At 66.2% G+C, this 230,686-nt stretch carries 173 protein-coding genes and 1 pseudogene (2 of these 174 cut by a window edge); 89 read left to right on the top strand and 85 right to left on the bottom strand.

Annotated features, from left to right (window positions below):
* A protein-coding gene (locus tag ACM9HJ_RS02095; protein ID WP_416570016.1) for an alpha/beta hydrolase crosses the window boundary here: on the bottom strand, window positions 1-56 show its start. It extends 1,117 nt beyond the left edge of the window; only the first 56 of its 1,173 coding nucleotides appear in the window; it begins with the start codon at window positions 54-56; the stop codon falls past the left edge of the window.
* A gap of 178 nt (window positions 57-234) precedes the next feature.
* Between ACM9HJ_RS02095 and ACM9HJ_RS02090 the strand changes: the two genes are divergently transcribed.
* Window positions 235-915, top strand: a complete 681-nt coding sequence (locus tag ACM9HJ_RS02090) for a TetR/AcrR family transcriptional regulator (RefSeq protein ID WP_416570015.1) — start codon at window positions 235-237, stop codon at window positions 913-915.
* A 3-nt stretch (window positions 916-918) separates the two neighbouring features.
* The gene (locus tag ACM9HJ_RS02085) at window positions 919-2,106 is read left to right on the top strand and encodes a serine hydrolase domain-containing protein (RefSeq protein WP_416570014.1); all 1,188 of its coding nucleotides are present in this window, start codon (window positions 919-921) and stop codon (window positions 2,104-2,106) included.
* A 2-nt stretch (window positions 2,107-2,108) separates the two neighbouring features.
* On the opposite strand, the gene kduI is transcribed toward ACM9HJ_RS02085, so the two are convergent.
* The 4 genes from kduI to ACM9HJ_RS02065 form a co-directional block, all read right to left on the bottom strand.
* Window positions 2,109-2,945, bottom strand: coding sequence for a 5-dehydro-4-deoxy-D-glucuronate isomerase (gene kduI, locus ACM9HJ_RS02080; RefSeq protein WP_416570013.1), 837 nt, complete (start codon window positions 2,943-2,945; stop codon window positions 2,109-2,111).
* Window positions 2,946-2,968: 23 nt separating this feature from the next.
* Window positions 2,969-4,135 carry a glycoside hydrolase family 88/105 protein gene (locus ACM9HJ_RS02075; protein ID WP_416570012.1) on the bottom strand — a complete coding sequence of 389 codons (1,167 nt, stop codon included), beginning with the start codon at window positions 4,133-4,135 and terminating at the stop codon, window positions 2,969-2,971.
* Complete coding sequence (locus tag ACM9HJ_RS02070; protein ID WP_416570011.1) at window positions 4,132-5,430, bottom strand: MFS transporter; 1,299 nt, start codon at window positions 5,428-5,430, stop codon at window positions 4,132-4,134. Before ACM9HJ_RS02070 ends, ACM9HJ_RS02075 begins: the two co-directional genes overlap by 4 nt.
* A 172-nt stretch (window positions 5,431-5,602) precedes the next feature.
* On the bottom strand, window positions 5,603-6,376 hold the full coding sequence (locus tag ACM9HJ_RS02065) for a FadR/GntR family transcriptional regulator (RefSeq protein ID WP_416570010.1): 774 nt from the start codon (window positions 6,374-6,376) through the stop codon (window positions 5,603-5,605).
* An 86-nt stretch (window positions 6,377-6,462) separates the two neighbouring features.
* On the opposite strand from ACM9HJ_RS02065, the gene ACM9HJ_RS02060 reads away from it, so the two are divergent.
* The 18 genes from ACM9HJ_RS02060 (at window position 6,463) to ACM9HJ_RS01975 (ending at window position 32,189) form a co-directional block, all read left to right on the top strand.
* Window positions 6,463-7,386, top strand: coding sequence for a DUF4861 family protein (locus ACM9HJ_RS02060; RefSeq protein ID WP_416570009.1), 924 nt, complete (start codon window positions 6,463-6,465; stop codon window positions 7,384-7,386).
* A gap of 272 nt (window positions 7,387-7,658) precedes the next feature.
* Entirely contained in the window at window positions 7,659-10,268 is a 2,610-nt protein-coding gene (locus ACM9HJ_RS02055; RefSeq protein ID WP_416570008.1) for a TonB-dependent receptor, read from the top strand.
* A 178-nt stretch (window positions 10,269-10,446) separates the two neighbouring features.
* Window positions 10,447-12,105, top strand: a complete 1,659-nt coding sequence (locus ACM9HJ_RS02050; RefSeq protein ID WP_416570007.1) for a hypothetical protein — start codon at window positions 10,447-10,449, stop codon at window positions 12,103-12,105.
* A 4-nt stretch (window positions 12,106-12,109) separates the two neighbouring features.
* Window positions 12,110-13,279, top strand: a complete 1,170-nt coding sequence (locus ACM9HJ_RS02045; RefSeq protein WP_416570006.1) for an alginate lyase family protein — start codon at window positions 12,110-12,112, stop codon at window positions 13,277-13,279.
* A 111-nt stretch (window positions 13,280-13,390) separates the two neighbouring features.
* The gene (gene manD / locus ACM9HJ_RS02040) at window positions 13,391-14,602 is read left to right on the top strand and encodes a D-mannonate dehydratase ManD (RefSeq protein WP_416570005.1); all 1,212 of its coding nucleotides are present in this window, start codon (window positions 13,391-13,393) and stop codon (window positions 14,600-14,602) included.
* 440 nt (window positions 14,603-15,042) lie between these two features.
* Window positions 15,043-17,295: a TonB-dependent receptor gene (locus ACM9HJ_RS02035; RefSeq protein ID WP_416570004.1), complete on the top strand. Its 2,253-nt coding sequence runs from the start codon at window positions 15,043-15,045 to the stop codon at window positions 17,293-17,295.
* Between the two features lie 191 nt (window positions 17,296-17,486).
* On the top strand, window positions 17,487-20,147 hold the full coding sequence (locus ACM9HJ_RS02030; protein WP_416570003.1) for a glycoside hydrolase family 2 TIM barrel-domain containing protein: 2,661 nt from the start codon (window positions 17,487-17,489) through the stop codon (window positions 20,145-20,147).
* 239 nt (window positions 20,148-20,386) lie between these two features.
* Window positions 20,387-22,246, top strand: coding sequence for a methyl-accepting chemotaxis protein (locus ACM9HJ_RS02025; protein ID WP_416570002.1), 1,860 nt, complete (start codon window positions 20,387-20,389; stop codon window positions 22,244-22,246).
* 2 nt (window positions 22,247-22,248) lie between these two features.
* Window positions 22,249-23,628, top strand: coding sequence for a chemotaxis protein CheW (locus ACM9HJ_RS02020; protein ID WP_416570001.1), 1,380 nt, complete (start codon window positions 22,249-22,251; stop codon window positions 23,626-23,628).
* Window positions 23,625-24,746: a chemotaxis-specific protein-glutamate methyltransferase CheB gene (gene cheB, locus ACM9HJ_RS02015; RefSeq protein ID WP_416570000.1), complete on the top strand. Its 1,122-nt coding sequence runs from the start codon at window positions 23,625-23,627 to the stop codon at window positions 24,744-24,746. Before ACM9HJ_RS02020 ends, cheB begins: the two co-directional genes overlap by 4 nt.
* Complete coding sequence (locus ACM9HJ_RS02010; RefSeq protein WP_416569999.1) at window positions 24,727-25,323, top strand: HEAT repeat domain-containing protein; 597 nt, start codon at window positions 24,727-24,729, stop codon at window positions 25,321-25,323. Before cheB ends, ACM9HJ_RS02010 begins: the two co-directional genes overlap by 20 nt.
* Window positions 25,320-26,198 (top strand): CheR family methyltransferase, encoded by an 879-nt coding sequence (locus ACM9HJ_RS02005; protein WP_416569998.1) that lies wholly within the window; start codon window positions 25,320-25,322, stop codon window positions 26,196-26,198. Before ACM9HJ_RS02010 ends, ACM9HJ_RS02005 begins: the two co-directional genes overlap by 4 nt.
* Window positions 26,191-26,604 carry a response regulator gene (locus tag ACM9HJ_RS02000; RefSeq protein ID WP_416569997.1) on the top strand — a complete coding sequence of 138 codons (414 nt, stop codon included), beginning with the start codon at window positions 26,191-26,193 and terminating at the stop codon, window positions 26,602-26,604. The genes ACM9HJ_RS02005 and ACM9HJ_RS02000 overlap by 8 nt, the downstream gene beginning before the upstream one ends.
* Window positions 26,601-28,784 (top strand): chemotaxis protein CheA, encoded by a 2,184-nt coding sequence (locus tag ACM9HJ_RS01995; protein ID WP_416569996.1) that lies wholly within the window; start codon window positions 26,601-26,603, stop codon window positions 28,782-28,784. Before ACM9HJ_RS02000 ends, ACM9HJ_RS01995 begins: the two co-directional genes overlap by 4 nt.
* On the top strand, window positions 28,781-29,032 hold the full coding sequence (locus tag ACM9HJ_RS01990) for a hypothetical protein (RefSeq protein ID WP_416569995.1): 252 nt from the start codon (window positions 28,781-28,783) through the stop codon (window positions 29,030-29,032). The genes ACM9HJ_RS01995 and ACM9HJ_RS01990 overlap by 4 nt, the downstream gene beginning before the upstream one ends.
* Window positions 29,033-29,176: 144 nt before the next feature.
* On the top strand, window positions 29,177-29,560 hold the full coding sequence (locus ACM9HJ_RS01985; RefSeq protein ID WP_416569994.1) for a response regulator transcription factor: 384 nt from the start codon (window positions 29,177-29,179) through the stop codon (window positions 29,558-29,560).
* The gene (locus ACM9HJ_RS01980) at window positions 29,557-30,192 is read left to right on the top strand and encodes a chemotaxis protein CheC (RefSeq protein WP_416569993.1); all 636 of its coding nucleotides are present in this window, start codon (window positions 29,557-29,559) and stop codon (window positions 30,190-30,192) included. The genes ACM9HJ_RS01985 and ACM9HJ_RS01980 overlap by 4 nt, the downstream gene beginning before the upstream one ends.
* On the top strand, window positions 30,189-32,189 hold the full coding sequence (locus ACM9HJ_RS01975) for a PAS domain S-box protein (RefSeq protein WP_416569992.1): 2,001 nt from the start codon (window positions 30,189-30,191) through the stop codon (window positions 32,187-32,189). Before ACM9HJ_RS01980 ends, ACM9HJ_RS01975 begins: the two co-directional genes overlap by 4 nt.
* Here ACM9HJ_RS01975 and ACM9HJ_RS01970 read toward each other — a convergent pair.
* From ACM9HJ_RS01970 to ACM9HJ_RS01945, 6 genes are all read right to left on the bottom strand, one after another.
* The gene (locus tag ACM9HJ_RS01970) at window positions 32,186-32,893 is read right to left on the bottom strand and encodes a class I SAM-dependent methyltransferase (RefSeq protein WP_416569991.1); all 708 of its coding nucleotides are present in this window, start codon (window positions 32,891-32,893) and stop codon (window positions 32,186-32,188) included. The genes ACM9HJ_RS01975 and ACM9HJ_RS01970 overlap by 4 nt on opposite strands.
* A complete protein-coding gene (locus tag ACM9HJ_RS01965) occupies window positions 32,865-39,230 on the bottom strand; it encodes a glycosyltransferase (protein ID WP_416569990.1) in 6,366 nt (2,121 codons plus the stop codon). The genes ACM9HJ_RS01970 and ACM9HJ_RS01965 overlap by 29 nt, the downstream gene beginning before the upstream one ends.
* A 48-nt stretch (window positions 39,231-39,278) precedes the next feature.
* A complete protein-coding gene (gene asnB, locus ACM9HJ_RS01960) occupies window positions 39,279-41,249 on the bottom strand; it encodes an asparagine synthase (glutamine-hydrolyzing) (RefSeq protein WP_416569989.1) in 1,971 nt (656 codons plus the stop codon).
* An 18-nt stretch (window positions 41,250-41,267) separates the two neighbouring features.
* Window positions 41,268-43,820 carry a hypothetical protein gene (locus tag ACM9HJ_RS01955; protein WP_416569988.1) on the bottom strand — a complete coding sequence of 851 codons (2,553 nt, stop codon included), beginning with the start codon at window positions 43,818-43,820 and terminating at the stop codon, window positions 41,268-41,270.
* A 67-nt stretch (window positions 43,821-43,887) separates the two neighbouring features.
* A complete protein-coding gene (locus ACM9HJ_RS01950) occupies window positions 43,888-44,868 on the bottom strand; it encodes a GDP-mannose 4,6-dehydratase (protein WP_416569987.1) in 981 nt (326 codons plus the stop codon).
* Between the two features lie 91 nt (window positions 44,869-44,959).
* Window positions 44,960-46,327, bottom strand: a complete 1,368-nt coding sequence (locus ACM9HJ_RS01945; RefSeq protein ID WP_416569986.1) for a nucleotide sugar dehydrogenase — start codon at window positions 46,325-46,327, stop codon at window positions 44,960-44,962.
* 378 nt (window positions 46,328-46,705) lie between these two features.
* Between ACM9HJ_RS01945 and ACM9HJ_RS01940 the strand changes: the two genes are divergently transcribed.
* Window positions 46,706-48,274 carry a hypothetical protein gene (locus ACM9HJ_RS01940; protein ID WP_416569985.1) on the top strand — a complete coding sequence of 523 codons (1,569 nt, stop codon included), beginning with the start codon at window positions 46,706-46,708 and terminating at the stop codon, window positions 48,272-48,274.
* A 41-nt stretch (window positions 48,275-48,315) separates the two neighbouring features.
* Here the strand turns inward: ACM9HJ_RS01940 and ACM9HJ_RS01935 are convergent, their stop codons facing one another.
* Window positions 48,316-52,845, bottom strand: coding sequence for a glycosyltransferase family protein (locus ACM9HJ_RS01935; protein ID WP_416569984.1), 4,530 nt, complete (start codon window positions 52,843-52,845; stop codon window positions 48,316-48,318).
* Between the two features lie 172 nt (window positions 52,846-53,017).
* On the opposite strand from ACM9HJ_RS01935, the gene ACM9HJ_RS01930 reads away from it, so the two are divergent.
* Both ACM9HJ_RS01930 and ACM9HJ_RS01925 read left to right on the top strand, forming a co-directional pair.
* Complete coding sequence (locus ACM9HJ_RS01930) at window positions 53,018-53,341, top strand: hypothetical protein (RefSeq protein ID WP_416569983.1); 324 nt, start codon at window positions 53,018-53,020, stop codon at window positions 53,339-53,341.
* 1 nt (window position 53,342) lies between these two features.
* Window positions 53,343-54,164, top strand: coding sequence for a hypothetical protein (locus ACM9HJ_RS01925; RefSeq protein ID WP_416569982.1), 822 nt, complete (start codon window positions 53,343-53,345; stop codon window positions 54,162-54,164).
* A gap of 9 nt (window positions 54,165-54,173) precedes the next feature.
* Here the strand turns inward: ACM9HJ_RS01925 and ACM9HJ_RS01920 are convergent, their stop codons facing one another.
* From ACM9HJ_RS01920 to ACM9HJ_RS01905, 4 genes are read right to left on the bottom strand one after another with little or no spacing between them, the layout of a single operon-like run.
* The gene (locus tag ACM9HJ_RS01920) at window positions 54,174-55,571 is read right to left on the bottom strand and encodes a MaoC/PaaZ C-terminal domain-containing protein (RefSeq protein ID WP_416569981.1); all 1,398 of its coding nucleotides are present in this window, start codon (window positions 55,569-55,571) and stop codon (window positions 54,174-54,176) included.
* A 19-nt stretch (window positions 55,572-55,590) separates the two neighbouring features.
* Window positions 55,591-55,836: an acyl carrier protein gene (locus tag ACM9HJ_RS01915; RefSeq protein WP_416569980.1), complete on the bottom strand. Its 246-nt coding sequence runs from the start codon at window positions 55,834-55,836 to the stop codon at window positions 55,591-55,593.
* Between the two features lie 14 nt (window positions 55,837-55,850).
* Complete coding sequence (locus tag ACM9HJ_RS01910; protein ID WP_416569979.1) at window positions 55,851-57,764, bottom strand: HAD-IIIC family phosphatase; 1,914 nt, start codon at window positions 57,762-57,764, stop codon at window positions 55,851-55,853.
* Between the two features lie 29 nt (window positions 57,765-57,793).
* Window positions 57,794-58,987, bottom strand: coding sequence for a hypothetical protein (locus ACM9HJ_RS01905; protein ID WP_416569978.1), 1,194 nt, complete (start codon window positions 58,985-58,987; stop codon window positions 57,794-57,796).
* A gap of 159 nt (window positions 58,988-59,146) precedes the next feature.
* Here ACM9HJ_RS01905 and ACM9HJ_RS01900 point away from each other — a divergent pair, with 159 nt between their 5' ends.
* Window positions 59,147-59,941, top strand: coding sequence for a hypothetical protein (locus ACM9HJ_RS01900; RefSeq protein ID WP_416569977.1), 795 nt, complete (start codon window positions 59,147-59,149; stop codon window positions 59,939-59,941).
* Here ACM9HJ_RS01900 and ACM9HJ_RS01895 read toward each other — a convergent pair.
* The 4 genes from ACM9HJ_RS01895 to ACM9HJ_RS01880 are packed head-to-tail and all read right to left on the bottom strand — an operon-like array spanning window position 59,930 to window position 64,987.
* Window positions 59,930-61,099, bottom strand: a complete 1,170-nt coding sequence (locus tag ACM9HJ_RS01895; protein ID WP_416569976.1) for a glycosyltransferase family 92 protein — start codon at window positions 61,097-61,099, stop codon at window positions 59,930-59,932. The two genes, ACM9HJ_RS01900 and ACM9HJ_RS01895, sit on opposite strands and share 12 nt — an antisense overlap.
* Window positions 61,096-63,336 (bottom strand): glycosyltransferase family 2 protein, encoded by a 2,241-nt coding sequence (locus tag ACM9HJ_RS01890; RefSeq protein WP_416569975.1) that lies wholly within the window; start codon window positions 63,334-63,336, stop codon window positions 61,096-61,098. Before ACM9HJ_RS01890 ends, ACM9HJ_RS01895 begins: the two co-directional genes overlap by 4 nt.
* Window positions 63,337-63,370: 34 nt before the next feature.
* Window positions 63,371-64,120, bottom strand: a complete 750-nt coding sequence (locus tag ACM9HJ_RS01885; protein ID WP_416569974.1) for an ABC transporter ATP-binding protein — start codon at window positions 64,118-64,120, stop codon at window positions 63,371-63,373.
* A gap of 6 nt (window positions 64,121-64,126) precedes the next feature.
* The gene (locus ACM9HJ_RS01880) at window positions 64,127-64,987 is read right to left on the bottom strand and encodes an ABC transporter permease (protein ID WP_416569973.1); all 861 of its coding nucleotides are present in this window, start codon (window positions 64,985-64,987) and stop codon (window positions 64,127-64,129) included.
* Between the two features lie 251 nt (window positions 64,988-65,238).
* Here ACM9HJ_RS01880 and ACM9HJ_RS01875 point away from each other — a divergent pair, with 251 nt between their 5' ends.
* The 3 genes from ACM9HJ_RS01875 to ACM9HJ_RS01865 all read left to right on the top strand — a co-directional run bounded on the left by ACM9HJ_RS01875 (window position 65,239) and on the right by ACM9HJ_RS01865 (window position 70,022).
* Window positions 65,239-67,446, top strand: a complete 2,208-nt coding sequence (locus tag ACM9HJ_RS01875) for a peptidase domain-containing ABC transporter (protein ID WP_416569972.1) — start codon at window positions 65,239-65,241, stop codon at window positions 67,444-67,446.
* Entirely contained in the window at window positions 67,415-68,779 is a 1,365-nt protein-coding gene (locus ACM9HJ_RS01870; protein ID WP_416569971.1) for an HlyD family type I secretion periplasmic adaptor subunit, read from the top strand. The genes ACM9HJ_RS01875 and ACM9HJ_RS01870 overlap by 32 nt, the downstream gene beginning before the upstream one ends.
* A 259-nt stretch (window positions 68,780-69,038) precedes the next feature.
* Complete coding sequence (locus ACM9HJ_RS01865; RefSeq protein WP_416569970.1) at window positions 69,039-70,022, top strand: rhamnan synthesis F family protein; 984 nt, start codon at window positions 69,039-69,041, stop codon at window positions 70,020-70,022.
* Here ACM9HJ_RS01865 and tagF read toward each other — a convergent pair.
* The 9 genes from tagF to tagH are packed head-to-tail and all read right to left on the bottom strand — an operon-like array spanning window position 69,982 to window position 81,294.
* Complete coding sequence (gene tagF / locus ACM9HJ_RS01860; RefSeq protein ID WP_416569969.1) at window positions 69,982-70,665, bottom strand: type VI secretion system-associated protein TagF; 684 nt, start codon at window positions 70,663-70,665, stop codon at window positions 69,982-69,984. The genes ACM9HJ_RS01865 and tagF overlap by 41 nt on opposite strands.
* Before the next feature lie 5 nt (window positions 70,666-70,670).
* The gene (locus tag ACM9HJ_RS01855; RefSeq protein WP_416569968.1) at window positions 70,671-71,201 is read right to left on the bottom strand and encodes a DUF3592 domain-containing protein; all 531 of its coding nucleotides are present in this window, start codon (window positions 71,199-71,201) and stop codon (window positions 70,671-70,673) included.
* 13 nt (window positions 71,202-71,214) lie between these two features.
* On the bottom strand, window positions 71,215-72,018 hold the full coding sequence (locus tag ACM9HJ_RS01850; protein ID WP_416569967.1) for a hypothetical protein: 804 nt from the start codon (window positions 72,016-72,018) through the stop codon (window positions 71,215-71,217).
* A gap of 28 nt (window positions 72,019-72,046) precedes the next feature.
* Entirely contained in the window at window positions 72,047-73,663 is a 1,617-nt protein-coding gene (locus ACM9HJ_RS01845) for a hypothetical protein (protein WP_416569966.1), read from the bottom strand.
* The gene (locus ACM9HJ_RS01840; RefSeq protein ID WP_416569965.1) at window positions 73,660-74,022 is read right to left on the bottom strand and encodes a hypothetical protein; all 363 of its coding nucleotides are present in this window, start codon (window positions 74,020-74,022) and stop codon (window positions 73,660-73,662) included. Before ACM9HJ_RS01840 ends, ACM9HJ_RS01845 begins: the two co-directional genes overlap by 4 nt.
* 13 nt (window positions 74,023-74,035) lie before the next feature.
* Window positions 74,036-77,395, bottom strand: coding sequence for a type VI secretion system membrane subunit TssM (gene tssM / locus ACM9HJ_RS01835; protein WP_416569964.1), 3,360 nt, complete (start codon window positions 77,393-77,395; stop codon window positions 74,036-74,038).
* A gap of 2 nt (window positions 77,396-77,397) precedes the next feature.
* Window positions 77,398-78,723 (bottom strand): type IVB secretion system protein IcmH/DotU, encoded by a 1,326-nt coding sequence (gene icmH, locus ACM9HJ_RS01830; protein ID WP_416569963.1) that lies wholly within the window; start codon window positions 78,721-78,723, stop codon window positions 77,398-77,400.
* The gene (gene tssK, locus ACM9HJ_RS01825; protein ID WP_416569962.1) at window positions 78,720-80,060 is read right to left on the bottom strand and encodes a type VI secretion system baseplate subunit TssK; all 1,341 of its coding nucleotides are present in this window, start codon (window positions 80,058-80,060) and stop codon (window positions 78,720-78,722) included. The genes icmH and tssK overlap by 4 nt, the downstream gene beginning before the upstream one ends.
* A 43-nt stretch (window positions 80,061-80,103) precedes the next feature.
* Window positions 80,104-81,294, bottom strand: a complete 1,191-nt coding sequence (tagH, locus tag ACM9HJ_RS01820; RefSeq protein WP_416569961.1) for a type VI secretion system-associated FHA domain protein TagH — start codon at window positions 81,292-81,294, stop codon at window positions 80,104-80,106.
* Between the two features lie 209 nt (window positions 81,295-81,503).
* Here tagH and tssA point away from each other — a divergent pair, with 209 nt between their 5' ends.
* Genes tssA through ACM9HJ_RS01765 form a run of 11 tightly spaced genes read left to right on the top strand, consistent with a single transcriptional unit; the run spans window position 81,504 to window position 94,567 of the window.
* Window positions 81,504-82,532: a type VI secretion system protein TssA gene (gene tssA / locus ACM9HJ_RS01815; protein ID WP_416569960.1), complete on the top strand. Its 1,029-nt coding sequence runs from the start codon at window positions 81,504-81,506 to the stop codon at window positions 82,530-82,532.
* A gap of 25 nt (window positions 82,533-82,557) precedes the next feature.
* Complete coding sequence (gene tssB, locus ACM9HJ_RS01810) at window positions 82,558-83,052, top strand: type VI secretion system contractile sheath small subunit (RefSeq protein ID WP_416569959.1); 495 nt, start codon at window positions 82,558-82,560, stop codon at window positions 83,050-83,052.
* Window positions 83,053-83,057: 5 nt separating this feature from the next.
* Window positions 83,058-84,548 (top strand): type VI secretion system contractile sheath large subunit, encoded by a 1,491-nt coding sequence (gene tssC / locus ACM9HJ_RS01805; protein WP_416569958.1) that lies wholly within the window; start codon window positions 83,058-83,060, stop codon window positions 84,546-84,548.
* Window positions 84,549-84,590: 42 nt separating this feature from the next.
* Window positions 84,591-85,079, top strand: coding sequence for an Hcp family type VI secretion system effector (locus tag ACM9HJ_RS01800; protein WP_416569957.1), 489 nt, complete (start codon window positions 84,591-84,593; stop codon window positions 85,077-85,079).
* Window positions 85,080-85,102: 23 nt separating this feature from the next.
* Window positions 85,103-85,573: a type VI secretion system baseplate subunit TssE gene (gene tssE, locus ACM9HJ_RS01795; RefSeq protein WP_416569956.1), complete on the top strand. Its 471-nt coding sequence runs from the start codon at window positions 85,103-85,105 to the stop codon at window positions 85,571-85,573.
* Window positions 85,570-87,468 (top strand): type VI secretion system baseplate subunit TssF, encoded by a 1,899-nt coding sequence (tssF, locus tag ACM9HJ_RS01790; RefSeq protein ID WP_416569955.1) that lies wholly within the window; start codon window positions 85,570-85,572, stop codon window positions 87,466-87,468. Before tssE ends, tssF begins: the two co-directional genes overlap by 4 nt.
* Window positions 87,432-88,523 carry a type VI secretion system baseplate subunit TssG gene (gene tssG / locus ACM9HJ_RS01785; protein WP_416569954.1) on the top strand — a complete coding sequence of 364 codons (1,092 nt, stop codon included), beginning with the start codon at window positions 87,432-87,434 and terminating at the stop codon, window positions 88,521-88,523. The genes tssF and tssG overlap by 37 nt, the downstream gene beginning before the upstream one ends.
* On the top strand, window positions 88,520-91,162 hold the full coding sequence (tssH, locus tag ACM9HJ_RS01780; protein WP_416569953.1) for a type VI secretion system ATPase TssH: 2,643 nt from the start codon (window positions 88,520-88,522) through the stop codon (window positions 91,160-91,162). Before tssG ends, tssH begins: the two co-directional genes overlap by 4 nt.
* A 13-nt stretch (window positions 91,163-91,175) precedes the next feature.
* A complete protein-coding gene (locus ACM9HJ_RS01775) occupies window positions 91,176-91,865 on the top strand; it encodes a TIGR02594 family protein (RefSeq protein WP_416569952.1) in 690 nt (229 codons plus the stop codon).
* A 12-nt stretch (window positions 91,866-91,877) separates the two neighbouring features.
* Window positions 91,878-93,992 carry a type VI secretion system Vgr family protein gene (locus ACM9HJ_RS01770; protein ID WP_416569951.1) on the top strand — a complete coding sequence of 705 codons (2,115 nt, stop codon included), beginning with the start codon at window positions 91,878-91,880 and terminating at the stop codon, window positions 93,990-93,992.
* Window positions 93,993-93,994: 2 nt separating this feature from the next.
* A complete protein-coding gene (locus ACM9HJ_RS01765) occupies window positions 93,995-94,567 on the top strand; it encodes a DUF4123 domain-containing protein (protein ID WP_416569950.1) in 573 nt (190 codons plus the stop codon).
* A gap of 95 nt (window positions 94,568-94,662) precedes the next feature.
* Here ACM9HJ_RS01765 and ACM9HJ_RS01760 read toward each other — a convergent pair whose 3' ends face one another.
* From ACM9HJ_RS01760 to ACM9HJ_RS01730, 7 genes are read right to left on the bottom strand one after another with little or no spacing between them, the layout of a single operon-like run.
* Window positions 94,663-95,421, bottom strand: a complete 759-nt coding sequence (locus ACM9HJ_RS01760; RefSeq protein ID WP_416569949.1) for a PP2C family protein-serine/threonine phosphatase — start codon at window positions 95,419-95,421, stop codon at window positions 94,663-94,665.
* Window positions 95,418-97,229, bottom strand: coding sequence for a protein kinase domain-containing protein (locus ACM9HJ_RS01755; RefSeq protein WP_416569948.1), 1,812 nt, complete (start codon window positions 97,227-97,229; stop codon window positions 95,418-95,420). Before ACM9HJ_RS01755 ends, ACM9HJ_RS01760 begins: the two co-directional genes overlap by 4 nt.
* The gene (locus tag ACM9HJ_RS01750) at window positions 97,226-97,858 is read right to left on the bottom strand and encodes an OmpA family protein (protein WP_416569947.1); all 633 of its coding nucleotides are present in this window, start codon (window positions 97,856-97,858) and stop codon (window positions 97,226-97,228) included. Before ACM9HJ_RS01750 ends, ACM9HJ_RS01755 begins: the two co-directional genes overlap by 4 nt.
* A 28-nt stretch (window positions 97,859-97,886) precedes the next feature.
* The gene (locus tag ACM9HJ_RS01745; RefSeq protein ID WP_416569946.1) at window positions 97,887-98,495 is read right to left on the bottom strand and encodes an OmpA family protein; all 609 of its coding nucleotides are present in this window, start codon (window positions 98,493-98,495) and stop codon (window positions 97,887-97,889) included.
* Entirely contained in the window at window positions 98,492-101,725 is a 3,234-nt protein-coding gene (locus tag ACM9HJ_RS01740) for a CHAT domain-containing protein (protein ID WP_416569945.1), read from the bottom strand. The genes ACM9HJ_RS01745 and ACM9HJ_RS01740 overlap by 4 nt, the downstream gene beginning before the upstream one ends.
* A 10-nt stretch (window positions 101,726-101,735) precedes the next feature.
* Window positions 101,736-107,756 carry a filamentous hemagglutinin N-terminal domain-containing protein gene (locus tag ACM9HJ_RS01735; protein ID WP_416569944.1) on the bottom strand — a complete coding sequence of 2,007 codons (6,021 nt, stop codon included), beginning with the start codon at window positions 107,754-107,756 and terminating at the stop codon, window positions 101,736-101,738.
* A gap of 48 nt (window positions 107,757-107,804) precedes the next feature.
* Window positions 107,805-109,559 (bottom strand): ShlB/FhaC/HecB family hemolysin secretion/activation protein, encoded by a 1,755-nt coding sequence (locus ACM9HJ_RS01730; RefSeq protein ID WP_416569943.1) that lies wholly within the window; start codon window positions 109,557-109,559, stop codon window positions 107,805-107,807.
* Between the two features lie 510 nt (window positions 109,560-110,069).
* Here ACM9HJ_RS01730 and ACM9HJ_RS01725 point away from each other — a divergent pair.
* A complete protein-coding gene (locus tag ACM9HJ_RS01725) occupies window positions 110,070-112,088 on the top strand; it encodes a KAP family P-loop NTPase fold protein (protein WP_416569942.1) in 2,019 nt (672 codons plus the stop codon).
* A gap of 45 nt (window positions 112,089-112,133) precedes the next feature.
* Here ACM9HJ_RS01725 and ACM9HJ_RS01720 read toward each other — a convergent pair whose 3' ends face one another.
* The 9 genes from ACM9HJ_RS01720 to ACM9HJ_RS01680 form a co-directional block, all read right to left on the bottom strand.
* Window positions 112,134-112,901: a crotonase/enoyl-CoA hydratase family protein gene (locus ACM9HJ_RS01720; protein ID WP_416569941.1), complete on the bottom strand. Its 768-nt coding sequence runs from the start codon at window positions 112,899-112,901 to the stop codon at window positions 112,134-112,136.
* A 3-nt stretch (window positions 112,902-112,904) separates the two neighbouring features.
* Complete coding sequence (locus tag ACM9HJ_RS01715; protein ID WP_416570535.1) at window positions 112,905-113,693, bottom strand: SDR family NAD(P)-dependent oxidoreductase; 789 nt, start codon at window positions 113,691-113,693, stop codon at window positions 112,905-112,907.
* On the bottom strand, window positions 113,677-115,167 hold the full coding sequence (locus tag ACM9HJ_RS01710; protein ID WP_416569940.1) for an aldehyde dehydrogenase family protein: 1,491 nt from the start codon (window positions 115,165-115,167) through the stop codon (window positions 113,677-113,679). Before ACM9HJ_RS01710 ends, ACM9HJ_RS01715 begins: the two co-directional genes overlap by 17 nt.
* Window positions 115,167-117,407: a TonB-dependent receptor gene (locus ACM9HJ_RS01705; protein ID WP_416569939.1), complete on the bottom strand. Its 2,241-nt coding sequence runs from the start codon at window positions 117,405-117,407 to the stop codon at window positions 115,167-115,169. Before ACM9HJ_RS01705 ends, ACM9HJ_RS01710 begins: the two co-directional genes overlap by 1 nt.
* A gap of 33 nt (window positions 117,408-117,440) precedes the next feature.
* The gene (locus ACM9HJ_RS01700) at window positions 117,441-118,475 is read right to left on the bottom strand and encodes an NAD(P)-dependent alcohol dehydrogenase (RefSeq protein ID WP_416569938.1); all 1,035 of its coding nucleotides are present in this window, start codon (window positions 118,473-118,475) and stop codon (window positions 117,441-117,443) included.
* Window positions 118,472-119,755 carry a cytochrome P450 gene (locus ACM9HJ_RS01695; RefSeq protein ID WP_416569937.1) on the bottom strand — a complete coding sequence of 428 codons (1,284 nt, stop codon included), beginning with the start codon at window positions 119,753-119,755 and terminating at the stop codon, window positions 118,472-118,474. The genes ACM9HJ_RS01700 and ACM9HJ_RS01695 overlap by 4 nt, the downstream gene beginning before the upstream one ends.
* Before the next feature lie 435 nt (window positions 119,756-120,190).
* Entirely contained in the window at window positions 120,191-121,048 is an 858-nt protein-coding gene (locus ACM9HJ_RS01690; RefSeq protein WP_416569936.1) for a succinate--CoA ligase subunit alpha, read from the bottom strand.
* Window positions 121,041-122,192, bottom strand: coding sequence for an ATP-grasp domain-containing protein (locus ACM9HJ_RS01685; protein WP_416569935.1), 1,152 nt, complete (start codon window positions 122,190-122,192; stop codon window positions 121,041-121,043). Before ACM9HJ_RS01685 ends, ACM9HJ_RS01690 begins: the two co-directional genes overlap by 8 nt.
* 13 nt (window positions 122,193-122,205) lie before the next feature.
* Window positions 122,206-122,961 carry an SDR family NAD(P)-dependent oxidoreductase gene (locus tag ACM9HJ_RS01680; protein WP_416569934.1) on the bottom strand — a complete coding sequence of 252 codons (756 nt, stop codon included), beginning with the start codon at window positions 122,959-122,961 and terminating at the stop codon, window positions 122,206-122,208.
* Between the two features lie 170 nt (window positions 122,962-123,131).
* Here ACM9HJ_RS01680 and ACM9HJ_RS01675 point away from each other — a divergent pair, with 170 nt between their 5' ends.
* From ACM9HJ_RS01675 to ACM9HJ_RS01645, 7 genes are all read left to right on the top strand, one after another.
* On the top strand, window positions 123,132-124,187 hold the full coding sequence (locus ACM9HJ_RS01675) for an amidohydrolase family protein (RefSeq protein ID WP_416569933.1): 1,056 nt from the start codon (window positions 123,132-123,134) through the stop codon (window positions 124,185-124,187).
* Window positions 124,188-124,353: 166 nt separating this feature from the next.
* A complete protein-coding gene (locus ACM9HJ_RS01670) occupies window positions 124,354-126,735 on the top strand; it encodes a TonB-dependent receptor (RefSeq protein ID WP_416569932.1) in 2,382 nt (793 codons plus the stop codon).
* A 277-nt stretch (window positions 126,736-127,012) separates the two neighbouring features.
* Complete coding sequence (locus ACM9HJ_RS01665) at window positions 127,013-127,849, top strand: enoyl-CoA hydratase-related protein (RefSeq protein WP_416569931.1); 837 nt, start codon at window positions 127,013-127,015, stop codon at window positions 127,847-127,849.
* A gap of 3 nt (window positions 127,850-127,852) precedes the next feature.
* Complete coding sequence (locus tag ACM9HJ_RS01660; protein ID WP_416569930.1) at window positions 127,853-129,532, top strand: acyl-CoA dehydrogenase family protein; 1,680 nt, start codon at window positions 127,853-127,855, stop codon at window positions 129,530-129,532.
* Window positions 129,533-129,725: 193 nt separating this feature from the next.
* Window positions 129,726-130,508 (top strand): enoyl-CoA hydratase-related protein, encoded by a 783-nt coding sequence (locus ACM9HJ_RS01655; protein ID WP_416569929.1) that lies wholly within the window; start codon window positions 129,726-129,728, stop codon window positions 130,506-130,508.
* 2 nt (window positions 130,509-130,510) lie between these two features.
* Window positions 130,511-132,001 carry a 3-hydroxyacyl-CoA dehydrogenase gene (locus ACM9HJ_RS01650; protein WP_416569928.1) on the top strand — a complete coding sequence of 497 codons (1,491 nt, stop codon included), beginning with the start codon at window positions 130,511-130,513 and terminating at the stop codon, window positions 131,999-132,001.
* Between the two features lie 4 nt (window positions 132,002-132,005).
* Window positions 132,006-132,758: an enoyl-CoA hydratase/isomerase family protein gene (locus ACM9HJ_RS01645; RefSeq protein WP_416569927.1), complete on the top strand. Its 753-nt coding sequence runs from the start codon at window positions 132,006-132,008 to the stop codon at window positions 132,756-132,758.
* 93 nt (window positions 132,759-132,851) lie between these two features.
* On the opposite strand, the gene ACM9HJ_RS01640 is transcribed toward ACM9HJ_RS01645, so the two are convergent.
* The gene (locus ACM9HJ_RS01640) at window positions 132,852-134,282 is read right to left on the bottom strand and encodes an NAD-dependent succinate-semialdehyde dehydrogenase (RefSeq protein ID WP_416569926.1); all 1,431 of its coding nucleotides are present in this window, start codon (window positions 134,280-134,282) and stop codon (window positions 132,852-132,854) included.
* A 303-nt stretch (window positions 134,283-134,585) separates the two neighbouring features.
* Between ACM9HJ_RS01640 and ACM9HJ_RS01635 the strand changes: the two genes are divergently transcribed.
* The 4 genes from ACM9HJ_RS01635 (at window position 134,586) to ACM9HJ_RS01620 (ending at window position 140,206) form a co-directional block, all read left to right on the top strand.
* On the top strand, window positions 134,586-135,686 hold the full coding sequence (locus tag ACM9HJ_RS01635) for an acyl-CoA dehydrogenase family protein (protein WP_416569925.1): 1,101 nt from the start codon (window positions 134,586-134,588) through the stop codon (window positions 135,684-135,686).
* A 9-nt stretch (window positions 135,687-135,695) separates the two neighbouring features.
* A complete protein-coding gene (locus ACM9HJ_RS01630; RefSeq protein WP_416569924.1) occupies window positions 135,696-136,928 on the top strand; it encodes an acyl-CoA dehydrogenase family protein in 1,233 nt (410 codons plus the stop codon).
* A 232-nt stretch (window positions 136,929-137,160) separates the two neighbouring features.
* Window positions 137,161-139,287, top strand: coding sequence for an acetate--CoA ligase family protein (locus ACM9HJ_RS01625; RefSeq protein ID WP_416569923.1), 2,127 nt, complete (start codon window positions 137,161-137,163; stop codon window positions 139,285-139,287).
* Window positions 139,288-139,312: 25 nt separating this feature from the next.
* The gene (locus tag ACM9HJ_RS01620) at window positions 139,313-140,206 is read left to right on the top strand and encodes a crotonase/enoyl-CoA hydratase family protein (RefSeq protein ID WP_416569922.1); all 894 of its coding nucleotides are present in this window, start codon (window positions 139,313-139,315) and stop codon (window positions 140,204-140,206) included.
* Between the two features lie 94 nt (window positions 140,207-140,300).
* Here the strand turns inward: ACM9HJ_RS01620 and ACM9HJ_RS01615 are convergent, their stop codons facing one another.
* Complete coding sequence (locus tag ACM9HJ_RS01615; protein WP_416569921.1) at window positions 140,301-141,221, bottom strand: alpha/beta hydrolase; 921 nt, start codon at window positions 141,219-141,221, stop codon at window positions 140,301-140,303.
* A 148-nt stretch (window positions 141,222-141,369) separates the two neighbouring features.
* On the opposite strand from ACM9HJ_RS01615, the gene ACM9HJ_RS01610 reads away from it, so the two are divergent.
* Window positions 141,370-142,581, top strand: a complete 1,212-nt coding sequence (locus ACM9HJ_RS01610) for a CoA transferase (protein WP_416569920.1) — start codon at window positions 141,370-141,372, stop codon at window positions 142,579-142,581.
* A 142-nt stretch (window positions 142,582-142,723) separates the two neighbouring features.
* On the top strand, window positions 142,724-143,920 hold the full coding sequence (locus tag ACM9HJ_RS01605) for an LLM class flavin-dependent oxidoreductase (protein ID WP_416569919.1): 1,197 nt from the start codon (window positions 142,724-142,726) through the stop codon (window positions 143,918-143,920).
* A gap of 117 nt (window positions 143,921-144,037) precedes the next feature.
* Here ACM9HJ_RS01605 and cysC read toward each other — a convergent pair whose 3' ends face one another.
* From cysC to cysG, 7 genes are all read right to left on the bottom strand, one after another.
* On the bottom strand, window positions 144,038-145,906 hold the full coding sequence (gene cysC, locus ACM9HJ_RS01600; RefSeq protein WP_416569918.1) for an adenylyl-sulfate kinase: 1,869 nt from the start codon (window positions 145,904-145,906) through the stop codon (window positions 144,038-144,040).
* An 88-nt stretch (window positions 145,907-145,994) separates the two neighbouring features.
* Window positions 145,995-146,810 (bottom strand): sulfate adenylyltransferase subunit CysD, encoded by an 816-nt coding sequence (gene cysD, locus ACM9HJ_RS01595; RefSeq protein ID WP_416569917.1) that lies wholly within the window; start codon window positions 146,808-146,810, stop codon window positions 145,995-145,997.
* Entirely contained in the window at window positions 146,810-147,535 is a 726-nt protein-coding gene (locus tag ACM9HJ_RS01590; protein ID WP_416569916.1) for a phosphoadenylyl-sulfate reductase, read from the bottom strand. Before ACM9HJ_RS01590 ends, cysD begins: the two co-directional genes overlap by 1 nt.
* The gene (locus ACM9HJ_RS01585) at window positions 147,532-148,041 is read right to left on the bottom strand and encodes a DUF934 domain-containing protein (protein WP_416569915.1); all 510 of its coding nucleotides are present in this window, start codon (window positions 148,039-148,041) and stop codon (window positions 147,532-147,534) included. The genes ACM9HJ_RS01590 and ACM9HJ_RS01585 overlap by 4 nt, the downstream gene beginning before the upstream one ends.
* On the bottom strand, window positions 148,028-149,746 hold the full coding sequence (locus tag ACM9HJ_RS01580) for a nitrite/sulfite reductase (protein WP_416569914.1): 1,719 nt from the start codon (window positions 149,744-149,746) through the stop codon (window positions 148,028-148,030). Before ACM9HJ_RS01580 ends, ACM9HJ_RS01585 begins: the two co-directional genes overlap by 14 nt.
* Before the next feature lie 41 nt (window positions 149,747-149,787).
* The gene (locus ACM9HJ_RS01575; RefSeq protein ID WP_416569913.1) at window positions 149,788-150,114 is read right to left on the bottom strand and encodes a DUF2849 domain-containing protein; all 327 of its coding nucleotides are present in this window, start codon (window positions 150,112-150,114) and stop codon (window positions 149,788-149,790) included.
* Between the two features lie 17 nt (window positions 150,115-150,131).
* On the bottom strand, window positions 150,132-151,538 hold the full coding sequence (gene cysG / locus ACM9HJ_RS01570; protein ID WP_416569912.1) for a siroheme synthase CysG: 1,407 nt from the start codon (window positions 151,536-151,538) through the stop codon (window positions 150,132-150,134).
* A gap of 335 nt (window positions 151,539-151,873) precedes the next feature.
* On the opposite strand from cysG, the gene ACM9HJ_RS01565 reads away from it, so the two are divergent.
* From ACM9HJ_RS01565 to ACM9HJ_RS01555, 3 genes are all read left to right on the top strand, one after another.
* Window positions 151,874-152,647 carry a ferredoxin--NADP reductase gene (locus ACM9HJ_RS01565; RefSeq protein ID WP_416569911.1) on the top strand — a complete coding sequence of 258 codons (774 nt, stop codon included), beginning with the start codon at window positions 151,874-151,876 and terminating at the stop codon, window positions 152,645-152,647.
* Window positions 152,648-152,746: 99 nt separating this feature from the next.
* Window positions 152,747-153,058, top strand: a complete 312-nt coding sequence (locus tag ACM9HJ_RS01560; RefSeq protein ID WP_416569910.1) for a nucleotidyltransferase family protein — start codon at window positions 152,747-152,749, stop codon at window positions 153,056-153,058.
* Window positions 153,048-153,398, top strand: coding sequence for a DUF86 domain-containing protein (locus ACM9HJ_RS01555; RefSeq protein WP_416569909.1), 351 nt, complete (start codon window positions 153,048-153,050; stop codon window positions 153,396-153,398). Before ACM9HJ_RS01560 ends, ACM9HJ_RS01555 begins: the two co-directional genes overlap by 11 nt.
* A gap of 25 nt (window positions 153,399-153,423) precedes the next feature.
* Here ACM9HJ_RS01555 and cysE read toward each other — a convergent pair whose 3' ends face one another.
* A complete protein-coding gene (gene cysE / locus ACM9HJ_RS01550) occupies window positions 153,424-154,263 on the bottom strand; it encodes a serine O-acetyltransferase (RefSeq protein WP_416569908.1) in 840 nt (279 codons plus the stop codon).
* A 197-nt stretch (window positions 154,264-154,460) separates the two neighbouring features.
* Between cysE and ACM9HJ_RS01545 the strand changes: the two genes are divergently transcribed.
* The 5 genes and pseudogenes from ACM9HJ_RS01545 to ACM9HJ_RS01525 all read left to right on the top strand — a co-directional run bounded on the left by ACM9HJ_RS01545 (window position 154,461) and on the right by ACM9HJ_RS01525 (window position 158,633).
* A complete protein-coding gene (locus ACM9HJ_RS01545; RefSeq protein ID WP_416569907.1) occupies window positions 154,461-154,865 on the top strand; it encodes an acyl-CoA thioesterase in 405 nt (134 codons plus the stop codon).
* Window positions 154,862-155,755, top strand: a complete 894-nt coding sequence (locus tag ACM9HJ_RS01540) for a pirin family protein (protein WP_416569906.1) — start codon at window positions 154,862-154,864, stop codon at window positions 155,753-155,755. The genes ACM9HJ_RS01545 and ACM9HJ_RS01540 overlap by 4 nt, the downstream gene beginning before the upstream one ends.
* Window positions 155,756-155,774: 19 nt before the next feature.
* Window positions 155,775-156,407 carry a glutathione S-transferase family protein gene (locus ACM9HJ_RS01535; RefSeq protein ID WP_416569905.1) on the top strand — a complete coding sequence of 211 codons (633 nt, stop codon included), beginning with the start codon at window positions 155,775-155,777 and terminating at the stop codon, window positions 156,405-156,407.
* Between the two features lie 60 nt (window positions 156,408-156,467).
* Window positions 156,468-157,620 (top strand): annotated as a pseudogene (locus ACM9HJ_RS01530) (hypothetical protein).
* A complete protein-coding gene (locus ACM9HJ_RS01525) occupies window positions 157,569-158,633 on the top strand; it encodes a hypothetical protein (RefSeq protein ID WP_416569904.1) in 1,065 nt (354 codons plus the stop codon). The pseudogene ACM9HJ_RS01530 and the gene ACM9HJ_RS01525 overlap by 52 nt, the downstream one beginning before the upstream one ends.
* 3 nt (window positions 158,634-158,636) lie before the next feature.
* On the opposite strand, the gene ACM9HJ_RS01520 is transcribed toward ACM9HJ_RS01525, so the two are convergent.
* From ACM9HJ_RS01520 to ACM9HJ_RS01510, 3 genes are all read right to left on the bottom strand, one after another.
* Complete coding sequence (locus ACM9HJ_RS01520) at window positions 158,637-159,914, bottom strand: spinster family MFS transporter (protein WP_416569903.1); 1,278 nt, start codon at window positions 159,912-159,914, stop codon at window positions 158,637-158,639.
* A gap of 108 nt (window positions 159,915-160,022) precedes the next feature.
* The gene (locus ACM9HJ_RS01515; RefSeq protein ID WP_416569902.1) at window positions 160,023-162,236 is read right to left on the bottom strand and encodes a TonB-dependent receptor; all 2,214 of its coding nucleotides are present in this window, start codon (window positions 162,234-162,236) and stop codon (window positions 160,023-160,025) included.
* A 17-nt stretch (window positions 162,237-162,253) separates the two neighbouring features.
* Complete coding sequence (locus ACM9HJ_RS01510; RefSeq protein ID WP_416569901.1) at window positions 162,254-163,138, bottom strand: alpha/beta fold hydrolase; 885 nt, start codon at window positions 163,136-163,138, stop codon at window positions 162,254-162,256.
* Between the two features lie 197 nt (window positions 163,139-163,335).
* Between ACM9HJ_RS01510 and ACM9HJ_RS01505 the strand changes: the two genes are divergently transcribed.
* Genes ACM9HJ_RS01505 through ACM9HJ_RS01490 form a run of 4 tightly spaced genes read left to right on the top strand, consistent with a single transcriptional unit; the run spans window position 163,336 to window position 166,196 of the window.
* The gene (locus ACM9HJ_RS01505; protein ID WP_416569900.1) at window positions 163,336-163,977 is read left to right on the top strand and encodes a TetR/AcrR family transcriptional regulator; all 642 of its coding nucleotides are present in this window, start codon (window positions 163,336-163,338) and stop codon (window positions 163,975-163,977) included.
* Window positions 163,974-165,458 carry an AMP-binding protein gene (locus ACM9HJ_RS01500; RefSeq protein ID WP_416569899.1) on the top strand — a complete coding sequence of 495 codons (1,485 nt, stop codon included), beginning with the start codon at window positions 163,974-163,976 and terminating at the stop codon, window positions 165,456-165,458. Before ACM9HJ_RS01505 ends, ACM9HJ_RS01500 begins: the two co-directional genes overlap by 4 nt.
* Window positions 165,459-165,465: 7 nt before the next feature.
* Complete coding sequence (locus tag ACM9HJ_RS01495; protein ID WP_416569898.1) at window positions 165,466-165,828, top strand: MaoC/PaaZ C-terminal domain-containing protein; 363 nt, start codon at window positions 165,466-165,468, stop codon at window positions 165,826-165,828.
* A complete protein-coding gene (locus ACM9HJ_RS01490; protein ID WP_416569897.1) occupies window positions 165,825-166,196 on the top strand; it encodes a hypothetical protein in 372 nt (123 codons plus the stop codon). Before ACM9HJ_RS01495 ends, ACM9HJ_RS01490 begins: the two co-directional genes overlap by 4 nt.
* Window positions 166,197-166,220: 24 nt before the next feature.
* Here ACM9HJ_RS01490 and ACM9HJ_RS01485 read toward each other — a convergent pair whose 3' ends face one another.
* Window positions 166,221-167,897 (bottom strand): methyl-accepting chemotaxis protein, encoded by a 1,677-nt coding sequence (locus ACM9HJ_RS01485; protein WP_416569896.1) that lies wholly within the window; start codon window positions 167,895-167,897, stop codon window positions 166,221-166,223.
* Between the two features lie 661 nt (window positions 167,898-168,558).
* Here ACM9HJ_RS01485 and ACM9HJ_RS01480 point away from each other — a divergent pair.
* The 9 genes from ACM9HJ_RS01480 (at window position 168,559) to ACM9HJ_RS01440 (ending at window position 178,168) form a co-directional block, all read left to right on the top strand.
* Window positions 168,559-169,824 (top strand): hypothetical protein, encoded by a 1,266-nt coding sequence (locus ACM9HJ_RS01480; protein ID WP_416569895.1) that lies wholly within the window; start codon window positions 168,559-168,561, stop codon window positions 169,822-169,824.
* Between the two features lie 80 nt (window positions 169,825-169,904).
* Window positions 169,905-170,948, top strand: coding sequence for an alpha/beta hydrolase (locus ACM9HJ_RS01475; protein ID WP_416569894.1), 1,044 nt, complete (start codon window positions 169,905-169,907; stop codon window positions 170,946-170,948).
* Window positions 170,949-171,076: 128 nt separating this feature from the next.
* Window positions 171,077-172,312 (top strand): kynureninase, encoded by a 1,236-nt coding sequence (kynU, locus tag ACM9HJ_RS01470; RefSeq protein ID WP_416569893.1) that lies wholly within the window; start codon window positions 171,077-171,079, stop codon window positions 172,310-172,312.
* A gap of 146 nt (window positions 172,313-172,458) precedes the next feature.
* Window positions 172,459-173,280, top strand: coding sequence for a hypothetical protein (locus tag ACM9HJ_RS01465; protein ID WP_416569892.1), 822 nt, complete (start codon window positions 172,459-172,461; stop codon window positions 173,278-173,280).
* An 88-nt stretch (window positions 173,281-173,368) separates the two neighbouring features.
* On the top strand, window positions 173,369-174,367 hold the full coding sequence (locus ACM9HJ_RS01460) for an MBL fold metallo-hydrolase (RefSeq protein WP_416569891.1): 999 nt from the start codon (window positions 173,369-173,371) through the stop codon (window positions 174,365-174,367).
* 60 nt (window positions 174,368-174,427) lie between these two features.
* Window positions 174,428-175,702 (top strand): class I SAM-dependent methyltransferase, encoded by a 1,275-nt coding sequence (locus ACM9HJ_RS01455; RefSeq protein WP_416569890.1) that lies wholly within the window; start codon window positions 174,428-174,430, stop codon window positions 175,700-175,702.
* Window positions 175,703-175,898: 196 nt separating this feature from the next.
* The gene (locus ACM9HJ_RS01450; RefSeq protein WP_416569889.1) at window positions 175,899-176,147 is read left to right on the top strand and encodes a DUF1272 domain-containing protein; all 249 of its coding nucleotides are present in this window, start codon (window positions 175,899-175,901) and stop codon (window positions 176,145-176,147) included.
* A 54-nt stretch (window positions 176,148-176,201) separates the two neighbouring features.
* A complete protein-coding gene (locus ACM9HJ_RS01445; RefSeq protein WP_416569888.1) occupies window positions 176,202-177,134 on the top strand; it encodes a 2-hydroxyacid dehydrogenase in 933 nt (310 codons plus the stop codon).
* A gap of 242 nt (window positions 177,135-177,376) precedes the next feature.
* Complete coding sequence (locus ACM9HJ_RS01440) at window positions 177,377-178,168, top strand: FkbM family methyltransferase (RefSeq protein ID WP_416569887.1); 792 nt, start codon at window positions 177,377-177,379, stop codon at window positions 178,166-178,168.
* Here the strand turns inward: ACM9HJ_RS01440 and ACM9HJ_RS01435 are convergent.
* The 13 genes from ACM9HJ_RS01435 to ACM9HJ_RS01375 all read right to left on the bottom strand — a co-directional run bounded on the left by ACM9HJ_RS01435 (window position 178,155) and on the right by ACM9HJ_RS01375 (window position 195,567).
* A complete protein-coding gene (locus ACM9HJ_RS01435; RefSeq protein WP_416569886.1) occupies window positions 178,155-178,859 on the bottom strand; it encodes an energy transducer TonB family protein in 705 nt (234 codons plus the stop codon). The genes ACM9HJ_RS01440 and ACM9HJ_RS01435 overlap by 14 nt on opposite strands.
* Window positions 178,856-179,296, bottom strand: a complete 441-nt coding sequence (gene exbD, locus ACM9HJ_RS01430) for a TonB system transport protein ExbD (RefSeq protein WP_416569885.1) — start codon at window positions 179,294-179,296, stop codon at window positions 178,856-178,858. Before exbD ends, ACM9HJ_RS01435 begins: the two co-directional genes overlap by 4 nt.
* Window positions 179,297-179,301: 5 nt before the next feature.
* Window positions 179,302-180,078, bottom strand: a complete 777-nt coding sequence (exbB, locus tag ACM9HJ_RS01425; RefSeq protein WP_416569884.1) for a tonB-system energizer ExbB — start codon at window positions 180,076-180,078, stop codon at window positions 179,302-179,304.
* Between the two features lie 140 nt (window positions 180,079-180,218).
* Complete coding sequence (locus ACM9HJ_RS01420; protein ID WP_416569883.1) at window positions 180,219-181,034, bottom strand: enoyl-CoA hydratase/isomerase family protein; 816 nt, start codon at window positions 181,032-181,034, stop codon at window positions 180,219-180,221.
* Between the two features lie 231 nt (window positions 181,035-181,265).
* Entirely contained in the window at window positions 181,266-182,045 is a 780-nt protein-coding gene (locus tag ACM9HJ_RS01415) for an amino acid ABC transporter permease (RefSeq protein WP_416569882.1), read from the bottom strand.
* Window positions 182,042-182,848, bottom strand: coding sequence for a transporter substrate-binding domain-containing protein (locus ACM9HJ_RS01410; RefSeq protein WP_416569881.1), 807 nt, complete (start codon window positions 182,846-182,848; stop codon window positions 182,042-182,044). Before ACM9HJ_RS01410 ends, ACM9HJ_RS01415 begins: the two co-directional genes overlap by 4 nt.
* Before the next feature lie 62 nt (window positions 182,849-182,910).
* Window positions 182,911-184,341, bottom strand: a complete 1,431-nt coding sequence (locus ACM9HJ_RS01405) for a mannose-1-phosphate guanylyltransferase/mannose-6-phosphate isomerase (protein ID WP_416569880.1) — start codon at window positions 184,339-184,341, stop codon at window positions 182,911-182,913.
* A 93-nt stretch (window positions 184,342-184,434) separates the two neighbouring features.
* Window positions 184,435-185,952: a tetratricopeptide repeat protein gene (locus ACM9HJ_RS01400; RefSeq protein ID WP_416569879.1), complete on the bottom strand. Its 1,518-nt coding sequence runs from the start codon at window positions 185,950-185,952 to the stop codon at window positions 184,435-184,437.
* Between the two features lie 332 nt (window positions 185,953-186,284).
* Window positions 186,285-186,476: a hypothetical protein gene (locus ACM9HJ_RS01395; RefSeq protein ID WP_416569878.1), complete on the bottom strand. Its 192-nt coding sequence runs from the start codon at window positions 186,474-186,476 to the stop codon at window positions 186,285-186,287.
* 176 nt (window positions 186,477-186,652) lie between these two features.
* The gene (locus tag ACM9HJ_RS01390) at window positions 186,653-186,976 is read right to left on the bottom strand and encodes a hypothetical protein (protein WP_416569877.1); all 324 of its coding nucleotides are present in this window, start codon (window positions 186,974-186,976) and stop codon (window positions 186,653-186,655) included.
* A 22-nt stretch (window positions 186,977-186,998) separates the two neighbouring features.
* On the bottom strand, window positions 186,999-188,603 hold the full coding sequence (locus ACM9HJ_RS01385; RefSeq protein WP_416569876.1) for a sigma-54-dependent transcriptional regulator: 1,605 nt from the start codon (window positions 188,601-188,603) through the stop codon (window positions 186,999-187,001).
* 442 nt (window positions 188,604-189,045) lie between these two features.
* Window positions 189,046-189,501 carry a hypothetical protein gene (locus ACM9HJ_RS01380; RefSeq protein ID WP_416569875.1) on the bottom strand — a complete coding sequence of 152 codons (456 nt, stop codon included), beginning with the start codon at window positions 189,499-189,501 and terminating at the stop codon, window positions 189,046-189,048.
* Window positions 189,502-189,654: 153 nt separating this feature from the next.
* Complete coding sequence (locus ACM9HJ_RS01375) at window positions 189,655-195,567, bottom strand: beta strand repeat-containing protein (RefSeq protein WP_416569874.1); 5,913 nt, start codon at window positions 195,565-195,567, stop codon at window positions 189,655-189,657.
* A 510-nt stretch (window positions 195,568-196,077) separates the two neighbouring features.
* On the opposite strand from ACM9HJ_RS01375, the gene ACM9HJ_RS01370 reads away from it, so the two are divergent.
* Together ACM9HJ_RS01370 and ACM9HJ_RS01365 are read left to right on the top strand one after the other, a co-directional pair.
* Window positions 196,078-198,198 (top strand): peptidase domain-containing ABC transporter, encoded by a 2,121-nt coding sequence (locus ACM9HJ_RS01370; RefSeq protein WP_416569873.1) that lies wholly within the window; start codon window positions 196,078-196,080, stop codon window positions 198,196-198,198.
* On the top strand, window positions 198,198-199,613 hold the full coding sequence (locus ACM9HJ_RS01365; RefSeq protein ID WP_416569872.1) for an HlyD family type I secretion periplasmic adaptor subunit: 1,416 nt from the start codon (window positions 198,198-198,200) through the stop codon (window positions 199,611-199,613). Before ACM9HJ_RS01370 ends, ACM9HJ_RS01365 begins: the two co-directional genes overlap by 1 nt.
* A 138-nt stretch (window positions 199,614-199,751) precedes the next feature.
* On the opposite strand, the gene ACM9HJ_RS01360 is transcribed toward ACM9HJ_RS01365, so the two are convergent.
* Genes ACM9HJ_RS01360 through ACM9HJ_RS01350 form a run of 3 tightly spaced genes read right to left on the bottom strand, consistent with a single transcriptional unit; the run spans window position 199,752 to window position 204,583 of the window.
* Complete coding sequence (locus ACM9HJ_RS01360) at window positions 199,752-201,602, bottom strand: glycosyl transferase family 1 (protein ID WP_416569871.1); 1,851 nt, start codon at window positions 201,600-201,602, stop codon at window positions 199,752-199,754.
* A 4-nt stretch (window positions 201,603-201,606) separates the two neighbouring features.
* Entirely contained in the window at window positions 201,607-203,571 is a 1,965-nt protein-coding gene (locus ACM9HJ_RS01355) for a tetratricopeptide repeat protein (protein WP_416569870.1), read from the bottom strand.
* 52 nt (window positions 203,572-203,623) lie between these two features.
* Window positions 203,624-204,583 carry a UDP-glucuronic acid decarboxylase family protein gene (locus ACM9HJ_RS01350; protein ID WP_416569869.1) on the bottom strand — a complete coding sequence of 320 codons (960 nt, stop codon included), beginning with the start codon at window positions 204,581-204,583 and terminating at the stop codon, window positions 203,624-203,626.
* 110 nt (window positions 204,584-204,693) lie between these two features.
* On the opposite strand from ACM9HJ_RS01350, the gene ACM9HJ_RS01345 reads away from it, so the two are divergent.
* Entirely contained in the window at window positions 204,694-205,446 is a 753-nt protein-coding gene (locus ACM9HJ_RS01345) for a hypothetical protein (RefSeq protein WP_416569868.1), read from the top strand.
* Here the strand turns inward: ACM9HJ_RS01345 and ACM9HJ_RS01340 are convergent.
* On the bottom strand, window positions 205,380-206,312 hold the full coding sequence (locus tag ACM9HJ_RS01340) for a hypothetical protein (RefSeq protein ID WP_416569867.1): 933 nt from the start codon (window positions 206,310-206,312) through the stop codon (window positions 205,380-205,382). The two genes, ACM9HJ_RS01345 and ACM9HJ_RS01340, sit on opposite strands and share 67 nt — an antisense overlap.
* Before the next feature lie 272 nt (window positions 206,313-206,584).
* On the opposite strand from ACM9HJ_RS01340, the gene ACM9HJ_RS01335 reads away from it, so the two are divergent.
* The 6 genes from ACM9HJ_RS01335 to ACM9HJ_RS01310 all read left to right on the top strand — a co-directional run bounded on the left by ACM9HJ_RS01335 (window position 206,585) and on the right by ACM9HJ_RS01310 (window position 213,109).
* Complete coding sequence (locus ACM9HJ_RS01335) at window positions 206,585-208,954, top strand: TonB-dependent receptor (RefSeq protein ID WP_416569866.1); 2,370 nt, start codon at window positions 206,585-206,587, stop codon at window positions 208,952-208,954.
* A gap of 147 nt (window positions 208,955-209,101) precedes the next feature.
* Window positions 209,102-209,782, top strand: coding sequence for a Fe2+-dependent dioxygenase (locus ACM9HJ_RS01330; RefSeq protein ID WP_416569865.1), 681 nt, complete (start codon window positions 209,102-209,104; stop codon window positions 209,780-209,782).
* A gap of 444 nt (window positions 209,783-210,226) precedes the next feature.
* The gene (locus ACM9HJ_RS01325) at window positions 210,227-210,610 is read left to right on the top strand and encodes a hypothetical protein (RefSeq protein WP_416569864.1); all 384 of its coding nucleotides are present in this window, start codon (window positions 210,227-210,229) and stop codon (window positions 210,608-210,610) included.
* Between the two features lie 234 nt (window positions 210,611-210,844).
* Window positions 210,845-212,494, top strand: a complete 1,650-nt coding sequence (locus tag ACM9HJ_RS01320) for an alpha-glucosidase family protein (RefSeq protein ID WP_416569863.1) — start codon at window positions 210,845-210,847, stop codon at window positions 212,492-212,494.
* A gap of 63 nt (window positions 212,495-212,557) precedes the next feature.
* Complete coding sequence (locus ACM9HJ_RS01315; protein WP_416569862.1) at window positions 212,558-212,803, top strand: type II toxin-antitoxin system ParD family antitoxin; 246 nt, start codon at window positions 212,558-212,560, stop codon at window positions 212,801-212,803.
* 12 nt (window positions 212,804-212,815) lie between these two features.
* A complete protein-coding gene (locus ACM9HJ_RS01310; protein WP_416570534.1) occupies window positions 212,816-213,109 on the top strand; it encodes a type II toxin-antitoxin system RelE/ParE family toxin in 294 nt (97 codons plus the stop codon).
* A 3-nt stretch (window positions 213,110-213,112) separates the two neighbouring features.
* Here ACM9HJ_RS01310 and rutD read toward each other — a convergent pair whose 3' ends face one another.
* From rutD to ACM9HJ_RS01285, 5 genes are all read right to left on the bottom strand, one after another.
* Window positions 213,113-213,886 (bottom strand): pyrimidine utilization protein D, encoded by a 774-nt coding sequence (rutD, locus tag ACM9HJ_RS01305; RefSeq protein ID WP_416569861.1) that lies wholly within the window; start codon window positions 213,884-213,886, stop codon window positions 213,113-213,115.
* On the bottom strand, window positions 213,886-214,275 hold the full coding sequence (rutC, locus tag ACM9HJ_RS01300; RefSeq protein ID WP_416569860.1) for a pyrimidine utilization protein C: 390 nt from the start codon (window positions 214,273-214,275) through the stop codon (window positions 213,886-213,888). The genes rutD and rutC overlap by 1 nt, the downstream gene beginning before the upstream one ends.
* A 6-nt stretch (window positions 214,276-214,281) precedes the next feature.
* Window positions 214,282-215,025 (bottom strand): pyrimidine utilization protein B, encoded by a 744-nt coding sequence (rutB, locus tag ACM9HJ_RS01295; protein ID WP_416569859.1) that lies wholly within the window; start codon window positions 215,023-215,025, stop codon window positions 214,282-214,284.
* Complete coding sequence (gene rutA / locus ACM9HJ_RS01290; RefSeq protein ID WP_416569858.1) at window positions 215,022-216,101, bottom strand: pyrimidine utilization protein A; 1,080 nt, start codon at window positions 216,099-216,101, stop codon at window positions 215,022-215,024. Before rutA ends, rutB begins: the two co-directional genes overlap by 4 nt.
* 200 nt (window positions 216,102-216,301) lie before the next feature.
* On the bottom strand, window positions 216,302-216,724 hold the full coding sequence (locus ACM9HJ_RS01285; RefSeq protein WP_416569857.1) for an NUDIX hydrolase: 423 nt from the start codon (window positions 216,722-216,724) through the stop codon (window positions 216,302-216,304).
* A 237-nt stretch (window positions 216,725-216,961) separates the two neighbouring features.
* On the opposite strand from ACM9HJ_RS01285, the gene ACM9HJ_RS01280 reads away from it, so the two are divergent.
* From ACM9HJ_RS01280 to ACM9HJ_RS01270, 3 genes are read left to right on the top strand one after another with little or no spacing between them, the layout of a single operon-like run.
* Complete coding sequence (locus tag ACM9HJ_RS01280) at window positions 216,962-217,615, top strand: DUF47 domain-containing protein (RefSeq protein ID WP_416569856.1); 654 nt, start codon at window positions 216,962-216,964, stop codon at window positions 217,613-217,615.
* 12 nt (window positions 217,616-217,627) lie between these two features.
* On the top strand, window positions 217,628-218,623 hold the full coding sequence (locus tag ACM9HJ_RS01275) for an anion permease (RefSeq protein ID WP_416569855.1): 996 nt from the start codon (window positions 217,628-217,630) through the stop codon (window positions 218,621-218,623).
* A gap of 46 nt (window positions 218,624-218,669) precedes the next feature.
* Window positions 218,670-219,563, top strand: a complete 894-nt coding sequence (locus ACM9HJ_RS01270; RefSeq protein WP_416569854.1) for an alpha/beta hydrolase — start codon at window positions 218,670-218,672, stop codon at window positions 219,561-219,563.
* Window positions 219,564-219,704: 141 nt separating this feature from the next.
* Here the strand turns inward: ACM9HJ_RS01270 and ACM9HJ_RS01265 are convergent, their stop codons facing one another.
* A complete protein-coding gene (locus ACM9HJ_RS01265; protein WP_416569853.1) occupies window positions 219,705-221,633 on the bottom strand; it encodes a TonB-dependent receptor domain-containing protein in 1,929 nt (642 codons plus the stop codon).
* Between the two features lie 222 nt (window positions 221,634-221,855).
* Here ACM9HJ_RS01265 and ACM9HJ_RS01260 point away from each other — a divergent pair, with 222 nt between their 5' ends.
* Entirely contained in the window at window positions 221,856-223,022 is a 1,167-nt protein-coding gene (locus ACM9HJ_RS01260) for a diguanylate cyclase (protein WP_416569852.1), read from the top strand.
* Between the two features lie 72 nt (window positions 223,023-223,094).
* Complete coding sequence (gene kynA / locus ACM9HJ_RS01255) at window positions 223,095-223,928, top strand: tryptophan 2,3-dioxygenase (protein ID WP_416569851.1); 834 nt, start codon at window positions 223,095-223,097, stop codon at window positions 223,926-223,928.
* A 4-nt stretch (window positions 223,929-223,932) separates the two neighbouring features.
* On the opposite strand, the gene ACM9HJ_RS01250 is transcribed toward kynA, so the two are convergent.
* From ACM9HJ_RS01250 to ACM9HJ_RS01240, 3 genes are all read right to left on the bottom strand, one after another.
* Window positions 223,933-225,387: an NCS1 family nucleobase:cation symporter-1 gene (locus ACM9HJ_RS01250; protein ID WP_416569850.1), complete on the bottom strand. Its 1,455-nt coding sequence runs from the start codon at window positions 225,385-225,387 to the stop codon at window positions 223,933-223,935.
* 120 nt (window positions 225,388-225,507) lie between these two features.
* The gene (locus ACM9HJ_RS01245) at window positions 225,508-226,200 is read right to left on the bottom strand and encodes a hypothetical protein (protein ID WP_416569849.1); all 693 of its coding nucleotides are present in this window, start codon (window positions 226,198-226,200) and stop codon (window positions 225,508-225,510) included.
* A gap of 107 nt (window positions 226,201-226,307) precedes the next feature.
* Window positions 226,308-227,588: an aspartate aminotransferase family protein gene (locus tag ACM9HJ_RS01240; protein ID WP_416570533.1), complete on the bottom strand. Its 1,281-nt coding sequence runs from the start codon at window positions 227,586-227,588 to the stop codon at window positions 226,308-226,310.
* Between the two features lie 178 nt (window positions 227,589-227,766).
* Between ACM9HJ_RS01240 and mprF the strand changes: the two genes are divergently transcribed.
* Together mprF and ACM9HJ_RS01230 are read left to right on the top strand one after the other, a co-directional pair.
* Window positions 227,767-230,343: a bifunctional lysylphosphatidylglycerol flippase/synthetase MprF gene (gene mprF, locus ACM9HJ_RS01235; RefSeq protein ID WP_416569848.1), complete on the top strand. Its 2,577-nt coding sequence runs from the start codon at window positions 227,767-227,769 to the stop codon at window positions 230,341-230,343.
* Window positions 230,340-230,686, top strand: partial view of a virulence factor family protein gene (locus tag ACM9HJ_RS01230; protein ID WP_416569847.1) — the 5' portion only. It continues 919 nt past the right edge of the window; 347 of the gene's 1,266 nt are visible here — the first part of the coding sequence; its start codon is at window positions 230,340-230,342; its stop codon lies off the right edge, out of view. Before mprF ends, ACM9HJ_RS01230 begins: the two co-directional genes overlap by 4 nt.

The following is a 230,686-nucleotide window of genomic DNA, read 5'->3' as shown; positions in this document are numbered from 1 at the left end:
AGGAGCGGGGACGTGTCACCATCACAGCCGGAAACCAGCATGCCTAGGATCAGCATCAAGGGAACCAATCGTTTCGTCATCATCTCGGGATCATTCGGGGTGGATCGGAAATACGTCAATGATACGAATGTTTATTCATATTTGTATTTTGGACAAGCCCCTGATTGACGGGGTGACACGCTTTGCGGCAATGGAGGGGGCGGGGGTCGATGATCGGCCGGCGGGAAGGTGGGGATGGACGAGAAGCAGAAGCCGGACGCACCGCTGCGGCCGCGCAAGGTGCCAGTGCAGGAACGCTCTAAGGAAAGCATCCGCCGTCTGCTGGAGGCCACGCACCGCCTGCTGAAACGTGACGGGCCCAAGGGGGTGACCACCCCCAACATCGCCCGGGAATCGGGCATCTCCGTCGGGTCGATCTATCAGTATTTCCCCAACAAGGAAGCCATCATCCTGGCTTTGTACGAGTTGAAGCTGGCCGATATCCGGGCCATCGCGACAGCGCCGGTGGTTGTTGCCGATGGCGACTGGCGTGGCTTCATCCGCGCCTGGATCACCCATATCAAGCGGGAGGAGGCCGCCATCGATTTCGACCTGTCGATGAACGAGGCCATGGAGCATTTCCCCGACTTGCGCGCCATTTCCCGCCGGCATGCCGACATGTTCGCCGATATCATCATCGGGCATCTGAAGCGCTTCGGATCGACCTGGCCGGACGCGGCCCTGTATGATCTGGCCACGCATGTCTTCTTCCTGAACTCCGCCCTCTGGCTCTACTGGTCCCATGCCGGGCAGTCGCTATCCCACGGGATCGATCGGCTGGCGGATGGGGCCATCGCCCTGCTGGCCCCTGCCATCGAGGGCGGGGAACCGCCCCCGCCGCCCTATGCCGTCCACCGCACCGAACCCCAGGAGTAGCCGATGAAATCACCGATGATCCGCTGCGCCCTGGCGCTCGCCCTGCTGACCCTGCCGGCCAACGCGCAGGTTTCCCCCAGCCAGCAGGAGGCGCGCCGCGCACTCTATGGGGAAAAGCTGAACGGCCTGGCCTTCCGCCACATGGACGAGATTTTCGATACGGCACCCGTGGCCAATGGCGCCAAGGTCTGGAAGCTGCCGGAAGACATAAGCGCGCTGGACATCACCTATGAGTTCGAGGGCCAGCGCCGCACGACGGCGGACTTCCTGGAACGTACCCGCACCAATGCCATGCTGGTCATCCGCGACGGGCGCATCGTGCATGAGATCTACCGCAACAATAGCGGGCCGGAGACGCGGTTCATCTCCTTCTCCATGGCGAAATCCATCACGTCGCTGCTGATCGGGCTGGCGATCGAGGATGGGTTGATCGGCAGCGTCGATGATCCGCTGACCCGCTATGTCCCGGAACTGGTGGGTGACGGTTATAAGGACGTGACCATCCGTCAGGCCCTGTTGATGCGCTCCGGTGCGGCTTTCCGGGAGACCTATGGATTCGGCCAGAAAAGCCAGATGGAGGAATTGTACGAGAACAGCATGGTCACCGGCCGGGCCCGCTTCGCCGACATGGCGACGGGTATCGGCCGCGACCATCTGCCCGGCGAGTTCTTCAATTACTCCACTTTGGAGACGGGAGTATTGGGCTGGGTGCTGGAACGCGCCGTCAAGCGGCCCCTGGCCGACTACATGGCCGACCGGCTGTGGAAGCCGGCGGGGATGGAGGCGGCGGGTTACTGGCTGCTGGACGGGCCGCCGGGTGTGGGCCGGGCCTGGTCGGGTGCCGGCTTCAACGCCCGGCTGCGCGATTATGGCCGGCTGGGCCTGATGATGCTGAATGGCGGCAAGGCCAATGGCAGGCAGGTGGTGCCCGCCGCCTGGGTGGTGCAGTCAACCGTGCCGCAGGGCACGGAACCGGCGGCCCCGGACCGGGTCCAGGGTTACCAGTTCCAGTGGTGGACCCTGCCGGACAGCGATGCCTTCATGGCCAAGGGTGTGCATGGCCAATTCATCTGGGTTGATCCGGCCAGCCGGACCGTCATCGTGAAACTGTCCCACTGGCCCACCGCCTGGGTCCGCGCCCTGGAGAACGAGACGCTGGCCTATTTCCAGGCGGTGGCTTCAGGCAAATAACTTCAACAGAGCTGACAAATGTCCTGCACATCCATGTCGTTGTAATCGAGGTTCTCCCCGGCCATGGCCCAGATGAAGCTGTAGGATCGTGTCCCGCAACCCATATGCACCGACCAGGGCGGGGAGATCACCACCTCCTCGTTGCCCATCACCATGTGGCGCAACTGGTCGGGCTGGCCCATATAGTGGAAGACCCGGTCATCGGGCTCCAGATCGAAATAGAGATAGATCTCCGACCGCCGTTCATGCAGGTGCGGCGGCATGGTGTTCCACACGCTGCCCGGCTCCAGGATGGTCATGCCCAGGCAGAGCGAGGCGCTGTCGCAGGTGTGCGGCAGGATCAGCTGATAGATGGAGCGGGCGTTGGAGGTCTCCAGGCTGCCGCGATGCATCGGCTTCACTTCATCCAGGCTCAGCTTGCGCAGGGCACAGGCGCGATGCGCCGGCACGCTCAGCAGGTAGAAACGGGCCCCATCGCCCGAAAAGCGCACATCCTTGCTGCCCATGGGGATGTACAGCGCCTCACGCGGGGCGAGGTCCAGGCGCTGGCCATCGACTTCCACCGCACCCGCATCGCTACCGATATTGACGACGCTCATTTCGCGGCGTTCCAGCAGCGGGTGGCCGGCGGCACTGGCGGGCTCCGTCTGCACGGGCAGGAACAGGGCACCTCCCGTCGGCACCACGCCGCCGATGATGAACCGTTCGCCATGCGAATAGGTCAGCACCAGTTCGCCCGTACGGAACAGGCCGCCGACCAGATAACGGTCGCGCAGCTCCTCATTCGACGCCCCGTCCATCATGGTGGGATGCGTCGCGTAATAGGTCTTTTCGAACAAGGTCGCCTCCGGCGATGGAACGGTCAGAGTTTCGACACGGCGCTGGCTGCCAGAAGGAAGGCGCCGACGCCGTAATATTGCGTGTCCTGGGGTTCCACCTGTTCCGGCCGGTCGCTGACCTGCTGCACCCAGCCCAGACGACCGTCCGGCTGGATGGAGCGGGTGAGCGCGTTCCAGCCGCGCCGCGCCACCGGCTCGTACGTCACGCGGTCCAGCAGGCCGGCGGTGACGCCCCAGGCGATGGCATAGGTGTAGAACGCCGTGCCGCTGCTTTCCGGCGGGCTGTCCTCCGGCCCCAGCAGCGAGGGCGGCCAGTAACCGTCCGGCTTCTGCGTGGCCTTGATCTTCACGGCCATTTCCTTGAACAGGGCCTCCATTCGCACCCGGTCGGGGCTGCCCGCTTCCAGCAGCGGGATGGAACGGGCCATGCCGGCCAGGACCCAGCCATTGCCCCGGCTCCAGAACAGTTTGCGGGCCTTGTCGTCGCGGCGTTCGAAGAAGCGGCTGTCGCGGTAATAAAGGCTCTCGGCCGGATCATAGAGGAAGTCGGTGGTGGCCCAGAATTCCGCCATGGCGAAGTCGCGATAACGCGTATCGCCCGTCTGCCGCGCCAGTTCCAGCAGCACCGGCGGCGACATGAACAAGGCGTCGCACCAGCACCAGCGCTTCAAGCACTCCGCGTCGTTATAGCCCGACGGCGGCACATAGAAGGCTAGGTTCACCCGCGCCGGATTGGCCAGCACCTGATCGAACAGCTTGCGCGTCGGTTCCACCGCCGCCGGCCCGGCCCCCTGCTTGGCCGCCGCCCAGAGATAGGCCTGGGCGATGGCATGGTCGTCGGCGTGATAGGGGCGGCTGGCCGGCTGCCAGCCATTGGCCTTGGCCATCTCCATCACCGCCTTGGCGATGTCGGGGGCGGCCCCGGCATCGGCCAGTTCGGTCATGCCGATCCAGAACACCGCCTGTTCCCAGCCGCGCGGATTGCGGGTGCCGCCCGTGGCGCGGGGAATGTGGCTGCTGTCCATATGGGCCAGTTGCCAGCGCGCCAGCGTCACCGCCGTATCGATGGCGGCGCGGGCCGCCGGTGCCTGCGCGGTGGACGCGGCCTGTACCGTTGCCGTCACGGTCAGGGCGGGCAGGACCAGTAGCGGCGCCAGGGCGAGAAGGGCAAGGGCGTTGGGCTTCTTCATGGCGCTTCCTTGGCGGGGTTGACGGCGGCAAGACGCGGACTCAGCAGGTGAAGGGCCACCAGCGCGAACATATAGGCGGTGCCGGCCACGGCGAAGATCAGGGCATAGGAACCCGTGGCCCCCAGGATATAGCCCACGAACTTGGCGATCATCATGCCGCCGATGGCGCCGGCCGTACCGCCGATCCCCACGACGGAACCGACAGCGGCACGCGGGAACAGATCGGACGGCAGGGTCAGCAGATTGGCGGAGAACGCCTGATGCCCCGCCGTGGCAATGCCGATCAGCAGCACCGCCAGCCACAGATTATCGACATACTGCACCCCCACCACGGGCATCACGGCCAGCGAACAGAGGAACATGGTCAGCTTGCGCGCCCGGTTGGGCGTAAACCCGGCCCGGATCATCCGCGACGATGCCCAGCCGCCCAGCACGCTGCCCACATCGGACAGCAGATATATGGCCACCAGCGGCGGCCCGAAGCTCTTCAGGTCCAGCCCATAGCGGCGGCCCAGGAAATCCGGCAGCCAGAACAGGAACATCCACCAGATCGGATCGGTCAGGAACTTCGGCACCGCATAGGCCCAGGTCTCCCGAACCAGGAACAGCCGGCGCCAGGGCATACGTTCCACCTTGGGCGCCGGATCGCTGCGGATCAGGGCCAGTTCTTCCGGCGTCACCTTCGGATGCTTTTCCGGCGAGCGGTAGAGCGCCAGCCAAGCCACCAGCCAGATCAGGCTGAACAGGCCGGTGATGACGAAGGCCGCGCGCCAGCCATAGGCCATGGTCAATGCGGGGATCAGCAGCGGCGTCACGATCGCGCCGACATTGGCCCCGGCATTGAAGATGCCGGTGGCGAAAGCCCGTTCCCGCTGCGGGAACCATTCGGTGACGGCCTTCAGCCCGGCCGGAAAATTACCCGACTCCCCCACGCCCAGCGCGAAGCGCACCATGGCGAACTGGGTGACGGTATGCGCCATGCCATGGGCGCAATGGGCCAGCGTCCAGAAGAAAAAGGCGATGGCGTAACCAAAGCGCGCGCCGATCACATCGATGAACCGGCCCACGCCCAGAAAGCCGATGGCATAGGCGGCCTGGAACCAGAAGACGATGTCGGCATATTCCGCCTCCGTCCAGCCCAGATCGGCGGACAGCACCGGCTTCAGCACGCCGATCATCTGGCGGTCGATATAGTTGATGGCTGTGGCCGCGAACAGCAGGCCGCAGATCACCCAGCGATAGCCCCGCGCCTTCGAAGCGGCGGCGGCGATGACGCCTTCACACTCGCCGCTCACGTGCGGGCTTCCAGATGCGGAATGGCGGATGCGAGCGGAGGGCCGCCCGTGGAAACGCGTCGTTGCATGGTTCCTCCCGTGCGGGCTTTGCCGCTTGAAAGTTATCATACAACTTCGGCCTTGCCGGTCAAGGCGTCATACGTTCCCTCAGTCGGGGGGTCGGCAAGCCGCTCTAGCCGTTCCGCCCCTTGCTGCGCGCCGTGGCACTCAGCATCGAATGGCGGGTCAGGCTTTCCTGCATATGGTGGCGGGCCGCATCACGGGCGCGCTGCGGGTCCATGCGGACGATGGCTTCCAGGATGGCCTCATGCTCGGCCTGGACCTTGGCGGCATAGGCCTTGTGCGCTTCGGCCGGCTGGTCACGCAGATAGAGATTGCGCGGCGGCACCAGCCGCAGGCCCAGGAATTCCACGAATCGCGCGTAATAATCATTCTGGGTGGCGCGCGCGATGGCCAGGTGGAAGGCGGTATCGGCCTTGGCGGCGGCCACCGGGTCGCCCTGCTGGTCCTGCATCACCTGCAGCGCATCCTGGATGGCACCGATATCGGCCGTGGTGCGGCGCGCGGCGGCCAGCCCCGCCATCTCCGTCTCCACCCCCAGCCGCATTTCCAGCAGCTTCACGATATCGGCCAGCTCGTTCAGCTCGTCACGGGTGATCTGGAAGGCGCGATATTCGGCGGTGTCGGCCACGAACATACCGGACCCCTGTCGCGAAACGGCCAGACCCTGGGCCATCAGCCGCGCCACCGCCTCACGCACCACCGTGCGGCTGACATTCTCGGTCTCCGCGATCTCCTTCTGGGTGGGCAGGCGCGAACCGGGGACCAGGTCGCCTGACCGGATCTTGGCCTCCAGCTTGCCGAACAGCTCATCGGTCAGGGAGATGCTGCGCACCGCATCCTCGTTCCCGTCCGTTGGCCGTGCCACTGCAACCCTACTTGTCATATCAGTCTCCGACAGTTATCCCTATTCTAACACCGACTGGAACAATGGTCGACCCGGTGTAATGCCGGATAATGGGAGGTTGTCATATGTATTGGAACGGACGCGCCCTTATCGGGGCCGTGGCCCTGGCCATTCTTGTCCCCGCTGTCTCATTATCGCAGGAAAAGACCCCGGCCGCCGCTTTGGCTCCGCCAGCCGACCAGCGCCCGCGTGCCGCCGTAACCCTGGCCGATTACCGTTATGATGACCTGATGTGGGAGAATGATCGCACCGCTCACCGCATCTATGGCCATGCGCTGGAAGCGGCGGAACCGCCGTCCGGTTCCGGCATCGACAGCTGGGGCAAGAAGGTGGTCTGGCCCTATATGGACCGCCAGCTGCGCACCAGAGATTATCACAGCGACCTGGGCGAAGGGCTGGATTTCTACAATGTCGGGCAGGGGCGCGGTGCCGGTGGCCTGGGCATCTGGCATGACAACAAGCTGTGGACCTCGCGCAATTACCAGACCTATCGCATCCTGAAGAACGGCCCGGATGCCGCCGATTTTGAGGTGGATTACGCCCCCTGGCCCGTGGATGTGACGCGCAAGGCCTGGGAAACACGGCGCTTCACGCTGCCGCTGGGCACACATTTCACCCGGATGGTTTCCACCATCTCGTCAGACAGCCCGGACCCGCTGATCGTGGGTATCGGTATCGGCAAGAAGACCACCGGCAATGGCGGCGATCTGACCGTGGACCGGGAAAAGGGCGTGATCTCCTGGTGGGGCCCGGATGATCCGGCGCGCGGGCGCATGATGGTGGCCCTGCGCGTGGACCCGTCCATGATCGCGGAAATCCGCCAGGATGCCGACAATCACCTGGTCCTGCTGCGCGTCACGCCAGGCAAGCCGTTTGTCTATTATTCCGGATCGGCCTGGAGCAAGGGGCAGGGCGGCTTCACCGACCGTGCCGCCTGGGATGCCCATGTGCGGGCGGAACGGGTGGATTTCGCTGTGCCGGTGCGGTGATTTCCTTATAAGACAACCACTTCACCTCACCGCTTGACCGTCCAGGCCAAACCAAGGCGTTGCCTTGAGGTAACAGGCATCCGGCCATACCAAAGTTGTCATACAAATTTGTTGACAGCTTTTCCCGCCCATCCCATCATGTGGCCATCGACCTCCCGGACCGGACAATGCACCGGCACGCCGGGTCGGGCGGTCAAAGATCATCCAAAGAAAAGACGGCACCACTTCACGCCAGAACGGAAGGGTGCCGCGCCACATGGGAGGGACAGGAAATGGCCATTCGGGCTCATCGTATATCCATGTTCGCGGGCGGCGTGTCGCTGGCCGCACTGGCCGTGACGCCGGCCCTGGCACAGAGTGCCAACAATGCCGCTACTGACGCGCCGATCCTGGAAGAGATCATCGTCACCGGCCTGCGCGCCTCGCTGGAGCAGGCAGCCGAGATCAAGCGTGACGCCCCGCAGATCATGGACGTCATCACCGCCCAGGATGTGGGCAAGCTGCCCGACGTCAATGTGGCGGAGGCGTTGCAGCGCGTCACCGGCGTGCAGATCACCCGCGTCTTCGGTGAAGGCCAGTCGGTGTCGGTGCGCGGCCTGCAGCAGGTCCGCGTGGAGGTTGACGGCCGCACCCTGCTGGGCTGGTCGGCCCGTCTGTCGCCGCCGGAGAACGACCAACTGGGCCGCTCGTCCGGCCTGGACAGCGTGCCGTCCAGCCTGTTCGGCAAGCTGGCCGTCTATAAGACGCCACTGGCAGCACAGGCCGAAGGCGGGCTGGGCGGCACGGTCAACCTGACCACGCCCAAGCCCCTGAGCTTCAAGGAGCCCACCTTCTCCTTCCAGACCCAGGGCGTCTATTCCCAGGTCTCCGACAAGATCGAACCGGCCTTCACCGGCTTCGGCACCACCAAGTTCGCCGAAGGCCGCATCGGCGTGATGCTGGCCGGCGAATATCAGAAGCGCACCTCGACCACCCAGGCGTTCGAGCGCAACAATTTCCTGAACCGCACCTATACGGGCACCAATGCCGGCGTGAACCAGACGCCTGTGCTGTTGCAGTATGAGAATTTCGTGGTCGACCGGTCGCGCACCGGCCTGAACGGCGCCATCCAGTTCGAGGCTACACCGGAACTGACCATCACCGCCGACGCGCTTTATTCCAAGCTGGTCACCGGCCGTCACCAGGATTTCTTCGCCTTCCGCCTGCCCACGGGCACCAATGCCGTCACCAACCGGGTGACCGAGGATGGGATGGTGGTCGCCGGCACGGCCAACGGCACCGTCACCAGCGCCGGCCAAATCCGCAACGAACCCACGGAAAGCTTCCTCTATGGCCTGAACGGCAAGTACGAGGATGACGGCCTGACGGTGGAGGCCGATGGTTATTACAGCCGCGGCACGATTGATCAGACCATCCAGATCATCACGCTGCAGGCCACGGCCGCCGTGCCCGGCACCTTCGATTTCCGCGACAATACCGTGCCCTCGCTGGCGCTTGGCGGAACGTTCAACCCCACCAACTACGCCTCCTGGAACCCCGCCACCAACGGCGTTCGCTCCAACCGGCTGCTGGGTGTGCTGGATGAATGGACGGGCAAGCTGGATGTCAGTTACGAGCTGGAAAGCGGCATCAAGATTTCCGCCGGCGGGCGCTATACCGACCTGGGCGCACGGTCCAACGCCTATCGCAGCCAGGTGACCCCGACCCGCACGGAGATCGAGCCCTATCTGAAACTGATCGATGCCGGCGATTTCCTGAAGGACATCCCCGGCAATTTCCCGCGCAGCTTCCTCAGCACCGCGCCGACCTATGATTACGTCTTCACCCGCGCGCAAGCCGCGGAGCCCAACCGCAACCCGGATGACCGCTCCACCCTGCTGCCCAATTCGCAGCGCGATTACACGTTCAGCGAGAAGACGCTGGCCGGGTACCTGATGGTGTCGGGGGAAGGCGAGATCGGGGACATCCCGTTCCGCGCCAATGCCGGCGTGCGCGTGGCCCGCACCCGCCTGACCATGGACACGTTCCTGAATGTCGGCACGGTCAGCACGCCGGTGCAGGACAAGAATTCCTATACCAACGTCCTGCCCAGCGCGAATATCGCATTCAACGTCACCGACGACTTCCTGGTCCGCCTGTCCGCCTCGCAGACCATGCAGCGCGCGTCGATCGCCGATCTGGCGCCATCGACCTTCTTCAACGCCACCAACCTGTCGGTCACCGGTGGCAATGCCCAGCTGAAGCCGCCGGTTTCCACCCAGGGCGATATCAGCTTCGAATATTACACGGGTAAAAGCTCGCTGATCTCCGGTGCCATCTTCTACAAGGATGTGGATGATTTCATCGCCAGCTTCGTGACCACGGGGACGGATACCAACCTGGACCCGCAGGGCCGCGAACTGACCTTCTCCCGTCCGGAGAACCTGGCCAGCGCCAAGATCAAGGGGTTCGAGGTCGGTATCCAGCAGTTCCTGGATTTCCTGCCGGCACCGTTCGACGGGCTGGGCTTCATCGCCAACTACACCTATTCGGACAGTGAGGATAATGCGGGCTTCCCCTTGGTCGCCGTGTCGAAGAACAGCTACAACCTGATCGGCCTGTACGAGAAGGGGCCGTTCTCCGCCCGCGTTGCCTATAATTACCGCGACGAGGCGGTGTTCGAATTCTCCGAAGGCCGGCCCAGCTTCATCGGCGCCCGGTCGCAGCTGGACGCCCAGGTCGGTTACGACATCACCAAGGGCATCTCGGTGTCGCTGCAGGCCCAGAACCTGCTGCCGAAGAAGTCGGCGACGTCGGAATACAGCAACTTCAATGAGACGGCGCTGAACAGCTACGCTCTGTCCGAACGCCGCTTCTCCGCAGGCGTGCGGGCGAAGTTCTGATGGAGGCTGGTTTCAGCCTCTTCCACCGTCATTCCCGCGTAAGCGGGAATCCAGCGTGAGGCGCGGTCAGCGCCGATATGGCCCATGTCGCGGCAGACGCCGCTTATGCTGGATCCCCGCGTTCGCGAGGATGACGGTGGAAGAGGCCGTAACAAAGGCTCCCTAAGGAGTGAACCACATGAAGCTTGGTAACCACCTCTGGCTGGCCCTGGCCCTGTCCACCACCGCCCTGACGGCCACCGCCGCCGACCTGCCGAAAATCCTCACCGACAAGGCGACCCGGGCCGCAACCCCGCTGCCCGACTATTCCTATGCCGGCTACGGTTTCGGTCTGGCCGCCATCCCCGAGGATACGGGCACCATCGTCAATGTCACCGACCATGGCGTCATCCCCGATGATGGCCTGGACGATACCAAGGCCGTGCTGCGCGCCATCGATGCCGCCAACAAAGTGCAGGGCAAGGTCACCCTGCGGTTCCCCAAGGGCCGCACCCAGATCACCGAGGTGCTGCGCATCACCCGCAGCGACATCGTCCTGGACGGGGCCGGCGACGGGCCGAACGGCAGCGAGCTGTTCTTTCCCCGGCCACTGAAGATGATCGACAACAGCCATGATTTCGATGAACTTCGGCAATATCTGGTGCGGGAGAACAAGTACCAGGTAGAACCGGAACACAACATCAACTACCTGTTCACCGAATATAGCTGGGGCGGCGGCATGATCTTCGTGGGTCCCGACCGGACCCGCCCCGCCTCCTACGACCCGGCCATGGACAAGCGCGATCCCGTGCTGGCCAAGGGCGTTTCCGGCAAGCAGTTCGACCGCACGCTCACCATCGACGACACGTCGCGTCTGAAGGTCGGCGACGTATTGCGGGTGGAATGGTTCCCGGTGGACGGCAAGGACAGCCGGATCCTGAAATCGCTTTATGGCGACACCGACCTGCCCATCGGGTCGCACCATTGGACCTCCCCCGACCGGGCCGTGGTGGTGCAATCCACCCGCGTCACGGCGATCAAGGGCAAGAAGATCACCCTAGGCGATCCGCTGCTGCATGATGTGCGGGCGGACCAGCCGGCAGTGCTGACCCACTGGCCGCATCTGACCAATGTCGGCATCCAGAATCTGCGCCTGCAATTCCCAGAAAGCCCCTCCTTCGGCCATCATCTGGAGCAGGGATATAACGGCATCTACATGACCGGCGTGTTCGACGGCTGGATACGGCATCTGACCATCGACAAGTCGGACAGCGGCATCCTGACCGACAATGCCGGCAACCTGACCATCACCGACATCACCACCAGCGGCGAGCGCCGCGCGCATTATTCCGTCCATGTCGGGGCGGCGCATAATGTGCTGGTCAAGGATCTGAGGGTGGAGAACCCCGTCATCCACCCGCTGTCGGTCAATACCCGCTCCACCCGCGCCGTGTTCCTGCGGTCGCAGGTGAAGCGCGAGGCGATCATCGATCAGCATAGCGGGTCGAACCATCAGAACCTGTTCGACCAGATCACCATGTGGGCCGATCCGGCACAGAAGAAGGGTGAATGGCAGTACCGGCTATGGGTGGGTGGCGGCGCCTCCTACTGGAAGCCGGGCCATGGACTGTACAACACCGTGTGGAACGCGCGGCTGATCATGCCCGATACCGTGCCCGCCGATGCCAGCGTGGCGGTGACCAGCGGCCTGGAAGGGCCGGGGGAACGGGTGGTGGGCCTGCATGCCAACCGCCCGATCACCGTGCGCTACAACCCCGCCCCCTATGTGGAGGCGACGGGGCAGGCGGTGACGGACGCCCCGTCGCTTTACGAGTACCAGCTGGCGAAGCGGCGCTAGGGCCATGCGGCGGCGGGATTTCTGCCTGGGCTCCGCGCTGGCCCTGTCACTGGCAGGGACGGCCGGTGCCGCCCTGCCGCCCGGCCTTGATCTGGCGGCGGGTGAGCGGGGCAGGGTGCTTGCCGCCGCAAGGCGCTATCTGGCCGAAGCCCCCACTACCATCACCGATTTCCCGGCCCCGCGCAGTCCCGGCAGCCCGCATGATTATTATTCGGAGGGCGATTACTGGTGGCCGGACCCGGCCAATCCAGGCGGCCCCTATATCCGCCGTGACGGCTATTCCAACCCCGACAAGTTCACCGCCCATCGCGAGGCGCTGATCCGCCTGTCCGTGCAGCTGCCGGCCCTGGCGGCAGCGTTCCGGCTGACGCGGGATGTGACCTTCGCCGAATATGCGGAGCGCCATCTGCGCGCCTGGTTCGTGGCGCCGGCCACACGGATGAGCCCGCATCTGAACCATGCCCAGGCGGTGATCGGCGTCAATACGGGCCGCGGCATCGGCATCATCGATACGCTGCATCTGGTGGAGGTGGCGCGTGCCACCGCCATCCTGCGCCGCGCACGGGCGGGGGAGGCGGTCTATACCCCCACCATCGCCTGGTTCAACGCCTATCTGACCTGGATGACCACTTCCGCCAACGGCATCGATGAGCGCGACCAGAAGAACAATCACGGCACCTGCTGGGCCCTGCAGGTCGCGGAATTCGCCCGGCTGACGGGCCGGGGGGCGGAGACCGAACAGGCCAGGGCGCGCATCAAGGCGCTGATCCCGGGCCAGATCGCCGCCGACGGGTCGCAGCCGCTGGAACTGGCGCGTACCAAACCCTATGCCTATTGCCTGTTCAATCTGGATGTCCTGGCGGCCTGTGCCCATATCCTGTCGGACCTGAACGACGATCTCTGGCATTACCAGGGCGGTCAGGGCGGTTCCATCGCCGAGGCGCTCACCTGGATGGCACCGTTCATCGCCGATAAATCGACCTGGCCGAAGCCGCCGGATGTGGAGGCCTGGGCCGACTGGCCGGTGCGCCAGCCCAGCCTGCTGTTCGGCGGCCTGGCCCTGGGACGGGCGGATTACCTGACCCTCTGGCACCGCCTGGACCCCGACCCCACGGATGCGGAGATCATCCGTAACTACCCGCTGCGCCAGCCGATCCTGTGGGTCGGCGCATAGGCATCACCCAAGGCGTGGCGCTGCTGCCCAGCCTTGAACGTTTCACCGTTGACAAGTGCTGACACTTGTCGGCAATTGGTCAAGCCAATTTATCTCGTATCGGCAGGGATCATGTTGAAGATCAAGAATGCCCGTGTGATCGTGACGTCGCCGGGCCGCAATTTCGTGACGTTGAAGATCGAAACCGAAGACGGACTGACCGGCCTGGGCGACGCGACCCTGAACGGGCGCGAACTGTCCGTCGTCTCCTACTTGACCGAACATGTCATCCCCTGCCTGATCGGCCGCGACGCCCACCAGATCGAGGATATCTGGCAGTATCTGTACAAGGGTGCCTATTGGCGCCGCGGTCCGGTGACCATGTCGGCCATCGCCGCCGTGGACATGGCGCTGTGGGACATCAAGGCCAAGGCCGCCAACATGCCGCTCTATCAGCTGCTGGGCGGGGCCAGCCGCAAGGGCGTGATGGTCTATGGCCATGCCAATGGCGAGAATGTCGAGCAGACGCTTGAAGAGGCGCAGAAATACAAGGCGATGGGCTACAAGGCCATCCGCCTGCAATCGGGCGTGCCGGGTCTGGCCAGCACCTATGGCGTGTCCAAGGACAAGATGTTCTATGAGCCGGCGGACAATGACCTGCCGACTGAGAATATCTGGTCCACCCCGCAATATATGAATTCCGTGCCCAAGCTGTTCCAGGCGGCGCGCGATGCGCTGGGCTGGGACGTGCATCTGCTGCACGATGTCCATCACCGCCTGACCCCGATCGAAGCCGGCCGTCTGGGCCGCGACCTGGAACCCTATCGCCTGTTCTGGCTGGAGGATGCGACCCCGGCCGAAAACCAGGAGGCGTTCCGCCTGATCCGCCAGCACACGACCACGCCGCTGGCCGTGGGTGAGATCTTCAATACGATCTGGGACTGCAAGGATTTGATCCAGAACCAGCTGATCGATTATATCCGCGCCACGGTGGTCCATGCCGGCGGCATCACCCATCTGCGCCGCATCGCCAGCTTCGCCGACCTGTACCAGGTGAAGACCGGTTGCCATGGCGCCACCGACCTGTCGCCTGTCTGCATGGCCGCCGCCCTGCATTTCGGCCTGTCGGTGCCGAATTTCGGGGTGCAGGAATATATGCGCCACACGGCCGAAACCGACGCCGTCTTCCCCCACGCCTACAGCTTCGCCGACGGCTACATGCATCCGGGCGAGGCACCGGGCCTGGGTGTCGATATCGATGAAGGGCTGGCGGAGAAGTATCCCTACGCCCGCGCCTACCTGCCGGTGAACCGTTTGCAGGACGGCACCATGTTCAACTGGTAAGGCCTGTCTTAACCAGTTTACGGTCTCCTTCCCTGGCCGGCCCGACATCCCCGATGTCCGGGCCGGTTTTTTTATGGCCGTGGGTAAGGGGAGAGCGGTGCGTCATGCCGGTGTGCGCCCATCCCCCCTTCGTCATCCCGGCGCACGCCGGGACCCAGGGACCAAACGCCCGACCTCTCGGCGGCGTTAAGCAAGGCAAACCGCACCGTAGGGCTTGTGACCCCTGGTTCCCGGCTTTCGCCGGGATGACGGTTGGAGAGACGGCAACCAGAGTGCCCGGAGCTTCCATAGAGACCCTACCCCGTCCCATTTTCCTCTCCCCAAAACGGGGTGCGACAAGATTCCGTCCCACATCATTGACGGCTTTCCCATAAATTGGATTGAAATGGTCTGGACTCTTGTAAAAAGTGGCCTGACCAAAAAAAGCCCCTGGGGGAGTTATGTCCAAGTTTCGTTTCGGGCTGGCGCTGACGGCGTCGGCCATGGCCCTGACTTGCGGTGCCGCCGGCACCCAGCAGGCGCCCGCCACCGATATCCTGGAAGAGATTGTGGTCACCGCGCAGAAGCGCACGGAAAACCTCCAGGACGTGCCGCTGGCCGTCACCGCCATTTCCGGCGACGCCCTGGCCCGGGCCGGTGTGGACAGCTTCTCCGACCTGACCAAGGTGGTGCCGTCGCTGACCTTCACGCCGGGTGACCAGCCGGCCAACAGCTCCATCATCCTGCGCGGCATCGGCACCTTCGCCTTCTCCATCGGCGTGGAACCCAGCGTGGCCGTGGTGATCGACGATGTGCCGCTGGCCTTCCAGGCCCAAGCCTTCACCGACCTGATCGATCTGGACCGGGTGGAAGTGCTGCGCGGGCCGCAGAGCACCCTGTTCGGCAAGGCGGCGTCGGCCGGTCTGGTGAATGTCACCACGTCCGCCCCCACCGATACATTCACGGCCAAGGCCGACCTGCGCATCGCCACCAAGGATGAACAGCGCGCCGCCTTTTCCGTTTCCGGTCCGATTTCCGAGACCCTGGGTTTCCGCCTGTCGGCCGATGCCAGCCATTTCGGCGGTCTGGTCACCAACCTGGAGACCGGCGAGAAGATCAATGGCCGCAAGGAAAAGGGTGTCCGCGGCAAGCTGCAATGGACCCCGTCCGAAGCGCTGAACGTCACCTTCAACGCGCGCTACCGCAAGACGGATGCCGATTGCTGCGTCGGCGTGTTGCAGAAGCTGGACCCGACGGCCAATTTCTACAATCTGCCCGGCTTCCCGCAATCCACCGTGCTGGCCGGCATCACGCCCGGCAAGGACAACCTGAACATCCGCTTGGATGAAGAGGTGAAGTCCAACACCAAGGATCGCGGCGGTTCCGTCCGCGTCGCCTATGATTTCGAGGATGTGACGCTGATGTCGATCAGCTCCTTCACGAAGTTCGACCTCAGCGACGCGCAGGACCTGGACGGCACGGCCGCCAATTTCAATCCCGTGGTCAATCCCGGTGCGCCGGCCGGCGGCCGCGTGAATTACGGGCAGTTCAAGGCGGAAAGCGTGACGCAGGAACTGCGCTTGGTTTCCACCGGTGATGGCCCGTTCAGCTATGTCGGCGGCCTGTTCTTCGCCGATACCGACCTGTCGCGCTGGTATTACCGTGGCCCCACCATCGGCCGCTCCAACTGGGACGCCACCGCCGGCAACACCAACTATGCCGCCTTCGCCCAGGGCAATTGGGAGTTCGTGGAGGGCACCAGCCTGATCACCGGCCTGCGCCTGGTGCACGAGATAGTGGATTACAAGTACGCCAACCTGCTGACCGGCGCCCGCTTCGCCGGCGATGCCGATGATGATGCCGTCACCGGCAAGATCGGGCTGGAACACCATATCAATGATGATGTGATGCTGTTCGGCTTCTATGCCCGCGGCTACAAGGGCCAGACCTTCGATCTGACCAGCAGCTTCAACGCGGCCATCGCGGCGCGTGGCGCCATCAAGCCGGAAACCTCGGACGATTTCGAGGCTGGTGTGCGTTCCACCCTGCTGGACCGCCGCCTGATCCTGAACGCCACCCTGTTCCATACCGACTATAACAACTTCCAGGCTCAGGAATCCGAGCCGACCCTGGCCGGCGCCTTCATCTTGTCGAACGTGGGTTCGGTGCGTACCCGCGGCGTGGAACTGGAGACGACGGCCCGTATCGGGTCCGACCTGGACCTGACCGGCGGCGTCTCCTATATCGAGGCCGAGGTGAAGGATTACGCCCGCGCCCAGTGCTATCCCGGCCAGAATGCTGCCCAGGGCTGCGTCGGCGGGGTGCAGAACCTGGCGGGTGAGCAGTTGAACAACGCCCCACGCTGGCGCTTCAACCTGCGCGGCGATTACAATATCGACCTGCCCGACAATCTGCCGGTCGATGCGATCATCTCCGCCTCCTACAACTGGCAGAGCAAGGTCAACTTCTCCCTGTCGCAGGACCCGCTGACCCAGCAGGGCGCCTATGGTATCGCCAATTTGCAGGTGGGCTTGCGTGAGACCGAGGATGACCTCTACCGCGTCACCTTCTTCGCCAATAATCTGTTCGACCGTCAATATGCCGCCGGTCTGGCCAATTCCCAGAACTATTATGGCGGCCGACTGGCGGTGAACCGGCAGACGCCGCGGGATTACGAGCGCTATTACGGCGTGCGGCTGCAGTTGAACTACTAACTCTCCACCCTCTCCCGCTTCACGGGAGAGGGTGGGACCCGAGCCGTCAGGCTTGGGAGGGAGAGGGGGCAACAGCCGATACGGTTCCCCCTCTCCCTCCCACCCGCTGATGCGGGCGGGTCCCTCCCTCCCCCTCAAGGGGGAGGGCAAAATCTGCGTACGTCGACGTTGTTGGGGAAGGAAAACGAAAAATGAAGCGTGTCTTGGCAGTCCTGTTACTCTCCACCGCCCTGGCCGGCTGCGCGCCGGCATCCCGCCTGTCGGCACCGGCACCCGATGGCCGTGTCGTCACCGCATTGTCGTCGGGCTGGCGCTTCCATCTGGGCGATGCGCCCGGTGCCGTCGATCCCGGTTTCGATGACAGCGCCTGGCAAAGCGTTTCCGTTCCCCATAACTGGAACCGCATGGGCGGGTCCGTCGAACGCAGCCCCACCTATCACAATGTCTATGGTCCCGGCTGGTACCGCCTGAGCTTCGATGCGCCGGCCGGTGCCGATGACGGCAACCCTGTCTGGCTGGAATTCGACGGGGCCAGCATCAATGCCGATGTCTGGCTGAACGGCGTGCATCTGGGTCAGCACAAGGGCGCCTTCGCCCGCTTCCGCCTGGACGCGTCCAAGGCGGTGAAGCGTGGCGGCCGCAACGTCCTGACCGTGCGCGCCGACAACAGCAAATCCAATGCTCCCAATTCGCCCACGCGCGAAGTGATCCCGATTTCCGGCGACTGGCCGATGTTCGGCGGGCTGTACCGCGACGTCTCGCTGCTGGTCACCGCCCCGGTCCATATCGAGCTGGGCGATTTCGGCGGCCCCGGCGTCTATGCCAATGTCCTGTCGGCCGATGCCCAATCCGCCGTCGTGAAGGTCCGCACCCTGTTGCGCCATGCCGGTGAGAAGGGCGAGGCCGCCATCACCGTCACCACCCGTGTGCTGGACGCCGATGGCAAGGAAGTCGCCCGCGACGAACAGAAGACCAGCCTGACCGCCGGGCAGGGGGCATCACAGGAACAGTCCCTGACCGTGCCTGCGCCCCGCCTGTGGGACGGGGTCAAGGACCCCTATCTCTACAAGCTGGAAGTCAGCCTGAAGGGTGCGGACGGCAAGCTGCTGGACAGCGTCACCCAGCCGCTGGGCATCCGCACCTTCCGCATCGATCCCAACCAGGGCTTCTTCCTGAACGGCCGCCATGTGTCGCTGCAGGGCGTGTCCCGCCACCAGGACCGGCCCGACACCGGCTGGGCCCTGACCCAGGCGCAGCGTCAGCAGGATGTGGCCCTGATCCAGGAAATCGGCGCCAACACCGTCCGTCTGGCCCATTACCAGCATGATCAGGCCACATATTCCCTGATGGACCAGGCCGGCATGGTGGTCTGGGCCGAAGTGCCGCTGGTCGACCGCACCAGTCCGCCCGACCTGCAGGACACGACCCCGGCCCTGGCCGACAATGCCGAACAGCAGCTGAAGGAACTGATCCGGCAGAATTACAACCATCCCAGCATCGTCACCTGGTCCATCGGCAATGAGGTCAATCTGATCGCCGCCAAGGGCCTGACCGTGTCGAATGCCAAGCCGCTGCTGGACCGCCTGAACAAGGTGGCCAGGGCGGAGGATGCCAGCCGGCCCAGCACGCTGGCCGATTGCTGCGGTTCGGTACCGGCAGAGGCGCGGCCGGGCCTGGACACGGTGGCCGGCATCACCGATGTCATCGGCTATAACCGCTATTACGGCTGGTATTCGCCCGATGTCGGGGTGCTGCGCCGTGATCTGGAGCGGCTGCATGCCATGTATCCGAATCAGGCCATCTCCATCGCCGAATATGGCGCCGGCGGCGCGCTCAGCCAGCATACGGACAATCCCAAGGGCGGTCCCATCCACGCCTTCGGCCGGCCGCATCCGGAGGATTTCCAGTCCTATATCCTGGAAGAGAGCTGGAAGCAGATCAAGCCGCTGCCCTTCATCTGGGCCAGCTGGGTCTGGAACATGTTCGACTTCTCCAACGATGCCCGCCTGGAAGGCGACCTGATCGACACCAACGACAAGGGCCTGGTCACCTTCGACCGTCAGGTGAAGAAGGACGCCTTCTATTTCTACAAGGCCAACTGGAACCCGGAGCCGATGGTCTATCTGACCGGCCGCCGGCATGACCAGCGCCCCTATCCGGTGATGTCGGTCAAGGCCTACAGCAATGCCAGCTCGGCCCGCCTCAGCGTCGGCGGCAAGGATCTGGGCGAGGTGAAGTGCGACACCGGCATCTGCTTCTGGCCCGCCGTACCCCTGGTCCCCGGAGCCAACGAGGCGCTGGTGACCGCCACTGTCGGCGACAAGCCGGTCACCGACAAGGTCACCTGGAACTTCGCCGGTGAGGTTGGTACCTACCGCATCCGCGCCGGTAATCTGGTGGGGGCTGTGGATGGGGCCGGTGCCCGCTGGGGTTCGGACGATTTCTTCACCGGCGGGGCCGGCAAGGACCGCGATCCGCCGGCGCCGGGCCGTGGCCGCCTGCCGCAGCCGCCCAAGCCGCTGGCCGGCACGACGGACCAGACCGCGTACGAGGCGTACCGCGAAGGCACCTTCACCTACAGCCTGTCCGTGCCCGACGGCGCCTACCGCGTCACCGTCCACAGCTTCGAGCCCAATGCCGATGCCAAGCCGGGCGCCCGCACCTTCGACGTGCTGGCCGAAGGCAAGGTGGGGCTGAAGGCTCTGGACCCGGTGAAGACGGCAGGGAGCCCCTGGGCCGCCGTGAAGCGCGACTTCACCGTCACCGTCCGTGACGGCAAGCTGGACCTGGCCTTCCAGCCCAGGACGGGCAACGCCCTGGTCTCGGGCATCGAGGTGGTGCCGGCGAAGTAAGGGTCACGGACATCCCGACCGATTACACATATCGATGCGATCGGTCGGGGTGGTTTACCGGCGTATCTGCCGAAACGTTCTAGCACATAGCGCCTACTTCTCTTGGACCAAGTGAGCCACTAGGGTGCACCTTGGTAACGACCTATACCGGTTTTCCAGGGGAAAAGATGGCGCTGGTCAAGAAATCGCAAGTCGATTCGCATCGCGCGTCTGTAAATGCGGACGCGGATACTGGGGTTTTGGCACTGACGGCGACCGAACTCGCGCGGCGCGATCGCAAGCGCGGGCATGCCCGCCGTCACAAGGTCGCCCAGCGCGTGGCCAGCGCGTCGTCGGAAATGGCCGTCGGCATTACCGAAGGGGCGGCGGCGGCCCAGCAGCTTGTTACCGCCATGGCGCAGATCGCCCGCGGCGGGCAACTGGCGGCGGCGGCGGCGCAGCAATCGCTGGCGGCGGTCAGCCAGATGGCCATCCTGTTCACCCAGGCGCGCGAAAAAGCGGGTTTGTCACAGCGCAAGGCGGAAGGCCTGCAGGCGCTCCTGGCCGAAAGCGGTATGCAGGTGGCGGGCTCCATCGCCAGCATCAAGCGGACGGCCGATCAGCAGGCGGTCATGACGGCCCGCATCCGGGAATTGGAAACCCACGCCGCCGACATCGGCAAGGTGGTGGAGACGGTGGCCTATCTGGCCGACCAGACCAACATGCTGTCGCTGAACGCCGCGATCGAGGCGACCCGGGCCGGGACCACGGGTGCCGGCTTCGCCGTCATCGCCGACGAGGTCCGCATCCTGGCCGAAACATCGGAAAAGAACGCCCAGCGCGTGGGCGGGCTGGTGGCGGAGATCAGAAGCGAGGTGACGTCCATCACCGACGGCATCACCCAGGCGGCGGCGGTCGCCCGCCAGCAGGCGCAGAATGCGGGCGGCGTGACCAGCCACCTGGACGAGATCCGCCGCACCTTCACCACCATCGCCGATGGCGCCCGCGCCATCACCGTGTCGTCGGAGGAGGCGGAGCGGGCGGCGCACGAGGTGCAGCGCGCCGTGCAGCATGTTGCCACGGCGGCGGAGGAACAGTCCGCCGCCACGGAACAGTCCATGCGCGGCCTCAGCGAGCAGAGCCAGGCCCTGAGCCAGGCGGAGACGGCGTCGCAGGAACTGGCCAGCCTGACGGAGTCGCTGCGCACAGGCGAGGCGGCGGAGCGCAATGTGGAGGAGGTGGCCACCATCTCCGAGGAATTGTCGGCGACGGTGCAGCAGCTGTCGGGCACGGCGGCCCAGATCATGACGGCCATCGCCCAGATCAGCCGGGGCACTCACCAGCAGGCCAGCGCGTCCCAGGAATGCAGCGCCGCCCTGGCGGAGATGGAGCGCAACGCCCGCCAGGTGGAGGACACGACCCGCAACGCCATCGCCCGCGGCACGCAGATGTCCGCCCTTCTGGCCGAGAGCGACAGCGCCATCCGGGAGTTGATCACCGGCGTGGAGACGACATTGGAGAAGGGGCGGGCCAGTGCCGTGCAGCTGGCCGCCCTGGAACGGCTGGGCAGACAGATCGAGAAGATGGTCAACGCCATCAACACCGTTTCGATCCAGACCACGATGCTGGCCATTTCCGGCGCGGTGGAGGCGGCGCGGGCGGGAGAGGCCGGACAGGGCTTCGCCACCGTCGCGGCCGATATCCGCACCCTGTCGCGTGAGGGCGACACCCATATCGAAGCCATCCGCGACACGGTGCGCGACATGCAGGACCAGATGCTGCTGGTCCGCCGCGACCTGGCGGCGCTGGATGTCTCGGTGGCCACCGATGTACAGCGCAACCAAGCCATCCTGCCCGTGCTGGCCTCCATCGCCGCCGACATCCAGGCCCTGAACGCCGATAACGAGGAGGTCAATCGCGGGGCTGCCGCCATCCTGAAGTCGGTTTTGGAATGCTCGCGGGGGATGGAGGATATCGCCACCGCCGCGGAGGAGGCCAGCCGGGCCACGTCGGAGGCCGCGGCCGCGGGGCGCCAGCAGGCGCAGGGCGTGGAGGATCTGGCCGCGGCGGCGGAAGAGATTGCGTTGCTGGCGGACGAGTTGCTCCGCTCCGGGGAATAGGGATGCCGCCGGCCGTGGCCGCCACCAGGATGATACCCGGCAACGGGGACGCGCTGCTTCTGTCCTTCGCCATCGGAGCCTTGCGGCTGTCGCTTCCGCTCGCCCGCGTGCTGGAGGTGGTACCGATGCCCACCCGCCTCTCCCCCTTGCCCCTGGCGCCCCTGGGCGTGAAGGGATTGGCGCATGTGCGGGGGCAGGTGGCGGCCATCCTGCATGCCCACCGCCTGCTGGACCTGCCGGAGACGGGCCGCGTGGCGGTGCGCCTGCTGTTGATCCGGCATGGGGGCATGCTGCTGGGCCTGCCGGTGGACACGGTGCATGGGCTTACCCGCGACAGCGACGGTTTGACGGCGCTGGACCTGGACGGGTTGCTGGACCGGGCCCTTTGCATGCCTGCCCGTCCGCCTTTGGGCGACCTGCGCGCCCGGTCGGGAAAACCGGCAGCGGCGGAACTGGCCAGGCCCCGCCGGGCGTTGGTCAGCTTCATGGTCGCGGGCCAGGAATATGCGCTGCCGGTGGCGGTGCTGCGCTGCACCGCATCCTTGCCGGGCCGCACCGTGCCGCTGCCGCATGCGCCGGCACCCGTGCTGGGCATGGGCATGGTGGGCGAAAGGCTGCTGCCGCTGGTGGCGCTGCGTCCGCTGCTGGGTCTGCCCAACCCGGACGGTGCCGCGGGCAAGGTGCTGGTCGTCACCCATGCGGGACGGCATTTCGGTCTGGTCGTGGACCGGCTGCGGGCATTGCTGCATGTCGATGAGGCGGATGTGGAACCCGTCCCGTCCCTGTTCAACGAGATGGGGCGGGAGGTGGAGGCGGTGTGCCGGCTGGAAGGCGGGAAGCGCCTGGTGTCCCTGCTGTCGCCCGCCCACCTGCTGGCCCGCGACGGCGTCGGCGCCGTGCTGGCCCATACCGGTGCGGAGGCGGCGGCACCGGAAGCAACCGCTTCGCGCGACCGCCGCACGGCCCTGCTGCGCGTCCGTGTGGCGGATGGCGACTATGCCATACCGCTTGAACATATATCCGCCGTGGCAAGGCCCGGCCCGCTGACACCGGTGCCGCAGGCGCCCGGCATCCTGGCCGGACTGAGCAATGCCGATGGCATCGCGCTGCCGGTCATCGACCTGCGCCGCCGCCTGGGTCTGCCGGCCGATGCCACCGTCGCGCGCCATGTGGTCATGGTGCAGGCGGAGGGACGGCGGTTCGGCGTGCTGGTCGATCTGGCCACGGGGCTGCGCATGCTGCCCGACGATGCCATCGGGCCGGCCCCGTCGCTGTCCGACGCGCAGGCGCGGCTGGTCACCCGTATCGCCGATGACGGCGCGGACATGCTGCCGATCCTGGAGCCGTCGCGCCTGGCCGAAGCGGCGGGGGTGGCATCATGACCCGCCTGCTGATCGGCGATGACAGTGCCCTCATGCGCAAGCTGCTGTCCGGTATCTTCGCCGACGAGGGCGATTTCGAGATCGCCACCGCCCGCAACGGGGAGGAGGTGCTGCAGGTCGCCGCCCGGTTCAAACCCGACGTGGCGACGCTGGACATCCACATGCCCGTCATGGACGGGCTGGAATGCCTCAGCCGCCTGATGCTGGAAAATCCCTGCCCCGTGGTCATGGTCTCCTCCCTCACGCGGGAAGGGGCGGCGGCGACGCTGGACGCGCTGGCCCTGGGCGCCATCGATTACGTGGCCAAGCCCGATGGCGCCCTGTCCCTGCATATCGACCAGTTGCGACCGCTGCTGGTGGACAAGGTGCGTACGGCGGCCCGTGCCCGCCCACGTCCCTCCCTGCGCCTGCGCGAACGGGTGAACCTGCAGATGCGCCAGGCGGCGGAACGGGCCGCCGCCGTCATGCCGCGCCCCCGGCCCGTCTCGCCGGCCACCGCCCCGATGCCCTTGGCGGAAATGGGGGGGGAAGGGCTGGTGGTCATCGGTTCCTCCACAGGCGGACCGCATGCGCTGGAGGCCATCCTGTCGGGTCTGCCGGCGGCGTTTCCCCTGCCCGTGGTGGTGGCCCAGCATATGCCCAGCCAGTTCACCGCGATCTTCGCCGAACGGCTGGACCGGATCTGCGCGGTTCGGGTGGTGGAGGTGGCCCAGCCCACCCTGCTGGATCCCGGCCATGTCTATATCGCGCGTGGCGACGCCGACATGGTCATCGGCCGCCGTGCGGCGGGCCTGATGGCCCTTCCCGCCCCGTCATCCCCCGATCATGTCTGGCACCCCAGTGTCGACCGGCTGGTGGAAAGCGCCATGCGCCACGTCGCCCCCCGGCGCCTGCTGGGCGTGCTGGTCACGGGCATGGGCAATGATGGCGCCGCCGCCATGGCCGCCCTGCATGAACAGGGCGGACGCACCATCGCCGAGGCGGAGGAGACGGCCATCGTCTGGGGCATGCCGGGCGAACTCGTCCGGCGCGGCGGGGCCGGTATCGTGGCCCCCCTGCCGGAGATCGCGGCCGCCATCGTCAGGGAGGTCCAGGCCGATGCCGCTCATCAAGCGTGAGGGTCCCGCCGGCAGCAACGGAGGGGATGGGGGCTTCCCGTCCCTGGCCTCTGGCGATGCGGAACAGCGCAGGCTGGCGGCCCGCGCGCTGTCCGGCCAGGCCGACGCCCTGCCGGTTCTGGCCAGGGCCCTGGCGGCGGAAAGCGTTCCAGCCGTGCGCGAGGCCCTGCTGGATGCCGTGGCCGGTATCGGCAGCCGGCAGGCGGCCCTGATCCTGCTGCCGGCGCTGAGATCGGAGGATGCGGCCCTGCGCAACGGGGCGCTGGTGGCATTGCAGACCATGCCGTCGGTGCTGCCCGGCCTGCTGCCCCTGCTGCTTGCCGATCCGGACAGCGATGTCCGCGTCCTGGCGACGGAACTGGCGCGGGTGCTGCCGCCGCCCGTGGCCACGGAGATTCTTTGCCGCATGCTGGCCAACGAGCCCCACGCCAATGCCTGCGGTGCCGCCCTGGACGTGCTGGCGCAGGTGGGAACAGCCGATGCCCTGCCGACCCTGGAAGGTGTGGCGAAGCGCTTTGCCACCGACCCCTTCGTGGGCTTCGCGGCGCGCACCGCCATCGCCCGGATCAGGGGATGAGGGCCGCCATGCCGCCAGCCCCGCCGGAAGACGGTCTTCTCGCCATCAGCGATGCGGAGTTCGACCGTTTCTGCGATTTCATCTATCGCCGCACAGGCATGAGCTTTGGCGAGAACCGGCGTTATTTCGTCGACCGGCGGCTGCGCGACCGTATCCAGGCTGCCGGCCATGCCAGTTTCCGCGACTATTTCGTCATGGTCATGTCCGATGCGCGGGAATATGAGCAGCTGGTCAGCAGTCTGACCGTCAACGAGACCTATTTTTACCGCGAGGACCACCAGTTCCGTTGCTTGACGGACAGCGTCCTGCCCCGCGTGACGGCACGCAAGCGCCAGGGCGACACGATCCGCCTCTGGTCCCTGCCGTGCGCCACGGGGGAGGAGCCCTATTCCATCGCCATCTGGCTGCTGGAGAACTGGCCCAGCGTCGATGACTGGCAGGTGGAGATCATGGGATCGGACATCGATACCCATGTCGTGCAGGCCGCCATGGACGGATTCTATCATTCACGCTCGCTGATGCGCCTGCCGCCCGACCTGACGGCGCGCTATTTCAGCCGGGAGGCGGGCGGTCAGTTCAGGGTGATCCCCGACCTGCGCGACAGCATCCGGTTCAGCCATGTCAATGTCATGGACCGTGGCCTGATGGCGGCACATGGCCGGTTCGACGTGATCTTCTGCCGCAACATGCTGATCTATTTCGATGAGAAATCCCGGCGCGAAGCCATCGGCAACCTGTATGACTGCCTGGAGGGCGACGGGTTCGTCTTCCTGGGCCATGCGGAATCGATGAGCCGCGTGTCATCCCTGTTCCAGGTGCGCCGTTTCGACGACGCCATCATCTATCAGAAACCGGCGGAGGGGGCCCATGGCTGACGAGGCGCTGCCTTTCCTGCGCCGTCCGGGGGCTGGCCGCCATGTGCTGGTCGTCGATGATGGCAGCCTGATCCGCCTCTATTACCGCGGCATCCTGGAGGATGCGGGCTTCATCGTGACGGAGGCCATCAATGGCATCGAGGCGATGGAGAAGGTGCTGTCCACCCGCTTCGACCTGCTGATCGTGGATATCAACATGCCGCGCATGGACGGCCTGGCTTTCCTGCGGGCATTGCGGGCCACGGCGCCGGTGGCGTCGCTGCCGGTGCTGATCGCCAGCACGGAGGCGGGGCCGCAGGACCGCGCCGCCGCGCGTGGGGCCGGCGCCAACCACTACCTGACCAAGCCGGTGACGGACGCGGACTTGCGCCTGTTCGCCGCCCTGCTGACGGGGGCGCCGGCATGAATTCGCTGCTCGACCAGTTCATGATCGAAGGCCGCGCCCTGGTGGAGGAGGCCAGCGACGCGCTGCTTTCCCTGGGCCAGGGCGGCGACGACAAGACGGCCGTGGCCGCCATCTTCCGCGCCTTCCACACGCTGAAGGGATCGTCGGGCCTGTTCGACGCCCGCGCCATGACCCGCGTCCTGCATGAGGCGGAGGAGTTGCTGGCGCAACTGGATGCCCGCGCGGTGACCGCCGACCCCGCCCTGGTCAACCTGTTGCTGGCCTGCCTGGACCAGGTGGGCGCCTGGCTGGACCTGCTGGAGCGTGACGGCACTCTGCCCGCATCCGCCGATGCCACGGCCGACGGACTGGTACGCCAGATCGGCGGCCGGCAGGGAGTGGAGACCGACGCGATCCCGGCCCTGGCGGACCTGGATGGGCTGCTGGACCTGATGGATGGGGATCAGCGGCTGGCCGCCCTTGCCCTGCACCGGGACAAGCCGGGCAGCATGATCCATCTGGTATCCTACACGCCGCTGCCAGGCTGCTTCTTCAACGGTGACGATCCGCTGGCCCTGCTGCGCGACCTGCCGGGGCTGGCGGGGCTGCATGTCGGGTTGGGGGAGGTGGGGCCGCTGGACGGGTTCGATCCGTTCACCTGTGCCCTGTCCTTCACCGCCCTGGTGGTGGGCGACGATCCGCGCCAGGGGGCCTTCCGCCTAGCCGGCGACCAGATGCGGGTGGCCGTGCTGACGCCGTCCGTGCTGGAGCCGAAGGGTGCGGTGGCCGCGGCCACGCTGCTGGCCGAGCAGGTGGCGATGCTGGGGATCGGCGGCGTGCCGGCGGCGGAAATGGCGGGACGCATCGCCGCCGCCGCCACGGTGGCCGCCAACGTGCTGCTGTATCAGGGCCGGGAGGACGAAGCGGGGAAGGTGGCGGCCGCCGGCCGGGCCGCGGCGGCGGCCCGCGATCCGGCCCCGCTGCTCTACGCGCTGACCCATCCGGGAACGGCGGTCGAGCCCACGCCCGCCCTGTCCGCATCCATGCCGGGCCAGTCCCGCCTGCTGCGCGTGGCGGAGGACCGGATCGACCGGCTGGTGCGGCTGTCGGGACAGTTGGGGCTGGTCAAGAACCGGCTGGGCTGGCTGGCGCGCGAACGGGGCGAGGACCGGGAACTGCACCAGCTGGGCAGCAGCCTGGAACGGCTGACGCGTGAACTGGAAGCCGCCGTCCTGCATATCAGCATGATGCCGGTGGGCGACGTGTTCCAGCGCTTCCCCCGGCTGGTCCATGACCTGTCGGCCCGGCTGGGCAAGCCGGCGCGGCTGGTGCTGGAAGGGACCCGGACGGAGGCGGAAAAGGCGGTGGTGGAACTGCTGTCCGAACCGCTGCTGCATCTGGTACGCAATGCGCTGGACCATGGGGTCGAGGGGACGGCCGCGCGGGTCGCGGCGGGCAAGCCGGAGACGGCGACCATCACGTTGCGCGCCTTGCAGCAGTCGGGCCGCCTGCTGATCGAGGTGGCGGACGATGGGCGCGGCATCGACACCCAGGCCGTCCGCCACCGCGCCGTGACGCGTGGCCTGTTGGGCGAGGCGGACGCGGCCTCCCTGTCGGAAGGCGATGCGCTGCTGCTGATCTTCGCTCCCGGCCTGTCCACGGCCCCATCGCTGTCGGAAGTCTCCGGGCGTGGTGTGGGCATGGATGCCGTCCGCGCCTCGGTTGAAAAGGCCGGCGGCGGCGTGGCGGTGCGCAGCGTGCCGGGGCAGGGCACGACCGTCACCCTGTCGCTGCCGCTCAGCCTGTCGTCGCTGCGCCTGCTGACGGTGGAGGTGTCGGAACAGCAGCTGGGCGTGCCCATGGACATGGTGGCGGAAAGCATCCGCCTGCCGCGTGACCGGATATCCCGGATGCGCGACCGCGACATGTTCTCCTGGCGCGACCGCATCGTGCCGCTGGTCTCCCTGGCCGAACTGCTGGACCTGCCCATTCCGCCCGCCGGCCCCGATGCCCGCGTGCTGCTGATGGAGATCGACGGCAACATGGTGGGGGTGGAGGTGGACGGCGTGGGACAGCGCATGGATGCCGTGCTGCGCCCCATGGACGGCATGCTGGCCGGGCTTTCCTGTTATCTTGGCACGGTGCTGCTGGGCGACGGGACGGTGATGCTGGTGCTCGACCTCCGGGGGATCGTGCGATGAGCCTGGAATATTCCGATGGAACCATCCGCCTTCTGGGGAATTGTACATTGGAGGAGGCGGAAATGCTGCTCCAGCTGCTGCTGGACCATCCGGGGGCGGTGGTCGACTGGTCGGACTGTTCCGGCCTGCATGGCGCGGTGCTGCAGACATTGATGGCGGGCCGGCGCCGGATGGTCGGCGAACCTGCCGACGAATTCCTCCGCCGCTGGATGGCGCCGGCATTGATGATTCATACCAATTCCCGATGATTTGGACTCATCGGGAATTGGTGCGGCGTAGCCAAGCTGCCAGATGGCAGCGCCGGCGACTGAGGTCGGTGATCGGTTACGATCACCGAGACCTGGTATCAGGCGTGATTGGACTGGGACTAGGGAAACCTGGAAGGGGATGAAATGGGGCGCAAGGTACTGATTATCGATGACAGCAAGCTGGCACGCATGCTGGTCGCCGGCATATTGGGCCGGTTGCAGCCGGAATGGAGCGTGGTGGAAGCCGCCAACGCCAAGGACGCGCTGGCCCTGCTGGCTGGGGGCGGGATCGACATCACCCTGGTCGATTTCAATATGCCGGACATGGACGGGCTGGCCCTGCTGACCGAGCTGCGCCGGGCCCATCCGGCCATGCCGGCCGCCATCATCTCCGCCAACGCCCAGGAAGGGATCGTTTCCCGCACCCATGCGCTGGACGCCGCCTTCATCGAAAAGCCGTTGAAGGACGAGACGCTACGGCCGTTCCTGGCTGGAGCCGACCTGAAACTGAGGCGGGCCCGCGCATGAATGTGCATTTCCCCGAACTGGACGAGATCGAGCGCGACGCCCTGACGGAGATCGTCAATATCGGCGTCGGGCGGGCGGCACACCGGCTGGCCGACATGGTGGGCGACAGCGTGCAGCTCTCCGTGCCGCGTGTCGAACTGCTGACGCGCGACGTGGCCGCCGCCCTGCTGGACCAGCATGGCGGCACCGGGCTGGTTTCCGTGGGCCAGGATTTCGAGGGCGCCTTTTCCGGCCAGGCCCTGCTGCTGTTCCCCGAGACCAACAGCCTGGAACTGGTCCGCGCCGTGGTCGGCGACGGCATGGCGCTGGATGAGATCATCGATCTGGAGCAGGGGGCCCTGGCGGAGATCGGCAACATCATCCTGAATGGCTGCCTCGTCTGCATCGCCAACATGCTGCGCCTGGATCTGGTCATGTCGCTGCCGCGCGTGATGCGCGGGTCGGGGCGGCATATCCTGGCCGTGGGTGATGGGGAGGCGGAGCCGGCTTTGTTCCTGACCATCGAATTCGGCATCGCGTCGCGCAACATCAATGGCTACATCACCCTGCTGATGGACCTGCCATCGCTGGCCGTGCTGCGCCAGCTGATCAACGCATTCATCGGCGCCATCGCCGGGGGAGCGGCCCGTTGAGCGCGCCGGAGCTGGATGTGACGGGCATGGTCGCCACCGCCCTGGTCGACCGGGTCGGCGGCGGCCTGGTACTGGTCGACCCGCAGCGCCGCATCCGGCTATGGAACCGCTGGATGGTGCAGGCGTCATCCATGGCCACGGCCGACCTGCTGGGCCGCTGCCTGTGGGAGGTGTTTCCGGGCCTGCGCGATACGCGCATGGGCATCTCCATCGACGAGGCGCTGACCACCGGCACGTCCAGTTTCCTGACCCATAATCTCAATCCGCAGATGCTGCCGCTGCGCAAGGCGGACGGGCGCAACCTGCTGCACGATACGCGCATCCAGCCCTTCGATATCGCCGGCGAGCGCTGGTGCTTCATCCAGGTCGACGACCAGACCGCCAATATCGAGCGCGAACGGGCCTTGCGCGAACGGGGCGAGGCCCGTTACCGCGCCGTCGTGGACGCGGCACCGGAAGTCATCGTCACCACCGACAGCGCCGGCGTCATCCAGTGGATCAACGGCGCCGTCACCCGCCATTTCGGCCATGAACCGCAGGATGTGGTGGGCAAGCCCATCTCCATACTTCTGGACGCGGGGGCGGCCGACCTCTGGCCCCGCGGCCAGGGCGGCAAGGCCGGCGAGGGGGGAATGTCGCTGGACGTCACCGGCCGGCGCAAGGATGGCAGTCTGTTCGACCTGGAAGTGTCCATCGGCCGCTGGCGCAGCGAACAGCGCCTGTTCCGCACCGGCATCCTGCGCGACGTGACGGAGCGCAAGCGCATCGACGCCGAACTGCGCCACCTGAACGCCACGCTGGAAGCGCGGGTGGAGGAACGGACGGCCGAACTGCGCGCGGAGGCCGCGCAGCGCGCCCGCGTGGAGGAAACCTTGCTGCAGAGCCAGAAGATGGAAGCCGTCGGCCAGTTGACCGGCGGTATGGCACATGATTTCAACAATCTGCTGCAGGCCTTGCAAGCCTGCCTGCAGATGGTCGGACGGCGCACCACCAGCATCCCGGAGGTGCGTCCCCTGCTGGATGCCGGCCATCAGGCCGTGGACCGCGGCGCCAATCTGGTGCGCCAGTTGATGAGCTTCGCACGCAAGCAGGCCCTGACGGCCGAGGCGTTCGATGTGCGCGAACGGCTGCTGGGCATGCGCGTCATCCTGGACCGGGCCCTGCGTGCCGATATCCGGCTGCAACTGGATATCCGCGCCGATGCCTGGAACATCCTGGCCGACCCGACGCAGTTCGAACTGGCGGTGCTGAACCTGGTGGTGAATGCCCGTGACGCCATCTCGGCCGACGGCCTGGTCACGGTGACGGCACAGAACCGGACGCTGAATGGCAAGGGGCCCAAGGGCCTGCTGGGGGATTTCGTGGAAATCTGCGTCGGCGACAATGGCAGCGGCATGGCGCCGGAAGTGGCGTCGCGCATCTTCGAACCGTTCTTCACCACCAAATCGGTGGGCAAGGGCACCGGCCTGGGCCTGGCCCAGGTCTATGGCTTCTGCGAGCAGTCGGGCGGCACCGTGACGGTGGACAGCGCGCCGGGTGCGGGTTCGCGCATCAGCCTGTGGCTGCCCCGATCCACGGTGCCGGTGGAGGAGGGGGCGGCGCCGGTATCCTCCACGCCGCGCGGCGGCGGTGCCGTCGTGCTGCTGGTGGAGGACGACCCCATCGTCCTGCCCGTGGTGAAGGCCGCACTGGAGGATCTGGACTATGTTGTCGTCCACGCCGCGACGGGGGACGAGGCGTTGCGCCGCCTGCAAAGCGGAGAGCCGGCGGACATCCTGTTCACCGATCTGGTGATGCCGGGCCATACCAGCGGCATCGCGCTGGCCCGGAAGGCCCGCACCCTGCGCCCGGACCTGCCCATCGTGCTGACCAGCGGCTATAGCAACGAATTGTCGCGGGAAAGCGAGTTCCGCCTGCTGGCCAAGCCTTATCGGGTGGAGGATATCGCCACCATGTTCGAGGCCGAACTGAAACGCCGGCAGCGGGCGAGGAATTAAGCCAGCAGCGGCGTCAGGCTCTGTGCACGCCCCATGGCGATCATCAGGGCGTCCAGCGTGTTGGCGTCCTTGGCAACGAAATGCACGGCCTCCGACACACCGGTGACGGGGTCGTCGGCCATGGTTACAGCCAAATGCAGCCCGCGTTCCTTGAACCGGAAGCGCTCCGCGATGTCGCGGCCGTAAAGATGGAAATAGCGGTGTTCACCCGTGGTGGCCACGGAGGTCAGGAAATCCTGGCACTGCGCCCGGGTCTGCGGCCGCGACAGGACCATGTGCAGCAATCCGCGGGGGCTGAGCAGGCGGACAAGCTCGCCGAAGGCGGCATGGTCGTCCGGCACGAATTCCAGCACATGGCTCAGCGTGATGAAATCATAGGCCCCGTCCGGACGGTCGACCGCCTGCAGGTCCAGCGAATTCTCCCCGCCATGGGTGGAGACCTCGAAGGATTTGAACCATGCGGGCGACAGGGCCATGTCGGGACTGAACTGCAATGCCCCGCGCCAGGACAGGGCCCCGATGGGCAGGCGGTTGAACAGCGCCCGGTTCCCCCGGTGCCGCTCCAGCGACCCGCAATGGCAGCAGCCGGGCAGCAGGCCGTTCTCCGACATCCGGCCACTGGGCCCGGTCCGGAACACGCTGCCGCCGCAGATATTGCAGGAAGCGGCCATCCGCTCACACCCCTCCGGCAGGCGCCATGCCATAGGCCAATTCCGTATCGGCCAGCATGCGGGCGGTGGAGAAATGGCTGGTGGCATGGGCCCGCGCCGCCGCCGCGAAGCCGTCCCGCATCTGCCGGTCGGCCAGCAGCCTGTGCAGCGCCGCCGCATAGGCGTCGGGATCGTCACCCGCCACCATCAGGCCGGTCACCTGGTCGACCATCGCCTCTCCCACGCCGCCTACCGCCCGCGCCACCACCGGCACGCCGCAATATTGCGCTTCGATCAGGGCGTTGGGCAGGCCTTCGAACTGCGAGGTCAGCAGAAGCGCATCCATGGCCTGGTAATGCCGGCCCAGTTCATGATCCACGGTTCCGGCCAGATGCAGCCTGTGCAGCAACCCCAGCCGGCGGGCGCGGCGCAGGATGTCGGTTCGCATCCTGCCGTCGCCGACCAGCAGGAAATGGGCGTCCGGCATCCGCGTCAGCAGCGATGCCGCCGCGTCCAGCCACAGGTCCAGCCCCTTTTCCTTTTCCAGCCGCAGCACGGAACCGACCAGGGGCGCCCCCTGGGGAATGCCAAGGGCCTGGCGCAGACGGGCGGTCTCTGCCGCGTCCACAGTTGCGAGACGGTCGGCGGCAACCGCGTTGTGGATGATCACGGGCGGGTTGCCCAGATCGGAGGCCGACAGCTCCATCCAGGCCAGATAGCTGTCCAGATTGGCCTGGCAGTTATTGGCCAGCACCACGGAAGGCTGGCAGGCGATGAAACGATAGAGCCGGCGCAGCCGGTCGAACTGCGCGGCTTCCCCCGGCATCAGCGTGGTGCGGTGGCCCGGCGCCACGCTGCCGGCACGCAGCACGATACGCGGGGTACCGGCCAGCAGGCCGGCGATCGCCGCATGCACGGCGATCGCCGGCGTCCAGGCATGGATCACTCGCGGGCGGCGATGATCGATCAGACGCCACAGGTCACGGATCTGCGCGATGCCCAGATGCCCGGCCACGGCACCCGGTATCTGTGACAGCAGCACCGGCCCTGCCTGTGTCGGTGACGCCGTGACCAACTCCGCCAGGGAGGCCGTCTGCACACCGCCGGCGGCCAGCAGCGGCGCGAAATGCACCGCGCGTCCGCCCGTGCCGCGATCGGTGCGCACCAATGTCACCATGTCGGCGCTGCCCGCGGCCACCTGGGCAATCGCGGTGAGTGCCGCCTGCCGTTCCGTACCGCCGGGTGCCAGTGAATTGACCAGATGCAGGATGGCATTGTCCGCCGGCTGGTAAGGAGCGGCGGCCAGGGCTTGGGGCAGGGCAGCCAGGAAGCCGTCGACCATGGTGGTCGGCATCTGCGGCGCCGGCAGGCCGGCCAGGAAGGTGCGGCAGTCGCGGACGGCACGCTGGGACGCGGGCGGCAGCAGGTCGAAGCCGGGCCGTTCAGCCAGGGCGGCAGCCCCGCCGGCATCACCGGCCCGCAGCGCCATGTCCAGGCGCAGGCCCAGCAGGCCCGCCCGATCCGCCGCATCGCCGGCATTCCCGGCAATGGTGGCCACATCCACCGTGCGCTCGGCTGCCAGCCGGATCCGGCACAGCAGCAGCCGGTCGGCCGGCGTACCCGACAGGTGCCGGTCCAGTCGCCGCAGCACCCGGTCCATCACGATCGGCCGGTTGATGATCAGCAGCATGTCCGACAGCAGCCGCCAGGCTTCCGGATCGCGCGTCCGGCGGCGCAGGCAGAACAGGATGGCCTGGCGGGCGTGCTTCTCGTTGCCCTGGAACAGCAGGTGGCGGGCCAGCGGTTCCACCGCCCGCGGATCGGCGTCGTGCAGGTTGATGGCGCGCAGCAGGCGCTGTTCCCCCTCCGCGTGGCGCCCCTGTTCCAGGCAGGCGACACCGCTGCGCATCAACGCCTCGAAATCCTGCGGCGTCAGCGACAGCAGCCCGTCCCAATGGTGCAGCACCGATGCCCCGGCATTGGCACGGTGGACCAGCCGGGCCAGGACACGCACGGGCTCGGGATGACCCGGCCGGGCACGCAGGGCCTGGCGGGCGGAACGGGCGGCCTGTGCATCGTCACCGGCCTCCGCAAAGGCCTGCGCCAGGCAGAGATGGCCCTCGAAATCCTGCGGCAGCAGGGCCAGCAACGCCTGCCAGCCGGCAATGGTCGGCCGGCCATGCTTACCCAGGCAACGCGCCCATTGCCGCCGTAGTTCGGGCCGGTCCGGCAACAGGGCCAGCGCCCGGCGCAACAGCGGCTCCGCCGCATCGAACCGCTGAAGCCGCATGGCGATCAGGGCCTGGCGCTCCGCCGCCTGGGTATCGTCGGGCAGCCGTTCCGACAGGGCGGACCAGATATTGGCGGCCTTCTCCCAATCCTTGCCCGCCTCCGCCGCCAGGGCCTGACCGCGAAGCTCCTCCGGTGCGGCCGGAGCCCTGGGCTTCAACTCCGCATCGTCGGGGAAATAGGCGGCCAGCGTCCGTCCCACCATGGTGCGGATGCCGAACATCTCCTTGGCGAAGACCTGGGCGCGTGACGATGCCTGACGACGCCAATCGGTATCCCGCAGGATGAACAGCAGCCGGTCGGCCAGGCTGTCCGCATCGGCATGGGGCACCGTGAAGCCGGTACAGCCTTCCTCCACCACCTCCGGCACGCCGCCGACGCGGGGTGCCACCACCGGCACACCCAGCGACTGGCCTTCCAGCAGCACGTTGGGCAAGCCCTCCATGCGCGAGGTCAGCAGCAGCACATCCATCATCAGGAACCAGGATCCGACCTTCACCTGGCCCGGCAGGTGAAGACGGTCGGCGATGCCGTGTTCCTGGGCACGCAACTGCATCTCGTCGCGCATCGGACCGTCGCCACAGACGACGAAATGCGCCTGCGGCAGGGCGGCCGCCACCTTGGCCACGCTGTCGATCCAGAGAAGCGGCCGCTTCTCCTCGCTCATGCGGAAGACGCCGCCGATGACGGGCGCATCGTCGGGAATGCCGCATTCAAGGCGCAGACGCCTTGTCTCCGCCGGGTCGGCCTGGGCAGCCAGCGCATCGAAATCGATGCCGTTATAGATGACCTCCACCGTGCCCGTGGGCAGGTTCAGCCACTCCTCGTAATCGCTGGCACCGGCGCGGCTGTTGTTGCACATGATGAGGTTGGGCAACCCCATCACCCGCAGATAGGCCTGTTCCATGTAACGTTTCAGGCGGCGGCGGGGATTGTCGGGGCGCGTGCTGCGGGTGGACAGCACGATACGCGGCACCCCGGCCAGGGCCGCCGCGACCACGGCGGTCAGGCAGGTGCTGTCCTGCCAGGCATGGACCACGGCCGGGCGGCGGCGCAGAAATTCCGCGTACCAGAACTGGATGGCCGGCCGCATGTCGTCGGGGAAATGCCGGACCAGGGCCAGATCCTCATCCGACAACAATGCCTGATCCGTCTCCGCGATGGCGGTGTCCAGTTCGACGATGTTGATGGGCAGGTCGGCGACCAGCGGCAGATAGAAGTCGCGCTTCAGACGCTTCAGCAACGATATGCAATAAAGCGTGATGTCGCCCAGCGCGTGGCCGCTGTCGACCAGACCGCGGATGGTGGTGACCAGCTGCCGTTCGGCACCGCCCGGTGCCAGCGATCCCGTGACCAGCGCGATGCCGCGCCGCTGCGGCTCGTACGTGCGCGGCCGTTCCGCCAGCCGCTGCACCAGCAGCGCATATAGGCTTTCGGGAAACAGCACCGGGACCGGCGGCGGGGCCACGAGCAGCGTGCGCCAATCCAGTTCCAGCAGTTCCAGCCCGCGGATGATCGCGACCAGATGCTGCGCCGTCGCCGGATCGGCCGGCGCGTGCCGCCGGGCGGCCAGGGCATAGGGCAGGGCCTTGTCGATGGCGCCCTGACGGCGGAAGAAGGCGGCGGCATGCAGGTTGAAAGCAGGGTCGCGCCCGGCCGCCAGTTCATAATGGATCGTGGCTTCCGGCAGCATCACGCCGGCTTCCGCTCCGCGCGCGATATGCCAAGCGTTGAGCCCGCTATGGGGCATGGCCTGCTCGGCCTCCACCATCAGCCGCCGGGCGTCCTCCTCCCGCTCCAGCAACGCGGTCAGGAAGATGCGTTCCTCCCAACCCGCACCGTCGGCGGGATAAGCCTTGCAGAAGCGTTCCCGCATGGTGAGAGCGGCGACGATCTTGCCCTGCGTGCGCCAGAGACGGGCCAGGCGGGTCATCGCGTTACCGTTGCCGGGGTCGCACCGCAGGGCGAACAGGCAGGCCTCCTCCATCTCGGCGGTGCGATCCAGCCGGTCATAGGCGAGGCTGAGATTGACGCCGACCGGAGCCAACTCGACCTGGGGCGTCTGCGCATGGGCCGCCATCAGCGGGGAGAGCAGTTCCACCATCTCGCCCCACCGTTCCTGCTGCTGCAAGACACGTGAAAGGGCGTTGCTCAGGTCCAAATTCCCGGGAATGGTGGCCAGCACCTCCCGCAACTCTGCGGCTGCGAGATCGGCATTGCCGTTCGCCACCAGCAACCGGCTGATACTGACCGGGATGCCGAGATTGTCGGGATGCGCCTGGGACAGCAGCTTCAGTTCCCGCTGGGCCTCGTCCAGCAGGTTCAGGCGGACCATGGTCGTGAAATAGACTTGCATGCAGTCGAAATGGCCAGGGCGCATGAACAGTGCGCGGTGCAGCGTCCGGCGGGCCTCCTCCAGCGCTTCCATTTGCACCTGGCTCTGACCCAGCCGGTAATGCTGTTCAAATCCTTCCGGGTCCAGTTCGATGACCAGCGTCCAGACTTCCGCTGCTTCGTGCCATTTGCGGCGGGTCACCAGGATACGTCCCAATATCGTCAAGACGCCGACATGGTGGGGACCCAGGCTCCTGGCGTGGCGGGCCACCTCTTCCGCCTCTTCCAGCCGCGACAATTGCTGAAGGCACTGCGCGCGGCGATAGGCCACCTCCATGGTTTCACGGAAGATCTGCAAGCGATCCCAGAGAGCCAGCGCCCGTTCCCACTGCTGGGCATTGGTCAGCCGGCGTGCCTCCGACAGGATCTGGCGGGCGTCATTGGCGGCAAGGTGGGCAGCCGCGGTGGCCGTCATGCCCATGCCCTGCGACCCTGTGACCACCGGCACCAGTTCCCTGGCTTCCGGGGCATCGGGTGCCAGGGCGACCAGTGCACGCAGGGCGATCTCCGCACGGTCGAAATGCCGCAGCCCGCGCAGGGCCCGGACCTTGCCGGCCATGGCTTGCACGTCCTGCGGATCCTCGGCCAGCAATTCGTTCCAATGGGTAACCGCCTGCCACCAGCTTTCATGCCCCTCCGCCGCGATTGCCGCCGCACGGATCATGATGCGCGGATCGGGCAGGGCGTCGGCATCCTCGATATCCTCCGCGACATCCTGCCAGTCGTCGGGGGCCTGCGGGGAGGGCAGGTCGGCCGGTACATTATCCCCCAGAATCTCCGCATCCAGTTCGATCTGGCGGCGCAGCCGGTCGGCCCAGCGGGTGATATCGATACGCTCCGGCAGCAATGCCGCCGCCGCCTCGAACGCGGCAAGCCCCTCCACCGCATTGCCCAGGGCCGCCAGGGTCAGCCCAAGCCGGTATTGCCAATCGCCATTGGCCGGCTCCCTCGCCACCAGATGGCGCCAGATGATCTCCGCCCCGACCCAGGCGGCATTGGCGTAAAGCTCGCGTCCCAGCCGGCGCAGCTGGTCATGGACCCTGTCCAGCGCCTCTCCCGTCGGTGCACTGCTGTTCGACAACAGTGCGACGACCCGTTCAATGGCGGTTTCAACCGCGGCATGATCGCCCAGATGGGTATGAAGTCGTGTCAGGCACAGCCATCCATCCAGGTCCCCGGGGGTGATGGCCAGCACCTTCTGCCACCAGTCGACGGCCACCTCAGGCTGCCGCACCTTTTCCAGGTTCTCCGCCTTCAAGCGGACCAGTTCGGCATTGTCGGGCCGTTGCGCCAGGGCGGCATCGATCTCCGGCGCCGCCTCTTCGTAGAAGCCCAGCCTCTGAAGAGCCTGTGCACGGCGGAAATGGCCTTCGAAATCACCGGCGGCGACGGCCAGAAGCCGTGCCCAGCGCTGTTCGGCCACCCCCCAGTCACGCAGGCGATGGGCGATGCGGGCAAAGAGGCGCAGACATTCCGCGTGCGTTGCGTTCAGGTTCAGCGCCGTCGCCAGCTGGACGGCCGCATTCTCCAGCTCACCCAGGAAGAAACCGGCCTGGCCCAGGCGGAACAGCGCCTCGAAATCCAGGGGCTGGTGGTCCAGGACTTGCGTCCACAGCGCGCCTGCCGCCGTCCAATCCTGTGCGGCCGAGACCCGGCGGGCTTGACTGCGCAGGTCGGTGACAAGGGTTTGCTTGGCGATAGCGGACATTTTCCTGGATCACGAAACGGGCGGGACGGTTGATGATGGCCGTGCGGTTCAGTTGACGGTGGCCAGGGCGGGACGTGCCGGGGCGGACCCGCCGGCCCTGGTTTCCGCCAGGGTCTGCATATCCGCCGCGGCGGCGAAGCGGGCGAAGGGATTGTCCTTATCCGCCAAAGGCGTTCGGCCCGCGTCATCGATCCAGTTGCGATGCCACATTTCCATCATCATCAGGGCCCAGAGCCGGGTCCCATGATCCTGGCGGCTGCCGACGGTATGTTCGTTCAGCAGGGTCTGTACATAGTCGCGCGTGACGATGCCGCGATCCAGGAACCGGTCGGACAGCAGCGTCGCCTCGCATTCCGGCCGGGCCAGTTCGCGCATGTAGCGGGCGACCGGCACGCGGAAGCCCATCTTGGTGCGGTACAGCGTCTCGTGCGGCAGATAGGGCTCCAGCGCCTGTTTCAGCAGCGCCTTGCCCTCACCGTTCCAGGTGCGTTGGTGGACGGGGATGGTCGCCACGAATTCCGCGAACTCATGGTTCAGGAAGGGAGCCCGTGTCTCCAGGCTGTTGGCCATGGCGGCCACATCCACCTTAACCAGGATGTCGTCGGGCAGATATGTGGCGATGTCCATGCGCGACGCGATCTCTTCGGCATCCTCACTGTCCGGCACATGCGGCAGCAGCCGGTCATAGGAACAGTTTTCCAGCTGCGTCACGAAGTCGGGCGCATAGGCCTCGACCTTGTGCCGCTCTCGCAGGCGCTCGACCAGGTAGCCGTAGGTATCGACCGCCAGGGCCCGGCGGGCATCCAGGGGACGGCGCAGGTAAAGCTGGGAAAGCTGCCGGCCATGCTTGGCATCGGCCAGCAGCTTGCCGTAGCGCTGATAGCGCTGATAGCCCAGCAGGATTTCGTCCGCCCCGTCACCGCTGAGCGCCACCGTCACCGATTTGCGCACCTCACGCGCCAGTGCGAAGGTGACCAGGGATGAACTGTCGGAATAGGGTTCGCCATAATGCCAGGCCAGCTTGCCGGTCGCAGCCAGCAACCTGTCGTCGAAGATATGGACCTGATGGTCCGTGCCGTAGCGGTCGGCCACCTGGGTGGCGTACGCCGTCTCGTCGTAATTCTCGAACCCGAAACCGGAGGAGAAGGTCTTCACATGCGCGCCCGTCACCTCCGACATCAGGGCGACGACGGCGCTGCTGTCCACGCCGCCCGACAGGAAGGCACCCAGCGGCACGTCGGACACCAGGCAGGCATGGACCGAGGACCGCAGCCGCTCGATCAGTTCGGCCCTGAGATCCTTCAGCACGCGGGGCTTCTGCTCGCGCGGTTCCGGCAATTGCCAGTAGCGGTGGGTGGTGGCGGGCCTGCCCGGCTCGATCACCATGTAATGGGCTGGCTGCAGGCGATGGATGCCGGCGAAGGCCGTGCCGGGCCCCAGCGTATAGCCGAAGGTCAGATAGTCATGGATGGCGGCGTGGCTGGGGCGGCGGGGCACATCCGGCCAGGTCAGGATCGCCTTGATCTCCGAGGCGAAGACCAGGCTGTCGATACTGTTGTAATAATAGAGCGGCTTCTCCCCGAACCGGTCGCGCGCCAGCACCAGCCGCTGTTCGGCCCCGTCCCAGATGGCGATGGCGAACATGCCGACCAGCCGGGAAAACACCGCCGTTCCCCATTCACGATAGCCGTTGAGGATGACTTCCGTGTCGCTATGGCCGTGGAAGCGATAGCCCTTGTCCAGCAGTTCCCGGCGCAGGGCCTGGAAATTATAGATTTCGCCATTGAAGATCAGGTGGAAGCGGCCGGTATCGTCGTGCATCGGCTGGTTGCCGGCGGCACTGGTATCGATAATGGCCAGCCGCGTATGCACCAGGGCTACGGACGGGTCTGTCCAGACACCGAAACCGTCGGGCCCGCGATGATACAGGATGTCGGCCATGGCCCGGCCACGGTCGCGGAATACCGTCGCGGGAACGCTGTCCCGGCGATGCAGCAATACCCCGGCTATCCCGCACATGACGCGTCCCCACGCAGCTCAGGTGACATTGATGATCGATTTCACCGTCAGGCGCCAGTATTCATTGGCGCCCTGCCGATAGATCACGGCCTGCGGCGCGAAGGCAAACCGGGTCAGGGCCGACAGGAAAGCGTTGCGTTCCTCAGGGCTGTTGCGGTTCGTGCCAATCCGGCCAATATCCAAGATATATTCATCGAACGACATGGCCGCGCGCAGCAGAGCCTCCAGACTGGCCGCCGTATAGGAATTGACGATGTTGGTGGAGACCAGGACGTTGGTCCGGCCGGCATCCAGGGTGGAGGCCGGCAATCCCGACGGGAAGGGCTGGTTGATGATGGTGATATCCAGCGCCGGGTCCGGATGCTCGGCACGCCAATGATCGACCATCATCTGGGATTGACTGGCCCGCCGGCGCGCGATCTCGAAACTGGTAACCTTGTACCCCAAAGCCGCCAGCACCAGCGACAGACCACCCAGGCCGGTGCCGATCTCCACGATATGGGTCGATTGCGGGGCGTGCCGCGCCAGGATGTCGGCGATGACACTTTCTTCATACGGTTCCACATACCGGTCACGCGAGAGCTTGAACTGGTACAGTTCGTCCAACGCCCCTTCGGTGACCAGCGGACTGAGGAACTGACGCGCGGCGATCTTCACATCGTCAAGCAGCGGGCCGATCTCTCCGCGCCCGGCCGTGTCGGCCGGGACGGGAGACGTGGTCTCCACATCTTCCGACGACAGGATGCTGCGGGAACGGAGATGTCTGATGGCACCCGAATTATGACTCCAGACCGGCCCCAGATCCTCGAAGGCCGCGGCCAGACCACTTTCCAGCGCCTGACCGATCTCGTCCTTGCCACGGGAGATGCCGAAGCGGGTTGTGTCGAACAGGAACTCATCGAAATTCAGGGCGAAGCGCAGGATGCGGTCCTGGTTGTCCGCGCTGAAACTGTTGACGATGTTGGTCGCGATCAGGACATTCTTCTTGTCCGCCGTCAGGCTGGTCAGGGACGCGGCATCGGGGAAGAACCCCCGCACAATGCGCAGATGCGACAAGGCCGTCGGGTATCGCGGGGCCAGGGCGAGGGCGACAGCTTCCGCACCGTCGGCGCGCAGGCTGGCACCCTCGTAACCGACCACCTCATACCCCAGCGCCGCCAGGGTGGTGCTGAGCGTGCCGAACCCGGTCCCGATCTCGAACAGGCGCGTGGTCTCGGGCGGGAAGTTGGCCCGCACGAAATCGATGACGGCCCGCTCATAGGCGGAGACAAGTTCCCGTGCCTCCAGACGCTTCGTGTAGAAGGCACCGGCCGCGTCCTGCCGTTTCTCCGACCCCTCCAGCCAAACCTCCAGGGCACGGCCGAAATCGGCGTCGAAGCGATCAACCCATTCGACGGTTCCCGGCTGCACCCCATCTTCAACGACAGGAGCAACAATGGTCACGGGCTGCGGCGCGACAATCGCCTGAGGCTGCTCGGCACCAGAAGACAACCACCGCCTGACCTCGTTGACGCTCATCATCTCGATGGGAAGCCGGGCCTGCTCGGCCACCCGTTCCAGCAGGTCGAAGATGCCGACAACGTCCGGATGGCAATGCGGGATGGGTGCATCGGTCTGCGGGATCTCATATTCCCATTTCAGGGAATGGGCATGGGTCTTGATGAAAAGCCGTCCATCAATGACCACGCTGCCCTCCAACCAGGCCTCGATCATCCTTTCCGGTGCCCGGAACCGCATCCGGTTGCCCTCGGAATAATAGTCCAGGGACGAAAAAGCCGCCTTGATGGGAGATGCCCAGATCAGGAATCTCCCGGAACCCGGGGTGGCCTGCCCGCGTCGTACCGGTTGCGGCTGCGATTGGGGCAGGTCATAGACCTTCATCCCATGCGCCGGCAGGCAGGTATAGGGCTGGTCCAGGATGGTCGGATCACAATGGCCGCGTCCGGCCGGGAAGGTGAAGTCCCCCCAGCAGCCATGCCGCATCAGGATGTCGATCTCGTCTTCCACCATACAGATCGAATGATCCGATCCGTTCAAGGCCCAATTGCCATGGACGAATGCCCAATGATGGACGGGGCGGGCGATCTCCGACGACAGGCTGTTCAGGGATAGTCCGATGAACCGGTCCAGGCGACGGGAATCCATTTCCGGGGTGCTGTACTGGTCGATCCAACTCGACAATTTCTTGTCATAGCCACCGGTGTTACGCGTCCAGCGTTCATGATGGATATGCAGATGCATTTCATGGCCGAAGTCGCGTTCCATCGGGTGCATCACCTCGTTGACGCGCAGCCTGTCCGCTTCCGGCATGCTGCCGAAACCGACACGGTCACCCGGCAAGGCACGGGAATCCCCTTCCTGCACGAACGCGGCAGGCACGAAGCCCTGATAGAACAGGGACATCTTGCGTCCAAACCGGGATTTCGCGCTTTGGGCCTGGAATTTCTCGACACCGGCACAATATTCGCCGCCCGTTCCCTTCGACCACGGCTCGAAGTGATCGGCGTGGAAATAGCCGATGCTGGTGATGTTCCGACGCTTCAGAATATCGACCAGGTTGTCGATGGACATTCGCCTACCCGTTCCTGCTCAAACCGAGGGTATTTCCAAGGCCGGCACCGGCCGCACACAAAAGCACTCAGCGCTGGTAATAGTCGCGGAACCACGCGATGAAACGCGGTAACCCGTCCGATATATTGGTCCTGGGCTCGAATCCAAGGTCACGGCGGCTGGTTTCGATATCGGCGCACGAACTGCTGACGTCACCGGGCTGCATGGGGCGGAAATTGATCTCCGCCTTGCGGCCCAGCGTCTGTTCGATGATGCCGATCATGTCCATCAGCTTTTCCGGGCGATGGTTGCCCAGGTTGTAGACGGTATGGCGCACCCCATCCGCGTCGGGCGGCGGCGGGCGCAGATGGGCGGCGTGGATACCGGCGACGATGTCGTCGATATAGGTGAAGTCGCGCCACATCTCCCCGTTGTTGAACACCTCGATCGGCCGGCCGGCCAGGATGGCGTCGGTGAACAGGAAGGCCGCCATGTCGGGCCGCCCCCACGGGCCATAGACCGTGAAGAAGCGCAGCCCGATGGCCGGGAACTTGAACAGGTGGCTGTAGGTATAGGACATCAACTCGTCCGACCGCTTGGTGGCGGCGTAGAGCGAGATGGGCCGGGTCACCGGATGCTCCACCGAGAACGGCGACACCTTATTGCCGCCATAGACGGAGGAGGAGGAGGCATAGACGAAGTTGCGCAGGCCCGGCAGCGCGCGCGCCAGTTCCAGCATCACCAGATGTGCCTGGATGTTGGACTGCACATAGGCATAGGGATTGATCAGCGAATAGCGCACGCCGGCCTGGGCGGCCAGATGGATGATCTCCGTCACATCCGGATGGCGTTCGGTGATGAAACCCACCAGACCGCTGTCGGCCAGGTCGCGGCGGTACAGGGTGAAGCCCGGATAGGCCTCCAGCATCCTGAGCCGGGTCTCCTTCAACGTGACATCGTAATAGTCGTTGACGATATCGATCCCGACCACCGGCTCGCCATCCTCCAGCAGGGACCGCGCGACCGAAAAGCCGATGAAACCGGCAACGCCCGTTACAAGCTTGACCATATCCACACCTGAATAAAACAATCGGCCGACCGTAGCATGCCGCGGTCGACCGGAACCATAATTCATTAGGTATATTGCGTGGATAGCGGGCTTATGCGCGCACGATCCGATCCTCGCCGCCGGTAACGCCGCGTGTGGCGTTACGCGTGTCGACCACCAGCGGACAATGCTGCACCAATGCCTGGTAATCGACATTATCATGGTCGGTGACGATGATGGCGGCGTCGAAACGGGCCAGTTCGTCGGGTGACCAGGTGATCGACCGGCGGCCGGCCATGTCCGGATGTTCCCGCATGTCGGGGATCACCGGGACGAACGGGTCGTAATAGTCGACCTGCGTGCCGCGGCGTTCCAGGAATTCCAACACCTTGAAGGCCGGTGATTCGCGGACATCGTCGACATTCTTCTTATAGGCCAGCCCGACGACCAGCACCTTGGAGCGCGACAGCGCCTTGCCGAACCGCTCATCCAGCGTTTCCGCCGTGCGAGCAATGACATAGCGCGGCATCGCCGTATTGATCTCGCCCGCCAGTTCGATGAACTTGGTCGAAATCTCGTATTCCCGGGCCTTCCAGGTCAGATAGAACGGGTCGATGGGGATGCAGTGCCCGCCCAGGCCCGGGCCGGGATAGAAGGGCATGAAGCCGAAGGGCTTGGTCTTGGCGGCCTCGATCACTTCCCAGACATCGATGCCCATGCGGTCGAAGACCATCTTCAATTCATTGACCAGCGCGATATTGACGGCGCGGAAGATATTCTCCGTCAGCTTGGTGGCTTCGGCCGTGTGCATGGTGGATACGGGCACGACCTTGACCACCACGCCTTCGTAAAGCGCGCAGGCCAGCGCCTGTGATGCCGGATCGTCGGCACCCACCACCTTCGGCACGGTTTCCGTCTTGAACTTCACATTGCCCGGATCCTCGCGTTCGGGCGAGTAGGCCAGGAAGAAGTCGGTACCGCATTTCAGGCCCGTCTCTTCCAGGATCGGGCGTACCACCTCCGCCGTCGTGCCGGGATATGTCGTCGATTCCAGAACAACCACATGGCCGCGCCGCAGATGCTGGCGCACGCTGTTGGTGGTCTTGACGATATAGGTCAGGTCGGGTTCGCGCTGCGGCGACAGCGGCGTCGGCACGCACAGGATGATGGCGTCGACATCGCGCAATTCCGCGAAATCGGCCGTCGCCGACAGCCGGCCCGCCTTGACGGCATCGCCGATCAGGGTCGCCGGGATCTGCCGGATATAGCTGTCGCCGGTATTCAGCGCCTCCACCTTGGACTGGTCGATATCGAACCCGCGCACATGGCGGAAATGCCGTGTCATCGCCAGGGCCAACGGCAAGCCGACATACCCCATCCCCACAATGCCGACGGTGATGTCGCCCCGCTTTATCCGATCAACGAAAGCACCGACCGAACCGGCGTCGGCAACAGAAGAATCATTCAAATATTCACTCATCCCCATTCCCCTTCGGCACCCTTTGCTACTTCCCCAAATACTCGAATTAATCTGTTAACTGCCATCCTCTGTCGTCCTCCCCGGCGGATGGACCCGTCATGGCGGCGCCATGACGACACAGCCAACGCCGGGACGCAAACTAAATATCCGACCCGGCGGACGTCGAGTCCCGAGCCCAAGGAAATGCCCACACCGCGGTGAGCCGCAAAAGAGGTATGGACTTTCGATACGCCAAGGAAATGACATCGATTACTTAGTTCGGTGGGCACATTTCCTTTCCGTCGATTGCCCAATTCGCCCTTTGCCGGTGTCGTTCCGATTGCACGGGCTTGGCTCAAATGCTACACAAGAGCATTAACATAAAATTTAAAGGAAATCATGTCCGACCTGGATGTTTCCACAGCAAGCAATATTGTTGGTGAAGGTGCCGGAAGTGCGCAACCGCCGGCCGCCGACATTGACGGCATGGCGCAGCAGGCCATGCAATTGTTCAACAGCAATACCTTCGACGAGGCTGCGCGTCTGGCGATGACTGTGCTGTCGACCGATCCCGACAATCAGCCATGCCTGCAGATCCAGGGGCGTCTCCATAATCGCGACAAGGAATGGGCGAAGGCGTTGCCGGTTTGGCAACATCTGGCAAGGCTGCGCCCCGACTGGCCGGAGGCCCACCTGCAGGTGGCCCGCTGCCTGCACCGGACGCAAATGTTCGAGCCGGCGACCGTCACCGCGCGCACACTGCTGGGCCTGCGGCCCGATCACCTGGAGGCGCTGCAGATATTGACGCAGAGCCTGTCCCGTCTGGACAGGCCGGAGGAACTGATCGACGCCTACCAGCTGTTCATCCGGATGCAGCCATCCTTGCTCGACCCGCGGATCCAGCTGGGGCGGCTCTACCGCCGGCTGGGCCTGAAGGGGGAGGCGGCGGCCGCCTATCACGGCGCACTGTCGATTGCCCCGGACAATGAGGAGGCGGCGCGTGCCGTTGATACGCTGGTCGAGAGCCTGATCGTCGATGCCCGCAATTTATGGCTCACCAGCCAGAATATCGCCGCCGGCCATGCCGTGCGCAGCGTCTTGTCGGTCGATCCCGGCAACAGTGCCGCCGGTGACCTGATGCGGCTGCTGACCTCGCCGCTGCTGGCGGCGGCACGGGCGGCACAGCAGGAAGGTGATCCTGCCGAGGTGCAGCGCCATTGCCAGGAACTTCTGACCATCGCCCCCAACCATGTGGAAGGGCTGGGCATCCTGGCCGGGGCACTGGCCCGGGCCAGACGCTGGGTGGAGGCGGCCGGTGCCTGGGAACAACTGTCCGCGCTGGCGCCGTCGACGGTGGAACCCCTTCTCCAGGTGGCGCGCTGCAATGAGCGTTTGCAGGTGCTGGATACAGCGCTGGCCCGGTACTGCGACGTTCTCGCCATCGATCCGGGCCATGCCGAGGCGGGCAACGGCGTCGGCCGGCTGGCCGCCATCATCCTGGGCCAGGCCAGACAGAAAAGCCAGGCGGGAGAGCTGGAGGAAGCGCAGCGGCTGGTCGGCCTGGCGATGCGGGGCGCGCCGGACAATCTGACTGCCGCCGCCGTCGTCCAGCATATCGCCTATCAATGGCTGCGGCAGGGACGTGCGGCCTTCAAGGCGGAGGAATGGGACAATGCACGCCTGGCCACCCTGCATGCCACCAATCTTGACCCCGGCCTCACGGAAGCCTGGCAGATCCTGGCCCGCGCCGCACACCGGGCACGTGACTGGCAGAACTGCCTGAAGGCCTGGCAGGTTCTGCATCAGGCCGATCAGGCGGCGTTCGAGCCGCGATTGCAGTTGGCGCGCAACCATCGCCGCCTGGGCGAGCTGCCGCAGGCCCTGCACTGGTTCCGCGAAGCGCTGGCCGTCAACCCCGACCATGCCGAGGCACGCGAAGCCGTGGCTGAATTGACCGCGGTGAAGTGACAGTCGGGGTCCGGTGGTCGCACCGGACCCCGACTGTCACTTCACCGCCCGATGGTCGCCACACGCGCCAGGATCTGTGCGGCGCGGTTGTCGAAGCTGTGATGGGCCGCGACATGCCGGCTCAAGGCTTCCGCCCGTGCCCGCAGGGCCGCGGGCTCCGCCAGCATCCGCCGCAGCGTGCCGGTGAAATCCGCCGCATCCGTGAAGGTCTCGATCCCGTTGCCGAAAATGTCGGCCAGCCCGGCGACGTTGTCGGACAGGATCACCGCCCCGCTGGCCGCCGCATCGAACAGACGGTTGGACAGGAAACCTTCCCGCCGCATGTCCGGCCAGTGATCGTTCAGGACGATGCGGGCGGCGGCGTAGTGGCTGCCCAGCTCGTGGTTGGGGATATAGGTCCCGCGCAGGAACCGGTCGTCGATCACGCCGTCCCAGCCGCTGCCATGCACGGCCAGGTCGATCCCCGCTTCGATGGCCGCATCCACCGCCGGGCGGCGCACACCACGCGAATTGCCCACGAACAGGATATCCCCGGTCCCGTCGGCCGGATCCGGCCCGGGATGGAACAGCGCCGGATCCGTGCATTGCAGCAGCGCCGACACCCGCTCACCCAACCCGGCCCGGAGCTTTTCCGCATAGGGGGCGGAGGCCACGAACACATGGTCATAGGCGGCCATTTCCCCGGCGTCCACCTTGTCGGGATGGCTGATCATCCACATCAGGTTGATCTGGTGGGGGGCCGGTTCATAGATTGACAGGCCGCGCAGGGTGATGACCACGTCATCGGATGCCGCCAGCGGCTGATACCAGTCCGGCAGCAGGTCGACGCGGGCATGATGGCCGGCGCGCGACAGCGCCCGGGCCAGCGCCCGGGCGAAATGCCAGTCCCCCCATTGCTCCCGCTCGGCCGCGTCGGGAACGCCGATCTTGATGGCAATGCGCAGGCTGCGCTGCGTCCAGGCCAGCAGGGTCGCCTGCAGGGTCCTGGCCCGGTGGGCATAGGTGTGATGGTTCAGCACATGCTCACGCAGCTGTGCCACCAGTTGCTTGCGCGCCGCCGGGTCCTCCAGGTGACGGCGGCAGAGCGCGTTCAGCTCCGCCTCGTCCGCGAAGGTCGGCAACAGGCCGCCGAACAGGGCGTCGGCCCCCTCGCGGCTGTTGGTCACCACCAGGCGCCCGGCGGCCAGCGCGTCGAAGACACGGGAATTCAGCGAGTTCCAGTCCCGCGTCACCGGATGGCCGTCATCGATGACGATCGCCGCCTCGCCATAGATTTTCGGCAATTCCCGGTACCCCGCAGGCCGGCGCCAGTAGCGCCGCCAATGGGAATGCGCCGACCAGCCGTGACCATAGATGCGCAGCCGCGCCAGCAGGTCCGGATCGGTCAGCAGGTCCAGCCCGCCGCGCGGCACCCCCCAGTAGTTGCCGGTGAACAGGATGGTCCCGGCCTGCGCGGGCGGCTGGGGCCGGAACCGGTCGGGATTGGTGGCGATGGGCAGCAGGGTGGGGGTCCGTCCCGTCTCCGCCCGCACGGCCTCGACCGCCTTTGCGGAGGAACAGAAAAGCAGGTGGAAGGCGTCCAGATGCGCCGCCGCCAGCCATTCATCCACCCGGTTGCGGATCCAGCCGACGGTAATGGCACCGGGATTGGCATCCGACAGGCGCCTCACATCCGTGTCGTGGCGCATGGCGATCAGGATGTCGGCGCCGGGCACGGAGGCGGCCCCCTGGCGGGCGAACATCACTTCCCAGCCGAAAGCGTCGCGCAGCGCCGTCGCCAGTTCCAGTGCGGTGTAGAAATCACCCGCCGGCGTGTCCCAGCCGGCATCGGTGACCAGCAGGACCACGCGCAGCGGCACCTGCCGCCACTGCGTGCCACCCTGTAGAAGGTCCGTCAGGATGGTGCGCGTCAGACGGCGGCGGAACCGGGTCTGGAACAGATGATGGTTGCGCTTCTGGCTGTCGGGGTCGCGGGTGACCGGGTTGGGCTGCCCCGTCACCTCCAGCCGGGCCGTACGGGTCACGCTGCGGTGATGGATGGCCACCAGCGTCGTATCGCAGACGCTGCGCAGGCCACGCATCATCAGCAGCCGCAGGCAGAGATCGACATCCTCCAGCCCGTAAAAATATCCCTCGTCAAAGCCGCCGACGGCCCGGAAGTCCGCGGCACGGCAAAGCATCGCGGCGGCCGTCACCGCCGGCAACAGGAAGGCGGCCCCCATCTCGCCCGCATCATCGTCCAGTTCCACGGGAACATAGGCGGCAAGGTCCGCGCTGCGGCCGGCCTTGAACCGGATGCCATGGTGATGCGGGGCCAGGCGCCACCCCCCGCCCGCGGCGGGAAGCGGCTCCAGCAGGCGCATGCCCACCGCACCGACGGTCGGCTGCTGTTCCAGCCAGGCCACCAGTCCCGGCAGCACATTGCCGGTGAACAGGATGTCGTTGTTCACGAAGAACAGGTGGCGCCCACGTGCCTTTTCCGCCGCCAGGTTGTTGGAGGCGGCGAAGGAATAATTGCCATCACGGGCCAGCACCTGGATGCGCAGCCGCCCCTCGAAACCGCGGACAACGTCCAGGCTGTCATCCGTCGATCCGTGATCGACCAGCACGATCTCCAGCCGGTCGACGGGCAGCCAGGCCAGCACGGAACGCAGGAACGGTTCCAGCAGTGCGGCACCGTTCCAGTTCAGCACGATCAGGCTGACCAGCACCTCGTCATCCGCGGGCAAGGGGGCCGGCTGCGGCCGCGCCATGCTGTACCGCAGCCGCTGTTCCACCGCCTCGGCCTGGCCGGGACCGGCGATCACGGGCAGAAAATCGATCAGGGGGAAGAACCGGTCCAGATGCAGGTTGGGCCCGCCGATGGGCAGCCTTGTGTCCGATCCGGCGATGGTCACCTCGATCCGCCGCCAGGCCCCGTTCATCACGGTGGCGGGAAAGGCGAAACGGAAGCCGTGATAGCCGCTGCCGCCCACGGGCTGCAGCCGTTTCTCGAACCCGTCGGCCAGCACGGTACCCACGCAGGTCCCGTCCAGCAGGATCGCCACGCGCACGGGACGGTCCGGTGCCAGCCGGTCGATGGCCCAGCCGGACAGACCCTGCCCGTCGATATGATCAACGGCACCGCCATGGCGCTGGCCGCCCGGCAGCAGTTCCGGCGGCGGCCAGGGGCCATCCATGTCCAGCAGGCAATCGGGCAGCGGCAGTTCCTCGCCATCGGCGATCAGCCGCAGCGCCCGCGGGCGCCGGTCGAGCAGGGTGGCCGGCAACGCGATGGCGAAACCATGGTCACCCCTGATGGCGAAGGCACCATTGACATCGGGGCGGGGGCCATCGGCCCGGTACACAGCCAGGCGCCGATCGCCCTCATGGAACGCCAGCTCGATCGAGATGTCGGGCGCGTCCAGCGCATAGGCCCAGCCCTGGATGCGGCCATCGGCCACGACATCGATGCTGGCGCGGATGCGGCGGCGGCAGCGCCAGCTGGTCCCCCCGTCCACATGGCGCAACAGCCGGCCCGGCTCCGATCGGCATTCCAGGCCCAGCATGTGGGTGGACCCATCCGAAAGCGCCTGCGGCAGCGGCCAGCGCAGGCGCGCGGGAACGCCCCTTTCGCCCTCCAGCGTGATCTGGTCGCGGGAAACGCCGTCGACCTGGGGGCGCAGTTCCAGCGGACCATCGATGGCGGGCAGGACCCAGCCTTCCAGGGCACCGCCGGCCACCCACCAGGCTCCATCCTCGATGGCCGACAAGGTCGCCTGCAATGACCCGCCAGCCAGCAGCACCCCGTCCGGCAGGGTCCGGACCTCCAGCCTGTGCGCGCCGCCATCATGGCACTGGGCGGGAACGGCCAGACTGTAGGCGGCCGCCCCGATCCCCAGGGCCTCCAGGTCGACCCGCGCGCCATCGGCCACCGCCGTGGCCACTACGGTGCCGTCCACGCACAGTGCCACCGTCACCGGGGCCGGATCATCAGTCCGTTGGGCCCAGCCGAACAGGGTCCCGGCCTCCATGCCGTCAAGGGCGCCCCGCACGCCGGTCTCCTGTTCGGGATATCCCGGCGGTGTGGCCTCCATCGCCTCCTGATCCTGGATCAGGGCCAGCAATTCACCCGCTGTCAGGCTGAAATGCCCCCCCGGAACCCATCCCAGGCGCAGTTGCTGGTCGGCCACCCAGATTTCCACCGGAGCCACCGTCTCGGGCGGCAGGGATCTCAGCTGGGACAGGTGGGCCGGCGTCAGGGCGCGGTACTGGACATCGGTCCAGGGGATCAGGAAGCCGCACGGGCCGGCCACACCCGCCGCTGCCGCCACGTCCGGTCGGGCCAGGGCGGCTTCCGACACGGCCAGATCAATCCCGGCCAGGCGCAGCGCCAGATAGGCCGGCTGTCCTTCCGGTGCGAAGGCCACGCACCAGCCACCGACCCCTTCCGTATCGATCCGTTCCACGGCACCCCGGAACGGTGGGGGCGCCGCGGCGGTGGACAGGTCCCAGGAAGTCCAGGGTTCGGCTTGGCCCGTCGACGCGTCGATCAACAGCCCTGTTTCCGGCTGGTCCTGCACAGCGGTCATTCTCTTCGGCTCGGATTGGATGTCCCGGTGGCGGGACGGAAAGGCGGCCCATCATGGTTATCACCCGGATGACTTGCAAGCGGCATCGGGTGGCATGATCCTATTGTCGATCTATTGACAGGTAATTATTCCTAAGTTATAGGATCAATACCGTAAAATTGGAGTTCGACCGATGATTGGCTTCCAATTCAAGACCGACGCGATGGGGCGGGCGACGACGGCCCTGGCCCCGTCGGCGGACCGGCATGTCATGTCCCTGGCGGCGGGAGCGGCCAAGAGCCTGACCGTTCCCGCCGGTGCCGAGATCATGCTGACCAACGCCACCGGCAATGTCTGGGTGCAGTATGGCGGAACGTCGGTGCTGCCGGCGGCGGATATCCTGACCGGTGGTGCGCCGGAACTGAATCCCGGCGCACGCTGGATCCATGGCGTGACCAGCGTCAGTTTCATCGCCGCCCAGTCCTGCCTTGTCAGCGTCAGCTTCTTCGGGGGATAACATGGCCCAGGATTATCATTTCACGCCCATGGCGGCGGCCGGCGCCGCCCCCTTGGCCAGCCCCGCCTTCACCGGCATCGTTGGTCTGCCCGCCGGTGCCGTCGCCACGCCCGGCACGGTCGTGACCGGGGATGTCGATACCGGCCTCTGCCAGACCGCCGCCGACAGCCTGACCCTGGTCGCCGGTGGCCAATCCATGCTGACCGTCGCGGCCACGGAGGCCGGGCTGGGCGGTGCCCTGGGGACGGAGGCGCTGAAGGCCCGTTACCAGGCGGGTGCGGTCAACCGCGTGGAGGTGACGGGCGCCGTCACGGGCGCCAACCCGCTGATCGCGGGTCGCGGCAGCGACACCAATGTCGGCGTCACCTATGATGCGAAGGGGGCAGGCACCCACCGATTCACGGCTGGCGGCACGGAGGTGTTCCGGGTGGCGACGGCCAGCACGCTGGGCGCCTATCTTGAAGTGTCGGCCTTCAACACGCCGCGGGTGGCGGCCCGGGGCAGCGCCACCGATGTCAGCCTTTATGTCGCAACCCAAGGGGCCGGGACGCACCTGTTCGACACGGCCGGCGGGACGCAGTTCCGCACGGGACATGTGGCCAGCGCCGTCAACTGCCTGCAGGCGTTCGGTTCAGTGGCCACCACGGCCCCGTCGCTGCGGGCCACGGGCAGCGACACGGATATCGACCTGCAACTGACACCCAAGAACCAGGGCCGCGTCCGCTTCGGCACGCATCAGGCAACCGGCGACGTCGCCGTCACCGGCTATATCGAGATCCGGGACGCTGGTGGCACGCTGCGCCGGTTGGCCGTGGTGGGCTGATACCAGCCGTCACGCCGCCAATATCGCGGACAGCGTCTCCACCATGTCCGCCGTCGGGATATCCTGCAGGTTGGCCGTCTGGTCGGTGGGCAGGCGCGGCAGCCGGTCGATCCGGACGGACAGGAAGCGGTCCGCCTTGGCCAGGAACCGGCACAGCGCCTCGCCCGCCGTCTTGGCGACGGCATATTCGCCCATGCTCAGGGGCAGTTCATCCACCGCGACGGAGGAGGGATAGTGGAGATGCAAGGGCGCCTTGGCGTTGATGGCGCGCAGCGCCTGGTGTGTGCGTGACAGGCCGTGGACATAGACATCCATGAAAGACGCGGCAATGGCCTCGTTGAACCGCGCCTTGCCCGCCACGAAGATCGGCGGGGTGGCGAAATAATAGATGTGGGTGGGAAACCAGCCGTCGCCCACGGTGCCGGCCAGCCCTTCCGCCGGGGACAGCACGTCCAGGTGGAAACTGTCGGCGGTGCCGCCGGATGAGCGGATGTCGGCCACGACGCGCGCGGCATCTTCCCGGCCCCGGTGCCAGGTGATGCGGACATCGGCCCCGCCCAGCCCCAGCATCTTCGCCCCGACCTCCCCGATGCCCCGCCCGCCGCCGATCACCAGGGCGCGGCGCCCGGCATAGGCACCGGGGGCGACATGGGGGCGCAAGGTGCCAGATGCCGGCTGCCCCTGCGGCTGCGGCCGGATGAAGGCCGTCAATGTGCCCATGGCGCCATATCCGCCGACCGCCAGCTCCACCTGGGCGAAACGTTCCTCGAACTGTTCCAGACGCCAGTCGAGAGCCACCGGCCCCGCCGGCGCGTCGAACCGGAGGTCCAGCGCCGCATAGATCGAATCCAGGCCCGGGCATTCCATGCCGATGATATATGTGCTGGCCAGCAGCAGGGCGATCTGGCCGGCGGGCAGCCGGTCCGTCAGCCCCGGCAGCAGCAGGGCCGCTTCCCGGCGGTCCAGGGCCAGCCGCACGCCGCCCCGGCATTCGCCTTGGTCTGGCGCGCCGGGCGACCATTGCGTGCAGGTCCCCATTCCCGGCACGGCATCGGCCACGCCCTCATCCGCGATGAAGGGCAGCAGCTCGGCCTTGACGGTGACGGCCCGCCCGGCCAGCCCGTCCAGCTGGATATCCAGCCGGTCGTCTGCCGGGCGTGCGACGGTGAGGGCGACCTGTTCCCCCACCCCGACCGGCGACTGGAACCCGACGCGCAACCGGGCCAGCCGCGCCGGCCCCGGCAGGGCGACGGACAGGGCCCAGAGCAGCAGGTGGATGCCATGCACGACCGGCCGGCCGAACAGGGTGCGGCGGGCGGCCAGCACGTCCACATGCAGCGGATTATGGTCACCGGACAGGGCGGCAAAGGCCTGCTGGTCCTGAAGGGTGAAGATGCGGCTGGTCATCAGCATTTTCCCACGCCGCTTAGTCCCGGAGCTTGGCCGCGATCAGATCGACCAGCACGCCGACATCGTCCAGGCTGCCGATCTCGCGGGTGTCGAAGCGGACGCCGAAATGCTTCTCGGTGGCCACCAGGATGCGGACATGCGCCATGCTGTTCCAGCCATCGACATCGTCCGCCGTGCTGTCCTTGGTCAGCGTCACGCTGTCCTGGTCGACGATGTCGGCGATGATGGTTTCAAGCGCGCGCAGGATCTGGTCTTCGGTCATGGTGGCTTTCCGGTTCAGGCAAGGGTGGAATTGTGGCGCTGCCGGAAGGGCAGGGCGGGCAGGTCATAGCGGTCCAGGTCAAGCCGGTAGCGGCGGCAGCCATCATCCCCTTCCGCGATCAGGGCGAAGCCCAGCTTGCCGTAATGGTCCCGCACCATGCCGTTCTTGGCGGTGGGCAGGTACAGGCCCAGCAGATGGGCGATGCCGGCCTTGCGCGCCGCGCCCGCAACCTCGGCCAGCATGGCCTCCTCCACCCGGCGGCCCAGCACGCGACAGCTCATCAGCCAGGTGTCCAGCAGCCAGGCCGGGGCACCGTCCACATCGTCGGGGCGGGCGATGATGACGCCGATCATGCCCATGTCACCCAAGCGGTCGGCCAAGCGCACCTGCAAGCTATAGGCGGCGGGGTCCTGTTCAAGCGCGGCGATCTCCGCCTCGCTATAGCGGCGGGTGGTCAGGTTGAACTGGTTGGATTTGTTGATCAGCTGGGTGACACGCTGCCGGCCCGTGGCATCGAAGGGCTGGCAATGGATTTCCATGGCCAGGGAGGAGAGATAGTCGCCCAGATCGCGCGACTGCGCCATCACCTCCGCCCGCCTGGCGTCCGCCGCGTAGGAGGCGGCGCGCAGCGCATCCTCGGCGGAGAATACCACCGCCTCGAAATAGCCGGCAGCCGACAGAAGGCGCGGATAGGTGCCGGGATCGGCGGGCAGTTCCGGCACGCCCACGCCGGGCAGGGCCGCGCGCACCTGTGCCCGCTCCGCCGGGTTGTCGTCCAGCAAAACCAGGGCGTCGATACCGATATTCAGGGTGCGGGCGATGGCTTCCAGGTTGCTGGCCTTGTCGGTCCAATTCGCCTGGAAGACCGATATATGCTCCTCCCGCAGCAGCATGTCCGGATGCTCGCGGAAGGGCAGGCGGGCGGTCTCGTCATTGTTCTTGGAACAGACGGCCAGCATGACGCCACGGTCGCGTAGTTGCAGCGCGTAATGCTGCACGGCCAGGAACGCCTCGCCCAGCGCATTGCCCTGGCCGATGGCGATCCCTTCCAGCCCGTCATCGCCAATGACCCCACCCCAGCAGGTATTGTCCAGATCCAGCACCAGACATTTGCGGGCCTTGCCCCGGATGGCACCCAGCAGGCGGCCCAGCAGGTCGGCATAAAGGTCGATGCAGGCGCCGGCGAAGGGCAGCTTGAAACTGTACCAGCTGGTCGCATCGAACCAGAGGTCGGTGCCGATCCGCTCCGCCAGTCCGGCGACATCCAGCAGATAGGCACCGGTTTCGCGCGCCAGTGCCGGCAGCCGGCTGTTCAGCGCCTGCACCATGGCGCGCGGCGTGCCCTCCACACCCAGGTCGTACGACCCGAACAGCGGCAGGGCCGGCACGGGAATGGTGGGCAGGATGACGGGGCAGCCCGCATGCTGCCGCAACCCGTCGATGACCGTGCGCAGCCGGTCCGATGCAGCCTGTACCAGGCCCCCCGCATCCTCCAGCACCAGCCGGTCCAACCCCAGCCAGCGATGGTCGATCACCAGAAGTGCGGCATCCACGCCAGCCCGGGCCACGTCGGAAGCGGGATCCAGGGCCAGCTGCATGACCTGGTCATAATCCCCGACCGTCAGGCGCAGGTCGACGCCATGGCGGGCGGCGGCGGCGGGCAGGCTGTCCACCACCAGATCGATGGTACCGCTGGCCAGCACGGCCAGATGCAGCGGCGCGAGGGGACGCATATCCCCGCCGGCCTCGCGGCAGCGGCGGATGGCCTTGGACAGGCCGGCGGCGGCCGGGCCCGTCGCCGCGTGGCCCGCCAGCCGCTGGATGGCGGCGCCCAGGTTGGCGCTGCCTGCATCCAGGGCCCGGCACTGGGCACGAAAACCTTCCGGCGGCGGGGGTAGCCAGGGCAGGTTCAAGATACTGTCAGCCATGTCCCCTCCCAGGGCCGCCGCGAGGCCGGTCAGCCCGCCGCGATGACTTTCGTGGCGAAGGCATACACCGCACGGCCGATCACGGGCATGAAATCGTCACGCCAATGGCTGAGATCCTCCTTCAGTGCTGTCTCCGCCCCGTACTGCTCCACCAGCTCACTGGGATTCATCAGCAGCAGGCCGTTCTCCTGGCAGATTTCCCGCAACTCGTCATGCAGCTTGGGCGGCCAGGCGATGGCCCTGCCGTCCGGCATGTAATATTGGGTATGCGTCAGAACACCCAGCGGTACACCAAGCAGCTTGCGCAGTTCCATCAGGTCCGCGACCATGGATTCCTTGCTGATGCGCCGCGGTGCCGCCTCGCGCAGGATGTCGCGCAGCAGGGCGTCATTCTCGCCCTGATAGGGCATGAGCTCCAGCATGGTCTGGGCATGCTCGGCAAAACCGGGCTTCATCTTCAGGAAGCCGTCATAGTACCAGCGCTGGGCGGCGGTGTGCCACCGCTTGTCCCGCTCATCACCCGACTTGGCCGCGACACCTGCGACACTGACCAGCGCATCGACAACACGCAACCGATTAAGGACGGTTCCCCTGAAGACCATTTCGACGTCGGAGCATATCTCCGCCAGCACCACATCCAGTTCCGACACGGCCAGTTCATAGCCACCCGGCCGGGGAGTGAAAGTGATGTTGCAGAGGGGCTGCACCGCCGCCGGTATCGCCTGTTCCCCGCGCAGGAAGCGCAGAAGTTGCAGGTGCTCAGCGGCCGTATGGCTGTAAGGCGTGGAATCATGGCCCGTGCGGCGGGCAGGGGCCCATGCCATGCCCAACTTTTCCAGCTCATAGACGGGATTATGTACGGTGCATCCGCTGAACGACCAGATGCCCAACACCTCCTCCTTTGTCTGCACCAGGCGATAGGTCCTGCCGTTGACATTGGGATCGGTGTTATCCAGTGACGAAAAACAGACGGCGCCCGTCCAGAAGGAATAGCGCCCGGCACCTTCGGCCTTTATTTCCACATGCATGACGTTGCGCAAGGGCAAGGGCTGCTCATCCTCGAACACCTCGAAGGATGCCAGTCTTTTCTTGTCATTGACGTCATAGTCCGGGGGGGCGGCGGCCAGCCAGCTATGGCCACCCGCATGCTGAAAAGGGGGCTTCAAAACAAAGGACGACAATCCATGCGGGAAATGGTCCTCATCGGCATTAACGACCTGCATATCCATATCAAAGCGCCCCGTAATATTCTCAGTCGCTTAGCTAAAGCCCAGCCAGATAACCAAGATTTAGACCGCGTCCCCGGTGGCGGTCAAATGAAACCCCGTGACGGGCCGGGCCGATTGCGCCATATCAGCGTTGGACGGAACAGGGAATTTCCAATGCAGGACCGGGCCGAGGCGCTGGAACAGCTTCGTGAAGAGGCACAGCTGTCACACGAAGCCGGCCGGCCGGCGCGCTTCTGGTGGCGCGACGACGACCTTGTCGCCAACAGTGCCAATTTCGACGCCTTGACCGGCCTTGCCGTGCGGTTCCACGCGCCCCTGCTGGTCGCCGTCATTCCGGGTATGGCCGCGGCCATGCTCGACCTCGGCAGGGCCGATCCGGGTCTGGTGCATTTCTGCCAACATGGCTGGAAACATACCAACCACCTGACCGCCGGGCCGGGCAAGAGCGAGTTCGGTGGCGACCGCGCACCTGATACCGTGCTGGCGGAGATCGCCGCCGGGCGGGATATCCTGGTGCGCCTGCTGGGCGACCGGTTCATGCCGGTGTTCGTGCCGCCCTGGAACGCCTTCGATCCCGGCCATCTGCCGGCACTGACCGCCTGTGGGCTGACCGGCCTTTCCACCTATGGCCATCGCCCGGGTCCCTATGCCGCCGACGGTATCCGGCTGGCCAACACCCATATCGACATCCTGCGCTGGGATGCGCCGGGCGGGCCGAAGGCGCTGGCGGCGGGCGATGTGTTCGACCGGCTGGCCCAGCTTGTCCGGCGCCAGCGGCTGGACCCCGGTGCCGATCCGGAACCGATCGGCATCCTGTCGCACCACCGCGCCATGGGCGACGATGCCTGGGCGCTGCTGGACGGACTGTTCGACGCGATCAACGGCATGCCGGGGGCGGGCTGGGCGGCACCGCCAGCCATCTTCGCCCCGCCTTCTTCAGCGCAGTAGCGTCCGAAGCCGTTCCATTTCCGCACGCACATGGCCGGCGCGGTCGGCCAGCAGCCGATCCTCGACATCGTTCAGGTCATGTACGGTGAAATGATCGTCGGGGCGAACCCGGCTCACCGATCCAACGGGCTCCGTGGCGCAGCCGCGGTTGCGCTTGCCGATCCATTCGGCGCGGGACTTGGTGAAATAATGGTTGATCACCAGCCGTGCGGCATCCGGCACGGCATGGCGGTCGGGATGGCCCTGGCTGCCGGCCAGGCGCCCGCCCTCATCGACCAGCGATCCCGCGGTCAGCCGCGGGGTGTGGATGTCGGGTGCGGCCACCAGACGGGCCTGCACGATGGTCTTCACCGACCGGTTCAGCGGATGGTCGGCGGCGGCGCGGCGGGTGAAGCGGCGGGTGACCAGGTCGTCCTCCCGCTCCATCCTGCCGTTCGACCCGTAAAGGCGCCAGGGAACCACCAGTCCCGCCGCCATATCATGGTCGGCCAGGATCGATTTCAGATCCTCCCCACGCAGCGGGTTCAGGAACTCGTCGCCATCGATGAAGGCCACCCACCGGCAGCGCTCCGCCAGCCGCGCCAGCCCGGCCATATAGGCGGGACGTTGGGCGGCGACATTGTGGGGAATGTCCGGCCAGGGGATGTAATCCACGATGCCGGCCCGCGCCAGACCCGACAGCAGCGGACCCGTTTCGTCCGTGCTGCCATTGTCGAACAGCACGAAATGCTCCACCCCGACCAGCCGGTGATGGGCGATCCATTCCAGCAGGTACGGCCCTTCATTCTTCAGGATGGCGCAGACGGCCAGGGTGAGCGGGGGCGGGGAGGCCGGGGGCGGCACCGGCCGGAAGATGGTGTCGGGCAGGGTGACCTCGACCGGCGTGCCGGCCAGCGGCACCCCATCCTGTCCGCAGACGACCAGATTGCCCGTGCGCCCGTCGGTCAGGGCGTCGGGCAGGGGGATGAAGAAGGCATGATGCCCGTTGCCGATGCAAGCCGCCTCCAGGTCGGGGCGGTGATGGTCGGCGATGCCGGCGGCCACCACCTGACCGTTCAGCAGAACCTGTACCGTCACGGGCACCAGCGGTGCGGTCGGATCCCAGGCCCAGCCGCAGACGTCGCGCCCGGCGATACGGTCGAAATGCCCCCGGATCAACGGCCGATCCCCCAGCGGTGACGGGGCGGCAGCGCCAGCCCGGTGAAGGGCGCCCCGTCCAGGTTCAGGTTGGGATTGTAACAGGGGTCGGCCAGCGCGATATGGGCCCAGCGGCGGCGCATATAGAGTTCCTCCTTCATCGCGCGGGCCAGCCGTTCCGGCGTGGCATCGCGTCCCCGGCTGACGCTTTCATGGTGGTACAGGTCGATCTCCGGCGTCCAGACCACCAGCGCCCCCGTTTCCCGCAGGCGCAGGCAGAAATCCACGTCGTTGAAGGCGACGGGCAGGTTCTCGGCATCGAAACCGCCCAGGATGGTGAAGTCGGACCGGCGGCAGAACAGGCAGGCCGCCGTTACGGCACTATAGTTTCCGGCCACGCGGGTACGGTGGAAATAGCCCTTGTCATCGACATGCACGGGCTGGAACGCGTTCTCCGCCAGCCCGCCGGTGCCCACCACCACACCGCCATGCTGGATCATGCCGTTGGCGAAGCGCAGCCGGGCGCCGACGGCCCCCACCTCCGGCCGGGCCAGTAGGGATGCCGCCACGGACAACCAGTTGCCGCCGATCAGTTCCACATCATTGTTGATGAAGCCGATGATGCCGCCCCGCGCCTGTTCGACGGCACGGTTGTTCATATCGGCGAAATTGAACGGCGCGTCATAGCGGACGACGCGGAACCGGCCCTGCCGTTGCCCATCCGCCAGCCATTGCCGCGTCTCATGCTCGCGGCTCTGGTTGTCGATGATGATGATCTCATAGGCCGCGTCGCGGGTCAGGGCCTCAATGCTCTCCACCGCCGTCCGGACCAGGGGCAGCCGGTCGCGCGTCGGGATGATCAGGCTGAACAGCGGCGGCTCGGCCGGGGCGGGCCATTCGATGCGTCGAAGCCCTTCCTGCGCGTCGATGGTGACGATGCCGGCATCCGCCACTCCACGTGCCGCCAGATGGTCGCGCACGGCCTGCGCCGCCTGGTCGGCCGCCACCGGGCCGGGTGCCCGGCGCAGCTGGCACAGCACCTCCGGCAGATGCTGGACGCGCCCGCCCGGTGCATGGCGCAGCAATGCGCGCAGCCGCAGCGCCGTGGCCGACGGGGCGGGGCCGGCATCATGCAGCAGCGCGCTGCGGAACAGGGTCAGACCGCGCGTGTAATCCTGCGACAGGCAGAGATCATAGTTCCAGTCCGGCCGGAACCAGGGCAGGACGCCGCCATCCACCGGCATGTCGGCATCGCCATACAGAATGTCGGCGCCGCTGGCCGCCAATGCCCGGGCCGCCCGGGTCAGGGCATCGGGATAAAGCACCGCCCCCTCGTCCAGCACCGCGGTCAGCTGGGCACCGCCGGCCATCCGCAGGTTCAGGACGGCGGCGGCCATGCCCGGCCGGTCGGCGGAGAAGGCATCGGGAATATCATCCTCCGCCGGCGTGCCCGCCTGGGCGGCGCGCCATTGCGGATAATGTTCGAACCCGATGCTGGCCGGCGTGACGCGCAATACCTGGTCCAGATAACAGCGCAGCAACCCCGATGCGGCCAGCGCATCGCCGTCCTGCGGATCGATATGGACCGACAATTGCTCCAGCAGCGGCAGCGGCCCGCCACCAAGGCACATGAAGGGTACCGGCGCCTCCGCCAGCGGGCCATGCCCCTCGGCATGGACGGCAACCTTGCGTTCCCGCCCGTCCAGGGTCCAGAAGGGCATGCGCAGGTTGAAGGCATGGTCGCCGTCGCCCACGCCCGCATTGATCAGATCGCCGCGCATCTCGTCCGCCATGGCCGTCGCCACGACCTGGCCGTCGATGACGGCCTGGACCCGCACATGCCGCGCGGGCCAGCCGGGCTGCCAGCACCAGCCGCGGATCACCGCCCCCAGCACATTGTCGACATTGCCCTGGACGATGTCCGACCGGGCCGCCGTTGCCTCCGCCGCCGCCACGTCACCATCGTCCGTTGCGGCCGGGGTATGCAGGTCGGTGAAGGCGACGGTGCCCGTGGACACCTCGCGCACGGTCATCGCGCGGCCGGGCGGCAGGTGGACGCGGATGCGGAACCCGCATTGTCCGTCACCATGGCCGGCGGCAGCCACGTCCTGGCGGTCCAGGTTGGCCAGCCCCGCGGCCAGCAGCACGCCGTCGCATTCCACAGCCAGGATCAGCGGTTCGCCCCGCCGGTCGGGCGTATAGGCCCAGCCGATCAGGGTACTGTCGGTATAGCTTTCGATGTGCCCGACGATGCGCATGCCTGTCCCGTTTCCAAGTGCCCGCCGGTGGGATTCATGCCGCCAGCGCGCGGTCCAGAAGGGCCGGCGTCAGCGGGCCGAAATCCACGACCCGGCCATGTTCCAGCACCATCACCTTGTTGCAAAGCCTTTCCACCAGGGGACGGCTGTGGCTGGCGATGACCAGCATGCTGGCGCGGTCGATCAGGGCGTTCACACGGTTCTCTGCCCGTTCCATGAAGGCCGCATCGCCCGCGGTGATCCATTCGTCCAGCAGCAATATCTCCGGCGAGATGGCGGTGGCCACCGCGAACATCAGCCGCAGCAGCATGCCCGAGGAATAGACCTTCACCGGCAGGTCCAGATAGTCGCCAAGGCCGGAGAAATCGCAGATATCCCCGGCATAGGCGTCGATCTCCTTCGCCGTCATGCCCAGCAGCAGGCCGCGCAGGCGGACATTCTCCCGCCCCGTGGCATCGGGATCGATGCCCAGCATCAGGTCGAACATGGGCGATACCCGCCCCTGCACGCTAACCCGGCCGGCGGTGGGCTCGTAGATGCCGGCCATGGTGCGCAACAGCGTGCTCTTGCCCGCCCCGTTATGGCCGATCAGCCCGACGCGGTCGCCCTCGCCCAGTTCCAGATTGACGCCGCACAGCGCATCGATATGCACGCGCGCCCCCGGTTCGGCACCGATGCGCCCGCCGGTGGACAGGTTCAGCGCCGTCTTCTTCAGCGACCGTCCGTGCAGGCCGAAAATCTGGAACCGGACATCGACATCTTCTAATCGGATATGGACAGGCATCAGTGGTCAGATCCAGTAGGCGACGCGGGGACGCGATGCGCGGAAGATCAGCAGGCCGACCAGCAGGCCGGAAAGCGCGATGAAGACCGATACCAGCCAGTGCAGGGGATCGGAATGTCCCGTGGTCAGCGGCTGGCGCAGAATCTCCACCAGATAATAGAACGGGTTGTAACGCAGGGCCGGGTGGCCGTCCGCCAGGAAGCTGCCCTTCCACAGCACCGGCGTGATGAAGAAGGCGCCGGTGATCAGGGTGGCCACGATCTGGGCCACATCGCGGAACCGCATGCAGATGCAGGCCAGCGCCAGGCCCCAGCCATAGCCCGTGACCAGCAGCAGCAGCAGGGCCAGAACGGCCAGCAGGACATCCACCGGTGACACCGGCACGGCGAACCAGATCAGCACGCCCACGATGATCAGCGCATGATGCAGCAGCACCACGGCGTTGCGGGCCACGACGCGGTAGACGAAGACCGTCTGCGGCAGGCGCATTTGCCGCAGATATCCTTCCGCCCCGATCAGCGCGGTGCAGCTTTCATTCACCAGCCCGGTGATCAGCGTCCATGTCACCATGCCGATGGCGACATGCGGCAGATAGGCGTGGATGTCGATATTGAACAGGTTGGCATAGACGGCGCCGATGCCGACCGTGAAGGCCGCCATGCTGATGGTGACCCAGAGCGGCCCCAGGATGGAACCCCGGTATTTCTGGCGGACATCGCCCATGGCCAGCGTCAGCCAGATACGCCAGGACGCCAGTCCACGCATCATGTCGGACAGGGCGGCGGCCATGGAAGGACGGCCGTCCGCGACGAACCCCCCGTACCAGCCACGCCCGCCCGACCCCCGGCCGGCTTGGTATTGCGACATGGTGCAACGCTCTCCTCAATCCCGGTCGGGGGCACATATATAGCATCACCATTTTCCATCAAAGCCTTATACCCGGCCCCGGCCGACACGCCCCACGCGCCCCGAGCGCAGGTGGCATGGCGCGCGCGGATTCCGGCCGCGCTTGACACCACCCTGTCGAACCGGCCACCTTCGCCTCGCAAGCCCTTGGCGGGCGCGGAAGGACGGGAATGGTGCAAGCGGGGTTTGAAGCGGCCGAAGGGGATACGACCGTGTCGCCGGTCGGGGCCCACAGCATGCTGGAGGGGTTGCGGTTCATCGCACGGCACCACGGCCTGCATCTTTCCCGCGAACAGTTGATCCGCCAATATGCGCGCGACCAGGACGAGGTGAAGCCGTCGGTGGTGACCGCCGCCGCCGCACGGTCGGGCCTGTCCGCCAAGGTTTCGCGCATGCGGTTCGACCATCTGCTGCGCCTGGGCCGCGCTGTGCCGGCCCTGCTGCGCCTGCGCGACGGCACGGCCCGCGTCCTGATCACCACCCATGCCAACGGCACGCCGCCCGTCGTCGTCCTGCGCCATCCCATGGATGGCGCGCAGCCCCGGCCCTACGACATGGTGGGGCTGGCCGAGATCTGGGACGGCGAAGTCATCCTGTTCAAGCGCCAGCAGGCCGCGGCGGAGGACAGCAGCGATTTCAGCCTGGGATGGCTGCTGCGCCAGTTGGGCAAGGACAAGCGCATCTATCGCGATGTCGGCCTGTCGGCCCTGGCCATGTCCTTCTTCGCATTGGTACCGCCGCTGCTCTATTTCCTGGTGGTCAACCGAGTGCTGGTGCACCAGCGCATGTCCACCCTGTTCGTGCTGGCGGTGGGCGTGCTCTTCGTCGTCATCTTCGACACGCTGTTCGGCTATCTGCGCCGCCGGCTGGTGGCCGAGGGTACGGCCAGGGTCGATGCCCGCATCGGAACCTATATCTTCGACCGGCTGATCGGCCTGCCGCTGGACGTGTTCGAACGGCAGAGCACCGGCACCATCAGCTACAAGATCGCGGAGGCCAACCGCATCCGCGCCTTCCTGACCGGCCAGGCGTTCACCACGCTGCTAGACAGCACGGTGCTGGTCGTGCTGCTGCCGGTGATGTTCTATATGCACACCCCGCTGACCTTCTTCGTGCTGGGGATGGCGATCGTGATGTTCATGATCATCATCCTGTTCATGCCGTCGATCGGGCGGGCCCATGGGCGGGTGGTGAGGGCGGAACAGCGCAAGGGATCGCTGCTGATCGAGACGATCCACGGCATGCGGACCGTCAAGACCCTGGCGCTGGAGGGCCGGCGGCGCCACCAGTGGGACGATGCCGCGGCCGAGGCGGTGAAGGCCCATCGCGACATGAGCCTGCTGGCCAACATGCCGCAGACCCTTCTCCAGCCGGTGGAGAAGCTGATCTATTCCGGCTCGCTGCTGCTGGGCTGCTATCTGGCGCTGACCACCAAGGATGGGGCGGTGGCGGTCGGGGCGCTGATCGCCTTCACCATGCTGGCCGGCCGCGTCACCCAACCCTTCGTGCAGATCGCCGGCCTGCTGCAATCGGTGCAGGAGGTGAGGGGCGCCATGGGGCAGGTGGCCTCGCTGGTCAATATCCCGGCGGAGGATACGCGCGCCACCCACGGCCTGCGCCCCCGCTTCGTGGGCAATATCGTGTTCGATGAGGTGCGGTTCCGCTATCCGGGCGCGCAGTCCCACGCGCTGGACCGCGTCACCTTCCACCTGCCGCCCGGCAGCGTCACCGGCATCATGGGCCGCAGCGGATCAGGCAAGACCACCATCACCCGCATGCTGCAGGGGCTGCACCAGGATTATGACGGGCTGATCAAGATCGACGGGACGGATCTGCGCCAGATGGACCTGCTGCATCTGCGCGCCAACCTGGGCGTGGTGCTGCAGGAGAACTTCCTGTTCACCGGCACGATTCGCGAGAATATCGGCATCGTCCGCCCCGATGCGACCTTCGATGCCATCATCGAGGCGGCAAGGCTGGCCGGGGCGGAGGAATTCATCGAGCGTCTGCCTTCCGGCTATGACACCGTGCTCAGCGAAGGGGGCAGCAACCTGTCGGGCGGCCAGCGCCAGCGCCTGGCCATCGCCCGGGCCCTGCTGGTCGATCCGCCGATCCTGATCCTGGACGAGGCGACCAGCGCGCTCGATCCCGACAGCGAGGCCATCGTCAACAACAACCTGCGCCATATCGCCGACGGGCGCACGATGATCGTCATCTCGCACCGCCTGGCATCGCTGATCGATTGCGACCAGATCATCGTGATGGAGCGCGGCCGGGTCTTCGATATCGGCACCCATGAGGAGCTGCTGGACCGCTGCGCCATCTATCGCCATTTCTGGTACCAGCAAAACCGTCACCAGTCCCCGCCCCCGCAGTCCGGAGAAAGCCATGAACGGTCGATCACTGGCCCTGCGTCCTGACCGCCGGGACAACGCCGCCGATCAGGCGATCAACGATTTCCAGTCGCACATGGCGGAAATCACGGGCGCGCCCTATCCGATGCGGCTACGCCTCACCGTCCATGCCCTGGTGCTGATGCTGGTCGCGGCCATCGTGACCAGTTCGGTGGTGCATCTGGACCGTGTCGTGTCGGCCCCGGGCCGGCTGGTGTCGCGCACGCCGACGCTGCTGGTGCAGCCGCTGGAATCCACCGTGCTGCGTGAGATCATGGTGCGGCCGGGCGACCAGGTGACCAAGGGCGACCTGCTGGTGACGCTCGACCCGACCTTGTCCAGCGCCGACCTCTCCACCCTGCGCTCCAACCGCCAGGCACTGGTCGCCCTTGTCGCGCGGCTGGAGGCGGAACAGGCCGAACAGCCGCTGGCGGAGCCCGACCCGGCCGATCAGTCCGCCATGACCGAATATTCCATCTGGAAGGCGCGGACGGCGGAGCGCGAGGCGCGGCTGGCCGTTTTCGACCAGAAAATCCAGGCGACCAACGGCCTGATCGCCAGTGGCCTGCGCGACGCGGAACATTACCGCGCCCGCCTGAAGGTCAGCGAGGAGATCGAGGGCATGCGGTCCGAACTGGCGCGCAAGGAGGTGGGCAGCCGCCTGAACGTGCTGATCGCCCAGGACAGCAAGGCCGAGGTCGCCCGCAACCTGTCCAACAGCGAACAGCAGGTCCGCACCTCCCGTCACGAGGTGGAAAGCCTGGCGGCGGAGCGCGAAGCCTATATGCAGGAATGGCGCTCGCAACTGACCACGCTGCTGGCCACCAAGCGCACCGAGCTGTCGGAAGTGGAGGACGGTCTGTCCAAGGCCGAATTCCGCCGTGACCTGGTCGAACTGCGCGCGGTGGCCGACGCCACCGTGGTCAGCGTCGCCGACGCGGGCGCCGGTGCCGTCGTGCCGTCGGGAGAGGTGCTGGTCACCCTGATGCCGGCCAACGCCATGCTGGAGGTGGAGGCCGACGTGGCCGGCATGGACCAGGGCTTCGTCAAGGTCGGGGACGAGGTGCAGGTGAAGCTGAACGCCTATGAATTCACCCGCCACGGCACCGTGCGGGCCGAGGTGCGGTCGATCAGCGAGAACAGTTTCGCCCAGCGTGACGACGGTACCGTGGCCCCGGAGCGCTTCTACAAGGTCCGGGCGGAGATCAAGGCGGTCGAGCTGCGCAATGTGCCGCCCTCCCTGCGCCTGATTCCAGGCATGCCCCTGAATGCAGACATCGTTGTCGGCAGCCGCCCGATCATCGCCAACCTGTTGGACCGCATCATCGCCAACAGCCAGGAAGGGCTGCGGGAGCCTTGATTTTGCTCGCATTCCGCCCCGGTCCCGGGGCGGGGTGGCGCATGGAAGCCGCCGCCGAAGGCGGTTTTGACTTTGGTTGGCAAGATGGAGCCCCTATAATCGGCGCGGGCTGGCTTAGCGCGTGCTTGGGATTCCTTGAACCTCCCCGGCATGTATATTGACAATATTGTGTGATCCGGCTGACGGGCCGGGCACACGGCATATAAAGACAGAAATAAACATGGGCATTTTCCATAAATTCAGCCGACTGAAAGACGAAATGTCGGACTATGCCGACTTCTTTCGCGCCTACATTGCCATCCCCTTCAAGCCGAACTATATCCGCCGGAAATGGGATGGCGCCTATGCTCTTGGCGAGGCGAAGCGGGTCGCCGTTTTTAATCATTTCGACAAGAGGGGCGCGATCCATGATTACGTCCTTTATTATTTGACGGAATTGAAGCGTGCCGGCTTCACCATCGTCTTCACCAGCAATTCACCGCGCTTCCCGGAAGCGAGTGTCGAGCGGTTGAGGCCTTTGGTGGCGCGAATCCTTTGGCGCTCGAACGTCGGATATGATTTCGGCGCCTTCAAGGACGGGATCGCCCAGGTACCGGATGTCACGGCGCTGGACATGCTGCTGGTCACCAATGACAGCATCTACGGCCCCTTGCAGGATCTGGGCAGGGAGATCGGCCGGGCGGATGCGGGTCAGGCGGATATCTGGGGCATCACCGATTGCTGGTCGCATTATTTCCACCTGCAGAGCTATTTCGTGCTGTTCCATGCACAGGCGCTGCGGGACCAGGCCTTTACCCGGTTCTGGTCCCGCCTGCCTTATTTCCGGAACAAGTATTGGGTGGTGAAATACGGGGAGATCGGGCTGACGCAGTTCTTCATGCGTCATGGCCTGCGTTGCCAGGCCCTGTTCCCCTATCGCGAGATGGTGGCCAGGGTCTCTTCACGGATCGAGACGTATCTGCTGGAGACCAAGCCGGAGAAGGATCCGGTGCGGTACCGTTATCTGGAAATGCTGTCCCGCTTCCTGCGTGAAGGGGTGGCCTTGAACCAGACCCATTATTTCTGGGACGAGTTGCTGGTGACGATGCGGTGCCCCTTCATCAAGCGGGACCTGCTGCAGCGCAACCCCGTCGCGATCCCGTTCCTGCATCACTGGGAAGCCTTGTTGAAGGAAGTGTCACCCTATGATGGCAAGCTGATCGTCAAGCATCTGGAGCATTCGATGCGCAACCGCGTGTACTGAGCGCGAGCGGTTCCAGACGCCGCATCCCCCCGGAGCCGGGGGGCGGCCGGCCCATCAGGGTGGCGAAGTCCCCACCCCGCGGCAGACCTTCCTGGATGAACAGGCCCGGTTCCAGTCCAGGTGAGCCTTGTGTCCACCACAGGCCTTCCGTCGCACCCAGCACCCATTGCGCCAGACCATGGCGCAGCGGTGGGGACAAGGCCGATATCGACATCGGATCGGGCAGGGCGGCAAGACCGGCATCGAACCGCGCCATATCGGCATCAATGGCCAGGACCGACCTCAGCAGTTCCTCCGCCGTCGCGTACCAGCCCTCGGCGGCGGCGGCCAGCAATGGCGGCGGCAGGTCCGCCACGATCAGGCTCAGCAGCGGAAAATGGCGGCCACCGGCATCCACGCTGGGCAGCAGGATGCCCGCCACCCCGGCCGGACCGATGATGCCGCCGGGCAGCGCGAAGCGCCAAAGCGGCGCCGACATGTAATAATCGTTCCAATTTTCGGCCAGGATCGCCCGCGCGGCATCCAGGCCCGCCACCAGCCAGGCATCGATCCCGTCGACCAGGGCGAACGGCAGACCGCGCGTGACGAAGTCCCCACGCAGGGGCAGCTTGCCATAGAGGCCAGTTCCCGACCATGTCCGCATCGCCATCATCCCCTGGCCCGGCGGAAGGCGGCCAAACCCAGGCTGGCCATGCCCAGCAGGACCCCGGCCAGCCCACCCCGGCGCAGCCAATCGGCCTGCGGCAGCCTGTCGGCCAGCAGCACGGCATCCTGCGGTCGGGCCGGGTCGTAGCGGACTTCCACCCTGTTGCCGGCGGCGAAACGTCGGGCCAGGTCGCGCAGTTCGTCACTGGGCGGATGGGTACGGGCATCCTCACGGCGGTGGCGGGCGATGTTGGAGAGGACCGACCCGTGATAATCATGGTCGCCGACCCGGTAGAGATAGCGCACCTCCAGGTCCCAAACGGGCCGGAAGGCGTCCGGATTGACCGCCGACCCGGGCCGCCGCTGCTCCAGCCGGTCGACGCGGATCTCGTGGGTGACCAGGGCGCTGGACAGGATTTCCCCACCGGTTGCGGCCCAGCCTTCCACCGCCGTTTCCGCCATCGAGAACGCGGTGCCGGCCGCATAGGCGCCGACGCCCAACAGCAGCAGGCCCACTCCCATCGGTACAAGCATCACGCCCCCCTCATCAACACAGGATCCAGACTTCACCGTCCAGGACGCCCAGGCGCAGACGCACCGTGAACCAGGACGCCGTATCCGGCACGCCCGACCGGATGGGCGGCAGCCAGTCGTCGCACAGCAAATCCATCATCTGTCCGCCGGCTATCAGCCGCGGCGCCATCTTCAGCTGGGACGTCGGCCACAACCGGAAATCGGGTGCGGTCACGATCTGCCGCATGCTGGTCTCCAGGTTTTGCCGATGAATGGCCGGGTCCATGCCCATGGCGGTGCAGAAATCCAGTATCTTCGGCTGATGCAGCCCCATCAGCGACGTGGTGTCACCGACGGACAGGTCGGCATGCAGGCGGCGGAGGACGCTGCCGACCTGCGCGTTGTCAGGCCGTTTGGCGCGCCGCCAATACCAGCCGCTCCTGGGTTCGGGGTGGTCGATGGTGAAGTCGATCGACAGATCGGTGACGGGGCCCGGCCTGGAGACCGGGGGCTGACCGGGCCGCGGCCATTCCAGTTGCGCCAGCGGCCGGGCATCGTCCATGTCCTGACCGTCCAGCCGATGACGTCGCACACGTGCCAAGACCCGCGCCTCGGGCTGCAGCCAGGCACCGGGCTGGTGCGACGTCGTCGGTGTGGGACCCGGCGCCAGGACGATGGAGAGACGGTTGAGCCCACGCAGCAGATAGGGATCGGCGGGGCCCGCCGCGCGGCTGCGCGTGGCACCCTCCTTGAAATGGAACAGCGGAATGTCGTTCAGCGACAGTTCGGCCGCGCAGTTGGACACGGAGAACTCGATGAGCACTTGTTCCTTGTTCATTTTCTCCATGCCCGCCAATAGTCTCCGATCATGAGCCGGAGGGGAATGAAAGGCTGTCGAACAGGTTCAGACGATCCCATATCTCCTCCTCGAACCCCTTCTCGCATATCCAGAAATCGATGCTGCCGGCCACGGTCACCTTTTCCAGGCGGCCATTCTCGGCCTTCAGCCGGATGGGATGCTTCTCGCCCCCGATCTTCATATCCAGGTCCGCCTTCACTTCGGCCCGGCCTTCCAGTACGGCTTTCACAAAGCCGACCTGGCCGTTCACGAAGGTGGAAGCCTCGACCTTGCCCTGCGGCTTGAGGCTCACGTCCGGTCGGTCGGTATTCGTCGCCAGCGGACGTGGCGCGCGCCATTCGAACTCCCCGGTAAAGCCGATGGAGCCCTCGACCTTGATACCGACCTCCACCTTGGTGCAGGGATAGGGCGTGATGATGAAGGAGAAGGTCAGATCCCCCTCCAGGATGGTGAGGGACACCTCCCCCTTGACGACCAGCTCGACATGGGGCTTGCCGGGTGGCTCCTCATATTGCCAGCCCACCTCCAGATTTCCGTTCAAGACGGCGATGGAACCCTGGAGGCGCGGCCCCGGCACCCATTTGGTCTTGCGGACGATCTCATTGAGCTCGTTGATCCGCTTTTCAATCTTCTTGACCATGCCGATATAGTTGGCGAAGTCGGTGGTGGTGATGCGTCCGTCACGCTTGTGCGTGAGCTTCAGCTCATAGCTGTCGTCGTCCTCCTCCTTCTTTTTCGACTTGGCACGCGGCGGCTTCTTCGCCCGTGTATCGAAATCGCCATCCTTCCAACTGTTCGACTTCAGGGTCAGCTCGAACGCGTCGTCGTGATAGACGGCCAACTGCCCGCTGATCATCGGGACGGAACGCCGGTCGCCGGCCGGCAGGCCGCAACTGCGGACGGTGAAGCCATGGGTCTTGTGTGAATGCATCATGGCCCAGGTCGTGGCCAGCAACTGGCTGGCGCCTTCGCGGGCCGGCTCCACCGCGGGTCCGTGCACGGTGATCTCCCGGCTTTGCTTGCCGGGACCGTCCGGGGGAAAGCCGTCGATCTCGATCATCGGATGGGGGGCGACGCCACAGAAGCCGTCCCCCTTCACCTGGAAGGAGACGCGGGTCTTCATGCTGGCGGCGGGCGTGCCGGCGACCATGGCGAAGATGCCACCCTGCGACAGCACCATCGCGCCCGCCTGCGGCGAGGGCGGATCGACGATGCACCGGACGGAACGGACACCCCCCCGGCTTTCCGTCACCACCAGTTCGGCCAGATTGCAGGGCCGGTCATACTGTGCGGGCAACAGGGTGGCGTTGGCAGGCACGCCGGCGCATTCCTGCACGGTCCCGGTGATGGACCGGTCCCGGCTGAACCCCTTGTCCAGGCTGTCCCGCATCCGGTCGTGGGCCGCCGCCGCCGACGGGCCGGGTGGTGGCGGCTGGCGTGCGATCCCGCCCGAACGCACATAGAGCTGGCGCCACTCCTCGCGCAACGGCGCCTCATCCGGGGCGTCGGCCGTCAGCTTGCGCCGCTGTCCGCCGACCACCATCTCCGGATGGCGCGCATAAAAGGCGTCATCCGCCTTGCGCTCGGCTGCATGGTTCAACGGAAATTGCAGCAAGGTCGTCATGGCGGGGCACCGGCCAGCCTTATGCGGCACATGCGTTCCAGCTGGGTGGCACGCACGGGTGCCGGCACCTGTCGCTGTTGCAGGATCCGCCGGATCCAGGGCAGGTCGGCCCGTGCGTCCAGGTCGGGGCCGTAGAGGAACAACAGGTTGGCCAGCGTCGCCACGCTGTGCTCGTCATCCAGCCGGTACCGGCCCGCCATGTCTTCGGCGGCCCGGATCACGTCGATGCGCTCGGCCAGCCCCCGCTCGCCGATGGCGGGGCCATGCAGATGGACGAACTGGTCCAGCAGCCTTTGCCGGAATGTCCGACATAGCGCGTCACGCAGCGCATCCATGGGGCCGGGTCCAATCTGGATCATGCCGCCCCTCTTGTCACAGTGCCGTCGGGCAACGGAAGCGCCACAAATCATCGTCGCCGAACGGATGGTTGGCATTACCGGGACGCAGCCGGTAGGTAACCACGCCCCCGTCGGTGGCGAAGCTGACGGAGATGGTGTCGCTGGTGCCGCTGCGTGTCAGCCGGGCACGGTCCAGTAGCCGGAACAACGCCCAGGGCCCGGTGAAGTCCGGTGTGCGCATATCCATCGGATCGGGCTCCAGGCGGGCCTCGCCGATGCCGTTCGCCGGCCATTGCATCAGAACCGGGCGGTCGCCCGCGCCGGCCTGCCCCCCCACGCTTTGCCCGTCGATATGCAGAACAGCCCGCGGCCGTGCCCCCCCGGGGGCCGGCATCTGCTGCAGGTCGAAACGCACGGATATTTGCGGGCCGGCTGGGAAAAAGGCACGGCGTATCCTGTCGGCACGCTGGAACTCCCACAGGACCGCGTCCGGAATGCCCAGCTGGATGCCGTCCACGGGCTGCCAACGCCAGGTTTCCTGCGACATGTCGACGAACCGGACCAGGTTGGTCCGGAAGAAATTGTCGATCAGGCCGCCGGGCCCGAAAAGCTCGGTGAAGTTGGGAAGCGGCACCTCCGCCTCGGCGGTCCGGTTCAGCGGATAATAGCGCGATGTCACCTGGCGGCAGGTCGGCAGTACGGTGGAGGCCCAGAGGCTGGACAGACTGCTGCGGGTGTTGCCGCCGGCGGTGGCGCCCGCCGCCTGTGCTGTCTGCCGGACCAGCCCCGCCGCCGGTGCCGGCAGATAGCCGGCATGGGTCAACAGACGCTGTCCGGTGGCCCCGGTACCCAGCCCGCCATTGACATTCGCCTGCTCGTAAAGATCACGCAGGAGCTGGCGCGTGTCCTGTACCGACATGCCGGCCGTGCCTTGCGCGTAATGGTGGAGATCACGGAAATGCTCCTCCACCTTCTGTTCAGGCGGTGGTGGCGTGCCGGCCGGCGATGCCGCGACCGTGAGGCGTGTCTGTTCGGCGGACGCACGCACCAGTTCCGCCAGGGGTGAGGAATTGCCGGAAAGCTCCAGCAGCAATTGCCGCAACTCGTCGGGGCTGGTCGACGCCGGCACTGTCACATCGGAGAGCAGCGTATCCCAGACCCGGATATAGTCGGTGAGATAGAGTTCCATCACCTCGCGACGCAGCGCGGCACTGTCCGTCGCCCGGCCTTCGGTGCGGCCCAGTACCCAGTGTTCGCGCAGCAGCATGTCGGCGACCCGGTCCAATGCCGGCTTGATCACCGACAGGAACCCGTCGCGGGTATAGAGACCGGGGATCGCGTCACGCAATGGCAAGCCCGACCGCCGGACCAGGGCCCGCCCCAAGGGGCCCGCGGCCTTGAGCGGATCGAAGGCGGGCAGTAGCCGCACGGCGGCCGAGCCTTTCAGGATGTCATAGCCCTGCTGTGCCAGCGGGGCCCGATCCAGGATATCGCGCGCCTGTGCCACCAGCGCGTCATCGATGACAGCGGGTGGCAGGCGGCGCGTCACCAGCGCTTCCATATGCCGATCCAGCGCCGCCCGCCGGGGATCGCTGTCGGGATAGAGCGTCGACAGGTCGCCACGCAGCCAATCCAGCACCAACGGCTTGTCCAGCCCGGCCTGCCGCGCCAGCATCAGGTAGATCTTCAGCGTCTCGTACAGCGTGCCACGATCGCCCAGGCTGCCGCGCATCCGCGTTTCCAGCCGGGACAGCACACGGGGCAGAAACAGGCCCGCCAGACCGGACTCATAGGCGGTGCCGGCGGCATTGGCGAGCTTCCGGCTTTGGCTGAGCCCGAAACCGGCCACGGAGATGAAGCCATCGTCCGGCGCAGATGCGGCCGGGGCGATCAGGTCGAGCGCCGGCAATACCGCCTCCAGCGTCGGAACATCGGTTGGCGCGGGCGTGTCCTTGACGGCCTGCGCATAGCGCGCGGCCAGTTCATCCGCCCCGTCCAGCCGCGACATGTTGGTGGTGAAGCTGAGCGTCAGAGCCATCGCCAGCACCACGGACAGTGCCGCCGCCAGGCCCAGGCCCAGACGCCGCAAGCGCCGCCGCCGCTCCTCGCGCACCGGCGATCCGGCACCCAGCCATGCCTCGGCGAAGATGACCTCGTTCAGCAACTGCTTCAGGAAATAGGTGCGCGTGGCCGGCTGCGGCCCAACACCCTCGGCAACCAGATGGCGCCCGATGCTGGCCGTCAGCCGGTCGATGGGATTGCCCATCTGCACGGCGCTGGTGAAGTAGAAGCCTCGGAAAACAGGCAGAGGGTCGTACCGGCTGCCCGTGAACACCTCGTTCAGGAATTGCAGGAGGGGATCCCTCAGCAGGGCGAATTGCTGCGGAAAGCCCAGGACCTGTGCCCGACGCTGCGCATCGACCTCCTCGTCCATGCGATCCAGGCGGCGCGACCGCAGCCGGTCCAGCAGCGCGTCGAATTCCGCTGCCGCCAGGCCGGGATCGACGGCCGTCCCTTCCGCCGGCAGGGGCAGCGTGGCACCCCAGACCTGTTCCAGATCGGGGCGCTTCAACGTGGCGAAGAATTCGGCGAAGCCCTGCAGCAGGTCGGCCTTGGTGAACATGACATAGGCCGGCAGGGGGCAGGTGAATTTCTGGGATAGCTCGCGCAGGCGGGCCCGGACAAGGCGCGCATGCTCCGTCAATCCGGCCTGCGTGCCCTGGGCCAGGTCGTCCAATCCGATAGCCACGATGACGCCGTTGATCGGCTGCCGGCTGCGCACACGGCGCAGCATGTCGAGAAAGCCCAGCCAGATGCCGCTGTCGCGTTCCCGGTTATCCTCATGCGTGAGGTAGCGACCGGCCGTATCCAGCAGGATGGCGTTCTCGGTGAACATCCATTCGCAGTTGCGGGTGCCGCCGGCCCCTTTGATGGTGGGCCGTTCGCCGTCGGTATGCTGGACATTGGTCGCCACCGCCACGGCGGTGCTCTTGCCCGATTTCGGCGGGCCGATCATCATGTACCAGGGCAGCTGGTAGAGGGGGGCCTCCAGGCCCTTGCCCGGCGCCGCCGCGCGCTTCAGCTTCTCCAGCGCCTGGTCCAGCTTCCGGCTGAGGACAGCCAGCTCGTGCTGCGTATCACCGTCGGTGACAGCCAGGATTTCCGCGCGCAGTGCCGCATCGGCCCGGCCCGGCTGGCGCAGGCGCCGCCATTCCAGTACCAGCCATGGAATGGCCAGCAGCAGGGCCAGCAGCAGCCAGGGCCAGTACCGGTCCAGCGGACTGATATCCGCGACCGGCAGGAACTGGGTGGCAACCCCCAGCACCCCGGCCAGCGCCACGGCCCCCAGCACGCCGGCGAGTGTCCGCTTGTTCAGCAATAATCTGGCAGCCATGGTCAGTTGCCGTCCTTCATCAAAACGATCTCGACGCGGCGGTTGCGGCTGTCGTCGCTGCCGGAGAATGGCGTCCGGGGCCGCGTGTCGGCATAGCCTGTGGTCGCGATGGGACGGCCGGTCCCCAGCACGGGGCGCAGCATGGCGGCGACCGACTGCGCCCGGGCATTGGACAATTCCCAGTTGGACGGGTAGCGCAGCGTCCGGATACGCAGGCTGTCGGTATGCCCCTCCACCTCCACGCTGCCCGCCTCCTGGAGAAGGGCTTCGGCGATCCGGCCGATGACGGGCCGGTATTCCACGGACACGTCCGCATTGCCGACGGGGAACAGCGCCTCGCCGACGATGCGGACGATGATGCGGTCGGCCAGTTCCTCCACCGTCACCTTCCCCTCGCTGATCTCCCGCTCCAGGAAGGTCCGCAACCGTTGGCCCGCGGCCAATTGCTGCGGCGGGACGGGTGGCGGCGGCCGTGGTACGATGCGCGGCGGCTGGACCCGGATATCGGCCAGCGCCTTGCTGGCATCATCCGACGGGCCGACCAGCAGCAGGGCGTAGGCGACGTAGGCCATGACGGGCACCGCCAGCAGGATCAGCGCGATGATCGGCAGCGGCACCCGCCGGCCGGCATCGGGCCGCGGTGTGGGGGCACCTTTCCAGTGCGGCGACAGCGCCGTGTCGGGCACGGTGAGATGGGGGCGGATCTTATCCAGTATCTCGCGACGCTTTTTCTCCGCCTGTTCCTTCCCGCTCGACCCGTCCAGGCGCGTATTGCCGCGAAAACCCAGCGAGAGGCAGTTATAGGCCAGGATCAGCAGGTCGATGTTCGCCTGCGGCTTCGCCAGCATCTTGTTCACGAACGCGTAGAAATGCGCACCACCGCGCGCCTGCGAATGGAAGATCGCCACCAGACCCGCATGGTCCCAGTTCGCCGCCTGGCCCCAGCGCGTGTTCTGCAGCATCTCGTCGACCGTCTCGCACAGCAGGTAGTGGGCGATGCCGGCCCTGTCGGCTGGAACCTGCAGGTCGCGCATGGCGTCGTCGAAATCCTTCATCGCCGCCACCAGGCCCTGGCGCAGCGCATCGACCGGGATGTCGGCACCGGCGGCACGGCATCGGCTGACCGTCAGCAGGATGGGAATGGCCGCTTCGGCCAGGTCGCGCGGCGGGGGGCCGCGATCGATGGTCAAGACATCCGAGCGGTCCGTGGCCGATGCGAAGCCCGTCTGGCGTTGCGGCTCCACCTCGTCCGATGTGAAGACGCGGCCGCCGGGATTGGGACGTTGCACGTGGGTATGGTCATTGTCGAAGGGTGACGAGCGGTTCATGCCTCATCCTCCCTGGCCGCCCAGAGCTGCAGATCGGCACCGGCGTCACCACCCATGATGTAGACGGCAAGCGACCGGTCGCGCCGGATGGCGTCCCAGTCCGTGCCCTTGCGGTCGATCTCCAGGAAGACGCGGCCGGCACGTTCGTTGATCCGTGCCGGGACGACGGGCTGTAGCAGCAGGTCGGCACCGCCGTCGCGTCCCCGGCGCAACTCCGCGACCCCCTCCTTGCTGCTGATCAGGGCGTTGGCCTTCATGAACTTGTGCAGATCCGCGGCGGAGGCGGTGGTCTTGCAGGACAGGATGAAACGCCAGCCATCTAGGTGGGCGGGATCCAGGGGCGCGCAGACCCAGATCATCCGGTCGCGGTCGAAGCCCAGTGCCAGCTTCTCCGTGCTGCGGGCCAGATCGATCGACAGGCTCCGGCGCAGCTCGTCATACACCGGACGGAAGCTGGCGGTCAGGTCGTCATGGCGGTAGGTGGGAAAGCGCGTGGCCGTGCGGCCGGGGACGAACAGGGTAGCCAGTTCGCCCGCCAGGCGCAGCATCTCGCGGTAGAGGTCCTGCGGGTGCAGCCGCCCCAGGTCGGTCAGATGATGGAAGACACCGCGATGCCGGTTCAGGCCCCAGAGCAGCAGATGGTCGCTGGTGGCCAGCGATTCCATGGAGGCTGTTTCGGCCAGCCGGCTGATACGCTGATCGATCATGCCGGCCAACTCCGACAGATATCCGTACAGGACGCCGGACGCCGAAACCGACAGGACGGGCGGAATGAAGCTTTCATCCAGCAGAACTCCCCGCTGGGGATGGGTCTCGGCGATACGGGCCACCGGCAGGCAGACCAGGTCGTCCCGCGCCTCGCTGTCCAGCAGCAACCGGAACTGCGGATAGGCGAGATCGACCAGTTCGGGCGGACCGCCATCGACCCGGTCGGGCAGCGGCTCGCTGTGCCGGACATAGCGGTGCCATTTGCCATTGGCCGGCAGACCGGTACCGCGCGCCATGTCCGCATCCGCCGGATGGATGCGCGGCAAGGCCAGATGGACCAGACAGTCGCGCGTCGCCTTGGGTATTTCGATCGATGGCGGCAGGGCCGCTTCCTCCGGCATGGCGATGGGGGTGCCGTCCCGCATCAACCCCTCGGCCCGCGCCAGTGCGACATGGCCGCGCTCCAGCGCGCCGCGGTCGACGGCCAGCATGGTGAGACCCCAGCCGTCACCGGCCAGCGGCGCCACCCTTTGGTCCAGCAGCCAGTCCAGGTGCCGGTGCATCTGCTGGAAATGATGCTGGCGCACGAACAGACCCTCATGCCAGGCGACGCGGTTGTTGATCTTCATCGGGCTCCATCCTGAGGTCGCTCGTGTCCGTGTGCTGATCGGCTCACTCGCCGTGCGGACGGTTTTCCAGCGCCCGCTGATAGGCACGGGCATAGGCGTTGCTGACACCGGACTGCGGGTCATGCTCGAATTCATCGATGATGGTCCGATACTGGCCGCCGTACTGCCGCCACAGGGCGGCATGGCGCAGCAGTGGGATTGCGGATTGCGATGTGTCGGCGTTGGCCTCCAGCCGCTCCGGATCGAACCGCTTCAGCAGGTGCTTCATCGCCGCCCGCATCGCGATCGCCGAGGCATATTCGTGCCAGCGGACATCGCCGAACGCCTGGCGCACCGCGTGGTCGCCGGCAAGAAGCCTCTGGTCGGCCAGCAGCAATCTCTGAAGATGCAGGGCCGTGCCGCCATCGGTTTTCAGCGGATTGTTCTGTCCGGCACCGTGGATGTCGGTCTGTTCAAGGCCGAATTCCTGCTTCAACGCCGCCCGCGCATCCAGCAGGCGGCGAAGTTCCTCCACCATGACCCGGCAGATGGCGCCGGCCATGCCCAGCACCTCTTCCGCCCTTGCGGCGTCGATGGCGTCGGTTGACAGGGCGGCACCCGTGAGGAAGGCCTGCCAGGCGGCACCGGCATCCGCGGGCGGGGCCGATGGCGGTACCGTCGCTGTTTGCGGCTTCCGCTCCTCTTCGCGTTCGGTGTCGGGCATGGAGACCTCTTCCTCCCACCGGAGCGGGGCGGGAGCGGCAACCGGGTCCGTGCCGGGAAATTGCGGGATGGGACGGTCGAGCACCGCCCGCCCACGCGCGTCCACGATGGAGGCGAACGGGTTGAGCGGATCATCGTCAATCTGTGCCGGAGCGATATCCGCATCGGCGAAGGGGCTGCGGAAATGGTTGTTGCCCGCAGGCGGAGCGGTGTGGACGGTCGTCGGGAAACCCACCTCCATCTCATACATGGCCAGCCGCAGGCGGTCGCCTTCATCCAGCGTATGCTGGCGGTTGAAACCCAGCGGTGACGGCGCCTCGTTCACATAGACGCCGTTGGCCGACAGGTCGGTCAACAAATAGCGGCCGTCACTGCGGGTGATGCGGCAATGGCGGCGGGACAGGGTCTTTTCCGCCCCATCGTCCGGCAGGCGCAAATCGCATTCGGTGCCGCGGCCGATCAGGAATTCATCTCGACGCGTCTCGTATGTTTTCCCGGCGCCGGCTCCCCGCAGAATGCGCAAAGAGATCATATCATTCACCATGTCGATATAGCGGTGAATACTAGAAGAAGATCAAAAATTTCAGGCGATTACAATAATAATCCACATAATTGCGAATTTTACGTAGCCGCCAATTGACTCTATATGGATTTAATAATAATGAGAATTAAATTTCTAGATGTTTTTGTGTGTCGTTCTCTTGTATTCCGCGAAGATGAAACCCTTTCCACGGAGCATCGATGCCTTCCGTCCGGGTCGATCTTGAGGATTTGCTGAAGCCCGGAACTGGGGCGACGGGGTGCGGGCCGGACCTGCGATATGACCCGGAATTTGCGGCCATCGAGACGCTGGCGGCTGGCCGGCCGGCGACCGAGATGGGAGGGGCAAGGAACCCGGGGGTCCCGCCCGACTGGGCCGGGGTCTGGTCGCGCTTGCCCGATCTTCTGCGCCGCTCCAAGGACCTGCGTCTGGCCGTCATGGCATGCCGGGCCCTGGCCGTCCTCGACGGGGTGACGGGTGCGGCCCAGGGACTGGCCCTCATCCATGGGATGCTGGAACGTTTCTGGCCGGGCCTGCACCCGGAACTCGACCCTGAAGACAACACCCCCCTGGCGCGCAAGCACGCGCTGCAGGTGCTGCTGCGGCCGCAGGGGCTGTGGGACCTGATGTCCACCCATGTCCTGATCGAGGACAATGTCCTTGGCAAGGTCACGGTGGGGGCCCTAGTGCGCGCCCTGGCCGATGCCCCTGAGGCGGGGGAGCCAACGCGCAAACAGGCCGGCCTCCTCCTGAACGACCATGCCCGCCCGCGCGACACGGCGCGGGAGGCGGCGGCGGCAGCGGTGGCGACGCTGGAGCAATTGTCGGCGCTGTTTGCAGAACAGCAGATCGCCGGGCTGACGATCGACCCGCTGATCAGCCGCTTCCGACAGATCGCAGCCCAGTTCGTCCCCGTGAGCGCGATCACGGTCACGGTCGAAGCCGCCCCAACCGAAGCTGCCCCGGTCACCACAGCCCCGGCCGTTCTTTCCCCGAATGGCATTGGCAGCCAGGACGACGTCATCGCGGCACTGGATGCCATCTGCGCCTATTACGCGGTGACCGAGCCGTCCAGCCCCGTGCCGCTGATCCTGAAGCGCGCCCGCCGTCTGGTCGGCGCCGATTTCAACCGCATCCTGCGCGACCTGGCGGCCACCGGGATCGCCGATTTCGAGCGGGTCAGCGGTGTTGCCGTGCCCGAACTGCCGGGAATCCCCCCCACGCCCTGACATCCGCCCGAAAGGAGAGTTTGTGATGCCCAATGAGAGCGCCCAGAAGTCCATCGCGCCCAACCGCGTCCAGATCGAGTACGAGGTCGAGCGCTACGGGGCGCAGAAGATGGTGCAGTTGCCGTTCGTGGTCGGGGTGATGGCCGATCTCAGCGGCAAGTCGCTGCAAAAGCAGCCCGCCCTGGCCGAACGACACTTCGAGGAGGTCAGCCGCGGCACTTTCGACGCGTATATGGAAACACTCCGGCCCCGCGCCGTCATGGATGTCAAGGACACGCAGACGGATGGCGGCAGGCTCAGTATCGCGCTGGAATTCAAGTCGATGGCGGACTTCGCGCCGGATGCCGTCGCGGCCCGGGTACCGGAACTGAACAAGCTGCTGCGCGCCCGTACCCTGCTGAAGAACCTCATCGACGACATGAACGGCAAGAGCGACGCGGAGGCGATGGTCGTGGAGGCGCTGAAGGATCTGCCCTTTCTGCAGGCCCTGGCCGCCGGGGCCAAGAGCACGGAGGGCTGATCGTCATGGAACACGTTGAACAAACCGTCAAATCGGTCATCGCCACCAAGCAGACGGACATGTTCGCCGAGATGCTGCGCGAGGAGGTCAAATTTTCCGACACGCGGCGCAAGAGCGACATGGACGAGACGCTGCAGGTGCTGGCCGAACGGGCCATGGCTGGGACGCAAACCCAGGCGTCCAACGTCTTCGACCGTATCCGCACCATGATCGCCGATATCGATGCGCGGCTGTCCAGCCAGGTCAACGAGATCATCCACCATCCCGAATTCCAGTCGATGGAACGGGCCTGGCGCGGGCTGCACTATCTCGTCGCCAATACCCAGAGCGACGAGCATCTGAAGATCAAGGTCTTCAACGCCTCCAAGGCCGAGCTGAACAAGGCGTTGGCCAAATATTCCGGTGATGCTTTCGTCGAGGGGACGATCTTCAAGAAGATCTATCTGGAGGAATTCGCCCAGCTGGGCGGCCATCCCTATAGCTGCATCATCGGCGACTATTATTTCGACCATAGCGCCCAGGATGTGGAGACGCTGCGGGAGATGTCCTCCGTGGCGGCCGCGGCGCATGCCCCCTTCATCGCGGCCGCCGCCCCGTCGGTGCTGCGCATGAACAGCTGGCAGGAGATCGGCAATCCCAGCTCGATCAGGGGCGCTTTCACCGGCGTGGAATACACGGCTTGGCGCAGCCTGCGCGAAAAGGAGGATTCTCGTTACCTGGGACTGACCATGCCGCGGTTCCTGGTCCGCGCGCCCTATGGCTCGAAGGGCAAGCCGGTCGAGGGCTTCGCCTTCGAGGAGGAGATCCCCAACGGCCGGCATGAATATTTCTGCTGGGCCAACGCCGCCTATGCCATGGGTACCAACATCACCCGCTCCTTCAAGAAGCATGGCTGGATATCGCAGATCCGCGGCTCCAAATCCGGCGGCCTGATCGAGAACCTGCCGGCCTACACCTATGAGACGGATGATGGCCGCCTGGACCTGAAATGCCCGACGGAAGCGGTAATCCACGACCTCAGGGAACCGGAACTGGCGGAATCCGGCTTCATGGCGCTGGTCCATGAAAAGCACACCGATCAGGCCGTGTTCCTGGGGGCGCAGTCACTGCAAAAGCCGGCCGTCTATGACGATCCCGCGGCCACGGCCAACGCCAACCTGGCGGCGCGCCTGCCTTACCTGTTCGCCACCTGCCGCTTCGCCCACTATCTGAAGGCATTGGTCCGCGACCATGTCGGGTCCTTCACCACCAGTGTGGCGCTGAAGGAATGGCTGGAACGTTGGATCAACAACTATGTCGATGGCGATCCGGCGAACTCCACCGACGAGGTGAAGGCGCGCAAACCCCTGGCGGAGGCCCGGGTAAGCGTCGCCGACGTGCCGGGCAATCCCGGCTATTACACCGCCGAATTCCACCTGCGCCCCCATTACCAGCTTGAAGGCCTGACGGCGGCCCTGAAGCTCGTCGCTGAAATGCGCGGGGACAAAGGCAAGTAATAAGCACATGTGACCAGTCAACCATGGCCAGGGAGAAAAGATATGGCTTATGATATGTTCATCGATATTGACGGCATCCCCGGGGAATCGACCGACAGCAAACTGAAGGACAAGATCGATGTCTTCGGCTTCTCCTGGGGGGTGGCCCAGCAGGGCTCCCTCAGCCATGGCAACACCAATGCCGTCGGCAAGGCCGACATCCGCAGCCTGCGTTTCCTGAAGCGCACCGACGCTAGTTCGCACCTGCTGTTCATCAACTGCGTCACCGGCGCCTACATCAAGCAGGCAACGCTGATCGTGCGCAAGCAGGGCGGCAACCCGCTGGAATTCCTGAAGATCCAGATGTCCGACATCTTCGTGGAAAGCTTCGAGCTGACCGGCAAGCCCCGGTCGGACAACACCCATCCGGAAGAAGAGGTCGGACTGGCCTTCTCCACCATCAAGATGCTCTACGCCCGGCAGAAGGATGAGCGCACGCTCGACGCCTACAAGGAGGTGGGCTGGAGCGTGAAGGAGAACAAGCGCCTGTGACGGCCTGGCGGGAGACGGGATAGATGCCGGACCATCTGCGCTTTCTCAGCCTCTGGGAGCGGTTGGCCGAGGATGGGGAGATGGCGACCGGCATCCTCCCGACGCGCGACAGCCTGTACGCCAGTGTGAAGGCGCAGATCGAACGCCTGCTGAACAGTCGTTGCCCGGGCGGCTTCGACAGGCATCCCCACGTGAGACGATCGGTGATGAACTACGGTCTGCCCGACCTTGCGGGAATGGGCAGCCGGCCCCTGGACCGCAAGCGCCTGATCCGCGACGTGGAAACCGCCATCGAGGCGTTCGAGCCGCGGGTGGAGGCGGTGAAAGTGGCGGTCGACGACAGGGTGCGCACTACCGCCGGCGCCATACTCCACCTCACCATCACCGGCAGGATCAAGGCTTGGCCCGAGCCTTTGCCGCTTGATCTCGGGTCACGCATCGACATTGGCACGGGTCAGGTGACGCTGGTGCAGCGGCGGGGGCAGGGGGGATGACGGGGAAGCATTTTCTCGACCTTTACGAGGAGGAGTTGCGGGCCATCCGTGAGGATGCGGTCGCCTTCGGGCGGCTGCAAGGCGGCTCGGCGGCGCATCTCCATCAATATGACAGCGATCCGTTCGTCGAGCGGCTGCTGGAAGGTTTCGCGTTCCTGACGGCGCGCGTGCAGGTGAAGATGGAGGCGCAGTTCCCGCGCTTCACCCACTCCCTGCTGGAGATGGTGCAGCCCGGCCTGCTGACGCCAACCCCTTCCATGACCATCGTGCGTCTTGATCCGGACATGCGCGACCGCAACCTGGCGGCGGGCCGGTTGCTGAAGGCGGGGGAAACGGTGCTGCGCCCGCGCGACCGGCGGGAGATCCGATATGTGACAGCCCATGACGTCACGCTTTATCCGCTGGCCCTTGTCGAGGCCGAGTATCAGCGCGCGCTGACATCCCCTTCCGGCCCCGCGGCGGCCGCCACCCTGCGTCTGTCATTGCGCTGCGGGGACGGGGTGCAGGCATCGCAATTGCGGCTGGACAGCCTGCCGGTCTTCATCGATGGCCGACGGGAACGCCAGTTCCTGCTGCACGAGCATATCTTTGCCAATGCCGTCGCGGTGGAGGTGCGTGAACCCGGGCGGGACAGATCCACCTTCCTGCCGGCCGACAGTATCAGGCCCGTGGGTTTTTCGCCCGCCGAGGCCATGCTGCCCCTCACGGACCGGTGCAGCGACGCCTTCCGGCTGCTGCGTGAATTCTTCGCCTTGCCCTCGCGCCTCTGCTTCGCGCGCTTCACCGGCCTGGCGGCGGCCCTGTCGCGCATCAACGGGCCGGCCTTCGATATCCTGGTCCATTTCAAGCAGTTGGATGACAGCCTGGTCCGGCAGGTCGACAGCCGGGATTTCGCCCTGTTCTGCACGCCAGCCATCAACCTGTTCCAGGAAGGCAGCCGGCCCATCAAGCTGAAGAAGGAACAGAGTGAATACCAAATCCTGCCCGACCCCGTGCGTGATGTCCGTGACCTGACCGCCCCGGGCCCGTTTCTGGATGCGCATTCGGTCCTGTCGGTGCGTGGAACCACCCATGGCGCGCCGGCCCGGCCCTTCCATCCGCTGTTCGGCGGAACCGGCGCCGGCGATCGGCGCTACTACACGCTGGCGCGACGGCCACCGCCGCCGGGACACAGGGCCGGGCGGAGCGGGCTTTTCATCGCGCTGGTCGATGGTGACCAGGCACCGCTGGGCCCGGACGAGGATGTCCTGCATGTCGACCTGCGATGCACCAACGGGAACATGGACGAAGCGGCTTTGCAGACGTCGCTGGTGGGGCCGTTCGTCATTGATGGCGACCCGCCCGTGACGGGCGTGACCCGCATCGTGCCGGCCACGCCACAGCTGCCGCCGCCCGTCGATATGCCGGAAACGGAAGCGGGAGCCGCATCGGTGGCACCCGGCGGCCGGCCGGCCTGGCAGCTGGTCTCGCACCTGTCGCAGAGCTACCTGTCGCTGGCCGACGGCGGGGCGGCGGACATGGACGCAGAGACGCGGGCATCAGGCGCGGCCCTGGCCCTGCGCCAGATGCTGCTGCTGCATTGTCCCGACCATGACGAACGCCACAAGGCCATGCGGCGGCGGGTGGAGGCGATCCGCGCCGTCAGGGTGGAACCGGTGGTCGAACGGTATCCGGACCCGGCCTATCCGGCCTGGGTCCGGGGCGTGCGGATCACGGTGGAGGTGACGGAGCCCGAGGCGGGGGATCGCGGCATCCTGCTGCTGGGGGCGGTGCTGGAGGTCTATTTCAGCCTGCACGCCGCCGTGAACAGTTTTGCGCAGCTGGTCCTGCGCGGCCAGGAACGGGGAGTGGTGAAGGAATGGCCGATCCGGATCGGACAGCGGCAGCTGATATAGACGCCGCCATTGCCGTCATGGCCCAGGCGCCCTGGCGTTACGGGTTGTTCGCGGCGTTGCGCCTGATCGAGGCGCGCGCCCCCCGCCGGTACCGGCTGGGTGCGCGGGGGGGACGGCCGCGGCAGGAGGCGGTGCGCCTGTCCCAGATGCCGTTGCCGATCTGCGTGCCGGGCCAGATCCATGCACTGGAACTGGCGCCGGAAGGAAGGCCACATCGGCTCTGGGTCCACGGGCCCGGCCTGCTGGGACCGCACGGCCCCATGCCCGGCCATGTCAATGCCGACGCGCCGAACCCCGCCAGCCCCAGGCTGAACCGGCGGCACGCCTTCATCGACCTGTTCAACCACCGCCTGCTGTCATTGCTTTATCGCGCCTGGGCCGATACCGAACCGGTCGTCGCCTTCGACCAGCCGGGTGAGAACCACTTTCACCGGCAGGTCGCGTCGCTGATCGGACTGGGCAGCCCCGGACTGCGCGACCGCGACGCGCTGTCCGATGCCGTCAAATATCGCCATGCCGGCTTCCTGGCCCGTTCCGTGCGGGCGCCGGAAGGGCTGGAAACCATGGCGCGCGGCCTGTTCGGCGTGCCAACGCAGTTGATGGAATTCATTCCCGACTGGCTGGACATCCCGCGTGAGCGGCAATGGTCGCTGCGGCGTACGGGCGGGGAGGCCCTTGGCCGCGGCATGCCGTTGGGCGCACGGGCGATCGGCGTGCAGCACCTGGTCGAACTGCGCATCGGTCCGCTGGATTACCCCGCCTACCGCCGCTTCTTTCCCGGCGGCCCCGCCCGCCCCCTTTTGGCGGCCCTGGCACGGACATGGCTGCATGACGGGATCGCGATGCGCGTACGCCCGCTGCTGGCGCCGGCGGCCGTTCCCCGTTGGCGTCTGTCCGGATCGCGCGGTGGTGGGCGGCTGGGCCTGGATTGCTGGCTGGGCCGACCGCCAGGGACGGGGCCCGCCGCAGACCTGGCCTTCCATACCGACCCGGCCACCGCCTTCGATCGCACGGGCACCGACGTCCCCACCCATCCCGCAGGAGGTTTGAGATGACCGGCATCACCCGCGCCGCCCTGCTCGGCAAGCTGACGCCGCTGGCCTATCGCTGCATGGAGGCCGCCAGCGTTGCCGCCCGGCTGCGCGGCCACCGGCAGGTGACGCTGGCGCATTGGCTGTTCCAGCTGCTTCAATGCCCCGACAGTGATCTCCACCATATCCTGCGCCATTTCGAGGTGAATGCCGACCTGTTGGCCGGCGACCTGACCGTGGCGATGGACCGGCAGCCGCACGGCAACGGCCAGACCATGCGCATGGCGGAGGAGGTGGACCTGGCGGTGGAGCGGGCCTGGCTGCTGGCATCCCTGACCTTCGGTGCGCGATCGGTCCGGTCCGGCCACGTGCTGGCGGCCATCCAGCAGATCGGGAAGCTGCGCAGCGAACTGGCCGACCTTTCCCCGCAATTCGAACGCCTCGCGCCCGACAGGCTGCTGTCGGATATGACTGTCATCGCCGCGACCTCGCCGGAGGCGGAAGTGCCGACCAGGGAACCGGAGACCGACGCATCGAAGGCGCCGGCCTCCGGTTCCGCCGTGATGGGACGGCAGGAGGCATTGCGGCGATACTCCATCGACCTGACGGAGCGCGCCCGGCAAGGTCGCATCGATCCCGTTGTCGGCCGCGACGCGGAAATCCGGCAGGTGGTGGACGTGCTGATGCGCCGTCGCCAGAACAACCCGATCCTGACGGGCGAGGCCGGTGTCGGCAAGACGGCGGTGGTGGAGGGGCTGGCCCTGCGCATCGCGGCCGGTGAGGTCCCGCCCGCCCTTCGCGAGGTGACGTTGCGCGTGCTGGATGTCGGGCTTTTGCAGGCCGGCGCCGGGATGATGGGCGAGTTCGAGGACCGGCTGCGGCAGGTGATCGACGAAGTGCAGGCCGCACCCCGGCCCGTCATCCTGTTCATCGATGAGGCACATACCCTGATCGGCGCGGGGGGTGCCGCCGGTACGGGCGACGCCGCCAACCTGCTGAAGCCGGCGCTTGCGCGGGGCGACCTGCGCACGATCGCCGCCACCACCTGGGCCGAATACAAGAAATATATCGAGAAGGATCCCGCCCTGACCCGCCGCTTCCAGGTGGTGAAGGTCGATGAGCCGGACGAGGCGACGGCCGTTGCCATGCTGCGTGGCGTCGCCGCGGCGCTGGAGGCGCATCACCGCGTATCGGTGACGGAGGAGGCCCTGCGGGCTGCCGTGCGCCTGTCCCACCGCTACATCCCGGCGCGCCAGCTGCCCGACAAGGCCGTCAGCCTGCTGGACACGGCTGCGGCGCGCGTCGCCGTCAGCCAGCATGCGGTACCCGCCATCCTGGATGATTGCCGCCGTGCCATCCAAAGGGCGCGGGACGAACTGGCGCTGCTGACGCGTGAGCATGCGGAAGGGGTCGACCGGACCGACCGGCTCGCCGTGGTGAACGACGCCCTGGCAGTGGCGGAAGCGGAAGAGGCGGCACTGACCGGACGCTGGCAGCGCGAAGCCGAACTGGTCGGCGATCTGGCCGCCCTGCGTGAACGGCTGCGTGCCCTGCCGGCCGACGATCCGGGGCGTCCGGGCCTGCTGGGCGAACGTGAACGGTTGCTGGCGGACCTGACCGGACAGCAGGGGGAAGCACCGCTGGTGCTGCCCGTCGTCAACGAACAGGCGGTGGCGGCCGTGGTGCAGGACTGGACGGGCATTCCCGTCGGCCGCATGGTTCGCGACGAGGCCGGGACGGTCCTGGCGCTGGCCGGGACGCTGAAGCGGCGGGTGATCGGCCAGGCCCATGGGCTGGAGATGATCGCCCGCCGCGTCCGCACGGCCCGTGCCGGCCTGGACAATCCCGACAAGCCGATCGGCGTCTTCATGCTCTGCGGCCCGTCGGGTGTGGGCAAGACGGAAACGGCGCTGGCGCTGGCGGAGGCGCTCTATGGTGGTGAGCAGAACCTGATCACCATCAACATGAGCGAGTTCCAGGAAGCGCACACCGTTTCCACCCTGAAGGGGGCACCGCCCGGTTATGTCGGCTATGGCGAGGGCGGCGTGCTGACGGAGGCCGTGCGCCGCCGGCCCTACAGTGTCGTGCTGCTGGACGAGGTGGAGAAGGCCCATGCCGATGTCCACGAGATATTCTTCCAGGTGTTCGACAAGGGCGTGATGGAGGATGGGGAGGGGCGGCGGATCGACTTCCGCAACACCCTGATCCTGCTGACCTCCAATGTCGGCAGCGAACTGACAATGGCGCTGTGCCGCGACCCCACCATCCTGCCGGATCCGGAGGAGGTGGCGCGGCGCTTGCGCGCGCCGCTGCTGGAGGTCTTCCCGGCGGCCCTGCTGGGCCGCATCGTCACCGTCCCCTACTACCCGCTGTCCGACGCGATGCTGGGCGCCATCGTGCGCCTGCAGCTGGACCGGATCGCCCGGCGGGTGACGGAACGCTACGGCGTTCCCTTCACCTACAGCGACGACGCCGTCGCCCTGGTCGTGGGCCGCTGTACCGAGCTGGAAAGCGGCGGCCGCATGATCGACGCCATCCTGACCAACGGCCTGCTGCCGGAAATCAGCGGCGAGTTCTTGCGGCGCATGACGGAGGGTGTGGCGATGGCATCGGTCCATGTCCATGTCGCCGACGGTGCCCTTGCCTACCAATACGGCGAATGAAAGGGGGCGGGCCATGACGGGAACTCTTTCCCTCGGCAGCCAGGGACCGGAGGTACGGGTGATGCAGGCGCTGCTGAACATGCATGGCGGCCTGCCGGCACCCGTGCCGGAGAACGGCATCTTCGACGCAGAGACGACGAAGGGCGTGGCGGCATTCCAGCGGTCAAGACACCTGGAGGGCACGGGCCTCTACAGCGGGGACACGCGTCTGGCCCTGGTGGGGAAACCGCCGGCGGGGGCGGCAAGGGGTGGCTGGCCGGCCCCCTGGATGGATATCGCCGTGGCGGAGGAGGCGGCCGGGGTGCAGGAGAACCCCTCGAAAACAATCCATAACCCCCGGATCGTGGAATATCACGCCGCGACCACGTTCAAGGCAGCCAATGACGAGGAAGCCTGGTGCTCCTCGTTCGCCAATTGGGTGCTGGGCAAGGCCGGGTATCGCGTCGACCGCAATGCGGGGGCCGCGTCCTGGAAAAGCTGGGGTGTCAGTGTTCTCCCACGGTACGGGGCGATCACGGTGGTCAGATCTCCTGGTGGCCACCATGTCGGCTTCTTCGTGGATGCTCCGCCAGGAAAGGTCAGGCTCCTGGGCGGCAACCAGGGAGACATAGGGCTCGGCAGGGTCAAGGAGAGCAACTTTCCTCCCAACCAGATAGTGGCCATCCGCTGGCCCGCCCCTGGCGACGAGCCGGGACATCGTTGAAGGAGGGAACCGATGGCAACCCAGGCCAACCGTGAATTCGCCATTTCCTCCCGGCTTCCCGACGACGTGCTGCTGTTCGTCGGCATGACGGCCGTGGAACGGATCAGCGAACTGTTCGAGTTCGACCTGGAACTCATGACCAAGGAGGCGCCTATCGAGATCGACGGGTTGCTGGGCACCAACATTACCGTGCGCGTGTCCACCGACGGCGACACGCGCTATTACAACGGCTATGTCGCCAGCCTCAGCCTGTCGGGGGAGCGCGGCGGCTATGCCGTCTACCATGCCAGGCTGAGGCCCTGGCTGTGGTTCCTGACCCGCAACCGCGATTGCCGGATATTCCAGGGCCTGTCGGTGCCCGACATCGTGCAGGAGGTGCTGCGCGACCATGATTTCACCGACCTGTCGCTGCGCCTGTCGGGAAGCTACCTGCCCTGGGAATATTGCGTGCAGTACCAGGAGAGCGATTTCGACTTCATCAGCCGCCTGCTGGAGCATGAGGGCATCTATTATTATTTCACCCACCGCAACGGCGCCCATACGCTGGTGCTGGGCGACGGACAGCAGGCCCACGACGCCCTGGCCACCGATGGGGCCAAATTGTCCTACCGCCCGCATCCGCAGCCCAACGAACTGGCACGGTCGATAAGCGACTGGACGGTGACGGGGCTGGTGCCGGGCGGGGGCTATCTGGGCGGCGATTTCGACTATGAGCGGCCAGGGGAACAGCTGCGCGTCGGCGATGGCGCCAGCGACATCGCCGCCCTGACCGGCATCACGCAGTACGAGTATCCGGCCCGCATCACCTATGCGCAGAAGGGCAGCCGGCCGCAGGTGGGTCAGGCCCTGGCCCGTACCCGCGCGCAGGAGATCGCCTGCCACCGCCGGCGGATCACGGGCCGCACGGCCGAGCGCCGGCTGGGCGTGGCGCAGCATTTCACCATGGAAAGGCATCCCGACCCGACGCAGAACGGCAGGTACCTGGTCATCGGCACCGTGACGGACGTCGTGGCCGGCGGATATGAAGGGCTGGACGGCCAATGGGGCGGGGGGCCCCCCTTCATCACGCGGTTCGAGGTGATCCCCGCCGACCTGCCCTTCCGGCCGCAGCGCGCGACGCCCTGGCCCGTCATGCGCGGTCCGCAGACAGCCATCGTCACCGGCAAGGGCGGGGCCGATCCGGCCGTGGACGAGCAGGGGCGAGTGACGGTGCGGTTCCATTGGGACCGGCGCGATCCGGGCCCGCAGCATACATCCTGCGCCATCCGCGTCTCCCAGGCCTGGGCGGGCCGTAACTGGGGCGCCCAGTTCCTGCCGCGCATCGGGCAGGAGGTGATCGTCGATTTCCTGGATGGCGACCCGAACAAGCCCATCATCACGGGCCGCGTCCACAATCCCGATATCGAGATGCCGTTCAGCCCCAAGTCCCGCCCTACGGTCTCGGGTTTCCGGTCGTCCAGCACGCCTGGCGGGGAGGGGGCCAACGAGTTCTGGTTCGACGACCAGTCGGGGGCCGAGCAGTTCTTCCTGCACGCCCAGCGTAACCATGACATCCGCGTGCGCAAGGAACTGGCCGAGCATGTCGGCACCAACCGGCATTCCACCATCCTGGGTGAACGGCGCCAGCGCGTGGGCGGCGACGAGCACCTGATCACCGGCGGCGATCGCAACATGAAGATCGAGGGCACCCTGTCGCTGACGGTGCAGGAGGAATGGCAGCAGCAGGTGACGGGCAACATGGCGCAGGACATCGGCGGTGAATGGCACCTGAAGGCCGGCACCAGCCTGGTGATGGAAGCGGGCAGCGAGATCACCATCAAGGCCGGCGGCTCCTTCATCACCATCGGTCCCGGGGGCATCGTCATCAGCGGGGCGATGGTGAAGATCAACAGCGGCGGTTCCGCGGGATCGGGCAGCGGTGCCAGCCCGGAAATTCCCCGGCGACCGCGCGCGGCGCTCGACCCCGATCCCGGCGGCACGACGCAGGAACCGCCACCCCGGCGCCACCGCCCCACCTCGGCCGAGTTGGACAGCCATCCCGTGGCGGCACAGATGCTGAAGGCACATCGCGACGCCGTCCCCTTCTGCGCGCCGTGTGCCCGGCCGCGCGCCAATGCGATGAGATGAGCATGGCACTCGCTCCCGATCGGCTCGACCGTCTGCTGCGTGCGCTTTGCGTGCCGGGAATGCACACCCACGCCGTGATCGATGGGGCGGCCTGCCCGAACCTGCTGGACCAGATCGACCGCGAGCAACCCGACCATGTCTGCCTCTACCGGGGCGAACTGGAGGCACCGGTGGCGCATGTAGCCCCCTGGCTGGTCCGGCTGGAACCGGAATCCGAATTCAGCCGATGGTTGTTGGGCGAGGGCTGGGGGCGCGGCTGGTTCAGCCTGACCATGGGCATCCAGCCCCTCCATGCCCTGCGCAGCCAGTTCCGCCGGTTGCTCCTGGTGAAGTTGCCGGATGGCCGCATCGTCTATTTCCGCTTCTACGACCCACGCGTGCTGCGCCTCTACCTGCGCGAATGCGGCGGGGAGGAGGCGACGGCCATCCTGGGCATGCAGGCCGCCTTCGTCACGGAAGCGGCCGATGCCGGACAACTGCACCTGTTCCGCGCGGCAGCAACGGGTATCGGCAGCGAGGTCCGGCGGCTCGATGATCTGGGAACGGGCCCGCTTCTGCCGCCGCCGGAGGATTGATATGGGATTGCAGGTGATTTCCGGCGCGATATTATGCCAAAGGTCGAAATGTTTGACCGGTGGTACGGTGACGACTGCCGCCGCGCAGCGCGGTGTCAATCGTCCGGCGGCATCGGCAGGCGCACGGTTTGCGCATCCGCATCGGGAAAGTCCGTCGCGGTCACCGCCAGCACGCTGACATTGTCGGGTGCGCCGCGATCCAGGCAGAGATCGACCAGCCGGTCGCACAGCCCGGTGGGCCGGGTCATCTCCTCCGCGATCTCCGCGTCGGACAAGAGCCGTGTCAGCCCGTCGCTGCACAGCAGGAACAGGTCGCCCGGCAACAGCGCGCCGTGGCGTACATCCGCCTCGACCTGAGGTGCCGCACCGATGGCGCGGGTCAGGATGTTGCGCTGGGGGGCGGTCTCCGCCTCGGCCTCGGTGATCTCCCCTTGATCGATCCGCTCCTGCACCAGGCTGTGGTCCCGGGTCAGCCGCTCCAGCCGGCCCTGGCGCCAGCGATAGGCGCGGCTGTCGCCGATCCAGACCGTGGCGAAGTGCCGGTCATGGATCAGCAGGGCGACAATGGTCGTTCCACAGATATCGCCCTCCTGGGCGGCGGCATGGGCCTGCAGGGCGGCATTGGCATCGGCGATGGCGCCCAGCGTGCCGGTCAACAGCGCCTGCCCGTCGGCCGGCACCGGCAGGGCCGCCAGCGTCCGTGTCACCAGGTGGCTGGCCATCGCACCGCCGCGATGGCCACCCATGCCGTCGCAAACCGCCCAGATGCCGGCGACGGGATGCTCCAGCATGTCATCCTCGTTGTGCGTGCGGACATGGCCGACATGGGTGCGGGCGGCGGACAGGATGCTCATGGTTTGATCTTCACCAACGTCCAGGTGGCCAGCGGATCACGGCCGGCCGGGGTTCCGATGCGTTGCAGCACCCGGGTCAGCTGGGTGATATTGGCGGCGCCGGTCGGGGTGTCGGGCGTGGCCAAGGCGGCCAGCGGCAATAACGGGCTGCGGGCCGTCACGACGATAAGCATCACCCAGCCCGGGCTCGTCTCCCCCTCGCTGAGCCTTTCGGAATACGGCCCCGTAAAAGCCCCGCTGCTGTCGCGGACACGGACCAGGCCGTCATCGGACACACCGATCACATAGAGATACCGTGCCGTGGCCGTCGTGCCCGTCAGGTCGATGTCCAGGGGCTGGCCGGCAGCGATGGTGGGGCTGGTCAGGGGGAAGACCGCACCGTCCCTGCCCGGCGAGGCGACCAGTTTCTTCATTTCCAGCAGATCGACCAACTCGCAGGCCTCCGGGGCGAACTTGTCGGCATCGGGATGGACGGAGGCGCAGGCCGGCGGCGGCTTCTCCGGTAGGATGACAGGTCCGACCGGGTCTGGGGCCCGCGCTGGGCCGGTGGGTGCCGGCGCCACACCCACAGGCGGGGGCGTCTTCCCGGACTGACTGCTGGGCACCGTCTCTCCCGGTTGGGGTTGGGGCGGCCTCATCTTGGGCGTCTCGGTGGGCAGCCTCTGCGTCGGAGCCGGCACAGCCGGAGCGGGCGTGCTGGTTCCGGCTGCACCGGGCTGGCCATTAGCTGCCACCGTATATCTGGTGTCGATCTTCTCGTCCGAAACGGGTTCCTGCCCCGGTAGACCCAAGAAACTCATAGCGACCCCCACGACCGCCATCGCCGCCACGACGATGCCGACACGGCGGCGATGGCGCCAGAGCCAGATCGTGAACGCCCCACGATCCATCAAGGCCAGCAATTCGCGGGCGGATTGAGGACGCTCGCTGGCCTTGGGGCGCAGCAGCCAGTTCAGCAGCGGACGCAACCGGTGTGGAACACCGTCCAGACGGGGAGGGGACTGCCGCAGCATGGCGGCAGTTCTCGGGTCCTTGTGGCCCATGTCCAGGGGCCGGCCCCTGGCCGCGGCGGCCAGCACAAGGCCCAGACAGTAGAAATCGGATGGGGCGACCTTGGGGGCCTGGGAGAAATGTTCCGGCGAGGCATAGTTGCAGGTCCCCTGGAACTCGCCGCGGACCAGGGTGTGCTCGTCGCCCTTCTGCACCTTGGCGATGCCGAAATCGATGATGACCGGCTGCTTCAGATCGCCATGCCGCAGCAGGATGTTGTTGGGCGACAGGTCGCGGTGGAAGACGCCTTCACGATGGGCGGCCCCCAATCCTTCGACCAGATGGCGGGCCAGGGTCAGGGTCTCGGTGGCGCTCAGCGCCCCCTCGTCGGCAAGGTGATCCTTCAGGGAATGGGGACGCCAGCTCTCGGGGTCGCCTTCCACGGGCTCGCGACGCCCCTCCACCAGTTCCATGGCGATATAGGGCACCCCGGTACCGCTATCGTCACGCCGGTATTCATACTTGACGATGTTGGGATGCTTCAGCTGGCGCAGGGCTTCCACCTCCCTGCGCAATATCTCGTCCTGATTGATGTCGGCCGCCATTGCGGCGCTGATCAGCTTGATGGCATAGCGGTCCTGCCGGTCCCGGGCGGCATAGACCTCGCCCGTGCCACCCCGGCCGATCAGGGCCATGATCTGCAGGCTGCCGTCGAAGGTTTCGCCGGGCTTCAGGCGCCGTCCGTCCCAGTCGTGCGGGCGCGCCGGGCCCAGCGGGCGGCGCCTGACGACGGTTGGGTCTTGTTCATCCCCGTTCACAGCGCCACCTCGCTGCCGATCACCGGGATCAGTTCCACGCGCCGGTTCAACGGATCGCCTCCCGGCCGGCCGGGAAGCAGCCGCGTCATGCCATAGGCGCGGCCGTACAGCCTGCCGGCATATTGCCTGGGAAGATAGCCGATCACCGATGCCACGCGCCGTTCCGACAATCCCTGGTTATAGGTCCGGCCGCCCTTATTGTTGGTGTGACCCTCGACACGGAAGGAGATGCCGGGCACGGTCATCAGCACCGTTTCCACCTCGTACAGCAGGCCCTTCGCTTCGCGCGTCAGGACGGTGGCGTCATGGTCGAATTGAAGCGGTCGTACATTGAGGCCGGGCGACGGCGTGTTGGGGACCCACTTGTCGAGGGGTGTCTGCTGGGCAAGCGACCGGAACGGCGCCCCGCGGGAGGCGCCCAATTGGGCCGCCACCTCCGCCTCACTATACAGTACGCCCTTTTTCGGCAGGCACCAGCCCGGCACGCGGGGAGCCAGTTTCAACATGGCCTGGCAGCCGGTCAGGCTGTCGACGGTTTCATAGACGGGAACCGCATCGTCCGCGATGGCCGGAACAGCACCGATGGCCAATCCGGCCAGACAGATCAGGATGCCCAAGGGCTTGTACATGGCACTCCTCCGGGCCGGGGCCATCCCTTCAGGATGACGGCGTCGCGGTGACGCGGATGATCTCCACGCGGCGGTTATAGGGATCCGTGCTGGGCATCGCGGGCAGGGGGCGCGTCTCGCCGAAGCCACGCTCATGCAGGCGCTGCCTCAGACCGCTCTCGAATTGCGTGACCACGGCCGCCACCCGCCGTTCGGAAAGCGCCTGATTGTACATTTCGCTACCGGTGCTGTCGGTATGGCCTTCGATGCGCAGGGACAGGCTCGGATCGAACTTCATCGCCGTTTCCACCTCATAGAGCAGGTCCTTGCCCTGTGGTGTGATCTCCGTCGAATTGTTGCCGAATTGCAGGACCCGCGTGCTGAACCCGCCCTGCGGTGTATTGTCCTCCCAATCCTTCTTCGGTTTCTTGGCGAGCAGGGACCGGAAGGGGGCGCCGCGGCTTTTGCCCAGGACGGAGGTGTCGTACAGCTTCTTCTTGACGCATTCCTTGGGAATGCGTGTGGACAGCCGGCGCAAGGCCTCGCAGCCGGTCAGGCTGACGACATCCTCGTAGACGGTCACGGGTTCCTGCGCCGGGGCAGCGGCGGCGGACAGCAGGGCCAGCAGGCAGGCCAGGATGCGCGACTGTGTCTTCATGATGCTCCTCCGGGGGGCCGTGGATCGGTTGTCGTGGGAAGCGGACCGTCACCCACCACGGCGAACGTGGCCCAGGCGAACGGATGCGCCATGAGGGGAGGCCATTTGTCGCTAGTGCCAGCCTTCCCCAGGATGTTCATCTGCGCGTCGCGCAGCGCGCGGGCAGCACTTTCGGTTCGCAGATTCTGGAACATCATTTCCATCAGCCGTGGGGCCACGGCATCCTTGGCCGGCCAGTAGCTGACGATGACGCCGCGCGCCCCGGCATAGAGGAACCCACGGGTCAGCCCGGTCAGCCCTTCGTCGTTCCTCAGTTGGATCAGTTCCTCGCCTTCCTGCTGCTCCGCCTGCGCACCGGCCGTGTTGCAGGCCGACAGCACCACTAGATCGGCATTCAGCTCCAGACCCTCCACCTGATCCTGCAGCAGCAGGCCCTCCTTGGCGTCGCTGGCGTCCGGGGGTGTCGAGATCTGGATCGCCGGCTTGCCGATGCAGGGCAACTCCTTCGCCATCATGGCGTGGGTCGCGAAATGAATGATGCGGTATTTGCTGAGCCTGTCCTTCTCCAGCTTATCCCGGGTGAAGGCGGCACCGGTCACGACCTCCGCACCGCCGGCACCGCCCTTGTTGATGATGTCGGCAACAAGGTTGATTTCCTGGACGGTACCATCCAGTTCGGTGGGCAGATTGCCGATATACGCTTGATCGTCCTTGCAATCCGCACCCAGCGCCTGGATCTGCGCTTCGCTCGGCGGCACCGCGTCGGCGAAGCCGATATAGGGCAGGGGGGGCGGTTCCTTTTTCGTATTCCTGTTCGACAGGCGCGTCTGGCCCAGCGTCTGCAGACTGGGGAAATGCGCCACCGACGCCCGGCGCAGCAGCCAGGGAATATGCTGCATCTGTTCCAGCGTGTAGGTTTCCTCAGGACCGCCCGGCAGGTGCGGTTGCTCGGTGACCAGCACGCCCATGGGCAGTTCGCTCAACGGGCCGTTGACAACCATCAGCAGGTCCTCGATCCCGGCCAGCCGCGCCACCCCGTCACCGTTCTCCTCGTGCTTCTGACTGTGTTCGCCGAACAGGCCGGAATAGAGTTCACGTGCCGAGGACACGTCGAAAGCATCCAGACCGCCGAAATCGTTCACAGAGGCAAGAACGGCGTCCACCAGTTCCCTGGCCCGGCCCTCGCCCAACGGCGTGCGCCAGACCTTGATATGGTCCTTCCCGACAAGGAAGCCGTATGTCTGCGTTTCACCGAGAAGGAACAGGGCGGCGGCTTCCGTCGGCCCGATGGTTTCACGCAGTTTCTCCAGGTCCACCGGTTCCTGGAGCTTGAAATAATAGGGTGCTGCCTTCTGCAGATCCTCTTTGGCCTTCTTCAGCGCCTCATCCAGAACGGTGATCTGCTGCTGGATCGCGTTCTCCTGGGCCAACCGCGCCGGGCCGGCGGGCTGCTTCTCCAATGTGCCCAGATCCTGCAAGAGGGCGTTCTTGCCGCTCTCCAGGTCCGTCTTGCGGCGCCAGGCCGCCCGGGCTTCCGGATTCTCCAGCTGGCGGGCGGCGGCATCGGCAAGCGACCGGGCGGTCACGCCATCCACCGTTACCTGTGTCGCCTCCAGCATGGTGACCGCCAGGGCGGCCTTCCTGGCGTCCGGCTGGCCCTCGCTTTCCGCCGCCAGCGCATTCAGATAGGGTTCGACCAGTTCGTATGAAACCGTTTGGCGAGCCTCTTTCAACGCCTTGACGCCGTCGGTGAAGTCCGTCAGCGCCCGCGCCCGCTCCTTGCGCTTCAGATGGGCCGCACCCCGGCGCAACAGGGTCACCGCATAGGGGCGCTCCGCACCGACCAGCCTCTGGAACAGGCCGGTGGCCGTGTCCAGCGCGATGATGGCCTCTCCGTCATCCTTGGCCTCCAGCAGCAGAAGGCCCTGCGTGCGCGCGGTCAGGCCCATGATCTCGTTGGAATCGGCGATGTCCTTCCTCACATCGTCGGGAATTTCCAGGGCGACGCGGGCCTGTTCCAGCAGGTGCAACCTTGTCGCCGCGGGCTCGCGCAGGGCGCGCCGCCGAAGCCATTCCGCCTTCAGATAGCGGACAGTCTGCATGTTCCGCTCCAGCAGCCTTTGCTCATCGATGGCGTCGGTGGTCGACGTGCTGGTGAGGATGAGGAGCTGGTCGCGGCCCTGGCCCAGGCGAGCCAGCCTGGCATTCTCCTCGTCCTTGGCGGCCGTCCGGCGTTTCCCGGCCTTGGCCTTTTCCTGCAGATAGAGCGCCTCGGCCTTGGCGATATGCTCCTCCACCTCCTGGGGCTTGCGCCTGTTGGCCGCCAGCATGGCGTTGTAGAGCGCGGAGAGCAGCGGGCGTTCACCGCGTTCGACCAGTTGGCGGACGCGCTTCAGTTCTTCCTCGGCCTCCGGCACCTTCTCCTGGTTGCTGAGGGCCAGCGACAGGGCCAGCGTACTGTCCAGGATGCCGGCCGGATAACCGGAATAGCTCTTTTCCGTGACCGGCGGCGGGCTGTCGCTGTTCGCCGCCCTGTAGCTGTACTGGGCGCTGCGGAAGGCGTCCTCCGCTTCCGCATAGCGTTCCGTGCTCATCAGGTCATAGCCGGCCTGCATGAGCTGGAGATAGGCATTGCGCTGGATGCTGGCGCCCGTTCCGACGCCCTCGGCCATCGACAGGCGGGCCATTTCGGCAAGGGTGCTGGTCTCTGTGATCGGCTCGATCCCAGCCACATGCCGGATCAGGCTCTTGATGGGCTCGACCATGCCCACCTGCCCGTCGGCCATGAAAACCTGCTTCTCACCGGTCGCCTCCAGCGTCTCGTAGGGCCAATTGCCTTCCAGCATGTTGCAGGGCTTGACCGTGCCGGTCAGGGCGGGCGCCAACTCGACGGGCCGGCTTTTGTCGGGCCGGCAGGCAAGCGTGGCCTTCATGAAGTCGCGCCAGTGTTCCATCTGCGTCCGCTGCGTGCTGACGAACAGGCGGGCGCTGATGCGCGGCCAGCGGCCACAGTGGATGATGTACAGTTCACTGCCGTCCATGCCCGCCACGGCATTCTCGCTTTGCTTGGCAATGCAGCGGTCGCTGGCGGCATTCCTGGCGGTGACCCAATGGTCGGGGCCGGCCACAGGCTGCTGGACGCAGCCCGTGAGCAGCAGGCCCGCCGCCAGCAGCACCGCCGGGAGCCCCATGGTGCCGGCATTGATGCGGCTCTTCATGTCGCGCGTCATCGTTCGCTCCTCACCATAGATCCTCGTTGCCGCGACTGACGCGGTGGAAATCCTCTTCCTCCAGCCTGACCGGCTCGGGGAAATCCGGACGGCCCACCGCCTGCGGCACCGGCTGGGCGGGGATGGCGGTCACGATGCAAGTCGGGCTGCCCATGGCGCAGTCGTTCAGGCGGTATTCGTTGCTGCGCGGCAACTGCTTGCGCACGCGCTGTGCCGCCACGCCGCCGGTGACCCCGGCCACACTGCCCGTCAGCGTGGCGCTGCCGCCGACACCGGCCAGCCAGAGGCTGCGAACATCGATGTCGGGATTGGCGATGCCGTCGCCCGGTGTGGCCACGCGGCCCGATCCCAGGTACCAGACGACATCGGCGGTGCCGGCGCCCAGCCGGTTGAACAACAGGTCGCCCCCGCGCACGACGGCGGTAACGTTGCGCAGCGTGCTTTCATCCGGCGGCAGGGGGCCGGCATTGGCCGTGTCGAACAGCACGGTGCCACCGCTGACACCCAGGCCGCCGACATAGGACTGCCGGCCGGCGCCGGCGCCCAGATTGCCGGCCGTGCGGATCACCATGCCGGCCGGTGTGGCGGTGGTGTCGATGCTGATCTGCGTGCTGGTGACGGACAGGCTGCGCAGCGCCTGCGACCGGTCGGCACCGCCGCGGTTGGCTTCATCGCGCATGCCCACGAAACGCCGGAAGGTGACGGCCGTGGCGCCGTTCACCTCCAGGGCGGCATGGGCGGGGCCGCCCGACCAGACACTGCCGGCGAAGGTGGCGGTGTCGGCATGCATCGCCACATCGCGCTCCAGGGCCAGTGCCCCACCCCAATCCAACGCGCCCCGCACCGTTACACCGGCGGCCGTGCCGCCGATGATGGCCGCCCCTTCCGGGCTGGTGGCCAGGGAAGCGAGGGCGGTGGTGCCACCGACCGTGCCGTCGAAGCGTGCCACCCCGCTGCCCTCGATACGCAGGGCGCGGTTGCCCTCCAGCGTGCCGTTGAACACCACGTCGCCGGTACCGGCGGCGATCCGGATATCACCGGTTCCCCCCAGGCCGGCAGCGCCGTTGACACGGAACTGACCGCCCACGGTCTGATAGCTGGTGCCGTTCAGGGTGGTGGCGCCGGTATAGATCTGGTTGCCGCGTGTACTGACATTGGCCAGCAGGGCGGTACCGTTGGTCGCCAGCCGCGACAGGGCGCCCCTGCCGCCGATGGCCTGACGGGCCTCGATCCGGCCCGCCGTGAGGTCCAGGGCGTAACCCTCGCCCTCCACCGTGCCGGCCAGAATGATGTTGCCGCCGGCTGTGGCGCTGCTGTCCCCGGCCAGCATCAGGCCGCTATTGACCAGGATGTCGCCGCCATCGGCCCGCAGCGCGCCGGCCAGCGTCAGGCTGGTGCCGCTATAGGTCTGGGTCGCCGTCGTGCGGATGGGCGACAGGACGGCGACCGCACCCGCCACGCGGGCATCCTCCGCCGTGACGGTCAGAGCGCCAACCCGGCTGCCCGCTGCGGCATTCACCGTCAGGCTGGCCGGCAACCTGTCGTCCGTAACACCGACGGCGCCGTCGAACCGGACAGTGCCCGGGGCGTTCACGACCAGAGCGCGCGCGGCCGAGGTCTTGTCGGCCCCCACCGTGCCCCGCAGGCGGATATCGGCCCCGGCCAGCAACACGTCGGCCATCAAGGTGACATTGTCGCCGAATTCCAGGGCCCCGTTGGCATGGACCCGCATCGTGGCAACCGTGTCACCGCCCAGGATGGTGCCCCCGCCCGTATCGGTGGTCAGCGCCGCCAGCGGCGATCGGATACCGGCATCACCGGCGATCTGCGTTGTGCCGACGCTGTTGAGCCGCAGCGTGCGCGCCGTCGTGTCGCTGTCCAGGCTCGACAGGAATGTCAGGCTTCCGCCCGTCAGCTCCGTATTGGCGGCCAGGGTGACGCCGTTCCTGTAAAGCTGCGCGCCTGTCGTCGTCACCGTGAACAACCGTGCATCACCGGGTGCGGCTTGGGCACCGGTTCCGGTGGTGGTCGCCGGCAGGCCCATGGTGATGGCGCCGGTCACCGTCAGGGCACCCAATGCCGTCACGGCGCCGACATCACCGACCAGACTGGTGCCATCGCGGCTGGTCAGGCCCAGCGTGTGGTGCGTCCCGGCGGCGCTGTCCACGCTGCCGGAAAGGGTGATGACCCGGCTTTCCATCGCGGCGTCGCCCGCCACGGTCAGGGCGTCGCCGATATCGATGGCGGTGGTGGCGGCAAGCTTGATGGCGGCGACGGTGGTTCGTCCACCCGCGTCCGTCTCCAGTGATCCGACTGAGACATCGCCGTTCAAGGTCGTCGTGCCCTGGCTGCGCAGCGACAGCTTGAAGGCACCGCCGGCCTTGCCGTCCAGCTGGATGGCGGTGCCGCCCTTCAGCACGGTGTCGCCGGTCAGCGACAGGTCGTCCCCGATGCGCAGGACCTGTTTGGCCGCCAGGGTGGTGGCACCGGTCTGCGTCGTGCCGCCGGCATCGGTGAACAGGTTGCCGACATCCACATCCCCGGCGAAGTGGGTCGTGCCGCTGCTGTTGACGGTCAGGTCGCCCGCACCGTCGATGGTAGCGGAGAACATCACCCCGCCGGCTCCGGCACCGACCGTGGCTTGGCCGGGCAGCTGCACCGCCCCCTTGAAGGTGACGGGGCCGGTCTGTGCGGTGATGGCCGCCTTGTTCAGCTCCGCCGTGCCCCACAGGGTGATGGGACCGGCCCCGCTCACCAGGGAACTGTCGGTCATCCGGGTATTGCCGTGGATGGTGAGAATAGTGCCGGCACCGACCGTGCTTGCATCCATCGTGGCGTTCCCGTTCAGATCGACGGTCGCGCCGCTGATGGTGCTGCGCGACAGGTTCGACGACCCGTTCACGGTGATGGCGTTGCCATCGATGCCACTGCCCGACATCCCAAGACCGCCGTCGACCCTGACATTGCCGCCGCCGGTCGTGATCCCGCTGGCCGCCATGTCCAACCCCTGCCCGACGAAAAGGCCACCGCCGGCGGTGGTGGCCTCGGTGCGCAGCAGGCTGGCGCTGCCGGTGAAGAACAGGGATCCGCCAGCGGTGGCGATGGTGGCATCCTGCGCCGCAAAGGGTGCCCGGACGGTGACATCCTTGCCGGTGCTTTTCAGGCTGCCGGTCAACGTGACGCCACTGGCATCCAGGGTCGCCGTATCGCGCACCTCCAGCGTGCCGCCATAGGCCTGCGCCCCTGTGGTGGTCAGGGTCACGGCCTTGTCACCCGGGCTGTCCAGGATGATGTGGGCACCGGTGGCCGTCAGGCTGTCGAAGGTCGCATCGGCGCCAAACGTCATCTCTCCGGCGACGGTCAGGGCCTTGCCGGCGACCGTATCGGCAAAACCGGTCCGGCCCGTGCCGTTGGTCCAGATCGTGTCAATGGCCAGCGTCACCGCCTTCCCGAAGGTCGCCCCCCCGGTGCCGGTCAGCGTGACGGTTCCACCGGCCAGGGTCACAGGCGCGTCGATGGAAAGGGTGCCGTCACCCGCGACCGTCAGGGCATCGTTCAACACCATGCCCGTGGCGCTGATCCTGCCGGCGGCGGTGGACAGCTGCGTGCTGCCGGGCGCATCGGTGGTGATCATGCCCAGCGGAACGGCACCGCCGATCGCCCCGTTCAGCATGGTCCTGCCGGCGCTGTCGAGCGTCAGCGCATGGCCGCCATCCACCGTGCCAAGGGTGACGTCGCCCGCTCCGGCCGACAGGGTCGCAGCACCGTCCAGGGTCAGGCCGCCCAGCGAAATGGCCCTGCCGGTGGTTGCGACGGTGCCCTGCAGGGTTGTGCCACCGCCGACGGCGGTCGTATCGACCCCGCCGGCGAAGCTGAAACCGCCCGCCAGGCGCAGCGTCCCCGCCTGCGCAAAGGTGGCGCTGCCCGCCGTGCCGCCGCCCAGCAGCGCCAGATCGAAGCTGCCGGCGGTGCTGGTCAGGGTGCCGGCATCCACCCGACCGGTGACCTGCGTGTCGGCATTGTCGCTACCCGCGAATTCCAGGCCGAAAGCGCCCCCGGCGATGGAATCGATGGTCAGAGTCGCCACACCGCCGATGCTGCTGGCACTTTCCAGCGTGACCTGGCCCAGGGTGGTGTTCTGGGCGAAGCTGACCGCACCGCCGATGGTCACATTACCCAGGTCGACATTGCCGGTGCCGGACCCGATGCGGTAGGTGCCACCGCGCAGGATCAGGGGACCCGTCCCCGTTCGGGTCAGGCTGCCCAGGGCCGTGATCCCGCGCAGGATGACGGAGCCGGCACCGGGGTTCAGCGTCAATGCCTGCCCGGCGCCGCCCAGGACCCCCAGATTGATGTCGCCGCCATTGCTGGTGATGCCGGTCGCACCGTTCACCAGGACGATACCCGCGACCAGGAACCCCCCGGTGCTGTTATAGTCGCCGGCCAGAACCGCGTTGTCGGCGTAGCTTTGCCCGCCCGACGTCCTTGCCCCCACCAAGCGGGTCGTGCCGACCGCGTCGGTAGCCAGGCTGGTCAGCGCGGTGATGCCGCCGACCACCCCGCCGAAAGTGGTGACGCCCTGCGAGTTGACGGTCAGGGAGCGGGCACCATTGACGGTGCCGCTGAAATTGACGGCACCGGTGCCGGTGCTGATCGTGACGTCGCTGTCCAGCGTGGTGGCACCCGTCAGGGTGAGCGCGGTGTTGGTGGTGGTGATGTTCGTGCCCAGATTGATCGCAGGCGCCACCAGGGTGACCCCGCCACCCGTCCCGTTGCTGCTGGCGGCGGTGATGGTGCCGTTGACGGCGACGCTTTGCGTGGCCGTCAGGCGGATCTGCCCGGCGATGGCGCCATTGGTGGCGCTGGACCGTATCGTGGCGCCGCTGTCCACGGCGATGGTGCGCAGGGGATCACCGCTGCCGGCAACGGCGCCGGTTCCGGCCTGTATGCTGCCACCGGCAGCACCATTGCCGCTGGTGTCGATCACGGTGCCGGCACCGGCCGTGAAACTGTCGCCGGCGATGACGATGCTGCCGCCCCGTTCACCCAACTGTTCGCCCAGGGCCCGGACCGTGCCGGTGACGGTGACATCGCCGGTGCCACCCGTCAGTTCGATCAGCCCGTTGCGGCTGGCCGCGCTGTCGGCGGCCACCGTGCCACCGATATTGATGGCGCTGTCCACGATGGCGGAGGCCTGGGCCGCCGTCATCACCACCGTGCCGCCATCGGCCCGGATGATGCCGGTGCCGGTGTCGGTGCCGGTTCGGCTGTTGTCGATCAGGTGGGTGGGCAGGGTGCCGTTGAAGTCCGCCGCGGTGACGCCCGCCATCACCTCGAACCCGATCAGCCCGTCGCCGGCGAAATCCACCGTGAAGCTCCGCCCGGCCCCCAGGGCGACGGCGCCACCATGGGTGGCCCCCACCGTGGCGGTGATCACGCCGCTATTGGCAACGCTGGGTCCGAACAGGGCGGCGATGCCGGTGTCGGCGACGGTGATCTGGCCGGCATTGCTGATGTTGGCACCGGCAATATTGCTGGCCTGGTCGAAGACGTAATTGTCGGCCTCCAGGTTCGCCTGGGTGATATCGGCCGTGCTGGCGATCAGCGTGTTGACATTGATCCGGGCATTGGCCCCGAACAGGATGCCACGGGGGTTGATGATGAACACCCGGCCCGTGGCGTTGATCTGACCATCGATGGAGGAGGCGTCGGGGCCGGTCACACGGTTCAGCGTCACCGCACTGCTGTTGGCGTGCTGGAAGGTGACGATATCGTTCTGCGCCAGGTTGAAACTGTTCCACTCGATGATGGCGCGCGCGCCGGTCTGGGCGATGACCTGGGTCTGGCCGCCGGCAATGTTGGGGGTCGTCGTCACTGCCGCCGTGCCGTTGACCACCGTGGGCGTCTCCGGTATGGCGCGGGCGGGTGGTGCCGTGGCAAGGGCGAGTGCGATGGCCGTCGTGGCCAGCAGCGGTGCCCGGGAACGGTGGACCGGGGGGGAACCGGGGGGCAGGGGAAGGGCAGGGGCCATGTTTCATGCTCCTCTGGGCAGGGTCGCGGGCCTTTGGGCCCGCCGGCATCAGTAGCGGACGATCAGGCGGCCGAAGACACGCGACGGGGCCAGCGCGGTCTCGTTGGTCCGGGAAGGGTTGGTGACCAGCCGCCGGGCATATTCGACCTCGGTCGAGACATGCGGACCCAGGTCCAATCGCAGCCCGCCGCCGGCCGAATGCAGGAAGCGACGGCCGGGATCGCCCTCGGCGACGTTCCAGACCATGCCATGGTCGTAGAAGATGTAGGGCGCGATGCGGGCATCGGCGATCCAGCCGCCGATCGGCCGCCGGGCGGTCAGTTCCACGCTGCCGGAAAGGGCGCGGTCACCGGTCAGCAGGCCGTAATAATAGCCGCGCCCGAATTCCAGGCCGCCCAGTTGCGCCTTCTGGCTGGGCGGCAGCACGCCGACCCCGTACTGGCCGGCCAGGGTCAGGCGCAGATCCAGTTCCCAGGGGCCCGGACCACCGGGAGCCGGCAAGGCCTGGCGACGGGACAGGCGCCCCGTGAACCGGGTGAAGTCGGGCCGACTGTCGGGCCGGGCCGTCATTGGATCGTCGCGCGACGTGGCGCCCAACCCCTCCATGCCCTGGTCGACATCCAGCGACAGGTCGGTGACCCCGTCCCACTGGTCGACATGGTTGGCCTGGAGGCCCAGGCTGGCCACCCGAACATGGCTGCTGGTGATGCGCTGGTATCGGTCATCGGCTTGTTTCAGCCTGATGTGGGAATTGTTCAGCGAAAAGCCGAGATGCAGCCAAAGATTGCTGCGACGGCTGCGCAGCATGGGCATGCCCAGCTCCAGGCCCGCCGTGGTGACATTGCTGGCAAAGCCCGCCTCGCCCAGAAGCCCGCCGGGATAAGAGGGGCCATAGCCGCCCTGCGCGCGCAGGGCCAGCCCATCCGCCGTCAGCACGGTGGAAAAGGCCAGCTGGCCGAAGCGCTGCTCACGATCGGGCGTGCTGAAGAGATAGACGCCCGTCCGCTCCCCCAGGCCCGTGAAGCTGTTGGCCGACAGGCCCAGCGCGCCCTGCCAGGGACCCGCAAAGCCGGCGCCGCGATTGTCGATGCTGGCGAACCCGGCATAAGGGGTGCGCGCCACGTCGATGGTCAGCACCGTCGCCCCCTCCTGACTGGGGGCGGCGGCGAAGCGGGCGCGCACGCTGATGCCGGGAATGTCCTGGATCAGCAGCAACTGGCGCTCCACCTCCGCCAGCGTCACCGGCTGGTCGGTGACCAGCCGGTTGGCCATGCGCTGGATGAGGGACTTCACCGGGCCGACCTCTCCATTCACGGCCACGGCGCTGATCGTGCCTTCATAGATCTTGTAGGTCACGGTCGCAGATTTGGGGTCGAACTTCTGGCGCTCCAGGATGACGCGGGCCAGGAAATGGCCGCGCGACCGGTAGAGCGCCTGCATCTGGAACTTGACCTCGAACAGCCGGCGAACCTTGATCGACGTGCCTTCCAGCTTTTTGGCCAGATCCGCCGCCGCCGGCACGGCGAACTTCTCCGCCGCGACGCCGCCGTTCAGGACCAGAACCTTGGCCACCGTCACCTGCTCGTCATAGACGGCGCCCGACAGTTTCGCGGCATCGGCCTCCTCACCCTCGTCTTCCGCACCCGGGATCATTATCTGGCCATCCGCCTGCGTGTAGGCCTGCGCATCACGCAATTTGCTGTCCTGCGGGGCGGTGGTGGGCACGCCGGGCGGGACGACGGACTGTGCGCCTGCCGAGACGGCCGGACCCAGGGTGGAAAAGCAGATCGAAGCACACAGCAAGATTGACGGCACCGGCGGCTGTTGCCGGAGTCTGACCCTTCCCCCCATATCCCCCTGCCCCCATCGACATTGTTATGGCTGGATGGCCGGATACCCGATCATCCGGTGAATGCACGAAAAAGAGGAAATCCATACACTTTAAGATTAACCCTATCGAATCAATCACAGGAGTCAACACGTTATTGGATAATACAAGTTTAATCTTACAACCTAATATACTTGTACTTTTTGATTGATTATGACCTCCGTTCCGGCTTTTCTGGTTGCACCCTCTGTTTGCCGGCTCTTCCACCCCCAATAAAATGGACCATCGACGAAGGCACTTTATAGTACGTTCATTCTATTTTTAGATGCTTTTTTACTTTTACCAATTGCGTGCAGATAATTTTTCACTTCATATAAACATATGCAAGCATAAATACGTATAATTAACTTAAAACTTTGAGGAAATACATATGAAATTCATTGCCAACCAGATGATTAATACTGAACAAAGAGCAGGAGGGAACGATGTCCGGCTGGCGTGGGATGTTTTTTCTTTTTATCGGCGCCAGCCTGCTCGCCGTCGCCGGGCTCTGGCAACTTTTCGCCGGTACGGGACAACGATGGTCGAACCGCGCCTTTCTGGTCGTGGTACAGGGATGGTTAGATGCCTTGCCCGCACTGGTCGGTGGATGGCTGGCGACCCTGAATGTCGGCTGGGCAGCGTTGATCCTGGCGTTTCTGGGCTTCCTGGCGGCCAGCCGACTTTATCGGCAGCACCGCGCCCGGAGTATTGCCGTTTCACTGGACAGTCCCGATGCCGGGATTGGGGGGGAGGAGGATGCCCTGTCCTTCTCCGCAGCGGCTGAACAGCTTGCCGATGCGATGGTCGGGGGGGAGGCGGAGGGCACGCGCGTCGTGGGCGTGGTCGGGTCCTGGGGAGCGGGCAAGACCAAGCTCATCCGCATGGCCCGCAAGGCCGCGGCCCGCCGGCCGCAGGCGCAATGGCCGCATATCGTTGAATTCTCGCCCTGGCTGATCAAAAGCCATGAGCAGATGCTGCCATCCCTGTTCGAGCAGATAATGGGTGGACTGGACCGGATCGGCAAAGCGTTTCCCCTTGCGCGGGATACGGTGGAGCAGGCGCGCACAGACCTGCGGCACCTGATGACCAGTCTGGCCCCCCTCGCCGATATCCTGGTAGATGCGGGGGACACGCTGCATCCCACGCTCGGCAAGACAATCAAGTACCTGCAGGCCCTGCCACGCAAGCAGAAGGAGGGGCCGACGGTGGAGCAAACAAAGCGCCGCATTGCCGAACGGCTGCGCGGCCTGCCGGTCCGGCTGGTCTGCGTCATCGACGATCTGGACCGGCTGCACCCGGACGAGATGGTGGAGGTCATGCGCCTGGTTCGGTCCGTCGCGGATTTTCCCAACATGACCTACGTGCTGGCCTATGACCAGACCGTGCTGGCCAAGGGCATCCAGACCGCCTGCCGCGTCGAGGACGGGAACCGGTACCTGGAGAAGATCATCAATACGACGGTGCGCGTTCCCAGCCCTGAATTATACAACCTTTTCGACTGGTTCATCCATCTTCTCCTGCACCGGCGGATCGTGCGCGACGATGGGGACATCGCCGAACTGATCGGATGCAATATCGGCGAACCCTTCGCGACACCGCGCGCCGTGCTGCAGACCCTTGACGCCGTGGAGGCCGCCCTGAAGGCCATCGGCAAAAAGGTCGAGAACAACGCGCTGATATGGCTGCAGATACTTCGGATCAACTATCTGGACCTCTATCTATGGGCGTTCGAATATTTGAAAATCCACCATACTTTTGCAAAGAATGTCGATCCGAATGCGAAGCGGATCATGGCGTCGAACTTCAAGACGCTTGCCGAATTCCACAATATGAATGGCAATCTTCTGGGATCGTTCGGGAAATTTCTTCCCGGCTTCTCGCTTGAATTCAACTTCAGGCCGGAAGATCTGTTCAACAACGATCCACCCTTGAGCGCCCATGCCTATCGCGACCTGCGCAGCACCGATCATTTCATGGTCTATTTCAACCTGCATCCGCCGATCAACGCGACTTCGGATGGCGATTTCCTTGAGCTGCAGGATGCGCTGGCCCTCGGGGATGACAAAACCCAGGCCCTGTTCGACATGTGGCAGGGGCTATGGACCAATCCCGGCTACTGCAAACTGGAGCGCGTCTTCAAACTGCTGGGGGAACGGCCGGAATATCGGGGCGAGTTGACCACCACGGAGACGATAGCGGTACTGTTGCGCAATATCATCCGCTACGCGATCCGGGCGGAGGAAACCGCCCCTATGCAATCCGCACCGTTCAAGGAGGCACTGGAGGTCCTCATTCGTCTGCTGCATGCGCATGATACACGGGCTGTGGAGATTTACGAGGCGATGCAGGCCGGACTTGCAACACCCCGTTTGCGCCAACAGGCACGGGCCCGTATCGCCACCGCACTTGACCAGCAGCCCGGCAAGCTGCTGAAGCTGAGGCAACATATCGCCGGCCGTTAGAGTCCCGATAAGGCGGGTCGGCGAAAAGCTTGAAGGTATCGGCAATCAGCATCCAAGCCAGCGGGGCGGACGCTTTTCGATGAAGGCGCGCAGCCCTTCGGTGCGATCCGCGGCGGTCAGGGCGGGCCGGGCCTGGTCGCGGGCGCGCGCCCAATCCGCCTCTTCCGTCCCACCGCCGGCCTGGCGCAGGATGGCGATGGTGGCAGCCAGCGCCGTGGGACCGTTCGCCAGGATATCGGCCGCCAGCCGGCGCGCGGTGGCGAGGGCTTCGCCCGGTGCCGCCAGCCGGTTGACTAGGCCCCAGCGTTGCAATGCCTCGGCCCCGATCATGCCGCCGGTCAGGGCGATTTCGGCGGCAACGCAATGGGGCAGGCGACGGGGCAGGCGCAGCAGACCGCCGCCCAGCGCCACCAGATTGCGCTTCACCTCCGGCAGGGCGAAGCGGGCGTCACTGGCCGCCACGATCAGGTCGCAGGCCAGCACCATCTCGAACCCGCCGCCCACGGCGACCCCTTCCACGGCGGCGATCAGGGGTTTGGCAGGCGGGCGCATGCAGAAGCCGAAGGGACCGCGCGCGGTGACGGCCCCGCTATGTCCGTCGCGCGCCGCCGCCTTCAGGTCGGCACCAGCGGAAAAATTACCGCCGGCCCCGGTCAGGATGGCGGCGAAGATGCCAGGATCGGCATCGATCCTGTCCATGGCCGCATGCATTGCCGCCGCCGTCGGCCCGTCCATGGCGTTGCGCACTTCGGGCCGGTCGATGGTGATGACCAGCAGATGGCCTTGCTGTTCGGTGCGGACGCTGTCCTCCATGGTTCAGCCGCCATTCGCCAACTGGCCGCCATCGGCCAGGATGGTCTGGCCGACCACCCAGCGCGCGGCGTCCGATGCCAAGAACAGCACGACGCCGGCAATGTCGTCGGGCGTACCCATGCGGCCGGTCGGTTGGGTCGCCAGAGCCGCCGCATAGGCGGGATCGCCCGACAATCTACGCCTTTCCCAGAAATGGCCCGGTGCCTCCGTCGACCCCGGCGCCACCCCGTTGACCCGCACACCGCGTGGCAGCAGGGCCAGGGCCTGGCTGCCCGTATAGTTCAGCAGGGCCGCCTTCATCGCCGCATAGGCCGGCGCCGTGCGTGACGGGCGCCAGGCGGTGATGGAATTGACATGCACGATGGAACCACCACCCGATGCCTGTTCCAACCAGGGCAGGGCGGCGTTGGACAGGCGGACGGCGCCCAGCAGGTCGGTCTGCATACCGGCGATCCAGCTTTCCTCGGCATCGCTGCGCGCGAAGGCGGAAACGTTGCTGACCAGCACGTCGATGCCGCCCATGGCTGCCGCCGCCTCATTCACATAGGTCTTCACTTGCGCGCCGTCGGCCACATCGCAGGGGGCGGCATGGACGAGACCGCCCAGGGCTGCCAGGACCGCCCGCGTTTCCTCCAGTTTTTCCACCTTGCGGGCGCAGATGGACACGGACGCCCCGGCCCGCGCGAAGGCCAGGGCGATACCGCGCCCGATGCCGCGGCTGGCCCCGGTGACGATCACGCGGCGACCGGTGAAGTCGAAACGGGCCTGTGCCCCTTCACCCGATATCGGCATAGACACTTTTCTGCTCCGTATAGGCATCGATGGAGGCCCGGCCCAGTTCACGGCCCAGGCCCGATTGCTTGAACCCGCCGAAGGGCGAGACCGGGTCAACCACCAGATAGGTGTTGATCCAGACGGTGCCGGCCTCCAGGTCGCGCGCCATGCGGTGGGCACGGGCCCCATCGCGCGTCCAGACGGCCGCCGCCAGGCCATAGGCGCTGTCATTGGCCTTGGCGATGGCGTCATCCTCATCCGTGAAGGGAATCAGGGCGATGACAGGGCCGAACACCTCATCGCGCGCCAGAGCCATGCTGTCGTCGACATGGCCGAAGATGGTGGGGGCGACATAGAAGCCCGGCCGGTCCAGTGTCGTCCCACCCAGCAGCAGCCGGGCCCCCTGGTCGCGTGCCCGGTCGATATGGCTACAGACGCAGCGCTGCTGCTCCGCCGACACCAGCGGTCCCATATAGGTGGCGGCATCGAACGGGTCGCCCACCGTCACGCCGCCGACGGCGGCGACCAGCCGGCGGGCGAATTCATCATGGATATCCTGCTGCACCAGCAGGCGGGACCCGGCGACGCAGATCTGTCCGGACAAGGTGCAGAATCCGGTGACGGCCCCGGCCACGGCCTTGTCCAGGTCGGCATCGGCGAAGACGATATTGGCCGACTTGCCGCCCAGCTCCATGGTCACCCGCTTCATGGTGCCGGCAGCGGCCTGCACGATGCGCTTGCCCACCTCGGTGGAGCCGGTGAAGGCGATCTTGTTGACATTGGCATGCGCCACCAGCGCCGCCCCCGCCGTCTCCCCATAACCGGTGACGATATTGACGATGCCGGGCGGCGCCCCGGCCGCCAGCAGCAATTCGCCCAGGCGCAGGGTGGACAAGGGCGTCTGTTCCGCCGGCTTCAGCACCACGGCATTGCCGCAGGCCAGGGCCGGGGCCATTTTCCAGGCGGCCGAGGATAGCGGCCCGTTCCACGGCACGATCTGCCCGCACACACCGACAGGCTGGCGCAGCGTATAGTTCAGCAGGTTGCCGCCGGTCGGGTTCGTCTGCCCACCGATCTTGGTGGGCCAGCCGGCATAATAGCGGAAGGTGCGGGCGACATCGGCGACCTGGGCGCGGGTGAACAGCAGCGGCGTGCCATTGTTCAGCGTCTCCAGTTCCGCCAGCTCATCGCCATGCGCCTCCACCATCGCCGCGATGCGCAGCAGCAGGTCGCCGCGATCATGCGGACCCATGCGCCGCCAGGCCCGGCCCTGGAACGCGGTGCGGGCGGCCCGTACAGCGGCATCGATGTCGGCGGCATCACCCGAAGCCGCTTGTCCAATCACGGTACCGGTGGAGGGATCGGTGGCGGTGAGCACCGCCCCGGACCGCGCCGCGACCCATTCCCCGCCGATCAGCAGCCGGCCGGGACCGCGAGCCAGCCAGTTCCGGGCAGCGGCACCGATACGGTCCTGGGGCATGATCGTCGCCATCAGAAGCTCACCCCCGCCGCCAGACCATAGGTCAGCGGCACGATCTGCTGGCGCGACTGTTTCAGGGCTGACAGGTTGGTGCCGATCACTTTCCGGTCGGTCAGGTTGTTGCCGAAGGCGCGGACATACCAGCCATTGTCGGGGAACCGGTAGGTGACCGACGCCCCCAGGCTGTCATACTCATCGACTTGGTCGGCGGGGCCGATGCCGACCTTGAAACTGGCCGTGCGGTAATAGGAGGCGGCGAAGACCAGTTCCCCGCCATCGGCCAGCTCTGCCGTGTAATCCGCCCCCAGCGTGAAGGACCAGCGCGGCGCATACAGCCCGCGCATGCCGCTGGCATCGATGCTGGACTGGGTGCCGTTGCCGAACATGTCGGGGATGAAGGCGGTGGCGTTGGGGAAATCCTGGTACTCCGCATCCAGCAATGTGGCGCTGGCCCGCAGCTGCAACGCCCGGCTGGCGCGCAGCTGCATGTCCCCATCCAGACCGTAGATGCGTTCATTGGCGGCGTTCTGCAGAACCGTGGTGCTGGCGCCCGACCCGCTGGCCACGATCGTGTCCAACTGGATGTTGCGATAGTCGTAATAGAAGCCAGCCAGATTGATCTGCAGGCGCCGTTCCATGAACTGGCCCTTCAACCCGGCCTCGTACGCGTCCAGCACCTCCGGCTTCACCGGCGTCTGGCCCGGCGTGAAATCGTTCAGGTTATAGGTGCCGCTCTTGAACCCGCGATTCCAGCTGACGTAACCCATGATGTCGGGCGTGAATTGCCGGTCCAGCGCCAGCCGCCAGGTCAGCTTGTCGAAAGTCTTGCGCAGATTGTCCTGGTCGGAGACCAGCGGGATCAGGGTCGGCGACACGAAGCCGGGCGCGATCTGCCCCACGCCCGACACGGCGAAATCATAGCCGCGCCGCTCGCTGGTATAGCGCAAGCCCCCCGTCAGGCGGGTATCGTCGCTGATATTGAACGTCGCCTGGCCATAGCCGGCCAGGGCGCGGGTCGGTCCTTCCGCCTCGATGCTGGTGATCGATCCGCCCGCTACGCCGGGCACCGACGTGAAACTGCTGTTATAGGGCGCGGCCTGGACCAGGTTCAGGGGATCGATGAAGGCCTTGCCCTTGAAATAATAGGCACCCAGCACCCATTGCAGCGGGCCGTCACCGGCCGACAGCACTTGCAGTTCCTGGGAGAAATCCTTGGTGCCCTGGATTTCATCAAAATAGAGGACGTTGGCGGTGGTGCCGTCATAATCCAGCTTGGAGATGTCCTCCGTATGGACATAGCCGGTGATGGAGACCAGATCGACATTCCCCAGCGACCAGCGGGCATGCAGGCTGGCGCGGTAGGCTTCGGTGGCGAACAGGTTGGGGCTGCCCTGGTAATGGCGGTTGCGGGGATCGAAACTGCCGCCCAACATCACGCCCACCGGTGTCGTTCCCGGCACGGGCGCCAGGTTGGAATTCAGGTCGGTGGTGGACCGGTCCGCATACATCAGGCCCAGGGTTGCCTCGAAATTGTCGCCCGGCTTGAACAGCAGCTTGCCGTGGATGGCATCGCTGTTGGTGCCGCCGAACGCGCCGGGGTCCTCGGTGCCGATATTGGTGAAGTAATCGCCGCCGCCGATATGCTGGTAAGAGAGGCTGGCGGCGATCGTGTCGGACAGCGGACCGGTGACATGCGCCTTGGCCACCCAGCGGTCGAAGCGGGCGTACGACAGCTCGGCATTGCCGCCGGCGGTGAATTGCGGCTTCAGGGTGATGACATTGATGGCCCCGCCCGTGGCGTTGCGGCCGAACAACGTGCCCTGCGGCCCCTTCAGCACCTCCACCCGCTCGATATTGGAGAAATCGAAGACGTTGGCGGCCTTGTCGGACTGGTAGATGCCGTCGACATAGACGGCGATGGAACTGTCATTGCCCGTGGCGGGGGAGTTGGAGCCCACGCCGCGGATATAGGGGATGAAGAAGGAATTGGCCGCCGTGGGCGCGGTGGTGACGCCCGGCGCGATGCGCGGCAGGTCCAGGCTCGACGTGATGCCCGCCGTTTCGATCTGTTCCATCGATACCGGCGTGACGGCGATGGGCACCTTCTGCAAATTCTCCGACCGGCGCTGGGCGGTGACGATCACCTCCTCCAGCATGTCGGGCGGTTGCTGGGCCTGTGCGGCACTGGCCGTCAGGATCAGAAGGGCCGGGATCAGCGGCCGGCGAAGCATGTCCCTCTGGATCTTGCGCACTGTACCCTCCCTGTTGGTTTGTTGTTTGTTTGGCTACGGCACCAATACGGCCCGGCCCTTGATCTCGCCCGCGTCCAGCCTTGCATAGGTCGCCGCCAGCTCCGCGTACCCGACCCGCAGCACATCGGACTGCACGGCCCCGTCCTGGGCCAGCCCCACGGCCACGCGCAGATCGTCCAGCGTGCCGGCATAAGGCGTGCCGACGCTGGCGTCGCGCGGCATGGTGTGGAAGCGGATGGGCAGCATGCCGCCGCCCACGCCCACGATCTCCAGCCGCCCGCCCTGGGCCAGGGTGCCGGCGGCCAGCCCAAGGGTGGCGTCATTGCCCACGAAATCCAGGACCAGGGCGGCACCCCGCCCATCGGTCAGGGCGCGGATTTCCGCCGCGCTGTCGGAACCGGACAGCAGCACATGGTCGGCCCCCAGGTCCGTCGCCTGCGCCAGCTTGGCCGGCAGCCGGTCGATGGCGATGATGGTCGCCGGCGTCAGCGCCTTCAGCACCTGCACGGCCAGATGGCCCAGCCCGCCCACCCCGATGACCAGGGCCACCGACCCCGGCTCCAACAGCGCCGCCGTCCGCCGCACCGCATGCGCCACGGTGATGCCGGCACACATCAGGGGGGCGGCTTCCACCGGGTCCAGCGACCCCAGCGGCACCAGATGGCGGGGATCATCGACGATGAAATAATCCGCCATGCCGCCATCGCGGCCGGTGGCGAAGCCTGGCGTCAGGCCCGCCCGTTCACAGACATTCTCCGCCCCCTTGACGCAGGCCCGGCAGGACCCGCAGCCCCAGGAGAAATAGACGCCGTACGCGTCGCCGAGCGTGAGCCCCTCCACCCCCGGCCCGACCGCATCGATCCAGCCTGTCGCCTCATGCCCCATGGTGAGCGGCAGGGGGAAGAAGGGTGGGTCGGCATGGATGACCAGCAGGTCGGAATGGCACAGCCCGGCCCCGGCCATGCGCAACCGCACCTGACCCGGCCCCGGCTCCGGAATGGGGACCTCCACAACTTCCGGCATCCGCCCGGCTTTCAACAGGCGATAGGCGCGCATGGTCCCGCTCATGCCACCGCCTCCCGCAACGCCCGGCCGCTCTTGGCGCGGAAGCGGATGGGCAGGTGCTTGATGCCCCAGAACAGGTTGGAACTGGCCATCTCCACCGGTCCCGCCGGCTCGATATCCTCCAGATGCTCCAGCATGGCGGACAGCATCACCGCCATGTCCAGCCGGGCCAGATGCGTGCCCAGGCAGAAATGCTTGCCCAGCGCGAAGCCCAGATGTTCGTTCTTCACCCGCGTCACGTCGAACCGTTCCGGATCGACGAAGACCGCCGGGTCGCGGTTGGCGCCATGGAACCACAGTACGACCCAGTCGCCGGCCGCGATCTTCTGCCCGCCGATTGCCGTATCCTCCGTCGCGGTGCGCAGCGTGTGGGTCAGCGGTGCGCTGTAGCGCACGAATTCCTCCCCCGCCCGGCGCAGCACATCACGATCCTGGCGATTGTCGCGCAGATAGGCCCACTGGCCGGGATCGGCCAGCATCTCCGCCAGGCCCGTGCTCATCGATGCGCGTGTCGTCTCATGCCCCGCGGCGAAGAACATCAGGCCGTTGAAGCCGATCTCCGTGTCGGTCAGCGGCCTGCCATTGATTTCCGCCGTGGTCAGGGCGGTCAGCAGGTCGGCCCCGCCCCGGCCACGCTTGGAGGCCGCCAGTTCAATGCAGGTGCGCATGATATTGGCCACACCCGCCGTCTGGGTGGCCAGCGCGTCACCCACGGCGAATTCCGGGTCCTCCGGCGCCGCCAGCATGTTGTTCCAGCGATAGAGGTCGGCCCAATGGCTTTCCGGGATGCCCAGGATGGCGGCAATGACGGCGGTGGGCACCTTGCCGGCGAAATCGGTGGTGAAGTCGCAGGACCCTTGCTCCAGCAGGTCGGCCAGCAGATTGCCGGTGATGCGCCGGACCATGCCCTCCAGGTCGCGCACCCCGCCGGGGGAGAAGAAGGTCCAGAACTGGCGGCGCAGGTCGGTATGGGGCTGGCCGTCCATGATGGCCAGCTGCGCGCCGCTATGGGTCAGTTCGGTGAACAAGGCATCCTCCGGTGCCTCGAACTCCGGTCCCGCCGGCAGGTTGGCGCCATGGCGCTGCACGCTGAAGATGCTTGTGTCGTTGGAGAGCACGAAACGCATGTCGGCATGGCGGGTGACGGACCAGAAACCATGGCGCAGGCGGCCTTGCGTCCAATGCACCGGGTCCTCGGATCTGAGCCGCCGCCAGATCGGGTGCGGGTCATGGCGGCCGAAGAAGGATGGTGTCGTCAGGTTGATGTCGTCGTGTTCGCCCATGGCTCATCCTTCCGGCTGCGAACGGCAAGCCCCGGCCGCACGGACCCGTCGCCGGCGGGGTGTCCGCCGGTCGGTTGCGTGGTGATCGGCCGTTGGCTTGGAAAGGGCGGCACTGGCGCCCCGGTCCTTCTATCCATCCCCGTCGGTGCCTGCATTTTCACCCCGCAACGGGGCGGCACCGTTTCGTTAGACCAGAACAGGATGAACCAGCGATCATGGTAAACAAGCGAGTTTTCCCCACTTCGGCATGATCGCTGCTCATGGGGGACGATATCCCGATCCCACCCCTCCTCGTCATCCCGGCGAAAGCCGGGACCCAGGGGCCACAGGATCAAACCTATCGGCAGCGTCCATCAACGCAGCGTAGAGGTCGGGCACGCCGCCCCTGGGTCCCGGCTTTCGCCGGGATGACGGAAAGGGAGGAAGGGGCAGGCATCACTGTGCCGCCACCGCCTCCACCAAATCTTGTATCCGCGTGAACACGTGTGCGCCGGCAGCCCTCAGGGCCCTAGTCTTGCTGGCCACCGTCCCCGTCTCCCCATGGATCAGGGCGCCGGCATGGCCCATGGTCACACCCTCGCGCGACGATTGGCCGGCGATCAGGGCATAGACAGGCTTGGCGAAACCCTGGGCGGTGATGGATGCTGCCAGTTCCTCCTCCTCATCCCCGCCGATCTCCCCGATGATGACCAGGGCGCTGGTGCCGGGATCGGCGGCGTAAAGCGGCAGCAGGTCGGCAAAGCGCGTGCCCTTCACCGGGTCGCCGCCCACACCCACCCACAGGCTCTGGCCCAGCCCGCGCTCCACCAGCCGGTGGCAGACCTCATAGGACAGCGTGCCGCTTTTCGACATCACCCCCAGATTGCCAGGGGCCAGCGACACGTCGGGCAGGAAACCCATCTTCAGCACGCCGGGAATGGCCAGACCCGGCGTAGAGGCACCGATCCAGCAGGCACCCGCCGCCCTCACCGCCGCCTTGGCCGCGACCGCGTCATGGATGGGCATGCCCTCCGTCAATGTGACGATGGTGCGGATGCCGGCATCGATCGCTTCCAGGATGGCGGGCAGGACCGCCAGCGGCGGCACGATGGCGACGCTGGCCGTGGCGCCCGTGGCGGCGACGGCGGCGGCACAGTCGCGAAACAGCGGCAGCCCCTCCACATCCTCATCCCGTGGCGAGACGCCGCCGACGATATGGGTGCCATAGGCCAGCATGTACCGCGTATGCGTGCGCCCGGCGCGGCCGGTGATGCCCTGGACGATGGTGGGCGTGTCGGCTTTGATCTCAAGCATGGGCGTTTTCCGCTCGCGCGATGGCCAGGTCGATGGCGCGTTCCAGGTCGGTTTCGATCAGCACGGGATTGCCGGCCTCGGCGATGATGGCGCGGGCCTTGTCCAGGCCGTTGCCGATCATGCGGGCGGTGATCGGGGCCTGCAGCTGCGGCACCGATTTCAGCGCGATGATCAGCAGCCGCGCGATCTCGCCCAGATCGGTATGCCCGGCGAAGAAATTGATCAGGACGGAGCGGATGGACGGGCCGGCCGCGATGCGTTCCAGCACCTGGATCAGGCGGGCGGGATCGCCCTTGAACTGGCCGGTGCGGATATCGCAGAAATTGAACGGCCGCCGGCCGCGTGCCACCAGCTCGTCGATCAACTGCATGGACAGGCCGGCCCCCGTGGTCACCAGCCCGATATCGCCGTCGCGATCCAGCGGCACGTAGTCATAGCCCTGGTCCAGTTTCAACGCGGCTTCGGGATAAAGGTCGGGATTGTCGCGCACGATGGCGGCCAGTTCCCGCTGGCGCGGAAAGGCGTTTTCATCCACCGCCAGCTTGGTATCGCCGATCACCCAGGAACCGTCGGCCCGGATGAACAGCGGATTGATCTCCAGCAGCAGCGCCTCATAGCGGAAGAACAGCGGCACCAGGGATCGTGCCGCTTCCGTAACGGCCCCGCGCACCCCATCCGGCAATCGTTCCGCAAGCGTGTCGATTGCCGTCCGCAACGCCTCCGGATCGGCCGGAACGGCGGCGGAAAGCAGATGCGGTCGCGTGGACGGGTCTTCCACATCCACCCCGCCCTGGGCCGACAGCAGCAGGCGGATATTGCCCGGCCCCGCATCCAGGGTGAAGGACAGGTACGCCTCCCCCACGAAATCCACCGCACGCTCCAGCCGGCAGGCCTGGACCCGGTGGCCCTTGATCTCCATGCCCAGCAGTTCATCCAGCCCGGTGGCCAGATCACCGGCCTCGCGCACCAGCCTTATGCCCCCGGCCTTGCCGCGCCCACCCACGGGCACCTGCACCTTCAGGACCTGGGGCAGGGGCAGGGCCGGCAGGCCGGCGATATCGCCGCGCCGCACCAGCCGCCCGGCCGGCACGGGCAAACCGGCGGCCGCCAGCAGCATCTTGGCGTCATGTTCAAGCAGCATCATGGGTAAGCACTCCTCAAAGCCACCAGCGGCCGCCATTGACGATGATGGTCTGGCCGGTGATGTAGCGGCCTTCATCGCTGGCCAGCAGGGCGACCATGCCGGCGATATCCTCCGGCTCCCCTAAGAAGCCGACGGGGATGGAGGCCACGGCCTTGCGCGCCTCCTCCCCGGCACTGCGCTCCAGGGCACGGGTGCGCACCGGGCCGGGGCAGACGGCATTAACCGTCACGCCCTGCGGCGCCAGCTCGCGGGCCACGGCGCGGGTGAAGCCGATGATGCCGGCCTTGGCGGCGGAATAATCATGGCTGCCGACGGGGCCGATCACGGCTGATTCCGACGACATGTTGATCACCCTTCCGTACCCGCGCGCCGCCATGCCGGGCGCCACCGCCCTGGTGAAGCGCATGGTGGTGAACAGATTGATCTCCACCACGAAGCGCCAGACCGCCTCATCACTGTCCAGGAAGCTGGTCTTACGCTCCCGCGCGCCCTGGCCGACATTGTTGACCAGGATGTCGGTGGGACCCAACGCCGCCTCCGCCACCGCCACGAAATCGCGGACCTGTGCGGCGTCGGTGCAGTCGGCGGCCTGGGTGAACACCTTTGCACCGGTCGCTTCCAGTTCGGCCTGCAATGCCGCCAGCGGTTCCGGCTCCAGATCGATGATGCCCAGTGCCGCCCCCTCCGCCGCCGTGCGCAGGGCACAGCCACGGCCGATGCCGTTGGCCCCGCCCGTGATCATGGCGACCCGGCCCTCCAGACGTTTCATGACGCCCGCTCCTTCGTGCTTTCTGCTTCCCCAGCAGTGCAGTCGGGCCGGCGTCGGCGCAAACGAGTTTTCCGCATCCGCATGACATGAGGTCATGTCGGGGGATGCCGCCAATAAATCGGGCGGCACGCCGCATCGGCGATGGTAGCTTTCACCGGGGGAGGGACGCCATGAGCAAGGAAACCTTAGGCAACACCCGGTCCATGGCCGCGCTGGATATCTGGCTGGGTCAATATCAGGAGGAGGTGATCGAGCCGTCGTTGCCCATCATCGACGCCCACCACCACATGTGGGACCGGCCGCCGGAGAGCTATCAGTTGCCCGAACTGATGGCCGACATCGGTTCCGGTCACGATATCCGCGCCACAGTGTTCGTGCAGTGCAACGCCATGTACCGCGCCGACGGGCCGGAGGCGTTGCGTTGCGTGGGTGAGACCGAGTATGTCAACGGCATCGCGGCGGCCAGCGCCAGCGGCACCTACGGACCGCAGCGCCTGTGCGCCGGGATTGTCGGCCATGCCGACCTGCGGCTGGGACCGGATGTGCGGGCGGTGCTGGAGGCGCATATCGGGGCCGGCGGCGGCCGGTTCCGGGGCATCCGCCAGCAGGCCCAGCATGATCCGGTGCTGGGATCGATGAGCCGGGTGCCGCCACCGCCCGGCCTGCTGCATGACGCGGATTTCCGCCGGGGTTTCGCGGAACTGGCGCCGCTGGACCTGTCCTTCGATGCCTGGATCTACTTCACCCAGCTGAGCGATCTGGCCGACCTGACGAGGGCCTTTCCGGAAACCTCCATCATCCTGAACCATATCGGCGCCCCCCTGGGCATCGGACCCTATGCAGGCCGGCGGCAGGAAGTGTTCCGGCAATGGTCGGACGGGCTGAAGGTGCTGGCCCGGCATGCCAATGTCGCGGTGAAGCTGGGCGGGATGGGCTTGCAGTCATACGGATTTGGTTTCCATGAACGCGCGGTGCCGGCATCGTCGGTTGAGCTGGCGGCGGCTTGGCGACCCTATGTGGAAATCTGCATCGACCTGTTCGGCCCCGATCGCTGCCTGTTCGAAAGCAATTTCCCCGTCGATAAGCAGGCCTGCGCCTACCGCACCCTGTGGAACGCCTTCAAACGCATCGCCGCGGGCTGCACGGCCGCGGAAAAGACCGCCCTGTTCGCCGGCAACGCCGCCCGCCTCTACCGGTTGCAGAACCATTTGCCGCCTGCACGATGAGCATTGCTCATCCCCCCGCGCGCAAAACTCGATTCCGGTAAGCCGCAACCCGCCATACCTTTTGCTGGCGCCGGAGTGGTAATGCCATTGTATTCATAGAGCAGGCACGGCGCGTTCAAAAAATAAAGACGCCGCAGGCGATAAACACCAGGGAGGACAAGTGCCCATGCGCACCGCCATCTTCTGCACGCGCAGCGCGTTCCGGCGATCCACGGCGATCGCCCTGCCCATGATGCTGGCCGCCATGGCCGCCGGCCCCGCCGCCGCCCAATCCGCCGCATCCGCCGCATCCGCCAGCGGGCCGGTGCTGCTGGAGGAAATCATCGTCACCGCGCAGAAGCGCAGCCAGAACCTGCAGGACGTGCCCATCGCCGTCACGGCGGTGACGGCCGACATGCTGGACAGTGCCGGCACCTATAACGTGCTGGACCTGGAGAAGATCTCTCCCGGTCTGCAGGTCTATCAGACCGGCGCGTCGGTGCTGCCCTTCATCCGCGGTATCGGGTCGAACCAGTCCAACCCCGGCTTTGAAAGCCCGGTCGCCGTCTATCTGGACGGCATCTATCAGGCCAACAAGGGCGGCAACAGCTTCGATCTGGCCAATATCGAACGGATCGAGGTGCTGAAGGGACCCCAGGGCACCCTGTTCGGGCGCAATGCCACGGGTGGTGCCATCAACATCATCACCAAGGATCCGGGGCTGAACCCCACGGTCGATGCCGAAATCGGCTATGGCAAGTTCAATGAAAAGCGGGCCCGCGCCTATGCCGCCGGCCAGGTGACCGACACGCTGTCGGCCTCCGTCGCCTTCACCGGCCGCTGGGACGATGGCTATATCGACAATACCTTCCTGGACAAGAAGGCCAATCCCGCCAAGAACATGGTCGGCATGGGCAAGCTGGTGTTCAAGCCCAACGAGGATTTCACCGCCCGCCTGTCGGGATCGTACTATTACCATGACAACGCGACCTTCCTGTCGCCGCATGTCCTGGCCGGCACGGTGCCCACGGCGGTCAATGCCGGGGTGACGCCGGAATATGACTTGTACGAGACCGCGTCCAATTACGACACGATGGTGCGCAACAAGGGCTATCGCGGCACCTTGAACCTGGAATACGACTTCGCCGACACCCGACTGGTTTCCTATACCGGCTATGTGAACGGCGACAGCCGCACCCTGTCCAACAGCGACATTGCCGAGACCACCATCGGTTATTCCGGCAGCCGCAACCAGCCAGGCGAGCAATTCTCCCAGGAGTTGCAGCTGCAATCGACGGGCAACAACCGCGTCAACTGGATCGGCGGCGTCTATTACATGTGGTTCCGCGAAGGGTTCGACAATCTGATGTCGGCCTCCAACGTGCCCTCGCCGGTACGGCCGGTCGATCTGCAGCGTACCGGCGCCTCGGTCACCGCGTTCGAATCCTTTGTCACCACCGATGCCTATGCCGCCTTCGCCGAAGCCAATGCCAACCTGACCGACGATCTGCGCGTCACGGCCGGCCTGCGCTACAGCAGCGAGAAGAAGGGGGCGAAGGGCGAGATGTTCCGCTATGCCGCCGTGGCCGGTCCGGGTCCTGGCCTGGACCTCTACAACACCGCCCTGGGGCCGGAGAACCTGGTGTTCGGCAAGACGCCGCTGGCCGCCATGGACCTGTCGAAGAGCTTCGACAAGCTGACCTGGCGCCTGGCGCTGGATTACACGGTCAGTGACGATGTCATGGCCTATGCCAGCTATAATCGCGGCTTCAAGAGCGGTACCTACAATCCCAGCGTGGTCAGCCCCACCCAGATACCGGTCAACCCGGAAATCCTGGATGCCTATGAGATCGGGTTGAAGACGGAACTGCTGGACAAGCGCGTGCGCTTGAACAGTGCCGCCTTCTATTACGATTATTCCAACATCCAGGTGGGTCTGATCTCGTCCGCCGGCGTCACCACCGTGCAGAACGCGGCGTCGGCACGGGTCTATGGCCTGGATATCGACCTGACAGCCATGGTCAGCGACCAGCTGACCATGCGCGGGGCGGTCAACCTGCTGGACAGCAAGTATAAGAGCTATGCCAGCGCCCAGGTGTTCCTGCCGCGCACCACGGCCGCCTGTTCTGCCCCGCCGCCATCGATCACCTATGCCCAGGCCCAGACCCTGGCGGCGGCACCCAAGCTGCCTGGTTCCTGTTCCTACGCGCTGAACGCCAGTGGGCAGGATCTGATCTTCGCCCCGAAGATCAGCGCCAATCTGGCGCTGGATTACGAGGTGCCGCTGGCGGAACAGTCGCGCCTGCTGCTGACCGGTGCGCTTTACTATAATGGCGGGTACGACATCGTGCCGGGCGGCCTGTTCGGCCATATCGGTTCCTATGAATCGCTGAGCCTGTCGGCGACCTACTACGCGCCCGACGACCGCTATTTCGTGCGGCTGTGGGGCGACAACCTGACCGACAGCGACCACGCCATCTACATCTCGCCCCAGGCCCTGGGCATCCAGGAAGTGAACGCCCGCCCGCTGTCCTTCGGTGTGACGGTGGGGTTCAGCTTCGGGGATTGAGGAGAAGCGCGCAGGTCGGGGGTGGCTCCGGCTGCCCCTGACCTGCGGCACTGATACCAACGGTCATTGTCCATGACCGTTGGAGGCCGGCGACTGCCGGCCCGGCGCACGTGCGCCGTAAGCCAAGGGCGCGGATGCGCCCGCCCGGCGCCTGAGGGAACAAGTGCCAAATGAGCCCCCCTCATGGCGCACCCCCAAAAGTGGTTTGCCGGCCGGTGCTCTGCCCCGGCAATTTTCAAGCGACCTTGATGAAACCAAACATATCCGGAGTTGGACCATGGCGGCATCGCACGTCGATAAAACGGTCGAGGAGATGATCCTTGTCCGGCTGGAGGAACGGGCGGAAGGGGGGCGCGTCGCCTATGTGACGGTCGATAATGCCGAAAAGCACAATGCCCTGCCCGTGCAGGGCCGCGCCGCCCTGGCCCGCCGGATGCGCGAACTGGCCACCGATCCCGAACTGCGCTGCGTCGTGCTGACCGGGGCGGGAACCAAGTCGTTCATCGGTGGCGCGAACATCGCCGAGATGTCGGAATTCCCCGATCACAACATCGCCGAAAACGGCAGCGCCACCACGCATGCCGCCTGCGACAGCGTGCGGCGCATGCCGGTCCCCGTCATCGCCCGCATCGCGGGTTACTGCCTAGGTGCCGGCATGGAGATCGCCACCGCGTGCGACATGCGAGTGGCGGCCGACAATGCCAAGTTCGGCATGCCGGAGGTGCGCTATGGCGTGCCGTCGGGGATGGAAGCCTGCCTGATCCCCACGCTGGTCGGCTGGGGCAAGGCGCGGGAGCTGGTCTATACCGGCGACATCATCGACGCCGAGGAGGCGTACCATTTCGGCTATATGGAAAAGCTGGTCCCGCTGGAAAAGCTGGACGAGCAGGTGGAGAAATGGGTGCGGTCGATCTGCATCTCCGGCCCCCGCGCCATCCGCCTGCAGAAGGAGCTGATCCGCGACTGGGAACAGATGTCGGTTTCCGACGCCGTGCAGGCCGGCATCCGTTCCGTCGGCCGCGCCCATACCACGGACGAACCGCGCCGCCTGATGACCGCCTGGCGTGAACAGCAGCGCCTGAAGAAACTGGCCCGGCAGCAGCGGGGGGAATGAGGGATGGCTGCCATCCCCGAATTGCCGGCAGCGCTCTTCCTGTCCGATTGCCGCGCCGCCCTGTTGGCGGCCGGCCAGTACATGGCCATGGCCCGCCACCGGCTGGGCCGTCGTGTGGCGCCGCAGGGCTGCATCGATGCCGCCCTGCTGACCACGCACCAGCATGCCGCCCACGGCTTGGCCTGGATCGCAACCTATGTCGCGGCCCTACGGGCTTTGCTGGAATGGGCTGAGACGCTGGAAGGGCAGGGGGCTTTGTCGCTGCCTGAACGCCTGATCCTGTCGGCCGGGTTCGGGGAATATCTGGCGCAGCTGGCCGGCGGCATCGCTATGAGCCAGGGGGAATTCGTCCGGCCCGTGGACCTTGATCTGGGGCCGGAGGCCGACATGCTGCGCGCCAACCCGGCCTGCGCCCGGCTGCTGGCCGGCGGCAACGGCCCGGCGGTGCGTGACGCGCTGGCGGCGTCGCTGGCCGACGGGCATTTCGGCGATCCCCGCCATGATGACGAGATGCTGTCGGTCATGGCGGGTCAACTGCGCCGCTTCGTGACCGACCGGGTGGCGCCCGACGCCCATGGCTGGCACCGCGACAACGCCTACATCCCGCTGGAGATCATCCATGAGATGGCGGAACTGGGCGTGTTCGGCCTGACCATTCCGGAGGAATGGGGCGGGTCGGGCCTGGGCAAGCTGGCCATGTGCATCGCGTCGGAGGAATTGTCGCGCGGCTATATCGGTGTCGGGTCGCTGGGCACACGGTCGGAGATCGCGGGCGAACTGATCCGCCTGGCCGGTACCGACGCGCAGAGAAGCCGCTACCTGCCGCCCATCGCCAGCGGGGAATTGCTGCCCACGGCGGTGTTCACCGAACCGGATACCGGCTCCGACTTGGCGAGCCTGCGCACCCGGGCGGAGCTGGTGACCAAACCGGACGGCAGCCGCGTCTGGCGCGTGACCGGCAACAAGACCTGGATCACCCACGCCGCCCGCGCCGACATCATGACCCTGCTGGTCCGCACCGATCCGGCGCAAGAGGGCTACAAGGGCCTGTCCATGCTGCTGGCGGAAAAGCCACGCGGCGATGATGCCAGCCCGTTCCCGGCCGACGGCATGAGCGGCGGGGAGATCGAGGTCCTGGGCTATCGCGGCATGAAGGAGTTCGAAATAAGCTTCGACGGGTTCGAGGTGCCGGAAGAGAATCTCCTCGGCGGCGTGCCCGGCCAGGGTTTCAAGCAGCTGATGGAAACCTTCGAAAGTGCCCGTATCCAGACGGCGGCGCGTGCCGTGGGCGTGGCCCAGGACGCGCTGGAGGAGGGGCTGCGCTATGCGCTCGACCGGCGGCAATTCGGCCAGCCTCTGATCAGCTTCCCCCGCGTGTCGGGCAAACTGGCCTGGATGGCGGTGGAGACCATGATGGCCCGCCAGCTGTCCTACGCCGCCGCGCGGGCCAAGGATGGCAACAAGCGCTGCGATATCGAGGCGGGGATGGCCAAGCTGCTGGCCGCACGCGTGGCCTGGAGCAATGCCGACAATGCCTTGCAGATCCATGGCGGCAACGGTTTCGCCCTGGAATACCGCATCAGCCGCCTGCTCTGCGACGCCCGCATCCTGTCGATCTTCGAAGGGGCGGCGGAAATCCAGGCCCAGGTGATCGCGCGCGGGTTGTTGGCGGGGGAGAAGTGAGGGGTAGCCATTGCCACCCATTCTACCGTCACCCCGGCGAAAGCCGGGGCCCAGCGTAAGGCGCGGTTAGCGCCGATATGAGTCTTGTCGCGGCAGACGCCGCTCTGCGCCTGGGCCCCGGCTTTCGCCGGGGTGACGGTGGATATTGGGGGAAACCTGGCAGCCCAAACTTTGGCGGGCAAAGAGAGTTGAGATGACCCACGACACCCCACCCCCCCTGCGCATCGACCATGACGGCGCCATCGGCATCGTCACCCTGGACCGGCCGGAGCGGATGAATGCGCTGGACATGGCGATGCGACAGGCCCTGGCCGCCGCCTTCACCACTCTGGCCGGTGACCCCGCCATCCGTGTCATCATCGTCACCGGCAGCGACAAGGTGTTCGCCGCCGGTGCCGACCTGAAACTGTTGGCCGACAAGGGTCCGGCCCAGGTACGCGACCTGGGCTTTCCCGAGCTGTGGCGGCCCGTCGCCGACTGTCCCAAGCCCGTCATCGCCGCCGTTTCCGGCCCGGCCCTGGGCGCTGGGTGCGAACTGGCGCTGATGTGCGACATCATCGTGGCCGACCGCACGGCGCGCTTCGGCCAGCCGGAGGCGCGAGTGGGCATCATGCCCGGTGCCGGCGGCACCCAGCGGCTGGTGCGCGTACTGGGCAAGCATATGGCCAGCCACCTGCTGATGACCGGCGGCACGCTGGATGGCGAACGCGCCCACATGCTGGGGCTGGTGAGCGAACTGGCGGACGATGGTGCCACCCTGGCCGCCGCGCGCAAGCTGGCTGGCAAGGTCGCCACCATGCCGCCTTTGGCGCTGGCCGCCATCAAGCGCACCCTGGCCGCCGGGGCCGACACGGCCCTGGCGGCGGCCAACGCGCTGGAAAACCGGGAATTCCTGCTGCTGTTCGACACAGCGGACCAGAAGGAGGGCATGGCAGCCTTCCTGGAAAAACGTCCGCCCGATTTCAAGGGAAGGTGAGCATGGCCAGCGAGATCATCGGCGTCGTTGGCGCCGGCATCATGGGCCGCGGCATCGCCCAGCTGTTCACCCAGGCCGGCCATACCGTCCGCCTCCATGACAGCCGCGACGGGGCGGCGGGGGCGGCGCGGGAATTCGTGCTGTCCATGCTGGACAAGCTGGCCACCAAGGGGGCGATGAGCGCCGATGACGTGCGCGCGGCGGCCGGGCGTCTGACGGCGGTGGCCGCACTGGAAGACCTCGCCGGCTGCACAATCGTGGTGGAGGCCATTGTCGAGGATCTGGAGGCCAAACGTGCCCTGTTCGCGGCGCTGGAGGGGATCGTCGCCGAGGATTGCCTGCTGGCCAGCAACACCTCCTCCCTCACCGTGTCGGCCATCGCCGCCGGCTGCCGCCATCCTGCCCGTGTGGCCGGGCTGCATTTCTTCAATCCGGTACCCCTGATGAAGCTGGCGGAGGTGATCCCCGGCCTGCTGACGGCGCCTGCCGTCACCGACCGGCTGCTGTCCCTGGTCACCGGCACCGGCCACCGCGCTGTGCGTGCCGCCGACCAGCCGGGCTTCCTGGTCAACCATGCCGGCCGCGCGCTTTACACGGAAGGACTGCGGCTGCTGGAGGAAGGGGTGGCGCCGGTTGCCGATATCGACCGCGCCCTGCGCGACACGCTGGGTTTCCGCATGGGGCCGTTCGAGCTGATGGACCTGACCGGGCTGGACGTGTCCGGCAAGGTGATGCAGTCCATCTATGAGCAGTTCCAGCAGGAACCGCGTTACCGCCCCTCCACCCTGATCCCGCCGCGCCTGGCCGCCGGACTCTATGGCCGCAAGACGGGCAGGGGCTTCTACCCCTATCCCGAGGGCGTGAAGCAGGAGCCGGCCGAACCGCCGCCACCGCCCGCCATGCCTGGGACGGCCTGGGTGCAGGATGGCGAGGGGGTGGATGCCCTGCGCGCCCTGCTGGCGGCAGGTGGCGCCACGCTGGCCGATGATCCTGCCGGTGCCGATGTGCTGTTCACCCTGCCCTGGGGGGAGGATGTGACGGCGGTGGCCGTGCGCACGGGGCTGGATGCGCGACGTCTGGTGGGCATCGATCCGCTGGGCGGGCTGGCAGGCCGGCTGGTGCTGATGGCCAGCCCCGCCACCGATCCGGCGCTGGCGGACAAGGTCCATGGTTGGCTGGCGGCGGCCGGCCGCGCGGTGACGCGCATCCAGGACAGTCCCGGTTTCATCGGCCAGCGGGTGCTGGCCATGATCGTCAATACTGGCTGCGAGATCGCCCAGCGTGGGATCGCCGTCCCCCCCGATATCGACGCCGCCGTGCGCCTGGGCCTGGGCTATCCGTCGGGGCCGCTGGAATGGGGTGACAGGGTGGGGCCGGCGAAGGTGCTGGCGATCCTGGAACGGCTCTTATCCGTGACCGGCGACCCCCGTTACCGGCCCAGTCCCTGGCTGCGCCGCCGCGCCCTGCTGGGCCTGTCGCTGCGGGGGGAGTGAACCCATGGAAACGCTGCTGATCGACACTCCCCGCCCGGGCGTGCGCCGCCTGTGCCTGAACCGCCCGGCGGCGCGCAACGCCATCGACGCCGATCTGCGCACCGCGCTGCGGGTGGCGGTGACGGAAGCGGGGGCGAACCCCGCCGTGCGCTGCCTGATGATCGCCGGGGCTGGCGGCATGTTCTGCGCCGGTGGTGATCTGACCAGTCTGGAGGGCATCGACCATGCCGCGGCTCTGGCCCGCATGCGGGACGGCCATGCCCTGGTCGAACAGCTCTGGCATTTCCCCAAGCCCGTGGTGGCCGCCGTCGAACGCTATGCCATCGGTGCCGGTGCCGGCCTGGCCTTGTTGGCCGACCGGGTGGTGATGGGGGAAGATGCGATGCTGGGCTTTCCCTTCCTGAAGCTGGGCCTGGTTCCCGACTGGGGCCTGATGGACACGCTGCCGCTGCGCGCCGGCCGGCCCCTGGCCACCCGCCTGTTTCTGGACACGGCCAACTTGAAGGCCGCCGACGCCCTGGCCGCCGGCGTGGCGGATGCGGTGGTGCCGGCGGGTGGTGTGATGGAGGCTGGCTTGGAAATGGCTGAGAAGCTGGCGGCCCTGCCGCCGGCAGCCTTCGCCCGGCTGAAAGCCTGCCTGCGCCCGGGCGGGCTGGACCTTGAGGCGGAAGCCCAGGCCCAGGCCGATTGCCTGACGGGACCGGAATTCGCGGAAGGTTTTGCCGCGCTGAAGGAGAAGCGGGCGGCGCGGTTTTAGGGGCGCCCGTAGGTCAGGTCGAGCAAAGCGAGCCCTGACAGATAAGGCTTTCAATCCATCGTTGTCAGGGCTCGGCTCACGCCTCGACCTGACCTACGGTTTCGCCTGCTGCATCACCGACTTCAGGAACGTGTAGCCCTCCAGCCCCTCCGCCCCGCCCTCGCGGCCATAGCCGCTATCCTTCACGCCGCCGAACGGCATGTCGGGGTAGGTGGAGTTGAAATGGTTGATGGCCAGGCTGCCGCTCTCGATCTCCTCCGACAGTCTGGTCGCCACGCTGGCCCGGTCGGTGAAGGCATAGGCGGCCAGGCCGAATTCCAGAGCATTGGCCCGCGCGATGGCCTCGTCCAGGCTGGTCACGCGGCTGACCAGCGCCATGGGGCCGAACGGTTCCTCCACCATCGCCCGTGCATCGGCCGGCATGTCGGCCAGCACGGTCAGCGGGAACTGGAAACCCCGGTCGCCCATTCGCCGCCCGCCGGCCACCAGCCGGGCGCCACGGCCAACGGCATCCGCCGTCAGCGCCTGCATCGCCGACAGCCGTCGTTCATTGGCCAGCGGCCCCATCTCCAGCGCCGGGTCAAGGCCGGTACCGATCTTCAGCGCTTCCGCCGCCGCCCCCAAACTGTCCACGAACTGATCATAGACCCGTTCATGCACGAAGAAGCGGGTGGGGGCGACGCAGACCTGGCCGGCATTGCGGGCCTTGGCGCGGGCCGACAGGGTGCCCACCAGCTCCGCATCCACATCGTCCCAGACGATGACGGGGGAATTGCCGCCCAGTTCCATGATGGCCGGCTTCATATGCTGGCCGCACAAAGAAGCCAGATGCTTGCCCACCGGCACCGACCCGGTGAAGGTGACCAGCCGCACGCCCGACTGCGCGATCAGGTGGGATGAGATGTCGGCCGGCTTGCCGAACACCAGATTGACCACCCCGTCGGGCACGCCCGCTTCCTGAAAGGCACGGACCAGGGCGATGGCACCGGCCGGCGTTTCCTCCGCCCCCTTCAGGATGATGGAACAGCCGGCGGCCAAGGCACCCGCCACCTTGCGGGTGGGCGACGCCAGCGGATAATTCCAGGGGGTGAAGGCCGCCACCACGCCCAGCGGATGACGCGTCACCATCTTGCGCATGCCGGGGGCCGCCGGGACGATACGGCCATAAAGCCGCCGCGCCTCCCCCGCATCCCACAGGATACGGTCATGGGCCACCCGCACCTCGTTGCGCGCCTCCTTGATGGTCTTGCCCTGGTCCAGCACCAGGGACACGGCAATCTCCTCCCGCCGCGCCAGCAGGTTGGCGGCAGCACGTTGCAGCACCTGTTCGCGCTCCGCCGGGTCGGTGGCGCGCCAGAGACGGAACCCCTTCTCCGCCGCCGCCAGCGCATCGTCCAAATCCTGCCGCCCGGCATGGGGCAGGGTGGCCAGGATCGAGCCATCGGCCGGGTTGATCACGGGTTCGCCCCGCGCCGTGCCGCGCCACTGGCCGCCGATGAACAGCTTCAGTTCGGGATAATGCATGTGGGGGTTTCCTCCGGGCGGGATCGTCGCCGTCCGATCCACGAATAGGCCCCGGCACCCGCCCTGGGCAAGCCCCGGCGATGGTGCCGGCGATCGCCCATGAAAAATCGTCAATCAATTGATCCATATGGATTTTATGGCCTTCTCCGTAGTCGGAAATGACTACGCTTCATCGCCGCATTCCAAAAAATAGCACCCCGGTGGGGATGAGCCTTGGTCATGCTGGTTCCGGAAAACTGGCTTGCCGCGCGGCGGCATTGGCCCAAGCTCTGGCGCAACATTGCCAGCGGATGGTGAGGGCGCATGAATTTCGATTTCTCCGACGATGTGACGGCGATGCGGCGGGAGGTGCAGGGCTTCCTGGCCGACCGGCTGCCCGTCGGCACGGTGCGCCAGTTCCTGGAAGCCGGGCCGGCAACTGACCGGAAGCTCTGGGCCGAAATGGCGGAGATGGGCTGGCTGGGCCTGACCATCCCCGAGGAAAATGGCGGTTCCGGCCTGGGGCACGAAGCCTTGTGCATGCTGGCGGAGGAGGTGGGGGCCTTCCTGCCGCCCGTCCCCTTCGCCTCCACCCTCTATCTGGTGGCCGAGGCGCTGCTGGCCTTTGGCGATGAGGCGCAGAAGGCAAAGTGGCTGCCGCGTCTGGCCGACGGTTCGGTGACCGGCGCCTTCGCGCTTGCCGAAGGGGTGGGGGAGCCTACCGCCACCGGCGTCAGGGCACAGGTGGCGGGTGGAAGCCTGTCGGGTGCCAAGACCCCTGTCTATGACCTGGACGGTGCCGGCCTGCTGGTGGTCGCCGCACGGAATGAAACGGGTCAGATTGGGCTGTATCTGGTCGACCCCACCGCCCCCGGCATCGAACGTCGGCCGCTGCGCACGCTGGATCTGGCGCATGGGGCCTGGGGCGTGGAATTCTACGGCGTACCGGCCGAACCCCTGTCGGGTGCCGTGGGCTGGCCCGCCATCGCCCGGCTGCTGGACCGGGCCGCCGTGCTGTTCGCCTTCGAACAGGTGGGGGGTGGTCGGGCGGCGCTGGAGATGGCGACATCTTTCGCAATGGACCGGTTCGCCTTCGGCCGGCCCATCGCGTCGATGCAGGCGATCAAGCACAAACTGGCCGATATCTATGTCGCGGTGGAGCTGGCCCGGTCCAACGCCTATTTCGGCGCCTGGGCCCTGCATGAGGATGCGGTGGAACTGCCGCGCGCGGCGGCCGCTGCCCGCATCGCCGCCATCGACGCGTACCAGCTGGCGGCACGCGAGAATATCCAGACCCATGGCGGCATGGGCTTCACCTGGGAGGCGGATTGCCACCTGCATTACCGCCGGTCGGCGACGCTGGCCGGCATCATCGGTGGGGCGCGGCATTGGCGCGACCGCCTGTTCGACCAGCTGGCGGCGTGAGGCGAGGCGATGGATTTCAACGATACAACAGACGAGGCCGAATTCCGGGCGGAGGTGCGTGCCTTCCTGGACGCCCATGCGCCGCGAAAATCGGCCGAGGCCCGCACCTACCGCTCGCGCGAGTTGAACGACGATGATGTCCGGCGGTCGAAAGAATGGCAGGCCACCAAGGCGGCGGCCGGGTTCGCCGGTATCCATTGGCCGAAGAAACATGGCGGGCGCGACGGCACGCAGATGCAGGCCGCCATCTTCGCGGCGGAGGAGGAGCGCTATGTCGTGCCCCCCAGCGTGTTCAACCAGGGCGTGGGCATGGCCCTGCCCACCATCATGGCCCATGGCAGCGACGCCCTGATCGACCGCTATGCCCGCCCGGCGCTCTATGGGGAGGAGGTGTGGTGCCAGCTTTTCTCCGAACCGTCCGCCGGGTCGGACCTGGCCGGCCTGCGCACCCGTGCGGTGCGCGACGGTGATGATTGGGTGATCAACGGGCAGAAGGTCTGGACCTCCAACGCCCATTTCTCCCAATACGGCATGCTGGTGGCCCGCACCGACCCGACCCTGCCCAAACATGCCGGCCTGACCTTCTTCATCCTGGACATGGCGGCACCCGGCATCGAAATCCGCCGCCTGAAGCAGATCTCCGGTACCGCCAATTTCTGCGAAGTGTTCCTGACCGATGTCCGCATTCCCGACCATCACCGGCTGGGTGGGGTGGGCGAAGGCTGGAAGGTGGCATTGACCATGCTGGCCAATGAACGTTTCACGGTGGGCAAGGCGGAAGGCCCGGATGTGGAGGATATTATGGCGCTGGCCCGTACCCTCACCATCGACGGCCGTCCGGCCCTGGACGACCCGGCGGTGCGGGAACGGATCGCCCGCTGGTATGTGCAGTCCGAGGGGCTGAAATATACCCGCCTGCGCACCCAGACCGCCTTCTCCCGCGGCCGGGCGCCGGGGCCGGAGAATTCCATCGGCAAGCTGGTCAGCGCCACCAAATTGCAGGAGATCGCCGCCTTCGGGATCGAGCTGCTGGGACAGTCGGGTGCAGTGATGGACCCGGATGTCGCACCCCTGAACGCCTGGTTCCAGGAGGCACTGCTTTACGCGCCCGGCAAGCGCATCGCCGGCGGCACGGACGAGATCCTGCGCAACATCATCGCCGAACGCGTCCTGAAGATGCCGGGTGAGATGCGGGCGGACAAGGACGTGCCCTTCAACCGGATCCCGACGAGCCGGCGGTAGCAGGCTGCTTTTCACGCCTTCACCACGACAGTCTGTGCTGTGCGGGTTTCATCAATCTCTACCGTCACCCCGGCGAAGGCAGGGGCCCAAGTGACAAGCGCTTCGCTCTACGATCTGGGCCCCGGCCTTCGCCCGGGGTGACGGTAGTGAGATTGGTGGCGAAAGTGCCCAAGAGTTTCAAAGAAGTCCCAACCGGACACATTTCCGTCAAGCAAAGTTCAGGGAGACCCCCTTGTCCCGTCCCGTCTATACCCATGCCGACCTGCGCCGCCTGATCGATCCGGCGTCGGTGGCCATTGTCGGCCTGTCGCGCAACGAGAAATCCTTCGGCGCCCGGACGGCGGCGAATCTGTCCGGCTTCACCGGCCGTACCTGGGGCGTGAACCCGAATGCGGCGGAGCTCTACGGCATCCCCTGTTTCTCCGGCCTGACAGCATTGCCGGAAGTGCCCGACTGCGCCGTGCTGGCGGTACCGGTCGATGCCGTGCTGCCACTGGTGGAGGAATGCGCTGCCTTAGGTGTCGGCGGCTGCGTCATCTACGCCTCCGGCTTCGCGGAGACCGGCTTGGCCGACCGCATCGCCCTGCAGAACCGTCTCGCCGCCATCGCGCGCGGGTCGCAACTGCGCATCGTCGGGCCCAACTGCATCGGCCTGATCAACAATGTCAGCCGCGCCGGCCTGTCCTTTGCCTCCGGCTATGGCGCCCGCCGCCCGGCCACGGGACCGGTGGCCATCGTCAGCCAGTCGGGCGGGCTGGGTCAGGCGCTGGCGCAGGTGGCGGAACGCGGTGGGTCCTACAGCCATTTCATGGCGGCGGGCAACAGCTGCGATGTCGATGTCTGCGACTATGTCTCCTATCTGGCCGACGATCCGGCTTGCGCCGTCATCACCTGCATCGCCGAGGGGCTGAAGAACGGGCAACGGCTGCTGCAGGCGGCCGAACGGGCGCTGGCCGCCGACAAGCCCATCGTCATGTACAAGATCGCCACCGGCACGGCCGCCGCCAAGGCCGCCCTGTCGCACACCGGCACCCTGGCCGGGGCCAATGCGGCGTATGAGGCGGCCTATCGCCGCCTGGGCATCGTCAGGGTCGACAATATCGAGGATGTGTATGAAACCGCCGCCTTCCTGGCCAAGGCCGGGCGGCCCAGGGCCATGGGCGTGGCGGCTGTGGCGGCCTCGGGCGGGGCCTGCGTCATCACGCTCGACAAGGCGGAAGCGGCCGGCGTGCCCATGCCCAAACCGGGGCCAGCGACACAAGCCGTGCTGAACGCCAATGTCCCGGATTTCGGCAATCCGTCCAACCCGTGCGACATTACCGCCCAGGTGGCGACCAACCCTGCCTCATACGGCGCCTGTCTGGAGGCGCTGCTGGCCGATCCCGGCTATGGTGCGGTACTGGTCATGGCGCCCAGCATCAGCGATCCGGGCACGCCCAACAATGTCGCCCTGTTCTCCGGTCTGGCGGCCAAGGCCGGGAAGCCTTTGTGCCTGTCCTGGATGTCGGAATGGAAGCATGGGCCGGGGGCGGCAGAGGCGGAGCGCGACCCGCATGTGGCATTGTTCCGCTCCACATCCGGTGCCTACCGCACCCTGGCCGGCTGGCTGGAGCGCGAACGGCGGATCACCGGCCCGGCGCCGCGTGCGCGGGGTGGTGCGCCCAACCCGGCCGCCGCCACGGCCCGTGCCCTGCTGGAGGGGGCCGGCGACCGGCTGACGGAACGGCAGGCCAAAGAGGTTCTGGCCGCCTATGGCATCCCCGTCGCCAGCGACCATGTCGTGCAAACGGCGGAGGAGGCCGTCGCGGCCGCCGACACCCTGGGCTATCCGGTGGTGCTGAAGCTGGAAACGCCGGACATCGCGCACAAGACGGAGGCCGGGGTGGTCCGCCTGGACCTGCGCGACGGTACCGCCGTGCGTGCAGCCTTCGCCGCCATCATGGAAGCCACCGGGCGGGTGGAGCCCAAGCCGCGCATCGCCGGCATCCTGGTGCAGCCGATGATCGCGCCGGGTCTGGAGATCGTGGTGGGCAGCCAGCTGGACCCCACCTTCGGCCCCATGGTCGTGGTGGGTCTGGGCGGTATCATGGTCGAATTGCTGCGAGACAGCGCGTCGGAACTGGCGCCCGTAAACCATGCGCAGGCGTTGGACATGCTGGGAAGGCTGAAGGGGGCCGCCCTGCTGCACGGGTTCCGCGGCCGGCCGGGGGCGGATATCGACAATCTGGCCGGTATCATCGTGGCCCTGTCGGAACTGGCATCCGACCTGTCGGACCGGATCGCGGAGATCGACGTCAATCCCATCATCTGCGGCCCCGGCCGCACCATCGCCGTGGACGCGCTGATCGTCCGGCGGTGAGCCGATATCTCAAGGAGGAAGCATCATGGCCAAATGGCTGAAGACCCAGGATTTTATCAATTTCGAGGTCCGCGACCGCGTCGCCTATATCACGCTGAACCGGCCGGAAAAGCGCAACGCGCTGTCGCCGGAACTGATTAGGGAAATCCATGACGCCATGCTGGAGGCCGATGACCGCACCGACGTGCATGTCATCGTGCTGCAAGGGGCCGGGGATGATTTCTGCGCCGGTTACGACCTGGGCTACGGCTACAACCCCGACAACCAGCAGGACGCCACCGCCACCTATCGCTCCCGCATGGGCAGCTTCGATGACGATGTCTGGACCATGACCCGCAAGATGGGCCAGATGCACATCATCCCGGACATCCACAAGGCGGTGATCGCCAAGGTGCAGGGCCGTGCCCTGGCCGGCGGGGCGGAACTGGCGCTGGCCTGCGACCTGATCATCGCCGCCGACGATGCCCGCATCGGCCATCCCGGCACGCGCGGCCTGGGCTCCCCACCCGTCAATTACTGGTTCTACCATGTCGGTCCGCAATGGGCCAAACGCCTGCTGCTGACCGGTGACAGCATCACCGGCCTGGACGCCGCCCATATCGGTATGGTGCTGGACAGTGTTCCCGCCGCCGAACTGAATGCAGAGGTGGATGCTCTGGCCCATCGCATCGCCCTGATCGACCCGGAGATCGCGGCGGCGCAGAAACGCATCGTCAACACCGCCATGGACCTGTCCGGTGCGCGCGTCCTGCGCCAGTTCGCCATCGAGGCCGACGCCAAGGCCCACCTGTCGCAAGGGCCGGGCCGCAAGACCTGGCGCGAGAATGTGAAGGCGCATGGCGTGCGCCAGGCTATCCGGATGCGCGACGCCGCCTATGGCAGCGACCCGGTGCGCATCCGGTCGAAGGAGCCGCGCTGAACGGTACTTTGCCGTAGGTCAGGTCGAGCGAAGCGAGCCCTGACATCTTTGGGCACCGTGGCCTGTCAGGGCTCGGCTTACGCCTCGACCTGACCTACGACGCGACCGGGTTCCGTAATCCCCGCGCCAGATCCCGGATGGCCCTCCGCGCCAACCCCGCATGCGCCGTCATCTGCAGGAACCCGTGTGTGGCACCGGGCCAGGTGACGGTCTCGACTTTCACGCCCGCTTCCCGCATCCGTTCCGCCATCATCCGGTTTTCATCGGCCAGCACGTCGCATTCGGCGATGCCGAGAAAGCACGGCGGCAAACAGCGCAAATCGGCGCCCAGCGGTGCCGCCAGCACCGGCGGCGCATCGCTCAGCGCGCCCAGATACCGGCGCCAGTACCATGCCATACGCACGGTCGACAGGCCGTAGCTGCCATCCCCGAACCGGCGCTGGGAGCTCGTGTCGAGGTCGGGCGTATAGCAGCCATAGGCCAGGGCCGCCGCCGGGGGCAGCACCCGTCCGACATCACGCTCGGACAGCATCAGCGCCAGGACCAGATTGGCCCCGGCACTGTCCCCGGCCAGGGCCGGCACGCCCATGCCCAGTTCCAGGGCCCAGTCCCAGATCGCCTTCACATCCTCCAAAGCCGCCGGGAACGGATGTTCCGGTGCCAGCCGGTAATCGAACCCGATCACCACTCGCCCGCTTGCCAGCGCTAGCCGGCGCATGATCGGGTCATGGGTGTCGACGTCGCAGGCAAACCACCCACCGCCATGCACGAACAGGATCACCCCCGCCGCTTCCGGCACCGGGTGATAGAGCCGCACCCGGATCGGCCCGCCGGGGCCGGGGACGCTCAGCGTCTCCACCCGGTCCACGACCGCGCCGGGATCGCTGAACACCATGGCCAGCCGGTTCAGACCGGTGCGCGCCTCGACCGTATCTAGCCGCGTGATGTCGAAGCCGGGCGGGGCATGGGACGCCTGCAACAGACGGGCGGCCTGGATTTCCGGATCGACGCTCATCATGCCTCCTCGTAACGGTCCAGTATCGCCCGGCCCCCGGTTCCCGGCCCCTGAAATATTCTCCGGCCCGATACGCAATTCTCCGCTGCCCGCGCGCGGGTGACGGGCGCCTTATGGCACGGATTCCAAGAATCGGGAGCCGCAAGCCATGGCCATCCTGTCGGGCCTGACCATCACCGAATGCGCCGCCTTCATCGCCGGACCGTTCGCCACCGGGTCGCTGGCCCGGCTGGGGGCCGAGGTGATCCGCATCGACCCGATCGAAGGCGGCATCGACCAGCATCGCTGGCCGGTGACGGAAGACGGCCGCAGCCTCTATTGGGCCGGGCTGAACAAGGGCAAGAAATCCGTCCGTATCGATATAAGGCGGCCGGAGGGGCGCGAACTGGCCCAGGCCCTGATCACCGCACCGGGGGAGGGGCGGGGACTGTTCGTCACCAATTTCCCCGCCACCGGCTGGCTGGATTTCACCGGGTTGCGGCAACGCCGTGCCGACCTGATCATGGTCAATATCCTGGGCAATCGCGACGGGTCCACGGCCCTGGATTACACGGTCAATTGCGCCGTGGGCTTTCCGCTGGCCACCGGACCGGCGGGGGGACCGGTCAACCATGTGCTGCCGGCCTGGGATTTCGTCTGCGGCCAGACGGCGGCCACCGCCCTGCTGGCGGCCGAACGCCACCGCCGCCTGCAGGGGGCAGGCCAACTCATGCGCATCGCGCTGTCCGATGTGGCCCTGGCCGTAGTCGCCGATATGGGGTTGCTGGCGGAGGTGGAGATCAACGGACAGGGCCGCGAGCGCCACGGCAACCATATTTTCGGGGCCTTCGGCTGCGACTTCGCCACGTCCGATGGCCGCCGCCTGATGGTGGCTGCCGTCAGTGCCGGGCAGTGGCAGGCGCTGCTGCGCGCCACCGGCACCATGGAGGTGATGGCGGCGCTGGGCACCGCGCGCGGCCTGGACTTGTCGCTGGAGGGCGATCGGTTCCGGGCGCGCGACACTGTGGCCGGGCTGCTGGCCCCATGGTTTTCCGCCCGCACACTTGTACAGGCCGGCAAGGAACTGGACGCGGCGCGGGCCTGCTGGGGCCCCTACCAGAGTTTCGAGCAATTGCTGACCGACGACCCGCGCTGTTCACCCGCCAACCCGCTGTTCGCCCGCGTCGATCATCCCGGCATCGGGCGCATGCTGACCGCCGCCAGCCCCATCGACAGTTCGGCCTGCGAACCGGTTCCACCGGCCGCCGGGCCCATTCTGGGCCAGCACACGGACGAGGTTCTGGCCGATGCGCTGGGTCTGGGCGACGGGCAGTTGGCCGACCTGCATGACCGCGGTGTGATCGCCGGGCCGGCGGCATGAAAAGCGGTCATGCGGGCGCAGATAAAATGCGCCCCGCCCGCCATCACGCGACCTGCGTTTTGATGGACGGAATGGTTGCCATATTCTAGATTTGTCGAGAGACGGCGGCCATCCAAGCGACCGCCGGCACGGGAGGATTGGAATGTCGAAGACACGTCTGCGCCACGGCGTTTTCCTGGCGCCGCTGCATCCGGTGGACGAGGATGCGCACGCCCTGATGCACCGGGATATGGAGCTGATGGAATGGCTGGACCGGCTGGGTTATGACGAGGCTTGGATCGGCGAGCATCATTCCGGCGGGTATGAGACCATCGCGTCCCCGGAACTGTTCATCGCCGCCGCGGTGGAGCGCACCCGGCACATCAAGTTTGGCACGGGCGTGATCTCGCTGCCCTATCACAATCCGCTGATGGTCACCAACCGCATCATCCAGCTGGACCACCAGTCGCGCGGCCGCGTGATGTTCGGTTTCGGCCCCGGCCTGCTGGTGTCCGATGCCCGCATGCTGGCCATCGACCCCAAGACGCAGCGCGACCGCATGGCCCAGGCTTTGGACGTCATCCTGCGCCTGCTGGACGGGCAGGTGGTGACGGAGAAGACCGACTGGTACGAGTTGGTGGAGGCGCGCGCGCATCTGCTACCCTATACCCAGCCCCGTCCGGAGATCGCGGTGGCCAGTGCCGCCACGCCGTCGGGCGGGCGCCTGGCCGGCAAGTACGATCTGGCCATGCTGTGCGTGGCGGCCACCGATGCCACCGGCGGCTTCAACGTGCTGGACGTCAACTGGAAGCATGCCTGCGACGTGGCGGCCGAACAGGGCCGCACCATGAACCGTGACCGGTTACGCCTGATGGGCCCCATGCATATCGCGGAGACGCGGGAGAAGGCGCGGGCGAATGTCCGCCACGGGCTGGAGAAATATCTGGACTATGCCCGCACCGTCACGCCCGGCCGCTTCGGCAACATGGCGGGGCGCGATCCGGTGGATGTGCTGCTGGAGGCCGGCCATATCGTCATCGGCACGCCCGACGATGCCGTGGACGTGCTGAAGAAGCTTCAGGCCAAGCAGGGCGATTTCGGCGTGTTCCTGCACCAGTGCCATGACTGGGCCGACTGGACGGAGACCAAGCGCTCCTATGAGCTGTATGCCCGTTTCGTGGCCCCGCATTTCAGCGGGTCGAACCGGGCAAGGGCTGAGTCCTTCGACAATTGGAAGGCCCATTCGCTGGATTACAGCAGCCAGTCCCATGCCGCGGCCAAGGCGACGTTCGAGAAATTCGGCGGGGCGGCGGCACTGGAAAGTGCCGCCAAGACCGGAATGATCGGCGCCAAGGACTGATCCTGCGCTGTGGTTGGGCGGGCTTCCGGCTGACCGGAACCCGCCTTTCGCGAACACCAGCAAAAAAAGGCCCGGCACCGGTTTTCCCGGTGCCGGGCCTTTTTGGGTCGACCCCGATCAGATCCCGACCGCGTGCCCGTCCGCCTGGCTCAAGGCGAAGTGGCGGCGGATATGGGAAACCAGCAGCTCGTTGCTGGTCGGGATGTCCATCTCCGACGTATCCAGCACCAGTTCGGGCTTCACGGGTGTCTCGAACGGGGCGGACACGCCTGTGAACTGCTGGATCTTGCCGGCCTGGGCCGCCGCATAGAGACCCTTGGGGTCGCGGGCGGCACAGGTGGTGACATCCGCCTTCACCCACACCTCATGGAACCCGTCGCCGATGATGGAGCGGGCCAGGTCGCGCAGCTCCACGGTGGGGGAGATCAGGCTGACCAGCACCACGGCGCCCGTCTCGGCCATCAGCTTCGCCACCTCGGCCACACGGCGGACATTCTCCAACCGCTCGGCTGGTGTGAAGCCCAGGTCCTTGTTCAGGCCCTTGCGCATATTGTCGCCGTCCAGCACCGTCACGCGCCAGCCATCGTCGAAAAGGCGGCGCTGCGTACCCATGGACAGGGTGGACTTGCCGGCACCCGACAGGCCGGTCAGCCAGACCACACCGCCGCGATGGCCATTGCGCGTCTCGAACGCGTCCCGGTCGACGGAGCTGTTGACGGCCGTGACCGGACCGGCAACGGTGACATTGGCCGCCGCACCCAGCACCACACAGCCGCCGACAATGCGCCCACCGCGCGCCAGGCCAGCGCGACCGGTGATCGGCAGTTCACCGGTCGGGTCGAAGGCGATGGGGGCCGACGCGCGCAGCACGATCTCCGCGATGCCACCCTGGCCCAGCTCGGAACCCTCGCTGTCGCTCAGGTTCTCCACATCGACCAGCCGCTCGAACTTCTCCACCACCACCGGATGTTCGGCGGTGGCGAGGCGCAGGGAGATGCGGCTGCCGGCCGTCAGGCTCTCCGGGTCCAGCCAGAAAGCGCGGACGCGGATGGTGGTGGCGATATGCGGCATATGGCCGGCCGGTGCGATCAGCTGACCGCGCGACAGGGCCGCATCCTCGATGAAGGACACGGCGACCGACTGGCCGGCGCGCGCTTCCTTGACCGGACCCTTGCCGGCATCGATGGTGGCGACCGTGGCGGGCTGGCCCGTGGGGGCGATATCCACCTTGTCGCCGACCTTCAGGCGGCCCGTCTCGATGCGGCCCACGGCCAGGCGGGTGTCACCCTTGCGGTAGACATCCTGGATGGGCAGGCGCAGGGCCGCTTCGGTGCGCGGGGCGGCGGGGACCAGCAGGTCCAGCGCCTCCAGCAAGGTCGGCCCACGGTACCAGGCCATCTTCTCCGACCGGCCGGCGATATTGTCGCCATGGCGGGCCGACAGCGGGATCACATAGAGCGGCTGGATGCCCAGCTTTTCCAGATAGGTGCTGACATCGCCGGCCACACCCTTCCAGGCGTCCTCGGCATGATCGACCAGGTCCATCTTGTTGACGGCCACGATCACCTTGCGCACGCCCAGCAGCGACAGCAGATAGGCGTGGCGGCGCGTCTGTTCGGAGATGCCGCGTTCGGCATCGGTGACCAGCACGGCGGCGTCGGCGGCGGCCGCACCCGTCACCATGTTGCGCAGGAATTCACGGTGGCCCGGCGCATCGATGATGACGTAGGGGCGCTTTTCCGTCTTGAACCAGATGCGGGTGGTATCCAGCGTGATGCCCTGGTCGCGTTCGACCTGCAGCGCGTCCAGCAGGAAGGACCATTCCATATGCAGCCCGCGCTGCTCGGAAACCTTCTTCAGCTCCGCCAGGCGGCCTTCGGGCAGGCTGTCGGTATCGTGCAGCAGGCGGCCGATCAGGGTGGACTTGCCATGGTCGACATGGCCGACGATGACAATGGGGTAGGGGGCCAGAGGGGCCTTTTTCACGGCTTGGCCTTGGGTGAGGGGGGGCGCCGGGACCGCAGAGATGTCGGCCCGCAATGCAACGTTCGCCATGATCTTCTACATCCGCCTTTTAGAGATAGCCACTGGCACGCAGCCGTTCAAACGCATCCTCGGCCTCATGGTCCATGGACCGGCCGGCGCGCTCTGGCGTGCGGGTGGTTTCAAGCTCGTCGATGATCTCGTCGATGGTGGCGGCATGGCTGTCCACCGGGAAGGTGATGCCGATCTCGCCCAGCGAGCGGAACCGCTTGCCATCCTTGGCGAAGTAGAGCGGCACCAGCGGGATTTCCTCCCGCTTGATATAGCGCCAGACATCCACCTCGGTCCAGGCCAGCAGCGGGTGCACGCGGGTATGGGTGCCGGGCGTGCGCTCGATCGTGTACTGGTCCCAGAACTCCGGCGGCTGGTGCGCGGCCTGCCAGGCGCCGTCCAGCCCGCGCGGGCTGAAGATGCGTTCCTTGGCACGGGTCGCCTGCTCGTCGCGGCGGATGCCGGTGATCAGCCCGTCGAACTGGTACTTCTCCAGCGCTGCGGCCAGACCCAGCGACTTGCGCGCCGCGATGCGCGTGCCCGGCGGCAGGGTCGGATCCGTCATCTCGATCGGCGGACATTCGTCCTTGATCAGGTTCAGGCCCCATTCCTGGGCGTACCGGTTGCGGAACTCGTAGCTTTCCGGGAATTCCAGGCCGGTATCCAGGTGCGCCACGGGGAAGGGCAGCTCGCCCATGAAGGCCTTGCGGCACAGCCAGATCAGGACGTTGCTGTCCTTGCCGAGCGACCAGAGCAAGCCCAGACGCTTCAGGCGCACGCGCGCCTCGCGCAGGATATAGATGCTCTGGGCTTCCAGCTGGTCGAGATGGTCGAGATGTTGATCGGTGCTGCTCATCAGGAGGCTCCCACCAGATTTGTTGCGGGCGGAAGCGGCAGGTGGATTCCGCATTCCGTCTTTTCCTGACCGCGCCAGCGGCCGGCTCTGATATCCTCGCCCGCGGCGACGCGGTCGGTGCAGGGCATGCAACCAATGGAGAGGTAGCCGTCCTCTTCCAGCGGATGACGCGGCAAGTCGTGCCGGTCCAGATAGGCTTCCACATCGGCACGGGTGAAGCCGGCCAGCGGATTGATCTTGATGCGCCCCTCGGCCGCCTCGAACAAGGGCAGCTCGATACGCGTCGTGGCCTGGTAACGCTTGCGACCGGTGATCCAGGCGCCGAACGGCGCCAGGCCCGCATCCAGCACCCGCACCTTGCGGAAATCGCAGCAGGCTGTGTTGTCGCTACGCCAGAGGATGCCGTCCTTGTCGTGCTCGTCCTCGGCCTCCTTGGTCGGCGACAGTTCGCGCACACCCGTCAGGCGCAGCTTTTCCACCAGCATGCGGCGGTAACGTAGGGTCTCCCCGAACAGCTTGCGGGTATTGACGAACAGGACGGGCAGGTCCTTGTCGATCTGCGCCACCTGGTGCAGCAGGATGGCACTCTCCGTGCCGAAGGACGAAACCAGCGCCAGCTGGCCGTTGAATTCCGTTTCGATCAGGGGGCGGAGAAGATCGACCCCTTCCAGATGCCCGTACCGCGCCATCAGCTCGCGGGCCCGGGCCTGCAACGCGGATGTCATGCCGGGACCGTGCCTTTCAGATGGCGACGCAGCAGGGAGGTACCGCCCTCCTGGCCCAAAGCCGGCTGGAAGGCGACCGAGATTTCCTTCAGCGCATGGGCCCAGGCGGGACCGACACGATCCTCGGGCACCACCACCGTATCCACACCCACGCGGGTCAGGAACAAATACTGGTCGGGGATGATATGGCCGAAGGCCCTGATCTCGCCCTTGTAATCGAACCGCTCGCGCAGTTCCCGGGCGGCGGAGAAGGCGCGGCCGTCGCGGAACTTGGGGAATTCCAGTGCCACCAGCGACAGGGAACCCAGATCATCCGCCACTTCCGTGGCCAGTTGGTTGGATTTCAGCCGCACGCCGACGGCGTCGCGTCGCGCCGTCAACGCGTCACGCTCACTGCGCCAGCGTTCCAGCGAGACGATGATGGCGCCATCCGCAGGCAGGGCGGCATCATCGGACAGGTCGGTCCAGCGGTCGTCGATGGGCAGACCACGATCAAGCACGGGCATAGAGGGCCTCCTTGAACGGGGCGTGGCCGGTGCGGGCCAGCGTCTTGATGAAAATCTCGCCGGGCTGGCGCAGCTTGACGAAGGTGTTCACGACGGTTTCGACCGCATCGATGATGCCGTCATAGTCGAAGCCCGGCCCCACGATCTCGCCTAGCGCGGCGTTGGTGCCGGCATCGCCGCCCAGCAGGATCTGGAACAGTTCCTCGCCCTTCTTGTCGACGCCCAGGATGCCGATATGGCCGACATGGTGATGGCCGCAGGCATTGATGCAGCCGCTGATCTTGATCTTCAGCTCACCCAGGTCATGCTGCCGGTCCAGATCGGCGAAACGCTCGGAAATGCGCTGGGCCACCGGAATGGCACGGGTATTGGCCAGGGCGCAGTAATCCAGGCCGGGGCAGGCGATGATGTCGGAAATCAGCCCGGCATTGGCCGTGCCCAGGCCGGCCTTGTCCAGCGCCTGCCACAGCGCGTAGAGATCGTCCTGGCGGACATGGGCCAGCACCAGGTTCTGCTCATGCGTCACGCGCACTTCGCCGAAGCTGTACAGGTCGGCCAGATCGGCCACCGTTTCCAGCTGTTCCGCCTCCGCATCGCCCGGAATGCCGCCGATCGGCTTCAGGCTGATCGTGGCGATGGCGTAACCCGGCGTCTTGTGGTCCGTCAGGTTGCTTTTGGCCCAGCGGGCGAAGGCCGGGTCGGCAGCCTTGGCGGCCTCGAACCCGACAGACACCGCCGGCAGCTCCACCCAGGGGGGCGGGGCGAAATGGGTCTGGATGCTTTCGACGATGGCGTGATCGACATGGAATTTCTGCCGCGGCAGGCGGGCATATTCCTCTTCGATCAGGCCGATGAACTTGTCGGCACCCATCTCGTTGACGGTGATCTTGATGCGCGCCTTGTAGATATTGTCGCGGCGGCCCAGCTGGTTATAGACGCGCAGGATGGCTTCCAGATAACCGATGATCTCTTCCACCGGCACGAAATCCCGCGCCTTCACCGCCAGATAGGGCGTACGGCCCTGGCCACCGCCGACATAGACGGTGAACCCGATGCGGCCCGTCTTCTCGTCCTTCAGCGCGATCAGGCCGATATCATGCACCTGCACGGCGGCGCGGTCGTTCGGGCTGCCGGTGATGGCGATCTTGAACTTGCGCGGCAGATAGGTGAATTCCGGATGCAGCGTCGACCATTGGCGCAGGATCTCGGCATAGACGCGGGGATCCACCAGCTCATCCGCCGCCGCACCGCAGAACTGGTCGGTGGTGACGTTGCGGATGCAATTGCCGCTGGTCTGGATGGCATGCATGTCCACTTCCGCCAGCTCGTGCAGGATGGCGGGCACATCCTCCAGCTTGGGCCAGTTGAACTGGATGTTCTGGCGGGTGGTGAAATGGCCGTAGCCCTTGTCATAGACCCGCGCGATGCGGGCCAGACGCCGGACCTGGGTGGAAGACAGCATGCCGTAGGGAACGGCGACGCGCAGCATATAGGCGTGCAGCTGGAGATAGAGACCGTTCATCAGCCGGATCGGCTTGAACTCCTCCTCCGTGATCTCGCCCTTGATGCGGCGTTCCACCTGGGCGCGGAACTGCTCCACCCGCTCGAAGATGAAGGTCTTGTCGAACTCGTCATAGCGGTAGACGGCGGCATGCGCGTCGGCGGGCTGATTGGAGCGGGAAGCGGAGATTTGCGTATCAGGCATTTGGGGGTCTGGGCCTGTTCTCTTGAAAATTCAGCGGGGGATCAGCGGGCAGGGGCCTGGACGGCCTGCTTGCCCAGGTCGCGGCGCACGGTGGGGCCAATGCCCTTCAGCCGCTCGCGCAGATGGGTGGGACGCGTGCCCTCTTCCGTCACTTCCACGTCCAGCGGATAGACATCGACAACCACCTGCCGCTTCTCCTCCGCCTTGGCGAAGGCAAGCGCCTCGGCGATGGCGTCGGCCCCGTCGAACACGGCGGCTTCCGCCACGCGCTCGACCCAGGCATTACCGGCACCCAGCCACACCGCTTCGCCATCCAGAAGACGGCTGGCGGCGACAGATTGCCGGGCTCCCTTGGCTTTGACCAACATCTCTGCAAACTTCCCTGTCAGACGGCTTCACGCAGATGCGGGGGCACCAGCGTGGTGATAAGGGCGGGGTCGGCCAGACGGACGACATCGCCGATGATGATGATCGCCGGACCCACCAGCCCATGCGCCGCTGCCAGCGGCGCCAGGGTGGCAAGCGTGCCCGTGATCAGCTTCTGGTCCGGCCGCGTGCCCTTTTCGATCAGGGCGGCGGGAGTGTCGGACGGCATGCCGGCTTCGGTCAGGCGGCGCGCGATGGTCTCGGCCGCCGTCAGGCCCATATAGACGACCAGCGTGTGGCGCAGGCGGGCCAAGGCCTGCCAGTCCAGATCGGGTTCTCCATCCTTGCCATGGCCGGTGACGAAGGTGACGCCATTGGCATGGTCGCGATGGGTGACCGGAATGGTGGTGGACGCGCCGCAGCCGAGTGCCGCCGTGATGCCGGGCACCACCTCCACCGGGATGTCGGCATCGCGCAGCACCTGCAACTCCTCGCCACCCCGGCCGAACAGGAACGGGTCGCCGCCCTTCAGCCTTGCCACGCGATAGCCGGCCTTGGCCTCGGCCACCAGCAGCTGGTTGATGGCTTCCTGGCTCATCGTATGGTGGGACTTGGACTTGCCGACATAGATGCGGCGGGCATCGCGGCGGACATAATCCATGATCCGCTCATCCACCAGCTTGTCATGCACGACCACGTCGGCATCTTGAAGCACGCGCAGCGCCCGCAGGGTCAGCAGGTCCGGATCGCCCGGCCCGGCCCCGACCAGGGCCACGGAGCCAGCCTTGGACTGGCCATAGGTGGGGTTGTTGACGGCGGCCAGCAGGCGCTCCCGCGCCGTCTGTTCGCGGCCAGCCAGGAAATCGCGGGCCACCGGACCGTCGACCACCGCTTCCCAGAAACGGCGGCGGTTGGTTTCGCCCTCGCGGGTGGCCTTCACGTTGGTGCGGAAACTGTCCAGCAGGGTGGCGAACTTGCCCAGGCCGGGCTCCAGTGCGGCCTCCAGCCGCTCCCGCAGCCGGCGGACCAGCACCGGGCTGGCCCCGCCGCTGGAAATGGCGATGCTGATCGGCTCGCGGTCGATGATGGCCGGCATGATGAAGCTGGACAGGTCTGGCCGGTCCGGCACATTGACCAGAATGCCGGCGGCACGCGCGGCCTCGGCCACGGCGCGATCGGTTGCATCCACATCGCTGGCCGCGAAGATTACACGATGGCCGTCAACATCCGTTTGTGTGAAATCACGGGCAATAACCACATCGGCCAGCTTGGCCAGATCGGGATGGATGTCGGCGGCGACGATGGTCAGGCGGCAGCCGGCCTTGGCAACCAGCCGCGCCTTGCGCAGCGCCAGTTCGCCCCCGCCAACCACCAGAACCTTCTGCCCTTCCAAAGGCAGCGTCACCGGAAATCCACGCAACGCCATCGTGATGCTCCACCCTTACCGCACTTGCGGAATGAGGGAGATTTGATCCTGCTTTCACGTGATGTCGAGGTGAAATATTATTTCTCCAATAATCCTAGGTATAATATAGGGATTAATCCCCGCTCTAAAAATTGAGCTTTATCAATGACATAAAGGTAGGGGTAAAGTAGGTGTTAATGGCACTCATCGGGGGTGCTCACACCAGCCATGCGCAGGGGGCGCGGTCGGGTGTGAAATAGGCGGTTGAACGGGCAACCCATGTACATTAGCTCTGCTGCATCGCGGAGCCATGGCGGGGACTCCGTCCCTGACACGTCTTGACGAAGGAAGATCAGATGAGCGCGTTTATCGAGGCCAAGGTGCTGTCCGTCCATCACTGGACCGACACTTTGTTCAGCTTCACCTGCACGCGCGATCCCTCGTTCCGCTTCGAAAACGGCCATTTCGTGATGATCGGCCTGATGGTCGATGGCAAGCCGCTGGTGCGCGCCTATTCCATCGTCAGCCCGAACCATGCCGAACATCTGGAATTCCTGTCGATCAAGGTGCCGAACGGCCCGCTGACCAGCCGGTTGCAGCATATCCAGGTCGGCGACAGCGTCATCTATGGCCGCAAGTCGGTGGGCACGCTGGTGACCAGCAGCCTGGTTCCCGCCAAGAACCTCTACATGTTCTCCACCGGCACCGGTCTGGCACCGTTCATGAGCATCATCCATGACCATGAGGTCTACGCCAAGTATGACCGCCTGATCCTGACCCATACCTGCCGCACGGTGGGTGAACTGGCCTATCACGATTACATCACCAATACCCTACCCAATGACGAGTTCCTGGGCGAGGAAGTGCGGGCCAAGCTGACCTATTACCCAACCGTCACCCGCGAGGCGTTCCGCAACCAGGGCCGCATCACCGACCTGATCCGGAACCACAAGCTGTTCGAGGATATCAAGGCCGCTCCCCTGGACCCGACCAATGATGTCGCCATGATCTGCGGCGGTCCGGACGTGCTGGCCGAGACGGTGGAACTGCTGAAGGAACGCGGCTTCAGCGAAGGGGCCGGGCACACGCCGGGCAACTACGTCATCGAAAAGGCGTTCGTGGAAAAGTGAGTTCAGCGGGGCGCCGAGAGGCGCCCCGGTTCGTTTGGGGGTATAGGGCGGGTGCCGGGTTTGGTGTAGTATGAGGCTGTCCGGTCCCGGAGAGATGGCATGCTGCCCCTGATCGACAAGCACCGTGAAGATATTGCCGAGCTTTGCCGGCGCTTCCAGGTGCGTCGCCTGGATGTCTTCGGATCAGCTGCCCGAGGCGATGATTTCGATCCTGCCCGGTCCGACATCGACTTCATCGTCGAATATCAATCCGACAACGGTGCCCCCTCCTTGCAGGAATTCCTGTCTCTGCGACAGGGGTTGCGCAACCTGCTGGGCCGGGAGATCGACCTGACAGCGGCCGGTGCCATTCGCAATCCCTATATCCGTGCAGATATCGACGGGTCACGAAAGCAAGTTTATGCGTCGTGATCCAAATGCCTATCTGTGGGACATCCGCGACAGTGCCGATGCCATCACGGAATTCACCACCGGCCGTTCCTTCAAGGATTATCAGGCCAACCGGATGCTGCGCTCCGCCGTCGAGCGGCAGTTCGAAATCATCGGTGAAGCACTGGGGCAATTGGCAAAGATCGCGCCGGACGTCGCGCGTGAAATACCCGACTACGCCAGGATCGTCGCGTTCCGTAATCTGCTGATCCACGGATATGCGGTCATCGATGACGCCATCGTCTGGCGAACCGTGCAGGAGGACCTGCCGGCCCTGCGGATCGATGCTGATCGACTGCTGTCAGACGCCAACCAGGGCTGACGCGCCTTTCGGCGCGTCCCCCAAATCAAATATCCGCGCCCGCGTCGCGATAATCCGCGAACACATGGTCCATGACCCGGGCGGGGTTGGAGCAGCCGGCTTCGCCCACGACTTTGGCGGGCACGCCGGCGACCGTGACGGCCTTGGGCACGTCGCGCAGCACCACCGACCCGGCGGCGACGCGGGCACAGTCGCCGACATGGATATTGCCCAGCACCTTGGCATTGGCACCCAGCAGCACACCGGAGCCGATCTTGGGATGGCGGTCACCATCCTCCTTGCCGTTGCCGCCCAGGTTGACGCCATGCAGCATGGAGACATTGTCGCCCACCACCGCCGTCTCACCCACCACCACGCCGGTGGCATGGTCGATCATGACGCCGCGGCCGAACCTGGCGTTGGGATGGATATCGACGCCGAACACCACCGATGACCGGCTTTGCAGGTACAAAGCCATGTCGCGGCGGCCCAGATGCCAGAGCCGGTGGGCCATGCGGTGGGTTTCCAGGGCCTGGAAGCCCTTGAAATACAGCACCGGCTCCACATGCCGATGGCAGGCCGGATCACGGTCCAGCACGGCGGCGATGTCGGCGCGGAAAGCCTGACCCAGTTCCGGTTCGGCCTCCAGCGCGTCGGTGAAAGCCTGCACCAGCAGTTCACCCTGAACATCCTGGTGCGCCAGACGAATGGCGATGCGGTGGATGACGGCCATTTCCAGCGTCGGCTGGTTCAGGATGGCGCCATAGAACAGGGCCGCCAGCAGCGGTTCATCCGCCACGGCCTGTGCGGCTTCCGTGCGCAGCGCCGCCCAGATCGGGTCCAGGTTGACGAGCGTCTGGGGAACGACAGGGGCGATACGCGGCATGGGGCCGGCCTCTCAACTTGGTTCTTCCGGTTATTTGACCATAGGAAAGGGGGGGCGCAAGAGGCATCGTCCCCCATTTCCGGCATGGGTGCCACGCCAAGCCCCGCGCGGCGATGGTCGACAGGCGACTTTCACCCGTGCATCATGCTGTTTCAAAAAGGAAAACAAGGGGCACGGGAGCTATGGGGGAAGAGTTGATGCCGGGCAGCGACGGCTGCCCCATCGAGCCGGCGGTGCGTACCATCGCCATGCCGGCCGACACCAATCCGGCGGGGGATATTTTCGGCGGCTGGCTGATGGCGCAGATGGATCTGGCGGCCGGCAATGCCGCCGCCCGCCGTGCGCGCGGCCGCTGCGCCACCGTCGCCGTGGATGGCATGGTCTTCCACCGGCCCGTCGCCGTGGGGGACGAGGTCAGCCTCTATGCCACGATCGAGCATATCGGCCGTACCTCCATGAAGATCCATGTCGAGGCCTGGCGCCGGTCCCGCTTCGATGAGGAGCGGTTCAAGGTGACCGAGGCCCTGTTCACCTTCGTCGCCATCGATGAGGGCGGGCGCCCCCGCGCCATTCCGCCCAATGAGGAGGAGCAAGCATCGTGACCCTGGCCAGCAACAGCCCCATCGACCTGATCGTCGTCCCCAAGAGCCATGATGTCGGCGGGTTCGAGGTGCGGCGCGCCTTGCCCACGGCCAAGCGCCGCATGGTCGGACCCTTCATCTTCTGGGATCAGATGGGGCCGGGTTACCTGCCCGCCGGCACCGGCCTGGATGTCCGCCCGCACCCGCATATCGGCCTGTCCACCGTCACCTATCTGACGGAGGGCGAGATCATGCATCGCGACAGTGTGGGCAGTGTGCAGGCCATCCGGCCGGGTGCCGTGAACTGGATGACGGCCGGCAAGGGCATCGTCCATTCCGAACGTACCGAGGCCGGCCTGCGCGCCAATGGCAACCATCTGGCCGGCATCCAGAGCTGGGTGGCCCTGCCGCAGCGGTTCGAGGAGATCGAACCGGGTTTCAGCCATTATGCTGCCGGCGAGATGCCGATCATCAGCGATCATGGCGTATGGATGCGCCTGATCGCCGGCGAGCTGTTCGGGGAGGCGTCGCCCGTCCGCACCCTGTCGGAAACCATCTATATGGAAATGCTGCTGGATGCCGGCGCCAAGGTGGAAATCCCGGCCAGCCATCCCGAACGCGCCCTGTACCTGTTCGACGGGCGCATCGACATTGCCGGCGACGTGTTCACGGCCGAGGGCGGGCAAGGCCAGCTGCTGGTCCTGCGCGAGGGTGATGCCCTGACCCTGAAGGCCGAATGCGCATCGCGCGTGTTGTTCCTGGGCGGGGAGCCGATGGACGGCCCGCGCTATATCTACTGGAACTTCGTCTCCTCCTCCAAGGAACGGATCGAGGATGCCAAGTCCGACTGGCGCAACCGCAAATTCCCCGAAGTGCCGGGGGAGACGGAGTTCATACCGCTTCCGGAATGATTATCATTAAAGGATCGAAATGACTGAAGCGCTGCGTATCCTGGGCAAGGCATCCTCCATCAATGTCCGCAAGGTCCTGTGGACCTGCCGGGAGGTGGGGCGGGATTTCGTGCGCGAGGATTGGGGCAGCGGCTTCCAGCCGGTCGATAATGACGAGTTCCGACGGATCAACCCCAATGCCCAGGTGCCGGTCATTGTGGTGCCCGGCGGGTACCTGTGGGAAAGCAACAGCATCTGCCGCTATTTGGCGGCGGATGCCGGCCGCGTCGACCTGCTGCCCGCCGACCCGCTGGCGCGGGCAAAGGTGGAGATGTGGATGGACTGGCAGGCCACGGAACTGAACCCGGCCTGGCGCTATGCCTTCATGTCACTGGTCCGCAAGAGCGAGCGGTTCGGCGATCCGGCCCAGGTGGCGGCCAGCATCACCCAATGGAACCACCTGACCGCCATACTGGATGCGCAACTGGCGCGCACCGGGGCCTATGTGGCGGGGGCGGATTTTACCCTGGCCGATATCGTGCTGGGCCTGTCGGTCAATCGCTGGAAGATGACACCCATGGAACGCCCGCATTTACCGGCGCTGGAAGGCTGGTGGGACCGGTTGCTGGACCGGCCCGGCTTCCAGGAGTTCGGGGCCAACGGCATTCCCTGAACCGTAAAGCATTGACGCTGACGGATCGCCCACCCCATTATATCATATAAATACCATAATATGGGGCGGGAGGATTTGGCGACGATCGACCGGCTGGGCAGGCTGCTGGCCGCCATCGGGCTGCGTGCGCGGGCAGGCGATTTACCGGACCTGTCGCGGCGGTCCCATCTGATGGCGAGCGTATCGGCGGCGGGCTTCCTGGCCTTGGGTCCAATCACCACCGCCCTGGCGCGCGAACCCGTCACCGTGCGGCTGGACGGCAAGGCCGGTGGCCCGCGCTTCGACGGGATCGGCGTGGTCAATGGCGGCGGCGCCACCTCCGTCCTGCTGAAGGATTATCCCGAACCCCAACGCAGCCAGATCCTGGACCTGCTGTACAAGCCGAAATTCGGCGCCTCGGTCAGTGCCTTGCTGGTGGAAATCCCCGGCGACGGCAATTCCACCCAGGGCTCCATGCCCAGCCACATGCACACCCCCGACGATCTCAACCATCAGCGGGGCTATATCTGGTGGGTGCTGAGAGAGGCCAAGCGCCGCAATCCCAAGCTGACACTGGATGGGGCGGCCTGGAGCGCGCCGGGCTGGATCGGCGACCAGGGTGGGCATTTCGACAAGATCGGTTCCCATGGCGACCAGAAATTCTTCTCGCAGGACGCGGTCGATTATTATGTGAAATGGCTGGAGGGCTTGCGCCGCGTCCATGGGCTGGAACTGGATGTCATCGGTGCGCGCAACGAGAAAGGTGTCAGCTACGGACAAGCTGGATTTCGTGCCCGACATGCTGAAGGACAATGACCTGCGGCATGCCATCGACATTATCGGCGCCCATACCTTCTATGAGGGCAGCCCGGTGACGCCGGAGGTGCGGCGCATGGCGGCGGAGATGGGCAAGCCGATCTGGAACACCGAGGACCATGTCTATCTAAAGGGTTTCGACTGCACGATCAGCATCGTGCGCTGCTTCAACCACAACTACATCCGCCACGGCGCCACCAAGGTGGTCAACTGGCACGACATTGCCGGGTCTATCCGAGCGAACCCTATCCGGAGGACCCGGCCGCCATCCTGGCCTGGGAACCGTGGAGCGGCCATTACCGGGTACGCGAGGCGCTGTGGGGCTATGCCCATTACGGCCAGTTCAGCGAGGCCGGCTGGACCTATTTGGATGGCGGCAGCGGGGAACTGGCCGGCGGCGGGTCCTATGTCACGCTGAAATCCGGCGGGGATGATTACAGCATCATCATCGAAACCCGCGATGCCACGGCACCGCAGGAAATGCGCTTCACCATCGGCGGCGGCCTTTCACCCAAGCCGCTCTGCGTCTGGCGCAGCGATGCGCGCGAACAGTTCGTGCGGCAGCCCGACATCAGGGGGCGCAACGGGGCGGTCACCATCCTGCTGGAACCGGGTTCGATCTATTCCCTGTCCACGACGCGGGGGCAGCAGAAAGGCGGCTTTACCGATATTCCCGCCTCCAAACCCTATCCCTTTCCCTATCGCGAGACGTTCGACGCCTATCCGCCGCCGGCCGATCATGGCTATCTGCCGCGCTATACGGCCGATATCGCCGGTTCCTTCCAACTGGCGGCACGGCCGGACGGGGCCGGCACCTGCCTGCGCCAGGTGGTGCCGGTGCCCACCATCTCCTGGGCGCCGGATTGGCAGCCCTATACGATCCTGGGCGATGCCGCCTGGGGGGATTACGAGGCTGGAGCGGATGTCTGGCTGAACCCGGGCGACCGGGCCGGGATCATGGGCCGCATCAACCATGTCGGCACCGGCTATGGTTTCATTCCCAAGGGCTATTACCTGGAACTGGCCGATGACGGCGCCTGCGGGCTGATCGCCATCCGCGGCAAGCGCAATCCCAAGGCGCTGGTCGGCGATGCGGAGCAGCAGCGGCTGATCAAGGCCGGCACCTTCGATGCGGAAGGCGGGGAACTGGTGCTGGGCGCCACCCGCCTGACCGGAATCGCCGCCGGTCGCTGGCACAAGCTGAGCCTGCGCATGCAGGGCACGACCATCACCGGCCTGGTCGATGGCAAGCCGGTGCTGACAGCAGAAAACGCGCTTTATGCCAAGGGCATGGCGGGGTTGCTGGCCGGGCAGGACCCAGGGCGGATCAGCACGCCCTGGTTTCACGATATCGTTGTCGCGGGGCTGGACGCCCCCTTACCGGAACCAACCGCCGCACCCGCCGCGTGGATGCCGATCTACGGGACCTGACTCTCAATCCCGGTGCCAATCCCTGGCCAGACGCTTGGACGCCAGAAAGAACAGCAGGGCCGCCAGGGCGTAGAAGCCCAGGCAATAGAGGATGGAGTAGCGCAGGCTCTCCTGACCATATTCGGCGCGCAGCATGTCGGACAGTAGGCCCAGGAACCAGAGGCCGAAACCGATGCCCAGCAGGTTGTTGACGAACAGGAAGATGGCCGAGGCCGTGGCCCGCATATTGGCCGGCACCAGATGCTGCACGGCCGACAAGGTGGGCCCCAGCCACATCAGGGCCAGCGCCGTGGGCACGATGAACAGCAGGAAGGCCATGGTCAGGTCCGAAACGGTCACGCCCAGGGCATAGAGGGGCACGGTGATGATGAAGGCCAGGGCCGGCACGCGGGCATAATTGGCCTTGTCCCTGGCCCCGAACTTGTCACCCAGCGACCCGCCCAGCCAGACGCCGACAATGCCACCGGCGAGCACGATGCCGCCATAGAACAGCGACCGGTCGATCAGGCTGAGCCCATGGCTGCGCTCCAGGAAGGAGGGCAGCCAGAAGGCCAGCCCATAGCCCATGATGGAGGAACAGGACGCACCCAGCGCCAGCATCCAGAAGCTGGGCTTGGTCACCAAGAGGGACAGCACCGCCGACAGGCTGGCGGCCGGTGCCTTTTTCGCCACCCCGTCCAGGCCGCCGCGCACGGGTTCCTTCACCGTCAGCTTCAACAGCGGCGCCAGGGCCAGCCCGCCCAGACCGCAGATAACGAAGGCCCAGCGCCAGCCGATCTGGTGCGCGATCAGCCCGCCGAACAGCACGCCCAGCGCCATGCCGATGGGAATGCCGAAACTATAGACGGCGAGCGCACGCGCCCGCTGCTGGGGCGGGAAATAATCGGCGATCAGGGAATAGGCCGGGGCCACACCGCCCGCTTCACCCACCCCCACGCCCAGCCGGCAGAGGAACAGCTGCCAGAAGCCCGTGGCCGCCCCGCAGAGTGCCGTGAAGCCCGACCAGATGGCTAGCGAGACGGTGATGATCCAGGTGCGGTTGAACCGGTCGGCCAGCATGGCGATGGGCACGCCCAGGGCCGTATAGAACAGGGCGAAGGCGATGCCGCCCATCAGGCCCAGCTGGGTATCGGTCAGGTTCAGCTCCGCCTTGATGGAGGAGGCGAGGATGCCCAGGATCTGCCGGTCGATGAAATTGAAGATATAGACCAGGATCAGGATGATCAGCACATAGGTGCGATAGGCGTTGCCGGAACGGCTTTCACTCGCTGGGCTGGTCATCGCGGTCCCTTATATCGGGTTCAGGAAAGAAGGGCCGCGCCCATAGGGTGGGCGCGGCGCCAGTTGCGGGAGATAGTCACATGAAACGGGTCTGTGGGCGAGTGACCCTTAGAACCGGTATTCCACCGTCGCCGTCACGGTGCGCGGCGGGCCGTAATAGCCAATGATGCTGTCGCCGAACAAAGCGCCGGGGAAGTTGTAGCCGCCGACGCGGTACTTCTTGTTGCCCAGGTTCTTGCCATGCACGCCCACCGACCAATTGTCGCTGGCCGCGGTCCACACCGCCGACAGGTCGTAGAGCGTGTAGGAACGCTGATCCAGGGCGGCGTTGGGGAATTCGAACAACGAGAAGGAGCTGCGATAGGCGGCGGAGCCGGTGAAGGTCAGGGTGCCGCCATCGCCCAGATCATGGGCATAGGACAGGCCCAGATTGCCGGTCCAGCGCGGCGTGTTCTGGAACACCGCCTGGTTGGCGATATTGTCATAGACGCGGGTAGTGAGATTGTAGCGCAGGAACTGCTTGAACTCCGCATCGATATAGCCGACGGCGAAATTGGCGGTCAGCTCATCGGTGATGGCCAGCATGCCCTCGGCTTCCAGGCCCTTGATGGTGGAGGAGCCGACATTGTCCACGAAGCTGACGACGGTGGTGCCCGACGGTACCTGGGTCGTCACCTGCTGGCCCTTATAGTCGGAATAGAAGGCAGCCAGGTTCAGGGTGGCGCGGCCATCCCAGAAGCGGGACTTGGACCCGACCTCATAGGTATCGACCAGTTCCGGATCATAGCCGTTGGCCGTGTCCGGGGTGGAGATCACGTCGCCGCGCATGTCGAACCCGCCGGACTTGAAGCCGCGGCCGTAAGAGGCATAGAGCGTGAAGTCGCGGTCGGGCTCGTAGGTCAGGCTGACACGGGGCGTGAACTCGTCGAAGGTGCGCTTGTTGGTGTAGTTGGAGCGGATCAGGGTCGGGTTGCGCGGCGTCCCGCCGAACAGCGGGCTGGTCAGCCCGGCATAGTTCACGCGGTAGACGGTGCCTTCCTTCTTGTCCGAGGTATAGCGTGCACCCACCGACGCCTTGAACTGGTCCGTCAGCTCATAGGTGAAGTCGGCGAAGGCGGCGTAGCTCTTGGTATCCACCGAACCGGAGGTCAGGGTGGTCAGGTTGGCCAGCGCCAGGATGGTGTCGAACGCGCCCTCGGCATGGGCATCCATGTAATAGAGGCCGGCAACACCCTTCAGCCGCTCGCCCTCATAGACCAGCTGCAATTCCTGGCTCAGCTGGTCGTCCTCATAGTACGCAGGGATGTCCAGGATCTTGGCGGGCAGATTGTCGAAATCGATGACCGTGTCGGACCGGCCGTCGCGATAGGCGGTGATGGATTTCAGCATCACGTCGTCGCTGACATTGTATTCCGCCGTCAGGCTGGCGCCCTGGTTCTTCACCTTCTGCTTGCCCGTCAGGCCGGCATTGGTGTCATAAACATCGCCCAGCACCGGTACGGTCGGGGTGGCGACCAGGCGGTAACCGTGGCGGGGATTGCTGTCATCGATGGTCTTGTCGGCGGCCACACGGACGAACAGGTCTTCGTTGGGCTTGAATTCCACCGACAGGCGGCCGGCCGATACGTCCTTGTCGTAATGTTCCTGGCCCGTCGTCAGGTTCTTGCCATAGCCGTCGCGGCGGTATAGGGCCACGGCACCCGAGACACCCACGGTCTCGGTGACCGGGGCGGAGCCCGACAGGATCAGGTCGGTCTGCTTGTAGGAGCCGACCTGCACCTTGGCCTTCATGTGCGGCTCGTCATCGATGCGCTTGGTCACGTATTTGACCGCACCGCCGATGGTATTGCGGCCATAGAGCGTGCCCTGCGGCCCGCGCAGCACCTCGATCCGCTCGATATCGAAGATGTCCAGCACGGCACCCTGCGGGCGGGCGACATAGACATCATCGACATAGAGGCCCACACCCGGCTCGAAGCCCCAGAGCGGGTCCTGCTGGCCCACGCCGCGGATGAAGGCGATCAGGGTGGAGTTGGAACCGCGCGCCACCTGCATGGTCAGGTTCGGCGTAGTCTTGGTCAGGGCCGTGATATCGGGCGTGCCAACCAGTTCCAGCTGCTCGGCCGTGAAGGCGGAGATGGAGACGGGCACATCCTGAAGGTTTTCGGCGCGGCGGCGCGCCGTCACGACGATCTCGCCCAGCATGGGCTCCGATGCGGTTTCCTGGGCCGGGGCCTGCGCCATGGCGGGCAGGGCCGCCAGGCTGGTCAGCGCCGTGCCGGCGCAGAGAATGGCGGTTGCGGACTTCACCAACGACTTCATGGTTCTCCCTTTCATTTTCATTGCGCGCCGGCGGGTTGTTCCCGTCCGGCGGGGGTTGCTGAAACGCCGCAGCCCGGCGGGGGCAGGGTGGCGGCGAACTGGGTCAGGGTACGGTTGAAACTTTCCGGCCGTTCCAGGTGCGGGGCATGGCCCGACCCGTCGAAACCGACGGTGACGGCGCGCGGCAGCAGGGCCGCCAGGGCCTGGGCCGTCGCCGCGGAATAGAGGCGCGAGCGGTTGCCATGGGCGACCAGCACGGGCAGGGACAAGGGCGCCAGATCGGCGCGGAAATCCTGGGCGATCAGCGAGGACCAGAGCCGGGCCATGGCGGGGGCGTCACTGGCCGCCACCTCCGCTTCCGCCCAGTGGCGCAAGGTGGCATGTTCAGCCTCACCCCCTTCGGCGAAGATGCGGCCGGCCACGCGCGGCGCCACGGCGGGCCAGTTCGCCACCATCGCGGCCAGGCTCTGGCGGGCCGACTTGGCCGCCGAACTGCCGCGCAGGCCCAATTCCCAGCCCTCGCCATTGATCACGCGCGGTGCCATGTCGATCACCGCCATTCCGGCGGTGCGTGCGGTCAATCCATCCAGCAGTGCGCGCCACAGCACCATGGCCCCCATCGACCAGCCCACGACCAGCATGTCGCGCAGGTCCAGATGGTCGGCCAGTTCCGCCACGTCGCGGGCCAGAAGGTCGATGGACAGGTCCGCATCGGCACCGCGCGACCGTCCATGGCCGCGCAGGTCGATGGCGACGACCCGGAACGCCCTGGCAAGGTCTTCCAGCTGCGGGCGGAAGAAGCCGGCATGCGTGGCCCAGCCATGGACCAGCAGCAGCGGCCGGCCCGCGCCGGCATCGTCAAAGGCGATTCTCGCCTGATCGCTGGTGACCAGATACGGCATGTGCCGGCACATCCCCTCGGGCTAAAGCTTCCATCCCACGCCGGTGTTGTTTATCCCCGCCCTGGACCGATTGCCTCGGTCGTGGAAGGCTGGGGGTTGATGGGGATCGTTATCGATCTCCCGTCCGGCTTCGTGCCCATGCTTGCGGCAAATCGAAACCTGAGTCAATATTCAAGTTGTAGCCAGGGAGGATTATGATGGGCAGCGAAGAGACGGCAACGTCCAAGGCCCCGCGCACCGAGAGGGGCAAGCGGACGCTACGCAAGCTGCTGGACGCGGCGGCGGCGGAATTCGGGGAACGCGGCTATCACGAGGCGTCGATCAGCGGCATCACGCAGCGCGCCGGGGCCGCACTGGGCACCTTCTATACCTACTTCGACAGCAAGGAGCAGGTGTTCCGGGCGCTCGTCGATGATATGGGCCACCTGACCCGCCAGCACATCGCCGAACGGGTGCCGGGCAATGTCGACCGGCTGACGGCGGAACGGCTGGGGCTGGAGGCCTTCATCGAATTCGTGCGCGAACACAAGGACCTGTACCGCATCGTCATGGAGGCGCAGTTCGTCGCCGAGGATGCCTATCACCGGTACTACGAGGTGTTCGCCAGCGCCTATACCCGCAACCTGGCGCTGGCGGCGGAAAAGGGCGAAATCCGGCCGGGGCATGAGGAGGAACGCGCCTGGGCCCTGATCGGGATGAGTGTCTTCCTGGGCATGCGCTATGCCGTGTGGAACACCGACAAGTCGGCCAAGGAGGTCGCGGCAGCGGCGGCCGAACTGATCACCTTCGGTCTGGCGCCGCTGGCCCCCGGTGGGGGCAGAAGTGGGGGTGGATCATGATCCCCTGCATCTTCGACATCACCGCCAAGCGCGCCCAGCTGGCCGGCGGCGACATCGCCATGGAGGAGGTGGGCACCGGCCGCACCGTCACCTATGCCGGCCTGGATGAGCGTGCCGACCGCGCCGCCGCGCTGCTGGCCGATTGCGGGGTGGGGGAGGGGGACCGTGTCGCCATCCTCTGCCGCAACCGCATCGAATTTTTCGAGATCCTGTTCGCCTGCGCCAAGATCGGCGCCATCCTGGTGCCGCTGAACTGGCGCATGCCGGCGGCGGAAATCCGGCCGCTGCTGGCCGATTGCGCGCCGAAGCTGCTGTTCTGGGGGGCGGAAGATGCGGAGGTGGCAGCGCAACTGTCCGCCGACATTCCCCTGTCGCTAGCCTTGGACGGTGACTATGCGGCCCGACGCGACGACAGCCCGCGCCATGCCGGGCGCGGCACCTGGTCGGCCGCCGGCATCTGGTACCTGCTCTACACCTCCGGCACGACGGGCCAGCCCAAGGCGGTGATCTATACCTTCACCATGGCCATGGTGAATTTCATCAATATCTCCCAGCCCGTGGGCCTGACGGGGCGCGATACGACGCTGAATTTCCTGCCCCTGTTCCATACGGCCGGGATCAACCTGCACACGCTGCCCACCCTGATCGCCGGCGGGCGGGTGCTGATCATGCCGGGCTTCGATGTCGATGTGATGCTGGACCTGGTGGCGGCGGGCCGCGTCGATGCCATCTTCGGCGTGCCGGCCATCTATCAGAGCCTGTCGCTGCATCCGCGATTCGCCGAGGTCGACCTGACCCGCCTGCGCTCCTGGGGCTGCGGCGGGGCGCCCTTGTCCGACATGCTGGTCCAGCGCTTCCTGGAACGCGGCGTGCGCGTGTGCAACGGCATGGGCATGACGGAGACGGGGCCCACCGCCTTCATCATGGATCCCAACCGCGTGGCGGAGAAGGTGGGGTCGGTGGGCAAGCCGCAGATCCTGTGCGGCGTGCGCATCGTCGGGCCCGACGGGGAGGATGTGCAGCCGGGACAGGCGGGCGAACTGTGGTTCGGCGGGCCGGGGGTGACGCCCGGATACTGGAACCATCCGGAAGCCACGGCGGCGGCCTTCTCCCCCGACGGTTGGCTGCGGTCGGGCGACCTGGCCCGTGCCGACGAGGATGGCTATTACTATGTCGTCGGCCGGATCAAGGAGATGTTCATCTCCGGCGGGGAGAATGTCTATCCGGCGGAGGTGGAGAATGTCCTGACCCGCCACCCCGCCATCCTGGAGGCTGCCGTCATCGGGGTCGCCGATGCGACATGGGGGGAGGTGGGCCAGGCCCATATCCTGCCCCGCCCCGGCCACGCCCCGCCATCGCCCGACGACCTGACCCGTTTCTGCCGCGAAAGGCTGGCCGCCTTCAAGGTGCCCAAGCGCTTCATCATCGTGACGGATTTTCCGCGCACGGCAGCGGGCAAGGTGCAGAAGCATCGTTTGTGAGGTTCCATTGCCCGACAGCATCAGCATCGACCGCACCCTGACCCAGGCGGAATTCGACCTGTTCGCCCGCCTGTCCGGCGATGACAATCCCATCCATGTCGATCCCGCCTTCTCCGCCCGCACCCGCTTCGGCCGGACGGTGGCGCATGGGCTCTACCTCTGTTCCATCCTGCGCGGACTGGCGGGGCAGGTACGGCCAGGCGTGCCACAGCTGGCCCAGGATGTGCGCTTCCCGGCCCCCACCTACACGAACGAGCCCATGCACTTTTTCGTGGAAGCCACCGGCAATCATGTGGTGGTGAAGGCGGTACGCATCGCCGACGGCACCATCACCTGCGAGGGAACGTTCGAGATGGGAGGGGCGGCATGATCCGCGTCGGCGACGAAGCCACCCTCACCCGCACCTTCACCACGCGCGACGTGGAAGATTACCTGTCGCTGGGTGGCGCCCCGATGCCGGAGGGCCAGGTGCCCGAGCCGCTGGTCGGCGCCCTGTTCTCCTACCTGCTGGGGGTCAAGGTGCCGGGGCCGGGCACCAATTACCTGAAACAGCAGACGCGGTTCCTGGCGCCGGTACCGTTGGCCATGGATTTGACGGCCCGCGTCGCCGTTACCCGCATACGGCCGGACAAGCATCTGGTGGACCTGGAAACCACCTGTCACGGACCTGACGGTATGCTGCTGGCCGAGGGGCGGGCGCTGGTCTATGTGGAGGATGTGGCGGGCAAGGGCTGGTGAACAACCTGCACCCGCCAGCCCGCCTCAAGCCGTCCGCACACCCGACAGGAAATCTTGCACATGGCCGGTCAGCCGCTTGGCCTGGGTCGTCAGGCTGCCAGCGGCCCCCAGCACATGGTCGGACGCGTCCTGGGTGCGCCGCGCGATGTCCTGGACGCCGGCCACGGAACGGGCGATCTCCTGCGTGCCGGCCGATGCTTCCTGCACATTACGGCTGATCTCCGCCGTGGCGGCGGTCTGTTCCTCGATGGCCGCAGCGATGGTGGCCGTGGCCTCGTTGATGGCGGAGATGCTGTCGACAATGCCGCGGATGGCGCCGACCGTGCCGCTGGTGGCGGCCTGCATGCTCTTGATCTGAGCGGTGATATCCTCCGTCGCCTTGGCGGTCTGGCTGGCCAGGTTCTTCACCTCCGACGCCACCACCGCGAAGCCCTTACCGGCCTCTCCCGCGCGCGCCGCCTCGATCGTGGCGTTGAGCGCCAGCAGGTTGGTCTGGCTGGCGATCTCGTTGATCATACGCACCACATCGCCCACGGCCGCCGCCTTCTCCGCCAGGTCGGTGACGGTCATGTCGGCCTCGCTGGCCTTGCGGGTGGCATCCGACGCCATGGTGGCGGATCGCTGCACATGGTTGGAAATCTCGCCGATGGAAGCCGACAGTTCCTCGGTGGAGGCCGCCACCGTCTGCACATTGCTGGATGCCTCCTCCGTCGCGGCCGACACGGCCGAAGCCTCCTCCTTCGTCTGGGCGGCGATCAGGGACAGGCCGTTGGCGCTGGTCTGCATCTCCTCGGCGGAACGGGTGACCTCTCCCGTCACGGTGCCCGCCGCCGCCTCGAACTCCGCCGTCAGGGCGGCGATGCGACGGGACCTTGCCTCCCGCTCCGCCCGCTGGCGCTCCTGATCGGCTTCCAGCCGGCGGCGCTCCTGGGCATTGGCCTTGAACACCGCCATGGCATTGGCCATCGCCCCGATCTCGTCCCGGCGGTCGGCGCCGGGGACGTCGATATCGATATCGTTGGCGGCCAGCCGCTGCATGGCACCCGTCATGGCGACCAGCGGCCGCGTCGTGCGCACCACCACGGCCCAGACCGAGACACCGATAGCCAGCGCCCCGAACAGGGAGAACAGGATGGCGGCCGTAAACAGGATGGCGCCGATGCTTTCGGAATCCTCATATACCTGTTCCGTCACCTCCGTCTGCACCCCGACCAGGCGGCCCAGCGCATCGGTCAGCGGGTCGACATGGCTGTACAACTCGCCGGCCAGCAGGGGGCCGAGGGCCGCTGTGTCCCCCGCATCCATGGCCTTCAGCGCGGCCGCCACCGATGGATCGGCCGCCGCGCGCAGCCGCTTCACCTCCGCCGCGATCACCACCTCCGCCGGCACCAGTTGCGTTGCCTCATACGCGCTCCAGCGCTGGTTGGCGGTGGCCAGGGCGGCGCGGATGGTCTTGGCGGAAATGTCGGCGCCCTGCCGGCCGACATGGGCCTTCACCACCTGGTCGATGATGGTGACGGCATAGGCATCCGACACCATCTGCAGGTCACGCATCGGGATCACCCGATCCACATAGACGGTGTGGAGATTATCCGTCTGCTTCTGTGTGCCATAGAGCATCAGCCCGTTCGTGGCGGCGATGGCCACGGCCAGGGCCGTCAGGGTGGCGAGCAACGTCTGGCGCAGATCGAGCTTCAACATGGCGGCCTCCAAGGCAAGGGGGAACCCTGCGGCGGCGTTGTTCGCCGTCGTTTGGAATTATTCAAAAGAAGCGGAGTGCCCGAGGATTTGCTTGTTATTGCTTGGACGCGAATGGTGGAGAATTCCGGAGCTTAAATCAACCCCCGAACGAGGTCCTTCCATTTGGTAATGATGTAATGTGGACTAAAAATAATATTTCAGCTGGCGGTCCCTTCACCCCTTAGCTGCAAGGTGGGCATCTTCCGCAAAACAACAAAAAATAAATGTTCTATATTTTTGACAAAACCCCATTGACGACATGGGAAATTAAATCCAGTATCCACACCGATGGTGTTGAACCCATCCGCGGGCATTTGACCTGACAGCTTGCGCCGCGTCACCAAACGCTAAAGCGCCACGAGTCCTCGTGGTGTCCGGCTCTCTTCCAAGGAGACACCCCATGACGACCTGTTGCCTCTGATCCGATGGATCGCCGGCGGCGATGATTGCGCCGCCAGGCCCTGATCTTCCGACAAAGAAATGGCCGGGGGCCGGTCCCATCAGGGTGACCGGCGCGGGATTTCCATGCCCACCCGACGGAGATTGCGAAAGGGAGCACCTGTGCGCGGGCTCCCTGCTCTCCCCGGCTGCCAAAAGAACCATCCATGAAGGGAAGTCCCAGATGAATATCGTCCGCTCCAAGGTTGCCGCCCTGCTGACGGGTGCCGCCCTGGCCGCTTTCACCCTGCCCGCATCCGCCCAGTCCGCTTCCGAAGTGGACGCGCTGCGCGCCCAGGTGAAGGAACTGCTGACCCGTATCGAGAAGCTGGAAAAGGCCCCGGCCGCTCCCGTCGCGGGCGCCGCCGCCGGCGCGCCCAACAAGGCCGACGCGCCGCTGGTCGCCGCCGATGTGTTCAAGGCGCCGCAGGTGGCCCAGTCGGGCAACAACAAGGTCAAGCTGACCGTTTCCGGCCAGATCGGCCGCGCCGTGATTGTCGCCGATGACGGTTTCGACAGCGACGCCATCCATGGCGACAATGCCACGGCGTCCTCGCGCATCCGTCTGGCCGGCCAGGCCAAGCTGGACGACAATTGGACCGCCGGCACGGATATCGAGTTCGAAACCAGCTCCGCCTCCACCCGCAACACGGGCTTCGGCACGGACAGCGGCGCCTTCTCCATCAATGAGCGCAAGGTGGAATTCTGGGTCCAGCACAAGAGCTTCGGCCGTCTGTGGGTGGGCCAGGGCGACACGGCGACCAACCAGACGTCGGAGGTAGATCTGTCCGGCACCTCCACCCTGATCAGCCATTCCGATATCGGCGCCACCTTCGGCGGCATCGCGTTCCGTAACAAGGCGACGCGGGCGGCCGGCGTGACGGTCAACAACGCCTTCAACAATTTCGACGGCCTGCACCGCGAGGATCGCGTGCGCTATGACACGCCGACCTTCGGCGGCGGCTTCGTCGGTTCGGCCAGCTTCACCGAGGGCGGGGCTACCGATGGTGCCATCCGATACAACAGCAAGATCGGCGATACCGAGATCGCGGCTGCCATTGCGTACGCCGACAATGACAGCCGCACCGGCTTCGACACCCAGACCAACGGGTCGGTGTCGGTGAAGTTCGCCAACGGCTTCAATGTCACGGCCGCCGCCGGCACCCGTGACCTGGGTCCGCGCAACAGCGATTTCTGGTACGGCAAGCTGGGCTATATCGCCAAGCTGACCAGCGTCGGCAACAGCGCCTTCGTGGTGGATTATTTCACCCAGGAGGATTTCGCCGCCGTCGGTGCCGATGCCAAGGCCTGGTCCGTGGGCTATGTGCAGACGGTCGATGCCTTCGCATCCGACTTCTATGTCAGCTTCCGCAACCACAGCTACGACACGCCCGCCGCCGACTTCAAGGATGTGTATGGCGTGATCACCGGCGCCCGCGTGCGCTTCTGATCCGCCTGGAGATGGCGGGCGGCTCCCCCGATCACCGCCCGCCATCTCCGCCCCTTCACCATCCCAACCGGAGAACGACCATGACCGGCACCGTGCTGCCCATCGCCCCCGTCCCGCATCGCGCGGCGCCGTTGTGCGTCGTGCCGGAGAAGCCCGCCTTCAAGGTCGGCTCCGACCTGTCGCCGGAGGTGGCGGATGTCGTCCGCATCATCGCCGGCAGCGCCGATGGCGGTGGCGACCTGACCGAGACCCGCCGTATCTTCACCCAGGTGCGCCGCGCCATGGGGCCGGAGGCACCGGAGATCGCATCCGTGCGGGAAGAGACGATCATCGGCCCCGGCGGGCCGCTGCGCCTGCGCCTCTACCGCCCGTCCTTCGGCTTCCGCCCCCTGCCGGCGCTGCTGTTCTTCCATGGCGGTGGCTGGACCGTGGGTGACCTGGACAGCCATGACACGCTGTGCCGGCAACTGGCCGTGGCCACGGGCCATGCCATCGTTGCCGTCGATTACCGGCTGGCGCCCGAACATCCCTGGCCTGCCGCCATCGAGGATGGCTGGGCGGCCCTGCGCTGGCTGTCGGCCTATGCCCAACTGCTGGCCATCGATCCGCTGGCCATCGGCGTGGCGGGCGACAGTGCCGGCGGCAATATCGCCGCCGTCCTGGCCCTGAAGGCACGCGATGCCGGCGGCCCGGTGCTGAAGACCCAGGTGCTGATCTACCCCGCCGTGGATCTGTCGGCAGGATTGCCCAGCCATTTCACCCGCGCCGACGGCTATCTGCTGACCCGCCAGGCCTATGTCGCCTATGTCCGCAATTATCTGGCCGGGCAGGAGGTGGAAGGCAACTGGCAGGTCTCCCCCTTGCGTGCCGAGCGGCTGGACGGCCTGCCGCCCACGGTGATCATCACCGCCGGGTTCGATCCGCTGCTGGATGAGGGGCGCGCCTATGCCGGGCGGCTGGCGGCGGCCGGCGTGCCGGTGCTGCACCGGCTGTACCCGGACATGGTGCATGGCTTCATCACCATGGGCGGCCGCCTGCCCACCGCCAATCGCGCCATCGCCGATATCGGCCGGGCGCTGGCCTCCTACGACATCTACGCCTTCAGCGATGGTGGCGGGATTTAGCAATCTCCGTGCGCGATCGCGGGTTCGACCAGCATAAACCGTCTTTGTTCAGCACACGCCCGCTCGGCCCTTGACGGCCAAGCGGGCGTTGGCATGTTCGGGGTTCCGACCATCGACGGGGACCCAGAATGCCGACGCGCGCCGAGATCGAAGCCATGGACCGCAACGACCCGCTGGCCCCGTTCCGCGATGAATTCACCCTGCCGCCGGGCGTGATCTATCTGAACGGCAATTCGCTGGGCCCGATGCCGACCAAAGCCGCCACACGCGCGACGGAGGCGGCGGCCCAGGAATGGGGCGAGGGCCTGATCCGGTCCTGGAACAGTGCCGGCTGGTATACCGCGCCCCGTCGCCTGGGTGACCGTCTGGCCGGGCTGCTGGGGGCCGACACGGGCGAGATGGTGGTGACCGACGCCACCGGCCTGAACCAGTTCAAGGCCGTGGCCGCCGCCTGTGCCCTGCGTCCGGACCGGCGTGTCATCGTCATGGAAGGCAGCAATTTCCCCACCAACAATTACATGGTGCAGGGGCTGACCGCGTTCCTGGGCCAGGGGCATGAGATCCGCTTCGTGGAAAAGGACGCCATCGCGGATGCCATCCGCGACGATGTCGCCGTCGTCGCCCTGACCCATGTGCATTACAAGACCGCCCATATCCTGGATATGGATGCCATCACCACCAAGGCACATGCGGTCGGTGCCCTGACCGTCTGGGACCTGTGCCACTCCGCCGGGGCCATCCCGGTGGACCTGAACGCGGCCAAGGCCGATTTCGCCGTTGGTTGCACCTATAAGTACCTGAATGGCGGGCCGGGCAGCCCCGCCTTCATCTTCGCAGCCCGGCGCCACCATGATGCGATGCGCCAGCCCTTGTCGGGCTGGTGGAGCCATGCCGCACCCTTCGCCTTCGACCGGGATTTCCAGCCGGCCGAGGGCATTGCCCGCATGATGACCGGTACCCAGCCCATCCTGTCCTTGCAGGTGGCCGAAGCCGGCATCGACATCGCGGCGCGCGCCGACAAGCACCTGGCCCGCGCCAAGTCGCGCGCCATGGGCGACCTGTTCATCGCCTTGCTGGAGGAACGCTGCGCCGGCCACGGCTTCCGCCTGGACAGCCCACGCGACGGCAATGAACGCGGCGGCCATGTCGCCCTGGCCCATGCGCAAGGCTATCCGATCATGAAGGCCCTGATCGAGGCCGGGGTGATCGGTGATTTCCGGGCACCGGACACGCTGCGCTTCGGCTTTTCCCCGCTCTACCTGACCTATGGGCAGGTGGCGGATGCGGTGGACATCCTGGCCGGGATCATGGAACGCGGCATCTGGCGGGAGGATCGGTTCCAGTCGCGCGATGCGGTGACTTGATCGGTTACCGGGACCGGAAGCCGATCCGGCGTTTGAGGGCGCCTGAAATGATAACACCCTTTACGTGCATCGCATGATTGCCCAATCTACCTTTTGCCGTTATCAGTTATAAAATCACTGTTCAACGCCAAACGGGGGAGGGAACGATGTCGCGTGTCTGGCTGTGGCGATCTGTCGTGACGGGGGCGATCTTGGTGCTGCCGGTGGCCGGTGCCCTGGCCCAGGTCGAGCCGGCGGCGGTTCCCACCCCGACCACCGGTGTCGGGTCGGTCATGGCGCCCGACATGTACACTGCGTCGGTGCAGGCGCTGACCAAGCTGGCGGTCATCGCCATCGTCCTGGAACAGGCCCTGGCCCTGATCTTCGACTGGAAGCTGTTCCGCGAGACCTTCGACAACAAGGCGGTGAAGCCGCTGGTCAGCCTGTTGTTCGCCGCCGCCATCGTGCATGAATTCAGTCTGGACGTGGTGGCCACCCTGATCACCGCCTATGGTGGCGACCAGACCAGCATCGGTTTCGTGTCCAAGCTGGTGACAGCCCTGGTCCTGGCCGGCGGCAGCACCGGTATCAACAATATCCTGCGCAAGCTGGGTGTGCGCACCGGCCCCGACACGCCGGACGAACCGGTGGTGGCCCCCACCCAGGCCTTCGTCGCCATCGTGCCCGTGCCGAAGGCCAAGGACAATCTCAGCAGCGTCACCGTGGTCGGCGTCGACAGCACCGGCACCGCCCATTCACTGGGCACCGTTGCCGGCAACAGTGTCGGTCGCGATCCCAAGGGGCTGGGCGCCTGGTTCCTGCAGGAAAAGGGCCGTTTTCCCAGGACGGGCGGTTTCGCGTTGGCGCCCGGCCACTGGTCCATCCGCCTGGACGCCGTGGACAATGCCGGCAATGCCAGCAGCAGTGCCGTATGGGGCCCGTACCAGTTGGATGCCGGCACCCGGATCGACCTGACACTGAAAGTGTAGGGCCGGTCCGTTTTCCGTCCGTTTGGGGGCTTGGCAAAGGGGCATTGGACCGGTTCCAATGCCCCCGCTTCATTTTGGGGGGACGATCATGGACAAGTGCGGCTGCGACCGGCGGGGGTTCCTGGGCCATGCCATCGGCTGTGGCGCCTGGGTGGCGCTGGCGCTGACGGCGGGCGGCGCCACCGCGCGCAAATCCCAGGCCCGCACCCTGTCCGATCCGGTCGTCACCACGCCCTTCGCCCGGATCGAGAAGCTGGCCGAGGGTGTGTGGGCCGTGGTCAGCACACCCTTCCTGCCCGATGGCGGACGCGGCGACCGCACGACCCTGTCCAATGGCGGCATCATCGCCGGACGTGACGCAGTGCTGGTAGTGGAAGGGTTCAACACCCCGGCCGGCGCCGCCTGGCTGTCCGATCAGGCACTGGCCCTGACCGGCCGCCGGCCCACCCATGTCGTGGCCACCCATTACCACCTGGACCATGTCGGCGGTCTGGCCGGGTTCCGCCAGGGGGCGACCGGTCCGGAACTGCTGATGACCGCGCGCACGGGCAGCCTGTCGGCCGAACGCAACGGCCTGGCCAAGCCCGCCGAAGGCAGCCCCTTCGCCAAGGCCCCGCCCGTGCTGCTGCCCACCATGGTGGTGCCAGAAGGCGAGGCCACGCTGGACCTGGGCGATCGCAAGGTCCGGCTGGTGGCCCGTACCGGCCATACGGACAGTGACATCAGCGTGGAGGTGGACGATCCGCGCATCATCTTCGGCGGCGACCTGCTGTGGAACGGCATCTTCCCCAACTATGTCGATGCCGACCCGCTGAAACTGTCGACCGCCGTGAAGGCGCTGCTGGCCGAACCATCGGCCCTGACCGTGCCCGGCCATGGCCCGCTGGCCAGCTCCAGGGAACTCTCATCCTATCAGGGCGTGCTGGACGCGGTGGAGGCGGCGGCGCGGCGCGCCCATGCGGCCGGCCTGCCCCTGGAACAGGCCGCAACGTCCTTCACCCTGCCGGCAAGCCTGGGCGCCTGGACCCTGTTCAACCCCGTCTTCTATACCAACGCCTTCCGGGCCTGGTACCGCGTGCTGGGGTGACGGGCAGGGCGGGGGCGTGGTAGGCAGGCGGGAGAACCCCAACCGCCGGACGCAGCCCCCATGCCCACCCCGCCCGACATTTTGGCACAGGCGGCCGACCAGCTGGCCGCCGGCCGCTACCGCGTCGTGCGCCGGCTGCTGACCCAGCCCGGCCCGCCCGACGATGCGGCGGGGCTGGGCCTGCTGGGCCGGGCGCTGGTCGGACTGAACGTGCATGCGCAGGCGCATCGGCACCTGACCCGTGCCATTGAACTGGCGCCTGGCGACAGGGTCCTGCGCTTCGCCCTGGCTAGGGCGTTGAACGGGTTGGGCCAGATGCATGCGGCCGTGCCCATCCTGGCCGACCTGCATACGGCCGATCCCGCCGATCTTGTGGTGACGGAGGCGCTGGCCAATGCCCTGCGCCGTGACGCCAGCTACGAGGCCGCCGTGGCCCTGGTCACGGCGGTGGAATCTACCATGGGCCACCTGCCGCCCGCTATCCGCTATCAGCGCGCCCTGTCGCTGCATTATCTGGGTGACGCCGCCGGCGCGCTGGCCGATTTCGATAGGGTGCTGGCCGATGATCCCGGCCATGCCGCCGGGTGGTTCGCCAGCCATGCCTGCGTGATCGGGACACAGGGGCTGGAAGCGGCACGGGAAAGGCTGCACCATGCCGCCGCCGTCCCCGGCGCCAACCGCAAATATGCCGGATATCTGGCCGCCTATGACGTGCTGACCGGCGGTGAAGCGACGGGGGAAGGGGCGATCCTGGATGGTGCCCGCGTCCTGGTCTCGCATCTGGCTCCCGATTTCCGCATCTTCGGCCTGTCGGCCGACCTGTTGCGCTTCGCACTGGAAGCGGCGGAGCAGCCGGGTCTGGTGCTTGAATTCGGCGTAAGGCGCGGCACCTCACTGCGCCATATCGCGGCGGCGGCCGGCCAGCATGCACACGGGTTCGACAGTTTCGAAGGGCTGCCGGAAGGCTGGGGTAACGAGCTGGCCGGCACTTTCGACCTCGGCAGTGCGGAGTTGCCCGCCATGCCCGCCAATGTCAGCCTGCACAAGGGCTGGTTCGACGACGTGCTGCCGGGTTTCCTGGCGGATCATCCCGGCCCCGTCCGCTTCGCCAATATCGATTGCGACATCTACAGTTCCACCGTCACCGTGCTGGCCGCCCTGGAGCCGCGTCTGGTACCGGGAAGCGTGCTGGTCTTCGACGAATTCATCGGCAACCGCACCTGGGCGGACCACGAGTTCAAGGCCTGGACCGAATTCGCCGCCCGCACCGGCACCCGCTTCAGCCATATCGCGGTCAGCCCCTTCACGGGACAGGTGGCATTGCGGCTTGAATAGCTTGGCCGAAAAGGTCCGCTACCGGTCCGGACCCCGCCTTGCGCAAGGGATTAACCCGGCGTCTTATGCCAGCATCATGGGGTTTTGACTCATGATGCTGGAGGCTGGCGACCGCCGGCCCGCGACAGCGTGGTCGCGTAAGCCAAGCCCGCGGATGCGGGCACCCGGCGCCTGAGGGAACAACAAGGAGAATGCGATGCTGGAGATGCGGCCGGGATGCGAATGCTGCGACAGGGATTTGCCGGCGGATGAGGAGGGGGCCTTCATCTGCTCCTTCGAATGTACCTGGTGCCGGGACTGCGCCGACCACGTGCTGAAGGGTGTCTGCCCCAATTGCGGCGGCACTCTGTCGCCGCGCCCCACCCGGGCGCGGGCCAAATGGGCCAATTCCCCGCCCGGCACGCGCCGGGTATTCAAACCGGAAGGCTGTTCAGCGGGCTTTTAACGCCGCCGTGCGGTTTGTATGGTGGGCGCCCCGCCCACCCAAAGGCCGATAACCATGCCCGTGATGCTGTTCGCCTGCTTCCATGTCGATACGCAAGCATGGAAGGCGGCATTGGCGGCGGCCGATCCCGGGTTGGAAATCCGCGTCTGGCCCGATATCGGCGATCCGGCGGAGATCGACTATGCCTTCGTCTGGAAGCAGCCCAAGGGCGTGCTGGACGGCCTGCCCAACCTGAAGGCCGTGTTCTCGCTGGGGGCCGGCGTCGAACATGTGCTGCTGGATGACAGTCTGCCGGCCCATCTGCCGCTGGTGCGCATGGTCGACCCGACCCTGGTCAGCAGCATGGTGGAATTCGTGGTGATGCGGGTACTGCATTACCATCGCCACATGCCGACTTATGAGCAACAGCAGCGGGAGGGCCTGTGGAAACCCCTGAGCCAGACGCTGGCGTCCGACCGCCGTGTGGCCATCCTGGGCCTGGGCGAGTTGGGGGCCGCCAGCGCCAGGGCCCTGACCGGCTTCGGTTTCGATGTGCTGGGCTGGAGCCGGACAGCGAAGGATATTGCCGGCATCCGTTGCTTTCACGGCCCCGACGGGTTGGAGGCGATGCTGGCGCAGGCCGATATCCTGGTCTGCCTGCTGCCCCTGACGGACCAGACGCGCGGCATCCTGAACCGCCGCACCCTGTCGCTGCTGCCGGCGGGTGCCTTCCTGATCAATGCCGCGCGTGGCGGCCATCTGGTGGAAGACGACCTCATCCCCCTGCTGGACGGGGGTCGGCTGGCCGGTGCCACCCTGGATGTGTTCGCGACGGAGCCATTGCCGACCGATCATCCGTTCTGGACCCACTCCGCCATCACCATCCTGCCGCACACGGCCGCCCTGACCCATCCTGGGACGGCATCGCGCATCATCACCGCCAATATCGCCCGGCATCGGACCGGCAAAGGCCTAGTCAATGTCGTGGACAGGGCAAAAGGATATTAGCTTTCCGCCTAGGTCCAAAAGGGAAACCCGGTATCACCTATTGGTCCGCCGGAATCCCGGTAAAGTCCATATTCTACCCTCGTGATAAAAGACACTCGCGGGGGCGCATAATGGTAAGGCGCAATGTCATGTCATTCTTTTGGGGAATGATACCGGGTGGCGTTCTACTTTTCCGGATCTATAACAGGATTATCCGTGTCCTTCGGCCCCGGCGGATCGCCACGACCTATTTCGGTGCGGCCATGGCCTGCGACGAGCGGGACCTGATCCAGAACTGCATCATCCATTTCGGCGTCTGGGAACCGGAGGTCTCCGCCCAATTCGAGGCATCGATCCGCCCGGGTGACGTCGTGGTCGATATCGGTGCCAATGTCGGCTTCTTCACCTTGCTGGCCGCACACCTGACCGGCTCCACCGGTGCCGTCATCGCCATCGAGGCATCACCCCGGATTGCCGCCCTGCTGCAGGACAATGTCGACATGAACGCGCCGCTGCCGGTCAGCGTGCGCAACGTCGCCGTCGCCGACAAACGGGGGGAGGTGACGATCTATGACGGGCCGGCCAGCAATATCGGCCGCACCACGATCCTGGAAGGTCGCGGCTTCGACGCGGGCGGCACCGTTCCCGCCCTGCCCATCGATGAGATTCTCAGCAAGGCGGAAGCGCACAGCACCGCCTTCATCAAGATCGATATCGAAGGCGCGGAACGGCCGGTGCTGGAACATATCCTGGCCCATCTGGACCGGTTCCCCAACCTGCGCCATGTGCTGGTGGAAGCCAGCGTGGAGGATGGTCCGGATGCCTGGCACGCCATCTTCCAGCGTTTCACCGACGCGGGTTTCCGGGCCGGTGCCATCGAGAACCAGTATAGTTACGCCTGGTATCTGAACTGGACGCGGCCGCAGGGGCTGGTACCGATCTCCCGCCTGCCCGACACGCAGACCGACGTGCTGTTCAGCCGCGACCCGCCGGCCGTGATGGCCGAACCCGTGGCCACGAAACGGGCCCGCACACTCCAGCCTATCGCAGGCTGAATTCCACCGGCAGCACCAGTTCCATCTGGTCCTGACCCAGTTCGGCCGGGATCTCCGGCAGCGGTTGGGCCCTTGCCAGCAGTTCCTCCGCCTCCCGGTCCAGCAGTTCCACGCCGCAGCTGCGCTCCAGCTTATGCGACAGTACCCGTCCCTGGCGGTCCACCGTCAGCCGGACCCAGGCGGTGCCCTGTTGGCGCCGTTGGCGCGCACCCATGGGATAGCGCTTGTGCCGGCCGAGATGCGCCATCAGCTTGCCCTGGAACAGGGCCATGGCGTCGGGCGGTGGACCGGCGGGTGCCGCGCGGCTGCTCGTCGGGTCGGCATCGGCAACCTGCTTGGCGGCTGGGGCCGGGTCGGCCATGGACTGCGGCGGGGTTTGGGTCGGCGGCTCCGGCCGCGCCTTCTCCTTGGGCGGGGGCGGCAGCTTGGCCGCCGCCCGCTCGATGACCGGCGGCGGCTTGGGCGCCGGGGGCTGCACCACCGGCTTGGGCGGTGGGGGAGGGGGTGGTGGCGGCGGAGCCGGCGGTGCCAGATCCAGCAGCAGGGCCGGCTGGGCCGGCGGCGGTTCAGGCAGGGGCGGTGCCTGCGGCTTCAGGGCCACGAAGCCCGCCACCGCCAGATGCGCGCCGAGTGCCAGGGCGAAGGCCATGGGCCAGCGCACCCCACCCTGCGGCAGCACCGCCACGCTCACGGTGCGGCCCCCACGGCGGCACCGTCCAGCCCGACCAGTGCGACCTTCAGATAGCCGGCATCGCGCAGGCTGTTCATCACATCCATCAGGTCGCCATAGGGCACGGTCTTGTCGGCGCGCAGGAACACGCGTTGTTCCTTGTCGCCGCCCGTGGCGGCGTCAAGGGCGGCGGCCAGCGCGTCCTTGCCCGCCACCGGCGTATCGTCGATGGCCAAACCCAAATCCGCCTTCACCGACAGGAACAGCGGCTTGGGCGGGCGTTCGGCATTGGGTGCGCTGGAAGCCGGCAGGTCGACCGGCACATCGACGGTGGCCAGCGGGGCCGCCACCATGAAGATGATCAGCAGCACCAGCATCACGTCGATGAAGGGCGTGACATTGATCTCGTGGTTTTCCGACAGGTCGTCATCCCCGCCGGTACGCAGCTTCGCGGCCATCGGCCTTACTCCGCGGCACGCAGGCGGGGCTTCACGCCGCGCCGGTCCAGATCGCGCGACAGGATGCGCAGCACGGCGGCCGACGCATCGCCCACCTGGGCACGATAGCCGCCGATGATGCGCGTCAGGGCGTTATAGACCAGCACGGCCGGGATGGCCGCCACCAGGCCGATAGCCGTGGCCAGCAGCGCCTCCGCGATGCCGGGCGCCACGACGGCCAGGTTGGTCGTGTGGCTTTCGGCGATGCCGATGAAGCTGTTCATGATGCCCCAGACGGTGCCGAACAGGCCCACGAACGGGGCCGTGGCGCCGATCGAGGCCAGTACGCCCGTGCCGCGCGACGATGCGCGGGCCACGGCGGCCTCGATCCGTTCCAGCCGGCTGGCGGCGCGTTCCTTGATGCCGTCGACGGGCAGGTCGGCGGACTGTTCCAGTTCCTCCAGCACGGCACGCAGCATCGGGGCCGACGGGTCGCGCGGATCGGACAGGCCGGCTGTGGCGTCGGCCAGACCGCGGGCCGCATCCAGGCGAGCGAGCGCCTCGGCGGCGCGGCGCTTGGCGGCCGACAGTTCCAGCAGCTTGGCGATGAAGATGGTCCAGGTGGCAACGGATGCGGCGGCCAGCCCGATCATCACCGACTTCACCACCCAATCGGCGGCCATGAACATGCCCCAGGGCGACAGGGAATGCCCGTTCACCATCGGCTCCGCCATGGCTGGACCGGCCAGCAATGCCGACAGGGCCATGCCCGCCGCAACCCGCACGAAATTCCGCTTCGCCATCATCCGTCCCCTGGGATGCACCCCACATCCCCGGTGGTACTTTACCTGCGATTAAGTTGCAACTGCGTTCGCGGGTGCGGGATGTGCGCTGGGTGAGGATGTCGCATGCGGCATCCTCACGCCTTTGCCACAGATGCCCGTCAGCAGCCGCCGAAGAACGGCCGGCGGCGTTCCACGAAGGCGGTGATGCCCTCGGCGAATTCCGGGCTGTCGATGGCCGACAGGAAGGTCTCCCGCTCCGCCGCCAGCTGCTGCTGGAAATTATGCTCCAGCGACAGATACAGCAGACGCTTGGTCCGGCCGGACGCGATAGCGGCCCCACCGGCCAGTTTGCGCGCCACGCAACGCGTTTCCTCCGCCAGCATCGGTGCCGGGCAGATGCGGTTGACAATGCCCAGTTCCAGCGCCTCCAGCGCCGTCAGGCGCCGGTCCAGCAGCGCCAGTTCCGCCGCGCGGCGCGAGCCGACAAGGCGCGGCAGGGCATGGGTGGCCCCGGCCTCCGGCGTCGTGCCCAGGGGGCCGTAAGCCATCTGGAAGACAGCGCGGTCGGACGCCACCACCAGATCGCAGGCCAGGGTGATGCCGATGCCCGGCCCCGCCGCCGTGCCATGGATGCCGGCAATCACCGGCTTTTCCATGCGGCGCAGTGCCGTCACCGCCTGATGGGTGAAGTCGATCAGGCGGGAGATATGGTCCCGCCGCTCCGCCGCCGGCGCCGACAGCAGCTTGTGGAAGGCATTGATATCGCCGCCCGACATGAAGCTGGTACCGCGCCCCGTCAGGATCAGCACCCGCACCTTGGGGTCGTTGGCGGCATTGGTCGCCGCCTCCGCGAAGGCGGCCGCCATGTCCAGGTTCAAGGCGTTCAGACAGTTCGGCCGATTGAAGGTGATCTCCGCCACGCCTTCCGTACTGTGGCGTGTGTAGAGCAGGCAATCGGTTGTCACGGTGCTCATGGCGCCTCCTTCCCCTTTGCCGGCACCCCTGCATCGGGGGTGCTTCCATCAAAGAGTAACAGAGCTTGGCCCTTGAAGGGGAGGGGGAAAGGTAGCGTCCGTTCAGGCACTACCTTCATGCGCCCTCAGGCGCCGGGCGCCGACGTCCGTCGGCTTGGCTTACGCGCCCATGGGGGCGCGGGCCGGCAGTCGCCGGCCTCACTGGCACGAACTTCGTTCCTGCCAGTGGCACTACCTCTCGCCGCCCCAGCGCCGCTCCAGCCAGCGCGACAGGCGCGACAGCAGCAGCAGGATCACCAGATATTCCAGGGCCAGCAGCGTGTAGAGTTCCAGCGGGCGATAGGTCTGGGTCTGCAATTCCGTGGCCCGGCGGGTCAGTTCGGCCAGACCGATGGCCGATGCCAGCGAACTGTCCTTCACCGTATGGATGAACTGCCCGACGATGGGCGGCAGCATGCGGCGCAGGGCCTGGGGCAGGACGATGCGGCGCAGCGTCAGCCAGCGGCCCATGCCCAGCGACTGTGCCGCCTCCACCTGCCCCTTCGGCACCCCTTCGATCCCCGCCCGGAAAATCTCCGACAGGAAGGCCCCGGCATTCAGCGCCAGGGCGATGACTGCCGCCGTGAAAGGGGTCAGCGTCGAAATCCAGCCCAGCAGCGCGAAACCCACGCCATCCGGGTCCAGCCCCTGCACCAGGATGGGCAGGGCGTAGAACACCCAGAGCAGCAGCACGAACAGGGGCAGGGTACGCATCAGTTCGACATAGGCGCCGCTGCCCAGGCGCAGGGCCCGCCAGCGGCTGCCCCGTGCAATGGCGGTGACCAGCCCGATGACCATGGCCAACGCCAGTGCCGCCGCCGACAGGCCCAGGGTCAGGCCGGCACCCGCCAGCAGGAAGGCGATATTGCCCCAGCCCTCGTCCGTGCGTGGATCGACGATGTGCCAGCCGTCGCCGGCACAGCCGGCCAGCAGCATTGCCAGGACCAGCAGGGGCGGCAGGCGGCGGATCACCGGGCCGGCCCCGTGCCCTCGAACCAGGTCTTGAACAGCCCGTCGAAGAAGCCATCGGCCAGGCGGGCATCGATCCATTTGTTCAGCCACAGCAGCCAGTCGGCATCGCCCGGCATGCTCATGATGGCATTGTCCGTCTCCGTGCCGGGACGGGTGCCGTTGGTCAGCATGGTCAGTTGCGGATATTCCCTTCCGATCTTGGTCAGGAAATACAGATTGTCGGTGAAGGCGGCCTGGGCGCGGCCGGCCAGCACCTCGGTGAAATCGATCACCGGGTCGGCCACCGACAGGATGCGGGCCTTTGTGAACACCTTCTTGGCCATGGTCTCCGGCGCGGTACCCTGCTGTACGGCGATGGTCACCCCCGGCTGGTCCAGGTCGTCCCAGCTTTTGAACCGCTCCGCATCCTTCTTCAGGATCAGGGGGATGAAGGTCGGGTGCAGATAGGCCTTGCTGAACGCCACCGCCTTGGCCCGTTCCGGCGTCACCGTCACGCCCGTGGCGGCGATGTCGTATTTGCGGGCCATCAGGCCGGCCACCAGCGTCGGCCAGGTTGCCTGCACCAGTTGCAGCTTCACGCCCAGATCGGCGGCCAGCCGCGTGGCCACATCGATCTCGTACCCCTGGAAACCACCGGTCTTCAGGTCGCGGAAGGAATAGGGGAAATAATCCCCTGTCGTCCCTATACGGATCACCCCCGCCTTGCGTACCCGGTCCAGCAGCGAGGCGCCTTGCGCGGTCGCCGGCAGGGTGAAGGGCAGGGACAGGGCGGTGATCAGCAGGTGACGGCGATCCAGGCGCATGGCGGCTCCGGGCTAGGGGAGGCCGCCATGGTTGCCGCAGCGCGATATGCGGTCAACAGCGATTACGCCCGGCCGTAATGATCCTCGATGCGCAAGATGTCATCGACGCTGATCACCTCACCGGTCTGCACCTCCACCAGGCACAGGTCGGTATCGCCCTCATTCTCCAGCCGGTGCGGCACACCGGCGGGGATGAACACGCTCTCGTTCAGGCGGACGATGCGCTTCTCATCCCCCAGCGTCACCCTGGCCTCGCCTTGGACAACGATCCAGTGTTCCGCCCGGTGCTCATGTCTCTGCAGGGAGATTTTATGGCCGGGCCGGATGGTCAGGCGCCGCACCTCGAACCCCGCCCCCTGATGTACCAGATGGGAATAGCCCCAGGGACGGTAGGTGCGGCGATGGTCCAGCCGCTCCGTCCGCCCCTCCGCCTTCAGCCGGTCGACGACGGCCTTCACATCCTGTACCCGCGCCCGGTCGGCGACCAGCACGGCATCGTCGGTGGTGATGACCACAAGGTCCTTCACACCGACCAGGGCGGTCAGCCCGACCTCGCCCCGCACCAGATTATTCTGCGCATCCACCAGGATGGCATCGCCCAGCACGGCATTGCCGCCCGCATCCTTGCCGGCGATGTCCCAGAGCGCGCTCCAGGCGCCGACATCGGTCCAGCCGATGTCGCAGGGCACGATGGCCGCACTGTCCGTCTTCTCCATGACCGCGAAATCGATGGAGATGTTGGGGGCCTTGGCGAAGGTCTCGGGGTCCAGGCGCAGGAAATCCAGGTCGACCTTGGCCGCCGCGATGGCCGCATCGGCCGCCGCCAGGGCATCCGGTGCATGGCGCTCCAGTTCCGCCACGAACCGGTCGGCGCGGAACAGGAACATGCCGCTGTTCCAGAGGTGCCGGCCGCCGGCCACATAGGCCTTCGCCACCTCCAGCTTCGGCTTCTCCGCGAACTGCTTCACGGCGAAGGCACCCTGGGCACCCGCAATCGGCTCGCCCGTTTCAATATAGCCGTAACCGGTTTCCGGGCTGGTCGGCTGGATGCCGAAGGTGACCAGCTTGCCGGAAGCCGCCGCCACCGCCCCCTGCGCCACGGCGGCGCGGAAGGCATCGGCCGCCAGGATGACATGGTCGGCCGGCAACAGCAGGACCAGCGCGGCCGGATCGCGCCGCGCCGCCAGTCGCGCCGCCACGGCCGCCGCCGGCGCCGTATTGCGCCCGAACGGTTCCAGCACCAGTTCGGTGGGGCGGATGCCCACTTCCTGCAGCTGCTCGGCGATGGCGAACCTGTGTTCCTGGTTGCAGATGACGATCGGGTCGGCAAAGCCGAAATCCGCGCCCACGCGCAGCGCCGTCTCCTGGATCATGGTGCGGTCGCCGCTGAGCTTCAGAAGCTGCTTTGGAAACCGTTCACGCGACACGGGCCAGAGGCGGGAACCGGAGCCACCGGACAGCAGGACCGGGATGATGGTGGGGGGCTGGGTCATATACACACGCGGGTTCTGAAGACAAAGGGGGCCGGAGCGCACTCAATCGCACGCCCCTGCCCCCGGGAAAAGACTATTCGGGCCGTTGGCGGGTCAGGATTTGCGGGCGATGGCCAGCACGCCCTCCACGGGCTTGCCACCTTCGTAACGCAGGACCAGCGGTGCCAGTTCCACCATCGTCAGCCCGGCCTTCACCAGACTTTCCTGCACATAGGCCGGATCATGGGCATAACGCCCACCCTCATGCAGAACATAGGGCTTGCCGGCCGACACGGTTTCCGCCGAGGCGATCAGCAGGCCGCCCGGACGCAGGCTGTTGCCGGCGGAACGGAACAAATCCTCCAGCTCCCCGAAATAGCACAGCACGTCGCCGGCGGTGACAATGTCGAAGCTTTGTGGCCGGGCGATCAGATAGGCACCCAGTTCCGCCTGGTCCAGCGACGAATAGAGCCCGCGGCGCAGGGCCTGCTGCAACATGGACAGGGACAGATCGACACCCGTCAGGCTCTTGGCATAGGCCGCCAGGTGCGGGGCCGCCAGGCCCGTGCCGCAGCCGGCATCCAGGATGTCCTTGTCCGCCTTGCCCTCGCCGACATGACGCAGCAGCGCCTCGCCGATGGCCTCGGGCACGGCATAGCCCAACGACCCGATCATCTCGTCGAAGCGCTTGGCCGATGCGTCGAAGGTCTGGGCCAGATAGGCATCGCCGGCACGCAACGGGGCCGGGGCCTCACCCAACGCCGCCAGCGTGTGCTGAAGCTGCGCGGTATCGCCCGCGATCTCCCGCCAGCCATCCAGCAGGCTTCCCAGGGTCGCCTCGGCCCCTGTGCGCCGTAGGTTGGCGGCGACGGCACCCAGCTCCACCTGGGCCGTCGTGCTGTCGGGCGCCAGACGCAGGGCCTTCAGCGCCGCATCGGCCGCCATGTCGATCCGCCCGATCCCACGCCAGGCCAGCGAGATGTTGATATGCAGGGACGAGCTTTCCGGGTCCATGGCCAGCGCCTGACCGAAACAGGCGATGGCCTCGTCATAGCGCCCGGCTTCCGCCAGGGTCAGGCCCAGGTTGGAATGGGTGATGGTCAGTTCCGGGCGCAGGCGCAGGGCCAGCTGGAACTGTTCCACCGCCGCCTCCTGCCGGCCCAGGCGACGGAATGTCAGGCCCAGGTTGCTGGCAGCCTCCGCATAATCGGGCCGCGCCTTCAGGGCGTTGCCATAATGCTCTGCCGCGATCTCCAAATGGCCGGCATCGAAGAACAGGGTGCCCAGGTTGTAATAGGCTTCGGCGAACAGGGGCTCGCGCTCCAGCGCGTCCAGATAATGGCCGGCGGCATCATGGGCGCGGCCCCGCGCCTGGGCCACGGCGCCCTGGTTGAAATGGAAGATGGGATTGTCCGGCTCCAGCGCGGCGGCGGCGGCATAGGCCTGGGCCGCACCGTCATAATCCTCCAGCGTCTCCAGCGCCACACCCAGGTCGGCGCGCAGCGTTGCGTCGCCGGGATCGTCCAGGATCGCCTCCCGCAGCAGGGGCACCGCCTCGGCATGATTGCCGGCGTCCATCGCCAAGCGGCCCTGATCTGCCGGACCACCCACGCCAATGGAAATGTCGCTCATGCCATTCGTCCTTGCTGCCGCGCCACTGCCGGGCGCCTTTCGTGGCCGACAAGATAACGGCTTGGAATCGCGAAGGATAGGGGGTGCGCGGACCGGCTGGCCATAAAGCATAGGCGACCGTTGATGACCTTTGCGGATAAGCCGGGTGCATGGCAACGGTCGTGACAAGGACCGGTGCAGGCCGCCGACCGGCGGCCCACGGGCCCATGCCCGCGTGAAGCCAAGTGGCCGGAGGCCACGCCGGCGCCTGAGGAACGTGTAAATCAAACAGAAAGGCCCGGTCGATGGCTGTCGACCGGGCCCGAAGTACGGAGAATCTTGAGATGGCGGGATCAGACCCGGATATCGACGATCTGGCCGCGCCCACCCGTTGCGGCGGATTGCGTCGCACCACCACCGGAGAGCAGGTCTGTCACCTGCTGCGTCTGGTCGGAGGCGGCGCGCACCTGCTCGGTCTGGATCTGGCTGCGTGTATTCAGCAGACTGACGGCCGAGGCATAACCGGCGGAGGAGCTGACTTCCATGGTCCCGATTCCGTGTCTGGTTCCAGCAGGATCAGTATAGGCCGACCGGTGCCTGATTCCAACCCGTCACCTGCACGATCGACATAGGCCGGCGACTGCCGGACCGCGACCGCGTGGTCGCGCAAGCCAAGGGCCCGGATGGGCCCGCCCGGCGTTTGAGGGCGCCCTGAAACAGCCTATCCCAGCGTGCTCATGATGGAAAAGCACAGCGCATCGCCCTGGGCATGGATGGTTTTCAGCGCATCCTTGGGCAGCGGGATCTTCTTGTCCCGGCAATAGGCGACCATCAGCCGGGCCAACTGATAGCTTTCCACCTCCAGCTCGGCACGGGCACCGCCGCCGGGTGCCTCCGTCTGAATGCGGATGGAGGGGGGCGGGCCTTCGACCACCTGGATGCGGGTGATGCGCCGCGCGGGGTCGAACCCTTCCAGGGGAACGGACTGGAAGACGAGCTTCAGCTCGTCGTTGGAGAAGATGATGTGCCGGATCTCGGTGATCATCGCTGTTCTTTCCGTTACAGGCTCAGCCCGCGCGCTTCTTCTGGCGACGACGATAGATGGTGCAGGGATTTATTTCCAGCAAAGCCGCCGCACGGGTGATGTTGCCATGGCACAGACGGATCGCCTCGTCGATCGTCTCCTCCTCCACCTGCCAGAGCGGGCGGATGCGCCGCTCGTCATCCTGCCAGCCATCGGCCGATGCCGGTGGCGGGGGAGGTGGGGAGGGGAGAGGAGCCGACCGCCCGATGCCGGGAATGGGCACACCCGGAATGCCAAGGCCGGCGAACGGGCCCGACGGCGGGGCGGCCAGGGCCGGGAAACTCTGCCCGATCTGGCTGGCCAGCGGCCCCGCCACGGCAGCCCAGCGCGGATCCTGCAGAATCGGCGGCACGATCATCGTGGGCTTGTTGAGCGGTGGCGGCAGCATGAAGGGCCGGATCTCGTCCCCGTCATTCAGCACCACGACATTGCGGATGACATTCAGCAACTGCCGCACATTGCCGGGCCAGGCATAGGTGTTGAAGATGGTCTCCGCCTCGCGGTCGAAACCCTTGAACGACTTGCGTTCCTCCCGCCCGTACTTGTCCAGGAAATGCCGCGCGATCAGCAGGATGTCGTCCCCGCGCTCCCGCAGTGGCGGCAGCTCGATGGAAATCACCTGCAACCGGTAGAACAGGTCCTCGCGGAAGCGGCCGGCCTGCACCTCGGCATAGGGATCGCGGTTGGTGGCGCAGACGATGCGCACATCCACCGGCTCCAGCTTCTCGCTGCCCACCTTCTTGACCATGCCGGTCTGCAGGAACCGCAGCAGCTTGGCCTGCAAGGACAGATCCATCTCCCCGATCTCGTCCAGGAACAGGGTGCCGCCATCGGCCTGCAAAGCCGCACCGGAATGGTCGGTGCTGGCCCCGGTGAAGGCGCCCTTCACATGGCCGAAAATCTCCGACTCCATCAGATCCTTGGGAATGGCGGCGCAGTTGATGGCGATGAAGGGGCCCTGGGCGCGCGGGCTGCGGCGATGGATGGCCTCGGCGCAGACCTCCTTGCCGGTACCGCTCTCCCCCGTGATGAACACCGTGGCCTTGGACGGGGCCGCCGCCTCGATCAGGCGATAGGCGGCCTTCATGGGCGGGGAGGCGCCGATGAAACCGTAGAAGGAATATTCGGTGACCGCGGGTTCCGCCCCCGCCGACGGCATCCGCGGCCCACGGGCCTTGGCCGCCTTGGCGGCCGGCGCCGCCTCCTGCGTGGCCACAGGCTGGGCCAGAACGGCGGAGACGGCCCCGCGGAGCCGGTCGGTACCCACAGGCAGCAGCAGCACATCCGCCGCCCCGGCCCGCATCGCGTCCACTGCCACCTGCACCGATCCCTGCGCAGTCAGGGCGATGGCGCGTGGTGCGAGGCCCGCGTGCGTCAGCTCACGCAACAGATCGATGCCGGGCCCGCCACCCAGCTGCAGGTTGATCAGCAGCAGATCGGTCCCGCCGCCCTCCACCAGGGCCTTGCGCGCGGCCACGGCCCCATCGACCACCGACAGGTCATGCCCGTCGCGCTTCAGCGCCGCCACATAGGCATGCGACAGGGACGGGGCGGGTTCGACGATCAGGATGCGGGCGGCTTGGCTCATACAGGGATGATTGCATGGGGCGTTGCGTTCCGCAAGAAACATGTCGCTATTCTCCACTGGCGCTTGCAAAAGGCAATGAGACAGATGTGACCGACCGCCGCCCCAGGATGTTTCCAATATTGCAGCCCAGAGAAACGGCTGGTTTCGGCGCCTGTGCCCAAAACCTATCCCAATGGCCTGCATCTTGCTTATCAGATACCAGATTTGGGGGTGCCTCTTGGGCTTTCCCACACAGGATTGGCCACTTGCCTGCCGTTGCGGCCGGTGGCGAAACCGACGTCGCGGGGCGGCAACCATCCGCCGGACCGTTTCCACCCCGCCGTCGCACCGGCAGCCCCGCCGCCGGGCCCACTTTTCGGTTCAGGGCAAAGTTGCGGAACCTTGACGGCACGGCGACCCGCCCCGGTCGCCGTGCCGGACTTTTCCAGCCGATATCGGCCGATCAGGGCTCCTCCCCATCCTCTCCGCCGGGTTCTCCATAGGGAAAGGTCGCGTCGCGGCTGGAATCGGCACCGAAGCGCCAGACCTTGGGCTCGTCCAGAACCAGTTGCCCGTGGGCCAGTTGATCCATGATGGCGATGGAGATATCGGCCTGCAGCCGTGCCGCCCAGGGCGCCATGGCCCGCGCCCCGTCGCGCAGATAGGCCGGGGAATAAAGGACATGCGCCACCCCGTCGGCATTGCGCACCAGGAACACCGTCACCAGGCGCGCGCATTCGGCCGGCTCCAGCACGGGCTCGATGCCACGGGCCGCGGCCGCCAGCACGGGATAGAGCAGATGCGACCGTTCATCCAGTGACGGGTCGCGGGACAGATTGTCGGCCACGCGAGAGAGATAGGCCGCCTTCGCGGCCGGCAGCTCGCGCAGCGCCATGTCCAGTATCTGCCGATGATGCATGGCTTCGGTCCGACCTCATGGAACATGCCCCCATCCTGACCAGACATGCGGCCGGGGGCAATGTGACCGATCGTATGGGTCGGCCTATGCCGGAAAAGAAAAGGGCCGGGCCCGTCCCGAAGGACTGGCCCGGCCCGAATGGTACGCCTTGGATCAGGAGAACAGAGCGTTAATCTGGCCAGTGGTCATGATCGCCGTCTGCGTGGAGGTGAAGCTGTTCGCCTGGATATCCGACAGCGCCGCGATATCCGAGGTTTCCAGACCACCGATCTGCGTCGTGGAGAAGGCGGCGATCTGCGTCGTGGTCAGGCCCACGATGGCGGTCGTGGTGAAGGCCGTGACCTGCGCCGCCGACAAGACACCCAGCTGCGTCGTCGTCAGTGCCGAGACGAAGGTGGAGCTGACAGCCGGGATCTGCGTGGCGGTGACGAGCCCAGCCACAGCGGTGGTGCTGAAGCTTGCGATCTGCGTGGTCGTCAGCGCCGCCAACTGCGTGCTGTTCAGGACGGCGGTCTGCGTGGACACCATGGCCGCGATATCGCTGGTTTCGATCGCACGGATCACGGTGGTGGACAGGTAGGGGATCTGGGTCACACTGATCTCGACGACCTGCGTCGTGGTCAGCGCGCCGACCTGGGCCGTGGTCAGCGCATTCAGCTGCGTGCTGGTCAGGGCCGCCACGTTGGTGGTGCTGATCGCCTGGATCTGCGTCGTCGTCAGGGCCGAGATCAGGGTGCTGGTCAGTGCCACCGCCTGCGTCGTGTTGAATACCGCCAGATCGGTGGTTTCCAGACCGCGGATCTGCGTCGTGGTCATCGACGCGATCTGCGAGCTGTTCAGGACGCCGATCTGGGTGACGGTGAGACCGGCGACCTGGGTCGTGGTCAGGACCCGGAACTGTGTCGTGGTCAGGGCAGCCAGATCCGTGGTCTCGATGGCACCGAACTGCGAGCTGGTCAGGGACACGATCTGGGCCGTGGTCAATGCTGCAACCTGCGCCGTACCGAAGGCCGCCAGATCCGTGGTGTCGATCGCCTGAACCTGGGCGGTGGTCAGTGACACGATCTGTGTACTGGTCAGCGCGCCGGCCTGGGTGGTCGACAGGGCGGAAATCTGGGTGCTGGTCAGGCCACGGATCTGCGTGGTGCCGATCTGGGCCAGCTGCGTGACGGAAACTTCCGCCAGCTGCGTCGTGGTCAGCGCCCCGACCTGGGCCGTGGACAGCGCGTTCAGCTGCGTGCTGTTCAGGGCCGCCACGTCGGTGGTGCTGATCGCCTGGATCTGCGTGGTGGTCAGCGCGGCGATATGGGTACTGGTCAGCGCGCCGAACTGCGTCGTGGTGAAGGTTATCAGGTCCGTACTCTCGATGCCGCGGATTTGCGTCGTGGTCATCGATGCGATCTGCGAGCTGCCCAGCACACTGACCTGGGTGACGGTGAGACCGGCGATCTGGGTCGTGGTCAGGACGCGGAACTGCGTCGTGGTCAGGGCCGCCAGATCGGTGGTCTCGATGGCACCGAACTGCGAGCTGGTCAGGGACACGATCTGGGCCGTGGTCAGGGCCGCAACCTGCGCCGTGCCGAAGGCCGCCAGATCGGTGGTGTCGATCGCCTGAACCTGGGCGGTGGTCAGCGCCACGATCTGCGTGCTGGTCAGCGCGCCGGCCTGGGTGGTCGACAGGGCGGAGATCAGGGTGCTGGTCAGGCCACGGATCTGCGTGGTGCCGACCTGGGCCAGCTGCGTCACCGTGACGGCGGCGAGCTGGGTGGTGGTCAGCGCCCCGACCTGGGCCGTGGTCAGCGAGTTCAGCTGCGTGCTGTTCAGGACCGCCACGTCGGTGGTGCTGATCGCCTGGATCTGCGTGGTGGTCAGGGCCGCCACCTGCGCACTGGTCAGCGCGCCGAACTGCGTCGTGGTGAAGGTCGCCAGATCCGTGCTCTCGACACCGCGGATCTGCGTCGTGGTCATCGACGCGATCTGCGTCGAGCTCAGGACGCTGACCTGGGTGACGCTGAGGCCGGCGACCTGGGTCGTGGTCAAGACGCGGAACTGCGTCGTGGTCAGGGCCACAAGATCGGTGGTCTCGATGGCACCGAACTGCGAGCTGGTCAGGGCCACGACCTGGGCCGTGGTCAGGGCTGCAACCTGTGCCGTGCCGAAGGCCGCCAGATCGGTGGTGTCGATCGCCTGCACCTGCGCCGTGGTCAGCGACACGATCTGGGTGCTGGTCAGCGCGACGGCCTGGGTCGTCGACAGGGCGGAAATCTGGGTGCTGGTCAGGCCACGGACCTGCGTGGTGCCCATCTGCGCCAGCTGCGTGGCGGAAATCTCAGCCAGCTGCGTCGTGGTCAGCGCGCCAACCAGAGTTGTGGTCAGCGCATTCAGCTGCGTGCTGCTCAGGACGGCCACATCGGTGGTGCTGATCGCCTGGATCTGCGTGGTGGTCAGCGCCGCGACATGCGAGCTGGTCAGCGCACCGATCTGACCCGTGGTGAAGGTCGCCAGATCCGTGCTCTCGATGCCACGGATCTGTGTCGTGGTCATCGCCCCGATCTGGGTCGAGCTCAGGACACTGACCTGGGTGACGGTGAGGCCGGCGACCTGGGTCGTGGTCAGCACCCGGAACTGCGAGGTGGTCAGGGCCGCCAGATCGGTGGTCTCGATGGCACCGAATTGCGAGCTGGTCAGGGACACGATCTGGGCCGTGGTCAGCGCTGCAACCTGCGCCGTGCCGAAGGCCGCTAGATCGGTGGTGTCGATCGCCTGAACCTGGGCGGTGGTCAGCGCCACGATCTGCGTGCTGGTCAGCGCGCCGGCCTGGGTGGTCGACAGGGCGGAGATCAGGGTGCTGGTCAGGCCACGGATCTGCGTGGTGCCGACCTGGGCCAGCTGCGTCACCGTGACGGCGGCGAGCTGGGTGGTCGACAGCGCCCCGACCTGGGCCGTGGTCAGCGAGTTCAGCTGCGTGCTGTTCAGGACCGCCACGTCGGTGGTGCTGATCGCCTGGATCTGCGTCGTGGTCAGCGAGGCCACCTGCGAGCTGGTCAGCGCACCGAACTGCGTCGTGGTGAAGGTCGCCAGATCCGTGCTCTCGATGGCGCGGACCTGCGTCGTGGTCATCGCCCCGATCTGGGTCGAGCTCAGGATGCTGACCTGGGTGACGGTGAGACCGGCGATCTGGGTCGTGGTCAAGACGCGGAACTGCGAGGTGGTCAGGGCCGCCAGATCGGTGGTCTCGATGGCACCGAACTGCGAGCTGGTCAGCGCCACGATCTGGGCCGTGGTCAGGGCCGCAACCTGCGCCGTGCCGAAGGCCGCCAGATCGGTGGTGTCGATCGCCTGAACCTGGGCGGTGGTCAGCGACACGATCTGGGTGCTGGTCAGCGCGCCGGCCTGGGTGGTCGACAGGGCGGAGATCTGGGTGCTGGTCAGGCCACGGATCTGCGTGGTGCCGATCTGGGCCAGCTGCGTGACGGAAATCTCAGCCAGCTGGGTGGTGGTCAGCGCCCCGACCTGGGCCGTGGTCAGCGAATTCAGCTGCGTGCTGTTCAGCGCCGCCACGTCGGTGGTGCTGATCGCCTGGATCTGCGTGGTAGTCAGCGCCGCCACCTGCGAGCTGGTCAGCGCGCCGAACTGCGTGGTGGTGAAGGTCACCAGATCCGTGCTCTCAATGGCGCGGATCTGCGTCGTGGTCATCGACGAAATCTGCGTCGAGTTCAGGACACTGACCTGGGTGACGCTGAGGCCGGCGACCTGGGTCGCGGTCAGGACGCGGAACTGCGTCGTGGTCAGGGCCACAAGATCGGTGGTCTCGATGGCACCGAACTGCGAGCTGGTCAGGGCCACGATCTGGGCCGTGGTCAGGGCTGCAATCTGCGCCGTGCCGAAGGCCGCCAGATCGGTGGTGTCGATCGCCTGAACCTGGGCGGTGGTCAGCGACACGATCTGGGTGCTGGTCAGCGCACCGGCCTGGGTGGTCGACAGGGCGGAGATCAGGGTGCTGGTCAGGCCGCGGATCTGCGTGGTGCCGACCTGGGCCAGCTGCGTCACCGTGACGGCGGCGAGCTGGGTGGTCGACAGCGCACCAACCTGGGCCGTGGTCAGCGAGTTCAGCTGCGTGCTGTTCAGGACCGCCACGTCGGTGGTGCTGATCGCCTGGATCTGCGTCGTGGTCAGCGAGGCTACCTGCGAGCTGGTCAGCGCACCGAACTGCGTCGTGGTGAAGGTCGCCAGATCCGTGCTCTCGATGGCGCGGATCTGCGTCGTGGTCATCGCCCCGATCTGGGTCGAGCTCAGAATGCCAACCTGGGTGACGCTGAGGCCGGCGACCTGCGCCGTCGTCAGGACGCGGAACTGCGTCGTGGTCAGGGCCGCCAGATCGGTGGTCTCGATCGCCGCGAACTGCGAGCTGGTCAGGGCCGCGATCTGGGCCGTGGTCAGGGCTGCAACCTGTGCCGTGCCGAAGGCCGCCAGATCGGTGGTGTCGATCGCCTGAACCTGGGCGGTGGTCAGCGACACGATCTGCGTGCTGGTCAACGCGCCGGCCTGGGTGGTCGACAGGGCGGAGATCTGGGTGCTGGTCAGGCCACGGATCTGCGTGGTGCCGACCTGGGCCAGCTGCGTGACGGAAATCTCAGCCAGCTGCGTCGTGGTCAGCGCCCCGACCTGGGCCGTGGTCAGCGAATTCAGCTGCGTGCTGTTCAGCGCCGCCACGTCGGTGGTGTTGATCGCCTGGATCTGCGTCGTCGTCAGGGCGGCAACCTGCGCACTGGTCAGCGCGCCGAACTGCGTCGTAGTGAAGGTCACCAGATCCGTGCTCTCGATGGCGCGGATCTGCGTCGTGGTCATCGACGAAATCTGGGTCGAGTTCAGGACACTGACCTGGGTGACGTTGAGGCCGGCGACCTGCGCCGTCGTCAGCGCGCGGAACTGGGTGGTGGTCAAAGCCACCAGATCGGTCGTTTCGATCGCCGCGAGCTGCGAACTGGTCAGGGCCACGACCTGGGCCGTGGTCAGGGCTGCAACCTGCGCCGTGCCGAAGGCCGCCAAGTCGGTGGTGTCGATCGCCTGAACCTGGGCCGTGGTCAGCGCCATGATCTGGGTGCTGGTCAGCGCGCCGGCCTGGGTGGTCGACAGGGCCGATATCAAGGTGCTGTTCAGGCCACGGATCTGCGTGGTGCCGACCTGGGCCAGCTGCGTCACCGTGATGGCGGCAAGCTGGGTGGTGGTCAGCGCCCCGACCTGGGCCGTGGTCAGCGAATTCAGCTGCGTGCTGCTCAGGATCACCACATCAGTGGTGTTGATCGCCTGGATCTGCGTCGTGGTCAGGGCTGCGATCTGGGAGCTGACCAATGCCCCGATCTGCGACGTCGTGAAGACGGCCAGATCGGTGCTCTCAATGGCACGGATCTGCGTCGTGGTCATCGCCGCGATCTGCGTCGGCGTCAGGACGCCAACCTGGGTGACGCTGAGGCCGGCGACCTGCGCCGTCGTCAGGACGCGGAACTGGGTGGTGGTCAGCACCGCCAGATCGGTGGTCTCGATCGCCGCGAACTGCGAGCTGGTCAGGGCCGCGAGCTGGGCCGTGGTCAGGGCTGCGATCTGCGCCGTGCCGAAGGCCGCCAGATCGGTGGTCTCGATTGCCTGGATCTGCGCCGTGGTCAGGACGAACAGCTGGGTCGTGGTCAGCGCGCCGGCCTGCGTCGTGGACAGGCCCGAAATGAAGGTGCTGTTCAGACCGCGGACCGCCGTGGTTGAGAGGCCGCCGACCTGCGTCACGCTCAACGCATTGAACTGCGTCACGGACAAGCCGGCGAAGTTCGCGGAGCTGATGGCATTCAGCTGTGTCGTGGTAAGCGACCCGACGGTCGTTGTGCTGAAACCCGACAACTGGGTCGTGGCCAGCCCCGCCACCTGTGTGGTGGACAGTACGCCGACCTGGGTTACTTCCAGTGCCGACGTCTGAGTGGAAGTGAGCTGCCTGAGCTCTGTCGTGCTCCACGATGCGATCGTCGTCGTGCTCAGCTGCGCGATCTGCGTGGTCGTCAGGAACGAGATGATCGACATGGCGGACTCCAGATTCTCTAAAGGCTAGTGGACATACCGAACGACCATCCCTGCCTGGAAGACCGTCCGCTCTCGCATCAAATACTGGAATTCGCACTGCAAGGCGCATGCCAGTTTCTAACGCGAAACCCCACTGAATCTGGAGCCAAGTACCGGAAAAGCACCCAACCATACCGGCGCGCAAAAGCGTCGACCGATAAGCCGTGTTCGTTCCCCTTTTGGTATAGGCGCCCAAATTTTTTGGGTCTTTTGGGATAAAAGACCGAGATAAAGAATGAGTCAAGTTACAATCGGTGTACCCCCACCAAAACCTTCGGATTCGTCACAAGACAGAGGGTGAACTTATCCTTCTGTATAGAGAACGGCGAGTCCTGCCGGCCCGCGGCGCGGGCCGGCAGGTGAATTGGCGGGTGATTGACGTTTTTTGTCGTGTGGCGGCAAGAATCGCATTAGCTTCCCTGCCGCAGATGGTCCCCAACTTGCCGACGGGTGTGGCGATTGTCCCCTTACATGACTGTTTTGCGGTGCCTTTTCCTGATCGCCCTGCACCATGGCGTGCAGCTGGCGCCGGATGAGTTGCCACAGGAAACGCAGGGTGACCATACGGCCGCGGTGCTGAAAGCCATGCGGGCGGCCGGGTTGAAGGGCCGCCGCGTGCGCATGAGCTGGAAGTCCGCCGCCCAGCTGGGCGGTGCCTACCCGGCAATTGCCCCCCTGAAGGACGGCAACTGGGTAATCCTTGCCTACGCAATTCCTGCCGAGGGCGGCGGGATGCAAGCCGCCATCCTGGATCCGCGGCGTGAGGCCGAGGGCGTGCGTTTCGTGCCGGAGGCGGAGTTCCTGGCCGAATGGTCGGGCGACGTGATCATGGCCAAGCGCGTCTGGGCCCTGATGGACGAGAAGCAGCCTTTCGGCTTCCGGTGGTTCTTTCCGGAAATCCTGCGCAACGCGAAGTTCTTCCGGGGTGTTGCCGTCGCGGCCCTGATGGCCAACATCATCGGCCTGTTCATGCCGATGATGTTCCAGGTGCTGGTGGACAAGGTCATCACCCATCACAGCTACCAGACCCTGTTCGTGATCGTCATCCTATATATAGTGCTGACGCTCTTCGACGGCTTCTTCGGCTATGTGCGGCAGAACCTGATGATCCTGGCGTCGAACAAGATCGACGCCAAGCTCACCTCCCGCACCTTCAGCCACCTCCTGTCCCTGCCGCTGCATTTCTTCGAGAAGAACAGCGCCGGCGTGCTGACGCGCCATATGCAGCAGACGGAGAAGCTGCGCCATTTCCTGACCGGCCGGCTGTTCCAGGTGTTCCTGGACGCCATCACGCTGCCCGTCCTGCTGGTGCTGCTGTTCCTTTATAGCGGGCTGCTGATGGCGGTGGTGCTGGGCTTCTCCATCGCCATCGCCGCCGTCATCGGCTTCATGGTGCCCATCTTCCGCGCCCACCTGAACCGTCTTTACGAGACGGAGGCCAGCCGGCAGGCGCATCTGGTGGAAACCTTGCATTCCATGCGCGCGGTGAAGTCGCTGGTGCTGGAACAGAACAGGCAGCATTCGTGGGACCACAAGGTGGCACAGGCCGTGCGCCGCCACGCCGATGTCGGCCGCATCGGCATCCTTGGCGGGGTGCTGACGGGTGTGCTGGAGAAGCTGATGCAGATCAGCGTGCTGGCCATCGGCGCCGTACAGGTGTTCGACGGGCATCTGACACTGGGCGCCCTGATCGCCTTCAACATGCTGTCGGGCCGGGCCACGGGGCCGCTTTTGCAGATCGTGGCGCTGATCAACGAGTACCAGGAGGCGGACCTGTCGGTGCGCATGCTGGGCAATGTCATGAACAGCGAGCCGGAGCGCAGCGGCCATTCCCGTCAATCGCGCCCCCAGATCACCGGCCAGATGATCTTCGACGAGGTCACCTTCCGCTATAATCCCGGCGCCACCCCGGCGCTGAGCCGCGTTTCCTTCGATATCGAGGAGGGGCAGGTGGTGGGCGTGGTCGGCCGGTCCGGATCGGGCAAGACCACCATCACCCGCCTGATCCAGTCCATCCATCTGCCGCAGGAAGGCCTCATCAAGCTGAACGGCGTCGACCTGCGCCATATCGACCTGAACCATCTGCGCAAATCCATCGGCGTCGTGCTGCAGGACAACCTGCTGTTCCGCGGCACCATCCGTGAGAATATCGCCGCCGCCCGGCCCGATGCGCCGTTCCACGAGATATTGCAGGCCGCGCAGATGGCGGGTGCCGACGAGTTCATCGACCGGCTGCCCCAATCCTATGATACGATGGTCGAGGAGAACGCCTCCAACTTCTCCGGCGGCCAGCGCCAGCGCATCGCCATCGCCCGCGCGCTGGTCACCCAGCCGCGCCTGCTCATCTTCGATGAGGCCACCAGCGCGCTCGACCCGGACAGCGAGGCCATCGTCCAGCGCAACCTGACCCGCATCGCCCAAGGCCGCACCATGGTCATCGTCTCCCACCGGTTGTCATCGCTGGTGAAGGCCGACAAGATCATCGTGCTGGAACAGGGCAGGCTGGTCGATTGCGCGCCCCATTCCATCCTGCTGCAACGCTGCGACATCTACCGGCACCTATGGGAAACCCAGACACAGCACATCCATTGATGCGGCCCTTGCGGGACCTGCGCGAGCGCTGGCGGCGGTTTGTCGGCACGCCGGAGCCACGCCTGCCTGTCGCGCCCGAAGCCATCGAGTTCCAGACGGAACTGGAGGTCATCGTACGGGAGCCGCCGCCGCCGATCCTGGGCGCGCCGCACCTGGTTGCGGCGGGAATGCTCCTGCTCATCGCGCTCATCGCCTGCTTCGTGCAGGTCGACAAGATCGTGGTGGCGCCCGGCCGCCTGGCCACCCAGGCGCCGCCCATCCTGTTGCAGCCGATCGAGCGATCGGTCGTGCGCGAATTGCGGGTGAAGGCGGGCGACATCGTGCGCAAGGGCCAAATCCTGGCCACGCTCGATCCGACCTTCACCCGGGCGGACCGGGCCGCCCTGTCGTCACGACAGCGTTCCCTGTTCGCCCAGCTGCGGCGGCTGGAACTGGAAGCGGCGGGCAAGCCGGTGCCGGACGACATGACGGCCGACAGCGATCCCGACATGGCGCTGCAGAGCAACCTGATGCGCCAGCGCCAGGCGCAATACGGGTCCAAGCTGGCCAGTTTCGACGGAGACATCGCCAGCCTGGAGGCATCGCTGCGCTCCACCGGCGACGACCAGAAATCACTGACCGAACAGCTTGTCGTCTATCGCGACGTGGAGAGTGTGCGCAGCCAGCTCTACAAGGCGCAGACAGGCTCCCGCCTGCAATTGCTGGAAGCCCAGGCCGCCCGCATGGAGACCGAACGGTCCTTGCAGACCATGGCCAACCGCCTCCAGGAGCTACGCGCCACCCTGGCGGCGAAGCGGGCGGAACGGCAGAACTTCATCGATGACTGGCACCGCCAGCTTCTGGAGCAACTGGTCGAAACACGCCAGCTGGCCAGCCAGGTCGACGAGGAACTGGCCAAGGCCGTCCGCCGCAACGATCTGGTGGAACTGGCGGCCCCAGTCGATGCCGTCGTGCAGGAGGTTGCGCGCCTGTCCCCCGGCTCCGTGGCACGCGAGGCGGAGGCACTGCTGACCCTGATCGCGCTGGAGACGCCGCTGCTGGCTGAGGTGACCATCAGTTCGGCCGATATCGGCTATGTGAAGGCCGGCGATCAGGTGGAGGTGAAGGTCGATCCCTTCCCCTTCCAGCGCCATGGCATGCTGAAGGGAAGGCTGCGCTCCGTCAGCCAGGAAAGCTTCGCGCCCGGCACGCTGGAACAATCCGACGCGTTGCGCGTGCCCGTGGTGGCCGCCAGCTATATCCACCGCGCCCAGGTGGACCTGCTCTCCATGCATCTGGACCGCATGCCGGAAGGGGCCATGCTGACGGCCGGCATGTCGGTGCAGGCGGAGATCAAGGTCGGCAGCCGCAGCCTGATGTCCTATTTCCTCTACCCGATCCTGCGGGGCCTGGACGAGTCCCTGCGCGAACCGTGACGCGTGTACCGCATCCAGTGGTGTTTTCGTGTTCCCTCAGACGCCGGGCGCCACCATCCGGTGGCTTGGCTTACGCGGCACGAGCCGCGCGGCGGCGGTCGCCGCCGTAACAACGGTCATAAATCATGACCGTTGTCATCATTTCCGCCGGATCGCCACCTTCTCCAGCGTTTCCTCGAACGCCTTCGCGAAGGCACGGGTATCGCCCAGCGTGGCCAGCCAGCGTTCGGGGGTCGTGCGCGCCCGGATGCCGGCATGGTAGGCGGGATCACCGGCATGGCGCAGGGCCTGCTCCACAAAGCTCGCGCGATCCCGGGTGATCAGTTCCGGCAACCCCATGGCCCGCAGCAGGCTGCCCGCCATGCGGGCGGCGAAGGTTTCACCCGACAGCGTCAGCAGCGGCAGCCCCATGCGCAACGCATCGCTGGCGATGGTGCCCGCATTATAAGGTGTGGTGTCCAGGAACAGGTCGGCAAGCGCCAGACGGGCCCGGTAATGGCTGGGCTCCACCCGGCGGGCAGGGATCAGGCGTCCGGGGTCGACCCCTTGCTCCACCGCGCGCGCACACATGTTGGCCGCGGCCCATTCATTGTCGGCCAGCAGCCACAGGACGGAACCCGGCGCCCGGCGCAGGATCTCCATCCAGGCGTCGAACATCGTCTCGGTGATCTTGTAGGCGTTGGAGAAGCAGCAGAAGACGAACCCGCCTTCCGGCAACCCTTCCGCCGCGCGGCTGACCGGGGGCAGGGGAACGGGGCGGCTGTCATTGGCCTGGTAGACACCGGGAATATAGAGCGGGCGCGGCCAATATTCCCCGGCCAGGTGCGGCGGAATAGCGTGCTCGTCGGTCAGGATATAGTCCAGTTCCGGTACGGGCACCGGGCCGATGAAGCCCAGATAGGTTGCCTGCACCGGTGCCGGCTTCCAGCGCAGCACGCCCAGCCGCTCCCCCGCCGTCACCCCGTTCAGGTCGATCAGGATGTCGATCTCGTCGGCGCGGATCAGGCGGGCCACGCTCTCATCGTCCAGGTCGCGCACCAGCCGGCGCTGGTCCAGCGCCGCCAGGACGCGGGCGCGCACATCGCTGCCATCCTCGGGACTGGAACAATAGCCATAGATCTCCACCCGCGAACGGTCGTGCCGCTCCAGCAGTTCCGCCATCAGGTAACTCATCGGATGGCGGCAGAAATCGGAGGAGACATAGCCGATGCGCAGCCTGTCATGCGCATAGCCCTCGGCCGGGGCCAGCCGGACCGTGGGGGCCGGCGCCTTGGCCAGCCGACGCTCCAGCCAGGCGGCCACGGCCTGACGCTGCCCCGCAACCGTGTCGATCAATGACAAGGTGGCCAGCGCCCCGGACTGCGCCCGCAGCGCATCGGGCGTGCGGCCGGGCACGGGCGGGCCGAAGACGGGCCAGGCACAAATATTCTGCCGCGTGAAAGCCCAGTGCTGCACCACGTCGGGCTGGTCGCCATCGACCAGCAGGCTGCGGTAATAACACTGCTCCGCCTCGGCCAGCCGGCGCTGTGCCTCCAGCACGCGGCCGCGCTGGTTCAGCAGGGTGATGCGGGCCTCATCCTCTTGCAAGGCGCTGGCCAGGATGCCGGCGGCGGCGTTGCGATCGCCCGTCGCCTCGTGCAGGTTGGCCAGATTGACGGCGGCCTGCCACAGGTCGGGTCGCAGCAGCAGGGCATTCTGATAGGCCGTGGCGGCATCGGCCGGCCGGTCGATCCGGCCCAGTTCCACGCCCAGGTTGAACCAGATCAGCCCGGCGCCCGGCGTGCCGGCCCCCTGCACCTGCAACCAGGAACTCAGCATCTCCGCCAGCCACAGGCGGTTGGGAACCTCCCCGGCCCGCGCCGGCAGCGACAGGATGTCGGGCAGCGTTACGCTCTGCATCCATTCCCGCCACCGCACCGCCCGCTCCGCCTGTGGCGGGTCGGCCGTCGCGGCGCGCAGGTCTGCGATCAGCAGGTCGATGGCGCGCATGGCTTCACTCCGGCTTCGGCCAGAGGCGCGGGTCGTGGGGCAGCGGCGTCAATGCATGCCGCCGGGCCAGCCGCTCCCGATAGCGTTCCTCATAATCGGGCAGGAAGCCGAATTCCTCCGCATCATGGTCGAAGGTGCTGCCCATCTCCAGATAGGTGTCCAGGTTGGTGAGATCGGGCACCGGCAGCTTGCCGGCCTCCCATTCCGCCCAGACCTGATCGAACAGATCCTCCATGGAACGCGTGAACAGGTCGGTGTCGAACAGCACGGACCGGTCGCGCTGCTCCAGCAGCTTCTGCTTCAAAGCCTTCAGCGTTGGACGGTCCTTGCCCAGCCGCACGGCCTTTTCCACATATTCGCGGGGATCGAGGCAGACGAGTTCGGGCACGCCGGCGGCCATCGCCAGGCTGGCGCAGACGCGGCTGTGGAAGGTGCGTCCCGGCACGGTCAGAACCGGAACACCGGCCCACAAAGCGTCCGAGGCCGTCGTGTGCGCACCATAGGGCGAATTGTCCAGGAACAGGTCGGCCAGCGGATAGCGGGCCATATGGTCGGCATTCATGGCATAGGGCGCGAAGATGATGCGCGATGAATCGACCCCCGCCTCCGCCATCAACGCCAGGAAGCGCGCGTCGGATTCCTTGCCGGCCTGCAATATCCAGAAGACGCTGTTCTCCACCCGCCGCAGGATCTCCGCCCAGCGCAACAGGGTGAAACGCGTCAGCTTCTGCATGCCGTTGAAGCAGCAGAAGACCGTGGCATCCTCCGGCAACCCGTGATCGGCGCGGGTGGGCACGTTGGGCGAGGCGGTGCGCTTGCGATCGTTGGGCTGATAGCAGGGCAAGCGCAGCACCCGCTCACTGTAATATTTCTCCGACCCGGGGGGGATGATCACCTCGTCGGCGATGATGTAATGGTGATAGGGGCTGCCCATGCTACCGGGGAAGCCCAGCCAGTTGATGATGATCGGGGCCGGCCGCATGGCCAGCATCTTGGTCCTGGCATCCTTGGTGTGACCGTTGATGTCGACCAGGATGTCGATCCCCAGTTCCTCGATCAGCTCCGCGGCCCGGGCATCCTCCATGTTGTTGATGTCGATCCAGTGGTCGACGCTGCCGCGGATGCGCAGCATGGTCGGGTCCTCCATCTGGAATCCGCAGAAGAAAGCGAAGACCTCCACCCTGGACCGGTCGTGCAGGGCGAACATTTCCGACGTCAGATAGCCGATGGCATGGCCGCGCAGGTCGGAGGAGACGTAGCCGATGCGCAGCCGTCCGTCGGATTGGCGGCGGCGGCCCTTGAAATCGGCGCTGGTCTTGAACCGTTCCGGCCAGCCCACATCGCGCCGGCTGTAATTATAGGCGTTGGCCAGGGCCAGCATGGGATCGTCGGTGTAATAGGCCAGCGTCAGCGGGGCCATGGTGGCCACCACCTGCTGGGCCGTGACGGGGCCGACGGCTTGCGGTACCGGCCATTTGCACAGGCGCTGACGGGCATTGGCCCAGTGCTGCATCTCCTCGCGCTGGTGCGGCGCCACGTCCAGCGACAGGCGGAGCATTTCCTCCGCCTCCGCGGCCTGCTGGCGCTGGCCCAGAACACGGGCCAGCTGCTTCAGCGCGGTGGTCTTGTAGTTGATGTTGTCGGCGCTGATACTGGCCATCTGGTTGATGGCCTGGCGCCAGTAATCGATGGCCATATCCATCTGGCCCATCCGCTCCAGCGCGGTGCCCAGGGAGATGACGGCCGGCATGAAGTCCGGCCGCAGACGCATGGCCTCGTTGAAGGCGGCCAGCGCCAGATAGATTTCATCCGTCTGAAGCAGGAGGGTGCCCAGGTTGAACTGCACGGCGTGCATGTTCGGATCGGCGGAATTGGCCGCGATCCAGTCCCGGTAAAAGGCGATCGCCCCCTGCCGGTCTCCACGAAGGTCAAGGGCTTGGGCGGCGGTGAACAGCTCAAGGATATTCATGGCTTGGAACACGGGGCTTCCAGGTCGGGGAGGGGCAGGGAAGGGGGCGTGATCAGTCGACCGCCACCCCCAGCTGGTCGGCGAAATAGGCGATGGTGCGCTTCAGCCCTTCCTCCAGCTGGATGGTGGGCTGCCAGCCCAGCGTCGCCTTGGCCTTGCTGATATCGGGGCAGCGCTGCAGCGGGTCGTCCTGGGGCAGCGGCTTCACCACGAATTCCGACTTGGCACCCGTCAGGCGCACCACGTTCTCCGCCAGCTGCCGGATGGTGTATTCGCCGGGATTGCCGATATTGATGGGGCCCGTCACCTCGTCCGGGGCGGCCATCAGGCGGATGAACCCCTCGATCAGGTCGTCGACATAGCAGAAGGACCGGGTCTGGGTGCCCTCGCCATAGATGGTGATGGGCTGGCCCTGCAATGCCTGGACGATGAAGTTCGACACCACGCGCCCGTCATTGGGATGCATGCGCGGGCCGTAGGTGTTGAAGATACGGGCCACGCGGATATTCACGCCGCTCTGGCGGTGATAGTCGAAGAACAGCGTCTCCGCGCAGCGCTTACCCTCGTCATAACAGGCGCGGGGCCCGATCGGGTTGACGTTGCCGCGGTAATCCTCGGTCTGCGGATGCACGGTCGGGTCGCCATAGACCTCCGACGTGCTGGCCTGGAAGATCTTGGCCTTGGTCCGCTTGGCCAGCCCCAGCAGGTTGATGGCGCCATGCACGGACGTCTTCGTCGTCTGCACGGGATTGAACTGGTAATGGATGGGCGAGGCCGGGCAGGCCAGATTGTAGATCTCGTCCACCTCCACGAACAGCGGGAAGGTGACGTCGTGCCGCATGACCTCGAAATAGGGGTTGGTCAGCAGGTGACGGATATTCTCGCGCGAGCCGGTGAAGAAATTGTCGACGCACAGCACCTCGTGCCCGTCGCCCAGCAACCGTTCGCACAGATGCGATCCGAGGAAACCAGCGCCACCGGCGACCAGAACCCGCTTGCGTGCCCGCTTCATGTTTTTCCTTCTTGGCCGTTCGCAAAGGCCGCGGCCAATGGCGGGCCTTTCATGATGGACGTTGCTCATCTATAACCCGGCAGGGGGGGGACATGCCAAGCGGAAGCGACGTGGAGTCCCCGCTTTCGCCCATTTCCCGACCCGATCCCAAGGAACAGCCGGTGGCCCGTACCCTTCGTCACTACATCGCGTTGGCCGGCCTGCTTGCCCTGGCGGCCTGCGGCGGCGGCACGCCGCCGCCCGTACCGGTGGCGACGGCCCCGGTCCCGGCCGATCCGGAGCTGGTTTTCTGGGAAAGCGTGCGCGACAGCAAGGACCCGGCGGAATTCTATGCCTATCTCCATGCCTATCCGGCCGGGCGTTTCTCCTCCCTGGCGCGAATCCGCATCGAGGCGCTGACGCCCAAGCCGGCCAAGGAAACACCGGCCCCGGCCCGGCCGAAGCCGGCGCCGTCAAAGACGCAAGTGCCCCCGCCCAGCCACCAGCAGGGCGAGCTCACCATCGCCGAGGCGCCGGCCCCGCCGGTGAACTGGGCCAAGATCGACGATGTCTCGGGCCGGGCCGGGCCGCTGCTGCGCAGCCAGATCATGGATTGCTGGGAACCGCCGCCGCTGCCGCGCGGTGCCGGCAGTTTCCGTGCGGAAATCGGCGTCTATCACGATCCGGCCACGGGCCAGGTGCGCGCCGCCGCCTTCCTGGGCGGCAACAAGGCGATGGAGGACGCCACCTTCGCCCGCTTCGTCAACAGCGCGCTGGCCGCCCCGATGGCGCCTGGCTGCCGCACCCTGGACCTGCGTCAGGGCGGGGTGGGAGAGGGGGCGACGGGGCTGGTCCTGCTGTTCGCGTTGGACAGCCCGCCCTGAGCCGCGTTCTGCTGCATGCGCACATAGTCGCTTACCCGCGCATCGCTCCAGGCGGTATCCTTGTGGCACCCGGCCTCGCGCGCGGCGATGCACGCATCGACCGCCGCCTGGCGTCCATCCAATCCGGGGGCGAGGCGCAGGTCCGGTGCCAGCCGCGGCTCGACCGCGGCGATCAGGCCTGGCGGCGGCGGCGGGCCGGAAGCCAGCCATTCCTGCGCATCCCGGAAAGCATTGCGCATCATCAGGCCGATCATGTAGCCCGACGCGGACTCAAACACCACGGTACCCTTGGGCGTCACGGTGATCACCGGCACCAGGGGTGCCAGGGAAGGGATCACATGGTTGGCGAAAACCCGGGCCTTCCAATAGGCCTGGGCGATTTCCACAAAATGCGGAATATCGCGGATCGCCTCAAGCCCCGCTTCCTCGATCGGCAGGATTTCGACCTTCGGTTTGGTCACCGTCACCGTATCGTTGGACACATCGACATAGAGGCTGCCGAACTGTGTGGCGTTCTGGAAATAACAGCCGCGCAGCGCTCCCCAGATGGGTCGATACACGCCGCCGCCGCGGATGAAGGCGCTTATGGCCCTTTCCGCCCGTGACTGCGGGTTCCGCAGCCGTTGCAGCAGGTGCTGGCGTACGGCATTGGAAATCTCACGGCAGCAGCCCAGCGGATAGAGCTTGCCCTCCCGTTCCGGATACAGCCGCCGCAGCCCCTCATCCAGATCCAGCCGGATGCCCATGAGCAGATCGAAAATCTCGTCCTGCACAGGCAGAAGGAAGCGGGCGCTCAGTGCCTTTTGTACCCGGGTGACGGGGGCCGGCTCAAACGGAAGCAGGATATCGGCGGAGACGCGGGCCATCGGGAGCATTAACCATAAACTTTAGGCTGTATTACAAACGTACATATACCCCCGCGCCTGTTGGGACGCAACAGGCGCCCCGCCATGTCACAGCCGCATGGCGTTCACGTATGCACCGCATGGATTTCGGCTCCTCATTGTTTGCGAATGCGAACGCCTCTCAACTATAGTCCGCGCAACGGGATCCGGGTGATGGCAGGGGGCCATTGCCAATTAATAAAGCGAATAAGAATCATTGGCGTATTTCTGCGCCGCGAGAGAGGTAAAGACACATGGAAGAGAAGAATAATTCCCAGGTGGCCCGCGGCCGCATGGCCCTGATGGCTGCGCTGTCGGTAGGTGTGGCCGCTTCGGCGCTGCCCGCCATGGCCCAGCAGGCCAGCGGCTCCGCCACGAAAGAGGGTGAGAAGAAGGCCGTCGTGCTGCCCACGCTGGGCGTGGAAGGCCAGGCCGTGGCCCCGACCAACAAGCCCGAACAGGCCGCCTCGCCGAAATATACCGCCCCGCTGCGCGACACGCCGCAGACCATCACGGTCGTGCCGGCCGCCGTCATCCAGGAACAGAACCTGCTGAACCTGCGCGACATCCTGACGACCGTGCCGGGCATCACCTTCGGCGCCGGCGAAGGCGGCGGCGGCTATGGCGACAGCATCAACCTGCGTGGCTATTCGGCCAATTCCGACATCGCCATCGATGGCATCCGCGACAGCGCCCAGTATGTGCGCTCCGACAGCTTCAACCTGGAGCAGCTGGAAGTCACCAATGGCGCGAACTCCGTCTATGCGGGTTCCGGTTCGGTCGGCGGCTCCATCAACCTGGTCTCCAAGGCGGCCAAGGATGATGTGTTCACCCGCGCCAGCGCCGGTATCGGTACCGACGCCTATTACCGCGCCACGGTGGATAGCAACCAGAAGATCGGCGACGACATCGCCATCCGCCTGAACGCCATGGGCCACAAGAACGACGCCGCCGGCCGCGACGTGGAAAAGGCCGAACGCTGGGGTTTCGCCCCGTCGGTGGTGTTCGGCCTGAACAGCGACACCAAGGTCACGCTGTCCTACCATCACCAGCATGACGACAATATCCCGCAATATGGCGTGCCCTATTACCTGACCGCGACCTATGACGGCATGCTGCCGGGCGTCGATCGCTCGAACTATTACGGCTACGCCAATGTCGACACCCAGAAGAGCGATGTCGATATCGTCACCGCCAAGATCGAGCACAGCTTCACCGACAAGCTGTCGGTCCAGAACCTGACCCGCTGGCAGCGCGTGACCCAGCTGTCGATCGCCAGCCCGCCGCAGGGCCTGTGGTGCGTGGATGACGGCTCGGCCACCGGCCATACGCCGACCGGCGGTGCGTGCACCATCGCCGCCTCCACCAACCCGGTGAAGCCGGCCACGACCGTGCCGAAGGGCTTCTTCGCGCCGTTCTCCGTCAGCTCCGGCGCGCTGGGCACCGGCCCGCGCGGTACCACACGCGACAGCCGCAACAGCATGCTGTTCAACCAGACCGACCTGAAGGCCAGCATCGATACGGGCGGCATTACCCATAACCTGACCGTCGGCGCCGCCATCTTCAGCGAGAAGTACCATCTGGACAGCGGCAATTCGCTGCGCAATGCCAATGGCACGGTGCCCGCCGACATCCCGCTGATCAATATCGCCGATCCGAACAATATCTGGAACGGCCCGGTCAATTTCATCAAGACCGGCACCCAGGACGGCACGCTGGAGAACCAAGCCGTCTATGCGTTCGACCAGATCAAGCTGAACGAGCAGTTCGAGCTGAATGGCGGTGTCCGCTGGGAACATAACAAGGGCGACTACACCACCGGCACCTACACCAACGGCACCTTCACCTCGCAGGGTCAGCTGTTCGAGAACCAGGACAACCTGTTCTCCTATCGCGTCGGCGCCGTCTACAAGCCGGCCCAGAACGGCAGCATCTATGTCGCCTATGGCAATTCCAAGACCCCGTCCAAGACGGGCGTCAACGGTTCCTGCACGGCAATCACCTGCAATGTCGATCCGGAAACGGCGATCAATTACGAAATCGGCACCAAGTGGGACCTGCTGGAGAACCAGCTGTCGGTGACCGCCGCCCTGTTCCGCAACGAGCGCCAGAACTACAAGGTGCCCTCGGCCGATCCGCTGATCCCGGAAAACCAGCTGAAGGGCAAGAGCCGTGTCGATGGCGTCTCGCTGGGCGTCGCCGGCACGATCACCGAGGAATGGCGCGTCTTCGCCAACTACACCTATCTGGACAGCGAAGTGCTGCAAAATGCTGACGATGGCGCCGCCAGCGATCCGCAGAAGGGCAATCCGCTGACCAGCGTCATGAAGCATTCCGGCAGCCTGTGGACCACCTATGACCTGCCGATCGGGCTGCAACTGGGTTACGGCGCCACCTATTTCGGCGAGATGTACCTGAACAACGCCGCCCCGCCGCTGTTCAAGATGCCGGACTTCTGGGTGCATCGCGCCTCCGCGTCCTACTGGCTGACGGATGAGCTGCAGGTGCAGCTGAACGTCAACAACCTGTTCGACAAGAAGTATTTCCAGCGCGTCCGCAACAATGGCTGGGCCACCCCGGGCGATGCCCGCAATGCCACGCTGACGGTGAACTACACGTTCTGATCCTTTCGGGTTCAGACGTGGCAGGGAAGGGGCGGCTGGCGACGGCCGCCCCTTTCTCATGGCGGGCTTGATGCAAATCAGAGTGGCTCGCAATCCTTGATGCTATAGGCTGCACATACGCAGCCTTCATGCCAGGAACCTTGCATCATGATGATCAGCATTCCCGATGTCCTGACCCCGGACCAGGTGCGGCAGTGCCGCCAGGCGCTGGGCGCGGCCGAATGGATCGACGGCAAGGTCACGACCGGGTTCCAGTCCGGCAAGGTCAAGGATAATAGCCAATTGCCGGAAGGCCATCCGGTGGCCCAGCAGGTAGGGCAGGTGATCCTGGACGCGCTGTCGAAGAACCTGCTGTTCATGTCGGCGGCCCTGCCGGCCAAGGTCTATCCACCGATGTTCAACCGCTATGCCGGTGGTCAGCATTTCGGCGCCCATGTCGACAATGCCGTGCGCCAGGCACCGTTCGGCGGCCCGCGCATCCGCACCGACCTTTCCTGCACCCTGTTCTTCAGCCAGCCGGATGAATATGAGGGCGGGGAACTGGTGGTGGAGGACCTGTACGGCCACCATGCGGTGAAGCTGCCGGCCGGGCATATGGTACTCTATCCCAGCTCCAGCCTGCACCATGTCCGCCCGGTGACGGCGGGGGCACGCGTCAGCTCATTCTTCTGGCTGCAAAGTATGATCCGCGACGATGGCGAGCGCCGGACCCTGTTCGACATGGACATGGCCATCCTGTCGCTGAACAAGGATATGCCGGACCATCCGGGCATCCTGTCACTGACCAACACCTATCACAATCTGCTGCGCCGCTGGGTGGAGGTGTAAGGGTGCGGGCAGCCTGTTACAGCGTCGCCTTGAAGCGGCATATATGATCGATAATTTACATTATGGAAACTATATGTACCGGAATTACACGACATCGCATCCGATGCGTCGGCACGGTGCATCGACGGCATCGTATCCGGATACCTTCATCCACCACATGGATATCATTGAATCTTCTTCTGGAACCTGGGAAGCCCGCGCCCCCAGGCATCTGGATATGCCTCTGAAAGGCCCCAAACGCATGCGCAAAATGCATGTCAGCAAATCATGTTAGCGGTGTCAGTTAACGATAATTTCCTCTTCCGCTGCGGCGCAGCGTCTTTATACTGCAATGCACAAGAACACGGTAACGGCATCGACCGGAGCCATTTGAAGGGAGCGAACGTACAAGGCCCGAAATGTCGGTGGCATCCCGCCTCCGCTTCCAGCTTTGTGAGTATCGCTATGAAGAAGCTCTATTCCGCTCTGATCCTTTCCGCCCTGGCCCTGCTCGCTGCTGGCCAGTCCCAGGCTGCCCACCCCGCGCTGAAGCGCATCTGCGGTGAGGCCCCGGCCAGCCCCGAACTGGTGGCCGGCAAGTCCGCCACCGAGGCTTCCATGCGTCAGGTCGCCGGCTCCGTCCGCGGTTATGCCGACCAGTCGCTGGATTACCTGTCCTGCCTGGACAGCCAGCCGGCCTCCTCTTCCTACATGGCGCAGCCGTCCTTCCGGGCCCAGTTGGCTGCCTATCGCGATCAGGTTGCCGACCGTCTGGAAGCGACCGTGAATGCCTACAATGCCGAACTGCGCGACTTCAAGGCCCAGCAGGCCCAGGTCGCCCAGAAGTAATCCTACCAGTTATTGGTTCTGGCGAAGGGGCGGGTGGCGACACCCGCCCTTTTCGTTTTCCGGCCCCCGCGAACTCCCCGGACCGGCCCTTCCCCACCGCCCCCCAACGGTAAATACGTATGCGTCGCAGCGCAGCATACCGACGCATACGTATGTGGCCCATACCCGTCCGCCGCCACCAAAACTAGGATAGGGCCAGAAAACAAGCGTCGGGTATCAGGGGGGAGCCTGAACATGGGTATGATGGCGGAGACGGGTCTGAAGGCCGATGGAACGGCCGGGCCCGACCAGGGTGCCACGCGCCCCTGGTGGCAGGGCGCCGTCATCTATCAGGTCTATCCGCGCAGCTTCGCCGACAGCAATGGCGATGGTATCGGTGATCTGCGGGGCCTGCTGGCGCACCTGGACCATGTCGCGTCGCTGGGCGCCGACGCCATCTGGATATCACCCTTCTTCAAGTCGCCCATGGATGATTTCGGATACGATATATCCGATCATTGCGATATCGATCCGATTTTCGGCACCATGGCCGATTGCGATGCCGTCATCGCGCGGGCCCATGAGTTGGGCCTGAAACTGATCATCGACCAGGTCTATTCCCATACATCGATCGAGCATCGCTGGTTCCAGGAAAGCCGACGCGATCGCGCCAACCCCAAGGCCGACTGGTATGTCTGGCACGATGCCAAGCCGGACGGCACGCCGCCCAACAATTGGCAATCCGTGTTCGGCGGGCCGGGCTGGACCTGGGACGCGCGGCGGCGGCAATATTACATGCATAATTTCCTGTCCAGCCAGCCGGACCTGAACCTGCACAATCCGGAAGTGCAGGAAGCGATCAAGGACGTGGCGCGCTTCTGGATGGATCGGGGCGTGGACGGGTTGCGCGTCGATGCCGCCAATTTCTTCATGCATGACCGCCAGTTCCGCGACAATCCCATCAACCGGGAAGCCACGGCACCCAAGCGTCCCTACGAATTCCAAAGCCAGATCCACAATATCTCCCAGCCGGAGAATCTGGGTTTCATCGAGGATCTGCGCCGCCTGCTGGACAGTTACCCCGACCGCTTCATGGTAGCGGAAATGGGCGAGGCGCCGTTCGACATGGTGGCGGACTATACGCTGCCGGGCAAACGCTGCCATTCCGCCTATAATTTCTCCTTCCTCTATCACAAGCGCCTGGATGCCGGCGTGCCGCGCCGGATCATCGGTGGCTGGAACCAGGCGGCCGGCGGGGCCTGGCCTTCCTGGACCTTCTCCAACCATGACGCGCCGCGCGCCCTGTCGCGCTGGGGCGGCGATGTGCCACCGCCGGCCCTGGCGCGCTGCCTGAACACCCTGCTGGTGTCCCTGCCCGGTTCCGTCTTCCTTTATTACGGGGAGGAACTGGGCCTGCCGCAGGCACGCGTGGCGTTCGAGGATCTGGTGGACCCCGAAGCCATCGCCAACTGGCCGCACACGCTGGGCCGTGACGGGGCGCGCACGCCCATGCCCTGGGCCAAGGACGCCCCCAATGGTGGTTTCTCCAGTGCCAAGCCCTGGCTGCCCGTGGACCAGCGCCACCTGCCGCTGGCCGTGGATGTGCAATCGGCCGATCCCGACAGCACCTTGTCGGTGACCCGCCGCCTGCTGGCCCGCCGCCGGGCGGAACCGGCCCTACGCTGGGGTGATATCCGCTTCCGCCCCCCCGCCGATCCGGTCCTGGCGTTCGAGCGCACGCATGCGGCCGGTGACCTGCTGGTGGTGGTGAACCTGTCGGGCGAGACGGCGGCGCACGGGGTGGGTGATTCGGCCGACTGGGTGGTGGCGGAAGCCGTAAACGGCGCCGACCTGTCGGGCACCACCCTGCCCCCCTATGGCGCGCTCATCGCCCGGCGGGGCTGAAGCCGATAACAATCTTTGCGCATTTTATGTTATGATGCCCATCATGCTTCCATGGAGAGCATCATGAACGTGTCGATCGGCCGCCGCTGGGAAGAATTTGTCGATGATGCCGTGAAGAACGGCCGCTACGGCTCCGCCAGTGAAGTCATCCGCGAAGGGTTACGTCTTGTCGAAGAGCGCGAGGTCAAGCTGCAGGCCCTGCGCGATACGTTGAACGCGTCGATCGAGCAGGGCGGCTTCGGCACTTCCGAAGACCTGATGCATGAATTGTCCGACACCGCAGCGGAACTGGAGCGCGAAGGATACTGACCCGGGCGGACACTGGTCTATACCGCCGCTGCCCGTCGTGATGTGTCGGACATCCTCCGCTATATCACCCATGAGAGCCGTCACCCTCCGACCGCCTGGCAGTTCGTTGAAGCAATCGACCAGCATTGCCGCAAGCTGGCCGCCCTTCCCGGCACGTTGGGCCGCGCCCGCCCTGAACTGCGCCCCGACATACGCAGCACACCCTTTCGCGGCTATATCATCTTCTTCCGCTATGCGGAGGACCGGCTGGAAGTGATCAATATCCTGAATGCGCACAAGGATATCGCGGCACATTTCCAGGAATGAGGATCACGCCCGCAGGAATCCCACCACCGCCTCGTTGAACCCGTCCGGTTCCACCACATTCACCGCATGCCCGCCGAAATCGGTCAGCACCAGCTTGGCATCCGGCAGCCCCTCCACCAGCCGCAGCGACCGGCTGTAGGGCACCAGAAGGTCATCCTTGGTGGCCACCACCAGGGTCGGCGCCGTCACTTCCCCCAACCGCATATCCACGTCGAAGGCGCGCAGGGCGGCAATCCGACGTCGGATATTCACCTCCCCCTGGAAATGCGCGATCCCGTGCACCTCCTCCGCATCCAGCCGGCTGGCATTCTCCGCCATCCAGATGGCGGGATAGAGGAACAGGGGCTGGGCCTTCACGAACATCGGCACGCCGGATTTCGCCAGCAGTTCCAGGCGCACATCGAAGCAGCGGCCGGAATGCGGGTCGGCCTTGCTCCAGGCATTGATCAGCACCAGCCGGTCGATCCGCCCCGGCGCGCGCAGCGCCAGGTCCAGCCCGATCAGCCCGCCCAGCGCATGGCCCATCAGGCTGAACCGTTCCACACCCAGCCGGTCCGCAATCTCCAGCACATCATCGGCCATGGCGGCGATGCCGCCACCCTCCGGCACCGTCCCGCCCGTGCGGCCCGTGCCGCGATGATCGTAGGTCACGACCTTGAAATGGGCGCCAAGCGCCGGGATTTGCGATGCCCAGTAACCGGCCGACCCGCCCAGACCCGATGACAGGATCAGGACCGGGGCGTCCGCATCGCCGCGGCCATGGATTTCCACATGCATCAGATTTTCCCGATATGGGCCACCGTGGCGATCTCCACCAGTGCATCGGGCTTCACCAGCCCGCACTGGATGCAGTACCGCGCCGGCTTGTCACCGGGGAAATACTCGGCATAGACCTTGTTGACGGCCTGGTAATTGGCCCAGTCGGTGATGAAGATGTGGTTCATGGTAACGTCTTCCATCGTGCCGCCGGCCGTTTCGATCACCGACTTGATGGTTTCCAGCACATGGCGGGTCTGGGCCCCGGCATCGCCGACATGCACCACGTCATTGTTCTTGTCGAACGGCAGCGTGCCGGAGACATAGACGACGCCATCGGCCAGCGTACCGGGCGAATAAGGCGCGATGGGCTTCTGCGTGCCCACGGGCACGATGATCTGCTTGGGCATTCCTGATCACTCCTGTCCGTCATTATCGATGGGGGCGGCCTGCGAGATCACCCCGCAGAAATCATCCACACTGGCCACCCAACCGAAGAACTTCTCGACATTATAGACGGTGGCCTGCTGGATGAAGTCCGGCCCCAGATGATGGGTCGCATCCTCCAGCATCACCCCGAAATATTCCAGATGGAAGGCATCGCGCAGCGAGCTTTCCACGCAGACATTGGTGGCGATGCCGACAAACACCAGGTTGCGGATGCCGCGCGCCCGCAGCACCGAATCCATGTTGGTGTTGAAGAAGCCGCTATAGCGGGTCTTCGGCACCAATATGTCCCCAGGTTGGGGCTGCAGCTCATCGACGATGGCATAGTCCCAGGTGCCTTTGGCCAGCAGCTTGCCCTGCAATTCCGGCCGCGCCCGCATGGTCTTCAGCGCGTTGGATTTGTGCCAGTTGGGCGAGCCCGGCCCGCCGGCCTCGACATAGTCGCTGTCCCAGCCATTCTGGAAATAGACCACCAGCACACCGGCGGCACGGGCCGCATCCAGCGTGCGCTTGATATTGGCGATGGTACCCTTGGCCCCGGCAATGTCGAACCCGGCCAGATCGACATAGCCACCCTCCGTCGAGTACGCGTTCTGCATATCGACGACAACGACGGCCGTTTCCGACGGTTTCAGCGTGATGGGTTCCGGCCGCGCCGGCAAGGTGACGGATTTCGACCGTTCCGGCGGCGGGGTGTAACCGGCGGTGCTCATACGCCCGCCTTGATATGCTGACGGCATTTCATCAGCGGCTGGATGCGGGTGCCGAAATCCTCCACCCCCTTGACGAAATCATCGAAGGTCAGCAGCACGCCGCCGGTCCCCGGCACCGTCGGCACCTCGTCCAGCAGCCGCGCCACCGTCTCGTACGACCCGACGATGGTGCCCATATTGATGTTCACCGCCGACACCGGATCGGCCATCTGGCGCACATTGGTGTCGGACCCGGACTTGGTATCCGCCGCCCCCTGCACGCCCAGCCAGGCGATGGCCTCCTGGTCGGCACCCGCCTTGTAATGTTCCCACTTGGCGCGAGCGGCCTCGTCCGTCTCATCGGCGATAACCATGAACAGGACGTAGGAAGAGACATCACGGCCGGTCTTCTCCGCCGCCACCCGCATGCGCTCCACCGTGGGGGCGAAGGCGGTGGGCGTGTTCACCCCCATGCCGAAGCAGAAATTATAGTCGGCATATTGGGCGGAGAACGCCATGCCGGCATTGGACGATCCCGCACAGATCAGCTTCACATCCGCCTGCGGCCGGGGCGACAGGCGGCAATCATCCATCGTGAAATACTTGCCCTTCAGGTCGCTGCACCCCGTCCCCCACAGCTCACGCAGGATCGTGGCATATTCGGCCAGATAGTCGTAGCGGTTGGCGAAATGCTCGTCCCCGGGCCACATGCCCATCTGCGAATATTCCGGCCGCTGCCAGCCCGTCACCAGGTTCACGCCGAAACGGCCATGGGAGATGCTGTCGATGGTGGCCGCCATGCGGGCCACGATGGCCGGCGGCATGACCAGGGTCGCGGCGGTGGCGTAGATCTTGATGCGGCTGGTCACGGCAGCCAGCCCGGACATCAAGGTGAAGCTTTCCAGGTTATGGTCCCAGAACTCGGTCTTGCCGCCGAAACCGCGCAGCTTGATCATCGACAGCACGAAGTCCAGCCCGTGCTTTTCCGCCGACAGCGTGATCTGCTTGTTCAGATCGAAGCTGGGCTTGTATTGCGGCGCGTTCTCCGACAGCAGCCAACCATTATTCCCGATGGGAATGAAAACACCGACTTCCATCCTGCCTCCCCTGAAAAGCAATAGCGGGCCGAAACCTGGGAAAGCGTTATCGCATCGCAGATTTCGTGCCAGAGGTCCGATAATCGCGGAAATTCAAGGAAACGCCGGCAAACCCATGGCCGGACAAAGAACAGGCTACGCCTGTAAAACGGGCTTTGCCAGGAAAAGCGGCATATTGCATGGAAAGCAGGCCAGGATTCTCAATCCTCCCACTTCACCGCCAGCTTCTGGAAGATATCCACCAGCCCCGGCTCGCTGATCAGCACCACGGCCTCCGCCGGGGACAGCCAGCGGCGCTCGCGCTGTGTGCGTTCCGGCCAGTCGGGCAGCTCCGCCGTCACTTCCAGCGCATAGACACTGACATCGCAGGTGACACAGCTGCCGTCATCCAGGCGCTTGTCGTATTCGTAAGATCCGACGGGCTTCTTCTTGACCTTGCCGCGCACGCCCGCTTCCTCGAACGCTTCGGTCGCGGCCATGTCCTGCGGATCGACATTCTTCTTGGCCCAGCCCTTGGGAATGATCCAACGCCGCGTCTCGCGCGAGGTGACCAGAAGGATCTGCGGGCCGGTCGGGGTCATGCGATACGGCAATGCCGCATGCTGGATCTTACGCGCACTCATCGACTTAGACTACACCTCGCACGAACTGCCTGAATGCCACCCGTTCATGGAGCCGACGGGCAATCTGTCAGAATGCTGTTAAAGCATGAAATTCCGGTAAAGATAGATCGGCTTAAGTCATGACTGTTTTATGACATTAACATTACAATCCCACGTCGATCAATGGTACAGCAGGGCCCAGGCTGCGGCGTCCCCGTCGGCAGCACCCCATTGCGACTGCGTTGATCGGGATAGAAGATGCTGAGCCTGTTCCGGGCCATGATGCCCCGCGAAGAGCGGTTTTTCGACCATTTCACCAACCATGCCCGTCTGGTCCTGGTCGCCGCCGAAGCGCTGCGCGATCTGGTGAAGAACGGCGATCAGCTGGAGATGCGGTTTCAGCGCATCCATCAGGCTGAAAACGACGCCGACAAGATCACCAAGGAGATTCAGGCGGCCGTCCACCGTTCCTTCATCGTGCCCTTCGACCGGTCCGACATCCAGGATCTGGCCAAGCGCATGGACGACATCATCGACCTGATCCAGGACGTCGCCCGTCACATGACGGAAGCCGGCCCGATGGAATACACGGCCGAGATGCATGCCCTGTCCGACCTGATCGTGCGCGCGTCGGCCATCCTGCCGGAATGCCTGCCCAAGCTGCGCGACATTCCCCGCCATGTGGCGGAAATGACCCGCATGACGCGGGAACTGTCGGAACTGGAAAGCGACAGCGACCGTATCCTGCGCGCCGGCAAGGCGCGGCTGCGTCAGGAAAGCGGCGGGCTGGATGCCCCCATCACCTATCGCCAGGCGCTGATCCGCGAGATCCTGGAACTGATGGAAGCCGTGCTGGATGCGGGCGAGGATGTCGCCGACATCATCGACAGCATCATCGTCGACAATGTCTGATCGGCGCACCCCATGGAACTGATCTCCCTGCCGATCCTGATCGGCCTGATCGCCCTGGCGCTGGCGTTCGATTTCCTGAACGGCCTGCATGACGCGGCGAATTCCATCGCCACCGTGGTGTCGACGCGCGTGCTGTCGCCGCGCAACGCCGTGATCATGGCGGCTTTCTTCAACTTCATCGCCTTCGTGTTCTTCGGCACGCATGTCGCCAACACCATCGGCAAGGGCATCGTCGATGCCAACGTCATCGATGCGCCGGTGATCTTCGCCGCCCTTATGGGGGCCATCTTCTGGAACCTCGTCACCTGGTGGGGCGGCATCCCCTCCTCCTCCTCCCACGCGCTGGTGGGTGGTCTGGTGGGGGCGGGCGTGGCCAAGGCCGGCGTCGATGTCGTGGGATCGGGCCTGATCAAGACGGCGGTGGCCATCGTCGTCTCGCCCACGGTCGGCTTCATCCTGGCCATCACCCTGATGGTCATCGTCTCCTGGACCTTCCGCCGCTTCTCCCCGTTCAAGGTGGACAAGATCTTCCGCGGGCTCCAGATCGTCTCGGCCTCGCTTTACAGCCTGGGCCATGGCGGCAACGACGCACAGAAGACCATGGGCATCATTGCCGTTCTGCTGTTCAGCCAGGGCTACATGCCCGACGGGTTCCACGTGCCCTTCTGGGTGGTGATCTCGTGCCAGGCCTGCATGGGCCTGGGCACCTTGTTCGGCGGCTGGAAGATCGTGAAGACCATGGGGTCGCGCCTGACCGACCTGAAGCCGGTCCATGGCAGCTGTGCGGAGACGGCGGGCGCCATCACCCTGTTCACGGCGACATATCTGGGCGTACCCGTCAGCACCACCCACACCATCACCGGCGCCATCGTCGGTGTCGGCTCCGCCCGTCGCGCATCGTCGGTGCGCTGGGGGCTGGCCCAGGGCATCCTGGTGGCCTGGGTGCTGACCATGCCCGCCGCCGCCGCCGTAGGTGCCGGTTTCTATTGGTTGACGCGGGCACTGTGACGCCGCCACCATGGCCGGCCTGCGTTACAGGAGATCAGCGATCATCATGCGTCGTTTCCTTGCCCCGCTTTGCGCGCTTTTCTTCACCACGCCCACCCTTGCCGCCGACCTGCCGCCGCTGCTGACCTACAAGGAACTGTCGGCGCGGCCCAAGGAGGCCGGCGGGGTGCGCATTACCTATGGGGCGCAGCCGCAGCAGTTCGGTGAACTCTGGCTGCCCGGGGGGAACGGGCCGCATCCGCTGGTGATCCTGGTGCATGGCGGCTGCTGGCTGGCCGAATATGAAGGGTTCGACCTGATGGGTCCCATGTCGGCGGCGCTGCGTGATCAGGGCATCGCCGTCTGGAATATCGAATACCGCAAGCTGGGCGAAGCGGGCGGCGGTTATCCCGGCACGTTCCAGGATGTGGCCGCCGCCGTGGACCATGTCCGCACCCTGGCCCACACCTATCCGCTGGACCTGGACCGTATCGTGCTGTCAGGCCATTCGGCCGGTGGACACCTGTCGCTCTGGGCGGCGGGGCGCGGCAGCCTGCCGGCCGACAGCCCGTTGAAGGTCAAGGATCCGCTGCCGGTTCGCGGCGTGGTGTCCCTGGCCGGCATCGTCGATCTGCGGGATTACCATGCGCGCGGACCCGATGCGTGCGGCGGGCCCGGCACCATCGACCGGCTGATCGGCAGCGCCGAGCGGCCGGGCAACCCGTTCGCCGATACCTCCCCCGGCGAAGCGCCGGTCAAGGATATCCCGCTGACACTGGTATCGGGCACCCGCGACGCCATCGTGCCGCCCGGCTTTGCCCAGCATTACGCGGCCAAGGCGGCGGGGCCGGAGCTGCGCGAGCTGGAGATCGACGGGGCCGGGCATTTCGAGCTGATCACACCGCAATCCGATGCTTGGCCCGTGATCCAGGCGGATATCCGCGACCGGTTGCGGCGATAGCGGTTTTCGGGTGACCGAAAACCGCTCCGGCGGCGACTGCCGCCGCGGCGCACGTGCGCCGTGAAGCCAAGCCGCGGATGCGGCGCCGGCGCTTGAGGAACCGAAAAACTAGAGCATGTTTCCGGTGACCGGAAACATGCTCTAAAACCGCGTCGTCACCGCCACCCGCCAGGCCCGACCGGTCAGCGGCTCATACTCCCCATCGCCATTGACGTCCAACCCATAGGCGTTGAACAGGTTCTGCACCTGGGCGCGCACGGAAACCTCCCGTCCCCACACATCCACATCCCGGCGCAGGCCCAGATCGACCAGCGTGTAATCCGGCGCATCGGCCAGATTGTCGCCACGCGCCGTGGTCTTCGCCCGGTGGTCCACAGTCATGTCCAGCGACAACCCGTCCAGGAAGTCCGGTGCATAATCCAGGCTGGCCTGCCATTGCAGTTTCGTCTGCCCCACCGGCCGCCGCCCGATCAGTCCGTCCCGCACCTCCGGCCCCTTCACCACCGGGTCCAGCAGCACGGCCCCCAGCACGACCGACAGGCCGGGTGCCGGATTGCCGGACAGCGACGCCTCCACGCCGCGATGCCGCACGCTGCCCAGGAACCCGTAGACCCCGTTTCCATCCACCCCGTCATAGGGCCGGCGCACATCGAAGGCGGAGCTGGTCAGCACCATCGACCCCAGCCCCATGCGCACGCCCAGCTCGCGCTGCGTCGTCTTCACCGCCGGCAGCACCGCATTGCGGTTCACCGCCGTGATCGGCGCCGATCCGCTTTCCTCCAGCCCGCGTGAATAGCTGGCATAGGTGACCAGGCCATTGTCGAACCGCCAGGCGGCGACGGCATTGTACAGCCAGGGCGCCGAGGACCCGTGCGCCCGCCCGCCGGCGCCCGGCCGCGTCGTCTTGGCATAATCGGCCTTTTGCAGCCCGGCACCGAAATCCAGCCGCCCGTCCCAGGACAGGTTATAGGCCAGGCCCAGCGTGTATTGCTTCACCCGGTCCCCATCCTGCGGCACATCGAAATCCACCTCGGGCCGTGTCACGGGGGGCCGGCTGTCCATGGGCCAGGGGCCGTAATCGACCTCCACATCACCGCCCTTGCGGCTTTTCTTCGACAGGCCACGCCCGGCCAGACTCAGCGTATGGCCCGCCTTGCCGTCCAGCCATTGATAGGCCAGCGACGCCTCCCCCGACAGGGCGGCATAGCGGGTGGCCGGCAGCAGGACATGCAGCATCTCCCCCTGCCGGTCCGCATCCACCACCATCAGGGCGAATGCGTCATAGGGCAGGCGATGCACCGACCGGAACAGGCCCGCCCGCGCCACCAACCCGTCGGCCAGACCCGCATCCAGGATCAGGCCCTGGTTCTCCGTCTCGTACGCCCAGTCGGCCCAGGGCAGGCTGTGATCCACGCCCCGATCCACGCGCGGCGGCAGATAGGGGCCGTTGGGAAGGTAGCTTGGCACCACCTCGCTGTCATGCATGCGGTCCCAGTCGGCGAACGCCGTGACCTCCACATCCTCGCCCAGCCGGACACGCGGCACGAAACCGGCCGACCAGCTGCGATAATCGCCGCCGAAACCGCCATTATGGTCCGGACTGCCCGCCACCCCGGCCGCCAGGCGGAAGCGCTCATCGGCAGAGACATAGCCGGTGTCCAGCTCCATATAGGGCGATGTGAACGGATCGATGCCCAGCGTCAGCTCCGCCCCCGTCTCATCCGGGTTGCGCAGGGCCAGATCGGCGATGCCCGATGGTGCCGGAAACAGCAGGCCGACGGTGTTCAGCCCCACGCGGATGCTGGACGCCTCCACCACCCGGTCGGACAGTGCACCCTGCTGGGAGATGTAAAGCCCCTGCAGGCGGATATTGCCGGCGCTGTCGGGACTGAACCCCCGGACATTGCCTTCATCGTAAAGCCCGATGGATTCGGTGCCCACGCGCAGGCCGAAGGCATCGGCGGCATTGCGCACGACATTGTCGTCACCGGCATTCTGCGCCGCCGCCAGGGGCGCGCAGACCAGCAACGCCGCGGCCGACAGGGCCGGCGCACGCCTGGAAATCATCATGGGGAACATAAGGACCGCTGCCTGTTCTTGGTTAACGTTTTGCTTTGGCAAATTGGGAGTGCCTATAGCACAGGCAAAACCCATCCGCCATCGGATATATTAAGTCGCCGGAGCCCCCGCCCCGGTGGTTCCATCAAAACCTATGCGATTGGACTGTTTCCCCAATCGTCGCCTGGGTTTAGTTGATGGAGGGATATTTGTGTATGGGCTGGGGAGGGTACATTGACCGCGGATCGCCATGTGGTGGGCCGGCTGACGGCCGGCTATGTGATCGCACTGACGCTGATCGCGCTGCTGTCGGGTGGCGTGCATCTGCTGCTGGACAATGTCATCGCCGAACAGCGCGACGCCGCCACCATCATCAATATCGCCGGGCGCCAACGCATGCTGTCGCAGCGCATCACCCTGCTGGGCACCGACCTGCGGCAGGGGGATGAAACCGCGCGCCAGCCGCTGGTCGACGCCATCATGCTGATGCGCCGGTCGCAGGACGCACTAGTCCATGGCAATGACCTGGGCATCTCCAACCCCCTGTCGAAGGAAGCGTCGGCGCATTATTTCGACGGGCCGGTGCCGCTGGATGGGGCCGTGCGCGCCTTTCTGGGCGATGCCGCGCTGTTCGCCGAAACCGGAGACGCCGCAGCCTATGCCCGGTTCCACACCGCCGCGCGCAGCACGCTGCTACCGGCCCTGGACCATGCCGTCACCATCTTCGAGACGGAGGCCAATGGCCGCACCCATTGGCTGCGGGAGGCGCAGCAGGTGGTGCTGGCCATCCTGCTGACCACGCTGCTGGCCGAGGCCTTCTTCATCTTCCGGCCCATGGTGACACGCATCCGGCTTTATGCAGGGCGCCTGTTCGATCTGGCCACGCGCGACGGGCTGACCGGCCTGCCCAACCGCCGCTTCCTGGTCGACAGTGGCGAAGGGGCCATCATCCAGACACGGCGCGATGGGACGGAGCTTTCCTGCCTGCTGGTCGATCTCGACCATTTCAAATCCATCAATGACCGGTTCGGCCATGCCACGGGCGATGCCGTGCTGATCCGCTTCGCCGAACTGGCCCAGACCGCGCTGCGCCAGGGCGACATGGTCGGCCGCACGGGTGGGGAGGAATTCGCCATCCTGCTGCCCGGTGCCGGAGAGGCCGGGGCCCTGCTGGTGGCGGAAAAGCTGCGCGCCATGCTGGAGGCCGACCGCAGCGACATCCACCCCCCTTTCACCGCCAGCATCGGCGCCACCACGCTGGCGCCCGGCGACCGCGGCCTGGACGACCTGATGTCGCGTGCCGACGCCGCCCTGTATGTGGCCAAGGGCCTGGGCCGCAACCGGGTGCGGTTCGAGGCGGCGCAGCCGCCGGAGCCGCGTGGCGTGGTCAGCATCGCCTGACCCTCCTCCTATTGACGGGCATCGTTGCAGATGAAATGGTCCCGGCAGTCCAACCCTGCCGGTGCCATTGCCATGAAGCCCAACGCCGTCGATCTTTCCCAGGAAGGGGTGCATCAGGCGCCCGACCTGTCCTATGGCGCCTATCTGGGGCTGGACCAGCTCCTCTCCTGTCAGCATGCGCGGTCGGGGGAACATGACGAACTGCTGTTCATCATCATCCACCAGTCGTCGGAACTGTGGATGAAGCTGTGCCTGCATGAGCTGGCGGCGGCGCGGGAGCAGATACGGCAGGACGATCTTGGCCCCGCCTTCAAGATGATCGCGCGTGTGGCCCGCATCCAGCAACAGCTGATCCAGGGCTGGGACGTGCTGTCGACCATGACGCCCGCCGATTACAGCCGCATCCGTCCGCATCTGGGCCAGAGCTCGGGGTTCCAGTCCTACCAGTACCGGCTGCTGGAATTCATGCTGGGCAACAAGAATGCCGGCATGGTCACCGTGCATCAGGGACTGCCCGACCTGCATGAGCGGCTGGTGACGGCGCTGAACAGCCCGTCGCTGTATGATGAATGCCTGGCACTGCTGTCCCGCCGCGGCTTCACCATTCCGGACACGGCACTCAACCGCGACTGGTCACAGCCCTATCAGGGGAGCCCGGCGGTCGAAGCCGCCTGGACCGCCGTCTATCGCGACCCGCATGCGCATTGGGAACTCTATGAGCTGGCGGAAAAGCTGGTGGACCTGGAATACCGGTTCCAGCAATGGCGCTTCAGCCACATGAAGACCGTGGAACGCATCATCGGCTATAAGAAGGGCACCGGCGGCACTGGCGGCGTCTCCTATCTGGTGAAGGCACTGGACCTGTCCTTCTTCCCCGAACTGCTGAGTGTCAGGACGGCGCTGTAACCGTTCAGCCCCGCCACCGTATCAGCACCAGATACACAACCGCCGAAATCCCCAGCCCCACGAACCAGGCGTAATTGTAGATCTCAACAAAGAAGCCCGGCACGCCGCCGAAGGCACCGGGAAAGGCCGCGTGCAGGAAGCCCGGCAGGTTGGGCAGCACCGCCACCACGAAGGCGATCAGCGCCGCCGGGTTCCACCCGCCCTTGAACCCATATTCCCCCTCGATCTCGAACAAAGCCGGCACGTTCAGCACCTGTTTGCGGATCAGCCAGTAATCCGCCAGCATGATGCCCAGCAGCGGCCCCAGCAGCGCGCCATAGCCGATCAGCCAAGTGAAGATATAGCCGTCCGTCGTCTCGATCAGTTTCCAGGGCATCATGACGATGCCGATACCGGCGGTGATGTAGCCGCCGGTTGCGAAGCTGACATGGCGGGGGAAGATGGCGGAGAAATCATAGGCAGGACCCACCGTGTTGGCCGCCAGGTTCACGCACAAAGTATCGATGGTGATGATGATCAGGCCGATGGCCACCGCAATGCCTTCCAGCCGGCCGGCCAGATCCACCGGGTCCCACACCGCCTCGCCATAGATGATGATGGTGGCCGATGTCACCGCCACCGACACGAAGGCCAGCAGCGCCATCGGGATGGGCAGTCCCACCGACTGGCCCAGCATCTGGTCCTTCTGGCTTCTGGCGAAACGGGTGAAGTCGGGGATGTTGATGGCCAGTGTCGACCAGAACCCGACCATGGCCGTCAGCCCCGGCCAGAACACGGCCCAGAACTGCCCCTCCTTCGCCCCGCCGGTCACGAATTGCGATGGGGCGGACAACAGATGCCCGAACCCGCCCGCCTTGTCCCAGGCCCACCAGAGCAGGGCCAGCATGATGAGTATCTTCAACGGCGCGGTCACCGTTTCGATCCAGCGGATGCTGTCCGGCCCACGCCTGATGAACCAGAGATGCAGGGCCCAGAAGAACAGGAAACAGACCAGTTGCCCCGGATCGATGCCCAGCCAGCCGATCTTGTCACCGGCCAGCGCACCGCCGGTCATGATGTTGGCGATGGCATAGATGGCGCTGCCGCCCACCCAACATTGGATGCCGAACCAACCGCAGGCGATCAGCGCCCGCAACGCCGCCGGCAGCTTGTTGCCGCGCGTGCCGAAGCTGGACCGCACAATCACGGCGAAGGGCAAGCCATACTTGGCGCCGGAATGCCCGATCAGCACCATGGGCACCAGCACCACCAGATTGCCGGCCAGCACGGTCCCCACCGCCTGCCATGCCGACATGCCCTGCTGGATCAGGCCCGAGGCCAGCAGGTATGACGGGATGCACATGACCATGCCGATCCATAGCGAGGCATAGTGGATCCAGTTCCAGGTCCGCCGCTCCGGCGGTACCGGCGCCAGATCTTCGTTCCAGATGCCCGAACTGGTATCGACCGGTCCCGTCATTCCCCTGCACCTTATTCGTGGATAGAAACGCCATGTTCCATCCGTTCTCTCAAGTTTCGCATATGGTTAATGCGAATGGTCAAGTGGAATGAAGGACAGGGGTGTTTCCATCGCCCTGGGTCACTGCGGATCGGTCTGCGACAACCGACCCGCCAGCAGGGTCTCCAGCTTGGTCGCTGATCGTTCCAACGCTTCGCGGATCATCCGATAGCGTTCCCGCTGCAGCCGCTGGGCCACTAGTCCTTGAAGCCGCCTGATGGTATCAGCTGTATCTTGGCTACCCACCGCCTCCGCGATCCGTGCTGCCGCCACCAGTTTCACCTGCCACCGGCGGTGCCACAGGAACGGGGGAAGCTCCGGACGCATCCGGTTATTGAGATAGGAGAGGGAAAGCAGGGCACCGACGCGCAGCATGGGTCGCGCCGCCAGACCCACGCATTCGGTCAGCAGAGCCGTACCGGTATCATCCTTCATACAGTAGAGCGCGTGGGTATAGGCGCCCTCCGCTTCCGGCTTGATATCGGCGGGTTTCGTCGTGAGCAGGAAGGCGTCGAAATGGTCATTGGGATGCTCCGACATGAAGTCGAAGACCCAGGCGCAGTTGAACTGGTCACGGTCGCCGCGTGCCATGTTGATGACGCAGCCAATGACCTCGTCATTGACCAGGTCATTGGGGAAGGTCGCCAGCTTCTCAACCGCTTCGCCACGTATATAGGACTCCCTGGAATCCATCAAAGCCACCAGGATATCCCTGGATTGCTCTCCGGGTTGCAGGTTTTCGATCAGGTCGAATGTGCTGCAGGCATAGTTCATGGGCCGCGCTCCGCGCAGATGCAGATCAGGCTTCACGCGCGCCAAAAAGGCGCGCGTGGCGAGTGCTTCTGGGCCTTGGGGGATTCCCACAGCCCGACCTGTAGATGTCAGTCGACCGTTGTCAGCGAGTCGCGGATGATTTGGACAATCTGATCCACCTGGGCCCTCTCCACGATCAGCGGCGGCGACAAGGCGATGATGTCGCCCGTCGTGCGGATCAGCAAGCCCTTTTCAAAGCATTTCAGGAAGGTGCTGAAGGCCCGCTTGGTCGGCTGGCCGGCCAGCGGCTCCAGCTCGATGGCGCCGATCAGGCCGAGATTGCGGATATCGACGACATGGCGGGCATCCTTCAGCGAATGCACCGCGTCGGCCCAATAATCGTTGAGGTCGGCGGCGCGGGTCAGCAGCCCCTCCTCCTTATAGACCTTCAGCGTCGCCAGACCGGCGGCGGCGGCCAGCGGGTGGCCGGAATAGGTGTAGCCGTGGAACAGCTCGATCACATGGTCGGGCCCGGTCATGAAGGCGTCGTAGATGTTCTTCTGGAAGAACACCGCCCCCATCGGCACCGTGGCGTTGGTCAGGCCCTTGGCCGCCGTGATGATGTCCGGCACCACGCCGAAATAATCGGTGGCGAACGGCGTGCCCAGCCGGCCGAAACCGGTGATGACCTCATCGAAGATCAGCAGCAACCCATGCTTGTCACAAATCGCGCGCAGCCGTTCCAGATAGCTCCTGGGCGGCACCAGCACGCCGGTGGAACAGGCCACCGGCTCCACGATCACCGCAGCGATGGTACTGGCATCATGCAGGGCTACGATGCGCTCCAACTCGTCCGCCAGATGGGCACCCCATTCCGGCTGCCCGCGGGAGAAGGCCTGTTGTGACCGATCATGGGTATGCGGCAGGTGATCGACGCCGGGCAGCATGGTGGCGAACGCCTTGCGGTTGGTGACGATGCCACCCACCGAAATGCCGCCGAAGCCTACACCATGATAGCCGCGCTCCCGCCCGATGAAGCGGGTGCGCTGCCCCTCGCCACGGGCCCGGTGATAGGCCAGGGCCACCTTGAGTGCGGTATCCACCGCCTCCGACCCGGAATTGGTGAAGAACACATGGTCCAGGCCGGGTGGCAGCAGCGCCGTCAGCTGCGATGCCAGGTCGAAAACACCGGGATGGCCCATCTGGAAGGCCGGGGCATAGTCCATCTCCGCCGCCTGGGCCTGGATCGCCTTCACGATCTCCGGCCGGCAATGGCCGGCATTCACGCACCACAGGCCCGCCGTACCATCCAGTACCTGGCGCCCGTCATCGGTGCGGTAATACATGCCGCTGGCCGAAACCAGCATGCGCGGGGCCTGCTTGAATTGCCGGTTCGCGGTGAACGGCATCCAGAAGGCGTCGAGATTGTTGGTGGACTGATGCGCCGCTGCGGTCACGACACCGCTCCATGGTTGTTACAAGTGGTCATAGGATGACATAGAAGTCACTTGCCGTGTGCATGAACTTGGCGGATGACAACCCTTAAGGCCCTGATACGCAACGGGCCGGCGGAGGATCACCGGGACCATGGCCGATACCGTAAGCGACGATCGCGCCCCCGCCCCCTGGCGGGCCTGGGCCAAGGGCGGCGCCACCGGTGCCGTCATCCTGGCCGTGGGCGCGCTTGCCTGGACGGCCCTGTCGCACCTGGCCGCCGAAATCTCGTATCGCGAAGTCGTCGATGCCCTGCGCGCCACCCCGCTCTGGGCCCTGGGTGCCGCCTTGGGTGCCACCGCGCTCAGCTTCCTGGCGCTGACCCTCTATGATTGGACCGCCCTTTCCTATGTCGGGCGCAAGGTGCCCTACCCCGTCATCGGCCTTACCTCCTTCTGCGCCTATGCGGTGGGCAATACGGTGGGGTTCGGGCCGCTGACCGCCGGCGCCATCCGCTATCGCTTCTACACCCCGCACGGGCTGGAGCCGGAGGAGGTGGCGCGCATCGTCGGTTTCGTCACCGCCACTTTCGGGCTGGGCGTGCTGGGCACCACCGCCCTGGGGTTGTTCATCGCCGGGGACGTGACCGGTCTGGGCCTGCCCGGCTGGATCGGCCATGGCGTGGGTGCCCTGATCCTGGCGGGGCTGGCCGGGCTGGTCCTGGCGGCGGGGCGGCATCGCTTCATCACCATCGGCCGCTGGCGGGTGGACCTGCCGCGCCCACGCCTGCTGCTGGTGCAGTTCGCGGCGACGCTGGGCGATATCGCGGCGGCGGGGACGGTGCTGTGGCTACTGCTGCCGGCCACCGATATCGGCCTTCCGGCCTTCATCGCCATCTATGCCGTGGCCGTGGGTCTGGGTGTGCTGTCCCATGTGCCGGCCGGGCTGGGCGTGTTCGAAACCGTGGTGATCGCCGCCATGGGCGGGCGGGCGGATACAGAGCAGGTATTGGGCGCCCTGCTGCTCTATCGCGTCATCTACCATGTCGTACCGCTGCTGCTGGCCGGCCTGATCGTGGCGTTGCTGGAGACGCGGCGGGTGGCGGTGATGCTGGCCGGTACCCGCGTGGTGCGGGCAGGCCGCCGGCTGGCCCCGCCGGTGCTGGGGGCGCTGACCCTGCTGCTGGCCAGCATGCTGGTGTTTTCCGGTGTCACCCCGGCCGAGGATGCGCGCCTGGACCTGCTGGCCGACTGGCTGCCGCTGCCGCTGGTGGAGGGGGCGCATTTCCTGTCCTCGGTGCTGGGGCTGATGCTGTTCGTGGTGGCGCGCGGCATCACCTATCGGCTGGACGGCGCCTGGTGGGCGGCGGTGTCCATGCTGGGGGCCGGCATCGTGCTGGCGCTGGCCAAGGGCCTGGCCCTGACGGAAATGGTGCTGCTGTCGGTGCTGCTTTCCCTGCTGCTGGTGTCCAGAAGCTCCTTCACGCGCAAGGCGTCGCTGCTGCACCATGCGCTGACCCGGCCCTGGCTGGTGGCTGTCGGCCTGCTGCTGATCGCTGCCCTGTCCATCCTGTTCTTTGTCTACAAGGACGTGGATTATGCCCATGAGCTGTGGTGGCAGTTCGCCTTTTCCGGGGAGGCGCCGCGTGCCTTGCGCGCCCTGCTGGGGGTGAGCCTGCTGGCAGGTATGGGGGCGGCCTGGGTGCTGCTGCGTCCCGCCGTGCTGGGTGAACAGGCCATGCCGGATGCCGGCACCCTGGACAAGGCGCTCGCCATCATCGATGCCCAGCCGCGGGCCGGTGTACAGCTGGCCCTGCTGGGCGACAAGAAGCTTTTGTTCGCGGAGAACGGCACCGCCTTCATCATGTATGCCCGCCAGGGCCGGTCCTGGATCGCCCTGTTCGATCCGGTGGGGCCGGTGGCGGAATGGGCGCCCTTGATCTGGCGTTTCGTGGAGATGGCGCGGGCATCGGGCGGGCGGGCGGTGTTCTATCAGGTGGCGCCGGAAAACCTGGCGCTCTATGCCGATGCCGGCCTTGTCGCCTTCAAGCTGGGGGAAGAGGCGCGGATCGACCTGCCCGGCTTCGAACTGAAGGGCGCCAAACGCGCCAACCTGCGCAACAGCTTCAACCGCTGTGAGAAGGCCGGGTTGGAATTCGCCCTGGTCCCCGCCGACGGCGTGCCCGCCATCATGGAGGAGTTGCGCGCCGTGTCGGATGATTGGATGGAGGCGCATAATGTCCGGGAAAAGCGCTTCTCCCTGGGCGCCTTCATTCCCGCCTACATGGCCCTGCGCCCCGTCGCCATCCTGCGCCAGGAGGGGCGGATCGTGGCCTTCGCCAGCCTGATGATGACGGGGGAACGGCAGGAGGCCAGCATCGACCTGATGCGCTTCTCCGCCGCCGCCCCGCCGGCCGCCATGGAATATCTGCTGCTGCGGCTGATCCTGCTGTTCAAGGAAGATGGCTATCAGCGTTTCAACCTGGGCATGGCGCCACTGTCGGGCCTGTCGGCCAGTGCGGTGGGCCTGTGGCAGCAGGTGGGCCGTACCGTCTATGAACGCGGTGACCGATTCTATAATTTCAGCGGGCTGCGCGCCTTCAAATCGAAGTTCGGGCCGCAATGGGAAGCGCGCTATATGGCGGTGCCGGGCGGGTTGAACCCGATGCTGGCGCTTGCCGACATCACGGTGCTAATCGCCGGGGGCTTGCGAGGGGTGGTGGGTAAATGAAGTGGCGTTCCCTGGTGATGTTCGTCCTGGTGGCGGGGCTGGCCGGCCTGACGGTGCCGGCCTGGTGGGTCCATCGCTATGACATCGCCCCGCAGCGGGTGAAGCTGGCACCCAACGCCCTGCTGGGGCCGGTACGGGTGATGCAGGGCAAGGGCCCGGTCATCATGCTGTTTTCCGGTCACGAGGGCTGGGACGCGCGCAGCGACCTGTTGGCCCGCCGCCTGGTGCATGCCGGCGGCACAGTCATCGGCCTGGACCTGAAGGCGGTCACCGACGGTATCGCCAAGGCCGAGGGCGAGTGTGTCGATCCCATCTGGGCCGTGCAGGACATCTCCCAATCCGC

It is taken from the genome of Niveispirillum sp. KHB5.9, assembly GCF_048066115.1.
Taxonomy (GTDB): Bacteria; Pseudomonadota; Alphaproteobacteria; order Azospirillales; family Azospirillaceae; genus Niveispirillum.
Note: the sequence above shows the minus strand (reverse complement) of the source record. Positions and strands in the feature narration are given on the sequence as shown.

Bases quoted from the DNA above. Each gene is read 5' to 3' on its own strand.
- ACM9HJ_RS02090 (WP_416570015.1), top strand. From the start codon at position 235: ATGGACGAGAAGCAGAAGCCGGACGCACCGCTGCGGCCGCGCAAGGTG.
- ACM9HJ_RS02085 (WP_416570014.1), top strand. From the start codon at position 919: ATGAAATCACCGATGATCCGCTGCGCCCTGGCGCTCGCCCTGCTGACC.
- ACM9HJ_RS02075 (WP_416570012.1), bottom strand. From the start codon at position 4,135: ATGAAGAAGCCCAACGCCCTTGCCCTTCTCGCCCTGGCGCCGCTACTG.
- ACM9HJ_RS02065 (WP_416570010.1), bottom strand. From the start codon at position 6,376: ATGACAAGTAGGGTTGCAGTGGCACGGCCAACGGACGGGAACGAGGAT.
- ACM9HJ_RS02060 (WP_416570009.1), top strand. From the start codon at position 6,463: ATGTATTGGAACGGACGCGCCCTTATCGGGGCCGTGGCCCTGGCCATT.
- ACM9HJ_RS02055 (WP_416570008.1), top strand. From the start codon at position 7,659: ATGGCCATTCGGGCTCATCGTATATCCATGTTCGCGGGCGGCGTGTCG.
- ACM9HJ_RS02050 (WP_416570007.1), top strand. From the start codon at position 10,447: ATGAAGCTTGGTAACCACCTCTGGCTGGCCCTGGCCCTGTCCACCACC.
- ACM9HJ_RS02045 (WP_416570006.1), top strand. From the start codon at position 12,110: ATGCGGCGGCGGGATTTCTGCCTGGGCTCCGCGCTGGCCCTGTCACTG.
- manD (WP_416570005.1), top strand. From the start codon at position 13,391: ATGTTGAAGATCAAGAATGCCCGTGTGATCGTGACGTCGCCGGGCCGC.
- ACM9HJ_RS02035 (WP_416570004.1), top strand. From the start codon at position 15,043: ATGTCCAAGTTTCGTTTCGGGCTGGCGCTGACGGCGTCGGCCATGGCC.
- ACM9HJ_RS02030 (WP_416570003.1), top strand. From the start codon at position 17,487: ATGAAGCGTGTCTTGGCAGTCCTGTTACTCTCCACCGCCCTGGCCGGC.
- ACM9HJ_RS02020 (WP_416570001.1), top strand. From the start codon at position 22,249: ATGCCGCCGGCCGTGGCCGCCACCAGGATGATACCCGGCAACGGGGAC.
- cheB (WP_416570000.1), top strand. From the start codon at position 23,625: ATGACCCGCCTGCTGATCGGCGATGACAGTGCCCTCATGCGCAAGCTG.
- ACM9HJ_RS02010 (WP_416569999.1), top strand. From the start codon at position 24,727: ATGCCGCTCATCAAGCGTGAGGGTCCCGCCGGCAGCAACGGAGGGGAT.
- ACM9HJ_RS02005 (WP_416569998.1), top strand. From the start codon at position 25,320: ATGAGGGCCGCCATGCCGCCAGCCCCGCCGGAAGACGGTCTTCTCGCC.
- ACM9HJ_RS02000 (WP_416569997.1), top strand. From the start codon at position 26,191: ATGGCTGACGAGGCGCTGCCTTTCCTGCGCCGTCCGGGGGCTGGCCGC.
- ACM9HJ_RS01995 (WP_416569996.1), top strand. From the start codon at position 26,601: ATGAATTCGCTGCTCGACCAGTTCATGATCGAAGGCCGCGCCCTGGTG.
- ACM9HJ_RS01990 (WP_416569995.1), top strand. From the start codon at position 28,781: ATGAGCCTGGAATATTCCGATGGAACCATCCGCCTTCTGGGGAATTGT.
- ACM9HJ_RS01985 (WP_416569994.1), top strand. From the start codon at position 29,177: ATGGGGCGCAAGGTACTGATTATCGATGACAGCAAGCTGGCACGCATG.
- ACM9HJ_RS01980 (WP_416569993.1), top strand. From the start codon at position 29,557: ATGAATGTGCATTTCCCCGAACTGGACGAGATCGAGCGCGACGCCCTG.
- ACM9HJ_RS01970 (WP_416569991.1), bottom strand. From the start codon at position 32,893: ATGGCATGGCGCCTGCCGGAGGGGTGTGAGCGGATGGCCGCTTCCTGC.
- ACM9HJ_RS01965 (WP_416569990.1), bottom strand. From the start codon at position 39,230: ATGTCCGCTATCGCCAAGCAAACCCTTGTCACCGACCTGCGCAGTCAA.
- asnB (WP_416569989.1), bottom strand. From the start codon at position 41,249: ATGTGCGGGATAGCCGGGGTATTGCTGCATCGCCGGGACAGCGTTCCC.
- ACM9HJ_RS01955 (WP_416569988.1), bottom strand. From the start codon at position 43,820: ATGTCCATCGACAACCTGGTCGATATTCTGAAGCGTCGGAACATCACC.
- ACM9HJ_RS01950 (WP_416569987.1), bottom strand. From the start codon at position 44,868: ATGGTCAAGCTTGTAACGGGCGTTGCCGGTTTCATCGGCTTTTCGGTC.
- ACM9HJ_RS01945 (WP_416569986.1), bottom strand. From the start codon at position 46,327: ATGAGTGAATATTTGAATGATTCTTCTGTTGCCGACGCCGGTTCGGTC.
- ACM9HJ_RS01940 (WP_416569985.1), top strand. From the start codon at position 46,706: ATGTCCGACCTGGATGTTTCCACAGCAAGCAATATTGTTGGTGAAGGT.
- ACM9HJ_RS01935 (WP_416569984.1), bottom strand. From the start codon at position 52,845: ATGACCGCTGTGCAGGACCAGCCGGAAACAGGGCTGTTGATCGACGCG.
- ACM9HJ_RS01930 (WP_416569983.1), top strand. From the start codon at position 53,018: ATGATTGGCTTCCAATTCAAGACCGACGCGATGGGGCGGGCGACGACG.
- ACM9HJ_RS01925 (WP_416569982.1), top strand. From the start codon at position 53,343: ATGGCCCAGGATTATCATTTCACGCCCATGGCGGCGGCCGGCGCCGCC.
- ACM9HJ_RS01920 (WP_416569981.1), bottom strand. From the start codon at position 55,571: ATGACCAGCCGCATCTTCACCCTTCAGGACCAGCAGGCCTTTGCCGCC.
- ACM9HJ_RS01915 (WP_416569980.1), bottom strand. From the start codon at position 55,836: ATGACCGAAGACCAGATCCTGCGCGCGCTTGAAACCATCATCGCCGAC.
- ACM9HJ_RS01910 (WP_416569979.1), bottom strand. From the start codon at position 57,764: ATGGCTGACAGTATCTTGAACCTGCCCTGGCTACCCCCGCCGCCGGAA.
- ACM9HJ_RS01905 (WP_416569978.1), bottom strand. From the start codon at position 58,987: ATGCAGGTCGTTAATGCCGATGAGGACCATTTCCCGCATGGATTGTCG.
- ACM9HJ_RS01900 (WP_416569977.1), top strand. From the start codon at position 59,147: ATGCAGGACCGGGCCGAGGCGCTGGAACAGCTTCGTGAAGAGGCACAG.
- ACM9HJ_RS01890 (WP_416569975.1), bottom strand. From the start codon at position 63,336: ATGCGCATCGTCGGGCACATCGAAAGCTATACCGACAGTACCCTGATC.
- ACM9HJ_RS01885 (WP_416569974.1), bottom strand. From the start codon at position 64,120: ATGCCTGTCCATATCCGATTAGAAGATGTCGATGTCCGGTTCCAGATT.
- ACM9HJ_RS01880 (WP_416569973.1), bottom strand. From the start codon at position 64,987: ATGTCGCAATACCAAGCCGGCCGGGGGTCGGGCGGGCGTGGCTGGTAC.
- ACM9HJ_RS01870 (WP_416569971.1), top strand. From the start codon at position 67,415: ATGAACGGTCGATCACTGGCCCTGCGTCCTGACCGCCGGGACAACGCC.
- ACM9HJ_RS01865 (WP_416569970.1), top strand. From the start codon at position 69,039: ATGTCGGACTATGCCGACTTCTTTCGCGCCTACATTGCCATCCCCTTC.
- tagF (WP_416569969.1), bottom strand. From the start codon at position 70,665: ATGCGGACATGGTCGGGAACTGGCCTCTATGGCAAGCTGCCCCTGCGT.
- ACM9HJ_RS01855 (WP_416569968.1), bottom strand. From the start codon at position 71,201: ATGCTTGTACCGATGGGAGTGGGCCTGCTGCTGTTGGGCGTCGGCGCC.
- ACM9HJ_RS01850 (WP_416569967.1), bottom strand. From the start codon at position 72,018: ATGAACAAGGAACAAGTGCTCATCGAGTTCTCCGTGTCCAACTGCGCG.
- ACM9HJ_RS01845 (WP_416569966.1), bottom strand. From the start codon at position 73,663: ATGACGACCTTGCTGCAATTTCCGTTGAACCATGCAGCCGAGCGCAAG.
- ACM9HJ_RS01840 (WP_416569965.1), bottom strand. From the start codon at position 74,022: ATGATCCAGATTGGACCCGGCCCCATGGATGCGCTGCGTGACGCGCTA.
- tssM (WP_416569964.1), bottom strand. From the start codon at position 77,395: ATGGCTGCCAGATTATTGCTGAACAAGCGGACACTCGCCGGCGTGCTG.
- icmH (WP_416569963.1), bottom strand. From the start codon at position 78,723: ATGAACCGCTCGTCACCCTTCGACAATGACCATACCCACGTGCAACGT.
- tssK (WP_416569962.1), bottom strand. From the start codon at position 80,060: ATGAAGATCAACAACCGCGTCGCCTGGCATGAGGGTCTGTTCGTGCGC.
- tagH (WP_416569961.1), bottom strand. From the start codon at position 81,294: ATGATCTCTTTGCGCATTCTGCGGGGAGCCGGCGCCGGGAAAACATAC.
- tssA (WP_416569960.1), top strand. From the start codon at position 81,504: ATGCCTTCCGTCCGGGTCGATCTTGAGGATTTGCTGAAGCCCGGAACT.
- tssB (WP_416569959.1), top strand. From the start codon at position 82,558: ATGCCCAATGAGAGCGCCCAGAAGTCCATCGCGCCCAACCGCGTCCAG.
- tssC (WP_416569958.1), top strand. From the start codon at position 83,058: ATGGAACACGTTGAACAAACCGTCAAATCGGTCATCGCCACCAAGCAG.
- ACM9HJ_RS01800 (WP_416569957.1), top strand. From the start codon at position 84,591: ATGGCTTATGATATGTTCATCGATATTGACGGCATCCCCGGGGAATCG.
- tssE (WP_416569956.1), top strand. From the start codon at position 85,103: ATGCCGGACCATCTGCGCTTTCTCAGCCTCTGGGAGCGGTTGGCCGAG.
- tssF (WP_416569955.1), top strand. From the start codon at position 85,570: ATGACGGGGAAGCATTTTCTCGACCTTTACGAGGAGGAGTTGCGGGCC.
- tssG (WP_416569954.1), top strand. From the start codon at position 87,432: ATGGCCGATCCGGATCGGACAGCGGCAGCTGATATAGACGCCGCCATT.
- tssH (WP_416569953.1), top strand. From the start codon at position 88,520: ATGACCGGCATCACCCGCGCCGCCCTGCTCGGCAAGCTGACGCCGCTG.
- ACM9HJ_RS01775 (WP_416569952.1), top strand. From the start codon at position 91,176: ATGACGGGAACTCTTTCCCTCGGCAGCCAGGGACCGGAGGTACGGGTG.
- ACM9HJ_RS01770 (WP_416569951.1), top strand. From the start codon at position 91,878: ATGGCAACCCAGGCCAACCGTGAATTCGCCATTTCCTCCCGGCTTCCC.
- ACM9HJ_RS01765 (WP_416569950.1), top strand. From the start codon at position 93,995: ATGGCACTCGCTCCCGATCGGCTCGACCGTCTGCTGCGTGCGCTTTGC.
- ACM9HJ_RS01760 (WP_416569949.1), bottom strand. From the start codon at position 95,421: ATGAGCATCCTGTCCGCCGCCCGCACCCATGTCGGCCATGTCCGCACG.
- ACM9HJ_RS01750 (WP_416569947.1), bottom strand. From the start codon at position 97,858: ATGTACAAGCCCTTGGGCATCCTGATCTGTCTGGCCGGATTGGCCATC.
- ACM9HJ_RS01745 (WP_416569946.1), bottom strand. From the start codon at position 98,495: ATGAAGACACAGTCGCGCATCCTGGCCTGCCTGCTGGCCCTGCTGTCC.
- ACM9HJ_RS01740 (WP_416569945.1), bottom strand. From the start codon at position 101,725: ATGACGCGCGACATGAAGAGCCGCATCAATGCCGGCACCATGGGGCTC.
- ACM9HJ_RS01735 (WP_416569944.1), bottom strand. From the start codon at position 107,756: ATGGCCCCTGCCCTTCCCCTGCCCCCCGGTTCCCCCCCGGTCCACCGT.
- ACM9HJ_RS01725 (WP_416569942.1), top strand. From the start codon at position 110,070: ATGTCCGGCTGGCGTGGGATGTTTTTTCTTTTTATCGGCGCCAGCCTG.
- ACM9HJ_RS01720 (WP_416569941.1), bottom strand. From the start codon at position 112,901: ATGGAGGACAGCGTCCGCACCGAACAGCAAGGCCATCTGCTGGTCATC.
- ACM9HJ_RS01715 (WP_416570535.1), bottom strand. From the start codon at position 113,693: ATGCCGATATCGGGTGAAGGGGCACAGGCCCGTTTCGACTTCACCGGT.
- ACM9HJ_RS01710 (WP_416569940.1), bottom strand. From the start codon at position 115,167: ATGGCGACGATCATGCCCCAGGACCGTATCGGTGCCGCTGCCCGGAAC.
- ACM9HJ_RS01700 (WP_416569938.1), bottom strand. From the start codon at position 118,475: ATGAGCGGGACCATGCGCGCCTATCGCCTGTTGAAAGCCGGGCGGATG.
- ACM9HJ_RS01695 (WP_416569937.1), bottom strand. From the start codon at position 119,755: ATGGGCGAACACGACGACATCAACCTGACGACACCATCCTTCTTCGGC.
- ACM9HJ_RS01690 (WP_416569936.1), bottom strand. From the start codon at position 121,048: ATGCTTGAGATCAAAGCCGACACGCCCACCATCGTCCAGGGCATCACC.
- ACM9HJ_RS01685 (WP_416569935.1), bottom strand. From the start codon at position 122,192: ATGATGCTGCTTGAACATGACGCCAAGATGCTGCTGGCGGCCGCCGGT.
- ACM9HJ_RS01680 (WP_416569934.1), bottom strand. From the start codon at position 122,961: ATGAAACGTCTGGAGGGCCGGGTCGCCATGATCACGGGCGGGGCCAAC.
- ACM9HJ_RS01675 (WP_416569933.1), top strand. From the start codon at position 123,132: ATGAGCAAGGAAACCTTAGGCAACACCCGGTCCATGGCCGCGCTGGAT.
- ACM9HJ_RS01670 (WP_416569932.1), top strand. From the start codon at position 124,354: ATGCGCACCGCCATCTTCTGCACGCGCAGCGCGTTCCGGCGATCCACG.
- ACM9HJ_RS01665 (WP_416569931.1), top strand. From the start codon at position 127,013: ATGGCGGCATCGCACGTCGATAAAACGGTCGAGGAGATGATCCTTGTC.
- ACM9HJ_RS01660 (WP_416569930.1), top strand. From the start codon at position 127,853: ATGGCTGCCATCCCCGAATTGCCGGCAGCGCTCTTCCTGTCCGATTGC.
- ACM9HJ_RS01655 (WP_416569929.1), top strand. From the start codon at position 129,726: ATGACCCACGACACCCCACCCCCCCTGCGCATCGACCATGACGGCGCC.
- ACM9HJ_RS01650 (WP_416569928.1), top strand. From the start codon at position 130,511: ATGGCCAGCGAGATCATCGGCGTCGTTGGCGCCGGCATCATGGGCCGC.
- ACM9HJ_RS01645 (WP_416569927.1), top strand. From the start codon at position 132,006: ATGGAAACGCTGCTGATCGACACTCCCCGCCCGGGCGTGCGCCGCCTG.
- ACM9HJ_RS01640 (WP_416569926.1), bottom strand. From the start codon at position 134,282: ATGCATTATCCCGAACTGAAGCTGTTCATCGGCGGCCAGTGGCGCGGC.
- ACM9HJ_RS01635 (WP_416569925.1), top strand. From the start codon at position 134,586: ATGAATTTCGATTTCTCCGACGATGTGACGGCGATGCGGCGGGAGGTG.
- ACM9HJ_RS01630 (WP_416569924.1), top strand. From the start codon at position 135,696: ATGGATTTCAACGATACAACAGACGAGGCCGAATTCCGGGCGGAGGTG.
- ACM9HJ_RS01620 (WP_416569922.1), top strand. From the start codon at position 139,313: ATGGCCAAATGGCTGAAGACCCAGGATTTTATCAATTTCGAGGTCCGC.
- ACM9HJ_RS01615 (WP_416569921.1), bottom strand. From the start codon at position 141,221: ATGAGCGTCGATCCGGAAATCCAGGCCGCCCGTCTGTTGCAGGCGTCC.
- ACM9HJ_RS01610 (WP_416569920.1), top strand. From the start codon at position 141,370: ATGGCCATCCTGTCGGGCCTGACCATCACCGAATGCGCCGCCTTCATC.
- ACM9HJ_RS01605 (WP_416569919.1), top strand. From the start codon at position 142,724: ATGTCGAAGACACGTCTGCGCCACGGCGTTTTCCTGGCGCCGCTGCAT.
- cysD (WP_416569917.1), bottom strand. From the start codon at position 146,810: ATGAGCAGCACCGATCAACATCTCGACCATCTCGACCAGCTGGAAGCC.
- ACM9HJ_RS01590 (WP_416569916.1), bottom strand. From the start codon at position 147,535: ATGACATCCGCGTTGCAGGCCCGGGCCCGCGAGCTGATGGCGCGGTAC.
- ACM9HJ_RS01585 (WP_416569915.1), bottom strand. From the start codon at position 148,041: ATGCCCGTGCTTGATCGTGGTCTGCCCATCGACGACCGCTGGACCGAC.
- ACM9HJ_RS01580 (WP_416569914.1), bottom strand. From the start codon at position 149,746: ATGCCTGATACGCAAATCTCCGCTTCCCGCTCCAATCAGCCCGCCGAC.
- ACM9HJ_RS01575 (WP_416569913.1), bottom strand. From the start codon at position 150,114: ATGTTGGTCAAAGCCAAGGGAGCCCGGCAATCTGTCGCCGCCAGCCGT.
- cysG (WP_416569912.1), bottom strand. From the start codon at position 151,538: ATGGCGTTGCGTGGATTTCCGGTGACGCTGCCTTTGGAAGGGCAGAAG.
- ACM9HJ_RS01565 (WP_416569911.1), top strand. From the start codon at position 151,874: ATGAGCGCGTTTATCGAGGCCAAGGTGCTGTCCGTCCATCACTGGACC.
- ACM9HJ_RS01560 (WP_416569910.1), top strand. From the start codon at position 152,747: ATGCTGCCCCTGATCGACAAGCACCGTGAAGATATTGCCGAGCTTTGC.
- ACM9HJ_RS01555 (WP_416569909.1), top strand. From the start codon at position 153,048: ATGCGTCGTGATCCAAATGCCTATCTGTGGGACATCCGCGACAGTGCC.
- cysE (WP_416569908.1), bottom strand. From the start codon at position 154,263: ATGCCGCGTATCGCCCCTGTCGTTCCCCAGACGCTCGTCAACCTGGAC.
- ACM9HJ_RS01545 (WP_416569907.1), top strand. From the start codon at position 154,461: ATGCCGGGCAGCGACGGCTGCCCCATCGAGCCGGCGGTGCGTACCATC.
- ACM9HJ_RS01535 (WP_416569905.1), top strand. From the start codon at position 155,775: ATGACTGAAGCGCTGCGTATCCTGGGCAAGGCATCCTCCATCAATGTC.
- ACM9HJ_RS01520 (WP_416569903.1), bottom strand. From the start codon at position 159,914: ATGACCAGCCCAGCGAGTGAAAGCCGTTCCGGCAACGCCTATCGCACC.
- ACM9HJ_RS01515 (WP_416569902.1), bottom strand. From the start codon at position 162,236: ATGAAGTCGTTGGTGAAGTCCGCAACCGCCATTCTCTGCGCCGGCACG.
- ACM9HJ_RS01510 (WP_416569901.1), bottom strand. From the start codon at position 163,138: ATGCCGTATCTGGTCACCAGCGATCAGGCGAGAATCGCCTTTGACGAT.
- ACM9HJ_RS01505 (WP_416569900.1), top strand. From the start codon at position 163,336: ATGGGCAGCGAAGAGACGGCAACGTCCAAGGCCCCGCGCACCGAGAGG.
- ACM9HJ_RS01500 (WP_416569899.1), top strand. From the start codon at position 163,974: ATGATCCCCTGCATCTTCGACATCACCGCCAAGCGCGCCCAGCTGGCC.
- ACM9HJ_RS01490 (WP_416569897.1), top strand. From the start codon at position 165,825: ATGATCCGCGTCGGCGACGAAGCCACCCTCACCCGCACCTTCACCACG.
- ACM9HJ_RS01485 (WP_416569896.1), bottom strand. From the start codon at position 167,897: ATGTTGAAGCTCGATCTGCGCCAGACGTTGCTCGCCACCCTGACGGCC.
- ACM9HJ_RS01480 (WP_416569895.1), top strand. From the start codon at position 168,559: ATGAATATCGTCCGCTCCAAGGTTGCCGCCCTGCTGACGGGTGCCGCC.
- ACM9HJ_RS01475 (WP_416569894.1), top strand. From the start codon at position 169,905: ATGACCGGCACCGTGCTGCCCATCGCCCCCGTCCCGCATCGCGCGGCG.
- kynU (WP_416569893.1), top strand. From the start codon at position 171,077: ATGCCGACGCGCGCCGAGATCGAAGCCATGGACCGCAACGACCCGCTG.
- ACM9HJ_RS01465 (WP_416569892.1), top strand. From the start codon at position 172,459: ATGTCGCGTGTCTGGCTGTGGCGATCTGTCGTGACGGGGGCGATCTTG.
- ACM9HJ_RS01460 (WP_416569891.1), top strand. From the start codon at position 173,369: ATGGACAAGTGCGGCTGCGACCGGCGGGGGTTCCTGGGCCATGCCATC.
- ACM9HJ_RS01455 (WP_416569890.1), top strand. From the start codon at position 174,428: ATGCCCACCCCGCCCGACATTTTGGCACAGGCGGCCGACCAGCTGGCC.
- ACM9HJ_RS01450 (WP_416569889.1), top strand. From the start codon at position 175,899: ATGCTGGAGATGCGGCCGGGATGCGAATGCTGCGACAGGGATTTGCCG.
- ACM9HJ_RS01445 (WP_416569888.1), top strand. From the start codon at position 176,202: ATGCCCGTGATGCTGTTCGCCTGCTTCCATGTCGATACGCAAGCATGG.
- ACM9HJ_RS01440 (WP_416569887.1), top strand. From the start codon at position 177,377: ATGGCCTGCGACGAGCGGGACCTGATCCAGAACTGCATCATCCATTTC.
- exbD (WP_416569885.1), bottom strand. From the start codon at position 179,296: ATGGCCGCGAAGCTGCGTACCGGCGGGGATGACGACCTGTCGGAAAAC.
- exbB (WP_416569884.1), bottom strand. From the start codon at position 180,078: ATGGCGAAGCGGAATTTCGTGCGGGTTGCGGCGGGCATGGCCCTGTCG.
- ACM9HJ_RS01420 (WP_416569883.1), bottom strand. From the start codon at position 181,034: ATGAGCACCGTGACAACCGATTGCCTGCTCTACACACGCCACAGTACG.
- ACM9HJ_RS01410 (WP_416569881.1), bottom strand. From the start codon at position 182,848: ATGCGCCTGGATCGCCGTCACCTGCTGATCACCGCCCTGTCCCTGCCC.
- ACM9HJ_RS01405 (WP_416569880.1), bottom strand. From the start codon at position 184,341: ATGACCCAGCCCCCCACCATCATCCCGGTCCTGCTGTCCGGTGGCTCC.
- ACM9HJ_RS01400 (WP_416569879.1), bottom strand. From the start codon at position 185,952: ATGAGCGACATTTCCATTGGCGTGGGTGGTCCGGCAGATCAGGGCCGC.
- ACM9HJ_RS01395 (WP_416569878.1), bottom strand. From the start codon at position 186,476: ATGGAAGTCAGCTCCTCCGCCGGTTATGCCTCGGCCGTCAGTCTGCTG.
- ACM9HJ_RS01390 (WP_416569877.1), bottom strand. From the start codon at position 186,976: ATGATCACCGAGATCCGGCACATCATCTTCTCCAACGACGAGCTGAAG.
- ACM9HJ_RS01385 (WP_416569876.1), bottom strand. From the start codon at position 188,603: ATGAGCCAAGCCGCCCGCATCCTGATCGTCGAACCCGCCCCGTCCCTG.
- ACM9HJ_RS01380 (WP_416569875.1), bottom strand. From the start codon at position 189,501: ATGCATCATCGGCAGATACTGGACATGGCGCTGCGCGAGCTGCCGGCC.
- ACM9HJ_RS01375 (WP_416569874.1), bottom strand. From the start codon at position 195,567: ATGTCGATCATCTCGTTCCTGACGACCACGCAGATCGCGCAGCTGAGC.
- ACM9HJ_RS01370 (WP_416569873.1), top strand. From the start codon at position 196,078: ATGACTGTTTTGCGGTGCCTTTTCCTGATCGCCCTGCACCATGGCGTG.
- ACM9HJ_RS01365 (WP_416569872.1), top strand. From the start codon at position 198,198: ATGCGGCCCTTGCGGGACCTGCGCGAGCGCTGGCGGCGGTTTGTCGGC.
- ACM9HJ_RS01360 (WP_416569871.1), bottom strand. From the start codon at position 201,602: ATGCGCGCCATCGACCTGCTGATCGCAGACCTGCGCGCCGCGACGGCC.
- ACM9HJ_RS01355 (WP_416569870.1), bottom strand. From the start codon at position 203,571: ATGAATATCCTTGAGCTGTTCACCGCCGCCCAAGCCCTTGACCTTCGT.
- ACM9HJ_RS01350 (WP_416569869.1), bottom strand. From the start codon at position 204,583: ATGAAGCGGGCACGCAAGCGGGTTCTGGTCGCCGGTGGCGCTGGTTTC.
- ACM9HJ_RS01340 (WP_416569867.1), bottom strand. From the start codon at position 206,312: ATGGCCCGCGTCTCCGCCGATATCCTGCTTCCGTTTGAGCCGGCCCCC.
- ACM9HJ_RS01335 (WP_416569866.1), top strand. From the start codon at position 206,585: ATGGAAGAGAAGAATAATTCCCAGGTGGCCCGCGGCCGCATGGCCCTG.
- ACM9HJ_RS01330 (WP_416569865.1), top strand. From the start codon at position 209,102: ATGATGATCAGCATTCCCGATGTCCTGACCCCGGACCAGGTGCGGCAG.
- ACM9HJ_RS01325 (WP_416569864.1), top strand. From the start codon at position 210,227: ATGAAGAAGCTCTATTCCGCTCTGATCCTTTCCGCCCTGGCCCTGCTC.
- ACM9HJ_RS01320 (WP_416569863.1), top strand. From the start codon at position 210,845: ATGGGTATGATGGCGGAGACGGGTCTGAAGGCCGATGGAACGGCCGGG.
- ACM9HJ_RS01315 (WP_416569862.1), top strand. From the start codon at position 212,558: ATGAACGTGTCGATCGGCCGCCGCTGGGAAGAATTTGTCGATGATGCC.
- rutD (WP_416569861.1), bottom strand. From the start codon at position 213,886: ATGCATGTGGAAATCCATGGCCGCGGCGATGCGGACGCCCCGGTCCTG.
- rutC (WP_416569860.1), bottom strand. From the start codon at position 214,275: ATGCCCAAGCAGATCATCGTGCCCGTGGGCACGCAGAAGCCCATCGCG.
- rutB (WP_416569859.1), bottom strand. From the start codon at position 215,025: ATGAGCACCGCCGGTTACACCCCGCCGCCGGAACGGTCGAAATCCGTC.
- rutA (WP_416569858.1), bottom strand. From the start codon at position 216,101: ATGGAAGTCGGTGTTTTCATTCCCATCGGGAATAATGGTTGGCTGCTG.
- ACM9HJ_RS01285 (WP_416569857.1), bottom strand. From the start codon at position 216,724: ATGAGTGCGCGTAAGATCCAGCATGCGGCATTGCCGTATCGCATGACC.
- ACM9HJ_RS01280 (WP_416569856.1), top strand. From the start codon at position 216,962: ATGCTGAGCCTGTTCCGGGCCATGATGCCCCGCGAAGAGCGGTTTTTC.
- ACM9HJ_RS01275 (WP_416569855.1), top strand. From the start codon at position 217,628: ATGGAACTGATCTCCCTGCCGATCCTGATCGGCCTGATCGCCCTGGCG.
- ACM9HJ_RS01270 (WP_416569854.1), top strand. From the start codon at position 218,670: ATGCGTCGTTTCCTTGCCCCGCTTTGCGCGCTTTTCTTCACCACGCCC.
- ACM9HJ_RS01265 (WP_416569853.1), bottom strand. From the start codon at position 221,633: ATGATGATTTCCAGGCGTGCGCCGGCCCTGTCGGCCGCGGCGTTGCTG.
- kynA (WP_416569851.1), top strand. From the start codon at position 223,095: ATGAAGCCCAACGCCGTCGATCTTTCCCAGGAAGGGGTGCATCAGGCG.
- ACM9HJ_RS01250 (WP_416569850.1), bottom strand. From the start codon at position 225,387: ATGACGGGACCGGTCGATACCAGTTCGGGCATCTGGAACGAAGATCTG.
- ACM9HJ_RS01245 (WP_416569849.1), bottom strand. From the start codon at position 226,200: ATGAACTATGCCTGCAGCACATTCGACCTGATCGAAAACCTGCAACCC.
- ACM9HJ_RS01240 (WP_416570533.1), bottom strand. From the start codon at position 227,588: ATGCCGTTCACCGCGAACCGGCAATTCAAGCAGGCCCCGCGCATGCTG.
- mprF (WP_416569848.1), top strand. From the start codon at position 227,767: ATGGCCGATACCGTAAGCGACGATCGCGCCCCCGCCCCCTGGCGGGCC.